The following is a 230686-nucleotide window of genomic DNA, read 5'->3' as shown; positions in this document are numbered from 1 at the left end:
GTTGGACGGCTGCGCGGTGGCGCGCTTGCCAAAGCTGGAGCCGCGATGGTTGGCGTGGCCTTCCAGGTCCAATGCGTTGCGCAATTGGCCGAGCACTTCGGTCTTGCCGGTGCCGGTCATGCCGCCAAGCAGCACAAAATCACACTGCGCAGTCGCCTGCTCCAGCGTTTCCAGCAGGAAAGTACGCATGGCCTTGTAGCCACCGCCGACTCGCGGGTACTCGATACCGGCTTCGGTCTTCAACCATTGCTGCACGATCTGCGAACGCAGCCCACCGCGGAAGCAGTACAAGTAGCCCTCAGGGTGGGCCTCGGCAAACTGCGCCCACTGTTCAATACGCTCGGCCTTGATCGCGCCGGACACCAGTTCATGCCCCAGCACGATAGCGGCTTGCTGGCCTTGCTGTTTGTAACAGGTACCGACCCGCTGGCGCTCGTCGTCGGTCATCAGCGGCAGGTTGACCACACCGGGGAATGCGCCTTTGGTGAACTCGATCGGCGCGCGGGTATCCATCATCGGCCGGTCGTTGAGGAAGATGTCGCGGTAGTCGGTGATGTCAGTTGCCATCAAAACACCTCTACCGCGTGGGTCTGTCGCTCAACCAGTTCGCCGATGGGCTCAAGGCTCAGGTCCAGTTCGGCGGCCACGGTGTGGAATTCGGCGTCGCCTTCGGGGGTAACGGCGATCAGCAGGCCGCCGCTGGTTTGCGGGTCACAGAGCACGCGCTTGTGCAGTTCTTGCAGGCGCCCGAGCTTGCTCGAATAACTGTCGAAGTTACGCAAGGTGCCACCGGGCATACAGCCTTGATCGAGGTAGTCCTCGATCCCGGCCAGGCGTGGGACCTTTTGGTATTCGATGCGCGCCGTGAGACCACTGCCGTCAGCCATTTCCACTAGGTGCCCCAACAGACCGAAACCAGTGACATCGGTCATGGCGGTTACGCCGGCCAACTTGCCGAAACGACTACCAGGTTTGTTGAGCGTGCACATCCAGTCACGGGCCAGGCCGATATCCGCTTCGCGCAGTTTGCCCTTCTTCTCGGCAGTGGTGAGGATACCGATGCCCATAGGCTTGGTCAGGTACAGCTTGCAGCCGGCAGTAGCGGTGTCGTTACGCTTCATGTGGCGTTTTTGCACGATGCCGGTGACGGCCAGACCAAAGATCGGCTCTGGCGCATCAATGGAGTGCCCACCGGCCAACGGAATGCCGGCGGCGTCGCACACCGAACGGCCGCCACGGATGACTTCGCGGGCAACTTCCGGCGCCAGTACATTCACTGGCCAACCCAGAATGGCGATGGCCATCAACGGGTCGCCGCCCATGGCGTAGATGTCGCTGATTGCGTTGGTGGCGGCAATACGGCCGAAGTCGAAGGGATCATCGACAATCGGCATGAAAAAATCGGTGGTGGAGACCACGCCGCGCTCGTCATCGATGGCGTACACCGCCGCGTCGTCGCGTGAGGCGTTGCCGACCCACAGGTTGGGGTCGAGGTTCTGTGCGCCGCTGCCGGCAAGAATCACTTCCAGCACTTGCGGTGAAATCTTGCAGCCGCAACCCGCGCCGTGGCTGTACTGGGTGAGGCGAATCGGCTCGTTCATGGTGGACCTCAAGGTAACAAGTGCGCAGATTCTATCAGACAGCAAAAAGCCGGCTGGGCACTTGTGAGCTCAGCCGGCTTTTTGTGTTTCTGGCGTTACTGCCTCGCGGCGAGCAAACGCTGGTGGCGATTGCGTCGTGCGATGTTCAAGCACTCAATCGCTGCCGAGAACGCCATGGCCGCATACACGTAGCCTTTTGGCACATGGGCGCCGAAGCCTTCGGCGATCAGCGTCATGCCGATCATGATCAAAAAGCCCAGAGCCAGCATGACCACGGTCGGGTTGTCGTTGATGAACTTGGCCAACGGTTCAGCCGCCACCAGCATCACGATCACCGAAACCACCACAGCAATGATCATGATCGGCAAGTGCTCGGTCATGCCCACGGCGGTGATGATGCTGTCGATGGAGAACACCAGGTCGAGCAGCAGGATCTGGCCGATGGCCGCGGCGAAGCCAATGGTCACGGCATTGCTGACGGTTTCTTTCGCCTCTGGCTCGGGGTCCATGCTGTGATGGATTTCGGTGGTCGCCTTCCACACCAGGAACAGGCCACCGGCGATCAGGATCATGTCCTTCCACGAAAACGCCTGGCCGAAGATTTCGAACACCGGTGCCGTCAACTGCACGATAAACGCGATGGTACTCAACAGGCCCAGGCGCAATACCAACGCCATGCTGATACCAATGCGGCGTGCCTTGGCCCGATGCTTCTCGGGTAATTTGTTGGTGAGAATCGAGATAAAGATCAGGTTGTCGATGCCCAGCACGATTTCCATCACGATCAAGGTGGCCAGTGCGACCCAGGCGGTGGGGCTGGCGGCCAGTTGTAAAAGGTAATCCATAGGTCAGTCCTGACGTTGTGCTGGGAAGTTAGGCTTCTTTGCTGTTCGATTCGGGTTCTTTTTCTTCCTGATCATCCTTTTTTTGCGGGCTGATCAAGCCTTGTGTCGCTTCACTCAATGCCTGCTCGGCGGCCTTATGGGTGTCATCGATGGCTTGCTTGGCGGAATCAGTGGCCTTGCCGAGCACTTGCTGGGCGCTTTTTTCCACCTGATCACAGCCGCTGACCACTATCAATGAAAGCGCAAGCAATGACGCGGCGCCCAGGGAATTGAGTTTCATGATGTATTCCTCGTTAGAACCAGCGGGTCCAAATAGTGGCCCCTCGATAGCGAGGCATTCTATGCAGGCGAACAGTTCAGGAAAATTCGTATTTTTCTGACGTATACTTCGTTTTTTACGAAGTGTAGACCGTGATGCTCAATTACCGACAACTGCATTACTTCTGGGTAGTGGCCAAGACCGGCAGCATCGTGCGCGCCTGTGAGCAATTGAACCTCACGCCGCAGACCATCAGCGGTCAGATCAGTCTGCTTGAGCAAACCTTTGGTATCGGGCTGTTTCAACGCGTCGGGCGCCAGTTGGAACTGACTGAGGCCGGGCGCCGCGCCCTGCCCTACGCCGAGCAGATGTTCCAGACCGGTAATGAGCTGGAGGCGTTGCTGCGCGCAGAGCCAAACGAACAGCAGATCCTGTTCCGGGTCGGCGTCGCGGACGTGGTGCCTAAATCCATCGTGTACCGGCTGATCGCGCCGACCATGGAGCTGAGCGAACCGATCCGCATCACCTGCCGCGAAGATAAACTCGACCGCCTGCTGGCCGACCTGGCGATCCAGCGCCTGGACTTGGTGATTTCCGACAGCCCCATGCCCACACACCTGGACATCAAGGGCTACAGCCAGAAGCTGGGTGAATGCGGTATCAGTTTTTTCGCCACCCAGGCATTGGCTGACAGGTATGGCGGCGATTTCCCACAATGCTTGCAGGGCGCACCGCTGTTGATTCCGGGCGCCGAGACGGTGGTGCGCAGCCGCTTGCAGCGCTGGTTTGCCGAGCAGAAGATCCAACCGAAGATCATCGGCGAGTTCGACGACAGCGCCTTGATGCAGGCATTCGGGCAATCCGGCAGCGGCATTTTTATTGCCCCCAGCGTGATTGCCGATGAGGTGGTGCGCCAGTATGGCGTGGCACTGATGGGCCAGACCGATGCGGTCACCGAGTCGTTTTACGCGATCTCGGTGGAACGCAAAATCAAGCACCCCGGCATTGTGGCGATTACCGAAGGGGCAAGGCGCGAGCTGTTTACCGCCCTGCCCTGAGGGTTCAGGCGTGGGATGCGACCGGTTGCCTGGCGGTCATCAGCCACAGCGCCAGCAAGATCGACACCAGGATAAAACCGGACGCCGCAAAACCCAGGCTGCCAAGGCCGAGGGTGTCGATCACATGCCCGCCGACCATTGCGCCCAAGCCGATCCCAAGGTTGGCGCCAGCAATATTCAACGACGCGGCAAACGCCGGGGCATGGGGCGCGGCCTTCATCAACCGCACATGGCTGACCAGGAACATCGCCGCCTGGGTCACGCCCCACACGGCCATCGCCGCCGCCAGGCCAATCGTTGAGTGAATTGCCGGAACCAAGGCCACCATGCCTGCGATCATGAACCCGCAGAACACCATGGAGGCGATCAAGGGGTGGCGATCCACTGCGCGCCCGCCCAGGGAGTTGCCGAGCAGGCCGACCGCGCCAAAGCCCATCAGGCACCAGCCCACCAGGGTGCCGTCGAACCCGGCCAGGCGCTCGAGGATGTCGGCCAGGTAGGTGTAAGCGGTGAACATGCCGCTGAACACCAGGATCGACAGCAGAATATGGCCTTGCATCACCGGGTTGCGCAGGATCTTGAACTGCGAGCGCAGGGTGACTTGATCGTTCTTCGGCTTAGTCACCGGCAGGTAGATAAACAGCAGCAACGCCTTGGCCAACGCCACCACGGCGAGGATCGCGAACGCAGTGCGCCAGCCGAACATGTCCGAAATCAATGTGCCCACTGGAATGCCGAACACGGTGGCGCAGACGATGCCAAAGCCAATCTTTTCGATGGCGCGCCCGGCGTATTCAGGGCCAACGATATCCACTGCGGTTTCACTGGCCAAGGCCCAGAACACCGGCAGCCCCAACGCGGGGATCAACCGTGCCACTGCCATCACCCAAATATTCGGCGCCAGCGCGGCCACCGTATTGGCCACGCCAAACATGATCAGAATGCTGATGAACAAACGCTTGCGCCCGAAGCGCGCGAAGTACGCCGTGAGAAACGGGCCAAACGCCGCCACGGTAAAGGCAAACAAGGTCACCAGCAGCCCGGCCTGGGACACGGTGACATCCAAGTCCCGGGCAATGGACGGCAACAGGCCGACGATAATGAATTCTGTGGTCAGCACGGTGAAGCCGGCGGCCGACAGCAGCAGGATGGGAAACAGCATGAAAACTCCAGAAACGACGACATCAACGACAGCCCGAGGGGCTCGCTGACGGATAGGAAAGGTGAGAGGCGAGAATGTTAACAGAGTATGTCGGGATTTGGCCAAGGCCCGCAGGCGCGGGTGACCGAATGCCGCATCGCACGGAACACTTTGTACAGCGTGCTAGACTCCGCGCCCCGCGCCCCGCGTCCTACAGCCCGTTATGCGTGCGCCGCTGTGCCTTCAAAAAAATAGAGACATGTGTTTATGACTGCTGCCCCTTCCCTCCTGCAACGACTGGCTCGCGTCAGCCTGGTCACGCAAATCATCCTCGGCCTGGTCGCCGGCATCCTTCTCGCGTTGTTCGCGCCAGAGGCGGCCAAGGCCACCGGTTTTATCGGCAAGGTGTTTGTCGCCGCGCTCAAGGCCGTGGCGCCGATTCTGGTCTTCGTGTTGGTGATGGCATCGATTGCCAGTCATAAACACGGCCAGGAAACCCATATCAAGCCGATCCTGTTTCTGTACCTGCTAGGCACATTCGCTGCCGCCGTGGTCGCAGTGATTGCCAGCACGTTGTTCCCCTCGATGCTGGTGCTCGCCACCCACGATGCCAGCGTCAGTGCGCCCGGCGGCATCGGCGAGGTGCTGCAAAGCCTGTTGCTCAGTGTGGTGGATAACCCGGTCAGCGCACTGATGAACGCCAACTTCATCGGCATTTTGGCCTGGGCCATCGGCATGGGCATCGCGATTCGTCACGCGGGTGAAACCACCCGCACCGTGCTGGAGGATTTGTCCAACGGCGTGACACTGATCGTGCGCATGGTGATTCGCTTCGCACCGCTTGGCATCTTCGGCCTCGTGGCCTCAACCTTGGCCACTTCGGGCTTCGGCGCCCTGCTCGGCTACGTTCACCTGCTGATGGTGCTGATCGGCTGCATGCTGTTCGTGGCGCTGGTAGTGAACCCGGCCATCGTGTTCTGGAAACTGCGCCGCAACCCGTACCCGCTGGTGCTGATGTGCCTGCGTGAGAGCGGCATTACTGCTTTCTTCACCCGCAGTTCGGCGGCAAATATTCCGGTGAACCTGGCGCTGAGTAAACGCCTGGGCCTGCATGAAGACACCTACTCGGTGTCGATTCCGCTGGGCGCCACCATCAATATGGCCGGTGCGGCAATTACCATCACCGTGCTGACACTCGCAGCGGTTCACACCCTCGGCATTGCCGTCGACCTGCCGACCGCCGTGCTGCTCAGCGTAGTCGCGGCGATCTGTGCGTGTGGGGCGTCGGGTGTGGCCGGTGGCTCGCTGCTGTTGATTCCACTGGCGTGCAGCCTGTTTGGTATTCCCAGCGAAGTCGCCATGCAGGTGGTGGCCGTCGGTTTCATCATCGGCGTGCTGCAGGATTCGGCGGAAACCGCGCTCAACTCGTCCACCGATGTGCTGTTTACCGCTGCGGCGTGCCTGGGCAAGGATGAGCAATTGGCTTAACCGTCAGGCATGAAAAAGCCCGGGGCGTTCGATCAAGAACAACCCCGGGCTTTTTTATGGGCTTAGAAAGCGCCCATGTAATCACGCTTGCCCACTTCCACACCGTTGTGACGCAGCAAAGCGTAAGCGGTAGTGACGTGGAAGAAGAACTGCGGCAGGCCGTAGGTCAGCAGGTAGGACTGGCCGCTGAAGCGCTTTTCTTTCGGCGTGCCTGGGCGGGTGATGATCTCGATGCCTTCCTTGCCGTCGATTTGCTCAGGCTTGATGGTGTCGACAAATGCCAGCACCTTGGCGATCAGTGCTTGCAGGTCGGCGAAGGTCACTTCGCTGTCTTCGTATTTCGGCACTTCGATCTCGGCCAGACGCGCGGAAACGCCTTTGGCGAAGTCGACAGCGATCTGGACCTGGCGCACCAGCTGGAACATGTCCGGAAACAAACGCGCCTGCAGCAAGGCGTTTGGCTCGATGTTCTTGGCGGTGGCGTGGGCTTCGGCTTTGTTCAGCACATCGCTCAGGGCGTTGAGCATTTGCTTGAAGACCGGGATGGAGGCGGCGTACAGGGAAATAGTCATGAGAGTCTCACGGTAATGGCAGGGTTTGGAACCAGCGGCGATTATAGACATGCCAGCCGCGCGTGCCGCTTGTCTTTTATTTTTTCAGGATTAGGCTAGTGGGTTCACTGCATAGGGAAAGCGCGATGACCGCCGAGCACGACACCGAGACCCCTGAGCCGCGCCTGACCAGCACGGAAATCCGCATCCTGGGCTGCCTGATCGAGAAACAGGCGACCAACCCGGAAACCTACCCGCTGACCCTTAACGCCCTGGTGCTGGCGTGCAACCAGAAGACCAGCCGCGAACCGGTGACGAACCTCAGCCAGGGCCAGGTCGGCCAAAGCCTGCGCGCGCTGGAAGGCCAGGGTTTTACCCGCCTGGTGATGGGGAGCCGCGCCGACCGCTGGGAACATCGCGTGGACAAGGCGCTGGAGCTGGTGCCGGCCCAGGTGATCCTGATCGGGCTGCTGTTTCTGCGCGGGCCACAGACGGTCAATGAATTGCTGACTCGCAGCGGACGCATGCATGATTTTGAAGACGCCGAGCAAGTCGTACACCAGCTGGAGCGTTTGATCGCGCGCGGGCTGGCGGTGCTGGTGCCGCGTCAGGCCGGGCAGCGCGAAGACCGTTATACCCATGCGCTGGGGGACCCGGCGGATATCGAGGTGATTCTGGCGGCACGGGGGAATCCGGTGGAGCGGTCAACGGGGGCGGTTTCTCTGGATCGTATCGAAGAGCTTGAATCCCGAATCGCAGCGCTTGAAGAACGCCTGGCACACCTGGAACAGGCATAACTCGATCAACAATGTGGGAGCGGGCTTGCTCGCGAATACGGTGTGTCAGTCGACGAATGTGCCCACTGAACCACCGCCTTCGCGAGCAAGCCCGCTCCCACATTTGGATCTGCGCAGGCGTTAATTTCGGGCGAAGGCCACTGCGGCCTGAAACTGTTCATCCGTTGGCCGCACGCCGGTGTACAGCACAAATTGCTCCAACGCCTGGATCGCGATCACTTCAAGCCCGGTAATTACTCGCTTGCCTTTGGCCCGCCCGCGCACGATCAGCGGCGTTTCGGCGGGAATCGCCACGACATCGAAGACGGTATCGGCGGCATCCACAGCTTCTGCTTCAAACGCCAGTTGATCCGCCTCTGCCCCACCGGTCATGCCGATCGGTGTCACGTTGACCAACATCTGCGGGCGCAAGTCCCCCAGCTCTGCCTGCCATTCGTAGCCCAGGCTGTGCGCCAAGGCCCGACCGGCCACTTCGTTACGCGCCACAATCACGCCATGGGCGTAACCACCGTCGCGCAAGGCACTGGCCACGGCCTTGGCCATTCCGCCGCTGCCGCGCAGGGCAAAGGTGGATTGCTTCGGTACCGCGTGCTTTTTCAGCAGTTGCTCGACGGCGATGTAGTCGGTGTTGTAGGCCTTGAGATGGCCGTTGGTGTTGACGATGGTGTTGAGGGAGGCAATGGCCTTGACCGAGTCGTCCAGCTCATCGACCAACGCAATGCTGGCTTCCTTGAATGGCATGGAAACGCCGCAACCGCGAACGCCCAGTGCGCGTATACCGCCGATCGCGCCGGGTAAATCCTGGCTGCTGAAGGCTTTATAGTAGAAGTTCAGACCCAACTGTTCATACAGATGGTTATGGAAACGCAAGCCAAAATTCCCGGGGCGCGCCGACAATGACATACACAGCTGGGTGTCCTTGTTGGGGTGCATCTGCATGGAAAACTCCTTTGAGTAAGCAATTGGGTACAGACCTTACACAACCTTTACCTATCGGCTGTGCTGTTTTTCAGAAATACGTTGTCTTAAAAGTATCCCCGCGACAATCCTTGAGTCTATTGATTGCAGACCACAAGCGCAGGGGCTAACCGAGGAATGACCATGATTCGTAAAATCCCCAAAATCGCCTTGCTTATCGGCGCACTCGCTATGGCAGGCCAAGCCTCCGCCCACGGTGGTGGTTGGGGTGGCCCGGCCGTGTTGGGTGCTTTAGTCGGCGCAGCCGTTGTCGGCTCGGTGGTTGCCAGCCAATCCCAGCCGGTCTACGTGCAGCAACCGGTCTACGTTCAGCCGCAACCGGTATATGCCGCGCCTCCTCCGGTCTACTACGCGCCGCCACCACCGGTGTATGTGCAACAGCAGGTTTATTATCGCCCGGCGCCGGTTTATTACGGCCCACCACGTGGTTACTACGGCCCTCCCCATGGCTATTACGGCCGCGGCTGGTAACACGCAATTGACATCACAGGATCAGGCCCCGCTTACCCGCGGGGCCTTTTTTTTGCCTCAAAGGTCCGGATTTACCCTGCAAAGGTCGCTGTGAGGACAATGCTCGAGGCGTAATCGCACATGATTATGGCTAATGTCTACTTGCTCGAACGAGGCTTGCGCTGTCATGTTTGTGTCACGAAACCCTCTCACTATTGATTCTGTCCAGCCAATAACAATTAAGGACGACTGACCATGCCCACGCAAAACCCGCACCGCACCGCCGGCCTGTGCACGTCCAGTAAGGTCTACAGTGCACTCACAGAGCTCAAGCACCTTGAAGGCCATCGCAGCGCGAAGTTCCTGGCGTTATTGGCGCAAAACCTGGTGCACAAGGGGCTGCTCAGTGAGCAGGAAGTGGTGATCATGCTTGATCAAGTGGTGGATTGACGTCTTGTGTTGATGACGACTATCGAGCCGGTTGATTTTTCCTTCGGCACGTAGCGCCGTAAGGTGGCCTCCATAGCAATTGGAGGCCTCTATGCCCACTGTTCAGATCATGTCCGTTATCGGCAGCGCCGTTCCCGCCCCTCTTCGCAAGCTGGGGCTGCTGGCTTGCTGGTACCTGGTGCGCGATGGCGAGCCCATCAGCGGCCCACTCACCTCGTTATCAGCGGCCGAAAAGCAGCTTCAACAAGCGTCGAGCTTCAGACTGCACGCCTGAAGCTCGCCTTCTGTAACCGCTAAGGCAGCGGCAGCTTGACCCGCGGTTTGCTTTCGACAAACAGCGCCCAGCTCGACATAAACAACGCCGCCACCAGCGGCCCGATCACAAACCCGTTCAGGCCAAACACCGACAGCCCGCCCAGGGTCGAGATCAGGATCAGGTAATCCGGCATCTTGGTGTCCTTGCCCACCAGGATCGGGCGCAGTACGTTGTCCACCAAGCCGATCACGAATACGCCGAACACCGCCAGCACCACGCCCTGCCAGATCGAACCGCTCAACAGGAAGTAGATGGCCACCGGGCCCCACACAATCCCTGCGCCCACGGCAGGCAGCAGCGACAGAAACGCCATCAACACCGCCCAGAGCAACGCGCTGGGGATATCCAGAAACCAGAAAATCAAACCGCCCAGCGCGCCTTGAGTGACGGCCACCAGCACGTTGCCTTTGACCGTGGCCCGCACCACGCGATTGAACTTGAGCTGCAAACGGCGCTTTTGCGGCTCGGCCAGCGGCACCGCCGTGCGCACTTTGCGCACCAGCTCCGGACCGTCGCGCAGCAGAAAAAACAGCAGGTACAGCATGATGAAAAAGCTCACCAGGAAATCAAACGTGCCCTGGCCAAAGCTGAACGCCTGAGTCGCAAAGAACTGGCTGCCCTGCATTGCACTCTTGACGATCTTTTCCCGCAGGCCTTCCAGGTTGCCCATGCCAAAGCGATCCAGCAGGTGCTGGAAGTATGGCGGCAGGACATTCTTGAATTGCTCGATATACCCCGCCACGTCCAACTTGCCGCTCTCAATATTTTTGTACAGGGTCGCGCCCTCTTGCACCAGCAGCACACTGGTAATGATCACCGGCAAAATCGCAATGATCAGGCACACCGTCAGCGTCGCCAGGGACGTAAGGTTGCGGTTCCAGCCGAACCGCTGTTGCAGGCGCCGCTGCATCGGGGCAAAGATAATGCCGAGAATCACCGCCCAGAACACCGCGCCGTAAAACGGCAGCAATATCCAGATAAAGGCGATGGTCACCAGGGCCAGCAGCAACAACAGGGTTTTGAATTGCAGGTTGGTTTGATTCATGTCCGGTCCATGTCAGAAAAGCCAAGGCCCTGTGCAGGCCCTGTTGCTTAGTCCGCTGCGAATGCTGGGAGTGCCATCGTTTATCGCACAAGCATAGACCGCATCACTTATTGCCCGGAAGCCTGCGCCTTTGCCTCGCTCAACAGCGTCTGAATCATCTGCTCCTGAGCGTCATAGCGGCCTTCGCCGAAGTGGCTGTAACGCACCTGCCCCTTGGCGTCGATCAGGTAATGGGCGGGCCAGTACTGGTTATCGAAACTGCGCCAGATCGCGTAGTTGTTGTCGACGGCCACCGGGTAAGTGATACCGAGTTTGCGCACCTGGTCCCTGACATTGCCGGTGATGTGCTCGTAGGCGTATTCCGGGGTGTGCACGCCGATAACCACCAGCCCGTCTTGTTCGTACTGCCTGGCCCAGGCTTGCACATAGGGAAGTGCGCGGCGGCAATTGACGCAATCGTAGGTCCAGAAATCAACCAGCACCACTTTGCCTTTGAGCGCGTCGGTGCTCAGCGGTGGCGAGTTGAGCCACTCGACCGCGCCCGCCAGTGAGGGCATCGCACCCTGGGTGGTTTGGGTCTCTTGGCTGGCCACCTGGTTGGACACCAGGGCAAAGGCTAACAGCAGGCCGGCGAACAGCACCGAGATAAGTCGCATGGCAATTACCTTGTGGCGAGGGGGATGCCCCATTGGAAACCGCCGACGTATCGCGCCTATGTCGAAACCTGCCTGCCGATACACCACGATACAAAATCAACAAAGGGCGATCTGGATCAATAAATCCGAGATCAAGCTCCACTACCCTCGCGACCTTTTGCGACGCAAACCCATGCCATCTGTCATCGCCCCCGAACTGCTCGCCCCCGCTGGCACCCTGAAAAACATGCGCTACGCCTTCGCTTACGGCGCCGATGCGGTCTATGCCGGCCAGCCGCGTTACAGCCTGCGTGTACGCAACAATGAATTTGACCACGCCAACCTGGCGCTCGGTATCCAGGAAGCCCACGCGCAGGGCAAACGTTTCTACGTGGTGGTGAACATCGCGCCGCACAACGCCAAGCTGAAAACCTTCCTCAAGGACCTGGCGCCAGTGATCGACATGGGCCCGGATGCGCTGATCATGTCCGATCCGGGGCTGATCATGCTGGTGCGCCGCCATTTTCCGCAGATGCCCATCCATCTATCGGTGCAGGCCAACACGGTGAACTGGGCCAGCGTCGAGTTCTGGCAGCAACAAGGCATCGGCCGGGTGATTCTGTCGCGCGAGCTGTCACTGGAAGAGATCGAGGAAATCCGCCAACACGTGCCGACCATGGAACTGGAAGTGTTCGTGCACGGCGCCCTGTGCATGGCCTATTCCGGACGCTGCCTGCTGTCGGGCTACCTGAACAAGCGCGATGCCAACCAAGGCACCTGCACCAACGCGTGTCGCTGGAAGTATCAGGCCACGCCGGCGGTGGAAAACGCCGCCGGCGACATCGTCCAAACGTGTCAGCCAACCCTGGGCATCGGCGCGCCGACCGATCAAGTGTTCCTGCTGCAGGAAGCCAATCGCCCGGATGAGCCAATGCCCGCGTTCGAGGATGAACACGGCACGTACATCATGAACGCCAAGGACCTGCGCGCGGTGCAGCACGTGGAGCGCCTGACCCACATGGGCGTGCATTCGCTGAAGATTGAAGGTCGCACCAAATCGCACTTCTACTGCGCACGCACCACCCAGGTGTATCGCCAGGCCATCGACGATGCGGTGGCCGGGCGCGCTTTCGACCGCAGGCTGATGAGCGATTTGGAATCACTCGCCCAGCGCGGCTACACCGAAGGTTTCCTGCGCCGCCACGTGCATGACGAGTACCAGAATTACCAGCACGGCAGCTCGGTGTCGCAACGTCAGCAGTTTGTCGGGGAGTTGACCGGCGAGCGCCGTGGGGAGCTGGCCGAGGTCAAGGTGAAGAACCGCTTTGCCGTGGGCAATCATCTGGAATTGATGACGCCCGCCGGGAATTTTCACTTCGACCTGGCCGTGCTGCACAACGCCAAGGGTGAAGCCATTGAGGTCGCGCCGGGCGACGGGCACACCGTGTATGTGCCGCTCCCGGCCGCAATGGACCTGCGCTTTGGCCTGCTGATGCGCGACCTCTAACGCGTCGCCGCGCAGAACCGGCGGATGGCCTCGCACGCCTGCAGCAACGCGTCATCGTCCAGGGCGTAAGCGATGCGCAGGTACGGCGCCAGGCCGAATGCGCTGCCGTGCACGACGGCCACGTTGGCTTCATCGAGCAAGGCATGCGCCACGTCTTCGTCGGTTTGCAGCCGCTTGCCGGCAGGCGTGGTGCGCCCCAGCAAACCGGCGCAGGAGGCAAACGCGTAAAACGCGCCGCACGGGCGCGCGCATTCCAGGCCCGGCGTGTTGTTTAGAAAGGACACAACCAGGTCCCGCCGACGCTCAAACACGGCCCGCGATTGCTGGATAAACGCCTGCGGCCCGTTCAAGGCAGCAATCGCCGCGTGCTGTGAAATCGCGCTGGCGCCTGAGGTCTGTTGGCCCTGAAGCTTTTCCATCGCCGCCAACAACCAACGCGGTCCAGTGGCGAAACCAATGCGCCAACCGGTCATGGCGTAAGCCTTGGACACGCCGTTCATGGTCAAAACCCGCGGCGCCAACTCGGGTTCAACCTCAGCCAGGGTGTGGAAGGTTTGCCCGTCGAACAGCAAGTGTTCGTAGATATCGTCCGCCAGCACCAGCACATGCGGATGCGCCAAGAGCACGTCGGCCAGGGCACGCAGCTCCTGCTGGCTGTACACCGCGCCGGTGGGGTTGGAGGGCGAGTTGAGGATCAGCCAGCGCGTCGCGGGGTTGATCGCCGCGTCCAGCGCCGCTGGCGTCAACTTGAACCCGTCCTCGCCGCTGCAGGGCACAATCCTGGCAGTGCCGCCGCATAGCTCGACCATTTCCGGGTAGCTGACCCAGTAAGGCGCGGGCACGATCACTTCATCTCCGTCGTTCAACGTGGCGGCGAGTGCGTTGTAGATCACGTGCTTGCCGCCACTGCTGACGATCGTGTCCTGCCAGGTGACAGCCAGGCCATTTTCACGGCGGAATTTTTGCGCGACCGCTTCACGCAAGGCACGCACACCGGCCACTTGGGTGTAGCGCGTGTGGCCATTGCGGATCGCGTCGATACCGGCCTGGCGGATGTGTTCCGGGGTGTCGAAATCCGGCTCGCCGGCGCACAGCGAAATGATCTTCGCCCCTTCGGCGCGGCGGGCGGCGACGCGGTCGATGATGCGGTAGGTGGCAGACGGCTGGGCGTGAGCCAGGCGCGTGTTCAGACGTTCGAGGGTCACGAGTCTTTCCTCTGCAACTGGTGATAACCCAGGGCTTCGCGCGCTTGCTTGAGGGTCTTGCCGGCCTCGAGCTGCGCCCGAATCTGCGACTCCGCGTGTTCAATCTGCCGCGCGGTGCGCGCCACGGCTTCGGCACGGTCGCGGGGCACCACGAGCACGCCATTCGCATCGGCCACCACGATGTCCCGGGCACACACACGGGCACCGCCGATGGCCACCGGCTGGTTCACCGACGCCACTTGCACGCGGTCCTTAACGGTACGCATGTAGCGGCCTCTGGTGAACATCGGATAACCATCGCCCAACGCTTTGCTGACGTCCCGGCACACGCCATCGATCACCGTGGCGGCAACCCCACGACTGCCGGCGTATTGGGTCATGATGTCGCCCCACACGGTGCAGTCGGTGCGACCGGCGTTGGCCAGCACCACCACGTCTCCTGGCAGCACGTCTTCGATAAAGTCGCCCACCGAACCCGGCGGTGTGGCGGCTGGCACGTACTGCACGGTAAAGGCTGGGCCGACGACAGTGCCACGGTAGTTATCCAGCGGTGCGATGCCCAGGCATTGGCCGCAAATGCCGAGTTTATCCATGGCATCCGAGACGCCGGGCGTGTCGAGCCCTTCAAAAAGCGCGACCAGCTGTTGGTCATTCATTGGGCGGGCTCCACACGGATGGCGTCGAATTGGCTGTCGTGCATCACATCGGCCACCGAACGGCCGCTGCGTACTGCTTCGACCATGCCGGCTTCACGGGCGGCGATGCGCTCGCCCAAGTCCAGTACCTGTTCAATCACTGCGACGGGGATGAAAACGCTGCCGCAGCGGTCGGCGATGACGAAGTCGTTTTCCGACACATCCACGCCACCGACGCTGATCGTCACGCCAGCGCCCACCTGCACCACGCGGTGTCGCGCACTGACCATGGTCACGCCACGGCCGTACACCGGGAATCCAATGGACGCGCTGCCGTCGATATCCCGGCTGAACCCGTCGATCACCGCACCGCGAATACTCTTGGCCACGGCGGCATTGGCAATGATGTCGCCCCAGCACGAAACGCCGTCGATGCCTCCGGCGATGACCAGCACGCGGTCATCGCCGGTAATGGCGTCGATCACCGGGGAAATCAGGTGCACGCCGGGAGCGGCGTCGGTCTTGGGCGCCAGCTTGACCGTGCTGGCGCGGCCGACCACCGTGGGGCAGTCCCACAACGGCCGGATGCCCACCACGGCGCCGGGCAGTTGCAGGACATCCAGTGCGTTCGAAACCGTGTTGGTGTCGAGTTCAGCCAAGCGCTGAAGCGGGTCGGGATGCGGCATTGAGGTGAGCCCCTGTTGTGGTTGGGGCTCAAGTCTTACCGAGGGGCGGTGAGCGGTATATTCGTATGTACGTTAGTTGAACATAGGTTAAACCTATGAAAGATCAGATCCTGAACTGACCCACCAACTGCCCCAGGCGCTGGCCCAAATCCGCCAGGCTGCGAGAGGTCTGGGCGCCCAGCTGGGTTTCATCGGCCACACTGTCCACCGCCACGGCGATCTGATGCACGCTGCGGTTGATCTCTTCGGCCACGGCAGTTTGCTCTTCGGCGGCGCTGGCAATCTGCGCGTTCATCGAGTTGATGGTGCCGATCAGTTGCGCCATGGTGTCCAGTGAGGCGCCGGCCTGGTTGGCCTGGGCCGAGGTGCCGTCGCCGGCATCGCTGGAACGGCGCATCGCGTCCACGGCGGCTTCGGTGCCTTTTTGCAGGCGGTCGATCATGCCCTGGATTTCCTGGGTGCTGGTTTGAGTGCGGCTGGCCAACGCTCGCACTTCATCGGCCACCACCGCAAAACCACGGCCGGCCTCGCCTGCTCGCGCGGCTTCGATGGCGGCGTTGAGCGCCAGCAGGTTGGTCTGTTCGGCGATCGAACGGATCACCCCCAGCACGCTGACAATCGACGACACGTCCTGTTGCAGGCTGTCGAGGGACACGCCACTGCTGCGGATGTCATTCACCAGCGCATGAATCTGCGCGATGCTGCCGTCCACCACGCGCTTGGCGGCCTGGCCCTCGGCGTCGGTCTGTTGCGCGGCGACGGCGGCGCCCTGGGCGCTGCGCGCGACTTCATGGGCGGCGGAGGACATCTGATTAATGGCGGTGGCCACTTGGTCCGTTTCGTGACGTTGGCGCTCCATCGCGGTTTCCGAGCGCTGGGCTTGCTCGGACACCTGCCCGACCAACCCGGTGAGTTGCGAGGTCATCTCGGTGATCTGCCGCACCAGGCCGTGGATCTTGTCGACAAAGCGGTTGAACGCACCCGCCAGATCGCCGAGTTCATCCTGGCTAGTGATGGCCAGGCGGCGGGTCAAGTCGCCCTCGCCCGCCGCGATATCGTCGAGGTTGGCTTTCATCAAGTTCAACGGCCGCAGGATGGTATTGGCGGTCACCATGCCCACGGCGGCAATCACCAGCAACACCACCACGGCCACACCGAGGATGCTCAGCAGCACGCCTTCCATGCGTTTCTCGACCTTGGCCTCAACCACCGCCACCTGGGCTTCGATGCCGTCGAGGTTGACCGAGGTGCCAATCACCATGTCCCACTTGGGCAGGTATTCGGTGTAGCCAAGCTTGGGCACCAACTCGGTCTGCCCCGGTTGGGTCGAGCTGTATTGCAGGTAGTGGGTGCCGTCCTTGCCGACCTTGACCAGGTCGCGGTTGACGTAGACGCCGTTGGGGTCGCGGTTGTCCTTGAAGCTCTTGCCCACGCCGTCGGGGCTGTTGCCCTTGAACAGGCGGATGGTCTCGGAGTCGTAGCCGAAGAAGTAGCCGTCCTTGCCGTAGTGGGTGTAGGACAGCAACTTGACCACCTCGGCCCGCGCGGCGGTGTCCCCAGGGGCGGCGGCGTCGTAGAGCGGTTTGATGGTGGTCATGGCCACCTCGACGTAACTTTGCAGGGTGGCCTTGGCGTCGTTGAGCAGGCGCTGGCGGGTTTCATCCACCTCGTTGCGTGCCTGGCCCTGGAGGATCCACACGGTGGTCAGGCTGATGACCACGGCAAACAGCAATACCGGCACTACGGCGAGGGACAGGACTTTGGCCTTCAGACTCAGACGCATGGCTTTTCTCTCTTATTAGTGGCGACTTGGAGAGGCTATCGGCCAACTGCAACGGATCTGTAGGCCACTCGTTACCCGTGGCGCGGGAGGTGTTTCAAATCATTAAAGGGTCATCGCAGCGAGCCAGCCGAATGCCAGCAACGGGATGTTGTAGTGCAGGAACGTCGGCACCACGGTGTCCCAGATATGGTGGTGCTGGCCGTCGATGTTCAGGCCGGAGGTCGGGCCGAGGGTCGAGTCCGACGCCGGTGAGCCGGCGTCGCCCAGGGCGCCTGCGGTGCCGACGATGCACACAATCGCCAACGGGCTGAAACCCAGTTGCACACACAGCGGCACAAAAATCGCGGCGAGGATCGGCACCGTGGAAAACGACGAGCCAATGCCCATGGTCACCAGCAGCCCCACCAGCAACATCAGCAGCGCGCCCACGCCACGGCTATGGCCGATGAATGCCGCCGAGGTTTCTACCAACGAACGCACGTCACCCGTGGCCTTGAGCACTTCGGCAAACCCCGAGGAAGCGATCATGATGAAGCCGATCATCGCCATCATCTTCATGCCTTCGGTGAACAGGTCGTCGGTTTCGCGCCAGCGCACGATGCCCGACACCGAAAAGATCAGGAACCCGGCCAGGGCGCCAATAATCATCGAGTCCAGCCACAGTTGAATGATGAACGCCGAGGCAATCGCCAGCCCGGCCACCAGCAGGGTCAGCGGGTTGTACTGCACGGCCACTTGCTCGACGCGCTCGATTTTTTCCAGGTCGTACACGCGCTTTTTGCGATAACTGACAAACACTGCCACCAGCAGGCCAACCACCATGCCCAGCGCCGGCAAGCCCATGGCGTGGGTGACGTTGACCTGGCTGATGTCGACGCCGCTCTTGGCCACGTTGGCCAGCAGGATCTGGTTGAGGAAGATGTTGCCGAAGCCCACCGGCAGGAACATGTACGGCGTGATCAGGCCGAAGGTCATCACACAGGCGATCAGGCGACGGTCCAATTGCAGCTTGGTCAGCACATACAAAAGCGGCGGCACCAGCAGCGGAATAAACGCGATGTGGATCGGCAGGATGTTCTGCGAGGCAATTGCCACGACCCACAGCAGACCGATCAGCAACCATTTGACGTGGCTGCCGCCCGTGGCTTCCTGGCGATCGACCAGCATCAGCGCCTTGTCTGCCAGGGCATGGGCCAGACCGGACTTGGCAATCGCCACCGCGAAAGCGCCGAGCAAGGCGTAGGACAACGCCACGGTCGCCCCGCCGCCCAAGCCGCCGTTGAAGGCTTTGAGCGTGGCCTCGATGCCCAGGCCACCGGTCAAGCCACCCACCAGGGCGCCGACAATGATGGCGATGACCACATGCACGCGGGACAAGCTGAGCACCAGCATGGTGCCGACCGCGGCGATGACTGCGTTAATCATGGTTACCTCAAGACAGAAACATAAAAAACAGGCATGCCCGCGCCCGGGCGGCCATGGGGTTGGCTGCCGGCGTGCAGGCTTTAGGAGGTCTTATTAGAGGGCGCGCACTTTGCAGCAGGCGGGCGCGCATGTCAAAAAACGGCGTCGTTTTCAGCGTTCAATTGAACGTTTAAATAATAAAGAACGGCAAAACGCGGCCGATAGCCTGACTCTCTGTGTTTTCAGGTTAAGGATGCTCCTCGATGTTCCTCAGACAGCTCTCCATTCAATGGAAAATCACCCTGCTCGCCGGCCTGTGCCTGCTGGGGATCGTGACCCTGCTGGTGGGTCTGTCGCTGTATCGCATGGAGCACAGCTCGCAGCAGGTCAAAGCCTCGAGCATGCAGATGCTCGACGAGTCCGCCCAGGCACGCATCGAGGCCCAGGGTGAGGTGCAGGCGCTGGGCATTCGCCAGCAGTTCATGGACGCCTACCAGTACGGCCATGGTTTTGCCCGTCAGGTACTGTTTTTGCGCGAACAGGCGGAAAAACGCTTCCTCGACGCCTTCGACACCCGCGAAGACCTGACCCGCCAGGTCAAGGCCGCGCTCCAGGCCAACCCGGACCTGCTCGGGTTGTCGCTGGTGTTTGAAGCCAATGCGCTGGACGGCAAGGATGAGCTGTTCGCCAATCAGGCGGAACTGGGCAGTAACGACAAAGGCCGTTTTGCCCTGTACTGGTCGCAACCGACGCCCGGCAAATTGACCTCCATGTCACTGCCCGAAAGCGACATGTCCGATACCCGCATTGGGCCCAGCGGCGAGAAAGCCAACGCCTGGTTCACCTGCCCGCGCACAACCTTGAAACCCTGCGTGATCGAGCCGTACTTTTATGTGATCGACGGGCAAAACGTGCTGATGACCAGCATCGTGTTTCCGCTGATGGTCAACGGCAAAGTCATCGCCTCGCTGTCGGTGGACATCAACCTCAACAGCTTGCAGGCCGTGAGCCAACAGGCCAGCCAGAAGCTGTATGACGGCCAGACGCAAGTCAGCATCCTCAGCCCCACCGGTTTGCTCGCCGGCTACAGCCCGGATGCGAGCAAACTCAGCCAGCGCCTGGATAAAGTCGACACGGCCAGCGGCGCGCAATTGATCAACGCACTGGCGGCCAGCACGCAGATCCGCAGCGTGCGCACCGACCATCAACTCAAGGTACTGGCGCCGTTCGCACCGATTCCCGGCGGCAAGCCGTGGGGTGTGTTGCTGGATGTGCCGGAAAAAGTCCTGGTGGGCCCCGCCGAGGCACTCAAGGCGCAACTGGATGCCGATAACACGCGCGGCACCCTGCTGGAACTGAGCCTGGGCCTGCTCGCGGCCGTGGTCGGCCTGGTACTGGTGTGGCTGATGGCTCGCAGCGTGACCCGACCCATCCTTGGCGTGGCTCGCATGCTGGAAGACATCGCCAGCGGCGAAGGCGACCTGACCCGTCGCCTGGCCTACGACAAGCAGGACGAACTGGGCCAACTGGCCGGCTGGTTCAACCGCTTCCTCGACAAACTGCAACCGATCATTGCCCAGGTCAAACGCTCAGTGCAGGACGCCCGCGGCACGGCCGACCAATCCGCCGCAATTGCCACTGAGACCAGCGCCGGCATGGAGCAGCAGTATCGCCAGGTGGATCAGGTGGCCACCGCCTCCCACGAAATGAGCGCCACCGCCCAGGACGTGGCCCGCAGCGCCGCCCAAGCCGCACAAGCCGCGCGCGACGCCGACCAGGCCACCCGCGAGGGCTTGACCGTGATCGACCGCACCACCACCAACATCGGGCACTTGGCGGCGGACATGAGCACCGCCATGGCTCAGGTCGAAGGCCTGGCGGCCAATAGCGAGAAAATCGGTTCGGTGCTGGAAGTGATTCGAGGCATTGCCGAGCAAACCAACCTACTGGCACTCAACGCCGCCATCGAAGCCGCCCGCGCGGGTGAGGCCGGCCGTGGATTTGCCGTGGTCGCCGACGAAGTACGCAACCTGGCACGGCGCACCCAGGAATCGGTGGAAGAAACCCGCGTGGTGATCGAACTGCTGCAAAACGGCACCACCGATGTGGTCGGCTCCATGGGCAACAGCTATCGCCAGGCCCAGGGCAGCGTCGAGCAGGTCGGCCAGGCGGTCACCGCCCTGCGCCAGATTGGCGAGGCGGTCACGGTGATCAGCGACATGAACCTGCAAATCGCCAGCGCCGCCGAAGAGCAAAGCGCAGTGGCCGAAGAGATCAACAGCAACGTGGCGACGATCCGCGATGTGACCGAGTCGCTGTCGGAGCAGGCGAATGAATCGGCGCGGGTGAGCCAAGCGCTGAACAGCCTGGCGAATCAGCAGCAGGGGTTGATGGATCAGTTTCGCGTGTGAGTGAGTTGCACAGATTCTGACCCTTGAGCAGGTCCAATGTGGGAGCGGGCTTGCTCGCGAATGCAGTGTGTCAGTTGCCGAATTTGCTGGCTGACACTCCGTATTCGCGAGCAAGCCCGCTCCCACATTTTTATATTTTGTGGTGTATCAGGCCTGGCGCTTGGGCAATTCGATCAGCACCCTCAAGCCACCCAACTCACTCTCCTGCAACTGCAACACTCCGCCCCACACCTCGACGATATCGCGCACAATCCCCAGCCCCAGGCCATGGCCGTCGATCTGTTCATCCAGGCGCGTACCCCGGCTGAACACCTGGTCGCGCTGACTCTGCGGAATGCCCGGCCCGTCATCTTCAACGGCCAGCAAATAGCTGTGCGGCGTTTCGCTGATGCTCAAGCGTATTTCCGCATCCGCCCATTTGCAGGCGTTGTCCAGCAGGTTGCCCAACAGCTCCAGCAAGTCTTCACGGTCCCAGGGCAATTGCAGGCCGGGCGTGACGTGGTAACTCAAATCCAGGTGTTCACCGTGGATCATGTTCAGCGTGGCCAGCAGGCCGGGCAGCTCTTTTTCGCAATCAAACAAGGCACCTGGCAGGGTTTCGCCGGCAAGGCGCGCGCGGTTGAGTTCGCGATTCAGGCGTTGCTGCACTTGCTCCAGCTGGTCGCGCAAAAGCTTGCCCAGTTCGGGATGGGCCTTGAGCTGCTCACTGGAGGCCACGCTCAAGAGCACGGCCAACGGCGTTTTCAGCGCATGCCCCAAGTTGCCCAACGCGTTGCGCGAGCGCTTGAGGCTGTCTTCGGTGTGAGCCAGCAGGTGGTTGATCTGCGCCACCAGGGGTTCCAGTTCCAGCGGCACTTGAGTGTCGAGTTGTGAGCGCTGGCCTTGTTGCAGTTGAGCGATCTGTTCGCGGGCGGTTTCCAACGGGCGCAAGGCGCGGCGCACCGTGACCCGTTGCAGGATCAGCACCAGCAGCAATGCCGCAAGGCCCATCACCAGGCCGATCTGACGCATCAGACGGAAACTTTCCCGCACCGGCGTGTAGTCCTGGGCCACGCTGATGGAAATCGACTGGCCAAAACGCTTGTAGTCCGAGCGCAACACCAGCAGTTGCTGGCCTTCCGGGCCCAGTTGCAGGTTGCCCTTGAGACCGGCTTCCGGCAGCCGGGGCAATTCCTGGTCCCACAACGAACGGGAACGCCAATGGATGTCGGCAAAATCAATACGGAAATAATGCCCGGAAAACGGCCGCTGATAGGCCGGCGACAAACGTTGTTCATCCAGTTGCACCCCGTTCGGGCCGCGCACCAGCGCCACCAGCAGGTTTTCGCTGTCGTTGCGCAAGCCCGCTTCCAGGTAGCGCTGCAAACCGGCCTCGAACAACCACAGGCTGGTTTGCGCCAATACCACGCCGACGATCACCATCACGCTGATCAGCCCCAGGCTCAGGCGCCGCTGAATCGACCTCATGCAGGGCTGGCGCCAAAGCGGTAACCCTGGCCGCGCCGAGTCTCAATCACGCTGCGGCCCAGCTTGCGACGCAGGTGGTTGACGTGAACTTCCAGCACATTGGAGTCACGCTCGGTCTCGCCGTCATAAAGATGCTCGGCCAAATGGCTTTTCGACAGGATCTGTTCCGGGTGCAGCATGAAGTAGCGCAGCAGGCGGAATTCGGCGGCGGTCAGCTGGATCTCTTCGCCGTCGCGCAGTACACACTGGCGGCCTTCATCCAGGTGCAACCCGGCAGCTTGCAAGGTGGGCTGGTTGGCGTGGCCATGGGAGCGGCGCAACAACGCCTGGACACGCAAGTGCAGTTCTTCGGGGTGAAAGGGTTTGCTCAGGTAATCGTCGGCACCGGCCTTGAGCCCTTCGATGCGCTCGGCCCAGGAGTCGCGCGCGGTGAGAACCAGCACGGGCGTGGCCAGGGCGGCTGCGCGCCATTGAGCCAACACGTCCAACCCCGGCAGGCCGGGCAAGCCGAGGTCGAGAATGATCAGGTCATAGGGTTCGCTGCGGCCCTGATAGGCGGCATCGCGCCCATCGGCCAGCCAGTCGACGGCATAGCCCTGGCGCTGCAGGCCGGCCAGCAGTTCATCGGCCAAGGGAACGTTGTCTTCCACCAGAAGCAGGCGCATCAGTCGTCTTCCTTATCTTTGAGCAGCACGCCGGTGGTCGCATCCAGCTTGATCTCGCGCACCACGCCTTCGGTGGTCACCAGCTCCACCTCATAAGCATATTGGCCGTGTTTTTTTTCAAGCTCGGCTTCCAACAACCGAGAGCCGGGGTAGCGCGCCATGGCCTGTTGCAACAGTTGCTCGAGCGGCAGGATCACGCCCTGCTGGCGCAGTGCCAAAGCTTCATCCTGGTTGAGGTCGCGGGCCGCCAGGCTGGAACAAAAAGCCAGGAGCACCAGCACCATCAAACCACTGGCGCGTCGATATACCTTCATTACGTTTCCTGATGATTCTTGAGCACGTGCCCGCTGAGCGCGTCCAATTCGACTTCCCACTCGATGCCGTCGGCATCTTCCAGTTCGACTTGGTACAAGTACTTGCCGTAGGCCTCGTCGAGGTCGGTGTCCAGCAGGGTCGAACCTGGGTGAAGTGCCAGGGCCGTGGCTTCCAGCTGATCAAAGGCGACGATTGTAACAGTGCCAGGCAATGTCAGTGGTTTGTCAGGGTCCACTGCCCAGGCCTGTGCCGAGGTGCAGGCGATGATACCGGCGGCGACCAGCGCTGTGAGGCGCTTCATGGCAAATCTCCGTTTCAGGATGTTTTTCCTACGCAGGCCAACGTACCCGCTGCAACTTAACTGAAACTGAATTGCCACCATGGCATTTTTCAATCGCCCTCTTTTACCCATCACCCGCGAGTTTTCCTATACTGCCCCGCTCGCTTGAACAGAGACTGGTATGACAGCCATCCACATCAAATTTCCCGCGTTGACGCTCAAGGCCGGTAAACGCGCCTTTGCGCGCATTCGCGAACAGGGCCTCAAACCTGCGGATGTCGGCATCCTGCCCGGCGCGGCCGGCGGCCCCAAGGCATTGGGCATCCAGGGGCTGGACCTGGCCTTGTTCGGCGACTGGTTGCCGCGCGCGCCACGCGAGCGTGCGCTGATCGGCGCCTCCATCGGCTCCTGGCGGTTTGCCAGCGCCTGCCTGCCCGACCCGGTGCAAGGCCTGCTCGACCTCGGCCGCCTGTACAACGAACAACGCTTTGCCAAGGGCGTGACCATGGCCGAGGTCAGCCGCAGCTGCCAGCGCATGCTCGATGACTTGCTCGCAGGCCGTGATGCACGGGTGCTGGACAACCCCGACTATCGCCTGAACATCATGGTGGTCAAAAGCCACGGCCTGCTCGCCGATGACCATCGCGGTCGGCTCGGTCTGGGCCTGTCGTCCGTCATCGCCGACAACCTGCGCGGCCGTGCGCGGCTGGCGCGGCACTTCGAACGGCTGATCATCCACGACCCGCGCCAGGCGCCGCCGGTGCATCCGCTGAAGGACTTCCCTTCGCGCTTCCTCGACCTGGACCTGCGCAACTTGCGCCAGGCACTGCTGGCGTCCGGCTCGATCCCCATGGTGATGCAAGGCGTACGCGACCTGCCCGGCGCGGGCGCCGGCACTTACCGCGATGGCGGCCTGCTCGACTATCACCTCGACCTGCCCTACCACGGCGATGACATCGTGCTGTACCCGCACTTCACCGACCGGGTCATCCCCGGGTGGTTCGACAAGGGCCTGCCGTGGCGGCGCAGTAATCAACAGGGCTTGCAGGACGTATTGTTGCTGGCCCCATCCAAGGACTACTTGGCCCGCCTGCCCCACGGCAAGCTGCCGGACCGCAGCGACTTCAAGCGCTTCATGGGCGATGACCCGAGCCGCAACAAGTACTGGCAAACCGCGATGAGCGAGAGCCGACGGTTGGGCGATGAGTTCCTGGAACTGGCAGATAACGGCACATTGGGCGAGCACTTGCTGGCGCTATGACCAAGCGGTATGCGCGGCGAAGGATCAAGCTGTTAAACTCGCCGCCTGCCAGATACCTGACCGAGCTGAAAATACCGTGGAAATCTTTAAAGAATTTACCTTCGAGTCCGCCCATCGCCTGCCCCACGTGCCGGACGGCCATAAATGCGGACGCCTGCATGGGCATTCGTTCAAGGTGGCGATCCACCTGAGCGGCGACCTCGATCCGCATACCGGCTGGATTCGCGACTTCTCGGAGATCAAGGCGATTTTCAAGCCGCTCTACGAGCGCCTCGACCACAACTACCTCAATGACATCCCAGGCCTGGAAAACCCGACCAGCGAGGTGCTGGCCAAATGGATCTGGACTGAGCTCAAACCGCTGCTGCCGGAACTCAGTGCGATTCGCATCCACGAGACCTGCACCAGCGGCTGCATCTATCGCGGCGAGTAAGCGATGGCACGTTGAAGAACCACCTGCGGGTGGTTTTTTTATGCCTGGAAAACCTCAGTGTAAAGCAGCCTTGACATGGTAATTGATCATACCTAACGTAAAGCACACTTTACTTATGGAGAGAGTCATGTCGCCCAAACGCTTTCTGATGGAATTCGCAGTCGTCATGGTGGTGTACATTTTGTGCGTCGTGGTTTCCAGCTCGCTCGTTCGATCCATGCCTGACGGGGTCGCCAAAATCGCCCTGGCGTTGCTGCCGGTGATTCCCATGATCGCGATGGCGGTTTCGATCGTCCGCCGCGTGAACGCCATGGATGAAATGGGCCGCAAGATCCAACTGGATGCTCTCGCTGTGGCGTTTGTCTGCACCGCACTCACGACGTTCAGCTACGGCTTTCTGGAAACCGCCGGTTTTCCACGCCTGTCGGCCTTCATGGTGTGGCCGATCATGGGCGGCGTCTGGTGTGTGGCCACGATCGTCGGCACAAGGCGCTACCAGTGAATAATCAGCTGCGCCAGTTGCGCGCCGAACGGGGTTGGTCCCAGGCCGACCTTGCACAGCGCCTGGAGGTTTCGCGCCAGACCGTCAATGCCATCGAAACCGGCCGCTATGATCCGAGCTTGCCGTTGGCGTTCAAGATCGCCAAGGTGTTCGAGCGCAGTATCGAGGCGATCTTCGAAGCACCAGCAGACTGAGTCATTTGTTACAGGAGCACACTGCAATGATGCGCCCCGCCATCCCTGATGACGTTGCTGCCATTAAGGCCATTGTCGAAGCCGCCTACTCGCCCTACATCGAGCGGATCGGCCGCAAGCCCGGGCCGATGCTTGAGGACTATCAGCTGTTGGTCGAGGCTGGCGGCGTTTACGTGCTGGACAACGCCGGGAAGGTTCAAGGGTTCATTATCCTGCTCAAGGGCGAAGGCGCTTTGCTGCTGGACAACCTCGCTGTAGCACCTGACGCCCAGGGCTTGGGATTCGGACGACTGCTGATGGATTTTGCCGAACGACGCGCCATCGACGCCGGCTACGCAGCGATTTACCTGTACACCCATGAAACCATGACCGAGAACATCGCGTTGTACACACGCCGTGGCTACGTGCAAACCCATCGCGCCGTGGAACAGGGTCTGCGCCGCGTGTACATGACCAAGCGCCTTTAGCAGCAGCTGATCCAATTTGTATCACCGCTGCACCGCTTTCGTGCCCGACTGGGCACAAAGACCACTGTTCCCTGCGACTCTCCCCAATGTGGCTATAAATACTGTGCACGGTGCACAGCATCTTGCGTGCGCCTGTCACTTCTGCCGATTTGGCACGCGCGGTGCAACAGGCCTGCGTCACTCATTCAGGGAGCAGGGCCATGACTCAGCAAGAACCGGGCAACGATTACCCCCTCAGCGAAGTGCCGATGCATGCGCGCAAGGGCCTGGCATCCACCGCCATGGTGCTGCTGGGGTTCACGTTTTTCACCGCGACCATGTTTGCCGGCGGCAAGCTGGGCGTAGCGTTCAGTTTTACCGACATGCTCGGCGTTGTGGCCCTGGGTAACCTGTTGCTGGGCATTTACGCCGCGGGCCTGGGTTACATCGCGTTCAAGAGTGGCTTGAATTCAGTGTTGATGGGCCGCTTCTGCTTTGGCGAGGTCGGCAGCAAGCTCAGCGACTTGATCCTCGGCTTTACCCAGATCGGCTGGTACGCCTGGGGCACGGCCACCGCCGCCGTGGTGCTGGGCAAGTATTTCGAGCTTAGCCAGGGCAGCGTGTTGGGCCTGATGGTGCTGTTCGGCATGGTGTTCTGCGCCACGGCGTATGTGGGGTATCGCGGGCTGGAGGTGCTGTCCTACATCGCGGTGCCGGCCATGGGTATCTTGCTGTTTCTGTCGATGTGGGTCGCCACGGTAAAAGTCGGCGGGCTGGACGGCCTGCTGGCAGTCGTGCCGTCAGGCGAGCTGGATTTGTCCACCGCGATCACACTGGTGTTTGGCACTTTTGTCAGCGGTGCGACCCAGGCTACCAACTGGACGCGGTTTTCCCGTTCGGCCAAGGTCGCGGTGCTGGCCAGCCTGATCGGATTTTTTATCGGCAATGGTTTGATGGTACTGATCGGGGCCTATGGCGCCATCGTCTACCAGCAGCCAGACGTGGTGGAAGTGTTGTTGCTGCAAGGCTTCGCGATGGCGGCCATGGCCATGTTGTTGCTCAATATCTGGAGCACCCAGGACAACACCATTTATAACTTTGCCGTCGCCGGCTGCAACTTGCTGCGGACCCGTCGCCGCAAGACCGTGACCCTGGCCGGTGCGGTTATCGGCACCCTGCTGGCGCTGCTCGGCATGTACGACATGCTGGTGCCCTACCTGATTTTGCTGGGCACAGTGATCCCACCGATTGGCGGCGTGATAATGGCAGACTTCTTCTACCGCTATCGCGGCCAGTACCCGCGCCTGGCCGAGACGCGCCTGCCGGCATTCAATTGGCCTGGGCTGGTGGCGTACGCGGTGGGCACGGTGCTGGCGTTCCACTCGCCCTGGGTGGCGCCACTGGTGGGGATTGTTGCCGCGTCGCTGACCTACGTCGTGCTGACCGCCGTGCTGCGTGTGCGTGCGCCGCTGGCTGATGCCCCGGCATGAGCCTCACCGTCGCCGATGTACTGGCCCTGCCCGGCCTTGAATCGATGCGCCTGCGCGCAGGTGACAGCGGCCTGGATAACGCCGTGCGCTGGCCGTATGTCGCGGAAAACAGCGGGATTGCCGAGTGGGTACTGGGCGGCGAGTTGGTGTTCGTCACCGGCATCAATCACCCACGCGATGAACCCAACCTCCTGCGTTTGCTTGAAGAAGCGTGCCAGCGTCAGGTTGCCGGTCTGGTGATCCTCACCGGGCCGGCCTATATCCAGACAATCCCCCAGCGCCTGTTGAGCGCCGCCGAAGCGGCCGGCATGCCGCTGATCGAGCAGCCTTACTCGCTGAAAATGGTGCTGGTGACACAGGCGATTGGTTCGGCGCTGATCCAGTCCGAGCAACTGGGCCGTTCGCAACACGACGTGCTGGAACGCTTGCTCGCCGGTGATTATCAGTCCCTTGAGGTGTTACTGAATCGGGCAGCGCAGCTGGGCATGTCGCTGGCCGGGCATTGGCAGGTTGTCCAGTTGCAACTGGAGGGTGGCGAGGCATTATTTGCCCAGGGTGATACTGCGCAGACGGAGGCGCAATTGGCCCGGCAGCACGACAGTATCGCGCGTCGATTGCGCCAGTTCTCGGCGCAGCATCATGCAGCATTGCCGATTGTGGGCAGGGCTGGGCACTGGACATTGTTGCTGCCGGCCACCGATGCCGTGCAAGCGTTGGCCAATCGCCAACAATGGGTTGCCTGGCTTAACCCCTTGAACCTGCGGCTGGCCCCTTTGAAACTGTTTATCGGCCTGAGTGCCGCTGCCCACCCACCCGCGAGCCTGGCTCAGGCGCAGGATGAGGCACGCCAGGCCTTGGCGGCGGCGCGACGTTTCAGCGACCGCGCCGGGCTTTGTGTGTATGACGAACTCGGCGTATTGAAACTGCTCAGTGGCGTGCGTGATCGCGCCCTGCTCGACCAGTTTCTCAATGAGCGCCTGGGCCCGTTGTTGCGCCACGACCGCCACCATGGCCCTTGCCTGATGCCGACCCTGGAAGCCTGGTTTCACGAGAATGGTAACCTTGTGGCCGCCGCGCAGCGCCTGGCCCTGCACCGCAACACGGTGACGCACCGCGTCCAGCGTATCGAAGCCCTGAGCGGGCTGACGCTGGGCAACTCATACGACCGCCTGGACATCGGAATAGCCCTGATGATCTGGCGGCTGACTGCCTGATTGTCTTTAGCCAAGAGGAACTTGCCCATGCATATCATCAACGCCCGCCTGCGCAACCGTGAAGGCCTGCATGATCTGCACCTGGAACACGGCCGGATCGCCAGCATCACTTCGCAAACCGAGGTACCTGCTTTAAGGGCCGGTGATTTGGACGCCGCTGGCAACCTGGTCATACCGCCTTTTGTTGAACCCCACATTCACCTCGACGCCACCCTTACGGCTGGCGAACCGCGCTGGAACATGAGCGGCACGCTGTTCGAAGGCATCGAGTGCTGGGGCGAGCGTAAAGCCACGATCACCCAGGAAGACACCAAGACTCGCGCCAAAAAAACCATCCAGACCCTGGCAGCCCACGGCATTCAGCATGTCCGCACCCACGTCGACGTCACTGACCCCGAGCTCACGGCACTCAAAGCCATGCTTGAGGTACGCGAAGACAGCTCGCACCTGATCGACTTGCAAATCGTCGCCTTCCCCCAGGAAGGCATCGAGTCCTACCGCAATGGCCGCGAGTTGATGGCCGAGGCCATTCGCCTGGGCGCCGACGTCGTCGGCGGCATTCCGCACTTTGAGTACACCCGTGACCAAGGCGTCAGCTCGGTGAAGTTCCTCATGGACCTGGCCGAACGCACGGGTTGCCTGGTGGACGTGCACTGCGACGAAACCGATGACCCTCACTCGCGCTTTCTCGAAGTGCTGGCCGAAGAAGCCCGCAGCCGCGACATGGGCGCACGCGTCACCGCCAGCCACACCACGGCCATGGGCTCCTACGACAATGCGTATTGCGCCAAACTGTTTCGCCTGCTGGGGCACTCAGGAATCAGCTTCGTCTCCTGCCCCACCGAAAGCATTCACCTGCAAGGCCGCTTCGACAGCTTCCCGAAACGCCGCGGCGTGACCCGCGTCAACGAACTGCTCGACGCCGGCATGAACGTATGCTTTGGCCAGGATTCGATCGTCGACCCTTGGTACCCCTTGGGCAACGGCAACATCCTGCGGGTCCTGGAAGCCGGTTTGCACATTTGCCATATGCTCGGCTATCGCAATCTGCAAAGTGCTCTGGACCTGGTCACCGACAACAGCGCCAAGGCCATGGCCCTGGGCGAGCGTTATGGCCTGGAGCCGGGGCGCCCGGCCAACTTGCTGATCTTGTCGGCAAACAGCGACTACGAAGTTATTCGCAGCCAGGGCCTGCCGCTGTACTCAATCCGCAATGGCAAAGTGCTGATGAAACGGCAACCGGCGCAGGTGGAGTTTTTGTAACCGGCCTGTCTACACAATGGAGTCGAGGTCGAGCGGATGCACCTTGCCTGAACCGTCATGAATCGGCGCAGGAATACTGGCAACTTGCGCCAACTCACGGTTTTCACGGTGGCTGAACCAACGCTTCAGGCTGGGTTGCAGGTGCGCGCGATCGGCGTGACTGCCATACACGTCGCGGGCGTCCAGGCGCCGCCAGCGCAGGGACTCCAAGCGTTGGCGACTGGTGCGCAACCGGTCAATTTCTGCGTTCAACGCCTGGCTATGTTCGTGCCCATAGCCACGCTGGTTTGAGGGGCGGCGACGGTCCAGCTCGCGGTTCTTGTCGCGCAACTGCGCAGTCATGCTCTCAAGGGCACGGCCCAGCAGCTCAAATTCTCTCTGCGTGACCAGAGGCCCTTGGCTATCAACGGTTTGTTGCCAGCGACGCAACGTGGCCCAGGCCGCCGGAATGTAACTGGCCGTCATGAAGTGCTGGCTGGCCTGAAACAGTTGTTTCAGCACGTTGGCGCGGTTGGGCATGTCACCTTGAAGTTGCAAGGCACGGTTACAACCGGCCTGCAGAATAGACTCACAACCGGGCGTCCATAACACCGAGGAATGCGTGCCATCGGCCAGTTTGATCGGCATGAAGTGCTGCTGTTCGCCGTGATGCTGGTAGGGACTGCCACCCACACGCACCAGGCCGGCGGCAAACAGAAGCCCACCCGGACCGGGTGCGCTGAACAACGCCACTACACCCGGAACCCAGAGTTTTGCGGTGGTGTTCATCCACGTGGCCGGAACGCTGGGCACCGGGTCGTTGTGGTTGACGATGCGATGGTGGACCAGCGCTGAGGCGCCTTCGGTGAACTCGGCGTCGGCGGCGCGGGGTGCGCCGTAGGTGTAGAGGAGAATGTTGTACTGAGTGTCGGGGATTCGTCGCAATCCTTCTGCCAGGAGCAAGGCGATGGCGCCGCCGAGGCTGTGGCCGCAGATTACAATGCGCTGGCCGCTGTGAAACTGCTCGAGGTATCGCAGAATAAAATCGCGCATCGCTAGATACGCCTGATAGAAGCCCTTATGGGCTTTGCCCACGCCGTCAGAAAACGGCACTTGGTGGGCGTCGGCGTCTCGCAGTGCATCGGCGCCGCTGGCGGTGCCTCGAACAGCGATCAGGATGACTTCAGCGTGATGAGTGATGAACGCCTGAGTGTCCGTTCCGAACTGCTCATCGTTGAAAAAATGCACCAGAGCAGGATGCTCCTGTTTTGCGCCAAGCTCAGAGCGGTTCTGTGGGTACACGTCAGGGTCGAAGGGCACGATCTCAAAACGCTGGGAGTATGGGACTTCCTCATAGAGCGGGTAAAAGCGCTGCACCTGCTCGCGATCAACATTCCAGGCTTCTTGATAGGCCGAAAGCTTTTCGACGAACAGATTCCCTATGCCGGGATCCAGAGGAAAGCTGACTTTATCCACCGGATTCGTTGGAGGCTGCTGGCCAAAATCGCAGTAACTCAAGGTAGCCATCAGCGCCAATTGGTAGAGGTTCAAGGCGCAGAAACGATCCTCTGTGGATAGCATCGGGCGCAGGGCTCGTAAAGGTCGTACTTCCAGCACGGTATGCAGGTTGGGGAACAACACCACACCAGACAAAGTCGGCTGAGGCGGACCGAAGCCCAACTCAGCCATCATTTTTAACGCATGGCGTTGAGGTGGGTAAGTGCGGGGCGCCAACGGCGGTAAGTGAGCAACATGCCGGACCAGGTCGCGCACTTCTACCTGATAAAACCGGTCCGCTTTGCGCTGTGCAGGATTTCCCTCGATACGCTGGCCATCAGCAGTGCAAAAGCGGGTTTGTTCGGCCCGTGCCTGGAGTTCGGTGATGGGCAATTTGTAAGTCTTGCGCGTACTCAATTCAAAATACGGCTGCTCATTCCCAGCGTACAACCCCTCCAGAATAAGCACGACGGGACCGCAGTAAAACCCTTGTAGCTTGGCAAACCCCTCCCCAGTCAGCCTGCCATTGTACGAGTGGCCCGTACTGTCATAGACAGTGTAAGCAAGCCCGCCGTAGGCCTTCCCACTGCCCGTTTCATCAACCAGACAAAAGCTTGCCCAATGTCCTTTCAATGCACATGCAGGCATGTTGCTGCTGAAAAAAGCTTGCTTGCGCGCTTCTTGATTCATGACTCGACTCCTTGTCAATTACAGGTGGGATAGACATCACAAGTGCGTCCATCCGGCATCTTTATAGGTTTGAAGTCCTTGTTATCGGGCTCGCAAGCTCCCTGCTGATCCTCAAAGCTTTTACCCCTGCAGCGTTTCCACCCTCCCGGTACAGCTATCCACCGCCGGTCAAAAGCCGGTTCTTCCTGATCTGAAAGCGCCAGTTCCAGCCTGACTTTTTTTCCAGGTAACAGCTCTCGTTGCACGACACCGCCCGCTCGAACTTTCTGCCGCTGCCCTCCTGCGTCCAACGCTCTGCACTCCAGAATTTTTCTGATTGCATGCAAGGGCCCCACCGTGCGAAAAAACCACCTGCATTGACCGGCCAGCTCCTGCACACCTGAGCCGGGCATCCCTGCTACGCGCTCAGATTCGACAGGATCTGCGAAATAGATAGCGGCTGAATCTCCACCGACATCTGCGTCGCGCTCGCCCCATTTCGCATAAATGTCGAACTCCACGCTCTTCAACACCGATGGGCATCCCTCGATGGTTTCAGTCAGCGGCAGGTCATAGCTCACTCGTTCGGCCACCGGTTTGTAATCAGCAATAAAGATCTTCCGCTCTGGCCTCTTGCCTCGACGTCGCGGCAAGGTGCACAACTGGTCCCTTGCAGGACCGTAGTTAGCCGCCCCTGTAAACCGAAACTCCGCAGGCAAATCCACCTCCAACGTGAAGTGATTGACCGGCCCCACCGCACATCCCGAAAGCCATCCCGCACCCAGCGCGACCAATGCACCACGCAGCCGCTTATCCATGCATACCTCCCAGCCTGCGCCACTGCGCCGATACTCGTTCGAAGTGGTCCCCAGGCGTTTCTCCTTGCATTGGCTGCCACTGAATGACGCAGGTACGCGTTGCCTCTTCCAACCTGCGCATTACCAGGAACTCAAGCTGTTGCGGCGCACGCCATTGCCACGCACGAGCCTGTTCCAATACCTGAGATAACCAGATTCGAGGGTCCTGGAATTCAACCAGTGCGGCGAGGTCTTCGCTGTGCTCGGTCAGCAGGTAACGCAGGACATTGGCGTGCAGGATGGCCGCCGTATGGGGGTTGGGGGTGTTGAGCCAGGGTGCCGGAACTGGCACCGGATACTCACCGGGGGCCGGATTATCGCCGTGGTGCCAATGGCCCTCGTGCCAGTAGCACACGCTGATCAGCGGGCCGAGGAACACCGGCCAGTGCTCACTCGGCAGATGAGCCAACACGCGAGCCAGGGTTCGATTGTCATGAAAGCGATACAACGCCTGGCTGCCCTCGAGCCCTACCAGCATGCGCTCGCGCCAATGTCGGGCCGCACCGGCCAGGTCGTCGTCGGGCAGGCTTGCCAACCAACCCCAGTCAGACTGCGGGTGCTGCAGCAGGTCGAACAGCGCAGGCTCACTTGCCTGCTCCAATAGCAGGATCACCGGACCAACCGCTGCCAGTTCGGCCACAGCGCTCTCACCGTAGAGACTGCAATATTGCGACAGATTACGGGCTGCCAGCAGCGGCTGGCGTGCCTCATGGTTGCCGTCAAGGATCAGACACAGTCGGCGGCCCGCTTGTTGCTGTTGGGCCATCCAGCGGCCAGGCGTGCTCTGCATCAAGCAGCCCTCCGCTTGATAGCGCACTGGCCTTCGCGGCATTGCTCGCACACAGGACAAAAATCAGCCCCCAATTGCCGGGCCAACGCCATGACGAGGCCTTGCGCAACCGCCATTTTCGGGCCTGTTGTTGCTGAAAAGGGGCTCGTTGATGAATTCGGGGGTGGCAAGCCGCCGACGGTAATGGGTTTGCTGGTGAAAATACCGCCGGCCTGAACCAGCACATACTCACCCCCAGCCCTGAGGCTCAGTTGCGCGCCCGCATCGATGACCAGGCTGGCACCTGCCTTGAGATGGATTTGTTGCCCGGCTTCTATGACCAGCAAACGCCCTACCCGTGTCTGACTGTCGCCCTGCACGTCCAGGTGATCATGCGCTTTGAGCTCGACATTGCGATCACCCCCGATATGACGACGCTCGCCGCTTTGCAGGTGAGCCGTGCTCAGTCCACGGATGATTTCGTGGCGCTCTCCGACGACCTCCAAGCGACTGTCGTGCCCCACTTTCTGCTCCAGATCACGCTGAGCGCGCAAGTAGATGAGTTCCTCGCCACGGCGATCTTCAAGGTGCAGTTCGTTGGCTCCCCCGCCGCCCGGCGAACTGCGGCTGCGCAAGACACTGCGGGTACCGTGCTGCGGCAAAGGATAGGTCGGCATGTGCAACGCATTGGGCAGGCAGCCGTTGATCAATGGCCGGTCGGGATCGCCCTCCAGGAAGGTCACCAGCACCTCCATGCCCACGCGCGGAATCATCATTGCGCCAAAGCCATCCCCCGCCCAACCGGACGCTACCCGTACCCAGCAGCTGCTTTTGTCATCGGCGTTTTCCAGGCGATCCCAATGAAACCGTACTTTCACCCGGCCATAGGCATCGCAATACACCTCTTCGCCCGCAGGCCCTGTCACTGTGGCGGTTTGACTGCCATTGATGGTCGGCTTCGGGTGCTTCAGAAGAGGCCGATAAGGCGCGCGCCAGGGTGTGGCGATGAACCGGTTGCGGTAGCCCTGGAATGCGTCCGTCTCAACCACCGCTTCCTCAAGTACCTGCGGTTGATAACCCTCATGACGCACTGATGTGATCAACCAAAGGTCGTTGCAGGCCGGATCGGGGTGATCACGCAGTTCGAGGAAATGGCCGCAGCTCAACGCAGCTTGATCACTGCTGCCCAGCGCGTGATGACGGTCGCTCTGATGGCGCTCCAGGCTTCGGCGCGTCAATTGTTTGCCCCGTGCAGGGTCAAAGAAGCCACCAGGGTAGCGATAATCCTCCAAAGGTTGCGCCCAGGCAGTGCCTGCCGTGTCGTGCAAGCGCAACAACGGGTGCTCGAAATCATGATCGCGGCGAGCCGTATGCCGAGTGCGGGTTTCCAGGCGCACCTCGAAACCCTGGATCACCCCCGATTCGTCGACATAGTCATGCACCGGACAGTAGCGCTGCGCAGGCAAGCGCCGAAACACCGTCTGGTCGTCACCAAACACCAGCACGTGATTGTTCGTGCTGTGGCGGAAATGGTAGTGAATGCCCTCCTCTTCGCACAGGCGCTGGATGAAGTGCAGATCGGTTTCAGCGTACTGCACGCAGAACGTGCGTGGCGGATAGACCACCGGGCCGAGTTCGAAGCAATAGGCGTCGGCAAGGATACCGTGATGCTCAAGCACCGCAGCGATGATCTGCGGCACACTGCGCTGCTGGAAAATCCGCTGGTCACGCCGGTGGGCCAGGCACGCCAGCCGGGGGGCCAGGGTGAGGTGATAACGGGTCAGCCGCGCGCCCGGATCATCACGGCCGATGGCGTGGATTTGCCCATGCAGCCCTGCGTCCGCCGTGCCGAAGTCAAGATAGGCAGGCTGATGGAGCAGTGCCTCAAGGTCCAGCGAGGCGTTTTCACTGACTACCTGCAGTTGAATGAAATAAGGCTGATCAATGACTTCATTGCCTTCAAAAGCGAGCACTTGAAAGTCGCTGGCAACTTCTGGAAGTATCAATTTGAAACGTGTTGACATTAACGCACTCACCATCCGTAGTTACCCATCATCACATAGTTGACTGAAAGGCTTTCTCCCGTCGGATGTTGATCGAACAGCTGGGAAAAAGCGCCTTAACGCAGTGAAGCTTAGCGATTTCACGCGACATTCGGCTCTTCAAAAACAAAAAAGAAGTTTCGTACATTGGGGTCGGAAGTGTCTTTTACGAAACATTACAGCGCGTTAATAAAGCAACTACGAACAACAAGAAATTTCCTACGTTAACTTCACAAACCTAACTAACCAATAAAGAAACAGCTGACACTAACCCACGCCATCAGCTGCTCTGTCACGATCAGGCTTGAGCCCTGGCAGTCCCGAACAGGCTGACGTTCAGCAGTGTTTCACCCTGGCTTTGCAACCGTACGGGCGCCGTGCCACCTGGCATGACCACGGTTACCACGCCGTCCGTGACCCAACCTGCTCGCCATGCCGCGCACGCCACTGCACTGGCGCTGGTCCCCGAGGACGCGGTGGGACCCTCTCCCCGCTCAAACACCCGCGCGATCAGGTGATTGTCCGAAGATCGGGCAGCCCATTGCAGATTGATTCCGGCACTACAAGGTTGACCACGCCCGAGCGGCGGTGCGAAGGCAATCGCCTGCAACAACCCGAACAGTTCAGGCTGTTGCATCGACCGATTGTCGGGTAACGCGCTGGCGTGCTCGACGAGCGTCACGCAATGAGGGTTGCCCACGCGTACAAACTCACTGCAAGCCCAGTGCGGGTTGATTGCCGCCAACGCGGCCACGTGACTGAACTCACGCTCCCTGACCGCAACCGCATTGACACCCGCAGCGGCCACTGCGCCGGGGCCGAACATCGGTAGCCCCAATGCCAGCCAGAAACCTGCCACCTGTTCGTACAACGCCGGCTCCACGCGGGTGGCAACAGGCGACGCCGTGACCGGCTGGTCATGGTGCACGCGCAATTCACACGTCTGAACGATCAAGCCCTGATCGGTCAACGCCTGCGCAAAGATAGTCAGACCGTTGCCGCTGCGTTCGGCGAGAGAGCCATCCGTATTGACGATCAGCAGGTCGAACGGCGGCGCGGATTGAAATGGCCCGACCAGCAAACCATCGCAACGGTGCGCCTTCGCATTGGCGGGTCGAGGCAACGCGCCCCAGCCGCACTCGGAGGAGATTGCCGATGCTGCCCAGTCCTTGCGAGTGTGCGCCGCCAAGTCAGCGCGCTCGGGCACATCGACACCGCGGCTGCGCAGATAGGCCGGGCTGGCCACCGCGTAGATATTGCCCCGCGCGTCATAGAACTGGGTCATATTGCCACCCGCTTGAAAATCTTCATCGGCTTGTCCGTCCAATTGCCTGCACACGGGACGGCAGCGTATTACAGAACTGTCGATCGGGTCATCCGAAGGGAACCCGGCTCGCTCGAGAGCGCCTGATATGCAAGGATGTCGCGCCGGACATCGTTCGCTGAACGCAAAACCAAGGATTTTTCATGACTGCCATTCCCACTCCAGCGCCCGTGGTTCCCGGGCGACTGGAACAAATGTCGACCCGTATCGCTTTTTTCATCGCCGGCTTCGGCATCGCCGCCTGGGCGCCGCTGGTGCCGTATGCCAAGGCACGCGCGCAACTCAACGAGGGCACGCTGGGTCTGCTGCTGTTGTGCCTGGGAGTGGGTTCGATCATCGCCATGCCGGTGGCCGGTGCGCTGGCCTCACGTTTCGGCTGCCGACGCGTGCTGACGGGCGGCACGATCATGATCTGCCTGGCCCTGCCGATGCTCGCGACGGTCAGCTCGATCCCACTGCTGATGGCCGGGCTGTTTCTGTTCGGCGCAGGCCTGGGCACCGTGGATTCGACGGTCAACCTGCAAGCCGTCATCGTTGAGCGTGCCAGCGGTAAAACCATGATGTCGGGCTTTCACGGCTTGTTCAGCCTCGGCGGCATTGTCGGTGCGGCGGGAGTCTCCGGGTTGCTCGGCCTGGGCCTGTCGCCGTTGCAGGCGACCCTGGTGGTGATCGTGATCGTGGCGGTCGCGCTGCTCAAGGCCGGGCCACATCTGTTGCCCTACGGCAGTGAAAGCTCGGGCCCGGCGTTTGCAGTGCCTCACGGTGTGGTGCTGTTTATTGGCTGCCTGTGTTTCATCGTATTTTTGGCTGAGGGCGCGGTGCTGGATTGGAGTGCCGTATTCCTCAGCGCCGAGCGTGGCCTGGATGAGGCTTACGCCGGCCTCGGCTATGCGGCATTTGCCTTGACCATGACTGCGGGACGCCTGACCGGCGATGCCATTGTGCGACGGCTGGGCGCCACCCGTGTGATTGTTATCGGCGGCTCGCTGGCCACCGCCGGCATGCTGCTCGCCACGCTGTTCCCGGCCTGGGAAACCGCGCTGCTGGGGTATGCATTGGTGGGCGCTGGTTGCTCGAACATCGTGCCGGTGCTGTACACCGCCGTCGGCAAGCAAAAAGTCATGCCGGAGCACATTGCGGTACCGGCCATTACGACCCTGGGCTATGCCGGCATTCTTGCCGGCCCGGCCATGATCGGCTTTATCGCCCACGGCAGCAGCTTGAGCATCGCCTTCGTGCTGGTCGCGATGCTGCTGGCCGGGGTGGCCATCAGCGGCAAAATCCTCAAGGTGTAAATTGCCTGCCGCACACGGCCTGGACGCTACCGGGCCTTGTGCATCTGGTGCTGTTCCAGCCAGCGCTCCAGGCTTTTGTTGCACAGCCAGCCCTCGTGCCTGGAGCGCCCAAACAAGCGCTGGGTATTGGCGCGCGCCAGCGAGCGCAATAATCCTGGGCGCTCGATGATGTTTTTTGCCGTGTATACACAGTGCTCGCTGTATTTCTTCCTGGGCAATCCGGTGGTGGGTTCAAGAATCGGCCTGCCCAGTGAGTCGCTGTCATCGGGGTCATTCATCACCACTTTGAGCAGCGAAATATCCACGTACTCAAAGGTTTCAAAGAACACGGTGCGGTCCTTGAGCGTGTCCCTCAGCTGTTTGAAGTGACCTTGCAACGCCTGCACGACGCTGGCATTGCCCTGGCCATGGAAAGGGTCCTGGCTGAAGGCGTTGGGTGAACTGTTGCCGCGCAATGCGCAAGCGGCTTCCAGGCTGTCGCGGGTGATATAGCCGTCGCAATCGATGATTGCGTCGCTCAGCAGCGGGCGCTTGAGAATTTCCCTGACCACCAGGATCATGCGGTCGCGCACGTTATTCACCCTCACGCTTTTCGGCTGCAAATTGGCGCAGCGAGGACGGCGTCACACAGCCCCCCTCGCTGTAGTTTTCAAACACGTCAAAGTTCTTTCGCAACTCGAGCGCCAGTTGCCTATCGGTGAAGCTCGGGCCCGGAAGCGTGGTGTCTGCGCGAGCCGCTGGCGCGTTCTGCAGCGCCTGGTGCCGCAACGACGGTACGGTAGCGCGCAAGCCGTGCCGCCGCGGCGGCGGCAGGTCTTGCGCAACAGATTGATCCTCGCAAAATGGCTGTGCCACAGGCGGCGGCGAAGGCCAGCGAACCTGCGGGCCGCCCATGGCCGTTGGCAGCATGCGCGGTAATGCACCCTCAATTGTCATACGTCATCTCCCGACCTTTTGCTGATCTGTGCTTGCCTGAAATTCAACACCGAGGTGCTCCGGATCAGTGGGTTGATTGCGTAGGAGCAAGCAACCGATGTGTGGCGAGTTGGGCACGATAGTTCCGGGCAGCGGCTGAATACCAATAACAGCATGTAAAAACCATGAGGCCCTGGGTCAATCCGACTTCCCCCCACGCCAGACAGTTTTCAGGCCATGGATCAATACAGCCCAGGCGCCCGACCCTTTGCTTTCGTTGCGGCTCGCCTCCCCAGGCGCAAGCATGCCGCGGGCGAAATCATCGGCGACCGGTGCCCGGAACTTGCACTGCCCCGCGAGCGCTTTCATGCGCTGCACTTCTGCCGCGTACCCATTCGGCGGGGCCGCAGGCAGAAGGTCATTCGGCAGCTCTTGCCCTGTCACCGCTGTTGAGCGCTCAACGTCGACGCCATGGGCGAAGGTGTCGAGGCCTCCCCTTGGGCAGGGTTGAAACGAAGTTGACGTCATATCCAGGCCCTGATTCACGTTCTGAAAAGACTACCGAGTGCGCTAAGCCGTTGGGCCCATCCAGCGCAGCAAGCGCCACGATGCGTTTGCCGCGCCGATTGCATCGCGCGTACTCAATCAGCGGGACAATGCGACCAGGATTTCAAACACGTTGATCCGGCCATCCGCGTCTGCGTCCATTTTCTTCAGCGAATCGCCGCGGCCCGTAAACGCTTTACTCAGCTGAATTAAATGGTCGATCGACGGAATGCCCGTCATGGGTGTTTTGCCCAGCGTCTGAAGGTCTCTGACGTTGATTTCGTGCCCAACGTAATCTTTCAATTGATTGAAATGGTTAAGCATTTCCTGGGCTATTTGTTTGTCATCCTTGTATTTGAAGGGGTTGTCGTCACGAATGAGTTTAGCCAGGGCGTGCAGGTCGGTTCGACTGCCCAGGGCGTCCATCATGCCGGTACGCCGCAATACCTCTCGGGCGGTGCGAATGTTTTCATTCACGTTGGGATCACTGCCCAGCTGTTTTGCCGCCATGTCTCTGAGGGTGCGAGCACTCAGGGTCTTGGAGTGACTTGATCCGGTGAACGCAGCGAAGTTGTTTAACAGCAACTGCGCCAGTTGGTCATTACTTTTGTGGGAGTAGACGAGGTCTGGTTTACCCGACCCAACCGGCACCGGCGTTGGCGGTACGCCGTTGTGATGAGCATGCGCGTGGGGTCGCTGACTACCAAACCAATGGCCCATTGCGTGTTGAAACTGCTGCATGAAACCCTGTTGCGAGGCCGAGTGATTCATCGCCGGCGCCCAATGATGATGATCACTGTGACCCTGGGCTGTTTGCTGATGAGCGCCAAACACCGGCCCGGAGACGTTGACCGACAGGTTATAACTCACGTTCCCGGCGCTGTGGCTGTCGTAGGACGGCGCAACAGAAAACGCACGGCTGGCCTTGGCCTCGGGCTTTGAATCAGCCAGCGCCGTGTCAGCGGTTGATGAAACAGAAACAGACGTATCGAGAGCCGATACCGACATAAGTGCCTCCAGTGCAAAGGGATCGATTACCAACCTGCCACGCCAGCGTGACGTCGAAGTCGTTCAGGTTTCCCCTGTGTGGCGCATCTGTCGGAATAGGTTCCTGACCCGGCAGCAGGTCGCTTAAAAACCTGTAGGAAAGGCGCAAAAAAAATCGCAGCCCCAGGGCTGCGATTTTTCGTGTCAACGGCAGGTCAGAACCCGACGCTTGCCTGTACGAAGAAGGTACGTGGCTCGCCAAGGTACAAACCCGCGTTGTTGTCGCTCGAGCGCGTGTAATGTTGTTGGTCGAAGACGTTTTTCACGCCCACGCCCAGTTTCAGGTTCGACAGTTGCGCACCAAAGTCATAGCCGCTGCGCACGTTGACCGAGACATAACCAGGAATATCGCCGTACTGGCCATCGGCAGTGCCCTGGGTGATGTAAGTGGTGCCAGTGCCCGGCGCGCGTTGCCCGGACTGGGCATAGACGTCCAGGTTATGGGTCCAGTGATTGATGTCGTAACGCAGGCCCGCCGTTGCCACTTCACGCGAATACAGCGGCAAGTCGCGGCCCTTGAACGGTACATCGCCTTCTGAAGTGGCCTTGGTGTACGTGAAACCGGCGCTGGCGGTCAGGCCGTCCAGGCGCGGGTCGAGGTTCGACAGGTCGTAGTGGGCCGAGGCTTCGACGCCCTGGTGCTTGGTGGCGCCCAGGTTGGTCCAGCCCACGTCGTTGCTGACGTATTGCAACTCGTCCGAAAAGTCGATGTAGAACAATGTCACTTCGCCGCCCCATACGCTGTCGTTGTAGCGCGTGCCGACCTCGTAGGTCTTGGCTTTTTCCGGGTTCAGGCCATCGGCCGTCTGGTTGACCCGGCCACCCTGCCCGATCTGCGCATACTGCAGGCTGCCGAACGAAGTTTCGTAGTTGGCGAACAGCTTCCAGGCATCAGAGATGTGGTACATCACGCTCAACGCCGGCAAGGGCTCGTTGCTCTCGATCTTGCGATTTTTCTCCACGGTGCGCACGCCGTTCAGGGCGACCACCGGGCGATCATGCCAGCGGGTTTCGATGTTTTCGAAGCGGATACCCGGGGTGACGGTCCATTTGCCGATATCGATTTTGTTATCAAGATAGAACGCATTGGCGACGGTGCCGCCGGTGCGGTCCTGGTAAACATGTCCATCGTTTTGGCCACCCGGCGTCGGTACATTGTCGACCAGGTTCAGGCTGCTGGCTTGCTCATGCATGCCTTCTTTCAGGTAGCGGTAACCGAGACTGACTTCCTGAGTGCTGGGGCCCACGTCGAACACATGCGACACACGTGGCTCGATGCCAAAGGTGTAGTAGGTGCGCGGGTAGGAACCGATGGTCTTCAGGTCACGGTTGGCGATGTTGCTGCCCCGGAAACTGTCGGTGTAGTAGGTCAGCACTTCGGCCTGGGTACGGTCATCGATCTGCCGGATGTACTTGAACGATACGTCCTTGCGGCGACCGCTGAAGTTGTCGTAGTCGCGCACCGACTGGTACGGATTGGCGTCAAACTGCTTCTGGGTCAAGCCACCGGGCATGTCGGCGCTGGCGTCGTAGTAGTGGAAATTAAGCGAGAAATCGTCTTGATCGGTCGGCGCCCAGTGAGTCTTGAGGATCACGTCGTCGATGTCATTGGAGTTGTTGCTGTCGCGGTAACCATTGCCGTTGACGCCAGTATAGAGCAACGCAACGCCAATACCGTTGTCGGCGGTGCCACCCACAAAGGCGTTGTCGACGTGTTTCCAGCCACCGTGTTCAGCCGTCTGCAAGGTGGTGCCGACTTCACCGGAGAATGTCTCGGGAATAGCGCGGGTCACGAAGTTGATCACACCGCCGACGTTCTGTGGCCCATACCGCACGGAACCGGCGCCGCGCACCACGTCGATGCTGTCCAGGTTGCCGGCGGAAATCGGCGCCATCGACAGTTGAGGCTGGCCATACGGGGCGAACGCTGCCGGCACGCCGTCGATCAGCACGGTGGAGCGTGGCGACAGGCGCGATGTGAGGCCACGAACGCCGACATTCAGGGAAATATCACTGCCTCCGGTGCCGTTGGATTCCTGCACCTGCACGCCAGGGATACGGCGCAGCACGTCACCGACGTTCATTGCGCCCTGCTCCACCATGGCTTCACGGCGCACCACCGTGCGTGCGCCAGGGTGGTTCTGCACGACGGCAGCGTTCGCATCACCCAACCAGTCGCCGACCACCTTGATGTCGGTGACGCCCAGCTCCAGCGGCGAGCCGGCTTCACCGGTGCCGGTGCCGGTGCTTTGCGGGCGCAGGGTCACAGAACCGGCGTCGATCTGGTAATCCAGGCCGCTGCCTTGCAGCAGCTGGCGCAGGGCTTGTTCGGGCGAGAGGTTACCGTCCACCGCAGGCGCTTGCTTGCCGGCGACCATGTCCGGGTTGAAAAACACTTGCAGGGAAGTCTGCTGGCCCAACTGGCTCAACGCTGCGCCCAAAGGCTGAGCGCGGATGTGGATGCCGTCGCCAGCATAGGCCGCAGGCAGCGCGGCACTGACGGCGAGCGCCAGCGCAAGAGGCGCCCAGCGGGAAATTTTATTGTTGTAGACGGTAAGTTTTTTCACGTCGAACCTAGTCCTGTGATCGCAAGAGTGTGCGGCTGTTAATGCAAACCAGTTGCAGTTGCAGGAGAAGACGAAGAACTCGGAAAAAACCTGAATTTCAGCGAGAAATAATTTCCTGGCTGCCATCAGGCAAGCTGCGCAGGGCGACCGGCAGTATGTGCGGCAAGGCTTTGAGCAAGGCGTCGGTGTCGCGGGCGTTGAACACACTGGTCAAGCGCAGGTTGCTCACCGCCGCCGTGCTGACCCGCAAGGGCTGCTCACGATAGCGCGATACTTCACGGGCCACTTCGCCGAGGGTGGCGTTGTTGAACACCAGTTTCCCGCTGCGCCAGGCGGTCAGTTCATCGGCATTCACCGCATAAGCCGCTGCGACCTGTCCCTGGGAATCGACATGCGTGCCGCGGCCTGCCGTGAGCGTGACCCTCTGATCCGTCGAGCGCCCCTGTACCTTGACGGTGCCGGCCTCGACCACCACGCGGGTCTGGTCGTCGTCACGGCGCACATCGAACCGTGTGCCGGTGACCGTCACCTGCCCTGCCCCAGCGACCACGATGAACGGGCGACTGGTGTCATGCTCGACGCTGAACATCGCTTCGCCTTGCTTGATCTCGACTCCGCGCCGGCCCTTTTCGTAGTGCACCGCGACCACGCTGCGGCTGTTCAGGTCCATGACCGAGCCGTCCGGCAAGGCCACTTGGCGATGCTCACCCACGCGCGTACTGAATTGCGCACTGTAAGGCTTGGGCTGATCCAGCCCGCTGAACAGCCCAAGGCCCAGGGCAATCGCCACCACACTGGCGGCGACGGCGTAACGCACAACGGCACGGCGTCGAGGGCGCTCGACCGGCGCCTCACACAACGCCTGCAAACGCGCCTTGGGCAGCAGGTCTGCGGCGCTCCACATTCCTTGCAGCACATCGAATTCGTATTGGTGCTCGGGACGCTCATTGCGCCAGGCGTCGAAGCGCTGGCGTTCTGCGCTGCTCAAGTCGGCCTCTTGCAGGCGTACAAACCATTGCGCGGCTTCGTCGCGAGCGCGGCTATCCATCATGGAAGGTCCTGTTTCAAAGCGGGTCATGGGGCCATCGCATCCAGGCGGTCACGCAGATGCCGCAAGGTGCGGATCATATACTTTTCCACCATGTTTTTAGACAGGCCCAGGCGCACGGCGATTTCCTGCTGGGTCAGGCCCTCGATTTTCTGCCAGATAAATACCTTGCGGCAGTTGAGCGGCAACTCGGCCAGGGCCCGCTCGATGGAGTCCGCCAACTGGATGGCGTGCATGAAATGCTCCGGGTCGCCGCCGTGGGGCGAGCGCTGGTCAAATGCTTCCAGCGCCAGCGCCTCACGCCGGTCTTCGCGGCGATAGGCGTCAACGGCGATGTTGCGCGCGGTTTGATGCAAATAGGCGCGCGGTTGCTCAACCTCACTGGCACGCGACTCAAGCACCCGCACGAAGGTGTCGTGGGCCAGGTCCTCGGCCTGTTGACGGTTTCTCAGGCGGCGTGTCCAGGTTCCGATCAACTCTTCGTAGTGCTCGAAAAAGCCTGTTCTGCGGGGCGGCTGAGGAGTCATCGAGTGAGCACTGGGGAGGCGGGGCGTGAATAGTAATGCTTCCTATTAAGTGGAGCAATTGCTTCCCGTCGTCCCGCGCCGTTCTCGGCACGTCACCCGCGCCGCAGCATCAGCGCCGCAAGCGCACACAACGCCAATGCCACACAGGCCAGATAAAACGCATCGCTGTAGGCCATCAGAAACGCCTGGTGATGGATGCTCTGGTCGAGCAGTTGCAACGTCGCTTGATGGTCCGGCAACTGCGCCTGCAACACCCCCGCGTCCGGCAGGCGTTGTTGCAGGGCCGAGTCGAACAGCGTCACCGACTCATTGATCCGCGCTGAATGCACACGCTCGCGCACCACCACCAGTTGCGCCAACAACGCCGTGCCGACGGCGCCGCCCAGGTTGCGCAGCATCGAAAACACCGCCGAGGCCGACCCCGCCTCGGCCTTCGCCAGCCCCTGCACGGCCAGCACCGACAAAGCCACCATGATCAGCGGCTGACCGACCCCGCGCACCACAATCGACGGCACGATCACATTGCTCGCGCTGTCGGCGGACAAGTGCGCGCCCATCCAGCACCCCAGCGCCATGATCGCGAAGCCCGACGCTACCAGCAGCTTGGCGCTCAACCCCCTCATCAATCGCGGCAAAAACGGCGCCATCACCAGTTGCACCAGCCCGTAGAGGATCAGGCTCAGCCCAATCTCCCGTGCGTTGTAGCCCTGCAATTGCGACAGGTAATTGGGCACCAGAAACACCAGGCCGAATGTGCTCGCGCCGAACACACACATCGCCACACTGGCCACGCCAAAGTTGTAATGCCCCAACAGGCGCAGGTTGATAAAGGCATGCGCGCCCCACAGTTGGCGCGCGATAAACCCGAGCAGCCCGACCACGGCCAATACACTCATCCACACAATAAACGGCGAACCGAACCAGTCCTTGCGCCCGCCCTCCTCCAGCACGATTTGCAGCGCACCCAGGCCCATCACCATGCACGCGATGCCCCACCAGTCGCCCTGGCGCAACAGCTTGAGGTGCATGGGCTGGCGATCAATCGACCAGGCCACCGCCGCGAGCAACGCAATGCCAGGGAACAATTGCAGGTAGAAGATCCAGCGCCACGAGTACACGTCCGTCAGCCAGCCGCCCATCGACGGGCCCGCAGCCTGGGCCACGCTATTGGCCAGGCTGAACAGGGCCATGCCCAGTGGCACTTTGCTGGGCGGCAGCTCGGTAATGATCAGTTGGAAAGACAATGGGATCAGCACCGCGCCGGCCGCGCCCTGTATCACCCGAATGATGATCATGGCTTGCAGGTTCGGCGCCAGCGAGCACGCCACCGAGGCCAGCAAAAACACACCCGAGCCTAAAAGCATCACGCGGCGCAATGAAAACACCTGCACCAGCCACGCGGTGAGCGGGATCATGATGATTTCCGCCACCAGGTACGCGGTGGAGATCCAGGCCCCCTCCTCGAACGTGGCGCCCAAAGCGCCTTCGATTTCCGGCAGCGCGGCGCTGGTGACGTGCACGTTCATCCCGGCCATGAAGCAGCCGAAGAGCCCGCCGATCACCGCCACCCACGCGCGCAACGACACCTGGGGTGAGCGCGCATCAACCGCCATGAGCAGGCGCCCCACGCGTGTCGACCGTGGCAATCACCGACATGCCCGGCAGGATGCGTGGGCCGTCACCTTCCTGCGCCAGCAGGCGGATCCGTACGGGAAAACGCTGGACGATCTTGGTGAAGTTGCCCGTGGCATTGTCGGGCGGCAATAACGCAAACACTGCGCCGGAGCCTGGGGCGATGCTTTCCACCTCGCCCCGCCAGTGCCGGCCGGCGAAGCTGTCCACCGCAATGTCCACCGACTGCCCAGGCGCCATGCGCTGCAACTGGGTTTCCTTGAAGTTGGCGCTCACATACGCCTGCGCGACCGGCACCACGGCCAGCAGCGGCAGACCAGGCAGTGCGTATTGCTGGCGGCGCGCTTTGCGCTGGCCCACCACGCCGTCAAACGGCGCACGAATCGCGGTGTCCTCCAGCGCGTTACGCGCCAAGCCCACGGCGGCCCGAACTTCGCCGACATGGGCCTGACGTTCTTGCAGTTGGGCCTGGGCCTGTTGGCGGCGCGCCTTCAGCACCTGCAACTGCGCCTGCTGACGCAGCACCTGCGCACGTGCCTGGGCCAGCGCCGCCTGCGCCTGGGCCTGGCTGGCACTCACCGTTTCCAGGTGTTGGGCACTGGCGACCTGCTGCGCCACCAGGTCGCGATAGCGCTGGTAATCAAGGCGCGCGCGTTGTGCTTCAGCCTCACCGCTGGCCAGCGCGGCCTGGGCCTGAACAATACGTTGTTGTTGCTCGCCGGATTGCGCGTCGAGGGTCTGCAGGTTGGCCTGTTGCGCGGTGACCGCCGCTTCAGCTTGCTGCAGCTGCGCCTGGGCACTGTTGAGACGCTCAATAAAATCGCGCTCATCGATACGCACCAACACGTCTCCGGCCTTGACCCACTGGTTGTCGTCCACCAGCACCTGGCTTATATAGCCTGCAACCCGGGGACTGACGGCGACCCAATCGGCGCGCACATAGGCATCGTCGGTCTCTTCCAGGAACTGCCCCGTTTTCCACCAATAGCTGCCAAACAGGGCGATGCCCAGTAACGCAGCCACCGACGCCGTCACCACCAACGTGCGGCGGTGACGTTGCATCAACGTGGGTGCAATGACTTCAACGGCCTGATTCATCGGCGGGCTCCAAGGGTGGCTACGGGTAAGGAAGGTGATGGATCAGGGCGCTGCCAACCGCCGCCCAGCGCCTGGAACAGGTCGATCTGGCGGTTGATCAGGTGCAGGTCGGCCTGAGCCAGGCGTGTTTCGAGGCTGACGCGGTTGCGCTCGCTGTCGAGCAGCGCCAGCGTATCCAGGCCACCGGCCAGGAAGCTGCGGTTGGCCAGGTCGAACGCTCGGCGGCTATGCGCCAGGGCGGCGACCAGGGCTTGGCGGCGCTGCTGTTCGCCTTGGTAAAGCACCAACGCTTGCTCCACCTGCTTGAGCGCGTCGAGCACGGTGGCGTCGAATTGCGCCAGCGCCTGATGCGCTTCGGCCCGCCGCTGGGTGACCTGCGCAAGGGCGATCTGCCGGTTGGGAAACTGCCAGGACAGCAAGGGGCCGATGCCATACACCACGGCGTTGGCGTCCCCCAGTTTGCCCAGGCTGGCGGCCGACGAGCCGAGCATCGCGCCGAAGGTAATCTGTGGATACACCTGCGCGCGGGCCAAGCCGATGGCCGCGGTGGCCGCACGCACCTGTGCCTGGGCGCGGCGGATATCGGGACGGCGTTGCACCAGCGCCCAGCCTTCGCCGACCGGCAACGGCGCCTGCAATCGCGGGCCTTGCTGACAGCTGTGAGCGCTGACTTGTTCCGGCGGCTGACCACTGAGCACCGCCAGTTCATACAGCGCGCTCTGGCGCCGCGCAGCGAACAGCGCCAACGGCGCGCGGGTTTCCTCCAGCAGGCCTTGCAGGCGTGCCACCTCCAGTTCATTGGCGGCGCCGGCCTTTTGCAAACGCTGAGTGACGTCGAGGCTGCGCGCCAACAGGCGCACCGAATCACGCTGCACCTGGGCCTGATGCGCGTAGACGCAGGCCTGCGCATAGGCCCGTGCGGTCTGCGCCGCCACGGTCACCCGCAATTCATCCTCCACGGCGCGTGCGGCTTGCGCATCGGCATGGGCCGCAGCAATGCGGTAGCGCACGGCGCCCCACAGGTCCAGCGTATAGCTCAAGGCAAACTCAGGGGTGTGGCTCCACTGCCCGCCCGCCGACTGGCCCGTCGCCTGGGCCAAGGTCTGGTCATCGCGGCTGCGGCCATACGCCAGGCCATAAGACAACTCAGTGGACGGGCGGCGCTGACCTTCGACCTGCTGCAACAGCGCCAGCATCGCATCGACATGCGCGCCAGCAGCCTCAAGGTGTTTGTTCTCGCGCAGTGCCCGTTCCACCAAGGCATCCAGTTGCGGGTCACGGTACAACTGCCACCAACGCGCCGGCAGCGGTTCGGCGGTTTCCAGGGATAAGATTGCTGCAGGCTGCGCCGTAACCCGCGTCGTAGGCGCGTTGCTGCACCCGGCCAGCGCGCTGATCACACCCACAATGGCCAAGCGGTGGAAGCGGTCAAAAACAGAGCTGGGCATCACAAGGCTCGTTCAGGAAAGGGCCTTGCAGCGTAAAGGTCTCACCTTGGGGATTCGCGCGCGCCCAGGCCATCTATCGTCGCTGAACGGACAACTGCGCAGCGTGGCTCAAGGCCCTGGCCGAAAATGGCTCGGCGGGTAACCCATGGCACGGCGAAACATCGCGCTGAACGCGCTCGGGCTCTGGTAACCGTGCTCCAGCGCCACCTCCAGAATGGGCACGCCCTGGGCCAACAGTTTGAGGCTCAGGGCGAGCCGCGCACGCTGGCGCCACTCGCCAAAGCTCATGCCCAGTTCACGCTGGAAAATCCGACTCAGGGTACGCGCGCTCATGTTCAGCAGGTCGGCCCACGACTCCAGGCTGCTGTCATCGGCTGGGTGGCGGATAAAATGCGTGCACAGCTTGGCCAGGCGCGCCTCCGCCGGCACCGGCACATGCATGGCCACCACGGGCGCGCTGAGCAACTCCATGCGAATCAGCTCGATCAACGCGAGCATGCGCGGGGTGTTCTGCCCTGCAATCAAGGCCGCCGCGACGATCAACTCGCGCAGCAGCGCAGACACTTCAATCACCTGGCACACCCGACCCAATCCGGGCTCCGCATCCGGCGCCAGGAACAGCGTGCGCATGTGCACGTCACCGGCCATGCGGATTTCATGCGACGTACCGGCCGGCACCCACAGCGCATGCCCGGACGGCACCAGCCAACTGCCCTGCGCAGTACTGACCACCATCACCCCCGCCACGCCATGAATCAGTTGCGCCTGGGCATGGCAATGCGGGAGCACCACCTCATCATTACGGTAATTGTCGGCATAGGCTTCAAGCCACGGCCTGGGCGGCGATTGGGCAGTCATAGGCGGGGCTCGCATCAACGGGCCTTGAGTCTAGCGAAAAGCGCACTGGCAAAAACGAGCGAAACAGACAGCCATCGTCGCATTTGAGACAACCGGTGAACTTCCGCCCCGCGCCGCCAGTCAGCTGCAAAGACTCTCTTAAAACGGTGGGTGGGCTATGCAGATCTCGTTGCAGCAACAAGTGGCCCTGGTCACCGGCGCCAGTTCCGGCATTGGTGCAGGCGCCGCCAAGGCATTGGCCGAGGCCGGTGCGGCCGTGGTGCTCAATTACAACTCGCAGGCGGCGCCGGCCGAAGCCCTTGCCGCGCAGATCAACGCCAACGGCGGCCAGGCGATTGCCATCGGTGGCGATGTGTCCAAAGAAGCCGACGTAGAACGATTATTCGCCCAGACCCTCGATGCCTTCGGCCACCTGGACATTCTGGTGGCCAATTCCGGCCTGCAAAAAGACGCCAACCTGGTCGACATGACCCTCGAGGACTGGAACACCGTGATCGGCGTCAACCTTACCGGCCAGTTCCTGTGTGCCCGCGCCGCCGTGCGGATTTTCAATCGCCAGGGCGTGCGCGAGGGCGTGTCGCGTGCCGCCGGCAAAATCATCCACATGAGTTCGGTGCACCAGATCATTCCCTGGGCTGGGCATGTGAATTACGCCGCCTCCAAGGGCGGCGTGGAGATGCTGATGCGCACCCTCGCCCAGGAAGTCAGCGAACAACGCATCCGCATCAATGGCATTGCGCCGGGCGCCATTCGTACGGCGATCAACCGCGCCGCCACCGAAGGCGCGGCGGAAAAAGAGCTGTTGAAGTTGATTCCCTATGGCCGCGTCGGCGACGTCGAAGACGTGGCCAACGCGGTGGTGTGGCTGGCCAGCGACGCGTCCGACTACGTGGTCGGCAGCACCCTGTTCATTGACGGTGGCATGAGCCTTTATCCGGAGTTTCGTGGCAATGGTTGATTTCAAGAACGAACCCCAAAGCGCCATCGATGCCCACGGCATTATTGGCGATATGCGCAGCGCGGCCTTGGTAAATGACCGCGGCAGCATCGACTTTTTCTGCTGGCCGGAATTCGACAGCCCGTCGATCTTCTGTTCGCTGCTCGACACGCCTGAGGCGGGTGTTTTTCAACTCTCTCCCGAACTGACAAACGCACGGCGTGAGCAAATCTACCTGCCCGATACCAACGTGCTGCAAACCCGCTGGCTGAGCGATGAAGCCGTGGTGGAAATCACCGACCTGCTGGTCATCAGTGAAGAAATCGACGACCTGCCGCTGCTGATTCGCCGCGTGCGCGTGGTCAGCGGCAGCGCGAAAATCCAGCTGCGCTGCGCCGTGCGCCACGACTATGCGCGCACGCCGACCCACGCCAGCCTCGCCGACGGTATCGTGTCGTTCACCGCCGACGGCCTGCCTGGCCTGCGGCTGGCGGGCAGCCACGCGATGCAGATCGAAGACGATGCCGCCGTGGCCAGCTTCACCCTGGGCCAGGAAGAAGGCGCTGAGTTCGTGCTCGGCGGCCAGGACGACCCCCGCGTCAACAACGACTGCACCGACCTGGCGCTGGCGCACACCTTGAAATTCTGGCGCGGCTGGATCGCGCAGTCGAATTACCGCGGGCGCTGGCGCGAAATGGTCAACCGCTCGGCACTCGCCTTGAAGCTGCTGACCTCGCGCAAGCACGGCGCAATCATCGCCGCCGCGACATTTGGCCTGCCAGAAACCCCCGGCGGCGAACGCAACTGGGACTACCGCTACACGTGGATCCGCGACGCCTCGTTTACCGTCTACGCCTTCATGCGTCTGGGGTTCATCGAAGAGGCCAACGCTTACATGCGCTGGCTTAAAGGCCGCGTCAGCGACTGCTGCGGTCAGGCGACCAAAATCAATATTCTTTACGGTATCGATGGGCGCCAGGAACTGCCGGAAGCCACGCTTGATCACCTCAGCGGCCACGGCGGCGCCAAACCGGTGCGTATCGGCAATGAAGCGTTTGACCAGGTCCAGCTGGATATCTACGGCGAGCTGATGGACGCGGTGTACCTGGTCAACAAATACGGCGAAGCGATTTCCCATGAAGGCTGGAAACACACCGTGGAAGTGGCAGATCAGGTGTGCGAAATCTGGAACCAGCAAGACGTGGGCATCTGGGAAATGCGCGGTGAGGAGCATCACTTCCTGCATTCGCGCCTGATGTGCTGGGTGGCGCTGGACCGCGCAATCCGGTTGGCCTCCAAGCGCTCGCTGCCCGCGCCGTTTGCGCGCTGGGACCAGACACGCCAGGCGATCTACGCGGATATCTGGAGCAACTTCTGGAATGAAGAGCGCGGGCACTTCGTGCAGCACATCGGCAGTACTGCGCTGGATGGTTCGATGCTGCTGATGCCGCTGGTGCGCTTTGTCGCGGCGACCGACCCACGCTGGCTGTCGACGCTCGAAGCAATCCAGAAAAGCCTGGTGCGTGACGGCATGGTCTACCGCTACCGCAACGACGACAGCCAGATCGACGGGCTGCAAGGCACCGAAGGCGCATTCGCCGCGTGTTCGTTCTGGTACGTCGAATGCCTGGCGCGCGCCGGGCAAGTGGAGAAGGCCCACCTGGAATTCGAACAACTGCTGCGCTACGCCAACCCGTTGGGCTTGTACGCCGAAGAGTTCGACAGCCAGGCGCATCACTTGGGCAATACGCCGCAGGCGTTGAGCCATTTGGCGCTGATCAGCGCGGCGACCTTTCTGGACCGCAAGCTCAGCGGCGAAAAGACCACCTGGCAACCTTGAGCAGGCCCGACGCACAGCCGCGGCATTTCCACCTCAAATACTGAGGGCCGCCTGTGCGAGCAGGCGTGCTCGCGAAGCGGGAGTGTCAGTGACTGCCTGCAGAGGCTGACACATCGCATTCGCGAGCAAGCCCGCTCCCACAGGTGATCGGGTTCAGCTTCCTGCTGTTGATTTTGACCTGAGGCGCCCCGCTGAACCCCGCAGCGTGCACAATGGGCAGCCCCCGAGCTGCCATCAGGAACCTCATGCGCCAGGTATTGTTGATCATCGACGTGCAACCTTCTTTCAACCCACCTGCGTGGCTGGTCGATGGCATCAACGCCCTGCTCGGGCGCCTGCCATCGGTGGCCACCGTGGAGCGCCATGACGAAAGCATCACCCCCTTCACCCGCCAACTGGGCTGGCAACCCGCGCCGGATGACGACAGCCTGATCGCAGCCGAGCGCGTCTTCATCAAACACGGCTATGCGCCGACACCCGAAACCCTGGACTACCTGAAAAGCCTGGTGCCGGATCGGGTGCTGGTGTGTGGCATTCAAACCGATACGTGCGTGCTGGCGGCCGGGTTCGCGTTATTTGACGCCGGCTTGCAGCCGACGCTGATCAGCGATTTGACCGTGGGCTCGTCGCTGGACCGGTCGGGAACACTGGGCGTGGATTTGTGGCGGCACCATTTTGGATGCGTGATTGATCGGGCTCAGGTGATGGCGACGACCGGCTCATGAACCCATTCCCGACGCTTGCCACCCAGCGCCTGCGCCTGCGCGAATTGCGCGCGACGGACGCCCCCGCCCTGTTCGCCATCCACCGCGACGCTGCCAACATGCGCTGGTTTGGCGCCGACCCGATGACCGACCTCGTCCAGGCCCACGCGCTGATCGACACCTTCGCCCAATGGCGCACCCAGCCCAATCCCGGCACGCGCTGGGGGATTGAACGGGACGGCGAACTGATCGGCAGCTGCGGCCTGTTCAAATGGAATCGCGCCTGGCACAGCTGCGCCCTGTCCTGTGAACTGGCGCCCGCCGCCCGTGGCCAGGGCTTGATGAGCGAAGCGTTGCGGGCGATGCTCGATTGGGGCATCGCGCACATGCACTTGCATCGGGTTGAAGCCATGGTGCATCCGCAAAACACCGCGTCACTGGCATTGTTGGAACGCCTGGGCTTCATCGCCGAAGGAACGTTGCGAGAAGCCGGGTTCTGGAATGGCCAACGGCATGATCTGATGGTGTTGGGGTTATTGACGCAGGCTTGGCCCGAGCATTCACTGAAAAACCGCTGACTTGCTAAACAGCCCAAACCTCAAGGCAATCATCCGTGAAACCCTCGCGCAAAAGGCGTGGCTCATTTGAACCCCATCGTCTGCGCCTCATGCGCCTGCTGGAGGCATCGGGCGCAAGACTGTATCGCGGGCCTTTGGCGATTGAGGGCGGGCAGTGGATGGCTCAGGTGCGCGATCCGTGGGGCAATTGCATCGGGTTGCGTCAGGTCGGGCTAGACAAGTCAAACGACTGACTTGATTTACACTCCGTGCCGTCACGGGTTTGAGCTAGAGTTGCAGCTACTTTGGCCAGTCGATAAGCGCCCCTCATGACTACGCTCGCCCCGCTGCTATACGTCCGTACGCCGATGCTGGAAATCGCCTACGAAGCCCACGGCCCCGAAGACGGCGAACCGGTGATCCTGCTGCATGGTTTCCCCTACGACCCGCGTGGCTACGATGAGATCGCGCCGGCCCTGGCCGATCGCGGTTGCCGGGTGTTGGTGCCCTACCTGCGTGGCTATGGCCCAACACGGTTTATCAACGCGCAAGTGATGCGCTCCGGCCAACAGGCGGCGTTGGCCAAGGACCTGCTGGATTTCATGGATGCCCTTGGCATCGCGCAGGCCACGCTCGCCGGTTACGACTGGGGCGGACGCGCCGCGTGTATCGTCGCCGCTCTATGGCCGCAACGGGTACGCGGGTTGGTGACCGGGGATGGCTACAACATCCAGGACATTGCCAAGTCGCTTGAGCCACGCGCGCCGGAAAAGGAGCATCGGTTGTGGTATCAGTTTTACTTTCACACCCAGCGTGGCGTCGACGGTCTGAGCGCCAATCGCCGTGAGTTCTGCCAGTTGTTGTGGCGGCTATGGTCGCCGACCTGGGCTGAGGGACCGGGGCTGTATGGCCGCACGGCGCCGTCATTTGATAACCCGGACTTTGTCGACGTGGTGATTCACTCCTATCGCCACCGGTTCATGTACGCGCCGGGCGACCCGGCGCTGGAGGCGATCGAGCAGGCACTGGCCGCGCAGCCGCCGATTCCGGTGCCGACAATTTCGCTGTGCGGCGCTGATGACGGCGTAGGCCCGGCCCCGGCGGTGGATGACGACGAGGAACATTTCAGCGGTTTTTACCGACGCGAAGTCTTGCCCGGTGTGGGTCACAACATTCCTCAGGAAGCGCCACAGTCCACGCTCAGGGCGATCTGCGAATTGCTGGATCGGGCCTGAACGTTACCGGGCAGCTTTGATCCTGAAACTGAACACGCTGCCCTGCCCCTCCACGCTTTCTGCCCAGATCGTGCCGCCGTGGGCTTCGATGATGCCGTGGGAAATGTACAGGCCCAGTCCGCTGCCTGTGGGGTTACCCTCGCGCGACGTCCAGTAGCGCTCAAAGATGAAGGGCAATTGCGCCGCGCCGATCCCTGCGCCGTTGTCGCACACGCGAAACAGCACTTCATCGCCGGCCGCCTGGGCAATCACCTCGATCGTCCCGCCGACGTCGGTGAACTTCAAGGCATTGCCAAGCAGGTTGGAAAACACCTGGAACAGACGCTCCGAGTCGGCCTGGATCAACAACCCAGGCTGAGCATGCCACGTCAGGTTGACGCCTTTGGCCGCCGCCAGCGGATGCCACATCAACCCCAGCTGTTCCAGGCTCGCACTCACCTCCAGCGGTTGCAGGGTTACCCGGTAACGCCCGGCTTCTATGCGTGAAATGTCGATCAAGTCTTCCAGCAAGGTGTTCATGCGCGCCGTCGCGGTTTGCATGGTTTGAATGGCCGTGTTCAGCCGCAGGGTTGCGCGAGTATCGTCGACCGGCACCATTTTGCGCATCATGCCGCATTGCATCAGCAGGATGGTCAGCGGGCTGCGCAAGTCGTGGGAGACCACTGCGACCAGTTCGTCCCGCGCACGCACGGCGGCATGCTCGCGCTGCACCTGCCGGCCCAGGTCATGCTCAAGAGCGTGACGGCGCAAGGCCTCTACGGCTTGCAGCTCCGAGGCAGACCACTGCAGCGCCTTGCCGTCGACCTGCTGTTTCCAGCGCTCGAATGACAGCCTCGGGCTCAACCCGGCCGTTTGCGCGTCGCGGTGTTTGACCGGTTCGCCGCTCCAGTGCACCGACGTCTGGACCTCGGGACGAAACCATATCACCGCGTTGTCCACCGGCTTGGGCAGGCGAAAGGCCAACAGGCCGCTGGCATAGGTTTGATAGGCAGCCGCTGGCGCAAACTGCGCAGACACTTGGTGAGTGGCCACCACGCCTTTGCCCTGCTGCTCGATCCAGGGGTACAACGCGCGTATCTGGGTTTCATTGGGGCAAACGCCAAAGCGATGCAGGCGCTTCTCCACCAGAATCGCCAAGCCATCGGCGGCAGCCAGGTTCAACAGGGTTTGCGCATAGGGCAACAGGCTCTCCATGACGTCGCCCGTGTCCGCCGCCATGGCGGTGACCAGCGCGTCGATCATGCTGGCTTTTTCCTGTTGTTGGCGGCGCGCGTCCTGGTCTTGCAATGCGTTGATCTGCATCGACAATAACTGACCGATGCTGGTACACGCGGTGCGCAACTCATGGGGCACGCGCAGGGGTTCGCGATGGCCGCAGGTGATCAGCCCCCAGAGCTGATCATCCTTGAGCAAAGAGATGCTCATCGACGAGCGCACGCCCATGTTTTTCAGATAATGGCAGTGCACCGGCGAGACGCTGCGCAACACCGCAAAACTCAGGTCCAGCGCTTGACCCGTGTCGGGACGCAGGGCCGGCAGGATCGGCACCGGCGTGTACGTCGCGTCGGGGATCACCCGGATCCAGTTCAGGCGGTAGAGTTCGCGGGCTTGCGGCGGGATATCCGAAGCCGGAAAGCACAGCCCCAGATAAGGTTGCATGCCGTCGCTGAGGGATTCGCCGATGACTTTGCCGTGGCCTTCCTGCTCGAAGCGGTACAGGGTGACGCGGTCGTAGCCGGTCAAGGCACGAATCTCGGTGACGCAGGTTTGGTACAGCCCCTCGAGGGTCTTTGCCGACTGCAGGCGCCGCAGGGTGCGAGCCACGTGCAGCGCGGCGGAATGTCCGGGCATTACGGAGCGCTCCAGCTCCAGAAACAACAAGCCCTGGTGGCGGTGCAGCAACGCGTCAAACAGGCTGCCATTGAGCGTGACCTGATGCAGCTCGTCCTCATCGGCGTCCAGGTCGGCGAGCGCATGATGAACCCGGGCCAGCGCGTCATCGCCGATCAGGCTGCCCAAGGCCTGCCCGGACAACGGGCCCGGCCCCAGGCCCAGCTCGGCATTCAGGTTGGCGCTGGCTTGCAGCACCACCAGCGTCGGCTCGCTCAAGGTCAACAGCACGCCGTGGGGCTGGATTGTCCCGGGAATATGAATCGGCTCGCTCGCGCAATCATCCGGCGAGGGACTGGCGCTGATCGCAGACACTGGTTTCATGAGAGACGTCACGCCGGGGGGCGGAGGGAGTAACGGCGCAGAGGCAGGCGCCCACTGCGGAAGGTAATCGCGTCAACATAGCACCTTGATACAAATGTGTACGTTTTCGTTCAAGTCGGTGCGCAGAAGCGCTCGCGGTAAGCCTGGGGCGTGACCTCCAGCGCCCGCAGGAAACTGCGCCGCAGGGTTTCCTCGCAGCCAAAACCGCACTGCACGGCGATACGTTTGATCGACGCCGTGCTGTCGGCCAACTGCCGACGCGCGGTTTCAACGCGGATCAGCTCGACTGCGCGCGCCGGGGTCTGGCCGGTTTCGGCGCGGTAGTGCCGCACGAAGCTGCGTTCGCTCATGCCGGCCTGGGCGGCCAAGGTAGGAATATTCAGGTCGAGGGTGAGGTTTTCGGCCACCCAGGCATGCAAATCGGCAAAGCGCCCGTCGCCCTTTTGCAGGGACAACGCCACGCTGTATTGCGCTTGCCCACCGGGGCGCTTAAGAAACACTACCAAGTGCCGCGCCGCTTCCAGGGCCACGGCGCGGCCCAGGTCTTCTTCCACCAGCGCCAGGCACAGGTCGATGCCCGCCGTCACGCCAGCGGACGTCCATACCGAGCCTTGCTGGATGAAAATTGGATTGGCCTCAACCGTCAGCGACGGAAATTTGCGCGCCAGTTCCTCGCAGCGTGTCCAGTGGGTGGCCACGCGGCAACCATCGAGCAAACCGCTGGCGGCGAGCAGAAACGCGCCGGTGCACACCGAGGTCATGCGTCGAGTGTGCCGGGCTTTTTGCGTGACCCAATCGACCAGCGCGGCATCTTCGGCGGCGCCATACACGCCCCAGCCGCCAGCGATCACCAGCGTGTCGCACGGCGCATCGGCCGCAGGCAACGGCGCGGCCACCAAGGCCAGCCCCGCGGAGGTCATCACCGGGTCCGCCTGGGCGGCAATCACCGACACCGCGTAAGGCAACGGCTGGCCGCGCTGGCGCGCCAGGTCATTGGTGGTGGCGAACACCTGTAACGGCCCGGTCACGTCGAGCACTTGGGCGTTATTGAAGGCGAGTACGTGAATGGTCCGGGTCATGTTTGGCGTAATGTGTGGGCTCAATGGCGTATGCGCCAAAGCCTAGGCCTCTAGAGTAAGGCCGTCTACCCCTTTATCGGAGCTTCATCGATGACCTTGCAGATTGGCTTTGTGTTGTTCCCCGGTATCCAGCAATTGGACCTCACCGGCCCCTACGACGTGCTGGGTTCACTGCCGGATGTGCAACTGCATCTGGTGTGGAAAGACCTGGCACCGGTCACCTCCAGCACCGGCATGGTGTTTACGCCGACCATGACGTACGCCGACTGCCCGCGCCTGGACGTGATTTGCGTGCCCGGCGGTGCCGGCGTGGGTGCCTTGATGGAAGACCCGCACACCCTGGAGTTTCTCAAGGCCCAGGCACAGACCGCACGCTACGTGACCTCGGTGTGCACCGGTTCGTTGGTTCTCGGCGCGGCGGGTTTACTGCGCGGCCGCAGGGCCACCACGCACTGGGCCTATCACGACCTGCTCGCCCCACTCGGCGCCATTGCGGTGCAAGCGCGCGTGGTGCGTGATGGCAACCTGCTGACCGGCGGCGGAATTACGGCAGGAATCGACTTTGCCCTGACCCTGGCCGCCGAGCTCTACAGCGAGGCCGCGGCGCAACTGGTGCAGTTGCAGATCGAATACGCGCCCGCCCCGCCGTTCGATTCGGGCAGCCCGCAGACCGCGCCCGAGCACGTACTGGAAGAAGCCAGAAAGCGTACGGCCGAATCGCGGCGCGTGCGCGGCGAGATCGTGGCCCGGGCAGCAGCCCGGTTGGGTTGAGCTGCCCTGTCACGCTGGCCGAGACATCAGCGCCAGCCGCGCGGCCAGCAGCATGAGCACCGTCGCCAGGCCCCATTTCTGGAGCCTGGCGCTTTGTGCGCGGCCGGCAAAAAAACGGCTGAGCGCGCCGCCAAACATTCCCAGCAACGCGTGAAATACACCGGCAATCAGGGTCAGAACGCCGCCCAGCATCAGCAATTGCAGCGTGATGGAGCCGGCCTGCGGATTGACGAACTGAGGCAAAAACACCATGAAAAACAACAGTGCCTTAGGGTTGAGCAGGCTGTTGAGCATCGCCTGCGCAAACACACGGCCCAGGCGCACGCGCTTCACCTGGGCAGCCTCCAGGCGCGGGCTTTTCTGCAAGGTCTTGAACACCAGCCACAGCAGGTAAATGACGCCGGCATAACGAATCACATCAAACGACGGCGGCCAACTGGCGACCAGTGCCGTGACACCGGTGGCGGTCAACGCGGTCAGCAGCAGGTCCGCGACGCAGATCCCCAGGCTGGAGGCCACGCCACCGCGCCAGCCATAACTCACGCCATGGCTGATAACAAAGGCCATGTTCGGCCCTGGCGATAGCAGCAGCAACACCACCGCCCCTGAAAAAACCAACAAGGTTGAAAGATCGATCATGCTCAAGCCCTGCGCCGTAAAAGCCTGCAGGCTAATCGGCCGGCCGTGTGCGCACAAAGAATTGTGCTGGATACATTCTTTGCGCATGACGGCACCGGGCGATTGCTCGTGACCACAACCAGCGTCTAGAATGCGAAACATTATCAATTAAGACCGCTGCGCAGGATGCCCATGTCGAGCGACCCACCTCTGGACCCTGCCACCCTCGGCCAGCTCTACCAGGCTCATCACTCGTGGCTGCGCGGCTGGTTAAGCCGGCGCACCGGCTGCCGTGAACACGCTGCCGACCTGGCACAGGAAACTTTCATGCGCCTGCTCATCGCGCGCAAACAGCAAACCTTGCAGCAGCCGCGCGCGTACCTGAGCAGCATCGCGCGCAGTCTGATGATCGACCAGTATCGGCGCCGCGAACTGGAACGCGCCTACCTTGAAAGCCTCGCGCACTTCCCGCAACTGCAAGTGCCGTCGGAGGAGACCCGGCTGCTGATCCTCGACAGCCTGGAGCGCATTGATCGCTTGCTCGACCAGCTCAAACCACGCGTACGCGAAGCCTTTTTGCTCGCGCAACTGGATGGCCTGACGTGTGCGCAAATCGCCTTGCGCCTGGGCGTGTCCAAAGCCACCGTCGAGCGAGACCTGTCCAAAGCGCTGCACGCCTGCTACCGGTTGCGGTATGCCGAACGTTGACCCGCGCCTGCTCGACCAGGCTATCCAGTGGATGATAAAGCTGCGTTTCAACGTCGCCGATGACGCCAGCACCGCCGCGTTCGAGCAGTGGTTGCAGACCAGCGCCGAGCATCAGCGGGTGTGGCAACGCGTAGCGAGCATGCATGATGAGTTTGCCCAGGTTCCCGCTCGCATCGGCCACCATGCCCTGGATGGCGCGCGCCGGCGCATCAGCCGGCGTGAAGGTTTGAAGGTGTTGGGGCTGCTGGCCGGCGCCGCCGGGCTGACCTGGCTCGGTCGCGACTACACGCCGCTGCCCGCCTTGCTGGCCGACTACCGCACGGCCACTGGCGAACGGCGCTGGGTAACGTTGAGCGACGGCAGCCAAGTGCAGCTCAACAGCGCCAGCGCGATTGACACCGCCTTCACTACCGAGCGGCGCCAGGTGCAGCTGCTTCAGGGCGAGATCCGGGTCAATAGCAGTGCCGACAGCCGACCGTTGTGGGTGCAGACTCGCGATGGTTTTTTGCGCGCCCTCGACACGCGGTTTCTGCTGCGCGAAGCCTCTCAAGGCACTTTGCTCGATGTGCAGCAAGGCACCGTGGCGGTGTATGCCGACAAGCATTCATCCAACGCCCGACATATCGTCAAGGCAGGTGAACACATACTGTTCGACCGCCACGGCATTCGCCCATCGATTGCCAACGGCCTGGATCCCTGGGCCTGGAGCGAAGGTGTGATCAGCGCCCACAACATGCGCCTGGAAGACTTCCTCACCGAACTGAACCGCTACCGCAATGGGCTGGTGCGTTGCAGCGAAGCGGTGGCCAGCCTGCGCGTGTCGGGCACGTACCAACTGGACGACACCGATCAGGTGTTGAGCCTGGTGGCGCAATCATTGCCGGTGAGCATTCATTACCGCAGCCGCTACTGGGTCACCGTTACCCCTCGCGTGTAAGTGCTGGAAAATAAATGAGGTGAATGCTCATTGCCGCTCGACCTGTAAGGAAAGGCCGATCAACAGGCCGGTTCTGTCCACTTCCTTCAGGAGCATTCCGCGGTCATGCAAGCGTTTCCTTCCCAACGTTCTTCCCTCAAGCGCGCGGTGCAGGCCGCCGCGCTCGGCGCCTGCCTCAGCGGGGGCGGCCTGCCCTCGGCCGTGCTGGCCGACACAGCTGCCGTCGATAATCAGGTGCGCGATTGGCACATCGCTCCAGGCGCCCTGGCCAACGCGTTAGACCAGTTCGCCCGCCTGGCCGGCATCAGCCTGTCGTACGACGCCACCAGTGTCGCCGGCAAGTCCAGCCAGGGCCTGACCGGCAGCCTTGACCGCGAGCAAGCGTTGAACCAGCTGCTGCGCGGGCAACACCTGCAAGCCCAGCGTCAGGGTGCAAGCACCTGGCTGTTGCTGCCGCAAATGGCCGAATCCGGCGCGCTCAATTTGAGCGCCACCACCGTCACCGGCGCCCGTGCAGGGGCCACCACCGACGGCACCGGCGCCTACACCACCGGCGCGGTGACGATCGGCAAAGGTGAACACAGCCTGCGGGAAACCCCGCAATCGGTCAGCGTGATGACCCGACAATTGATGGACGATCAGAACGTCACCACCATCGATGACGTCATGGAGCGCACGCCGGGCATCACCACCTATGAGTCACCCATGGGCGGCAAGTATTTCTACTCCCGGGGTTTCAAGATGCTCGGCCAGTACCAGTACGACGGCGTGCCTCTGGACATGGGCAAGGACTACGTACAGGCCGACAGTTTTACCGCCAACATGGCGATTTACGATCGGGTGGAAGTGCTCAAGGGTGCAGCCGGCATGCTCAAGGGCGCCGGCACCGCCAGCGGCGCAGTGAATTTTGTACGCAAGCGGCCCCAAGCCAAACCCACCACCAGCCTGTCGCTGTCTGCCGGCACCTGGGACAACTACCGCGCCGACCTCGACACCGGCGGCGCGCTGAATGACAGCGGCACCGTGCGCGGCCGCGCGGCCGTCAGCCAGCAAACGCGCGGGTCGTATATGGATATCGCCAAGCGCGAGGACCAGGCGGCCTACGCGGCACTGGATTTCGACCTCGACGCCGACACCACCCTGGGCGTCGGCGCCAGCTATGAAGACGTTGATGCCTCGCCCTGCTGGGGCGGCTTGCCGCGCTACAGCGACGGCAAAAGCGCCAAGCTCAGCCGCTCCACCTGCCTGGGCCAATCCTGGAACGACTGGCAAAGCCAGCGCGCCACGTTCTTCGCCGACCTCACCCACCACTTCAGCGATGACTGGAAACTCAACGTGGCGGCGGTGCACAGCCGCAACCTGCAAGACATCAAATACGCCGCCAGCGAAGGCACCATCGCCTATGGCAACCCGGCACCGACGGCCAACTCCTACGCGGCCTTGATGGATTACGACCACCGGGACTTCGGCGTCGACGCCTACCTGGACGGCAAGTTCGAAGCCTTCGGCCTCGAACACGAACTGATCATCGGCGCCAACGGTAGCCGGGGCACCCAGGATGATGTGTATGCAATCCAGAACCTGCCGACGCGCGTGAACATCTACCAGCCTGATCACCACCTGCCGGAACCCGCCAACGATACCTTCTGGCCCAACATGTACCGCGGCGGCACGGTCAAGGAAACCGCCACCCAATACGGCACCTACGCCACGTTGCGCCTGCGCCTGGCCGAACCATTGCTGTTTATCGTCGGCAGCCGCGTGAGCTGGTATGAGAACCGCCGCCAGTCCAACAACCTGGCCTGGGGCGAATGGGCCGTGCAGGATGCGCGCACCCGGGAAACCGGCGAAGTCACACCGTTTGCCGCACTGATTTATGACCTCGACGAAAACCTCTCGGTGTACGCCAGCTACGCCGATATCTTCCAGCCACAAAGCTCCTACGCCACGGTCGACGGCGCCGCACTCAAGCCGCAGATCGGTGATAACTACGAGCTGGGGATCAAGGGCGAATGGTTCCAGGGGCGCCTCAACAGCTCCCTTGCGCTGTTTCGCGCGGTGCAGAAAAACACGGCTGAAACCGATTACCTCAGCGTCTGCCCGACGTCCTCCGACGGCTATTGCTATAGCGACACCGGCAAGACCCGCGCCCAGGGTGTAGAAGCCGAAGTCAGCGGCGAATTGCTCGAGCGCTTGCAGGTGTTTGGCGGCTACACCTATACCCAGACCAAAACCCTGAAGAATATCGACAGCGCCGTGGAAGGTGGCGTGTCCAACAGCTACGTGCCGCGGCATATGCTGCGCATGTGGGGTGACTACCAACTGGATGGCGCGCTGTCGAAATGGAGCGTGGGCACTGGCGTCAACGCCCAGAGCAGCAACTACCGCGTGCAGGGCATCAAGCTCGAACAGGCCGGTTACGCGGTGTGGAATGCGCGACTGGCGTATCGCTTGGACGACACCTGGACCGTGGCGCTCAACGGCAACAATGTTTTTGACAAACACTATTATCAAACCGTGGGCACCGCCGCCTGGGGCAACTTTTATGGCGAACCACGCAATTTTACCGTGAGTGTGAAAGGCAACTTCTAATCCCGCGATGTCCCCGGTGGCAGGGCATTTAGTGCGCCCTGCCACCGCCTCCTTGTCCCCTTTTCCTACCTCTATTCGAAAAAGGTTTGCCCATCTGGCAGGAAAATTCTCACATTTGTTCCTACACTCAAAATCACACCCCTTCACCGCGTGTTAGAACAAGGAAAGTCAATAAAATGCCACGAAAATTCCAGCTTAAAGCGTCTAGCACGCAACCTCCGCACCATAGTCAACAAATTGACTAAGCAACTGAAAAGGAACACTCCTTAAGCCACTACCCCGCAAGTTTCCTTCATTTGGATGGCTTCACTTGGATGAAGAAATAGTTGCGTTTTACCCAGAGTAGCCGTCGTTCGTCTTGCCTCCTTCGCGCAGCCTGCTGCGGACGGACCAACAGGCGAACAGTAAGTCTGGAGTGCAATGAGGGATGTTTTTATGCGAGAAAAGTCGTCAGTCGATAGCCTGTTTCTGACCCGCGCTGGTTTTGTTGAATTCTTTGTTGTTTTCGTCAAGTTGATCCATGGCCTGACTGCCATCTTGCCGCCATTGGTGTTGGTGTTGTTCCTCGACCCACTGGCTCCCGAGCTGCGTTCCCACTTCCTCGGTCTGCTGCTGTTTTTTGCGATCATGACCATCATTCTGTTCCAGGCTTTGGGTATCTATTCCGAAGAGCTGTTCAGCAATCGCCTGCGCCTGAGAGCCAAGATAGTCGCCTGGTCGGCGGCGTTCTGCATCTTGCTGTTCATGTACCAGATCCTGCAGTTCTTCCCGCAATTGACGCCACGCAACCTGGTGGCGTGGTACTTCGCCAGCCTGGGGCTGTTCTGCATTGAACGCCTGGTGATGCTGCGCCTTTACCGCAACCTGATGCGCAAGGGCAAATACCTGCAGCGCACAGTGATCCTGGGCTTCACCGACACCGCCGTGCACGTCGCCGATCACCTGCAACGCAATGGCGATATCCGTTCCGGCCTGATCGGTTTTATCGACGACCGCACCGAGCGCATCCCCAAGGAATTGAGCAGCCTGCCCTTGCTGGGCAACACCCGCGACCTGGAAAAACTGATCCGCGCCGAGCAGGTCAACCAAGTGATGATCTGCCTGCCCTGGGCTGCCGAGCAGCGTATCCACGGGCTGGTCAATCGCCTGCGCCAGATGTCGGTGAACGTCATGCTGGTGCCGGACATGGCCGCGCTGCGCTACGGCCACAGCCGCATCACGGACGTGGGCGGCATCCTGATGTTCAACACCTCGCAGTTGCCATTGCGCGGTTGGTCGCCGGTGATCAAGCGCTGTGAAGATTTGCTGCTGGCGAGCATGGCCCTGGTGGCGCTGTCACCGGTGATGCTGGCGACGGCGATTGCGATCAAGCTCGACTCCAAAGGGCCGGTGCTGTTTCGCCAGAACCGTTATGGCTACAACGACAACGAGATTCGCGTGTTCAAGTTCCGCTCGATGTTCACCGACCAGAGCGACTTCACCGCCGAACAACAGACCACCCGCAAGGACCCGCGCATCACGCGCGTGGGCCGCATCATTCGCAAGACCAGCATCGACGAACTGCCGCAGTTGTTCAACGTGCTGCTGGGCAACATGTCGATGGTGGGCCCGCGCCCACACGCCACCGCGACCAAGGCTGCCGGCATTCCGTTTGAGGTGGCGGTGAGCGAGTACAGTTCGCGGCATCGGGTCAAGCCGGGCATCACCGGGTGGGCGCAGATCAACGGCTACCGGGGTGAAACCGACACCCTGTACAAGATCCAGAAACGTGTCGAGTACGACCTGGAGTACATCTCCAAGTGGTCGGTGTGGTTTGACTTGTACATCGTCTTCATGACGGTCCCAGCCGTCCTCTCCACCAAGGAAGTCTATTGATGAATACCCTCAACGGATTAATCCCCTGCATTATTTCCGGTGGTTCGGGCACGCGGCTGTGGCCGGTGTCGCGCCAGAACATGCCCAAACCTTTCATGCGCATGCGTGACGGTCAGAGCCTGCTGCAAAAAACCTTTCAGCGCGCCGCCAAACTGCCCGGCGTGGAAAGCGTGCTGACGGTGACCAACCGCGACCTGCTGTTTCGCACCCTGGATGACTACCGCGTGGTCAACAAGGCCCATTTGCCTCTGGACCTTCTGCTGGAGCCGTTCGGGCGCAATACAGCGGCGGCCATTGCGGTGGCGGCGCTGCATGTGCAGGAACATTTCGGTGATGAGGCGCAACTGTTGGTGATGCCCGCCGACCATCTGATCCTCAATGAAGTCGCGTTTGCCGAGGCCGTCACCCAGGCCCGCGACCTGGCCGAAGCCGGTTATCTGGTGACGTTCGGCATCCAGCCCGATCATCCGGAAACCGGCTTTGGCTACATCGAAAAAGGCGACGCGCTGGGCACCGGCAACCGGGTCAAACGCTTTGTCGAAAAACCCGACCTGGCCACCGCCCAAGCCTACCTAGACGGCGGCAAACACCTGTGGAACGCCGGCATGTTCTGCTTCAAGGCCAGCACCCTGGTGGAGGAACTCGCCGCCCATGCCCCCGACGTGCTGACGGCGGCCAAAGCCGCACTGGAACACAGCCAGAGCCTGCAAAACAAAACCTCGCGCCAGCGCGAACTGGACTCGGACGCCTTCGGCAGCGCACCGGACATTTCCATCGACGTGGCCCTGATGGAAAAGTCCCAGAAGGTCGCCGTGGTGCCCTGCGACATCGGCTGGAGCGACATCGGTTCCTGGGAAGCGCTGCGCCAGCTCACGCCCAGCGACGCCCACGGCAACCAGGTCAATGGCGAAGCGATTTTGCATGACGTGCACAACTGCTACATCGACTCGCCCAAGCGCGTGCTCGGCGCCGTTGGCGTACACGACCTGATCATCGTCGACACCCCGGATGCGCTGCTGATCGCTGACGCCAACCGCAGCCAGGATGTGCGTTACATCGTCGCCGAACTCAAGCGCCAGAATCATCCGGCGTACAGCCTGCACCGCACCGTTACCCGGCCGTGGGGCACCTACACGGTGCTGGAGGAAAGCAGCCGCTTCAAGATCAAGCGCATCGTGGTCAAACCCCAGGCGTCACTGTCGTTGCAGATGCACCACCACCGCAGCGAACACTGGGTGGTGGTCAGCGGCGCGGCGCAGATCACCAATGGCGAGCGCGAATTCCTGATCAACGCCAACGAGTCCACATACATTCCGGCCGGGCACAAACACCGCCTGACCAACCCCGGCATCATCGACCTGGTGATGATCGAGGTGCAGAGCGGCGAGTACCTGGGCGAAGACGACATTGTGCGCTTTGACGACATCTACGGGCGTGCCCCGGCAGAAGTGAAAAAGTGACATGCGCACCTCGTTGATCATCCCGACCCGCAACGCGTCCAGTCACCTGGCGCGGCTGCTGCCTGCGCTGAAAATGCAGACGCTGCAACCGGACGAAATGCTGGTGGTCGACAGTGCCTCCAGCGATGACACCGTGGCGCGCTTTCGCGAGTTCGGGGCCCGGGTCGAGGTGATCGACGCCCGCGACTTCAACCACGGCGGCACACGGCGCTGGGCCAGTGAACAGGTGAGCGGCGAGGCGCTGATCGTGATGACCCAGGACGCGATTCCCGCAGCCCCGGAGACCTTCGCCAACTTGCTCGATGAGCTGCAGCAAGACCCGCTCAACGGCGTGGCCTACGGCCGCCAATTGCCGCACCCCGGCGCCGGCGTGCTGGGCGCGCAGTCGCGGCACTTCAACTACCCGCAACACAGCCGCAGCAAGCGCCTGGCCGATGCGCCGCAGTTGGGGATCAAGACCTGCTTCAGCTCCGACTCGTTTTGCGTGTACCGGCGCAGCGCCCTGCAGGCGGTCGGCGGTTTTCCCGCCGATGTGATCGGCAGCGAAGACGCCTACGTCGCTGCGCGCATGCTGCTTGAAGGCTACACAGTGCGCTACGCCGCCACGGCGCGGGTGTACCACTCCCACGATTACCGACTCATGGATGAGTTTCACCGCTACTTCGACATTGGCGTGTTCTACGGTCGCGAGCCATGGATTCGCCAGGCGTTTGGCGATGCCGGCGGTGAAGGTAAACGCTATGTACTGGCTGAGCTCGCGGCATTGCGCGCAGCCGGTGCATTGCACCGCGTACCCGAAGTACTGGTGCGCAGCGCGTTCAAGTTGCTCGGCTATCGGCTGGGCCAACAGGAACGCCGGCTCCCCCTCGCCCTCAAGCGGCGCATCAGCATGTTCCCCGGTTATTGGAGGTGAGCAGCATGACTAACAGGAAGTCCGCCCTTATGAAAAAAACCGTGCTCCTCCTGGCCATGATGGCCTTGGCCGCCTGCAATACGCCGGCACGCATTGTCCCGCCGGATGACAAGACCGTTGAGGACGGCAAGCGCGCCCTCGACCAGCTGGCGCAGTTGCCGCCGGCCGTGGAACGCATCCGCATCGGCGATCAGTTGCGGATCGTGCGCGATGCCGGCGAGATGCCGACGCTGTCGGCGTTCAACGTCAGCACCATCTATGAGCTGACGCTGTACACGGTGCAGACCGACGGCAAGATCAACTACCCGTTCCTGGGGCCGATTCAGGTCGCCGGGCGTCAGCCATCAGAACTGGCTGCGGAGCTGAGCAACAAGCTCGCACCGGTGTACCGCGAGCCGCGGGTGACAGTGAACATCAACCAGGCGCCGGGCAATTCGGTGATCGTCGGCGGCGCGGTGAATAACCCGACCGCGGTGCAACTCGGCACGGCCAACACCCTGGAGCAAGCGATTGTCGGCGCCGGCGGGGTGAACCCTTCGGGCAATGCCAGCATGGTCGCGCTGCTGCGCGAAGATGCCCAGGGCGCCTACCACGCCTACTTCCTGGACTTCAGCCAATACCTCAAGCCCGGCCCGAACGGGCGTAAACCGGTGCACCTGCAACGCGGGGATGTGGTGTTCGTGCCCAAATCCAACGTCGGCGAGCGCATCCAAGGGGTGGATACCTACTTGAACCAACTGATCCCGTTCACCAAGTCCATTGGGGTTGGCTACAACTACACCAAAACCAGCGGCGGCAATAACTGAAGGAGCGACATCCCATGATCGAGATCCGTTCTTTTCGTGATCTTCTGCGCCTGTTTTTCATCTTCCGGCATGAGTTCAAACTGGCAGCCATCGCGGCGCTGGTGATCATCTTGCTGGGGGCCTTTTTGCTGCCGGCCAAGTACGAATCCACCGCGCGCCTGTTGGTCAAGCCGGGGCGCGATTCGACCTTGCCCATCGAGATCAGCAACCGTCAGGCGCTGGTCATGCCCAGCACCCAGCGTGACCCGATTGTCGATGAAGAGCGCTTGCTGACCGGTCGCCCGATCGTGCGCACGGTGGCCGAGCACTACCTGGAAGTCATCGCCAACGCGCCGCCGCCGGAAGGCTTCTGGAAGCGCAGCAAGTATTACGTCAAGGAAGGCGTGGGCGCGGTGTTCGACGGTATTCGCGTGGTGCTGGAAACTGTCGGCATCCTCGAAAAAACCACGCCGGTGGAACGCCTGGCAGCGAGCCTGGAGAAAAATTTCGAAGTCAGCCACGCCGTGGGCTCCACGGTGATGGACATCAGCTTTACCTGGGGCGACCCGCAAATCGCCCAGCAAGTGGTCAAGGATTGGGTCGACACGTACATCACCGAACGTACCCAGGCCCTGGGGCGCAAGAGCCTCTACGCCTTCTATGAAGGTCAGGTGAACACCAGCGCCACCGAGATCAAGAGCTACAAGGAGCAAATCCTCAAGCACTTGAACGAAATCGGCGCGGCAAGCATCACCGATCGCCTGGAAGACTTGTCTGAGCGCATCAACGTGTTGCGCGGCGAGACCTTCAACACCACGCGCCTGATTGCGTCTTCCGACAGCGCCATCCAGAGCACCCGCGACCAGCTCAAGGGGCAGCCCAAGGAAGTCACCACGGTGCGCCAGATCGCACTGAACCCGCAGCAGCAGGATTTGCGTCGCCTGCTTAACCAGAAGCTGCTGGAAAAGGCCGACATGATGCGCACCTATACCGACAACGCGCCGCCCGTCAAAGCCCTGGACGCGTCGATTCGGGCGATGCAGGCCCAGGTTGCGAATGAAAGCAACACGGTGCAGGCCTCGGAAAACCGCGCACCGAACACCTTGGAAATTCACTTGCAGCGCGTGCTACTGGACGAGTCGAGCAACAACCTGGCCCTGCGCACTCAGCTTGTGCAACAGCAGAAACAACTGGTGAACCTCGAAGCCCAGCGCAAGCAGGCCCTGGAGATTGAACCGGAGCTGGCGCGTCTTTCGCGCGAGCTGAGCGCCACCGAGCGCAATTACGCGCTGTATGTGGACAACCTGGAAAAATCGCGCATCGACCGTGAGCTGGACAACAGCCAGATCAGCAACATCGCGGTGATCGAAGAAGCCACCCTCAACCCCGGCCGCATCTTCCCGAAAACCCTGCTGATGCTGCTGTTGGCGATCCCGTTTGCCATCGTCGTCGGTTTGCTGGTGATCTACCTGTGCTACCTGCTGGACCAGCGCATTCACGATGGCGGGCTGGTGGAACGCAAGTTCGGCCTGCCCCTGTGGACGACCTTGCCGGAACTGGACACCAGCACCGCGCAGAGCACCAACGCGTTCAATGCGAGCATTTACCGCCTGTACGGCTTGCTGCAATTGGACCGCGTGGCCGAGCAAGGCCTGACACTGGGATTGACCTCGGCGCGCCACGGCGAAGGGGTGACCTTTGTGGTGGAGCAACTGCGCCACTTGCTGCAGGAGAACGGCATTTCGGTGCGGGTGGGCGGCGTCGAACCGGCCGCTCCGGGCGAAGTGGTGCTGCTGGATGCGTCTGCGCTGCTGGACAACCGCGATGCCTTTATCAACCTGCGCCGCGCCGACCTGATTGCCCTGGTGGTGGAAGCGCAGAAAAGCACAGTGCCGGTGGTGGAGCACGCGCTGTCGATCCTCAACACCGCGTTTGGCAAGGTGGACGGCATCATCATCAACCGGCGCAAATTCGAAGTGCCGGCCAGGGTGCTTAAAACCATCGCCAAATACCGGGGGGCGTTCTGATGCACATCGCCCTGCTCGCCCCTTTGCCGCCGGAGAAAAACGGGATCGCCGACTACGCGAACCACTTCAAGACGGCCCTGGAGCAGCTGGGCGTGACGGTGGCGACACCGTTGAGCGGCGTGGAAGGCAACAGCGAAGCCATCCGGCAGGCCATCGCCGCCTTCGACTGGCGCAGTGTGGACCTGGTGCACGCCGAACTGGGCGGCGGCCGGCTGGGGGAGTTCCTGGCCCTGCGCGAGCTGCGCAAGGCTTACCCCGAATTGCCGCTGACGGCGACGGTGCATGACCCTGAACGTATCGTCTGGCGACGCGAGCAGTTGCCTTTTCCGCTGAACCTGCTGGAACGTTTGCCCAGCCCATTGCCGCAAGCGGCGGTGGTGCTGGCCGACCCGCTGACCTTGCGTGAAGAACGCCATGTGGCCCAAGGCCTGACGCGGCTGATTACCCTCACGCGCCTGGGCGCCGATTGCCTGAGCCAGCGCATGCAACTGCCGGCCGGCAAAGTGGCGGTGATCAACCACGCCAACCTGGCTATCGCTCCCGCGCCGTTACCGGCGCTGGACACCCTGCACCTGCTGTACTTCGGTTTTATCTACCGTGGCAAAGGCATTGAAGACCTGCTGCAAGCGCTGGCGGACGTCTTCAAGCAAGCCCCCGAATTGCGTGACCGTGTGCGCCTGACCCTGGCCGGTGGCACTGCCGCCGAAATGGCGTTTGGTGCGGGCGGCAACTACCTTGAGCAGCTCAACAGCCAGATCGCCGAACTCGGCCTGGCGGGCGCCATCGACTGGCGGCTGAACTTGCCGGCCAGCGAGATTGCACAGACGATCCAGGCGCACCACGTGATGGTGCTGCCGTATCGCGAATCAAAAAAACTCGGCTTGCTGGGGCGCCAGCGCGGCACCAGCGGCGCGCTGTCCTGGGCCGCTGCGTGTGGCCGCGGGGCGATCACCTCGGATGCGCGCGCGTTTGCCGAAGAAGTCGCCAGCGGCAACGGCGCGATCTATCCCCAGGGCGATGTGGCGGCGTTGAGCCAACAATTGCTGCGCCTGGCGCGCACGCCGTCGCTGGCCCGCGACTGGGCCGAACGTGCCGGTGAAATTGGCCGCGAACGCCTGTGGCCGTTGACCGCGCAGAAGTTCAAGCACCTCTTCGAGCAGGCGATTGCGGGAGCCCCTTATGCCGCGTAAACGGACCTACCTTGCGACCCTTGCGGTCATTGCCGCACTGGGTCTGACGGCCTTCCTGTGGGGCCGCCAGGCCGACGCCGAAAACCATGTGCTCAAGGGCAACAAGGTGGTGGTGTGGAAGGATTTTCTGGGCGTGAACGCGCAGTTCCTGTGGTTCAGCCCGACGCTGTATCAACAGCAGATCGACCGCCTCAAGGCACTCGGCCTGGAATGGGTACGCCTGGATTTGCACTGGGACCAGTTGGAGCCGGTCGAGGGCCAGTATCAGGTCGCAACCCTGGATCAACTGGTCGGCAACCTGCAGGCCAATCAGCTCAAGTCGGTGTTCTACCTCGTCGGTTCGGCGCCCTTCGCGACCACCGCGCCAGCCGGTGCGCCCTATCAGGACCAGTACCCGCCCAAAGATCCGAACGTGTTCGCCAACCGCATGGCGCTGTTGTCGCAACGCTACCCCAGTGTCAACGCGTGGCAGGTGTGGAACGAGCCTAATTTGCTCGGTTTCTGGCGCCCGGTGGCCGACCCCGCGGGCTACGCCGCCTTGCTGACAGCCACCGCATCCGCTTTGCGCGCGGTGGACGCGAACAAACCGGTGGTGGCTGCCGGCATGGCGTTTTTCAGCGAAATGCCCAACGGCCAGACCATGCTTGACGCCCTCGGCGCCCTGGGGGTGGCCAGCCTGAACACGGTGATTTCCTACCATCCCTATACGCAATTGCCCGAGGGCAACGATCCGTCCAACCTGGACTTCATCGCCAAAACCACCGCGCTCAACCAGGCGCTGCGCAATAGCGGCGTGCAAACGCTGTGGAGCACCGAGTGGGGCTGGTCAACCTACCCCGGGCCAAAAGACGCCCAGGACCTGATCACCTTGCAGGGCCAGGCTGATTATGTGGTACGCCGGGTAGCACTGATGAGCGCGATGGATTACGACCGGATCTTTCTGTTCACCTTGAGCGACCTCGACCAGCGTGCCAGTGTGCGTGACCAGTTCTACGGCCTGCTCGACATCGACGCCAACCCCAAGCCGGTCTATACCGCCTTGAAAAACTTCCTCGATGTGAGCGGGCCGCAGCTCACGCCCGGCGATCCGCCCGCCGCCGACCAATTGCCCGACGGCTTGTTCAGCATTGGCTGGACCCGCGCCGACGGCCACAAACTGTGGTTCTTCTGGTCGGCCGAAGGCGGCAACGCACACTTGCCTGGCCTCACCAGCGCCACCCTGTACGACCCGCTGCGCGGGACGCAAACCCCGGTGAGCGGCACCAATGGGCTGACCGTCCCGGTCAAGTCGAACCTGCAAATTCTGTTATGGGATTGAAGCCCGCCATGCGCATTTTATGGATCCTGCCCTACTCGCCCTGGCCCGCCACCAGCGGCGGCAAGACGCGCCAGTTCCATCTGCTGCGCAGCCTGGCCGCGCGTGGGCATCGAATCACCTTGCTGCTGCACGATAAAAACCCGGTGTCGCTGACCGATCGCCAAGTGCTGGAGGCCTTCCTCGAGCAGGTGATCGTGCTGCCGCGCCGCCCACTGCGCAGCGTGAAAACCCTGGTGGCCGGCCTGTTTGCACCGTACCCGCTGCTGGCCAGCGTCAACGGCCTGTCGGGCGCGCTGCAGGACACATTCAATCAGTTGCTCAAAGAGCATTGGGATGTGGTGCAGATCGAGCACACCTACACGTTCCAACCTTATGAAGATGCCCTGGCGCGCCAATCGCAGCCGTTCGTGCTGACCGAACATAACGTTGAATCGGCGCTGGGTGCGGCCACCTACGACCGCCTGCCGCGCTGGGCGCTGCCATTTATTCGCTACGACCAATGGCGCTACAGCCGGTGGGAACACCGCGTGATGCGCCAGGCCGCGCAGGTGGTGGCGGTGACCGACAGCGACGCGCAGGTGCTGGCCAGGATCGCCGGCAAACCGGTGCCGGTGGTGGTCAACGGTGTGGACTGCGATCACTTCGCCGCCGCCCGGCCCGACCCCTCCACGCGCCGCGTGCTGTTTCTGGGCAACTATGAATACGCGCCCAACGTGGACGCCATCGAGTGGGCCCTGGATGAAATCCTGCCCAAGGTCTGGGCGCGCTGCCCGGATGCGCGCATGAGCGTGTGCGGGTTTGGCATGCCCGGCAGTTGGCGTGAGCGTTGGAAGGACCCGCGTATCGAGTGGCAAGGGTTTGTACCGAACCTGTTGAACCTGCAATCAAGTTGTTCGGTGTTTCTGGCGCCGTTGCGCCACGGCGGCGGTTCCAAGCTCAAGGTGCTCGAAGCCCTGGCTGCCGGGTTGCCCTTGGCGAGTACCGAACAAGGCGTGTCGGGCCTTGACCTGATTGAAGGCCTGGATTACCTCGGTGGGCAAACCGCCGACAGCCTGGCGGACGCCGTGGTACGCCTGCTGCAGTTTCCCGACGCCGCCGCGCCCATGGGCGAAGCGGGCCGCGCCTATGTACGCCGCGCGCATGACTGGAGCGTGGCCGCCAGCCAGCTGGAACAGGTGTACGCGACCCTCGCGCCGCTCAATCAAAAGGAGCCCGCATGCGTATAGGCCTGGATTACCGCACCGTCGGCACCTCGCCGCAATCGGGGATCAGCCGCCAGGTGTACGCCCTGGAAAATGCCCTGCGCACGCTGCCGGGTGTGGAACTGGCGCGGTTTACCGTGGCACCGCTGGGCGATGAAACCCGCTTGCAGGCGCACTGCCCGGCCTGGGGCTGCGCGAAGACCGCGATGCACCAGCCACACAATCGTCTGCGCTTCGAGGCCGGTTTTTTGCCGGCAGCCTTGCGCGAGCAGCAGATCGACCTGTACATCAGCACGTTCAATATGGGCCTGCCGTTGCCGCCCAAGCCCAAAGGTTTGCGCACCGTCGTGCTGCTGCATGACCTGTTCCAGATCACGTTGAACAACTATCACGCCAACCGCCTCAAAGCGCTGATCTACAAGACCAGCGACCGGCTTTCGATTGCGTACGCGGTGCACAGCGCCGATCGCGTGTGGACGCCGTCACAGTACAGCGCCGATGAAACTGCGCGGCTGTTTCCCAAGGCGGCGGGCAAGATTCGGGTGCTGCCCAATCAAGTCGACAGTTTTGTCGAGCTGGCGGCAGACCTGACGGCGCGTAACCTGCCCGAGCATTACTGGCTGCTGGTGGGCACGCGTGAGTTGCGCAAGAACGTGCCGTTTCTGGTCGACGCCTGGCAGCAGGCCCGCAGCCTGTCACCCGCCGTACCGGCGTTGGTGCTGGTGGGCAGCCTTGAGCATTTGCCGGAAACCCAGCGCAACCTGCCGGGCATTCGCGCCTTGAGCGGCGTCTCGGATGCCGAGCTGCACGCGCTGTACCGCCAGGCCTCGCGCCTGTGGCAGCCGTCGTATGCGGAAGGTTTTGGTCTACCCGTCATCGAAGCCCTGAGCGTCGGCACCCCAGTGGCCGTGGCCAGCGGCACCTCGCTGGATGAAATCACCCCGCCGTCTGCACCTCGCTTCTCGCCCACCGACGGCCCGGCGCTGGTGCAATTGATGCTGGCGCTGGCGGACCGCCCGGCTGAAGAATCACCCGAACAACGCCGGCAATGGGCGCAACGCTTCAACCATCAGGCCTATCGCCGGCGCCTGGCTGAACTGATCGAGGAATTGAAATGAGACTCTCCCTGGCAAGCCTCGTCGCGATCCTGTTCGGCCTGTTGTTCGGCGCGCTGGCCCTGATGCTCTCACCGGCCAAGGCGTTTCTCGCCGTGATCGGCCTGGCCGCGGCGGTGACCATCCTGCGCTTCCCGTTCTGGGGTTTGCTGCTGTTCGCCGGCGTCGCGACCTTCATGCCGTACTCGACCGTCAACCTGGGCATTCGCAGTACGGTGAGCGAGGCGATCCTGGCGCTGACCTGGGGCGCGGTGCTGTGGCACAGCTTTCTGTCGCGCGTGCCCGACACGCCGAGCTTGTCACGTCGCCCCACCGACCAGATGCTGCTGTGGCTGATGCTGTTCAGTGTGTTCCCGTTTATCGTCGGCCAGGTCACGATCCACGCCGACACCAGCGGCGTGGCCAACTGGCTGCGCTGGTTGCTGAGCCTGTCGGCGGTGTACCTCTGCGCCAAGTTGCTGACCGACTACAAACACCGCGAATCACTGGTGATCGCCTTGCTGCTGGGCACGCTGGCGATGCTGGTGTTGTCGATTGCGGTGTTTGTGCGCACCCGTTCGGGGGCAGGAATTGCGCCGATCCTGGCGCTGTTCAACTACGGCAACTTCGACATGTTGAAATTCGGCCTGGAGGCGATGTCATCGCGCATGGGCTCGCCGTGGATGCACCCGAATGCCATCGGCGGGATCATGGCGTTGCTGCTGCCGTTGGCGTTCTGCTACGGCATGACCGAACAAGGCTGGAAGCGTGGACTGGGCCTGGGCGTGGCGTGCCTGGGCGCCGCCGCATTGCTGTTGGCCAGTAGCCGTGGCGCGATGGTCAGCCTGGCGCTGGTGCTGATCTGGATGGCGACACGGCGTGTGCCCTACACCGGCAGGCTATTGATGATCGGTGCGGCGCTGACGGTCGCGCTGGTGATGGCCTATCCGCCGTTGCAGGACCGCCTGGCGACGATTTTTTCGTCGGACAACGCCAGTACCGAAATACGTTTCGACGAATACCGCATGTTCCCGCAGGCGGTGGCTTCGTACCCGTTCGGCATCGGCTTCAAGGTCGACCCGCCAGTGCCAGGCACGCATTTGCTGGGCATCTCCAACCTGTGGCTGAACTTCATCTACAAGACCGGCATTGTCGGCATGCTGTTGTTTGTCGCCGTGACCGTGCGCTGGTGGCGTGAAGCACGCCCGCAGAAAGGCCCGATTCGTCTGACCAAAGACAACGCGCTCTGGCTGGGCAGCACTGCCGGGATTCTGTCGGCGCTGGTCAGCGGGTTGTTTGACCACTACTTCAGCTTTGCCGTGGTGATGGTGGCGCTGTTCTGGCTGATGGTTGGCCTCAATGTACTGGAGGCACGCCGGCTGTTCCCGGCGCGTCTGCCGCAGGTCAAGACAGTGGCTTACCGCAAGCCGGCCCTTGACGGCGCGCGGCTTTAATCATGCTCGGTTCCGCCGTCTGGCTGACGCTTGCGACCCTGCTGGGCCTGTGCCTGGGGTTCGCCCGCGAGTGGCTGCTGGTGGCCGCCTGGGGCGCGGGCGAGCGCAGTGATGCGTTCCTGATCGCGCTGTTTTTGCCGGAGGCGTTGCGCATGTCGCTGGCCGGTGGCGTATTGAGCGCCGCCGCGCTGCCGCTGTACCTGCAACGCAAGGACGACGAGCGCCTGGATTGGCTGGCGGTGCTGTTTCCGGCCCTGATGCTGATTGCGTTGGTCACCAGCCTGCTGCTGACGCTGCTGGCGCCGTGGCTGGTGCAGTTGCTCGGCCCGGGGCTGGCGGCCAGCGCCACGGCACTGGCGGCCAGCAACCTGCAGATCGTTGCCTGGTGCGTGCCGGGTTTGATGCTGCATGCGCTGTTCAGTATTCCGTTGCAGGCCAGCGAACGTTTTGTGCTGGCGGGGCTGGGTTCGCTGCTGTTCAACCTGCCGCCGGTGACCTACCTCGCCGTGGCGGGCACGGCCACCCAACCCCATTCTCTGGCGCTCGCCTGCCTGGCCGGCAGCCTGTTGATGCCGTTGGCGTTGCTGCCCTCGATCTGGCGCCAGGGCTGGCGGCCGTGGCGCTGGCAACTGAGCTTTACGCCGCTGCGCGAACTGGGCCAGCGCATCGGCCCACTGCTGTTGAGCAATGGCGCCAGCCAGGGCTTGGCGCTGATCGAGCGACTGGTGGCGTCGCTGCTCGGCGAAGGGGCGGTGACCTGGGTCAACCTCGCCCGCAAGCTGATGAACCTGCCGTTGATAGCGCTGATGAGCCTCAACCAGGTGCTACTGGGCATGATGAGCCGGCGCCAGGGCGATGAGCGCCTGGCGCTGCTCAAGCGCGGCCTGGAGACCGCCAGCGTGCTGACACTGCCGGCAGGCGTCGGCCTGGTGGCCGCGGCTCCCAGCCTGGTGGCGTTGCTGCTGCCCAAGCAATCGGCGGATTCGCCACTGCCGTTGCTGCTGGCGTGGTTTGCCGTGCCGCTGGTGTTCGGTGCCTGGAACGCCCTGCTCGCACGCTATGCCTACGCGGCCGGCGACACGCGCCAGCCATTGCGTTGTGAATTGCTCGGCAGCCTGGTCAATGTGATGCTGCTGGGCGCCCTGCCCTTTGTGTTCGGCCTGGCGGGTATACCGCTGGCCGCGCTGGCCGGGGTGATCTGCACGGCCTTGCTGCTGATGCAGCGCCAGGGTTTGCTCGACGCCCTGGCGTGGGCGCGGCATTGGCTGCTCAGTGCGGTGGTGATGGGCGTGGCGGCGTGGGTGTTGTTTCCAATTCAAGGCGTATGGCTGCAGTTGGGGCTCAGTACCCTGGCGGGCATGGTGATGTTGCTGGGCATGGGGCTGTGGCTGAAGCCGTGGCGCAAGGCGTGAATGACCGATCGGGAATAGTCAGATGAAGCATCGTTGGATTCAGATGGATATCGCCAAGGGCATCGGCATCCTGGTGATCGTGTTTGCCCACAGTTGGTTCGTCGCCACCTCGCCGGACCTGCTGTATCCGATCCTCGCTTCGTTCATCCTGCCGTTGTTCTTTTTCCTGTCCGGCGTGTTCTTCAAACCCGAGCAACCGTTCGTGGAGATGGCGGTGCGCAAGGCTGACGGGCTGCTCAAGCCGTTTTTCTTCACCATGCTGGTGTACGTCATCGTGCGCGCCCTGCTGCGCGGCCAGCCGCTGCTGCCGGATATTGGCGGCGTGCTGTATGCCTCGGTGGACACCATTCCGTGGCAGGCCATGTGGTTTCTGCCGCACTTCTGGGTGGCGATTCTGTTCAGTTGGGTGATGCTGCGGTTGATCCAGCGCCTGAAGCTGTCGTTGTGGGTGACCTGCGTGCTGATCACGGCGCAGCTGCTTCTCGGAATTTGGCTGCTGCCAGTGTTCTGGCAATTGCCGGTGACGCTCGGCGGTCACAACTGGGTGTTGCCGGGGCTGCCGTTCAGCCTGGATATCACCTTGATCAGCAGCACCTACTTCATCGCCGGCTACCTGGCACGCGATTGGTTGCGTACACATTCGGGATCGTGGCTGACATGCCTGGTCTCAATCCTGTTATTTGCCGCGGTGTTCATTGCTACCTGGGACACCATGGACCTGGCGCAACGTCGCTACGACAGCTGGCTGTGGACCAGCGTGCTGGCGGTGATCGGCGTGTACGCATGCTGGGCACTGGCGCGGGTAATGATGGTGTCGGCACCGCTGACCCGGGCGATGACCTATATCGGTCAGTCGACCCTGATCCTGTTGATCTTCCATGGCGAAATCCAGCACAAGACTGTCGACCTGCTCGAACGCCTGGGCCTGCATTCGTTTCTGGCGGCGTGTGTGGGCCTGGTGGTGGCGGTGGTGGTGCCGTTGATGATCGGGGAAGTGATCAAGCGGGTGGCGTTCCTGCGGTTTTTCTACTTTCCGTTTCCGGTGCGCAAAGCCGTCAAACCTTCAGAAAACCATTAAACCCCTGTGGGAGGGGGTTTGCTCGCGATAGCGGTGGGTCATTCAAAAGTGTTTTGACTGACATTCCGTCATCGCGGGCAAGCCCGCTCCCACAGGGGTTATGTAGGTTCAATCATCAAGCTGTGGCGCGGCGGCCTTGCTGCCGGCTTTTGCGGGCTTGGCCGCTTTTGCGCCTTTGGCGGGCGCGGCGTGTTCTGGCTCGGCAGGCGCGGCGAGTTCTTTTTCAGCCATGGGCATCTGGTCGATGGCGCTGAAGAATTCCTTCAGGTCGAGGGTATCCGGTGGCACGGTTTTTTCGAGTTTCTTCTCGCCGTCCTTGCCGAACAAAATCACTTTGGTGCCACTGCCGGCGCCTAGCTTGAGGGCACGGATCAGCGCGTTGGTTTCAGGCGGCGTGAGCTTTTTGTTGTCCTTGGCGTCCTTGGCAAATTTCTCGCCTTCGGCACCGATGCTGCCGAACTTCACGGTGTAGAACACCATGCTGCGCTCTTCAAAGGACTGCTTGTTGGCAGGCTCATCCAACTGTTTTTTCAGGTTCGCCAATGCTTCGTTACCGGAGTCAAGTTCCACCACCACCAGCGGACGCGACTTGCCCAAGTCCTGCTTGAGCGGGTTGATATCATCCGCGGCCAACAGCGGCCCCGTAAAAGCCATCAAGGTAGCCAGGGTCAGCGACCGGATGAGCATGCGCACCTCCTTTGAATTCCATGCAGGGTTCTTGAGTTTCATGTCTGCGACAGTCAATTTCAAGGATGATTCCTACACCTCGTTAAGAAGCGTAGGTCAGGAAGCCTGCTACGCAAGGGGTTGGGCGCGCGCTACGGTGATTGTTTCTTCTGATTGCGGAAACATCAAGAGACGCCCCATTCCGGCCAATGCCTCGCAAACACGGGCGCCACGACAGGGTCGGCATCCACCTGCGCCAACGCCTGCGCAAAGCTGGGCGCCAGGTTGCTCAACACCTCGCGCGCCGCGTCCCAACGCGACACGGCTGCGGCCATGATGCCCAGTGCATTCGGCACCTGATTGGGGGCGAACAGCTGGTCGGCGAACTGCTGGGCGAACACCACCCACGCATGGTGCAGATAGCGCCGCGTGCCGGTGGTCAATTGCGTCTGCGCCGCTTCATCCGCGTTGCCCAGCCAGCGTTGCGGGTAGTCAATGATGCCGATGGCCGAGTAGCAATTGGCAGCGATGTACACCAGGCCGCGCAGGATCTGTGCGCGGTTGCCGGCAAGCAGGTCCGAGGCGGGAAATTCCAGGCCCAGGTGGATCAGGATGGCGGCGCTTTCGGTCAGCACCTGGCCATCAGGCGTGACCAGCGTAGGGATTTGTTTGAGCGGGTTGATGCGCGCGAGGGCTTCACTGCCCTCGCCATCTGCCCAGGAACTGGCGTCGATGCGACGCCACGGCACCGCGCAACGTTGCAGGGCGATTTCGATCATGCAGGAGCCGGACTCATCAATGCCGTAAAGCGTGTACATGGGCGTTTCCTCCTTAGCGCAGCAATTTGGCCTGCAAGTTGGCCTTCACCTGCGGCCATTCCGAATCGATGATGCTGAAGCGTACCGAGTTGCGCTTGCGCCCGTCGGGCATGATGCGTTCGTGGCGCACGATGCCTTCTTGTACGGCACCGAGGCGCAGGATCGCGGCACGGGATTTTTCGTTGAGTTCGTCGGTGGTGAATTGCACACGCACGCAGTCGAGGACTTCGAAGGCGTAGGTCAGCAGCAACAGTTTGGCTTCGGTGTTGATCGCAGATTTTTGCGTCGATTGCGCCAACCAGGTGTGGCCGATTTCCAGTTTGCGATTGGCCCGGTCGACCTTCCAGAATCGTGTGCTGCCGACCACTTCACCCGTGCTTTTGCGCACGATGGTGAAAGGAATCACACTGCCCGCATCGCGCCCGGCCAAGGCGGTGTCGATGTACGTCTCGACGGTGTCCGGGCCGGGCACGTTAGTGACTTTCAGGTTCCACAGCTCGCCGTCGGCGGCGGCGTCGAGCAAGGCACTCGCGTGCTCTCGCTGCAAGGGTTGAAGTTCGACGTGAGTGCCGGTCAAGGTGATCTGGGTCATGAAAAGCTGCGCCGTCTGCGGGTGGTCGTCAGAGGCCAAGAGTGCAGGCTCTGATCCCATCCAGGCAAGCGTTTTAGAACAGGCCCATCTGCCCGCCGACCAGGGTGCCAAAATCATCGTTCACGAACGGCAGAATCGCGTCGGCCACCGGCTGCAATTGCCGCGTGACGTAGTGGTCGTAGTCGATTGGCGCCTGCCGCACTTCGAGCGGTTCCGGGCCGTTGACGCTGATCACGTAGCTGATCCAACCGCCGCGCTGGTACTGGCGCGGGCGTCCCAGGCGGTCGTTGTATTCATCTGCCAGGCGGGCGGCGCGCACATGCGGGGGGACGTTGCGCTCGTAGTCGTCCAACTGGCGGCGCAGCCGTTTGCGGTAGATCAGCAGGTCGTCGAGTTCGCCGCTCAGGGTACGGCGCACGTACTCACGCACGTAGTCCTGATGGGGCTGGCGGTGGAAGATGCGCTGGTAAAGCTCCTGCTGAAATTGCCGGGCCAGCGGTGACCAGTCGCTGCGCACGGTTTCGAGGCCTTTGTAGACCATGTCTTCGCGGCCATCGGCGTGCACGACCAGGCCGGCGTAACGCTTTTTGCTGCCCTCCTCCGCGCCGCGGATGGTCGGCATGAGGAAGCGGCTGAAGTGGGTTTCGTATTGCAGTTCCAAGACGCTTTGCAGGCCGTATTCGCTGTGCAAATGCGCACGCCACCAGTCGTTGACGTGCTGCACCAATTGCCGACCGATGCGGCTGGCGTCGTCCGCAGAATGCGCGCTGCCGAGCCAGACGAAGGTGGAGTCGGTGTCGCCGTAGATCACTTCATAGCCCTTGGCCTCAACCAGTTCGCGGGTCTGGCGCATGATCTGGTGCCCGCGCATCGTGATCGAGGACGCCAGGCGCGTGTCGAAGAAGCGGCACCCGCTGGAGCCGAGCACACCGTAGAAGGCGTTCATGATGATTTTCAGCGCCTGGGACAGCGGCGCGTTGTGCTCGCGTTTGGCCGCTTCACGGCCTTCGGAGACACGCGTGACGATGGCGGGCAGGCAGTGCCGGGTACGCGAGAACCGCGCGCCGCGAAAGCCTTCCACCGACTCGCTCGCTTCGGGGTGCTTGAGGCCTTCGATCAGGCCCACCGGGTCAATGAGAAAGCTGCGGATGATCGACGGGTAAAGGCTTTTGTAGTCGAGAACCAACACCGATTCATACAGGCCGGGACGCGAGTCCATGACAAAACCGCCGGGGCTGGCCTGTGGTGGCTTGTCGCCCAGGTTCGGCGCGACGAAGCCCTGGCGGTGCATCAGCGGCATGTACAGGTGGGTAAACGCGGCGACCGAACCGCCGTTGCGGTCGGCCGGCAGTCCGGTGACGCTGGCCCGCTCCAGCAGGAACTTGAGCAACTCGGTCTTCTCGAAAATGCGCGTGACCAGCTCGCAGTCCTTGAGGTTGTAGCGCGCAAGCGCAGGCTTGTCTTCGGCAAACATCCGGTTGATTTCGTCCATGCGCTGGTACGGCGTGGAGATGTCCTTGCCTTCGCCGAGCAGGGTTTGCGCGACGTTTTCCAGGCTGAAGGATTCAAAGCTCCAGGTGGCCGAACGCAGGGCTTCAATGCCGTCGATAATCAACCGCCCCGCTGCCGCCGCGAAGTAGTGATTGCGGCTGCCGTGTTCGCGCCAGGCCATGGCTTCGCCGCCACGGCCAAGCAGCAGCGGCACGTTGAGGCGCTGGGCATGTTCGTGGAGCACGCGCAGGTCGAACTGCACCACGTTCCAGCCGATGATCGCATCGGGATCGTGGGTGGCGAGCCATTGGTTGAGGCGCTCGAGCAGTTGCGCGCGGGTGTCGCAATAGTCGAGCTTGAAGTCCACCGCGTCGGTTTTATTCGGCGGGCCGAGCATGTACACCTGGCGCTCGCCGCAGCCTTCTAGGGCGATGGAATAAAGATCGCCCTGGGCAGTGGTCTCGATGTCCAGGGACACCAGTTTCAGCGGCGGGCGGTAGTCGGGGTCGGGTTTCATCTGCGCGTCGATCAGCACGTCGTTGGCGTCTGGTGTGCCGCCGAACCACACGGGAGCGGTGATGAAGCGCTCCATCATGTAGCGCTCGGGCGGGCGAACGTCGCCTTCGTAGACATCGACACCGGCGGCGCGCAGGCGTTTTTCCAGGTCCATCAGCTGGCGGTGTTGGCGCGTGTAGAGGCCCAACACCGGGCGGTGATGGAAATCACACAGCTGCAGCGGGCGCAGTTCGATATCGCGCTCGCCCTTGAGCAACCAATCGAGCTGTTTGCGATAGGCCTCGGGGATAAACATCACCGAGGTTTGCACGGGTAGGCGCACGCACCGAGGGCCTTGGTCGGTGGCCAGCCAGAAACTGACCTCCGTACCCGCCGCCGTGTCGCGCCAATGCCGGGTCAGGACAAAACCCTGCTGTAAATCCACCGTGCCGCACCTCAGGAATCGCTTTCAGGGCGTGATTCTACTCGGCATCCGCGTAAACGCGGCACGTTAACGCGCACGCAGACCGCAATCTCATAAATTTGTTGCAGAACATTAATAACAATCACTATCATTCGCACCGGAGTCGTATCCGCGCAGCGAGGACGCGCAACGTTGTTGCCCTTTTCCTCACATTGACGGTTCGCCGTCAGGATCGACCATGCCCTCCCGTACCCGACTTCGTGTGCCGTTTCGCCCTACCCTGCTCGCCCTTTGCTGCTCCGCGAGCCTTGCTGCTCATGCTGCAGCCCCAGTCACCCCGCAGGATGCGAATAACCATCAGGACGGCAACACACTGGAACTGGGTGCCACCAACATCAACGCCGACGCGCCCGCGCCAAACGCGTTACCGCCGGTTTACGCCGGTGGCCAGGTTGCACGCGGCGGGCAACTGGGTGTGCTGGGCAACCAGGACATCATGGACGTGCCATTCAGCATGTCCTCCTACACCGAGAAATTGATTCGCGACCAGCAGGCGCAAACCGTCGGCGATGTGCTGCTCAACGACTCGTCGGTGCGTCAGGCATCGGGCTATGCGAACCAGGCCCAGGCTTTTGTGATTCGCGGCCTGCCGCTCAATGGCGACGACATTTCCTTCAACGGTTTGTACGGCATCCTGCCGCGCCAGATCATGTCCACCGACGCCCTGGAACGGGTTGAAGTGTTCAAGGGGCCCAACGCGTTCATCAACGGTGTAACGCCCGGCGGCTCCGGCATTGGCGGTGGCGTGAACCTGCAGCCCAAGCGCGCCGAAGATGTACCGTTGCGCCGTTTCAGCACCGACATCAGCAGTGATGGCCGAGTGGGTGAACACCTCGACATCGGCCAGCGCTTTGGCGAGGACAACCGCTTTGGTGCGCGGGTAAACCTGTCCCAGCGTGAAGGCGATACGGCCGTTGACGACGAGAACCAGCGCTCGAAACTGTTCTCGGTCGGCCTGGATTACCGCGGTGATGCGTTGCGCCTGTCGGGTGACTTTGTTTATCAGAAGCAGCAAGTGAACGGCGGGCGCAATACGGTGTTGCTCGGCAGTGGCCTGACCCACATCCCCAACGCCCCGTCTGCCGACACCAACTACGCGCCGAACTGGGGCACCACCAGCCTCGAAGACACGTTCGGCATGTTGCGGGGCGAGTACGACCTCAACGACAACTGGACCGCCTACATTGCCGGCGGTGCCAAGCACACCAACGAACTGGGGCGCTACTCGTCGGTCACCCTGAACGACGCGTTGGGGAATGCCACGGTCAGCGGCTCGAACATCGCGCACCAAGAAGACAACACCAGCCTGATGGCCGGCCTGAACGGCAAGTTCCAGACCGGCGCTGTCAGCCACAAGTTGAACCTGGGCCTGACCGGCATCTGGACCCAGACCCGCAACGCCTTCGACTTTGCCGCCGGCAGCCAGCCAACCAATATCTACAATCCGGCCGACGTGTCTGCACCGGCCAAAGGCGGTTTCACTTCCGGCAGCGACCTGAACGCCCCAGGCATCACCGCCAAGACCTTCGCCCGCAGCGCAGCGGTGTCGGACACCTTCGGCTTTATGGATGACCGCCTGCTGTTCACGGCAGGTCTGCGCCGCCAGGAACTGGTGGTTCAAGGCTATGCGTACGGCACCGGCACGCGCACTGCCAATTACGCCAAGGGCATCACCACACCGGTGTATGGCTTGGTGTTCAAGCCTTGGGACCATGTGTCGCTGTATGCCAACCACATTGAAGGCCTGGCGTCGGGGCCGACCGCTCCGAGCACGTTTGGCAGCGCCACCAGCGTGACCAACGCCAACCAGACCTTCGCACCGGCCCGCTCGAAACAGACCGAAGCGGGCGTCAAGGTTGATATGGGCACCTACGGAGCGACACTGGGCGTGTACCGCATTGAACAGCCGACTCAAGGTTACTCCCAGCTGAATGCGGACGGCACCGCCACCTATGTCTTCCAGGGCGAGCAAGTCAACAAGGGCGTTGAGCTGAACGTCTTCGGTGAACCGGTCAGCGGCCTGCGCCTGCTGGGCGGCGCGACGATTATTCACACCGAGGTCAACGGCACGGCAAACGGCGCCAACGACGGCAACCGCGCCATTGGTGTGCCGTCGTTCCAGCTCAACGCCGGGGTGGAGTGGGATGTGCCGGGCCTGCAAGGCGTAAGCGTCAACGGCCGGATGCTGCGCACCGGCGGCCAGTACGCCGATGCAGCGAACAACCTGAGCCTGCCGGCCTGGAATCGCTTCGATGTGGGTGCGCGCTACAACTTCAAAGTGGCTCAGCGCGATGTGACGTTGGGCGCGACCGTGGAGAACGTGGCCAATACCAAGTATTGGGAATCTGCGCTGGGTGGCTATTTGACCCAGGGCGATCCGCGGGTGGCGAAGCTGTCGGCGACGGTGGATTTCTAATTTCATAACCCTACCGCCTGATTGCCAGCGCATTTGATGATTAAAATGTGCTGGCAATATCAAATGGCTATATAAGAAAATAGCGCGATTCAAGAAAAGGAATTCGCGCATGTCGTTCGTACCCCGCCGTCTCGCCCTGCATATTTCGCTGATTGTTTCCGGTGCGTGGCTCTCCGACACCAGCCACGCACAAGTCCTGATTGATAAGCCAACCACAGCAGCCCAAACCATCGGCAGTGGCTACTTTTTTGATACCAGCCTGGCAGTGACCAAAACGGGCACTATCAACAGTGCCGCAACCGCCGTCCACATACGGCAAAACCTTCCTGTCGGGCAGCGAAACGTATTCATCAGTAATGATGGCGCGATCACTGGCGGTGATAAATTCGATGCGATCAACCTTGGCTCCGGGAACACTGTACACATCGAAAATAGAGGCGTGATCTCGGGAGGTCGCCATGGTATTTCGGGCGATCAGTTCTATGCGCTGAATAACTCGGGCACCCTCATCGGACGTAACGGCGCGGGCGTCTCCATTGCCGGCGATGGCAACGTTTACAATTACGGCACAATCACCGGTGGCCAAGATGGCCAGCAGAAGAACGTCGACGGTGATGGCGTGCGGATTGGTGGCATCGCCAGCATCTACAACCCCGGTGATATTCGAGCCAACGGTGCCAGCGGCGTAGACAACAACGGTCGGGCCAATACCAGCGACGGCGTGTCGATTGGCGGTGGGTATATGTTCAACGGGGGGACCTACGACTTCGTTACCCCGCGCACCGGTTCGATAACCGGCGCCGACAACGGCCTGCTGGTCAGCGACGGTCATGACGGGCCGGCATCGGGCCCAACGGAACTGAGAAACTTCGTCGACCTGCGCGGGTTGAACGGATATGGCGCGCGATTCATCGGTGACTTCGACGATCACGTGTACAACGGCGCCCTGATCAGTGGCGGCAATGGTGTGGCCCTTGACCTGGGCGGTGGTAACGATACCTTGACGGTTCTCCGTGACGCCCGCTTTGAGGGTTTGGTTGACGGCGGGGCAGGCCATAACACAATGATTCTGGAAGGCTATAGATACTGGGGCTCGGAGCAAGAGCCCGACGGTACGATTGATGGGACGCGCAATTTCGATTCGCTGCAAGTCAATAGCGGCTACTGGGTGATCAAGGGCAACGGCGACTTCAAAGTAGGCGCGCTTGTAGCTTCTGGCGCACTTCTGAACAACCAGGGAAGTATTGCCGGCGATGTCATCGTCGATTTCGGCGCGAAATACCAAGGCCGAGGTTCGTTGAACAACCTTACCGTCAGTGGCGGGTTAATAACTGACACCGTCGTGGGTGCCCCACAGGTGAACGGCAACCTGGTCATGAACCCAGGTTCTACATTCGAGTTTGCTACCAACTCCGACGGCAGCGCTGCAACGACCCATGTCACCGGTAATGCGCGTCTCAATGGTGCCAGTTTGTGGCTTCGACCTGGCTCCTCGGGGATGAATTATCCATGGCGCAGCACTTACACGATCATTCAAGCGGGCAGTATTACGGGCACCTTCGATGAGTCCTACATGATGGGGTACGCTTTCCTGACGCCTATAATCAGCTACGATAGCAATAAGGTGAACCTTAGCTATACCCGCAACGACATTGAGTTCATCGATTATGCCCGTACCGCCAACGGTGCCCGTGCGGCGTACACCATCGAGGGAATCACCTGGAGCCACTGGAACAATTGGGACGGCTCATTTCCCTTACCCTCTTGGGAACCGAACCCGAACCCGCTGTACGACGCATTGCTGGGCACCTCCGAGGCCACCGCCAGCGCCGCCATCGAAGCGTTGGCCGGCAGCAGCAATGCCAACCTGGCCAGTGCCACACTGGCGGCCAGCGCCCAGGTCGGTACATCGATGCTGTCGGCCATGCGCCAGATGAGCAGCAGCTCAAGTTTGCTGGTCGGCCTTGATCCGTCACAAACCCCGGGGTTTGCAGCCACTGGCGTGCCCAACAACGCGCGCAACCTGAATGACCCGAACGCGCGCGGCCGCGTCTGGCTGCAAGGTATCGGCAGCTACGGCAAGCTTGACGGTCAGCACGGCACCGAGTCCTCACAGCAGCGTACGCAAGGCAGCCTGCTGGGCGTGGATTGGTCGTTGTCGCAGCTCTGGCGCCTGGGCGTATTGGGCGGTTACTCCAAGACCGACGTGGACAGCCACAACGTCGATAACGCCTTGCGCAGTTGGCACGTCGGTGCGTATGCCGTACGCCAGGATGGCCCACTCGCCCTGCGATTGGGCGCCGCGTATAGCCATCACTCAGGCAATAACAAGCGCACAATTGAGTTCGAAGGTTTCAGCGATCGCCCAAAGGGTGACTACGATGCCGACAGCCAACAAGCGTTTGCCGAAATAGGCTATGCCTTGGGCAGCGGCCGTTTCAGTGTCGAGCCATTCGTCAACCTGGGTTATCAACGCTATCACCGCGACAGTTTTGCCGAAAAAGGCGGAATAGCGTCGCTCCAAGTCGACGCACAAACGCTGGATAACTTCAGCAGCACAACGGGTATGCGCCTGGCTTATCTCAACCAGTTGGAGAATGGCGTCAGCCTGACTCCGCGAGCCAGCCTCGGCTGGCGTCACCTGTACGGCAATGTTGACAGCGAAGTGCGCCAAGCCTTTCAGGTCGGAGGCGACGCGTTCAATGTTGAAGGCAGCGCGCTGGATCGCAATAGCTTGATGGTTGAAGTGGGGCTGGATGTGGGCGTGTCTGCACGGCAGAGCTTGAGCCTCGGCTACAACGGCGAACTGGGCAGCAGCAGCCGCAACCATGCACTGGTCGGGCAATGGCAGATGAGTTTCTAAAAGCCGTAAACACCCACGTGGCCTTCAGTGAATTTGCGCATCGCTGACTCGCAACCAGACTGATGGCTTCAATGACATGGAAGTCCTATTAATGGATGTATCCTGCTCGCTGCGCCAAGAAGTGACCTTTACCGATACGCGGGCAATCACCACAACTCACGAAGGCTGACAGCGATGAACACGGGCATCATCAAGATGCCCGGTTGAGTCAGGCGCGACGCGCCTGGGCCAGATAGGTTTCGATGTTGTTCATTTGCTCATCCCAGCCACGGGAATTCATCTTGAAGGCCTTCTGGCGTCGGGCCTCGGGCACCGCGTCAAACCCGGATTCAACCACCCGCAGTAAAATGCCTGGCGCACGGTCTTCGATGGTGAACTCCACCAGAGTAGGCGTTTCACTGTCGTAGTCGACACCCTCCTCGACCGCATAGGGATGCCACCAGAAGGAAAACAGGGTTTGTGGCAAGACCCGTTCGATTTTGGCCTTCCACACCACATGCTCATAGCCTGGGTAGGTAATGGGGGCTTCGAGGGTTTCCCCGGCAGCAAAGGTTTTGCCCTTCAGGGCAATACCGAACCAGTTGCCGAATTGCTCGGCATCTGTGAGGGCTTCCCACACCTGTTTACGTGGAGCGTTGAGCAGGACTTTTCGTTCGATGCGATCTAATACGTGCATAAGTCACCTCCTCCATTGACAGTAGGCGACATCGACCAATGCGCAACCTTGGCGTGTGCGCGCGATGACGATGACCCATCCTTGATCAGGTAATACGTTATGACTGACCCGTTGAATGGAAGTTGCTTCTGCAAAGCCGTGTGCTACCAAGTGGACAGCCTGGACATGCCCATCAGCCACTGCCACTGCGACAGCTGCCGCAAAGTGCATGCAGCAGCGTTCGTGGCCACGGCCGGGGTGATGCGCGAACATTTCCGTTGGACGCAGGGCGAAGCGCTGCTGTCATCGCTTGAATCGTCGCCGGGCAAATTCAGGCATTTCTGCTCGCGATGTGGCTCACATCTGATGGCGGAGCGTAAGCATCAGCCCCACGTGATTGTGCGAGTGGCGACGCTGGATGATGATCCGGGCGTGCGGCCCACCTCGCACATCTGGACGGCCCATGACGTGCCCTGGCTCGCCTATCAAGGTGTAGAGCACCGGGACGAGTGGAAGGTCTGAGTCAGACGTGCGGGTCACCCGGGGCTTTGGCCGGCGTCGCGTATTGCGGCTTGAGGTGGCCTTCCTGGTCGAGCAGCCAGGCATCCATGATTTGACGCACCACAGGGCCCGCCACACGGCCGCCGGCTTCACCGTTTTCGATCATTACCGAGATCACGATTTTCGGGTGTTCGGCCGGCGCGAAGCCGACAAACAAAGCGTTATCGCGATGGCGTTCCAGGGTCTTGTTGCGGTTGTAACGCTCGCCCTGTTTAATCGCGACCACTTGCGCGGTACCACTCTTGCCGGCAATGCGATACTGGGCGCCGACTGCCGCAGCCCGGGCGATACCGCGCGGGTCGTGCATCACCAGTTGCATGCCATGGTTGACCTGTTCCCAATCACGCGGGTCCTTGAGGACCACGTTGGGCATCGGGTTCTCATCCACCGGCGGCACGCCATTGATGGTCTTGGCCAGATGCGGCCGGTTCCATACGCCTTTGTTGGCAATCAAGGCAGTGGCCTGGGCCAGCTGCAATGGCGTGACTTGCATGTAGCCCTGGCCGATGCCGAGAATCACCGTTTCACCCGGGAACCACGGCTGGCGTCGTGTCGCACGTTTCCAGGCCTGGGAAGGCATCAGGCCGGCTGACTCTTCGAACATGTCGAGAGAGACTTTCTGTCCCAGCCCGAATTCGGCCAAATAATCGTGCAGACGGTCGATGCCCAGCTTGTGGGCAAGGTCGTAAAAGTAGGTGTCGTTAGAGCGCATGATCGCCGCGTCCATGTCCACCCAGCCGTCGCCGCTGTGGTTCCAGTTGCGGTATTTGTGGTCAAAGTCGGGCAACTGGTAGTAACCAGGGTCGAACACGCGGGTTTGTGCGGTAACCACGCCACTGTCGAGACCGGCGATGGCCACTTCCGGTTTGATGGTCGAACCGGGCGCATAAAGCCCGCGCAGCACACGGTTGAACAGCGGCCGATCAATGGAGTCGTGCAGCGCCGCATACTCCTTGAAGCTGATGCCGGTCACGAACAGATTAGGGTCAAAGCTCGGCTTACTGACCATCGCCAGTACTTCGCCCGTTTGCGGATCGAGGGCGACAACCGAACCACGGCGATCGCCCAAGGCTTCTTCCGCCGCTTCCTGAAGTTTGACGTCGAGGCTCAGAACGATGTTTTTGCCGGGGATCGGGTCGGTGTGCTTGAGCACGCGCAGTACGCGGCCCTGCGCATTGGTCTCGACCTCTTCATAGCCGACATGGCCGTGCAATTCGGACTCGTAGAACCGCTCGATACCGGTCTTGCCGATGGACTGCGTACCTCGGTACTCCACCGAATCAAGGGCCTTGGATTCTTTTTCATTGATTCGGCCCACGTAACCAATCGAGTGAGCAAAATGCGCGCCCAGCGGGTAATGACGGACAAATTGCGGCTCGACATCCACGCCAGGCAAACGGAATTCGTTAACGGCCAGTACGGCGATCTGTTCTTCAGTCAATTCGTAAAACAGCGTCACGGGCACAAAAGGATGACGAGCCTGCTTCAGCGCCTTGTCGAACACCGCACGGTCTTCGGCGGGCAGGTGCAGCAGGTTGACGATGGCATCCAGCTCACCCTTGAGGTCGGTTGTGCGTTCACGGGTAATCGTCAGGTTGTAGCTGGGACGGTTGTCGGCCAAAACCACGCCGTTGCGGTCATAGATCAACCCGCGCGTGGGCGTAATCGGCAGCACATGGACCCGGTTGTTTTCGGAAATAGTGGAGTGGTAGTCGTACTGCACCACTTGCAGGAAATACATGCGGCCCACCAGGGCGCAGGTGATGCCGATGACCAATAACGCACAGGCAAGCAGGCGCTTGTTGACCAGACGGTTTTCTTTTTCGTGATCCTTGATCGGTATCGGTTCAGGCATTTCTACAGCATCTCGTTGAAGAAGGTCGACGCCGCGTCCTGCGGATGAAAAATCAATCCTTGTGAAAATGTGCTGCACCATACCAAAAATGCAGAAACACTTTGCATCGATTTCCCCAACGGCATGCTGTTTTGTCAGGAGAGCACGGATTTAGGCTCCAGAAAGGCCTCCAATCCGAAGGTGCCGTACTCGCGACCTATGCCTGATTGTTTGAAGCCGCCAAAGGGTGCACGCGGCTCGTGGGCCAGGGTATTGATCAACACGCGACCGGCGTCGATACGGGAGGCCAGTGCGTGCGCCCTTTGCAGGTCTGAGGACAGAATGTAAGCCTGGAGGCCGTAGGGCGTATCGTTGGCGATTGTCAGCGCTTGCTCCTCGTCATCGTAGGGGATGATCGACAGAACAGGCCCGAAGATCTCCTCACGAGCGATGGTCATCTGGTTGGTAACGCGACTGAAGACGGTGGGCCTGATGAACCAGCCGGCGTCGATGCCATCAGGCAAGCCGGGGCCACCCGCCAATAAGTAAGCGCCCTCCTCAATGCCGATCTGAATGTATCGCTGCACCCGCTGCCACTGCTTGACGCTGACCATAGGACCGATGCGGGTGGCAGGATCATTAGGGTCGCCGGCCCGGATACCGGCGACCTGCTCGGTTACCAGCGCTTCTACTTCAGCCAAGCGTTGGGCGGGCACAAGCATGCGGGTGCCGGCAATGCACGCCTGGCCGCTGTTCATGAACCCGGCGTGAAGCGCCATCGGTATAGCCGTTTTCAGGTCCGCATCTTCGAGGATCAATACCGGCGACTTCCCGCCTAATTCCAGCGTGATGCGCTTCAGCGTTTCAGCGCCTGCGCGCAGGATCTGTTTGCCTACAGCGGTAGAGCCGGTGAATGAGACTTTGGCTATATCCGGATGTGTACTCAATACAGCACCGACGGTTTCACCACGGCCGGTAACAATGTTGAACACTCCAGGCGGCAGGCCCACCTCATGAAGGGCGCGTGTAACGATTGAGGTCTGGGTGGCGCTCATTTCACTCGGTTTGATCACGGCAGTGCAGCCAGCGGCCAATGCAGCAGCGAGTTTGCCGCAGATGAAGCCGGCGTTGCTGTTCCAGGGCGTTATCAGTGCGGCCACACCGATGGGCTGCATCGTCACCTCTGCGATACCCAGGTGCTGAGTGAAATCGTAGTCCTCCAGCACGGTCGCGGCGTCAAGCAAGACGCTGGCGGCATGCTTGGCCATCCAAGATGCACGGGATACCGGGGCGCCATATTCCTCGATGATTGCCTCGGTCAGCTCTGCTTCTACGCAAACAATGGCGGCGTGCATACGCTTGAGATAGTCGACACGCACGGCTTTTGTGGTGCGCGAAAACTCGGTGAACGCCTGCTTTGCCGCGCTGACGGCATTCATAGCGTCGCGTTCGTCTGCCAGGCGAACCTGACCAATGCGTTGGGCATTGGCGGGGTTGAACAGGTCAAAAAGCTCCTCACCGTGAGGCGTTACAAATTGGCCATTGATATAGATCTGGTGGATCTGATGCATGGGAATCTCCGAAGTCACCGAATTGGTATGCCTCACGGTAAGCCACTATCATTGACCTGATAATCCGTATAAATCGGGATGATTTGATGAGTAACTCAGGACAATGAACACCTCAGGATTGAACGAATTGGAGGCGGTGCTGGCAGTCGCCCGACATCGCAGCTTTCGCGCAGCGGCGACGGAACTGAATGTCTCGACATCAGCGCTGAGCCATTCAATCGCTGCACTTGAGGCACGGATGGGCGTTCGCTTGTTCAACCGTACGACACGCAGCGTGTCACTGTCGGAAATCGGTGCGGAGTTTGTCAGCACCATTACGCCAGCCCTTTCGACTATTCGCGTGGCGCTTGAACAAGCGGGAAATAGCCAGTCGGCACCGAGTGGCACCTTGCGGCTTAATACCTCAGCAGGCGCCGCCAAGCAGGTGATGCCGTTATTGCTGGAGTACATGCGGCGCTATCCGCAGATGAAGCTGGATATCGTCACTGAAGGTCGACTGGTCGACATTGTGGCTCAAGGGTTCGATGCAGGTATCCGTCTTGGCGACAGCGTCCCACAAGACATGATCGCCGTCGATATCAGCCCACCTCAGCGATTTGCCGTACTGGGCAGCCCAGCCTATTTTGCCAGCCACCCTACCCCTTTAAGCCCGCTGGACCTGAGCGCCCATGAATGCATTCGCAGCCGCATGCCGAGCGGCTCGATCTATCGCTGGGAGTTTGAGCGTCACGGCGAGTCCATTGCCGTAGATGTAAACGGTGCGTTGACGCTGGACAATCCGACATTAATGCTTCAAGCAGCCAGAGCGGGGATGGGATTGACCTATTTGACAGAGTGGAATGCTGCTGCAGACCTGGCTACGGGGGCGCTGATACGCGTGCTTGAAGAGTGGACACCAACGTTCGACTCGTTGCGTCTCTACTACCCTGGAAGGCGGCATGTACCGGCCGGCTTGAGGGCGCTGATTGAGCTGATCAAGGAGCAAGGGTTCTGATACACAAGTTCTGTATCAGCTAGCACGCGTTATGGTCGACGCCCATTGGCAGCACGCTTGTACTTGCACTTTTCGACCGCCCAAAACAAAGCCCCTGTTTGCGTTAGCAAACAGGGGCTTTGGAATTTAATCTTGACGATGACCTACTCTCACATGGGGAAACCCCACACTACCATCGGCGATGCATCGTTTCACTGCTGAGTTCGGGATGGGATCAGGTGGTTCCAATGCTCTATGGTCGTCAAGAAATTCGGGTACTGAGTCGTGACCTGATGGCCTCGCTTCAGCAAATTGGGTATGTGACAGCTTTCGGTGTTTTGTGAGATTCGAACTTTCGGTTCATTTCGTCTTCACACACCGCAATCTGGTCTCTTTGCTTTTCAGCGCAGAGCATGCAAATTGCTTGGGTGTTATATGGTCAAGCCTCACGGGCAATTAGTATTGGTTAGCTCAACGCCTCACAGCGCTTACACACCCAACCTATCAACGTCGTAGTCTTCGACGGCCCTTCAGGGAACTCAAGGTTCCAGTGAGATCTCATCTTGAGGCTAGTTTCCCGCTTAGATGCTTTCAGCGGTTATCTATTCCGAACATAGCTACCCGGCAATGCCACTGGCGTGACAACCGGAACACCAGAGGTTCGTCCACTCCGGTCCTCTCGTACTAGGAGCAGCCCCTCTCAAATCTCAAACGTCCACGGCAGATAGGGACCGAACTGTCTCACGACGTTCTAAACCCAGCTCGCGTACCACTTTAAATGGCGAACAGCCATACCCTTGGGACCGGCTTCAGCCCCAGGATGTGATGAGCCGACATCGAGGTGCCAAACACCGCCGTCGATATGAACTCTTGGGCGGTATCAGCCTGTTATCCCCGGAGTACCTTTTATCCGTTGAGCGATGGCCCTTCCATACAGAACCACCGGATCACTAAGACCTACTTTCGTACCTGCTCGACGTGTCTGTCTCGCAGTCAAGCGCGCTTTTGCCTTTATACTCTACGACCGATTTCCGACCGGTCTGAGCGCACCTTCGTACTCCTCCGTTACTCTTTAGGAGGAGACCGCCCCAGTCAAACTACCCACCATACACTGTCCTCGATCCGGATAACGGACCTGAGTTAGAACCTCAAAGTTGCCAGGGTGGTATTTCAAGGTTGGCTCCACGCAGACTGGCGTCCACGCTTCAAAGCCTCCCACCTATCCTACACAAGCAAATTCAAAGTCCAGTGCAAAGCTATAGTAAAGGTTCACGGGGTCTTTCCGTCTAGCCGCGGATACACTGCATCTTCACAGCGATTTCAATTTCACTGAGTCTCGGGTGGAGACAGCGCCGCCATCGTTACGCCATTCGTGCAGGTCGGAACTTACCCGACAAGGAATTTCGCTACCTTAGGACCGTTATAGTTACGGCCGCCGTTTACCGGGGCTTCGATCAAGAGCTTCGCGTTAGCTAACCCCATCAATTAACCTTCCGGCACCGGGCAGGCGTCACACCCTATACGTCCACTTTCGTGTTTGCAGAGTGCTGTGTTTTTAATAAACAGTCGCAGCGGCCTGGTATCTTCGACCGGCATGAGCTTACGGAGCAAGTCCTTCACCCTCACCGGCGCACCTTCTCCCGAAGTTACGGTGCCATTTTGCCTAGTTCCTTCACCCGAGTTCTCTCAAGCGCCTTGGTATTCTCTACCCAACCACCTGTGTCGGTTTGGGGTACGGTTCCTGGTTACCTGAAGCTTAGAAGCTTTTCTTGGAAGCATGGCATCAACCACTTCGTTAACTAAAAGTTAACTCGTCATCAGCTCTCGGCCTTAGAATCCCGGATTTACCTAAGATTCCAGCCTACCACCTTAAACTTGGACAACCAACGCCAAGCTGGCCTAGCCTTCTCCGTCCCTCCATCGCAATAACCAGAAGTACAGGAATATTAACCTGTTTTCCATCGACTACGCTTTTCAGCCTCGCCTTAGGGACCGACTAACCCTGCGTCGATTAACGTTGCGCAGGAAACCTTGGTCTTTCGGCGTGGGTGTTTTTCACACCCATTGTCGTTACTCATGTCAGCATTCGCACTTCTGATACCTCCAGCAAGCTTCTCAACTCACCTTCACAGGCTTACAGAACGCTCCTCTACCGCATCACTTACGTGATACCCGTAGCTTCGGTGTATGGTTTGAGCCCCGTTACATCTTCCGCGCAGGCCGACTCGACTAGTGAGCTATTACGCTTTCTTTAAAGGGTGGCTGCTTCTAAGCCAACCTCCTAGCTGTCTAAGCCTTCCCACATCGTTTCCCACTTAACCATAACTTTGGGACCTTAGCTGACGGTCTGGGTTGTTTCCCTTTTCACGACGGACGTTAGCACCCGCCGTGTGTCTCCCATGCTCGGCACTTGTAGGTATTCGGAGTTTGCATCGGTTTGGTAAGTCGGGATGACCCCCTAGCCGAAACAGTGCTCTACCCCCTACAGTGATACATGAGGCGCTACCTAAATAGCTTTCGAGGAGAACCAGCTATCTCCGAGCTTGATTAGCCTTTCACTCCGATCCACAGGTCATCCGCTAACTTTTCAACGGTAGTCGGTTCGGTCCTCCAGTTAGTGTTACCCAACCTTCAACCTGCCCATGGATAGATCGCCCGGTTTCGGGTCTATTCCCAGCGACTAGACGCCCTATTAAGACTCGCTTTCGCTACGCCTCCCCTATTCGGTTAAGCTCGCCACTGAAAATAAGTCGCTGACCCATTATACAAAAGGTACGCAGTCACAGAACAAAGTCTGCTCCCACTGCTTGTACGCATACGGTTTCAGGATCTATTTCACTCCCCTCTCCGGGGTTCTTTTCGCCTTTCCCTCACGGTACTAGTTCACTATCGGTCAGTCAGTAGTATTTAGCCTTGGAGGATGGTCCCCCCATATTCAGACAAAGTTTCTCGTGCTCCGTCCTACTCGATTTCATGACTAAGAGATTTTCGCGTACAGGGCTATCACCCACTATGGCCGCACTTTCCAGAGCGTTCCGCTAATCTCAAAGCCACTTAAGGGCTAGTCCCCGTTCGCTCGCCACTACTAAGGGAATCTCGGTTGATTTCTTTTCCTCAGGGTACTTAGATGTTTCAGTTCCCCTGGTTCGCCCCTTACACCTATGTATTCAGTGTAAGGTAACCATCTTATGATGGCTGGGTTCCCCCATTCAGACATCTCCGGATCAAAGTCTGTTTGCCGACTCCCCGAAGCTTTTCGCAGGCTACCACGTCTTTCATCGCCTCTGACTGCCAAGGCATCCACCGTATGCGCTTCTTCACTTGACCATATAACCCCAAGCAATCTGGTTATACTGTGAAGACAACATTCGCCGAAAATTCGATAATACTCAATTACGAGTAACTCACAAATTTTACCTTAGCCTGATCCGTTACCAGTGAAAGTAACGTTCAGTCTATCTTTCTATCACATACCCAAATTTTTAAAGAACGATCTAATCAAAGACTAGAAATCAACATTCACCATCACCTTGATGGAATGCTCATTTCTAAGCTTTCATAACTTTCAGAAGCAGTAGTGGTGGAGCCAAACGGGATCGAACCGTTGACCTCCTGCGTGCAAGGCAGGCGCTCTCCCAGCTGAGCTATGGCCCCGTATTTCTACAGGCGTTTCCCACACAAAATTGGTGGGTCTGGGCAGATTCGAACTGCCGACCTCACCCTTATCAGGGGTGCGCTTTAACCAACTGAGCTACAGACCCAATTTCGGGCTGCTTCTTATCGTCTTCTTCAATGAATCAAGCAATTCGTGTGGGAACTTATGGAGCAGCTGATGTCGTCGATTAAGGAGGTGATCCAGCCGCAGGTTCCCCTACGGCTACCTTGTTACGACTTCACCCCAGTCATGAATCACACCGTGGTAACCGTCCTCCCGAAGGTTAGACTAGCTACTTCTGGTGCAACCCACTCCCATGGTGTGACGGGCGGTGTGTACAAGGCCCGGGAACGTATTCACCGCGACATTCTGATTCGCGATTACTAGCGATTCCGACTTCACGCAGTCGAGTTGCAGACTGCGATCCGGACTACGATCGGTTTTGTGGGATTAGCTCCACCTCGCGGCTTGGCAACCCTCTGTACCGACCATTGTAGCACGTGTGTAGCCCAGGCCGTAAGGGCCATGATGACTTGACGTCATCCCCACCTTCCTCCGGTTTGTCACCGGCAGTCTCCTTAGAGTGCCCACCATTACGTGCTGGTAACTAAGGACAAGGGTTGCGCTCGTTACGGGACTTAACCCAACATCTCACGACACGAGCTGACGACAGCCATGCAGCACCTGTCTCAATGTTCCCGAAGGCACCAATCTATCTCTAGAAAGTTCATTGGATGTCAAGGCCTGGTAAGGTTCTTCGCGTTGCTTCGAATTAAACCACATGCTCCACCGCTTGTGCGGGCCCCCGTCAATTCATTTGAGTTTTAACCTTGCGGCCGTACTCCCCAGGCGGTCAACTTAATGCGTTAGCTGCGCCACTAAAAGCTCAAGGCTTCCAACGGCTAGTTGACATCGTTTACGGCGTGGACTACCAGGGTATCTAATCCTGTTTGCTCCCCACGCTTTCGCACCTCAGTGTCAGTATTAGTCCAGGTGGTCGCCTTCGCCACTGGTGTTCCTTCCTATATCTACGCATTTCACCGCTACACAGGAAATTCCACCACCCTCTACCATACTCTAGTCAGTCAGTTTTGAATGCAGTTCCCAGGTTGAGCCCGGGGATTTCACATCCAACTTAACAAACCACCTACGCGCGCTTTACGCCCAGTAATTCCGATTAACGCTTGCACCCTCTGTATTACCGCGGCTGCTGGCACAGAGTTAGCCGGTGCTTATTCTGTCGGTAACGTCAAAACACTAACGTATTAGGTTAATGCCCTTCCTCCCAACTTAAAGTGCTTTACAATCCGAAGACCTTCTTCACACACGCGGCATGGCTGGATCAGGCTTTCGCCCATTGTCCAATATTCCCCACTGCTGCCTCCCGTAGGAGTCTGGACCGTGTCTCAGTTCCAGTGTGACTGATCATCCTCTCAGACCAGTTACGGATCGTCGCCTTGGTGAGCCATTACCTCACCAACTAGCTAATCCGACCTAGGCTCATCTGATAGCGCAAGGCCCGAAGGTCCCCTGCTTTCTCCCGTAGGACGTATGCGGTATTAGCGTCCGTTTCCGAACGTTATCCCCCACTACCAGGCAGATTCCTAGGCATTACTCACCCGTCCGCCGCTCTCAAGAGAAGCAAGCTTCTCTCTACCGCTCGACTTGCATGTGTTAGGCCTGCCGCCAGCGTTCAATCTGAGCCATGATCAAACTCTTCAGTTCAAACATCTTTGGGTTTTTAAGAAACCCTAAACTTGGCTCAGCAATCGTTGGTTACATCTTTGATTTCTCGCGGAGTAACTTGTGATGCTGATAATCTTGTTGACTATCAGTCTGACTCCACAAGCACCCACACGAATTGCTTGATTCAGTTGTTAAAGAGCGGTTGGTTAAGATCTTTCGTCTCAACCGAGGCGCGCATTCTACAGCAGCCTCACTTGCTGTCAAGTGATTATTTTCAGAAGTTTTCGAAGATTTCTTCAACAACTTCAACCACTTGCGCTTCCGATCTCTCGTTAGCGGGAGGCGAATTCTACAGCGTTACACGCTGCTGTCAACACCTCTTTTTCTCCGCTTTCGACCGAGAAGATCGAAACGTTAATAGAGCCAAACAACACTGCCCTACCAACTCCCTCTGGGCTTCGATGAACTGAAACAACTCGCTGTCGAATTCTGCGTAACTCTTTGTTTACCAAGGAGTTTTCCGTTTCGACTGCGCCGGAAGTGGGGCGAATTATAGACTTCCAGAATCTGCCGTCAACCCTTAATTTTGCTTTTCTATCAAGCACCCCGAAAACTTAATCACACCTTCTATATAAACGCCCAAAAACCAGCAACTGAGCAATATATTGCTCAAAGCTCACCGGTTGAGCATCATATGCCCCTGCCTCTCCACCACGACTTTGGACAAACACCCCAATGACCACTCCACCCCGCAGCCTGGCATCGGCGTTGTTCCCGGTCGGCCTGCTATTAATAGCCATGGCGTCCATCCAGTCCGGCGCCTCGCTGGCCAAAAGCATGTTTCCCATTGTCGGCGCCCAGGGCACCACGACCCTGCGCCTGATATTTGCCAGTGTGATCATGCTGCTTCTGCTACGCCCATGGCGCGCCAAGCTCACAGCCAAGTCCCTGCGTACCGTTGTCATTTATGGCATGGCACTGGGTGGCATGAATTTCCTCTTCTATATGTCCTTGCGCACAGTGCCTCTGGGGATCGCAGTAGCGCTGGAATTCACAGGCCCGCTCGCCGTTGCGATCTACGCTTCGCGCCGGGCGGTGGACTTTCTATGGATAGGCCTCGCGATCGCCGGGCTTCTACTGCTCATACCCATAGGCGAAGCCAGCAGCGGTATCGATCTGACGGGGGCAGCCTATGCCCTTGGCGCAGGTATCTGCTGGGCGCTCTATATTCTATTTGGCCAAAAGGCCGGCAACGACAATGGTGTCCAGACCGCAGCACTCGGCGTAATGATTGCTGCGTTGTTCGTCGCGCCCATTGGCATTGTCCACGCAGGCGCCGCGCTGCTGACGCCTGCACTGATCCCCGTCGCCCTGGCTGTCGCCATCTTGTCCACGGCGCTGCCCTATACCTTGGAAATGGTCGCACTCACTCGCCTTCCTGCCCGCACCTTTGGCACCCTGATGAGCATCGAGCCAGCATTCGGCGCGCTTTCCGGGCTGTTCTTCCTGCAAGAGCACTTATCGCTGGCACAGTGGCTGGCCATCACCTGCATTATCCTGGCCTCCGTAGGCGCTACGCTGACGATGCGCAATGAATCCAAACCGCTGGTGCCGGCCGATTGATCGCTATCAAAGGTAGCTCTGGTATTTGCCGCTTATTTAGGCCATGTTTAGGCCGTAAATGAATGTCTTTCATGGAGAATTTCGACAAGGACAGCTGAACGCTACAATCGCGAGCGAGTAAAGCCTGCATCGAGCCTTTTTGCGAAGCGGCTATTAAGGATAGTGATGAAAAGAATATTGATACTGTTCATGGTCGTGGGCATTGCGGGCTGTGCTGCGACCACCAAGACAGAAGTGAAACGGGGCAAAAAAGGGCTGCATATCAACTGTTCAGGGCTGTCCTCCTCCTGGGACGAGTGCTACACAAGCGCAGCCAATTCATGCGGTGCCAAGGGCTACCGGGTTATCGCCAAGTCCGGTGACAACTCCGAGGAGCCTGGGGACTACCCCTTCGGCCTCAACCCTGCCGGCTACACCAGTCGCAGCATGATCGTCATCTGTAAGTGAACGCCCGAGCAGTCCATCCGACTGCTCCCCTTTGTGAATATCTGATCTCGACCCGGCCCTTTGCGACGTTGCGGCTACACTCCTGCTCGACTATCGAGCAACGGAGTTCCCATGACAGAAAACAACAAAATCGTATTGGTAGTGGGTGCCGGTGACGCCACCGGCGGCGCCATTGCCAAGCGCTTCGCGCGCGAAGGCTACGTGGCCTGCGTCACCCGCCGCAGCGCGGACAAGCTGCAGCCCTTGGTCGACAGCATCCAGGCGGCCGGTGGCCAAGCCCACGGCTTTGCCTGTGATGCACGCAAGGAAGACGAGGTCATCGCGCTGATCGAACAGATCGAAAGCGAGTTAGGCCCGATCGAAGCGTTCGTCTTCAATATCGGCGCCAACGTGCCTTGCAGCATCCTCGAAGAAACCGCGCGCAAGTACTTCAAGATCTGGGAGATGGCCTGCTTCTCCGGCTTCCTGAATGCGCGCGAAGTGGCCAAGCGCATGGTCACCCGCAACCGCGGCACCATCCTGTTTACCGGCGCGACCGCGGGCTTGCGCGGCGCTGCGGGTTTCGCTGCATTTGCCGGCGCCAAGCACGGCATTCGCGCACTCGCACAGAGCATGTCGCGAGAGCTGGGCCCCAGGAATATCCATGTCGCCCACGTAGTGGTCGACGGCGCCATCGACACCGACTTCATTCGCGACAACTTCCCGCAAAAATACGCCCTGAAGGATCAGGACGGCATCCTCAACCCCGAACACATCGCCGACAACTATTGGTACCTGCACAGCCAGCCGCGCGACGCCTGGACGTTCGAACTGGACCTGCGCCCCTGGAATGAACCCTGGTAAGCACGCCTTCACAACAATAAGCAGCGAGCATCGACCATGAGTAAAACCCTGGAATTCTTCTTTGACCTCGGCAGTCCCGCCACTTACCTGGCCTACACCCAACTGCCTGCCCTGTGCGCTGCAACCGGCGCGACCCTGGTGTACCAGCCGATGCTGCTCGGAGGCGTGTTCAAAGCCACGGGCAATGCATCCCCCATCACCGTGCCGGCCAAGGGCCGGTACCTGTTTAACGATCTGGCGCGGTATGCCCAGCGCTACAACGTGACGCTCAAGTTCAACCCGCACTTCCCCATCAATACCCTGATGCTGATGCGCGCAGTGACCGGCATGCAGCTTCACCAGCCCGAGCGCTTCCAGGGCTTCATCGACTGCCTGTTCCGCGCCCTCTGGGTCGAAGGTCGGAATATGGGCGACCCCGCTGTGGTGGCCGCGGTGTTGACCGAAGCCGGTTTCAACCCGGAAGAAGTGCTGGCCCTGGCCAATGACGAAAGTGTGAAAGCCGCCCTCAAGGACAACACGGAACAGGCCGTTCAGCGCGGCGTGTTCGGTGCGCCCAGTATGTTTGTAGGCAACCAGCTGTTCTTCGGTCAGGACCGTCTGGATTTTGTGCGCGAAGCCCTCAGCTAATCGCTATCGCCAATCGCCCCTGAGCGCCGCTTGCGAGCAAATCGTAGGCGGCGTTTGCCGTCTGCAGGTCGAATTGATGCGGGTCCATGATCGGCCTGAGCTTGCCCGCATCGATCAACCTGGCCGCGTCAGCCAGTATCTGTCCGTGGTGCTCACGCCCTTTGCCCGTCAACAACGGCAATAAAGTAAAGACACCGGAATACGTCGCCCCGCGAAACGATAGCGGCGCCAGGCTATGCTGCCCCCAGCCCAGGCAACTGACCACGTGGCCGTGATACGCCTTGGCGGCTAGAAAGGAGGCATCCAGCGTCTCGCCACCGACGGTGTCATACACAATGTCAAACCCTTCACCCGCCGTATGCTGCGTTACGTAGTCTTCGACCCTGTGGTGCTGATAGTCGATAAAGGTGGCGCCCAAGCCCTCTATCGTCGCCCGGTGCCTGGCGGACCCGGTCGCATACACATCGGCGCCGCAGGCAACCGCCAACTGCACCGCGACATGCCCTACACCCCCGGCGCCCCCCTGGATCAACACCTTGTGGCCCAAGCCTACGTGCGCACGGTCCACCAACCCTTCCCATGCAGTGATCAGCACCAGCGGCAATACCGCCGCTTCACGCATGCTCAGGGCCTGAGGTTTTTTTGCCAGCAGGCGTGCATCGACCACCGCGTATTCCGCCAAAGAACCCTGCACGCCACCGATACCCGTCGCAAGCGCATACACCTCATCGCCCACGCGCCAATCCCGCACCGCGGGGCCAACCGCCTCGACAATTCCGGCAAGGTCCATGCCGATGACGGCCGGCAAGGGCTGACGGGCATGCGCGGCCTGGCCTGCGCGAATTTTCGCGTCCAGCGGGTTAAGGCCACTGGCCTTGATCCTGACCAGCACCTGCCCGGCACCCGCCACGGGTCTGGGCATCCTGGTCAAACGCAGCGGCGCGTCTACAGCGTCCACAATCAAAGCGTGCATATCAGTCATGTCGGCGATCTCGATTCGTTGAGGAGTGAGGCCAATGATCGACCCACCGACTCATGCCGATAAGACGCTGAAAAGCTATAGTGCCTATGCGCATATGGCATGAATCGGACAGCCCATGGACAAACTCAATGCAATGGCAATATTCGTTCGCGTGATCGAACGCGGCAGCTTTTCCGCCGTCGCCCGGGAAATGCAGACCACTCAGCCGACCATCAGCAAAGTACTGCGCGCCCTGGAACGCGAACTGGGCGGCAAGCTGATTGCCCGCAGCACTCGCCACTTGTCTCTGACTGACGAAGGTCAACGCTACTACCACCACTGCCGTGAAATTCTCACAGCCGTCGATGCGGCGGAACACAGCTTCCAGACCGGCAGAGAAACCATCGCCGGCCCGTTGCGCGTCGGCTCTTCGGTGAGCTTTGGCCGCCTGCATATCGCCTCGCGGCTGAGCGGTTTCCTGCAGCACTACCCTGACGTGCAAGTCGACCTGCAACTCAGCGATCAACTTCAGGACCTGGTCAGCGAAGGTCTGGACGTAACCCTGCGCATCGGCGAGCTGCGCGACAGCGGCTTGATTGCGCGGCAGATCGGCATCACCCACCGTGTCACCGTAGCCAGCCCGGCGTACCTGGCGCGGCACCCCGCCCCGCTCACCCCGCAAGCGCTCACGCAGCACAACTGCCTGCTGTTCAACCTGCTGAGCAGCCAGAATCAATGGATCTATGAGAAGGACGGCGCGCGACATACGGTGCGCATCACCGGCAACGCCCAGAGTAATAATTCCGAGGCGGTGCGCGAGATGGTGCTAACGGGGCTCGGCATTGCGCTGTCGCCCCTGTGGCTGTTCGCTGACGACTTGATAGCCGGCCGCGTGGTTGCGGTGTTGCAGGACTACACCCCGCTGTCACTGCCCATTTACGCGGTCTCGGCGCCCAATCGCCGCCAGTCGGCCCGGGTCAAGGCGTTCGTCGACTATATGGCCGACGCCCTGGCCCAGGCGCCCGAACTGCAACCGATCAAATAGCCGCTGTACGCACCTGCAACCATTCCAGCGCAGCGCCGCCGAGCAGCGGGCTGAGCCGCTCGCGCACCTGGGCGTGGTAAGCGTTGAACCACTCGCGCTCGTCCGCCGTCAGCAGCGACGGCGCCAGGCAACGGGTGTCGATCGGGCACAGGGTCAGGGTTTCGAACTTGAGAAACTCACCGAACTCGGTCTTGCCCGCTTCACGGTTCAACACCAGGTTCTCGATGCGCACGCCCCAACGGCCCGGGCGATAAGTGCCCGGCTCAATCGAGGTGATCATCCCCGGCTGCATCGCCGTTTGCGGCGCAGTGGCGGCCTGGTAGGCAATCACTTGCGGGCCCTCATGCACATTCAGGAAATAGCCTACACCGTGACCCGTGCCATGGCCGTAGTCCACGCCTTCGGCCCAGATCGGCGCACGCGCAATGGCGTCCAGCAGCGGCGACAGAATGCCCTTGGGAAACTGCGCACGCGACAAGGCAATCACGCCCTTGAGCACCCGTGTGCAGTCACGCTTCTGCTCTTCGCTCGGCGTGCCGATCGGCACCATCCGCGTGATGTCCGTGGTGCCGCCCAGGTACTGGCCGCCCGAATCGATCAGCAGCAAGCCATCGCCTTCGATCAGCGCGTGTTCTTCTTCAGTGGCGTGGTAGTGCGGCATCGCGCCATTGGCGTTGAAGGCCGCGATGGTGTTGAAACTCAACGACACATAACCTGGACGACGGGTACGCGCCGCCGTCAGGTGTTCATCAATAGTCAATTCGGTAATGCGCTCACGGCCCAGCGCGCTGTCCAGCCAGGCGAAGAATTCGCACAACGCCGCGCCGTCCTGCTCCATGGCTTGGCGGATATGCTCGGCGTCCGCCAGGCTCTTGCGCGACTTGGCCAGCGTGGTCGGGTTCAGCCCTTCGACCAGCTTGACGCCGGCATCGAGGTTTTCCAGCAAACCGGCCGTGACCCGCGCCGGGTCAACGTGCAAGCTCGCGCCCGACGGCACAGCCCGCAGCGCATCCGCCACTTCGCTGTAGTCGCGCAGGGTCACACCCTCTTGCTCCAGCACCGCGCGTAACTCGGCATCGACCTTGCTCAGCGCCACAAACAAGATGGCCTGCTGCTGATTGATCAAGGCAAACGACACAAACACCGGGTTGAACGACACATCGCCGCCACGCAGGTTAAACAGCCAGGCGATGTCATCCAGGGTGGCGATAAAGTGCCAGTCGGCCCCCTTCTCTTTCAGGCTGGCTCGCAGCGCAGCGAGCTTCTCGCCACGGCTGACTGTCGCCTGCGGCGGCAGGTGTTGATAGATCGGCTGGTTCGGCAAGGCCGGGCGGTCTTGCCAGACTTCATTGAGCAAATCGATATCGGTACGCAGACGCGCGCCGCGCTCTGCCAGCTTGCCGCCCAGGGTACGCGCCGAGGCCACGGCCATGACCGCGCCATCCACCGCCACCACACCGCCTTCGGGGGTTTGCTCAGCCAGCCATTCCAGCGGGCCGGGTTGGCCGGGCTGCAACTTCACCAGCTCGATACCGCTGCCCTTGAGTTCCTTGGTCGCCTGTTCCCAGTAACGGCTATCGGCCCAGACACCGGCGAAATCTGCGGTGACAATCAGCGTGCCCACCGAACCATGAAACCCCGACAGCCATTGCCGCCCCTGCCAGTAACCCGGCAAGTACTCGGACAAGTGCGGGTCGGCCGACGGTACCAACAGGGCGTGGATGCCCTCGCGGCGCATCAGTTCACGGGTGTGCGCCAGGCGCTGGGGAACCGTTCCATGGGTCAAAGGCTGCGTACTCATTGTGTCTCCTGCTAACCACTAATAATTGTTATGTGTTGCGAATGAAAAATCAGACCGCCCAGAACGCCGGGGCACTGGCGAGTGCGGCTTTGATCAACTGCACGGCCTGATCGATGTCCTGTTCGGTGGTAAACCGGCCCAGGCTCAGGCGAATGGTACGGCCAGCGCTGCGCGCGTCATGGCCCAGGGCCAGAAGCACGTGGGACGGCGCGTTGCTCGCGGAATTACACGCCGAGGTCGCCGAGAACGCCATGCCGGCACTGAGTGCGGCGGAATTGAACTCACCTTCACTGAACGTCAGGCTGAGCGTATGAGGAATGCGCTGTGTGGCGCTGCCGTTGAGGCGCACGCCCGCCACTGCTTCCAACTGGTCGAGCAGGCGCTGGCGCAAGGCGACGATGGTGGCCTTTTCCTCGGTAAAGGACTGCGCCGCCAAGGCAAACGCGGTGCCCATGCCCGCAATCTGATGGGTCGCCAGGGTGCCGGAGCGCAGGCCGCCTTCGTGACCACCCCCGTGAATCTGCGCCAACACTTTTTGCTGCGCTCGCGGGCCGACATACAACGCGCCGATGCCCTTGGGGCCGTACAGTTTGTGCGCAGAAAACGACATCAAGTCCACCGGCCATTCAGCCAGGTCGATCGCGACTTTGCCGGCACCTTGCGCGGCATCCACATGCAGCAGCGCGCCGTGCTCACGCACCCGTGCGCCGATGGCAGGGATGTCGTTCAAGGTGCCCAATTCGTTATTGACCAGCATCAGGGACACCAGAAAGGTGTCGTCACGTAACGCTTCACTCACCGCGGTGGCGCTGATCAGCCCATCGGCGTCCGGCACCAGATAAGTGACGGCCACCCCGGCTTCCTGCAACTGACGCGCGGTGTCCAGTGTGGCCTTGTGTTCGATCTGGCTGGTGATGATGTGCCCGCCCGCCACCCCGCGCGCCTGGGCCACACCCTTGATCGCGAGGTTGTTGGATTCAGTCGCGCCGGAAGTCCAGACGATCTGCTCAGGGCTGGCACCGACCAGCTCGGCGACCTGGCGCCGCGCCTGTTCAACCGTTTGCCGGGCCGCCTGGCCGTACGCATGGGAACTGGACGCGGGGTTACCGAAATTGGCATTGAAGCCCAGGCACTCGACCATCACCTGGATGACCCGCTCATCCACCGGCGTGGTGGCGGCGTAGTCGAAATACAACGGACGTTTATTCATGACGTTTAAGACTCGCAGAGCGTGTTCCCGAGAGCAACGTCTCAGGGGCATCAACCGGAACAGAGGTCGTCAGGTTTAACCGATCGAATGCCATTAAAGAAGAACAACTTTATGCAAATGTGCGTAGGAACGCTCCTGAAATTCAGCTTAACAGGCTGAAGTAGCCCAATGGCAAACAAAAAGCCCGAGGTTCCTTAGGGGAATCCTCGGGCTTTTTGCTGCTGAGCGCCGGCTCAACTGGGACGACCATGCAGCACCACGCTGCGTTCGGCGTTCATTTCGCCTTGGTGATCAAAACCGAAAGGCTTCTGTGGCTGAGCGGTCAGTGCGGCGCGCTGCTGCTGGTATTCATCAAACGACAAGCCGCGACGGCTCAGCGCTTCCAGGGCCAATTGCTTGGTTTCTTCAGCCGTGTAAGGGCGGGATTCAGGTGATGGATGGGTCGCACAGCCGGCGAGGACGGCGCTGACAACCAGTACGGAAACAGCCAGAAAATGGTTCATGGTGGAGGCCCTGCGAAGGAGGTTTCGAGTCAATGAACACAGGCTACTCCCGCCTCTGCACGGTGAAAAATCACCCGCCGTGATAGTCGCTATCAACCGTTCAGAGACCTGCGATAGCCAGCAATGCATATTCATTTAAGATCTATAAATATGGAAATACGTTCATTTACGGAATAAACCTAACCCTCTATAAATAGCCCATCTCGAATCAACACTGTTCGCCACGCAACTGTTGCACCAGCAACAGTCATTCAACAAAACACCAGTCAGCCAACAGCTCCACTTTTCACCAGTGAGCCTGAAGCCCACGCCCATCAAGGCTTCCAGCCGTTGGTACAGCTCTTGCTCAACACGTTCCACTTCACCCGCTATGTACCCCTGTTGATAAAGGAACTGTTCATGACCCGTCCCCTGAATGTCGTTGCCCTCTCCGGCGGAACCTGGCGCCCCTCGCGCACCCTGGTGCTGACCCAGGCCGTGTTGGCCGAACTGGCGACGTTACTGCCGATCCAGACCACGCTGATCGAACTGGGCGACATCGCCCGGCCATTGGGCGGTGCCCTGTCGCGTGACGAACTGCCGGCCGAGGTTGAATCGCAACTGTTGGCCATCGAACAGGCCGACCTGCTGATCGTCGCCGCACCGGTGTACCGCGGCTCCTACCCCGGCCTGCTCAAGCACTTGTTCGATCTGGTCGGCCTCAACTCGCTGATCAACACGCCGGTATTGCTCGCCGCCACCGGCGGCAGCGAACGTCACGCGCTGGTGCTCGATCATCAGCTGCGCCCGCTGTTCAGCTTCTTCCAGGCACTGACCTTGCCGATCGGTGTGTACGCCACCGAAGCCGACTTCACCGACTACCAAATCACCAGCGAGCCCTTGAAGGGCCGCATACGCCTTGCCGCAGAACGCGCAGCACCTTTGTTTGCCGCGCACTCCCCCTCTCTGCTGAAAATCGCTTAAGGATTTGTCATGGATGTTTTCTGGTTTCTGCCGACGCACGGCGACGGTCACTACCTGGGCACCACCCAGGGTGCACGCCCGGTCACCCTCAATTATCTGAAACAAGTGGCGCAGGCGGCTGACAACCTGGGCTACTACGGCGTACTGATTCCTACCGGTCGTTCGTGCGAAGACTCCTGGGTCATCGCCTCGGCGCTGGTGCCGTTGACCGAACGCCTGCGTTATCTGGTGGCGATTCGTCCGGGCATCATCTCGCCCACCGTCTCGGCGCGCATGGCCGCCACACTGGATCGGCTGTCCAGCGGTCGCTTGCTGATCAATGTGGTGACTGGCGGCGACCCCGACGAAAACCGCGGTGACGGCAGTTTCCTAGACCACAGCGAACGCTACGAAGTCTCCGACGAATTCCTGCAGATCTGGCGCCGTGTGTTGCAGGGCGAATCGGTAGATTTTGAAGGCAAACACCTGCGTGTACAGAACGCCAAGGCCCTTTACCCACCGGTGCAGAAGCCATATCCGCCGCTGTACTTCGGCGGTTCTTCAGACGCCGCCCACGACTTGGCTGCCGAACAGGTGGACGTGTACCTGACCTGGGGCGAGCCGCCCGCCGCCGTCGCGGAAAAACTCGCGGATGTGCGTGAACGCGCCGCACGCCACGGCCGCACCGTCAAGTTCGGCATTCGCCTGCACGTGATCGTGCGCGAAACCGAAGAAGACGCCTGGAAAGCCGCCGACAAACTGATCGAGCACATCAGCGACGAAACCATCGCGGCCGCGCAAAAATCCTTCTCGCGCTTTGACTCCGAAGGGCAGCGCCGCATGGCCGCCTTGCACGATGGGCGCCGCGACAACCTGGAAATCGCCCCCAACCTGTGGGCTGGCGTCGGCCTGGTCCGAGGCGGTGCCGGTACAGCATTGGTCGGTAACCCGCAGCAAGTCGCCGAGCGCATCAAGGAATACGCCGACCTGGGTATCGAGAGCTTTATTTTCTCCGGCTACCCGCACCTGGAAGAGGCCTATCGCTTTGCTGAGCTTGTGTTCCCGCTGCTGCCGGAACCCTACGCCAGCCTGGCCGGGCGCGGCATCACTAACCTCACCGGCCCGTTTGGCGAAATGATTGCCAATGATGTGCTGCCCAAAACAAAGGCCTGAGCACGCTCAAATCGGCCTGATAGGGCAACTGCTTTTCTGTGGGAGCCGGGCTTGCCCGCGATACAGGCGACTCGGTGTTTCAGTGAACCCCGGTTGATGCCATCGCAGGCAAGCCAGCTCCCACACTTGAGCTGCATTGCCAGACCTACAGCGCACGGCTTCTGAGCCAATTGAGGAAACCCCGTGACAGCCAACCCCCACAGCGTCCTGCCATCGCCGCTGCAAACCGCCAAACTGCTGGCCGCCGAATTCGCCCTCACCGCTGTTGAGCGCGACGAGCGTGGCGGCACCCCGAAAGCCGAACGTGACGCCCTGCGCCACAGCGGCCTGCTGGCCCTGAGCATACCCACGCAGTACGGCGGCCTCGGCGCGCGTTGGAGCGAAACCCTGGGCATCGTGCGCGAATTCGCCAAGGTCGACAGCTCCATCGCCCATGTCTTTGGCTTCCACCACTTGATGCTCGCCACCGTGCGCCTGTTTGCACGCCCGGACCAATGGCAACCCTGGTTCGAACAGACCGCGCGCAAAAACTGGTTCTGGGGCAATGCCCTCAACCCGCTGGACACGCGCACGGTGGTCAAGGATTTCGGCGGCTGGCGCGAATTCTCGGGCAAAAAAAGTTTCTGTTCCGGCGCCACTGACTCGGAAATGCTCATCGCCTCGGCGGTGGATGAAAGTGCCGGCGGCAAACTGTTGATCGCGGCCATCCCCAGCGGGCGCAGCGGCATCACCTTGCACAATGACTGGAACAACATCGGCCAGCGCCAGACCGACAGCGGCAGCGCCAGCTTTGAACGGGTGCGTGTCGAAGAATCGGAACTGCTGCTCGATCCAGGCCCACTGAGCACGCCCTTCGCCTGCCTGCGCCCACTGATCGCGCAACTGACGTTCACGCACATGTTTCTCGGGATTGCCGAGGGCGCCTTTGAAGAAGCGCGCAACTACACCCTGACCGAAACCCGCTCATGGCACAAATCCACGGCCAACGATGTACGCCAGGACCCTTACGTGCTGCGCCACTACGGCGAATTCTGGGTGGCGCTGGAAGGCGTGCGCCTGCTGGTCGAGCGCGCCGCCGATCTGCTCGACCAGGCCTGGGCGAAAGGCGCCAAGCTCAGCGAGCACGAACGCGGCCAACTGGCCATCGCGATTGCCACCGCCAAGGTCGCCGCCACCCGCCAGGGCCTGGAGATATGCAGCCGGCTGTTTGAAGTCACCGGCGCGCGCTCCACCCACGCCTCACTGCGCCTGGACCGCCATTGGCGCAACCTGCGCACACAAACCTTGCACGACCCGGTGGACTACAAACTTCACGAACTGGGGGAGTGGGCGTTGAACCAGTCCCTGCCGATTCCCACGTTCTATTCCTAAAAGAGGTGCCCATGCAGCTTTTAACCTTACCGCCCTCGCCCGCCCTTGCGACCTCGATCCGCGCCACGGCCCAGGTCTTCGAAGACCCCAAATCCCAGGCCCTGCTCGACCACATCCAGCAAGTGGCGCCCAGCGAAGCGAGCGTGCTGATCATCGGCGAGACCGGCACCGGTAAAGAGCTGGTGGCACGCCACATCCATAACCTGAGCGCGCGCCGCAACCGGCCGTTCGTGGCGGTCAACTGTGGCGCATTCTCCGAGTCGCTGGTGGAAGCCGAACTGTTCGGCCATGAAAAAGGCGCGTTTACCGGTGCCCTCAGCGCCAAGGCCGGATGGTTCGAAGAGGCCGACGGCGGCACCTTGTTCCTCGATGAGATCGGCGACTTGCCGATGGCGATCCAGGTCAAGCTGCTGCGCGTGTTGCAGGAGCGTGAAGTGGTGCGCCTGGGCTCACGCAAGAGCATTCCTATTGATGTGCGGGTACTGGCGGCCACCAACGTGCAGTTGGAAAAGGCCATTAACGCCGGGCATTTTCGCGAAGACCTCTACTACCGCCTCGACGTGGTCAGCCTGGAACTCAGCCCGCTGCGCGAACGCCCCGGCGATATCCTGCCGCTGACCCGGCACTTCATCGAAGCCTACAGCCAGCGCCTGGGTTACGGCCCGATCACCATCAGCCGAGAGGCCGAGCACAAACTCAAAAGCTACAGCTGGCCGGGCAATATTCGCGAGCTGGAGAACGTGATTCACCACACCCTGCTGATCTGCCGGAATGGCGTGATCGAGCGCGATGATCTGCGCTTGTCGAACATGCGCATCGAGCGCCAGGACGACAGCCAGCACGGCACCGACAACAGCGCCGAAGCCCTGCTGGCGCGCGCGTTTCAAAAGCTCTTCGAGGAACAGGCCGGCGCCCTGCATGAGAAGGTCGAGGACGCGTTATTGCGCGCCGCCTACCGCTTCAGCCATTACAACCAGGTGCACACCGCCAACCTGCTGGGCCTGAGCCGCAACGTCACACGCACACGCCTGATCAAGATCGGTGAGCTGGCGGTAAACAAGCGCAGGCCCGGTGAAAACGTGCAAGGCGAGCGCATGTTGCACCTATCCATTTAGGCGACAGTGCAACGCGTTGTCATGGCTGCGCTCAAAGCTGCGCAGTACCTGGAACGAGTCAAAGGTCACCGCCGTGGCCTGGTGGGCGCGGATCAGCGTCCAGAAATCTTCCTCGCCATGCTCAAAGCATTTGAAGGCTGCCTCGCCCTCCTCGCGCGAGCGCCATTGCAGGTAGTTGAGCACCCGCCGGCCGTCGTCGCTGACCTGCACACTCGCATTGATAAAGCCGCCATGGCCCTGGGCCAGGCGCTCGCTTTGGGTGGACAAGGCCGCCACCAGCGCGAGTTGCTGCCGGGGCTCGATCTGAAATTCGATCAATTGAGTGAAGCTGCGATTCTTCTCTGATACCTGCATGAACACTCCCCTTTCTGTGTAGGCAAAATCTTGCGATTCGATGCCACGCAGGGTAAAACCTCTAGTTAAGTCAAGGTCAAGCATTGTTTCGGAGTTTTCATGCTCAACAAAGCACTCACCGTCGGCCAATTGGCCGCCCGCAGTGGCGTGGCGGTTACGGCCCTGCATTTTTATGAGTCCAAGGGACTGATCAAGAGCCAGCGCAATGCCGGCAACCAACGGCGCTACCCACGTGATGTGTTGCGCCGGGTGGTGGTAATCAAGATCGCCCAGCGTTTGGGCATTCCGCTGGCGACAATTGGCGAGGCGCTTAAAACCTTGCCGGACGAGCGCACGCCCACCACTGAAGACTGGGAACGCTTGTCGGCGCTGTGGCGTGAGGACCTGGACGCTCGGATCAACAAATTATTGCTGCTGCGCGACAAGCTCAGCGGGTGTATCGGCTGTGGGTGTTTGTCGCTGGAGGCATGCCCGCTGCGCAATCAGGATGACCAGCTCGGCGAGCGCGGGCCGGGGGCGCAGTTGCTGGAACCGACGCCACCCTCCTGACCTGCAGACTTGATCAATGTGGGCGCTGGCTTGCCTGCGATGCAGGCACCTCGGTACCCCAGGCACGCCGTGGTGATGCTATCGCAGGCAAGCCTGCGCCCACATTTGATCTCAGTTGAGGCTCAGAAGCCGGGCGCGATCTGGCCTTTGTAGCGCGTCAAAATAAACTGGCGCACTTCGTCGGAGTTCAACGCCTTGGCCAGCTTCTGGATGCGCGGGTCGTTGATATTATCCGGCCGCGCCACCAGGTACTCGACGTACAGCGATTTGCCCTTCTCCACAATCAATGCACTGTTGGTATCGATCCCCGCCTCCAGCGCGTAATTGGCAAACACAAACGCCAGGTCCACCTGGCTCACCGAGCGGGCCAGCAAGGCGCCTTCCAGTTCGCGGATTTTCAGGTGCTTGGGATTTTGCGCAATATCACGCGGGGTACTGAGGGTGTTGCTCGGGTCCTTGAGTTTGATCAGCCCGGCTTCATCCAGCAGCACCAGCGCGCGGCCGGTATTCACCGGGTCGTTAGGGATCGACACGGTGGCGCCGTCCTGCAATTCAGCAATGTTCTTGATCCGCGTCGAATAAGCGCCAAACGGCTCGATGTGCACGCCCACTACCGGCACCAGGTCGGTGTGGCGAGTCTTGTTGTAATCATCCAGAAACGGCCGGTACTGGTAGTAGTTGGCGTCGATGTTCTTCAGCGCCAGCTGCTGGTTGGGCTGGATAAAGTCGGTGAAGACTTTGATCTGCAGGTCCACGCCTTCCTTGGCCAGTACCGGTTTGACGAACTCGAGGATTTCCGCATGGGGCACGGGGGTCGCGCCCACCACCAATGTCTCGTTGGCGAACGCATTGAACGACAGGACAGCGGCCAAGATGGCCAGGGACTTTTTCATGAATGCTCCACGATCAGCTTTATAAGAATTAACGGCGGCTGTAGCGCGCCACCAAACGGTCACCGGTCATCTGCAGGGCCTGCACCAGCACCAGCAAAAGCAGCACGGTGACCACCATTACGTCGGTCTGGAACCGCTGGTAGCCGTAGCGAATCGCCAGGTCGCCGAGGCCACCGCCACCGATCACGCCGGCCATGGCGGTGTAGTCCACCAGCACAATGGCGGTCACGGTCACCGCCGCCAGCAGCCCACCGCGGGCCTCCGGCAGCAGCGTGTGGCGGATCACCTGCCAGGTGCTGGCGCCCATGGACTGGGTGGCCTCGACCACGCCGCGGTCGACTTCGCGCAACGCGGTTTCCACCAGCCGTGCAAAAAACGGCGTGCAACCCACCACCAGCGGCGGGATGGTGCCCGGCACCCCAAGTGAGGTGCCGACCAGCAAGGTGGTCAGCGGGATGAGCACAATCAGCAGGATGATGAACGGCAGCGAACGCAGCACGTTGACCACCACCGACAACAGCCGATACACCACCCGCGCTTCGTGCAATTGATGCTTGCCGGTCAGAAACAGCAGCACGCCCAGCGGCAACCCCAGCAACACGGTAAAACCCAGGGCGGCGCCGAGCATGCTCAGGGTTTCCAGGCAGGCTTGGCCGATGTCGGCCCAATAAATGTGCTTGAACAATTCGGCCATGGCTTACGACCAGTCGTGACGTGGCGGCTTGGTGCCATTGAGCAACCAGTTGCCCACCACGTGGTATTTCCAGCGCACCGGGTCGTGCAACGTGTGTACCCGCGCATTGCGCCAGTGGCGGTCGAAGTTGTGTTTTTTCAGCGTCGAACGCGTACCGCCCAGTTCGAACAATTTGTTGCTGGCTTCGATGGCAATCTCGGTGGTCAGCACCTTGGCCCGCGCTACGGCCAGGGAGGCGTGGGCGACGTTGTCTTCATTCGGCGCCGGACGTGCCGCGTCCAGGGCCAGACCGGCGCGTTCCAACAAGACTTCGGCAGCTTCCAGGCGAATATCCAGGGCACCGACCTGAATGATGGTCAGCGGGTCTTCACTGGCTTTTTCCACCCCGGCGTCGATCCACGGCCGGGCAAATTGCTGCACGAACTGCACGGTGTCGCGCAAGGCGGCGCGGGCGATCCCGGCATCGATGGCGGCGGTGGTCAGCTGTGCGAAAGGGCCGGCCAGGGTCGGGGAATCGTAGGATTTGTGCGTAGGAAACAGATTGAAGGCCGGCACCCGCAGGTCCTGTGCAAGCACAGTGCCGCTGGAGGTGGTGCGCTGGCCCATGCTGTCCCAGTCATCGACGACCACCAGCCCTTCGGTGCCGCGTTTTACGAAAGCCAGCTGTGCATGTTGCTGCTCATCCAGCGCCAGCACCGCCAGCCAGTGGGCGTACAGCGAACCGGTGCAATAACCTTTGCGGCCGTTGATCACATAGCCGTCGCCCGCGCGCCGAACAGTGGCCTGGATATCCTGCACGTTCTTGCCGCCGGTTTCCGACAGCGCATTGGCAAAACGATGGCCCTGCAGCGCCAGGCCAAAAAAATGCGCCTGCTGCTCGGCAGTGCCTTGCAGGCGGATATCTTCCAGCAGGCAGTAATGGTTCTGCGGGATTTGCCCCAGCGACGGGTCGGCCGCCGAGATAATCGCAATCACCTGGGCCAGCACCGCGTAGGACACCTGGGCGCCACCAAACTCGCGCGGCACGCTGATGCCCCACAGGCCGCTGTTGGAATACAGGTCCACCACCTCGGCGGGCACCTGACGGGTGCGGTCACGTTCGGCGTCGTGCTCCAGCAGTACGGCGGCGACTTGGTGGGCGACGGCAATCGCCTGGGCTTCATCGCGGATCAGCTCGGCGTGGGGCGTGTGAATGGGGTAATCGGCAGCTACAGGCAGTACAGGCATACAACGCTCTCGGGCGAATGGTTTGCCTGGTCTATTGCAGCTTCTGTGCCGCGCCCTGAAACCGGGGGTTTGCCCACGGCAGCGAGGCCCGGAGCCGCTTGCAGCGCAGCAATCTGCCTGTTCACTGTTGCTTGGCCAACACTCGTCGGCTAGCTGCAGGCCGCGCGATACGTGGCCTATAGTGAAAAAGCCTGCCTCCACAACCACCACCAAGGAGAACGATATGAGCGTTAAACCTATCCCAGAGGGTTATCACAGCGTCACGCCCTACATGGGCATCGACAACGCGAGCGAGGCCATCGAGTTTTATAAGAAAGCCTTCGGCGCCACCCAGGTCATGCGCCTGGACATGCCCGACGGCAAGGTCGGCCACGCCGAGCTGCGCATTGGCGATTCGGCGCTCATGCTCGGCTCGCCCTGCGCAGACATGGCCCTGCGTAACCCGGCTGAGCACACCAGTGTCGGTCTGCACCTGTACGTGAACGACGTGGATGCGCAATTCGAACAAGCCGTTGCGGCCGGTGCCAGCGTGGTGTCCGAGCCCAAGGACCAGTTCTATGGCGACCGCTCGGCGAGCGTGAAAGACCCGTTCGGGCACTTGTGGTTTTTGGCTACGCGCAAGGAAAACCTGACCGAAACGCAGATCCGGGAGCGGGCGATGGCGATGTTCAAGCAAGGTTGAAATCTCAACATCAATACATATCCCATGTGGGCGCTGGCTTGCCTGCGATGCAGGCACCTCGGTACGTCAGCAAGACCGCGGCGATGCCATCGCGCAAGCCAGCACCCACAGCAGTGCTCAGTGTTGGAAGGTTGAGGCTCCTACACACTTCATGAACACCCCCTCCACGCTTTCCCCCTTGCCCCGCACGCCGCGTGATTCCAGGATGCAGGCAATCATCACAAGGAGTCATTCCATGTTCGCCGGATTCCAAAAAGACCAGTGCCACGTCAATGGCGTGGACATCAGCTACCGCAAAGGCGGTACAGGTCCCGGTCTGCTCCTGCTGCACGGGCACCCGCAAACCCACGTCATCTGGCACAAAGTCGCCGAACAGCTGGCCGAGCATTTCACCGTGGTGGCGGCCGACCTGCGCGGTTATGGCGACAGCAGCAAGCCGCTGGCTGATGACCTGCACGCCAACTATTCGAAACGCGAAATGGCCCGCGACGGCGTCGAACTGATGCAGGCTCTGGGCTTCGAGCAGTTCTCGGTACTCGCCCACGACCGAGGCGCCCGCGTCGCGCATCGCCTGGCACTGGACCATCCCGACGCCGTGCAACGCATGGTGCTGCTGGACATCGCACCCACCCTGTCGATGTACGCCCAGACCGACGAAGCCTTCGCCCGCGCCTACTGGCACTGGTTCTTCCTGATACGCCCGGCGCCGTTGCCGGAAGCGCTGATCGAGAGCAACCCCGAGCTGTACCTGCGCAGCGTGATGGGCAGCCGCAGTGCCGGGCTCAAGCCGTTTACCGATGAGGCCTTCGCCGAATACCTGCGCTGCCTGCAGCTGCCGGGCACCGCTCGCGGCATCTGCGAAGACTACCGTGCCGCCGCCGGCATCGACCTTGAACACGACCAGGCGGATATCGACGCTGGCCATTACCTGAACCTGCCGTTGCTGGTGATGTGGGGCGCCGAAGGCACCGTCGGCCGCTGTTTCGAGCCGCTCAAGGAATGGCAGAAAGTCGCCACCGACGTGCGTGGCAAGGCTTTGCCGGCCGGCCATTACATTGCCGAAGAAGTGCCTGAATTATTGCTCGGCGAAGTCCTGACCTTCCTGCGCTGAATGCTGTAACCCCGTGACCTGAAAGACCCGCCTCGCAGGCTGCTGATGGCCTGCGACGGGTTCTGCTTGCCCAAAAAACGATTGAGATAATAACAATGAAACTCAAAAAACTGCTGGGAACCCTGTATGTGCAGGTGCTCATCGCTATCGCGCTGGGTGTGTTGATCGGCCATCAATGGCCGCAAGTCGGCATCGACCTCAAGCCCCTGGGCGACGGGTTTATCAAGCTGATCAAGATGATCATCGGCCCGATCATCTTCTGCACGGTGGTCTCCGGCATCACCAGCATGCACGATGTGAAGCAGGTCGGTCGGGTCGGCGGCAAGGCGCTGTTGTACTTCGAAATCGTCTCCAGCATTGCCTTGCTGATCGGCATTCTCTCTGCACACCTGCTGCACCCCGGCGTGGGCTTCAACATCGATGTGAAGACCCTGGACAGTTCGGCCATCGCCGGTTTCGTCGGCCAGGCGCAGCACAGTGAAGGCGTCACCGGCTTTCTGCTGAATGTTATCCCGGGCACGTTTTTCGACGCTTTTGCCAAGGGCGAGATCCTGCCGGTACTGTTTATTTCCGTATTGTTCGGCCTGGGCCTGGTGATGGTCGGCGAAAAGGCACGGCCGCTGGTGAGCATGATCAACCAGGCCAGCGAGGTGTTTTTCCGCATCGTCGGCATGATCAGCCGCGTCGCCCCGATCGGCGCCTTCGGCGCCATTGCCTTCACCATCGGCAAGTACGGCGTGGGCTCGCTGCTGCCGCTGCTGAAGCTGGTCGGCACCTTCTACCTCACCGCGTTCTTCTTTGTCGCAGTGGTGCTGGGCAGCATCGCGCGTTACGCCGGTTTCAGCATTTTCAAACTGATGGGCTATATCAAGTCAGAGCTGTTGATCGTACTCGGCACCAGCTCCTCGGAATCGGCGCTGCCGCAACTGATCCAGAAACTTGAAAGCCTGGGTGCCTCCAAAGGTGTGGTGGGCATCGTGGTGCCTACCGGCTACACCTTCAACCTCGACGGCACCAACATCTATATGACCCTGGCCGTGCTGTTCCTGGCCCAGGCGACCAATACACACCTGCCGCTGGAACAACAACTGACCTTGCTGGCAGTGGCCATGCTCACCTCCAAGGGCGCCGGTGCAGTGGTCGGCGCCGGCTTCGTGGCATTGGCCGCCAGCCTGGCAGTGGTGCCGACGGTGCCGGTGGCGGCGATGGTGTTGATCCTGGGCGTTGACCGCTTCATGGCTGAATGCCGCTCGCTGACCAATATCATCGGCAACGCCGTCGCAGCCCTCGTGGTGGCGGCGTGGGAAGGTGAGCTGGATCGCGAGAAAATGGCGCCCATCGCCCTCAAGCGCGGCCGCCATGCGCGGGCGGCCCAGGCGGCACAGGCGAAGATCGCTGCCGAATAAGCAATAACGCCCGGGCGTGCCGGAAGGCGCGCCGATCCGGTGCTATTCTGGCGGCTCATGCCGCCACGTCTGTTTCTGATGACCCATAAGAAAGATACCGTGCCCCTACCCGAAGACCTGCGGGTGTTCCTGACCGTGATCCGCAAGGCTGGCTTCGCCGCCGCCGCCGATGAACTGGGGCTGTCGCCTGCGTATGTCAGCAAGCGCATCCAGATCCTCGAAACCACCTTGGCCACGCGCCTGCTGCACCGTACCAGCCGCCGCATCGCCTTGACCGAAGACGGTGAGCGAGTGCAGCGCTGGGCCGTGCGCATCCTCGAAGATTTCCAGCAACTGGCCGATGAGCTGTCTGACGCCCACGACAGCCCACGTGGCCACCTGCACCTGTGCAGCAGCTTCGGTTTTGGTCGTAACCATGTGGCGCCGGCCCTGTCCTTGCTGGCCGAGCAATACCCGGACCTGGAAATTCGCCTGGACCTGTTCGACCGCGTGGTGGATATCGTCAGCGAGGGCTTTGACCTGGAAATTCGCGTAGGCGATGACATCCCCGGCCAGCATATCGGCCGACGCCTGGTGAGCAATCGCCGGGTGCTGTGCGCCGCGCCGTCCTACCTCAAGCGACGCGGCACACCGCAGCAATTGAGTGACCTGGAGCAGCACGACTGCCTGGTGCTCAAGGAGCGCGACAATGCCTTCGGCATCTGGAACCTGGAGCGCGATGGCGCCCCTGAAAGCGTGCGCGTGCGCGGGCCGCTGTCCTCCAACAACGGCGAGATCGTGTTGCAATGGGCGCTGGATGGGCGCGGCGTATTGCTGCGCTCGATGTGGGATGTGAAGCCACTGCTGGAACAAGGCAAACTGGTGCAGGTGCTGCATGACTGCACCCAGAGTGCCAACGTGTGGGCGGTATACCCGACACGGTTGGCCTACTCCGGGAAATTAAGAGCCTGCGTGGAGTTTTTGCAGGAGCACTTCAAGGGCTTGTCGATCTGACGCTCCGGTGGGCGCTGTAACCCAGCCACACCGTCATGACCAGCAACGCGGTCAGCGGCAGACCATGGAACAACACAATCACCTGGGCCGGCGTCCACGTCAGGTAGAACGGCCCTACTACCAGCATGCCCACACCGAAGCCGGCCATCTGGATCAGGGTCAACAGGCTGAACAGCGGCAAGCGCAGGCTATCGGGCTCGCTTTGCGCGCGCGAGACCAACGCCACCTCGGACACACCATCGCCCAGCCCGGCCCACACCACCAGCAGCAGCGCCAGCCACAGCTCGGTTTGCTGGAAGGTCAGGATAAAGCCACTGGACATCAGCGCCACGCCCAGCATGAACAGGCGCTCCATGGCCTGAGTGCCGCGGCCCTTCAACAGCGCACTGGCAATGCGCGCCCCGACAAACTTGCCGCACGCCCACACCGCCAGCAGATAGCCCATGACGGTTTTGGCCGTGTCCGGCGAAATGTACTGCGACAACACCGGCCAGCCGACGTTATGCGCGGCGCTGCCGAGGGTGTCGAGCATGCTGATCAACAACATCGCCGCCAGCACGGGCGCGCCGCGCAGGCCTTGGGTCAGCTCGCGCCATTCAGCCGCGAGCCCGCGGTGCGCGGCAACGGCGATCGAGAACAACGCGCGCAACGGCAGGATCAGGCAGGCCGCCAAAACGTAGGTGCCAATGTTGACGGCAAACACCGCCTCGAATCCGCCCGTGGCAATCAACAAACCGGAGAGCAGGCTGCCGAACACCGCACCGGTCGCCGCCGCCGACGTGATCCACGCATTGGTGCTCACCCGCTGCTCAAGCGCGACCCAGGTGGGCAGCTGGCTGTTCAGGCCAATGGCAAACAGCGAGTTGCACAAGCCAATGCCGAACGCGATAAAGGGCAGCACGTTGAGCTGATGCGCCGGTATCAGCACCAACAGCGGCAACAGCAGCAATGCCCTGGCCAGGTCCAGCCCGGCCAGTGTGCTGCGTCCGGGAAAACGCCGAAAAAACGGAATGCCGAACAGGCTGGCGACAATCCCGCCGGTGACGCGGCACGCCAGAAACACACTGACAAACACCACGCTCTGGCTGAGCCAGTAAACGTAGGTGGACAGCGCCACCAGGTTGAGGAACGCGCCAAAATCCGACACGCCGCGGGCAAAGATGATCAAGCGGGCATTGCGCGTCGACAGGGTCAGCTGTGGATCATGGCTCATGCAGGTTGCGCCTCTTCGTCAGTCGGCACGCCGCGCAGGCTCACCAGCAGCACGTCGCGCCAGGCCGGCGCCGCATCGGCATGGGGCCGCACATCGCTGGCGCGATGGTAGAGCCCACGGTCGTTGATCACGATGGTTTCCAGAAACGCCTCCATCGCCAGGTTGAACACCCGGCTTTGCTCGGCCGTCGAGGTAAATACTTCCGAAACCACCGGCACCGTGTTGCTCTGGCCAATGAAGTGCATGAACACCCAGTCCAGGCCATCCTGGTGAATTCCCGAGGTGGTCGGACTGCTCGATTGCCCATCCGCGCGGACGCGGAACTGGTGGATATCGATCGTATAAGCCTGCTCGCCCAGGTGCGGGGCAATCACCGCGAGGTCGGTGGCCAACAGCTTCTGCATCAGCGGGTGCTCGATAAAGCCGTCCTCGCAATAGCTCAAATGGTTCACGCCCTGCCGATAATTGACGGCGTAGGTGACCGGCGACGTGAACGCGGTGTTGCGGTCAAGCTGCAACTGCCGCGAAGGCAATAGACGATAGCGCAGGATGCGGCGCTCGCGGTGGGTGTATGCCTTGAATGCCTCGTCCCGCACCAGATTGGCCCAGTAGGCTCGAAAGCTCTGCTCTTGCCCGGGCTCAACGCCGATCAACGCGCCGTAGTCCCGACGGTGGCAGTAGTGATGGTCGCGCAAATGCGCAGAGATCTGTGGGATGTCCATAGCGCTAAACCTTATTCTCGATGATCACGTGCAGGTTGTGCCTGATCGCGTCATGCAAGGCGTAAGCGTCGGCGGCATCGTCGACCCTGGCCCAGCACTTGAGTAAATAGTGCTCCTCGATATCGGCGTCGAGGCAGTGGCCGGCGTCCAGTTGCGCGTACTCCAGCACGGCGGCGTGGTGATCGAGAAACTGCACGCCCTCGATCCCCTTGAAGCGGCCACTGTGCTCCGGGTAAATCGCCAGCATCGCGTAGTGCTGGCGGCCATTGGCGACCTTGTGCGCGCCGGCCTCCAGTTGCGCGTTAACCCCCGGCTCGCCCAGCAGCAGCGACATATACAGCTGGTAGGGATTGATCGCGGCCAGGTCTCGGAACGCCGCGTTGACATACAGCCCGCCCACGCGCGGGTTGATCTCAATGACTACGGGGCCTTGATCGGTCATGCGAAATTCGAAATGCACCACCGCGTTGGTCAGCCCGACCGCGCGCAGGCATGCCGTGGCGTACGTGCGGATCTGCTCGCACTGCTCGGCCGTGAAAGAGGTCGGCGGAGAAATCAGCAGGTTCTCCAGCACGGTGCCGCTGCGCTCGGTCAGCATGAGTTTCTCGTTGATCAGCAGCGCGTGGATGCGCTCGCCGACAACCACGCATTCCACGCTGCCTTCAATGCCCGGGATATAGCCTTCCAGCAGGATGCTACGCCCCGGAAGGTACTCGCGCGCCTGACCGTCGACTGCCGGCAAACGGTGCGCGCAACCGTAGAAATCCGCGTAAGCCGCCGCGCCGTGACCGCTCACGAACTGCGCGTAATGGCTGCGCAACTGCGCCCAGTTGGAGCACTTCTTGATAAAGGCCGACGCACCGCCAAAAGGCGGTTTGGCAATGAGCGGATAGCCCACCCGCTCGGCGCCTGCCTGAAGCTCCTGCTCGTTATTGCACAGTGCGAACGGCACCGAGCGCAGCCCGTGCTTTTGCAGCACGCTGCGCATCAGGTACTTGTTATTGCACGCGGCAATCGCCTGCGCACAGCTGTACACCAGCCCCAGGCGCTTGCAGGTGTTTGCAACGATGCAACCCACTTCGCCCAATGCAGACGGGTGCCCGGCCTGGCAGAAAATCGCGCGAATCTGGTAACGCCCGTCCAGCCGCCCCACCAGGTCCAGAATCGATTGTTCGCTTAATGCCTCGAGCAGAAACACTTCATCACTGTCGTCGCGCAGTCGCTGCAGGTGATGACGCCCCGCGACCCCGGCGGTTAGACAGGCCAGGCCTTGTGCGCGGGCGACCGCAAAGTGCGGCTCGCGGTAGTTGTAACGCACCGAGGCACTGTCATCGACATCAATAAAAAGAACCGCCTCTTGCTTCATGACCATCATTGCCTCTTCCGTGAGTTAATTCAGGCATCCTGCCAACTGCACCAGTGCCCTTCCCAATTACGAAAACGATAATGGCGCTGCCCCTCGTGCACTTCAAAATGTGGCAAGTCTTCAGGCTTTTCAAAGTCCAGCAACGGCACCGTAAACTTGCCTTGTGCGTGCGGCAATACATATTCGGGCAGGGCAATGTTCGACACGCGCCGCTTGAGCCGATCCATAATGGCGATCGCCTGGCTGATCGAGGCTTTATATTCGGACGCCCCCGGCGAAAACGGCATGAAGTGATACAAGTAATACGGTTTTACGCCGAGACGATAAAGATCAATAAAGAGTGTATGCAAGGTGGCTTCATCATCATTCACGCCGCGCAACAATGGCATGTTGGAGAACACTATCGGCACGGCACTCTGAATACGTTTAACCGCCGCCGCAAAATCAGCCGTCAGCTCAAGTGGGTGGCAAACATGCACCCCAAATGCGTTGACGTTGTACTTCTCGAGCATGGCCACCAATTCATCGGTTACCCGGAACGGGTTGAAACTCAACGCCCGTGAATGGATTCGAATCAGCAGGTCGTCGCGGATCGAACGCAACGCCGCGAGGTTTTCTTCGAGCTTGCGGTCAGCCAGCATCAACGGGTCACCGCCGCTGAGGATCACTTCTTCAATGGCCGGGTTGCTGCGGATGTACGCCACCGAATCCTTGAACGAGTCGGTGCTGGCGTTGGCCTTCTCCGTGCCGACCTGCAAGGTGCGCAGTGCCTCAAAGCAAAATTGGCAATAGGCATTGCAGGTGTTGGTCATGCGCAGGATCACGCGGTTGTCGTACTTGTGCTGGCAAATGGGCGTTTTCATCTCATGCCCGAGTTCCCAGTTCTCCGACGTTCCGTCGTAATCGCCCGCCACCTGCTCGCTCCAGTACGGCACCACCTGGCGCCACAGCGGATGGTCGGTTATCGGACCGCCGGTGAGTGAGCGCTTGATCAGATCAATGTAATAAGGCGTGATCTGCATCTTGCGGTCTTGCAAGTTGTGCTCGATATGCGCCGTTATTTCCTCACTCCATCCCCCGCAGGCAATGCGCAAGGCCGGCTCATCGCGCAGGGCGTGCTTTTGCTGCCAGCGCCAATCTTGCCATTGCACCGAGCGATGGGTGGCTTGATCAAAAATCGACATGAGTAGGTACTCTCTGTGTTTTAACTTATGTTATGGGCAGATAAGTACCTGCCGTCCCGGACCGGAACAACATTACTATCGGCAACAAAGACAACTGTTTACAGGCGAGCGCGCGCAATCAGGTTATTAACGTGATCACCGACACCCAGGAGACATAACCACTCACTCAACGGCCATAGTATTAACTTCCCTTTCTTATAATGTGCTGACTTCCAAGCCAGCCCCCACTTAAGCCGATGGTCTGCGGGGTGTCAACCCAATACCCTTGTGGTTTTTCCGGGATTACTCTTTCAACTGGCCACACCGCCTGTAATGGCGGGCGAAGCCGGCATTTAATGGCTGTTATTTGAAAAGTAAATAGCACACAAAAACGCCCTCTTTATTAAAAGAGGGCGCTGTGTTGGCTACTTATATAACTACGTGTTTATCAACTGAGCCAAGGGTTGGCAGCCAAATGTTCGCGTTCAAATGCTTTGATTTGCTCACTGCGCTGCAACGTGCTGCCAATGGCATCCAGGCCCAGCAGCAACGCGGTCTTGCGCAAGGTGTCGATCTGGAACGCAATGACCCGGCCATCCGCGAGACGAATTTGCTGAGCCTCCAGGTCGACACTGATCTGCGCCTGGTCCGCCTGGCTGACAGCCTGTCCGAGTGTGTGCACCAGCGCGTCGTCCAGGGTGATGAGCAACACCCCGTTGCGCTGGCAGTTGTCATAAAAGATCCCGGCAAAACTGCTGCCGATCAGCGCGCGAATGCCCATTTGTTTCAAGCCCCACACCGCGTGCTCGCGGCTGGAACCGCAGCCAAAGTTGGGCCCGACGACCATGAAGCGTGCGCCCTGCCAGCCCGGCTGGTTCAACACGAACGCGGGGTTGGGCTCGCCGGACGCCAGAAAGCGCAGATCGAAGAACAGCCCCCGGTCCAGGCCGCTGCGGTCGATGCCTTTAAGAAACTGCTTGGGCATGATCACGTCGGTGTCGATATTGGCGGCCAGCATCGGCGCGGCCTTGCCGGTGACCACAGTAAAAGGTTGCAGGCTCATGCACGGTCTCCAAAGTGGCGAATATCAGTGAGGCGGCCGGTGATCGCGGCAGCAGCGACCATTGCCGGGCTCATCAGGTGCGTGCGTGCGCCGGCGCCCTGGCGGCCTTCAAAGTTGCGGTTGGTGCTGGACGCACAGCGGTCGCCGGGGGCCAGCACATCGTCGTTCATCGCCAGGCACATCGAGCAGCCGGACTGGCGCCACTCGAACCCGGCGTCGATAAAGATCGCCGCCAACCCTTCGGCCTCGGCCTGGTCGCGCACTTCGGTGGAGCCGGGCACGATCATCGCCCGTACGTGCTCGGCCACGTGCTTGCCGCGCACCACGCTGGCGGCGTCGCGCAGGTCTTCGATGCGGGCATTGGTGCAGGAGCCGATAAACGCATGGCTGATGACGATGTCGCTCAGCGGCATGCCGGCTTCCAGGCCCATGTAGTTGAGGGCACGGCGCATGTCCTGGCGCAGGATCAGGTCGCTGATGTCCTGCGGGTCGGGCACGCGGGCGCCAATGGGGGCAGCCTGGTCGGGGCTGGTGCCCCAGGTGACCATGGGTTCCAGGGTGGTGGCATCCAGGAGCACCTCCTGGTCGAACACGGCGTCGGCGTCCGAATGCAATTGGCGCCAGCCCACCAGTGCCTGTTCCCATAACTCGCCCTTCGGCGCGCGGGGCTTGCCCTTGAGGTAGCTGAAGACTTTTTCGTCCGGCGCCATGAAGGCGCCGCGCGCACCGGCTTCGACCGCCATGTTGCAGATGGTCATGCGTGCCTCGACGCTCAACGCGTCGATGGTGGAGCCGCGAAATTCGATGGCGTAGCCGGTGGCTCCGGAGGCACCGATCTTGCCGATCAAGGCCATGATGACGTCCTTGGACGTGAGGCCTCGCGCCAGGTCGCCTTCAACCGTCACGCGCATGCTTTTCAGGCGTTTGTAGACCAGCGTCTGCGAGGCCAGCAGGTGCTCGATTTCCGAAGTGCCGATGCCAAATCCAAATGCGCCGAGGGCGCCGTAGGTGGTGGTGTGGCTGTCGCCGGCGGCGATCACCATGCCCGGCAGGATAAAGCCTTGCTCCGGGGCGATCACATGCTCGATGCCTTGGCGTTTGTCGAGGATATCCAGCAGCTCGATGCCGAAATCGCGGCAGTTTTCTGCCAGGTACGAGACTTGCCGCGCCCCGCCTGCGTCGGGCATCGCCGCGATGCGCTTGGGCGTGGTGGGGTTTACATGGTCGACCACCGCCAGCGCCGTGCCGGGGCGCCACACCCCGCGGCCGGCGTCGCGCAGGCCGCTGAAGGCCTGGGGGCTGGTGTATTCGTTGATCACCTGGCGGTCTATATAAAGCAGGACATGGCCCTGGTCATCCAGGGGGCACACCGTGTGGGAATCGATGTGTTTGTCGTAGAGGGTTCTGGCGGTCATTTTTCTTAGGGCTCACGTTTCTTGAGGCGGGCTCAACGGTATAAATCCATCCTACGCAGCCCTTGGGCCCTATCAATGGCGACCGGGTGATGGCTTGGAACATGTTTCGTGTTCGATGAAGGCCTGCCAGCGCCTTGAATGGGAACCTGAAACATTTTCTTTCATATCCGGGTTAGGGATTTCCAAACCTCATCCGTCTTAACTTAGATACAGCCCGTCGCGTCAGCAAAAGCTACGACCGGCCTTTTCCGGGCCTCCTCCGCCCTCCTCCGATCAAGACCCGCATTCACATGTCGAAGAAGTCACGCTCAAAACTCTGGTTTCTCGTACACAGCTGGCTGGCATTGCCCATCTGGTTTTTTGTACTGATCGTCTGCGTCACCGGCACCCTGGCGGTGGTCAGCCAGGAAATCGTCTGGCTGGCCAACCCGGATATCCGCGCGAGCAAGCCGTCGGATGATGCCCACATGCTGAGCTTTGACCAGGTGATTGCTGCCATCAAGCGCGAAGAACCCCAGGTGATCGTGCAATCGATCATCCGCCCGGACGAAACGCACTTTGCGCTGAGTGTCGACCTCAGCTACCCGGACGGGCGTTCCGTGGAGGTCTACGTCAACCCGTACACCGGGGCGATCCAGGGCATCAGCCCGTCGTTCGATTTCAAGCAATTTACCCGCGCGCTGCATGGCTGGTGGCTGGTGCCGTTCACCAACGGCTTCAGTTGGGGCTGGTACCTGGTTTCGGCGCTCGGCCTGCCATTGCTGGCGTCGCTGGTCACCGGGCTGGTCGTCTATAAACGCTTCTGGAAAGGGTTTCTGCGCCCCACCCTGCGCATCCGCCACGGCGCGCGAATTTTCTGGGGCGACTTCCACCGCCTGAGTGGTATCTGGTCGATCTGGTTTATCGCGGTGATTTCCATCACCGGTACCTGGTTCTTGATCCAGGCGATTTTGGGGGACAACCAGATTTCCATCTCCAGCGAACCGATCGTCCCAGTGATTGCTCGCGAGAAAGTGCCGATGTCTGCGCCCGGCGTGCCGGCACCGATGATCGCGCTGGACGAAGCCATCGAAATCGCCACCCAACGCATTCCAGGGCTGGACGCCACATTCGTGTTCCTGCCGCTCAACGCCTACAGCCACCTGCAAATCGGCGGGCGCGGCTGGTACCCGTTGATGTTCCAGACCGCTCAACTCAACCCCTACAGCGGTGAAATCGCGGTGTCGCACCTGCTCTCCGATCGCTCGACGCTGGAGTTCGTCACCGAATCCATGCGCCCGCTGCACACCGGCGACTTTGGCGGGCTGTGGATCAAGCTGATCTGGGCGTTCTTCGGCCTGGTGCTGAGCATGATGGTGTTGAGCGGCCTGCTGATCTGGACCAAGCGCACCGCGCTGGCCACCCTCAATGCCCTCAAGCGCGAAGCCAAGAACCAACGTGCGCCTACTGCCGCTCCCGCCCTGCAGGCTGAAACCTCGGAGGCCAAATAATGAGCAAGGTCAGTGCAACACCGCCTTCGCCGCTGCGCGCCTTTTGGCTGAAATGGCGGTTCCATATCAACATCCTGCTGTTGCTGGTGCCGCTGGGGTTCATGCCCAAGTACTTTGCCGATGCCGCGTTGTTTCGCGGCGATACCGGCATTGGTGAGCGAGTGGTCGGTGACGTACAGGTCGGGCCCTGGAGCCTGAAACTCGCCGAATTCCGCAATGAAGGCCCGCGCCCAGACCCGGCCGGCCCGATGAAATTCTTCAACGCTGCCCTGTGCGACACCTGCGCCGAGCAGGTCAAGGCCACCTACTTGCGTATCGGCAAGCCCCGCAGCCTGCGCGCCGCCGGAGTGATCTTCTTCGGCACGCCGTACCGCATGGGCGCCGCCCTGCCGGTGCCGGAACGCACGCCGGCCGACGCCGAACTGTGGATCACCATGGAAGGCTGGGACGGCACGATGCACCAGGGTTCCATCCCGCTGAGCCAGGCCTCGCCTGCCACCATTGCCTGGCTGAACAAGCAAGGAGTTAAACCATGACGTTGACGCGCCTGACCCGCGCCGGTGCAGCACTGTTGCTCTGCGCCGGTTTCAGTACCACCGCCCTCGCCCACAACCCGATGTGCGAATGCAAGGAAATCCCCGGCGAGCAGATCCAGTGCACCGGCGGTTTTTCCGACGGCAGCGGCGCCCCGGGCGTGACCCTGGACGTAATCGGCTACGACGAAACCATCCTGCTGCCCGGCAAGCTTGGCCAGGACTCGACCCTGACCTTCAAGAAGCCCGCCGCCGAGTTTTATGTGCTGTTTGATGCAGGCCCCGGTCACGTGGTGGAAATCGACCAAGCGGATATCCAGCCTCAATGAGCACCACACAGGTTGTACGCCCCGCCGGTGCCGGCCACGAAACCCTCTACGTGCTGTTGCTGTGCCTGATCATCCTGGCGGTGGCCGGCTCGGTGATCGCCCTGCACGGTGAAACCCAGGAAGTTGCAGCGCTGCCCAGCCACCAGCTGGATGCACGCCGCGACCTCAGCGCCTCCGAGCAAGGCATCTACGCCGACCTGCGGGTGACTCTGGATGAGATCCAGCTGCTGCAACAAGAGCAAAGCGCCCTGCCAACGCCTGAACAATTGGCCGAAGAAGGGTTTGCGCCGTTTGCCCAGGACGCCAGTTCGGTCAGCCGTGGCGACCATCGATGGCAAATGCTGGAGCCTTCGGCCTACTTGGGCGTGAGCCAGACGCCAAGCACCAGCGGCTCGCTGCTGATGCGCGTGCACGGCGCCGAGCCGGATATCTGGCTCAACCGCCAGGCCAATCTCGCCACCCCTTCCGACCTCACTGACCAGGCGCTGATCGCGGCCGGCTGGCAACAGGTGGTCGCGCAATTCGATGCCGGCGTCACGCGCCAGCACCGTCACTGACCCGAGAAGACCGAGTGCCCATGTCCATTTCATCTCCCCTGCTGCGCCTGTTGCTGATCAGTCTGTTCAGTGTGTTGCTGGCGCCTTTGGCCAACGCCGAGGCAGCCAAACGCCTGCGCATCGGCATTACGCTGCACCCTTATTACAGCTACGTCACCAACATCGTCGGCGACAAGGCCGAGGTGGTGCCGTTGATCCCGGCCGGTTTCAACCCACACGCCTACGAGCCGCGCGCCGAAGACATCAAGCGCATCGGCACCCTCGACGTGATCGTGCTCAACGGCGTCGGCCATGACGATTTCGCCGACCGCATGATCGCCACCAGCGAGCGCCCGGACATCCCGGTGATCGAGGCCAACGCCAACGTGCCGCTGCTGGCCGCCACCGGCAATGCCGCGCGCGGTGCAGGCAAGGTGGTCAACCCGCACACCTTCCTGTCGATCAGCGCCTCGATTGCCCAGGTCAACAACATCGCCCGCGAGCTGGGCAAACTCGACCCGGACAACGCCAAGACCTACACCCAGAACGCCCGTGCGTACGGCAAGCGCCTGCGCCAGATGCGCGCCGACGCGCTGGCCAAGCTGACCAGCGCGCCCAACCCCGACCTGCGCGTGGCCACCGTGCATGCGGCCTACGACTACCTGCTGCGTGAGTTCGGCCTGGAAGTCACGGCGGTGGTCGAGCCTGCCCACGGCATCGAGCCCAGCCCGAGCCAGTTGAAGAAGACCATCGACGAACTGCGTGCCCTGGACGTGAAGGTGATCTTTTCGGAGATGGATTTCCCGTCCACCTACGTCGAGACCATCCAGCGTGAATCCGGCGTGAAGCTGTACCCGCTGTCGCATATCTCCTACGGCGAATACACCCCTGAGAAGTACGAAGTGGAAATGACCGGCAACCTCAACACCGTGGTGCGGGCGATTCAGGAGTCCGGGGCATGACGGCGGCGGAACAGCTGAAGGTGGCCAGCATTGGTCCGACAATCGAGTTCGACACGGTGTCGCTGACCCTGGGCCGCACCACCATTCTTGACGGTGTGAGCTTCCAGGTAGAGCCAGGCAGCATCCATGCATTGGTGGGCCCCAACGGCGGCGGTAAAAGCTCGCTGATCAAGACCCTGTTGGGGCAAATGCCGCACCAGGGCCACTTGCGCCTGCACTGGCAGGCCACGCCCGGCACCATCGGCTATGTACCGCAAGCGCTGGAGTTCGACCGTGGCTTGCCGATGACCGTCGACGACTTCATGGCCGCCATGTGTCAACGGCGCCCGGCGTTTCTCGGCCTGTCCAGGCACTACGCCGGGGCAATCGGCGAGGCGCTCGAACGGGTGGGCATGCAGGACAAACGCAAACGCCGCATGGGCGCGCTGTCGGGCGGTGAGCGTCAGCGCGTATTGCTGGCCCAGGGCCTGATTCCGGCTCCGCACCTGCTGGTGCTGGATGAACCGATGTCGGCGCTCGATGAAGCCGGCATCCAGGTCTTTGAACGCCTGCTGAATGACTGGCGCCTGGCCGGGATCACCGTGCTGTGGATCGAGCACGACCTTGAAGCTGTGGGCCGCCTGGCCGACCGCGTCACCGGCCTGAACCGTCGTGTGCTGTTCGACGCCACGCCAAAAGAAGCGCTGACCCCGGACCGCCTGCTGACCCTGTTCTCCACTCACCCCCGGAGCCCGGCACCATGAGTTATGAAGCGTTTCGTCTGATGGTCCAGGGCTGGGCCTCTTCCGGCTATCTGCCGGAAGCGCTGGCCTATGGATTTGTGGTCAATGCCTTGCTCGCCGGTTTACTGATCGGCCCGGTACTGGGCGGCCTGGGCACACTGGTGGTGGTCAAGCGCTTCGCGTTTTTCTCCGAAGCGGTCGGGCATGCCGCGCTGACCGGCGTGGCCGTGGGCATTCTGTTAGGTGAGCCCTATACCGGGCCATATGGTGCGCTGTTCGGCTACTGCCTGCTGTTCGGCATCCTGCTCAATTACCTGCGCAACCGCACCGGCCTGGCGCCGGACACCTTGATCGGCGTGTTCCTCTCCGTGTCGCTGGCGTTGGGCGCGAGCCTGTTGCTGATTCTGGCGGGCAAGATCAACGTGCACATTCTGGAAAACGTGCTGTTTGGTTCGGTGCTGACGGTCAACGGCAATGATTTGCTGGTGCTGGCCGTGGTTGGCTCGCTGGTGATGGCGCTGGCGTTGCCGCTGTACAACCGCATCATGCTCGCCAGTTTCAACCCGCAACTGGCCGCCGTGCGCGGTGTGGCGGTAAAAACCCTGGACTACCTGTTCGTGATTCTGGTGACGTTGATCACCGTGGCGGCGGTCAAGGTCATCGGCGCGATCCTGGTGGGCGCCCTGCTGGTGATTCCAGCCGCGGCGGCGCGCCTGCTGAGCCAGTCGCTCAAAGGTTTTTTCTGGGTGTCGGTAGTGATCGCCACCGTCAGCACGCTGTGCGGCATTCTGCTGCCGATCATCTTCGACCTGCCTATTCCGTCCGGCGCCGCGATCATTCTGGTTGCCGGTATCGCTTTCGCCTTCGCCGCCATCGCGCGCGGCACCGTGCCCAGCCTCAAAGGGAATCTTGGATAATGCGCCCTTTTTTTCGCCCACTGGCCTTGGCCATCGCTTGTTTGGTCAGCACTTCGGCGCTGGCCGCCGTCGATGGTTTTAATCCCAACGACTTCAAAGTCAACCAGGGTCTCGGCCATGCCGCGCTGACCAAAGCAAAGAAGTCGGTCAAAGTCGTGGCCTCGTTGCCCATCACTTACGGCTTGGCCGAGGTACTGCTAAAAGGCACCGACGTGAAGCTTGAACGCGCCGCCCCTGCCAACCTGCCAGGTTCTCGGCAGGTGTCCTACTTCACCGGCCGTGGCGCGCAGACACTGAATACCCTCGCGTCGGACGCCGACGCCGCCATCGGCCTGCGCTCGTTGTGGCCGGATGACCCGCTGTATCCGGTGGCGCGGCGCAGCAATATCCGCATCGTCGAAATCGACGCTGCGCGCCCGGTGGACGGCGGCCTGCCGGGCATTGCCGTGCAACCAGGCAGCACCGACGGGCTGAACAGCCAGCCCTGGCAGTCAAGCAACAATATGGGGCGCATGGCCGATGTGATGGCCGCCGACCTGAGCCGGCTGGCGCCGAATGCCAAACCGACGATTGATGCCAACCTCGCCGCCCTCAAGCAGCGCCTGCTCAAACTCAACGCCGACAGCGAAGCGCGCCTGGCGCAGGCCGATAACCTGAGCGTGGTCAGCCTGAGCGATCACTTTGCGTACCTGGTCAGCAGTCTGAACCTGGAAGTGGTCAGCACCGATGCACGGCCGGACGCCGACTGGACGCCCGAAGCGCTGCAGGGGTTAACCGCCCGCTTGAAGGACAGCGACGTGGCCGTGGTGCTGCACCATCGTCAACCGAGCGAAGCGGTGAAAGCAGCAGTGACGGCATCCGGTGCGCAGCTATTGGTGTTGAACGTCGACGGTGCGGACCCGGTGGCGGAGTTGGAAGGTAACGTGGATCAGGTGATCAAGACACTGATGCCATAGGCGAGCGATTCTTCAAGTCGATCTCGGTTCAAGTGTGGGAGCTGGCTTGCCTGCGATAGCATCAATGTTATTTGCCTGATGTACCGAGGCGCCCGCATCGCAGGCAACCCAGCTCCCCCATTAAGCTCGCGGTGCACCTGCTGACTGTCGGCCAGCCCAGCACCCGAAGGTCACACCACATCCACGCCGACGTGAATCGCATCATGGCGCCAGAACTCCAGGTCGCAGTCGATCAACCGCTGGTGCTGGTCATAGTTGACCCGGGCAATGCGCAACCCCGGGCTGCCCACCGACACGCGCAACGCGGCGGCGGCCTCCACCGGCAGTGACGTCGGCACGATTTCAAAGCGCACACGGCCATAGTGCAGGTCGTACTTGCGCGCATACAGTTCGGTCATCGACTGATTCAGATCACACCCCAGAATCCCCGGAAAGTACTGCGGGTTCAGGTAGTGCTCCACATACAACACCAGGCGCCCATCAATCCGCCGGCCTCGGCAGATCTGGATCACACTCGACAGCGCCGGCAACTGCAACCACGCGCACACTGCTGCCGACGCCGGTTGCAGCCGCGCAGAAATCACTTCGGTGGACGCCACCCGGCCCTGATCCCCAACCATCGCGTGAAAGTGGCTGCGTTGCATCAGGTTGTAGGCCAGCCGCGGCGGCGAAACGAACCAGCCACGGCGCTCCTCACGGTAAATCTGGCCTTGGGCTTCCAGCTGTAACAAGGCTTCCCGCACGGTAATGCGAGTGGTACCGAACAACTCGCTGAGCTTGCGCTCGGCGGGCAATTTACTCGCGGGCGGCAACAGGCCGTGGTCGATCTGCTCTTGCAGCGCCAGGCCGATGGATGTCACCGCCTTGATTGCCTCATCACGCATCAACGTTACCTATCTGGACTAGACCAGCACCGTTCAGGTGCACAAACCGCTCCGTAAATGGGCTTTTGCTACTGCGTGCCAGCCTAGGCATTACAGATGACCGACAGATGACAGTCCCTGTCCACGCCCTGCACCACACCCTGCAATACATCGGCCAAGTCCAGGGCCTGCGGGCACTTGGGCATGGTCTACGCTGAGTCTGGAATGAGCGACAAAAGCGATTAAAAAACGACATCGACATGAAACTGTCATGCACCGAGCCTAGATTGGCTCAGGTATTGCTCTGACCTAGACCAACACCACCGCAAACGTTCATAAAAACGCCGCGTTGAAAACGCCCAAAGGAGCTTCGGATGAAAAAGCTTTTCCTGGCATCACTGTTAGGCTCGACCATTGCCATGTGCACCGCCGCCATGGCTGCTGATACCGATCTAAAGACTCTGGAAGCCGCCGCGAAAGCCGAAGGCGCCGTCAACAGCGTCGGCATGCCCGATGACTGGGCCAACTGGAAAGGCACCTGGGAAGACCTGGCCAAAACCTACGGCCTCAAGCACATCGACACCGACATGAGCTCGGCCCAGGAAATCGCCAAGTTCGCCGCCGAGAAAGACAACGCCAGCGCCGATATCGGTGACGTCGGTGCCGCCTTCGGCCCGATCGCGGTGAAACAGGGCGTGGCCCAACCGTACAAGCCGAGCACCTGGGCGCAAGTGCCGGACTGGGCAAAAGATAAAGATGGCAACTGGGCCCTGGCCTACACCGGCACCATCGCCTTTATCGTCAATAAAAAGCTGCTGCACGGCTCCGAAGCCCCAACAAGCTGGGCTGACTTGAAAACCGGCAAATACAAAGTTTCCATCGGTGACGTGAGCACCGCCGCCCAGGCCGCCAACGGCGTGCTCGCGGCAGCCCTGGCCAACGGTGGCGACGAGAAGAACATCCAGCCTGCGCTGCTGATGTTCGCCGACATCGCCAAGCAAGGCCGCCTGTCGCTGGCCAACCCGACCATCGCCACCATGGAAAAAGGCGAAGTCGAAGTGGGCGTGGTCTGGGACTTCAACGGCCTGAGCTACAAAGCCAAGATGGCCAACCCGGATGACTACGTGGTGCTGATCCCATCGGACGGCTCGGTGATTTCCGGCTACACCACCATCATCAACAAATACGCCAAGCACCCGAACGCCGCCAAGCTGACCCGTGAGTACATCTTCAGCGACGCCGGCCAGACCAACCTGGCGCGCGGCAACGCCCGTCCGATCCGTGCCGAGCACTTGACCTTGCCGGCTGACGTGCAGGCCAAGCTGCTGCCGAACGAGCAATACAAGAAAGTCACGCCGATCAAGGATGCCGACGCTTGGGAGAAGACCTCCAAGGCACTGCCGCAAAAATGGCAGGAAGAAGTCATCATCAATATGCAGTAAGGCTTCAACCCACATTGGCTCTCCACTGGAGATCCAATGTGGAAGCGGGCTTGTGTGGGAGCGGGCTTGCTCGCGAAAGCGATGGTTCAGAGAAAGAAGTGTTGCCTGTCACACCGCTTTCGCGAGCAAGCCCGCTCCCACATGTTTGATCCCGTTCAGCCAGGGAAATTGAGTCGAACCTACCGTCGCGGAGCCCCAGCCCCTATGAAGCACAACGTCATCCTTGTGGTGCTCGACGGCCTGAACTACGAGGTTGCCCGACATGCCATGGGGCATCTCCAGGCCTATATCGGCGCAGGACGCGCAGCGCTTTACAAACTGGACTGTGAACTGCCGGCCCTGTCCCGGCCGTTGTATGAATGCATCCTCACCGGCGTGCCACCGATCGACAGCGGCATCGTCCACAACAATGTCTCGCGCCTGTCCAACCAGCGCAGCATTTTCCATTACGCCACCGACGCCGGCCTCACCACAGCGGCGGCGGCTTACCACTGGGTCAGCGAGTTGTATAACCGCACGCCCTTTATTGCCGCGCGTGATCGCCATACCGACGACAAGGCGCTGGCGATCCAGCACGGGCATTTTTACTGGAATGACCACTACCCGGATTCGCACCTGTTCGCCGACGCCGAAAGCCTGCGCCGCAAACACGCGCCGAATTTCCTCGTGGTGCACCCGATGAACATCGATGACGCCGGCCACAAGCACGGCCTCGATACCTCGCAATACCGCAACAGCGCACGCTCGGCCGACATCATCCTCGCCGATTACCTGCAAGGCTGGCTCGACGCCGGCTACCAGGTGCTGGTGACCGCCGACCACGGCATGAACAACGATCGCTCGCACAACGGCCTGCTGCCCGAGGAGCGTGAAGTGCCCCTGTTCGTGCTGGGCTCGGCCTTCAACTTCGACCCTTCTGCCCGACCCAAGCAAACCGAACTGTGCGGCACTGTCTGCGAACTGCTCGGGGTGCCCCACGACAAACCTGTATGCCGGGAGCTGTTGAAGTGAATTCCCTAACCCGTGGCAAATGGCTGGCGATCCTCTGCCTGGTGCCCTTTGCGCTGTTCTTTATCGTGTTTGAAATCGCCCCGCTGGTGTGGGTGTTGGTCAACAGCCTGCAATCGGAGGAGTTCGGCTGGGGCGTGGCCAACTTCATCAAGATCTTCAGTTCGAAGTTCTACCTGCAAGCCATCCAGTACAGCCTGGAGATCAGCTTCTACTCCAGCGTGTTCGGCATCATCATCTCGGTGCTCGGCAGCTATTCGTTGCGCCGCGTCGATGGGCCGTTGCGCAATTTCGTCACCGCTTTCGCCAACATGACCAGCAACTTTGCCGGCGTGCCGCTGGCCTTCGCCTTCATCATCCTGCTGGGCTTCAACGGCAGCATCACGATCATGCTCAAGCAGGCCGGGATCATTCAGGACTTCAACCTGTATTCCAAAACCGGCCTGATCATTCTGTACACCTACTTCCAGATTCCATTGGGCGTGCTGCTGCTCTACCCGGCCTTCGATGCGTTGCGTGAAGACTGGCGTGAATCGGCCTCGCTGCTGGGCGCCAGCGGCTGGCAGTTCTGGCGGCACATCGGCTTGCCGGTGCTCACCCCGGCGCTGCTCGGCACTTTCGTGATCCTGCTGGCCAATGCTCTGGGCGCCTATGCCACGGTGTACGCGCTGACCACCGGCAACTTCAACGTGCTGCCGATCCGCATCGCGGCGATGGTCTCCGGTGATATTTCCCTGGACCCGAACATGGCCAGTGCCCTGGCCGTGGTGCTGGTGGCGCTGATGACCGTGGTCACCGTGGTTCATCAATTGCTGCTCAAGAGGAGCTACCATGTCTCGCGCTGAAGCCGGCTCGGCCTCCCTCTACCATCGCGTAGTGGTGTACCTGTTGTTTGCGATTTTGGTGTTGCCGCTGGTGGGCACCTTTGTCTACTCCATTGCCAGCAGCTGGTCAGCGACGATCCTGCCGGCCGGCTTCACGGTGAAATGGTATGTGCAGCTGTGGAGCGACCCACGCTTTCTGGCCGCCTTTGGCCAGTCGCTGCTGGTGTGCGTGGGTGCGCTGATCCTGTCAGTGGTGCTGATTCTGCCGCTGCTGTTCGTGGTGCATTACCACTTCCCCCGGCTCGACGCGCTGATGAACATCCTCATCCTGCTGCCCTTCGCGGTGCCGCCGGTGGTGTCGTCGGTGGGCCTGCTGCAACTCTACGGTTCCGGGCCGCTGGCGATGGTGGGCACGCCGTGGATTCTGATCGGCTGCTACTTCACCGTGGCCCTGCCGTTCATGTACCGCGCGATCACCAACAACCTGCAAGCGATCAACCTGCGCGACTTGATGGACGCCTCGCAATTGCTCGGCGCGAGCACCTGGCAGGCGGCAATCCTGGTGGTGCTGCCGAACCTGCGCAAGGGCCTGATGGTAGCGCTGCTGCTGTCGTTTTCGTTCCTGTTCGGTGAGTTCGTGTTCGCCAACATCCTGGTGGGCACCCGCTACGAAACCCTGCAGGTGTACCTCAACAACATGCGCAACAGCAGCGGCCACTTCACCAGTGCCGTCGTCATTTCCTATTTCTTCTTTGTGCTGGTGCTGACCTGGGCCGCCAATATCTTGAACAAGGACAAAAGCCAATGAGCTTCGTCAGCGTCCAACACCTGCAAAAAGGCTACGCCGGCACCCCGGTGTTCAGTGACATCAATTGCGAGATCGCCAAGGGCGAATTCGTCACCCTGCTCGGCCCGTCCGGTTGCGGCAAGTCGACCTTGCTGCGTTGCATCGCCGGCCTCACGTCGGTGGACAGTGGCAAAATTCTGCTGGATGGCCAGGACATCGTTCCCCTCAGCCCGCAGAAACGCCACATCGGCATGGTGTTCCAGAGCTACGCGCTGTTCCCCAACATGACCGTGGAGCAGAACGTTGCCTTCGGCCTGCGCATGCAAAAGGTCAACGCCGACGACAGCCATAAGCGCGTGCAGGAAGTGCTGCAACTGGTTGAGCTCAAAGAACTCGCCGGCCGCTACCCGCATCAGATGTCCGGTGGCCAGTGCCAGCGCGTGGCCCTCGCCCGCTCGCTGGTGACCCGCCCACGCCTGTTGCTGCTCGATGAGCCGCTGTCGGCGCTGGACGCGCGGATCCGCAAGCACCTGCGCGAACAGATCCGCCAGATTCAGCGCGAATTGGGGCTGACCACGATTTTCGTCACCCATGACCAGGAAGAAGCCCTGACCATGTCCGACCGCATCTTCCTGATGAACCAGGGCAAGATCGTGCAGAGCGGTGATGCCGAGACGCTCTACACCGCGCCGGTGGATGTGTTCGCCGCCGGTTTCATCGGCAACTACAACCTGCTCGACGCCGACAAGGCCAGCCAATTGCTGCAACGCCCGATCAGTGGGCGCATTGCGATTCGCCCGGAGGCCATCGAACTGAGCCGCAGCGGCGAACTCGACGCACTGGTGCGCAGCCACAGCCTGCTGGGCAACGTGATTCGCTACCGCATCGAGGCACGCGGCGTGGAATTGGTGGTGGATGTGCTCAACCGTTCCGCCGACGACCTGCACCCGGATGGCCAGCGCCTGGCACTTTCCATCGACCCCAGTGCGTTGTGTGAAGTAGCCTGACGCCACGATTTATTTCAGAGAGCATGACGGATGGCATTGGTAATTTTTGATTTGGACGACACCTTGATCCACGGCGACTGCGCCACCCTGTGGAGCGAGCAGATGGGCCGCCTGGGCTGGGTCGACCCTGAGTCATTCATGCGCAAGAACAACGAATTGATGGACGCCTACGGCCAGGGCAAGCTGCGCATGGAAGCCTTCATGGACTTCAGCCTGGAACCCATGATCGGCCGCACGCCGGAAGAGATCGAGCACCTGGTAGAGCCGTGGGTCGAGGACGTCATCGAGCCGCTGATCTACAGTGACGCCACCAAGACCATCGCTCGCCACCGCGCGAACGGCGACCGGATTCTGGTGATTTCCGCGTCGGGCACCCACCTGGTCAAACCGATTGCGGCACGTATTGGTATTGATGAAGTGCTGGGCATCGACCTGGATGTCAGCCATGGCGTGTACAGCGGCCATACCGTGGGTGTACTGACGTACCGTGAAGGCAAGATCACGCGGTTGCTGGAATGGCTGGAGCAGGAAAGCGAGACGCTCGACGGCGCGTATTTCTACTCGGATTCACGCAATGATTTGCCACTGCTGCTGAAAGTGGATCACCCGCAGGTGGTGAATCCGGATCCGGTGTTGCGTGAACATGCAGAAAAGGCCGGCTGGCCGATTCATCACTGGGTATGACACTGCGCTCCTTGAATTGAAATCCAATCCACTGTGGGAGCGGGCTTGCTCGCGAAAGCGGTTTGTCAGTGAAGAATGTTTCATCTGACACTCCGCCTTCGCGAGCAAGCCCGCTCCCACACTTTGATCTCATTTCAGCCGGAGACGGGTGTCAGACCAAACTCTCGTCAATCACCAACACCAATTTCCCGGAAATCTGGTTGCTCGCCAACTCGGCAAACGCCGCCTCGGCATCCTTGATCGGGAAGGTCTTGGCCAGTTGCGGGCTCAAGCGTCCCTCGGCAAACAGCGGCCATACCTGCTGGCTCAAGTCACTGAACAGGTCTGCCTTGAACTGATCGCTGCGGCTGCGCAGGGTCGAGCCGAGCAGCTGAATGCGCTTGCCCAGCACCTGCGCCAGGTCGAGCTGCGCGTCGCGCCCGCCCATCAAGCCGATCAATACCCAGCGGCCGTCCAGGGCCAGCAGCTTGAGGTCCAGCGCGGCGTAGTTGCCACCCACCGGGTCGAGGATCACATCGAACGGCCCGAAATCGCTTAGCCCTTCAATGCCGTCATTACGTACCACGCCGCCCTGGGCACCGAGTGCCTCGCAGTACGCCAGGCGCTGCGCCGAGCCGACGCTGACCCAGCACGGGCTGCCAAACGCCTTGCACAGCTGGATCGCCGCCGAGCCCACACCACTGGCGCCGGCATGCAGCAAGACTTTTTCACCGGGCTTGAGGCCCGCCAGCTGGAACAGATTCAGCCACGCCGTGCTGTACACCTCGGGCAGAGCCGCTGCTTCGGTCAGCGACAAACCTTCCGGTACCGGCAGTACATGGCGCGCATCCACCACCACTTCTTCGGCCATGCCGCCACCGGCGAGCAATGCGCAAACGCGGTCACCGACCTGCCAGGACGACCCCGGCCCGACCTCACTGATAACCCCGGCGCACTCAAGACCCAGCACGTGGCTGGCGCCAGGCGGGGGTGGATAGAGCCCGGCGCGCTGTAATAAATCGGCGCGATTAAGGCCCGCAGTCGCCACACAAATGCGAACTTGGCCTACATCGCAAGTAGGGCTGGGTTCTGTCAGCCACTCCACATGACCTTCAACGCCTTGCAATGCTTTCACAGTGCCTCCATAGTGAGTCTGGACTGAGCCCGTAGCTGTAGCGCCGGGCTTTTTGCATTATGCGACCGGATCATATGGAACCGGCTCCCTCAAAGACGGCCTAATATGCGTTATCAATTGCCCCCGCGTCGAATCAGCATGAAGCATCTGTTCCCCAGCACCGCCCTCGCTTTTTTCATTGGTCTCGGCTTCGCGTCGATGTCGACCAATACGTTCGCAGCCAACAGCTGGGACAACCTTCAGCCTGATCGCGATGAGGTGATTGCAAGCCTTAACGTCGTCGAGTTGCTCAAGCGCCATCACTACAGCAAGCCGCCGCTGGACGACGCGCGCTCGGTGATCATCTACGACAGCTACCTCAAGCTGCTGGATCCGTCGCGCAGCTACTTCCTGGCCAGCGATATCGCTGAGTTCGATAAGTGGAAGACCCAGTTCGACGACTTCCTCAAAAGCGGCGACCTGCAGCCCGGCTTCACCATTTACAAGCGTTACCTGGACCGCGTCAAAGCGCGTCTGGACTTCGCCCTGGGTGAGCTGGACAAAGGCGTCGACAAGCTCGACTTCACCCAGAAAGAAACCCTTCTGGTGGATCGCAAGGACGCGCCTTGGCTGACCAGCAGCGCCGCCCTTGACGACCTGTGGCGCAAACGCGTCAAGGACGAAGTGCTGCGCTTGAAGATCGCCGGCAAAGAGCCCAAGGCCATTCAAGAGCTGTTGACCAAGCGCTACAAGAATCAGCTGGCACGTCTGGACCAGACCCGTGCCGAAGATATCTTCCAGGCCTACATCAACACCTTCGCGATGTCCTACGACCCGCACACCAATTATCTGTCGCCAGATAACGCGGAAAACTTTGATATCAACATGAGTCTGTCGCTGGAGGGCATCGGTGCCGTCCTGCAAAGCGACAATGACCAGGTCAAGATCGTGCGTCTGGTGCCGGCAGGTCCGGCAGACAAAACCAAGCAGGTCGCTCCGGCCGACAAGATCATCGGCGTGGCCCAGGCCGACAAAGAGATGGTCGACGTGGTCGGCTGGCGTCTGGACGAAGTGGTCAAGCTGATCCGCGGGCCAAAAGGCAGCGTGGTGCGTCTGGAAGTGATTCCGCACACCAATGCACCGAACGACCAGACCAGCAAGATCGTGTCCATCACCCGTGAAGCGGTGAAGCTTGAAGACCAGGCCGTGCAGAAGCAGATCCTGAACCTCAAGCAGGATGGCAAGGATTACAAGCTGGGCGTGATTGTGATCCCGGCCTTCTACCTGGATTTCAAAGCGTTCCGTGCCGGTGATCCGGACTACAAGTCCACCACCCGCGACGTGAAGAAAATCCTGACCGAACTGCAGAAGGACAAAGTCGACGGCGTAGTGATCGATCTGCGCAACAACGGCGGCGGTTCCCTGCAGGAAGCCACCGAGCTGACCAGCCTGTTTATCGACAAAGGCCCGACCGTGTTGGTACGCAACGCTGACGGCCGTGTCGATGTGCTTGAGGACGAGAACCCGGGTGCCTTCTACAAAGGGCCGATGGCGTTGCTGGTCAACCGCCTCTCGGCTTCGGCCTCGGAAATTTTCGCCGGCGCGATGCAGGACTACCACCGTGCGCTGATCGTCGGCGGCCAGACCTTCGGTAAAGGCACCGTGCAGACCATTCAGCCGCTTAACCATGGCGAGCTGAAACTGACCCTGGCCAAGTTCTACCGGGTTTCCGGGCAGAGCACCCAGCATCAGGGCGTGCTGCCGGATGTCGACTTCCCGTCGATCATCGACACCAAGGAAATCGGCGAGAGCGCCCTGCCTGAAGCCATGCCGTGGGACACCATCCGCCCTGCGATCAAGCCGGCGTCGGACCCGTTCAAACCGTTCCTGACGCAGTTGAAGGCTGACCATGACGCGCGCTCCGCCAAGGATGCCGAGTTTGTGTTCATCCGCGACAAACTGGCCCTGGCCAAGAAGCTGATGGAAGAGAAAACCGTCAGCCTCAACGAAGCCGATCGCCGTGCGCAGCACACCAGCATCGAAAATCAGCAACTGGTACTGGAAAACGCCCGCCGCAAGGCCAAAGGCGAAGACCCGCTCAAGGAACTGAAGAAAGAAGATGAAGATGCGCTGCCGACCGAGCCGGAAAAAACCAAGCCGGAAGACGACGCCTACCTGTCTGAAACAGGCCGGATCCTGCTCGACTACCTGAAAATCAGCAAACAGGTGGCCAAGCAGTAAATGATGGCAATTTAATGTGATCGCTCCTCGGAGTGTCATCATATAGACATCATTCTGTCGTGAAATGAAGGACCGCAGGCGCCAAGCCTGCGGTCCTTTTTTTTCGATCGAGATCGCCATGACCATGACCGAACAGCTGAATGCATTGGGCTCTATCCTGGCTCAAGGCAGTTTGCACAGCCTGTTCCAACCGATCATTTGCCTGTCCGAACGGCGCATCCTCGGCTACGAAGCCCTCAGCCGTGGCCCTTCCAATAGTCCATTGCACTCCCCGGTCGCGCTGTTCTCAGTGGCCGGGCATGCCGGGCGCCTCAGTGAGCTGGAGATGGCCTGCCGCGAAAGCGCGTGTCGACGGTTCAGCGAACAGAAACTGCCAGGCAAGCTGTTCCTGAATATCTCGCCGGAATCCTTGATGGAGACCGCGCATCAACCGGGGCGCACCTTGCAATTGCTGCGCGACTTCGGCATTCCCCCCAGCCAAGTGGTGATCGAACTCACCGAGCAGACCCCCACCGACGACTTCGATCTGCTGCAAACCGCACTGCACCATTACCGCGACATGGGCTTCGCCATCGCCCTGGATGACCTGGGCGCCGGCTATTCCAGCCTGCGGTTGTGGTCGGAGCTGCGCCCAGACTACGTGAAGATTGATCGGCATTTTATCGACGGCATCCATCAGGACGCGCTCAAGCGTGAGTTCGTCGGCTCCATCCTGCAAATCGCCAGGGCGTCGCGGGCACAGGTCATTGCCGAAGGTATTGAGCTACCCGAAGAATTGGCGGTGTTGACCGAGATGGGCGTGGACCTGGTCCAGGGCTACCTGCTTTGCCGCCCGCAGGAGCAGCCGCCCCAGGAAGCACGCCTGATGCTGCCCAAGCAGGATAATGCCAACCTCGCCCTCAGCGAAGAAGGCAGCGACCTCAGTGCCCTGCTTAACGAGCAGCCGGCGGTGGATCAGGACACTGCCACCGCCCAGGTGCTGGAGTCGTTCCGCCGCCAGGCCAATCTCAATTCGCTGGCGGTGCTGGACGGGCGTGGCCACCCGGTAGGCATCGTGCACCGGCATTCGTTATCCGACGCGCTGCTCAAGCCCTTCGCCACCGACCTGTTCGCGCGCAAGCCCATCAGCCGTTTGATGAGCGATGACTTTTTGGCAGTTGAATTGAGCCAATCGCTGCAGCAAGTCAGCCGCCTGCTGACCAGCCGCGCGCGGCAACGGATTGAAGAGGATTTCATCATCACGCTCAATGGCGATTACCTGGGCCTGGGGCGGGTGATCGATGTGCTCAAGCTGATCACCGAACTGAAGATCCAGCAGGCGCGTTACGCCAACCCGCTAACGCTGCTGCCGGGCAACGTGCCGATCCAGCAATGCCTGACGCGGCTGTTGCAGCAACAACGAGAGTCAGTGATCTGCTACGTGGATATCGACAGCTTCAAACCGTTCAACGATATCTACGGTTACGGGCGCGGGGATGAGGTCTTGCTGTGCCTGGCGCAGTGCCTCAACGACCGGGTTGACCCCAGCCGCGACTTTGTCGGGCATATAGGCGGCGATGATTTTTTGCTGGTGCTCGGCCCACAGGATTGGCGCAAGCGGCTTAACCAGTTGCTGGATGATTTTCACACCCAGTGCCGACGCTTCTACCGCGCCGAACACCTCGACGCCGGCTGCTTTGTGGCGTTGAACCGCCAGGGCGCGCGTCAGGAATTCGCCTTGTTGTCGCTGTCGATCGGCGTGGTGCATTTATATCCACAGGCCTGTGGGCAACTCGACGCCAGCCAGTTGGCGGAGCTGGCCTCGCAGGCCAAGCACCACGCCAAGGATGTGGCGGGCTACAGCATTCATGTGATCGACAGCATGGACATGCTGGCCCAGACGCTTTAAGCCTCGGCAGATTCCGGATAATCGTATTCGAACACGCGCACCACTTCCGAGGCGTGCCAGGATGCGGCGGCCACGCCATCGGACGGCCCGCTGAAACGCCCCAGGCGCTCCACACATTCGAAGAAACCGGTACGCGGCAGGCGACTGGCACCCTGGCTGATCACCAGTGAGCTGCGCAACGGCTGCTCGGCCTTGGCGTCCAGCGCGGCCAGGTGCTCGAGGGCGGCGGCCAGGGTCTGCATCGCCGGCGTGGGAAATTGCAGGCGCTCCAGCAGCGCGCGGTAGGTCAGCAGGTGACGCTGGCGGCGCGCTTGATCCAGTTCGTTGAGTAATCCATCCCAGTGTTGACGGCTGATACGTAGGCTCAAGATTCATCCCTCCAACCTGCAACGCCCAATTCCCAGGCCAGGCTGCGGCGAATGGCGGCATCCGGCTGGCGTTCACCACTTTCAATCAATCCGAGATACGAGGGGCTGATGCCCACGGTGCGGGCCAGGGTTTCGATGGCCAGTCCCCGGGTTTCACGCAGGCCGCGCAGGTCCGCGAGCGGGCGCAAAGCCTGATCGGGAGCGACCTGAGCGTCAGAAGAAGGAGGGAGTGCTGGTTGTTGCTGACCGGCGGCTTTTAGTAGCGCCTGGTACTGGTCCCATGGCAACACCGCGTACTCGGGTTCGCCATTGCGTGAAATTATCTGAATATCCATGACTGCCCCGTAGGATAACAACACTCACTAAGTAAGCTCTTTCCTTAGGAGTGTAATCCTAACAGCCACAAAGGTCGCAGGGGGATATCCGTGTGATCAGTTTTTTTGCGGGTTTTCCTCAGCCAGCAGCGCAGGCGTCGCAGGCAGGCGCTCAACCACCGCGAGCTTTTCCGGGCGCTGGGCGTCGCGCCAGGCGCGAAAGGCGCTCAGTTCGCCGTCCAGGGTCTTCATGACCCATGCCAGCACGGCGATGTCATCGAGCATGCCAAATACCGGAATAAAGTCCGGGATCGCGTCAATCGGGCTGAGGAAGTACATCAAGCCCGCCACTACCGAAATCAGCGCCTTGGGGCTGATCGCCCGGTATTCGCCGCGCCAGTAGGCCAGGCACAGGGCCTGAAGCAATTTGAGATCATCCTTGAGCTTACCCAGGCGGTTGCCCTGGCTGGAGCCTTTTGCGGCGACGGCAAACAGCAGGGTTGGCAAACGCCCACGGCCAAGCAGACGCGCGGCCATGGGCAGGAAACGGGTGAAATTGAACGGTGGTTTCATCTGTCACTCCAGTTCCAGGCGACATAAAAGGTTATCCACACAAATTGTGGATAACCTTGTGAACAGAGCCTGTTTTATCGGCTGAAAGCCACGGACTACAAGGCTTTCAGTCAGATCGGGCGTTTTTTGCGCACATAAAAAAAACCCAAGATTTCATTGACTTGGCGTTGATGTGCGGCTACCCGTGCTCGAGTCTTATATCAGACTGTTTCAGCTTGCAGGGGTTCGTTTGAATTTACGTCGGGTGTGAATCAGGCGGATTTACCGGGCCGCAGATACGACAACGCCCCGTCGAAACGGGGCGTTGTCTGTTCAGGCGCCGATTACTTCTTGGCGGCTGGAGCAGCAGGTGCGTCAGGGGCTTCAGCCTTGGCTGGGTCCTTGATGGCCAGCAGTTCCAGGTCGAATACCAGCACGGAGTTGGCTGGAATCGCCGGGCTCGGGCTCTGAGCGCCGTAGGCCAGGTCAGACGGGATGTACAACTCGACCTTCTCGCCAACGTGCATCAGTTGCAGGCCTTCGACCCAACCCGGGATCACGCCGCTGACCGGCAGGTCAATCGGGCTACCGCGATCAACGGAGCTGTCAAAGGTCGTGCCGTTGGTGAGCTTGCCGGTGTAGTGCACAGTTACCACGTCGGTTGGCTTAGGCTGAGCGCCATCAGCCTTCTTCACGATCTTGTACTGCAGACCGGAAGCAGTGGTCACTACGCCGTCTTTCTTGGCGTTTTCTTCGAGGAATTTCTTGCCGGCGGCTGCCGACTCTTCGCTCATTTTAGTCATACGTTCTTCTGCACGCTTCTGCAGTGCGGCAAACGCTTCAACCAGTTCGTCGTCTTTCAGCTTCTGTTCTTTCTTGCCGACGGCATCTTCGATGCCTTGGGCTACCGCTTTGGAGTCCAGGTCATCCATGCCTTCCTGGGCAAGACTTTTGCCCATGTTCAGGCCGATACCGTAGGAAGCTTTCTGCGCCGGGGTTTTCAGCTCTACGCTGGTCTGCGAATCACAACCCGCAAGTACCAGGCTAACCAGGGCCACCGCCGCCGCCAACCGATGCTGTTTCATGCTATTTCCTTGTTCGTGCGCCAAAAGGGCATTCGAGTAAAGTCGCGAGCTTATCAGGCGGCCACGACCAATGGCTACCGGCATGTGAGCAGGAAACTTCCGATAAGTTCACGTGTTTAAAAGCATTTTCATTCATGATGGAGGCCCGCGACGGATCGCGGGACTGCCTGCAACCAGGCTCATGGCCACTTGCCGCACCTATGGCGTAGTGGCATAACAACGCGACAACTCGACAAGGATAGTTATCTTGCGCATTTTTTCCCGTGTTTTGCTTCTGATATTGCTCGCACTCGGCCTGCTGCTGGCCGTCGTGCTCTATTACACCATCAACCCCAAGCTGCCCGACTACGTGCCTGTGCAGCAGGTGCGCTACCAGGATCAATGGAGTGCCGCCGATCGCCAGACCTACTATTTCACGCCTCAGGGCACTCAAGTTAAAGGCCTGCACTACGACTGGTTCACCGCCCTGGAGCTGCCGTTCTCCGAACAGCGTTTTGCCACGCCCGAGTACCTGGCGCGCTTTGGGTTTCTGGTAGACCCCAAGCAGGTCCCTACCGCGCAGAACCCCGGCAATCTGCCAGTCGGTTTTGCCCGCCACCAGAATGCCGGCAGCGCGGTTGAATACCTGGATATCACCTGCGCCGCCTGCCACACCGGCGAGCTGCACTTCAAAGGCCAGGCCCTGCGCATTGACGGCGGCTCGGCCCAGCACGTGCTGCCCTCCAGCGTGCCCACCTTGCGCGGCGGCAGCTTCGGCCAGGCACTGGTGGCCAGCCTGGCCGCCACTTATTACAACCCATGGAAATTCGAGCGCTTTGCCCGCCAGGTGCTGGGGGATCGATACGACGCTGAACATGGCCAACTGCGTCAAGACTTCAAACGGTCGCTCAACCAGTTCCTAAAAGTCGCCTGGAATGACACCCACCGCGGCCTCTACCCCACCGAAGAAGGCCCGGGCCGTACCGACGCGTTTGGCCGCATCGCCAATGCCAGCTTTGGCGACGCTGTCTCGCCGGACAATTACCGCGTTGCCAATGCCCCGGTGGACTACCCGCACCTGTGGGATATCTGGACCTTCGACTGGGTGCAATGGAACGGTTCGGCCCAGCAACCCATGGCGCGCAACATCGGTGAAGCCCTCGGCGTCGGTGCGACCCTGGACTTCTTCGACAGCGCCGGCCAGCCCCTTCAAGGCCAAGCGCGCTACCCTTCCAGCGTGCGCGTGCGTGACCTCAACCTGATCGAAGAAACCCTGCAACGCCTCAAGCCGCCCACTTGGCCGGAAGATCTGTTCGGCGCCATCGACAAACCCCTCGCCGCTCAGGGCCGCGCGTTGTTCGCCGAGAACTGCGCCGGTTGCCATGTGCCCGCTGTCAGCCAAGTCAATGGCCGCCCGGTGCAGCAGTTGAAAATGCTCCCCGTTGAATACATCGGCACCGACCCCGGCACCGCCAGCAACATCGCCGACCAGCGCTACGACCTCAGCGCGCTGCAATGGGACCCGGCGGAACTGGCCACGCTCAACGTCGAACTGCACCCAACGCCGACTGCGCCGCTGGACCTGCACAACCTGTCGGTGGCGCAAGGCCTGGCCTACGTCACCGCCTTTGTCGAAGACCACGCCTACCGCGCCGCCGGCGTGACCCCGGCCGAGCGGCCAAGCCTGGACGGTTTCGGCCTGCCTATCGGTGTGCGCGAGGTACGCGCCTACAAAGCGCGGCCACTGGCCGGCGTGTGGGCCACGCCGCCATTCCTGCATAACGGCTCGGTGCCGACGATCTACCAATTGCTCTCGCCTCAGGACGAGCGCAGCACCACCTTCTATAAAGGCACGTTTGCCTACGACCCGCGCCACCTGGGCTTTGAAACACAGGCGTTCAAGAATGGCTTCCGGTTCGATACCAACGTCACCGGCAACCACAACAGCGGCCACGAATTTCGCGCCGGCCAACGTGGCAATGGCGTGATCGGCCGCGGCCTGCAGCCGCAGGAACGCTGGGCGCTGCTGGAATACCTCAAAGTACTGGGCGGCCCGCTGGAGCAACAGTTGCCATGACTATTGGATCTGACTACAAGGAATCTTCGATGCTCGCGCGTCTGTGGCTGCGCCTCGGCGCGTTTTTGGGTAAAACCCTGTTATGGCTGGTGGGCCTGGGGCTGCTGGGCTGGCTGATCGCTGCCGCCTGGTTTGCCTGGCAGCACAGCGGCCCGGTGTCGCCGGACGAGCAGATCCCGCCCGGTGAAGCGGCCATGACCCAGGGCATCATTCAGACAGCCGTGCGCATTGTCGATCAGCACCGCGAAGGCACGCGTTACCTGCGCGACGCGCATGCCAAGGCTCACGGCTGCGTGAAGGCGCACGTCAGCGTAGTGGCGGATCTTGACCCGGCGTTGCGCCAAGGCGTGTTCGCCGAGCCGGGCAAAACCTGGCAGGCGTTGATGCGTCTGTCCAATGGCAATGCCTACCCGCAATTCGACAGCATCCGCGATGCGCGGGGCATGGCGCTCAAGCTGCTGGATGTTCCGGGCAAACAGTTGATGGCGGATCAGCAGGCGCGCACTGAACAGGATTTCGTGATGTTCAGTCATCCGAATTTCTTCGTCAGCGATGTGGCGGAGTATGCGCAAAACATCGGCGCCCAGGCCGACGGCAAGAAGGTCCTGGCGTTCTTTCCCAAGGCAGACCCGCGTAGTTGGCAGGTGCGCCATTTGTTTATCGCGCTGGCCACACTGTCGCCTGCGCCGGCCAGCCCGACGCAGACGACTTACTTTTCGGTGTCGCCCTACAAGTTCGGCGCAGCCAATGCCAAGTTTCGCGTAGCGCCTGACCCGCTCAGTTGCCCTGAGTATGTGTTGCCCAAGCAGAACCAGGACCTGCCGAACTTTCTGCGCAGTGCCTTGAGCCAGCAGCTGTCGACCGACCGTGTGCCGGCGTGTTTTGTGTTGCAGGTTCAGCGGCAGAATCCGCAGAAATTCATGCCGATCGAAGACACCAGCATTGAATGGAAGGAGAGCGATGCGCCGTATGAGACCGTGGCAACCGTACGGGTTGAGGCGCAGGATTTTGATACGCCGGCGTTGAATCTCGCTTGTGATAACCAGTCGTTTAATCCGTGGTTTGGGCTTGAGGCGCATCGACCGATTGGGGGGATTAATCGGTTGCGCAAGGCGGTGTATGAGGCTGTGAGCGACTATCGGCATAGTCGTAATTTGTGAGGTGTCGGGGGTGGGTACATATCCGGTTTTTGGGTGATGGCGGGTATGGGTTCCGCCCTTACGGCGGGTCACTTTGGAAAAGCCCCAAAGTAACCAAAGGGCTCTTGCCCCACCACTCGGCACCTCGCTTAGGCTCGGTGTGCCCTCACTCCGGTACTACGGAGCGGGCCGCCGCGACGGGGCGTCCCTGCCCCGTCGCGGCTAAACCGGCGTCCTGCCGGTTTACCCGCTCCGTACTACCTGCGTTCGGCCAGCGTGGTTTAACGGGGCGCCTAAGGTCAAAGTCAAAAGCAGATCAAGATCAAAAACAGAGCACGGCGGCCTAGTAGCCGACCTGAGTGGTTAGATCAAAAGCGAAGGCGAGGCGGCCTGACAGCCGGCCTGATCTTGAAGGCTGAACTCAATCAAAGGTGGGAGCTGGCTTGCCTGCGATGGCATCAACTGGTTGTGCCTGATAGACCGAGTTGTTTGCATCGCAGGCAAGCCAGCTCCCACAGAAAAGCCAAGCAGTGCGGTGGTGGAGGCTGAACTCGGTCAACTTGTGGGAGCGGGCTTGCTCGCGAAGGCGGTGGGTCAGCCAGCTCATGTGTAGCTGACACGCCGCCTTCGCGAGCAAGCCCGCTCCCACATTTGGATCTCTGTGCATCAGATAGAAGTGTGTTGCTGTGCTCTTGATCCGCTTTTGCTTCAACCACTCAGGTCGGCTTTCAGGCCGCCGTGCTCTGCTTTTGATCTTGATCTGACAGGCCCCGTCAACCACGCTGGCCGAACGCAGGCTTGAATCCGTGGGTAACCCGGCAGGACGCCGGGTTAGCCGTGTTGGGCCATGGATGGCCCGTCGCGGCGGCCCACGGATTCAAGCCGGAGTGAGGGCATGCCGAGCCTAGGCGAGGCACCGAGTGGTGGGGCAAAGACCTTTTGGTTACTTTTGGGGCGTTTGCCAAAAGTGACCCGCTGTAAGAGCGGAACCCTAAGCCGCCGTTACCGCAGCAACGGATATGTACTCCCCCCCCCACCAGCCCGTAAAGAACCCGTATAAATTCCAACTTCCCCATAACGATTACGTCGTCCCTATTGAGCAACTAACCCCCCACGCTCTACCGTCACGTCCTACCCCCAAAACCCGTAGGAAGTCATCGTGGAAAGTTCAACTTTAGGCATGGTCGTCCTGTCAATGATTGCGCTCTTCGGCACCGCCGCGTTTTGCTTCGAGCATCTCGCCACCCGCGGCGAAAAGAAAAAGAAAGCCAAATAAGCTGATCACTGAAATCAGCAGAACCCCAGTTTTTCAAGGGATACCCCGGCACCGGGCTATCCCTTGTTTTCGTTCGTCCAGCCAAAACCCATCTATATACCGTCTTAATACCGCCCCCTGTAATCAGTGCCCGGGCTTGATACCCAAGCGCATAACCTCCCCCGCTTCTTCAACAAGGGGAGTTACACCGTGCTCACACTGACCTTCATTTATGTCGCCAGCGGCTTATGTGCCGTGGGCCTGTTCGCTTACCTGGGCTACGCCCTCATCCGCGCTGAAAAGTTCTAGGGAGTCCGCCATGTACGACGTGATGTTTATCGGCCTCTCCCTGATGTTTTTTGTTGCGACTGCCATGGCCATTGTCGCCATGGGCAAGCTTTGAACGGAGCCACGACATGCTAAGCACTCTGCTGGAATTTGCGCTGGTCCTGGGGTTGATGACCGGGCTCGCCGTGCTGATGGGCAAGTGGCTGACCCGGGTGTTTACCGGGACCGGCCACGCCCTGCCGGAACGTTTTACCTATCGCCTGCTGGGCATCAACCCGCTGGAGACCATGGGCTGGGCCCGCTATGGCTCAGCGCTGCTGCTGTCGAACGCGGCGATGATGCTGCTCGGCTATATCGTCCTGCGCTTGCAGGCGCTAATGCCGATCAACCCGCTGGGCCTGGCCGCGCAAACCCCGGACCTGGCGTTCAACACCGCCGCGTCCTTTATTACCAACACCAACTGGCAGGCGTACTCGGGTGAAACAAGCCTGTCGAACTTCAGCCAGATGGCCGTCATCACCTTTCTGATGTTTGTCGGCGCCACGTCCGGCGTGGTCGCGGCCGCAGGGTTTATTCGCGGATTGAGCCGCTCAAGCTCGGCCGACATCGGCAACTTCTGGGTCGACTTCACTCGCACCCTGTACCGGGTGATGCTGCCGCTGTGCGTGGCCATGGCGCTGGTGTATGTGTGGCAGGGCATGCCACAAACCTTCGCCTCACAAGCCTTGGCGACAACCTTGGAAGGCGCGCAGCAACAGCTGATCGTCGGCGCGGTCGCCAGCTTTGAATCGATCAAGCACATCGGCACCAACGGCGGCGGCTTCTTCAGCATGAATGCCGCGCACCCGTTCGAGAACCCGACGCCGCTGACCAACATCCTGCACATCCTCAGCATGCTGCTGATCCCGTCGGCACTGACCTACACCTTTGGCAGCATGCTGCTGCAACGCCGTCAGGGCTGGGTGTTTTTCGGCACCTTCCTGGTGATGTTCATCGGCTTCCTCGCGCTGGTGTACGGCGCCGAGCAAACCGGCAACCCGTTGCTGACCCAGGCCGGCGCCAACCAGACGCTGTCGATTGAGCAAAGCGGCGGCAACATGGAAGGCAAGGAGCTGCGTTTCGGCATCGCCGACAGCAGCCTGTTTATTGCCACCACCACCGCAGCCACCACGGGTTCGGTCAATGCCATGCACGACTCGCTGACGCCCATGGGCGGCTTCGTGCCGTTGGCGCAGATGATGCTCAACTGTGTGTTCGGCGGCGACGGCGTGGGCTTTATCAACCTGATCCAGTACGCGCTGCTGACGGTGTTTCTGGTGGGCATGATGATTGGGCGCAGCCCGGAATTCCTCGGCAAGAAAATCGAGGCCCGCGAGATGAAACTGGTGATGCTCTCGGTGCTCGCGCACCCCATCAGCATTCTTGGTTTCACCGCCCTCGCCGCCCTGTGGCCGGACACCATGGCCAGCCTCAACAACCTCGGCCCGCACGGGTTCAGCGAGGTGCTCTACGCCTACACCTCGGGCACCGCCAACAACGGTTCGGCGTTTGCCGGGCTGAACGCCAACACACCCTTTTTCAATACCACCATTGGGCTTGCGATGTTGATCGGGCGCTTCTTCACCATGCTGCCGATGCTCGCCGTGGCCGGTTCGCTGGCGATGAAAAAGACCGTGCCGGCCGGTGCCGGGACCATCCCCACCGCGACCCCGCTGTTCATGCTGCTGGTGGTGTTCGTGGTGCTGGTGGTCGGTGGCCTGACCTTCTTGCCGGCGCTCGCGCTCGGCCCGCTGGTGGAGCAACTGCAGTTGCTGTCCGGCCAGACGTACAACTAAGGACATGTTGATGACGACTCAATCGATATTCAAAGGGCTGCTGCGTCCGGTGCTGGTGTCGGCAGTGTTTTTCATGCTGCTGACCGGCCTGGCGTACCCCGCTTTCACCACCGTGGCCGCGCAACTGTTGTTCCCGTATCAGGCCAGTGGCTCGCTGATTGAACGCGACGGCCTGGTGATCGGCTCAGCGTTGATCGGCCAAAACTTCACCAAGCCTGAGTACTTCCAGGGCCGCCCGAGCATGACCCTCGGCGCCGACCCGCAAGACCCGAGTAAAAGCGTGTCGCAGCCCTACAACGCCGGTTCCAGTGGCGCGAGCAACCTGGGCCCGACCAGCCAGAAACTGCTGGATCAGGTCGCCGCACGCGCCAAGGCCTATCGCCAGGACAACGGCCTGCCGGCCGACGCCCCGGTGCCGGTGGACGCGGTCACGGCTTCCGCCTCGGGCCTCGACCCGCATATCTCGGTGGCCAACGCCCGGCTGCAACTGGCACGGGTAGCGCGGTTGCGCCATATCCCCGAGGCCGACCTGCTGCAACTGCTCAACGACCACACCGCCGCACGCACCCTCGGCCTGCTCGGCGAGCCACGGGTGAATGTGCTGCAACTCAACTTGGCGCTGGATGCACATCAGCCCTCTATTGCGGTCAGTGAGTAAGAGATTGCCCTCATGAAAAATGCTCGTTTACCTCTGTTTGATCGACGCATCGTGCTCACTGCCGGCGTCGACGCGTTGAAGAAATTGCTGCCTCAGGCGCAATGGAAAAACCCGGTGATGTTTGTGGTGTACCTGGGCAGCATTCTCACCACCCTGCTGTGGTTCCAGTCCCTGGGCGGCAAGGGTGAAGCGCCCAGCGGTTTCATCCTCAGCATCACCTTGTGGCTGTGGTTCACCGTGCTGTTCGCCAACTTCGCCGAAGCCTTGGCCGAAGGCCGCAGCCGCGCCCAGGCCGCCAGCCTGCGCGGCATGAAACGCCAGACCCTGGCCAAGTTGTTGCAGCAACCGCGCCACGGCGCCGCCTGGCTACCGCTGGAAGCCGGCCTGCTGCGCAAAGACAACGTGGTGCTGATCGAAGCCGGCGACCTGGTGCCGCTGGACGGCGTGGTGATCGAAGGCGTGGCCTCGGTGGATGAAAGCGCGATCACCGGCGAATCGGCACCGGTGATTCGCGAGGCCGGTGGCGACTTTTCCTCGGTCACCGGCGGCACGCGGGTGCTGTCGGATTGGCTGGTGGTGCGCATCAGCGTCAACCCCGGCGAATCGTTCCTGGACCGCATGATCTCGATGGTTGAATCGGCCAAGCGCCAGAAGACGCCCAACGAAGTTGCGCTGACGATTTTGCTGGTCGGCCTGACCCTGTTGTTCCTGCTGGTGATCGCCACGCTGAGCCCTTACTCGATCTTCGCCGTGGCCATGAGCGGCAGCGGCAGTGTGATCAGCGCCACGGTGCTGGTGGCCTTGCTGGTGTGCCTGATCCCCACCACCATCGGCGGCCTGCTTTCGGCCATCGGCGTGGCGGGCATGAGCCGGATGATGTCGGCGAACGTCATCGCCACCTCGGGCCGGGCGGTCGAAGCCGCGGGCGATGTCGACGTGTTGCTGCTGGACAAGACCGGCACCATCACCCTGGGCAACCGCCAGGCCAGCAGCTTCTTGCCGGCGCCGGGTGTGAAGGAAGCCGAGCTGGCGGACGCTGCGCAACTGGCGTCCCTGGCCGACGAAACCCCGGAAGGCCGCAGCATCGTGGTGCTGGCCAAGCAGAAATTCGACATCCGCGCGCGCGACATCAACGCCCTGGGCGCAAGCTTTGTGCACTTCACGGCGCAAACGCGCATGAGCGGCGTGGACTTGCCCGAAGGCCGTGCGATTCGCAAGGGCGCGGCGGATGCGATTCGCAGCCATATCGAAGCGCTGGGCGGGAGTTTCCCGGCAGCATTGCAGACCAAGGTCGATGAAGTGTCGCGACGCGGCAGCACGCCGTTGGTGGTGTGCGACGGCGCCAAGGCGCTGGGCGTGGTGGAGCTTAAAGACGTGGTCAAAGGCGGCATCAAGGAGCGCTTCGCCGAGCTGCGGCGCATGGGCATCAAGACCGTGATGATCACCGGCGACAACCGCCTGACCGCCGCCGCGATTGCGGTGGAAGCCGGCGTGGATGACTTCCTCGCCGAGGCGCGCCCGGAAGACAAGCTGCAATTGATCCGCGACTACCAGGCCCAGGGCAAGCTCGTGGCCATGACCGGCGACGGCACCAACGACGCGCCGGCACTGGCCCAGGCCGACGTGGCGGTGGCGATGAACAGCGGCACCCAGGCCGCCAAAGAGGCCGGCAACATGGTCGACCTCGACAGCAACCCGACCAAGCTGATCGAAGTGGTCGAGGTGGGCAAACAGATGCTGATGACCCGCGGCGCCCTCACCACCTTCAGCGTGGCGAATGACGTGGCGAAGTACTTCGCAATCATCCCGGCGGCGTTTGTCGCCACCTACCCACAGCTCGGCGCATTGAACGTGATGCACCTGAGCAGCCCCAACTCGGCGATTCTCAGCGCGGTGATTTTTAACGCGTTGATCATTGTCGCGCTGATTCCCTTGGCCTTGCGCGGGGTGACTTACCGGGCGATTGGTGCGGCGGCGCTGCTTAACCGCAACTTGCTGATCTACGGGCTGGGCGGTGTGCTGGTGCCGTTTGCCGGGATCAAGTTGATCGACATGCTGCTTAGCGGGTTGGGTCTCGTGTAGCACCGCCAAACCAATGTGGGAGCGGGCTTGCTCGCGAAAGCGGAGGGTCAGTCAGTGCATGTGTGACTGACCCACCGCATTCGCGAGCAAGCCCGCTCCCACAGGTAACAGCACTGTATTCACCAGGAAGAATATGCCCGCATTAAACGACGACCGCCCCGACCCCGACGCCTTATTGGCCCGGGTACAGCTGGAAGAACAGGCCGCCTTGCGCGGCAAATTGCGTATCTACTTTGGCTCCAATGCCGGCGTGGGCAAAACCTGCGCGATGCTCGCGGCGGCGCAACGCGAAGTTGCGCTGGGCCGCGACCTGCTCGCTGGCGTGATAGAAACCCACGGTCGCGCGGAGACCGCCCAGTGGCTCCAAGGCTTGGAACAACTGCCCCGCGCCGCCTTGTTGCACCGCGAGTTCGCGCTCAGCGAATTCGACCTCGACGCCGCCCTGCGCCGGCACCCCGCCGTGGTACTGGTGGACGAATTGGCCCACAGCAACGTACCCGGTTCGCGCCACCCCAAACGCTGGCAAGACATTGAAGAGTTGCTCAGCGCCGGTATCGACGTGTGGACCACGCTGAACGTCCAGCACCTGGAAAGCCTGAATGATTTGGTCAGCGGCATCATCGGCATTCGCGTGCGCGAAACCGTGCCGGATCACGTGTTCGATAACGCCCACGAAGTGGTGGTGATCGACCTGCCGCCCGACGATCTGCTGCAACGCCTCAAGGACGGCAAGGTGTACCTGGGTCCGCAGGCCGAGCGCGCGTCGCGGCATTTTTTCCGCAAGGGCAACCTGCTGGCGTTGCGCGAACTGGCGCTGCGGCGCACGGCGGATCGGGTCGACACACAAATGCGCGTGTACCGCCGCGAGCGTTCGATCAGTACCGTGTGGCCCGCCCGCGAGCGCCTGCTGGTCGGCGTGGCGGGCGATGCTGGCGACGAGCGCCTGGTGCGCGAAGCTGCGCGGCTGGCGCAAAAACTCGAAGCCGACTGGATCGTGGTGCACGTGGCCGCGCATCAAGGGCGTGGCGCCAGGCGCTACCTGACGGCGATGAAAACCCTGGCGCTGGCGGCCGAATTCGGTGCCGACACCGCCACACTGCCGGGCATGGACGTGGCCGAGGCGCTGGCCGCCTGCGCCCGCGAGCACAACGCGAATCGCCTGGTGCTGGGCCATCATCCGCGCCGGGCCTGGCGGTTCTGGCATCAATCGGTCAGCGACCGGATCAGCCGGCACCACCCGCAAATCGATCAGATCGTGATTGCCCACGGGCTGCTGCCGGGCAAGCCGCCGGTCGTCGAAAAAACCGTGCCGGCGGCGGGCACCCGGCTGGCGTATCTGTGGGCAAGCCTGGCGTGTTTCGCCGCCACTGCGGTCGCCGCCCTGCTGCTGCAGGTGTTTGACCTGGCCAACGTGGTCATGCTGTTTTTGCTGACGGTGGTGCTGGTGGCTCTGCGGTTTGGGCGCGGCCCCGGTGTGTGGGCGGCGATGCTCGCGGTGCTGTGCTTTGACTTCTTTTTTGTGCAGCCGCGTTACTCGTTCACCGTCAATGACACCCAGTATTTCTTCACCTTTGCGCTGATGCTCGGCATCGCCCTGATCACCGGGCAACTCACCGCGCGCTTGCGCCACGAAGCCCGCACCGCCGCCGCCCGCGAGCGACGCGCCACCTCCCTGGCGCGGCTGGCCCGCGACCTGTCGGCCGCGTTGACGGTGGAGCAAATCAGCGAAGTGGCCCTGCGCACGTTCAGTGGCGTGTTTGAAGCGCGGGTCGGCCTGGCGCTGCCGGACGCCGCCGATGGCGTGCACAGCGTCAGCGCGAGCGGGCTGCCGATTGACGACAGCATCGCCCAATGGACTTATGACCACGGCCAGGCGGCCGGCCATGGCACCGACACGTTGTCGGCGGCCAACGGCTGCTATTTGCCGCTCAAGGCCCCGATGCGCGTGCGCGGTGTGCTGGTGCTGGAACTGGCCCAGAGCGAACGCCTGAGCGATCCGCAGGAACGCCGCCTGCTGGAAGCCTGCATGAGCCAACTGGCAATTGCACTGGAACGCGTGCACTTCGTCGAAGTGGCGCAAAGCACGCTGGTGCAGATGGAAGGCGAGAAAATGCGCAACACCTTGCTCGCGGCCATTTCCCACGACCTGCGCACGCCCCTGACCACACTGATCGGCGCCGCCGACACCGCCCTGCCCCACGCCCCACCGGGGCCGCTGACCGAGTTGCTCAATGGCATTCATGAACAGGCCACCTCGATGCAGCGCCTGATCGAAAACCTGCTGGACATGGCCCGCATGCAGGAACGCGGCGTGCGCCTGAACCGGCAATGGCATTCGCTGGAAGAAGTCGTCGGCAGCGCGTTGCGCCAGCTGCGTGAGCCGCTCGCGCACCACCGCGTGCTCACCGCGCTGGACCCGCACTTGCCACTGGTGGAAATCGACGCACTGTTGATCGAGCGGGTGCTGGTCAACCTGCTCGACAACGCTGCCAAGTACACGCCGCCGGGCACGGTCATCACCGTTGCAGCCTGCTCGACCGCGGGCAGCATCGTGCTGCACGTCAGCGACAACGGCCCAGGCAAAGCACCAGCCAATCTGTTCGAACCCTTCGCGCGCGGCCAGCAGGAGTCGTCCGTCGCCGGCATCGGCCTGGGCCTGGCGCTGGCCAAACGCATCGTCGAGGCCCATGGCGGGCGCATCGAAGCCAACCCCGGTCAGGTGGGCGGCATGCACTTCACTATCACGTTACCGGCGGGTACCCCGCCGCTTATGGAAACCCTATGAGCACTGCACGCATTTTGATTGTGGAAGACGAGGCCAACATCCGCCGCTTCGTCGGGATCGCCCTGCAAGACGAAGGGTTTCAGGTGTTCGAGGCCGACAGCGTCAAACGCGCGCTGATCCATGCCGCCAGCCGACAGCCGGACCTGGTGATCGTCGACCTCGGCCTGCCGGATGGAGACGGCAAACAGCTGATCAGCGAATTGCGCGGCTGGCTGGCGGTGCCGATTCTGGTGCTGTCGGCACGTGATCGCGAGGAAGAAAAAGTCGCCGCCCTGGACGCCGGTGCCGATGACTACCTGACCAAGCCCTTTGGCGTGCCCGAGCTGCTCGCACGCATCCGCGCACAGCTGCGCCGGCACGGGCAAACGGGTACCGCGGCGGCCACCAGCAAAGTGGCGTTTGGCGACATTGCCGTGGACCTGTCGACGCATGAAGTGTGGCGCCAGGGGCAACCGGTGCACCTCACGCCCATCGAATACCGCCTGCTCTGTGCAATGCTTCGTGGCCAAAGCCGGGTGTTGACGCATCGGCAATTATTGCTGGAAGTGTGGGGCCTGGATTACATCGACCGTCCCCATTATTTGCGCGTGCACATGGCGCATTTGCGGCAAAAACTGGAGGCGGACCCGGCGCAGCCGCAGCACTTTATTACCGAGTTGCAAGTGGGGTACCGGTTGATGGGTTTGTAAACAGACGCTCAGCGGCAAAGTCCACGAACACGCGGATCTTGGGCGAGAGGTGCCGGCTGGAAGGCCACAGCGCCCAGAATTGGCCCTGGTCATCGGAGTGCCCGTCCAACACGGTGTCCAGCTGTGCCTGGGCCAGCGCCTCACGGGCCAGGAAGTCCGGCACATAGGCAATGCCATGGCCATCGACGGCGGCCCTGAGCATGGCTTCCATGTTGTTCAAGGTCAGCGCCGTGGGCAGGCGCAACTGGGTCATCGCGGGGTTGGCGGACAAGGTCCAATCCATGATTTTGCCGGTGGTCGCAAACCGATAACGCAGGCACTGGTGGTGTTCAAGATCACTGAGGGTTTGGGGTCGGCCATTGGCCTGCAGGTACTTGGGCGACGCACACAGCACAAAGCGAAAAGGCCCAAGCTTGCGCGCCATCAGTGTCGAATCGGCCAACCCACCGCTGCGGATCACGACGTCGAACCCCTCCTCGATCACATCCACCAGGTGGTCGTTGAAGTCCAGTTCCAGCTCGATCTCCGGGTAGGCTTTTCTGAAGGCGAGCATGTGCGGAAACAGAAAGCGATAGCCGATGGTGGGCAGGCTCACGCGCAGCTTGCCGCGCGGTGCCTGCATGGCATGCGAAAGCATCGCGCGGGCGTCGTGCAGGTCATCGAGGATCTTGCGGCTGCGCTCGTAGAACATCTGCCCTTCAGCCGTGAGACTGACCTTGCGGGTACTGCGGTGCAGCAGCCGCACATTAAGCTCGGCCTCAAGCCTGGCAACATTTTTGCCCACCGCCGAAGCGGAAATCCCCAGCGTACGCGCCGCGGCTACAAAGCTCAGGGCTTCTGCGGTTTTCACGAAGGCGATCACACCGCTGAGATTGTCCGTCACGTCATTGCATCCTTTTAGTCCGCTTTGAGCGGAATGTAGACCTGTTTATCCACGATTACATCCTGATTAGAGTCTTTATCTTTATAGACCGACGGGAACGCCCATGAACGCAACCACTGAATCCGCGCCTGGCAGCTATGTCATTCTGGCGGCGATTTGCCTCGCGGCGCTGGTATTACCCATGAGTTTCACCGGCGGCGCCGTGGCCACGCCGTTTATCGGTGAGGCATTTGCGGCCCATCCTGCGCAATTGGCCTGGATTACCAACGCGTTCATGCTCAGTTTCGGCAGCCTGTTGATGGCCGCTGGCACCCTGGCCGACCGCTATGGGCGCAAGCGGTTGTTTTTGTCGGGCATGCTGCTGTTTACCCTGGTGTCACTGCTGCTGGCCGTGGCCCCGGGCATTGTGTGGCTGGATATATTGCGCGGCGTGCAAGGGGTTGCGGCAGCCACTGCGCTGGCCAGCGGCTGCGCGGCACTGGCGCAGGAGTTTGACGGGCATGCGCGCACCCGAGCCTTCAGCCTGCTGGGCAGCACGTTTGGCGCGGGGTTGGCATTCGGCCCCCTGGTGTCGGGGCTGTTGATTGAACAGTGGGGTTGGCGCGCGGTATTCCTCACCACGGCGTTGCTGGCGGGCCTGTCGCTGTTGTTCGCCGCCCCCAAAATGCGCGAGAGCCGCGACCCGCAGGCGCTGCGCCTGGACCTGGCCGGCGTACTGACGTTTTCGGCCATGCTGGTGACCTTGACGACGGCGGTCATCCTGGCCCCCGAACACGGTTGGGCCTCATCGACGATCCATGCCCTGCTCGCGTCAGCAGCCGTGTTTTTGCTGGTGTTTATCCTCGTGGAACATCGCGCCAGCCAACCGATGCTGGCGCTGGAGTTGTTTCGTTTTCCCCGCTTTATCGGCGTGCAGTTGCTGCCGATCGGCACCTGTTACTGCTACATCGTGTTGATCGTGCTACTGCCGCTGCGGTTTATCGGTGTGGAGGGTGCCAGCGCATTTGACGCGGGGTTGATGATGCTGGCGTTGTCGGCGCCGATGCTGGTGGTGCCGATTATCGCGGCAAGCCTCACGCGCTGGCTGTCGGCGGGACTGCTGTGCGCTATCGGCCTGCTGATTGCGGCGGCAGGCCTGTACGGGTTGAGCCTGGTCAACGTCGGCCACCCCGTGCAGACCGTCGCCGCGATGCTGGTTATCGGCATCGGCACCGGATTGCCCTGGGGGTTGATGGACGGCCTGGCGATCAGCGTGGTGCCCAAAGAACGCGCGGGGATGGCGGCAGGGATTTTCAATACCACCCGCGTCGCCAGTGAAGGTGTGGCTCTGGCAATCACCCTGGCGGTATTGAGTGCGTTGGTCGCGCGTCATCTGCAAGCCGGCACGGCGCAGGACGTGTCGGTGATTGCCCAGCAGTTGGTCATGGGCGATGCCCGACACGCCAGTGCGACCCTGCCACTGGCGGGGCTGCGCACGGCCTACCTCGCAGGCTTCAACACCTTGCTGCAAGGGTTGGCGGGGCTCACCCTGCTCACGGCGGCGGTGGTGTTCGCGTTTCTGAGCCGACGCGAAGTCGCGCCGATCCCCACGGCGCCCGCCGTTGAATCACCGAGCTGAATCGCAGGCAAAAAAAAGCCCGCTCAATGAGCGGGCTTCCTGTGGTGACCTGGCGTTCAGCGTTCCAGGTGACCGAATATGGCGCAGCGGACGGGACTCGAACCCGCGACCCCCGGCGTGACAGGCCGGTATTCTAACCGACTGAACTACCGCTGCGCGTAACACGTTGAAGCGAATGGTGGGTGATGACGGGATCGAACCGCCGACCCTCTGCTTGTAAGGCAGATGCTCTCCCAGCTGAGCTAATCACCCTTCACTTTCGGTGTGGGCGGCATCATACACCAAAAATCTGCAATGTCTTGATTTAAATGCACTTTATTTGAAATATTTTCATAAGCGCAGCGCACGCCCCCGGAAAACCGGGCCTCTGGCCCGCAAACGCGAGTCTATTGCGGTTACCGGGCGCTTCGTACCGTACATTGGCGCGATCCACGACCGCAACGAAACCTACTCGGTGTACGCCAGCTACACCGACCTCTTCAGGCCCCAGAGAAGCTACAACCACGACCGCGAAACAAATTGCGCCAGAACTACGAGCTGGGCCTCAAGGCAGATTCTTCGACGGACGCCTGAACGCCAGCGCGGCCTATTTTGAAATCCACGAAAACAATCGCTCGGTGTCCGACGACGATTACAACAACCAGACGCCGACCCCAACCCGCTATGCCTGCAAAGGCACCAAGGCGGTGAGCAAGGGTTATGAACTGCAAATGACCGGCAAACTGGCGCCGGGCTGGCAGGACATCCACAACAGCCCCCACGGCAACTATGAAGCGTTTTCCCAGGACGCTTACTGGCCGGTGAACCTGATGACGCGCTACCAGATCACCGAAGACATTTCGGCGACGCTGAACGTCAACCACAGCTTCGACAAGTCCTACTGCACCAACATCGGTTTCTATAACTGCGCCGGGTATGGCGAACCACGCAATGTCATGGTTACCACGCGCTGAGATTGCTAACCGGCCAATAAAAAACGCCGCCGATCATCGGAAATGATCGGCGGCGTTTTTTGAGGTTTCGCACACCCCAGACAGCAAAAAGCCCGCTCGATGAGCGGGCTTCCTGTGGTGACCTGGCGTTCAGCGTTCCAGGTGACCGAATATGGCGCAGCGGACGGGACTCGAACCCGCGACCCCCGGCGTGACAGGCCGGTATTCTAACCGACTGAACTACCGCTGCGCGTAACACATGAAGCGAATGGTGGGTGATGACGGGATCGAACCGCCGACCCTCTGCTTGTAAGGCAGATGCTCTCCCAGCTGAGCTAATCACCCTTCGTTTCGGTGTGGCGCGCATTCTACGGAGCGACCCTAGGTCTGGCAAGCACTTTCTTAAATCTTTTTTTTCAGCCCTTCCAATGGCTTAGGCAGGGTTGGCCTCGAGCGCTATCAAGAGAATAATGCCCCCCTTTGTATAAAGGAGAGACTCACCCCATGTGGTTCAAGAACCTGCTTATCTATCGCCTGACCCAAGATCTGCCCGTTGATGCCGAGGCGTTGGAAGCGGCCATGGCCACCAAACTGGCGCGCCCTTGTGCAAGCCAGGAGTTGACCACTTACGGTTTCGTCGCCCCTTTTGGTAAGGGTGAAGACGCTCCCCTGGTTCACGTCAGCGGTGACTTCCTGCTGATCGCCGCGCGCAAGGAAGAACGTATCCTGCCGGGTAGCGTGGTGCGCGACGCAGTCAAAGAGAAAGTCGAAGAGATCGAAGCCGAGCAAATGCGCAAGGTCTATAAAAAGGAACGCGACCAGATCAAGGATGAAATCATCCAGGCCTTCCTGCCGCGCGCCTTTATCCGTCGCTCGTCGACCTTCGCCGCCATTGCGCCGAAACAGGGCCTGATCCTGGTCAACTCGGCAAGCCCCAAGCGCGCCGAAGACCTGCTGTCGACCCTGCGTGAAGTGATCGGCACCCTGCCGGTTCGCCCACTCACGGTAAAAACCGCGCCAACCGCGATCATGACCGATTGGGTCACCACGCAGAAACCGGCCGATGACTTCTCCGTCCTCGACGAATGCGAACTGCGCGACACCCATGAAGACGGCGGCATTGTGCGCTGCAAGCGCCAGGACCTGACCGGTGAAGAAATCCAGCTGCACTTGACCACGGGCAAAGTCGTGACCCAACTGTCACTGGCCTGGCAGGACAAGTTGTCCTTCATGCTCGACGACAAAATGACCGTCAAGCGCCTGAAGTTCGAAGACCTGCTGCAAGACCAGGCCGAACAGGACGGCGGCGACGAAGCCCTGGGCCAACTGGACGCCAGCTTTACCCTGATGATGCTGACGTTCGGCGAATTTCTGCCGGCGCTGGTTGAGGCACTGGGCGGCGAAGAAACCCCACAGGGCATCTAAGTCGACTCAAGGTCAAAAAATGTGGGAGCGGGCTTGCTCGCGAATGCGGTGGGTCAGTCACTGGATAGGTTGACTGATCCACAACATTCGCGAGCAAGCCCGCTCCCACATTTGATTGGGTTTCCAAGCAGACATCCGCGTTACCGAACTTAACTAATAACAAGGACATCCCCATGCGCGCACTCGCCGCCTTGAGCCGTTTCGTCGGCAATACCTTCGCCTACTGGGTGTTGATTTTCGCGGTGCTCGCCTTCCTTGAGCCCGGCTGGTTCATTGGCCTGAAAGGCGCCATTGTGCCGCTGCTGGGCCTGGTGATGTTCGGCATGGGGCTGACCTTGAAACTTGAAGACTTCGCCGAGGTTGCCCGCCATCCGTGGCGCGTGGCCCTGGGCGTGGTCGCGCACTTTGTGATCATGCCGGGCATGGCGTGGTTGCTGTGCCAGGCCTTCCACCTGCCGCCGGAAATTGCCGTCGGCGTGATCCTTGTCGGGTGCTGCCCAAGCGGCACCTCGTCCAACGTGATGACCTGGCTTGCCCGTGGTGACCTGGCGTTGTCGGTGGCGATTGCCGCCGTTACCACCCTCCTCGCCCCGCTGCTCACGCCGGCGCTGATCTGGCTGCTGGCGTCGGCCTGGCTGCCGGTGTCGTTCATGGAGTTGTTCTGGTCGATCCTGCAAGTGGTGCTGCTACCAATTGTGCTCGGCGTGATCGCGCAACGTGTGCTCGGCGAGCGCGTGCGCCATGCGGTGCAAGTACTGCCGCTGGTATCGGTGGTGAGCATCGTGATCATCGTTGCGGCCGTGGTGGCGGCGAGTCAGGCCAAGATCGCCGAATCGGGCCTGTTGATCATGGCCGTGGTGATGCTGCACAACAGCTTCGGCTACTTACTGGGTTACTTCACCGGCCGGTTGTTCAAACTGCCACTGGCCCAGCGCAAGTCGCTGGCGCTGGAAGTCGGCATGCAGAACTCCGGGCTGGGCGCCGCGTTGGCCAGTGCGCATTTTTCGCCATTGGCGGCGGTACCCAGTGCGCTGTTCAGCGTCTGGCACAATATTTCCGGGGCGTTGCTGTCGACCTACTTCCGCCGCATGAGCGAAAAGGAAGACCGCCGGGTATTGGAAAACACGCCGAAAACTTGATCGTCTGATCGATATTCGGCACTCTACCGAGCTTCGCGGGGACGACCCCGCGACGCTGTCGAGCGCTATTCCAGGGGACGACCCCACTTTTAGAAGAGAGGTCATCATGTCCTGGATCATCCTGTTTTTTGCCGGGCTGTTTGAAGTGGGCTGGGCGGTCGGTTTGAAGTACACCGATGGTTTCAGCAAGCCATTGCCCACCGCCCTGACGATTGCCGCCATGGCCATCAGCCTCGGCCTGCTGGGCCTTGCCATGAAAGAACTGCCGCTGGGCACCGCCTATGCCATCTGGACCGGTGTCGGCGCGGTGGGCACGGTGATCGCCGGGATCATTCTGTTTGGCGAGTCCATGGCGTTGTTCCGGTTGGCCAGTGTGGCGTTGATTATCTGCGGGCTGATTGGCCTTAAGATCAGCGCCTAATTCACTATCGCTATCGCAGGCAAGCCAGCTCCCACAGTAAACCGCGTTCGCTTGAACAACTCGGTCAACGGTGGGAGCGAGCTTGCTCGCGAAGAGGCCCGAACAGTCAGTAAAAAACTACCTGACACTCCCCCGCAATGCCCCCACCCGTTCCTGCAACTGCGCAGGCGTCGCCGCCTCGACCGTCACCGGCTCACCCGCCACCAGCACCACCCGCGACCAGATCCGGTGAAAGAACCCCTTGTTCGGATCGCGACTGAAAAAACTCCCCCACAAGCCCTGCAACGCCATTGGAATCACCGGCACCGGCGTTTCTTCCAGAATGCGCGTCACGCCCCCGCGGAACTCATTCATCTCACCGTCCCCGGTGAGCTTGCCTTCCGGAAAAATGCACACCAACTCGCCTTCCTTCAAGTACTGGGCAATTCGCGCGAAGGCCTTTTCGTAGATCTGGATATCCTCGTGACGCCCGGCAATCGGAATCGCCCCCGCAGTGCGGAAGATAAAATTGAGCACCGGCAAACGGTAGATTTTGTAGTACATGACAAAGCGAATCGGCCGACGCACTGCTCCGCCGATCAACAGCGCATCGACAAACGACACGTGGTTGCACACCAGCAACGCCGCGCCCTCGTCCGGAATCAGCTCAAGGTTGCGGTGCTCCACGCGGTACATGGAATGGCTGAGCAGCCAGATCATGAAACGCATGGTGAACTCGGGGACGATCCTGAAGATGTAGGTGTTGACCGCGATATTGAGCAGCGACACCACCAGGAACAGTTCAGGAATCGACAGCTTGGCCACGCTCAGCAGCAGGATCGACACGATGGCCGACACCACCATGAACAGCGCATTGAGAATGTTGTTGGCCGCGATCACCCGCGCACGCTCGTTTTCAGCGGTGCGCGACTGGATCAGCGCATACAGCGGCACGATATAGAAACCGCCGAACACGCCCAGCCCGAGGATATCGAACAACACCCACCAGGCCTGGCCGTAGCCGAGTACGCCGAGCCAGTCATGTTCCTGAGCACTTTGCGGGAAGCCGCCGGAGTGCCACCACAGCAGCAGCCCGAACACTGTCAGGCCAAATGAGCCAAAGGGCACCAGGCCGATTTCCACCTTACGCCCGGAGAGCTTTTCACAGAGCATCGAGCCCAGGGCGATACCGACCGAGAACACCGTGAGGATCAAGGTCACTACAGTTTCATCGCCGTACAACCACTCCTTGGCGTAGGCCGGGATTTGCGTCAGGTAAATCGCGCCGACAAACCAGAACCACGAGTTGCCGACAATCGAACGCGACACCGCCGGGGTCTGCCCCAGGCCCAGGCGCAAGGTGGCCCACGATTCGCTGAATATGTTCCAGTTCAGGCGCAGCCCTGGAGTAGACGCCGCCGCGCGCGGAATGCTGCGGCTGGCCAAATAACCCAGCACTGCCACACCGACAATTGCCACGGCCACGATCGGTGCGTAATGGGTCGAAGACATCATGATCCCGGCGCCAATGGTGCCGGCCAGGATCGCCAGAAACGTGCCCATTTCCACCAGGCCGTTACCGCCCACCAATTCATCGTCGTGCAGGGCCTGGGGCATGATCGAATACTTCACCGGCCCGAACAGCGCTGAATGCGTGCCCATGGCAAACAGCGCCAGCAGCATCAGCTCCAGGTGGTTGAACAGGAACCCGGTGGCGCCGACGCTCATGATCACGATCTCACCGATCTTGATCGCGCGGATCAGTGCGTCCTTGTTGAATTTCTCGCCGAATTGCCCCGCCAGCGCCGAGAACAGGAAGAACGGCAGGATAAACAACAATGCGCACAGGTTGACCCAGATCGAGCGGTCACCGTCGATGGTGAGCTTGTAGAGAATGGCCAGGATCAGCGATTGCTTGAAGATGTTGTCGTTGAAGGCGCCCAGCAACTGGGTGATGAAAAACGGCAGGAAACGCCGTGTGCGCAGCAAGGTAAATTGTGAGGGGTGGCTCATCGTCCGTGTTCCTGCGTGGCCTGGTAGGCTTGATTGCCGGTTTTTATAAAAAGACAGGCCACGACTTTACCTAATCCCGCTTACTTATTCCCTAGTCCTGCAATGCAGGGCGATACAAAAAGCTCACCTTTGTAGGCGCCCTGCACAGTGCGCGTGGCAACGATCAGCCACATCAGCGCCAACGCCACCACCAGCACGCACCCGAACACACTGAAGAACCCCAGGTGCAGCAGGCTCGCAAGCTTCAGTGTGGCCAATGCATAAACCCCCAGCGGGAACGTAAAACCCCACCAGCCCAGGTTGAACGGAATGCCGGCGCGCAGGTAACGCAGGGTGATCAACACCGCGATCAGCATCCACCACAGGCCAAAGCCCCACAGGGTAATGCCGGCCACCAGGCCGAGGCCGTTGGCCATCTCCCCTACGCCTGGCAAACCGTTGGCCGCGAAGATCGCCGGTGCGTCGCCGCCCAGCAACAACATACCCAATGCACCGGTGCCGATAGGGCCGAGGGCCAGCCAGCTGGACGCGGCCATGTTGGCGTGAGGCAGCTTGTGCAAGGCCATGCGCAGCATCAGGATGGTCAGGATGCTGAAGGCTACCGGCAGGGAAAACGCCCACAGCACATAGCTGGTCACCAGCATCACCAGTTGCGAGTGAGCGTCGGCCAGGTGCGGCGCCAGCAGGCCACCGCTGGCGGCAGCGACCTCAGCGGCGACCACCGGCAACAGCCACACGGCGGTCATCTGATCGATGCTGTGCTGCTGACGCGTGAACATCATGAATGGGATCAGCACGCCGCAGGCCAGGGCCATCGCCACGTCCAGCCACCATAAGGCTTCGGCCAACGGCACCACATCGGCGCCCCAGCGCGGCAGCCCAAACAACAGCAAACCATTGATAATCGTCGCCAGGCCCATGGGGATGGTGCCAAAGAACATCGAGACGGTGGAGTGCCCGAAAATCCGCCGCGCCTCGTGGAAAAACATCAGCCAACGGGCCGCGTACAATACGCTGAACAGCACGAACAGGCCGACGGTGAACATCCACAGCCCTTCGGCAATGGTGTGCAGGCCGGGCAAGTGGGCCGGCACTTGGGCCAGCGCAAGGGCCAGCACGCCGGTGCCCATGGTGGCGGCAAACCAGTTGGGCGTGAACTGGCGAATCACTTCCCGTGGACGGGCCAGGTGACTGAAAGGTTTGTAAGTAATGGCAGTTGAGCAGGTCATGATGGTAATCCTCTTCCTCGCATGAGGTTGGGACCATCATAGAACCGGATTGAATATCTATATAACGGGTAATATCTCTATCTGTTATCTACTTTGCCAATATAGGCATGTCGCCTAAACCGTAGCCTTGGCCCGCGCCGCCCCTTGCATCATCAAGCCTGCCAGCGCGCCGAGCGCCAACACGATGAGCACTGCGCCATAACCATCGGTGGTGGCGATCAGGCCAAACACGCGGCTCAGGTTGCCCGCCAGCAGTGACGGCACGCAGAACGCCAGGTAGCTCAGCACATAAAAAGCCGACATCAACCCGGCCCGCTCATGGGGCAACGCCAAGCTGACGATGCTGCGCACACTGCCCATGAACCCACCGCCGAAGCCAAAGCCTGCTATCACACTGGCAACAAAGAACAGCCACAGGCTGGCGCTCTGCACCGCGACCAGTAACAACGCCACGCCCACCGCCAGCAGGACCGCCGACAGACGCATGACCTTGTGTGCCGGGTGATCGCGCAGGCTGTAAATCATCACCGCACCACTCAAGGTCACGACTGCAACCAGGCCGCCGCCGATCAAATGCGAGGTCGAGCCCGTCGCCGCCCGCACCAGCGAAGGCGCCAGCGATGAAAAGAACCCGCCCAGCGCCCACACCGCCACATTCAGCGGCATCGCCAGCCACAGGGCCCGGCGCGCCTGCGCAGGCACATGCAGGGTGGGCGCCAACGACCTCAAGGCACCCGGAATGCGGCTGACGGTTTCAGGCATGCGCCACACGTAAAGCGCCTGCAGCACCATCAGGCCCAGCAGCGTGAAGTAGATCAATTGGGTCGGGCGTGGCGCGTATTCCACCAGCAAGCCACTGCCCAAGGCGCCGCTGGCCATGCCCAACAGCGGCGCGAGGCTATTGAGCATCGGCCCGCGCAGGCGGTCGGTGTCCAGCAGCGTTGCCGCCAACACTGCAGTTGCCGTGCCGGTGGCGAAACCTTGCAGCGCCCGAGCGGCAATCAGGCAGGCGGTGCTGTCAGCATTGATAAACAGCAGCATCGCCACAATATTCAGCAGCAATGCGGCGAAAATCACCGGCTTGCGCCCCACGTGGTCCGACAGCGAACCGACGGTCAACAGCGCCGCCAGCAAGCTCACGGCGTACACGCCGAAGATCACCGTGAGCATTGCTGCGGAGAAATGCAGGTTGTCCTGATACACCTGATACAACGGCGTCGGCGCGCTGGACGCAGCCAGAAAGGTCAACATCGTGATGACCAGGAACGCCAGGCTGGAACGTTGAGAAATGACGCTAGACATGTGCACACTCCGCTAAAGCTAATATTTTGCTTTTGCAGAGTGTGCTACCCGCAAGCGCTTAAAGCAAATTCTTTGTGTTAAGGTTTTACGCATGGCGATTAAAGAAGGCCTTCGCCCGGGGGGCCGCAGTGCCCGGGTTCAAGAATCAGTGCATAACGCCGCGCGCGAACTGCTGGAAGCCCATGAGCGTTCCAGCGTCACCGTGCCGATGATCGCTGCGCGCGCGGGCGTCACGCCGTCGACCATCTACCGCCGCTGGGGCGACTTGTCTGCGCTGCTCGCCGACGTGGCGCTGGAACGCCTGCGCCCAGACAGTGAACCCGCCAACACCGGCAGCCTGCGCGGCGATTTGCGTGCGTGGGGCGAGCAATACCTGGACGAAATGAGTTCCGAGCTTGGGCGCAACATGATGCGCGACGTGCAGTGCAGCCATCCCCGGGACTACTGCAGCAACATCCTGATGGGCCAGATGCAGGTCATTCTCGACCGCTACCAGAGCACCCACGACGCACTGCCGAGCCTGGACCGGTTGCTCAACCTGATCGCCGCGCCCACGGTTTACCGCAGCCTGTTTGCCAGTGCACCGCTACCGGTTGAAGAACTGCATGAACTGATCGAGCTGGCACTGAAAGACTAAGGGCCCAGCGCCTACAGAAAAGCAGAGCTCGGCAGCCTGACAGCCCCCTGATCTTGAGCGCTGACTCGATTAAATTGTGGGAGCGGGCTTGCGCGCGAAGGCGGTGGGTCGGTCAGCTCATGTGTAGCTGACACAGCGTATTCGCGGGCAAGCCCGTTCCCACATTTGGATCTCTGTGTATCAGGTTGATGTGGTGTTGTGCTGCTTTCGCTTCTACCACTCAGGTCGGCTACCAGGCCGCCGTGCTCTGCTTTTGATCTTGCTTTTGATCTGATAGGCCCCGTCAACCCCAGTGGCCGAACGCAGGCAAGCCAGCGCCCACAGGGCTTTTCTGCACGCCATAAAAAAGGCCTCATAAAGAGGCCTTTTTTTATTGCAACTGACTGCTTACGTTCGCATCCCGCGCCCGCTCACCAGCAACCGCGCGCAGCCGACATACAGCACCACGGTGGCCACCAGCATGAAGGTGATCGCCACGCTGATCTTGATATCCGACACGCCCAGGATGCCGTAGCGGAAGGCATTGACCATGTGCAGCACCGGGTTGGCCAGCGACACGGTCTGCCAAAACGGCGGCAGCAAGGTGATGGAGTAGAACACCCCGCCCAAGTACGTCAGCGGCGTCAGCACGAAGGTCGGGATGATCGAAATATCATCGAAATTGCGTGCAAACACCGCGTTGATAAAGCCCAGCAGCGAAAAGATCGTCGCCGTCAGCACCACCACCAAAATGGTGACGCCCAGGTGATGCACTTGCAGATGAGTGAAGAACAGCGACAGCAAGGTCACAATCACCCCCACCATCAAGCCCCGCAGCACGCCGCCGAGGGTGTAGCCGATCAGGATGGTGTGCGGCGACACCGGCGACACCATCAACTCTTCGATGGAACGCTGGAACTTGCTGCCGAAAAAGCTGGAGACCACGTTGCCGTAGGAGTTGGTGATCACCGACATCATGATCAGGCCCGGCACGATGTACTCCATGTAGGTGAAGCCACCCATGTCGCCGATCTGGCGGCCGATCAGGTTACCGAAGATCACGAAGTACAGGACCATGGTGATCGCCGGCGGCAGCAGCGTCTGCGGCCAGATCCGGGTAAAGCGCTTCACTTCGCGGTAGACGATGGTCTGCAGCGCGACAATGTTGGGTTGCAGTTCGGAACTCATACCGCCACCTTAGCCAGATTTTTCTCCACCAGGGACACGAACAACTCCTCAAGGCGATTGGTTTTATTACGCAGGCTCAGCACTTCGATGTTCTGGGCGGCCAATTGGGTGAACAGCGCGGTGATGCCCATGGCCTTGTCCACCTGGACTTCCAGGGTATGACCATCGACCAGTCGGCTTGGGTAGCCAAGCAGCTGCGGCGCCACCGACAGGTTGTTTTTCAGGTCGAGCAGGAAGGTTTCCACATGCAGCTGGCCCAGCAGGTTACGCATGCTGGTGTTCTCGACGATGGTGCCGTGGTCGATGATGCCGATGTTGCGGCACAGCTGCTCAGCCTCTTCCAGGTAATGGGTGGTGAGGATGATGGTGATGCCCTTCTCGTTCAGCTCGGTGAGGAAGGTCCACATCGAGCGACGCAACTCAATGTCCACACCTGCGGTGGGTTCGTCGAGGATCAGCAGGCGCGGTTCGTGCACCAGCGCGCGGGCAATCATCAGGCGGCGCTTCATGCCGCCGGACAGCGAACGCGAAGGCACGTCGCGCTTGTCCCACAGGCCCAGCTGGGTCAGGTACTGCTCGGCGCGCTCCTTGGCGATTTTCGCCGGGATGCCGTAGTAGCCAGCCTGGGTCACGACGATGTCGAAGGTCTTTTCAAACTGGTTGAAGTTGAATTCCTGGGGCACCACGCCGATGGAACGCTTGAGCGCCGCCGGGGATTTGTCCAGGTCATGACCAAAGATATTCACCGTGCCGCTGGTCTTGTTGACCAATGTCGAGAGGATACCGATGGTGGTGGATTTGCCGGCGCCGTTAGGGCCGAGCAAGGCGAAGAAGTCACCTTCGGCAACATCCAGATCGATACCACTCAGGGCCTGGAAACCGTTGCCGTAGGTTTTGGTTAGCTGCCGGATGGACAGAGCGGAACTCATATCGGAATACGCACCAAAGAAGGGAATAGAAACAATAGATGAGGGCGCAGCCCAGGTAGTTCAACGGCGGCGCATGACAGGCATGGTGCTTGCCTGCGCCGCACAAGTACAGTCACCCGTATTAATAGTGGGTATTAAGTCAACGCGGTCATGACCGCTTTGCGGTATGCCGGCCGTTGCTGCAGACGGTGATACCAGGCCTCTAGATGGGGCATCGAAGGCCGTTCGATAGGCATTTCGAACCAGGCATAGATAAAGCTGCCGAGTGGGATATCACCCATGCCGATTTCGTTGCCCGACAGGTAAGGTTGCTCTGCCAGGGCTTTATCCACGGTGCCTAATGCGTCGATACAGGCCTGGCGCCCGGCATTGATGCTGTCCCAGTTCTGTTTTTCAGCCGGGGTGCGCAGGATGCCCCAGAACACCGCCTTGAACGGTTCGGCGAGGGTTGAGGTGGTCCAGTCCATCCACTTTTCGGCATTCGCCCGGGCTTGCAGGTCGCTTGGGTACCAGCTCGACGCCTGCTTGGCGCAGAGATAACGCACGATGGTGTTGGACTCCCACAGCACGAAGTCGCCATCTTCGATCATCGGCACCCGGCCATTGGGGTTCAGCGCGCGGTATTGCGGTGTATCGACCACACCAAATGCCCCGCCCGCATCAATTGCTTCATAGTCCAGGCCGAGTTCCTCGGCGCACCACAGTGCTTTCCTGACGTTTGATGAATTTTTACGACCCCAGATTTTCAGCATGACCGCGCCTTATCGTTGATGAACATGGCTTGATGAACGCAGCAGCATACGCCGGTTCAGGCGCGGCTTAAATCGCTCTGCATGTCCCCCAGCAGGGTCGGCATGTCCTCGGCAAACAGGTGCGGGTAACACTGCTGAATATGCGCGAAGAAAAAACCCTCCGGCACGTCGGAAAACTGCCCATGGTCCCGCACGTACTCCATCGAGCGCCGGCCCTGGCGGTTGAAGGCATGAAACACGCTGTCGTTGATCCCATCGAATTCCAGCGGCGGTACATCAAACACCTCGCACAGCTGCTGGTTGAACGCCGGCGTGGCCTTGACCCAACGGCCACGCAGGTACAACTCGGTGTAGCCGTGCATGGCGAACACATCGCTTTTGAGCAGGGCGATCAGGCGCGGTGTCGAGAGGTGATTGCGCACATCCGCCAGGCCGATGCGTGCCGGGATGCCGCAGTGGCGGGCACACGCGGCCAGCAGGGTGGCCTTGGGCACGCAGTAGCTCTCACCGGCGGCGAGGGCGAAGCTGGCGCTCAAAGTGCCTGGGTCGCGGCTGAAGGTGTAAGGGTTGTAGCGAATCGCCTCACGCACGGCGTAATAAAGACTGACTGCCTGGTCACGTAAATCCGCGCTCGGGCCGCGATGTTTTTCGGCGAACTCCACCACCGCAGGGTGGTCACTATCGATGAAGCGGCTGGGACTCAGGTACGTATCCATGCGCGTTATCTCCGAAGGAAGCCTTGAGTCTAACGACTGGTTTGGCGCAGAGATAACGACGATTCGGCCAAATGTCGGCGCCTGGTGGTCGGTGCTTCGCGTACAACTCGTTACACCCTGATCACCGCGCTTTTTCGGATGCCGACTAAGCTCCATGGTGGTTTCGCCCCTGGTTTCACGGAGGATTGAATATGCTGTTGTTGTGGATACTGGTTCTGGTGGTCGGCATTGCCTACCTGGCACACCGCCGCACTGCGCCCCTGCCCGCCCTGGGCGTGGTCGCCGTTTACCTGCTGGCGATGGGCGCCTGGAGCCACGCACCGGGTTGGCTGCTGCTGGTCTTCTGGGTGTTGATCGCGGCCGTGGCCCTGCCCTTGCTGCTGCCCGACCTGCGCCGCCAATATTTCACCAAGCCGCTGTTCAGCTGGTTCCAGAAAGTCCTGCCGCCGATGTCCCAGACCGAGCGCGACGCGATTGACGCCGGCACCGTGTGGTGGGATGGCGAACTGTTCAGCGGCCGCCCTGATTGGGACAAGTTGCTGGCCTACCCCAAGGCGCAACTGACCGAAGAAGAACAGGCCTTCATCGACGGCCCCACCGAAGAACTCTGCGCGATGGTCAGCGACTGGGAAATCGGCCAGGCCATGGACCTGCCGCCCGCCGCCTGGGAGCACATCAAGACCCACGGCTTCTTCGCCCTGATCATTCCCAAGGAATACGGCGGCAAGGGCTTCTCCGCCTATGCCCACTCCCAGGTCGCGATGAAACTCGCGACCCGCAGCGGCGACCTGGCGTCCACCGTGATGGTGCCCAACTCCCTCGGCCCGGCCGAGCTGCTGCTGCATTACGGCACCGACGAGCAACGCAACCACTACCTGCCGCGCCTGGCGCGTGGCGATGACATCCCATGCTTTGCGCTGACAGGCCCGCTGGCTGGCTCCGACGCCGGCGCCATGCCCGACACCGGCGTGATCTGCAAAGGTGAATGGGAAGGCAAGGAAACCCTTGGCCTGCGCCTGAACTGGGAGAAACGCTACATCACCCTCGGCCCGGTCGCGACCCTGCTGGGGCTGGCATTCAAGGCGCATGACCCGGACCACCTGCTGGGCGACAAGGAAGACTTGGGCATCAGCCTGGCGCTGATCCCGACCGATACCCCCGGCGTGGAAATCGGCCGTCGTCACTTGCCGCTGGGCGCTGCTTTCATGAACGGCCCCAACTCCGGCAAAGACGTGTTCATCCCCCTGGAGTTCCTCATCGGTGGCCAGGAAATGCTCGGCAAGGGCTGGATGATGCTGATGAACTGCCTGTCGGTGGGCCGCTCGATCTCCCTGCCTGCGGTCGGCACCGGCGCGGCCAAGTTCACCAGCCTGGTAACGGGCCAATACGCCCAGGTGCGTGAGCAGTTCAACGTGCCGCTGTCGGCGTTCGAAGGTATCCAGGAAGCCCTGGCGCGCATTGGCGGCAACGCCTGGCTGATGGACAGCGCACGCATTCTCACCGCCAATGCAGTCGACCTGGGGGAGAAACCCTCGGTGCTGTCGGCCATTCTCAAGTACCACCTCACCGAGCGCGGCCGCGAATGCATCAGCCACGCCATGGACGTGCACGGCGGCAAGGGCATCATCATGGGCCCCAACAACTACCTGGGCCGTAACTGGCAGGGCGCACCGATCTTCATCACCGTGGAAGGCGCGAATATTCTTTCGCGCAACCTGATGATCTTCGGCCAGGGCGCGATTCGCTGCCATCCGTTCGTTCTCAAGGAAATGGCCCTGGCCGGCCGCGAAGACCGCGATCAGGCATTAAAGGAATTCGACGGCCTGCTGATGCAACACATCGGCTTTGCCGTGAGCAACGCCGCCAGTACGCTGGTGCTGAACCTGGGCGTAGGTCACTTCGAAAAAGCGCCGGGCAACCGCCTGAGCCAGGGTTACTTCCGCGCACTGAACCGCCAGGCTGCCGCGTTCGCCCTGCTCGCTGACTTGAGCATGATGCTGCTGGGCGGCGAGTTGAAACGTCGCGAACGCCTGTCGGCACGCCTGGGCGATGTGTTGAGCCATATGTACCTGGCGTCGGCGGCGCTCAAGCGTTACCACGACCTGGATTCGCCGGACCATCTGGAACCGCTGTTCGCCTGGGCCATGGAGGAAAGCCTTGGCGAGTCGGAGCGTGCGCTGGATGAGCTGCTGAGCAACTTCCCGAACCGGCTGCTCGGTTGCCTGCTGCGGGTCATTGTGTTCCCGTTCGGGCGCCGCCACACCGGACCGTCCGATGCACTGGACGCCGAGGTGGCCGCGGTGATTGGGCGTGCCAAAGGCGACCCGACCCTCGAAGAGCTGCTGGCGGGCTGCTACCGCCCGCAATCGGCAGAAGACCCGGTCGGCGCCCTGCAACACGCTTACGACCTGCTCGGTGCCAGCCATCCGCTGCAGAAAAAACTCCACGCGGCGCTCAAAAGCGGTCAGGTCAAACCCACCGCTGGCGAACACGTCATCGACGCCGCCCTGCAGGCCGGCGTGCTGCAACCGGGCGAAGCGCAAACCCTGCGCGACGCCGAAGCTGCACGGCGCAAGGTGATCGACGTGGACGATTTCAGCAAGGAAGAGCTGACCCAGGCTGAGGGTAAAGTCCGCTGATACCAGCGGTCATATAAAAACGGGCGCTTGAGCTATATACTCTCGCGCCCGTTTTTGCTTTAGAGGACTTATCTCGTGTCCAACGTCGTTGCCGATCATCTCGTCTTGCTCGACCACTTGCGCAGCATCCTGGTTGCCGTCGGCGAAGCCGAACAGGTGCCCGAGGAAAGCCACACCCTGTTTCTGGAGCGCTTCGACGAATTGCGCGCCCTGCTGCCGATCGACCCGATCGAGAGCCAGTACCTGGGCCAGGACCTGATGAGCCAAGTCATCCTGCGCTACCCGCAGATCGCCCACCTGGTGCCGCGCGACCTGCTGTGGTTTTTTGGCGGTGATTGCCTGCATTTCATGCCGGATGAAGAACTGGACCTGTACCAGGCCCTGGAAGAGCGGCGCTTCGAGGCCGAACAGAACGACGAACCGTTCGACTGGAACCAGGAAAAGCAGCTGCTGGCCATGCCGCAAGACCAGAGCAAGCACTGATTTTTTTCAGACCGCTGCCCCTCTGAATGTGGGAGCGGGCTTGCTCGCGAAGGCTACGGATCAGTCGCTGAAAACGTTGACTGACACGCCGCCATCGCGGGCAAGCCCGCTCCCACCTTTCTAACGCGTTGCCTACCTTCGACGCAGTGTCGGTTCGCGTGCCATACACGCGACCAGATAATCAATAAACACCCGCAACTTCGGCGGCAGATACCGCGTCGGCGAATGCAGCAACCACGCCTCGCCATGATAAGAGGCAATAAAATCCCACGCCGGCAACACCTGCACCAAACGCCCCTCCTCCAACGCATGCCGCGCAGTGAAGTACGGCAAGCTGCCAATGCCCACATGCTGCAACACCGCATCCAGCCGGACCCCGGTGTGATTCGCCGCATACCGCCCGCGCACGCCGACCGTCACCGCCTTGGCGCCCTGGCGGAATTTCCAGCGCGAATCGCCTGGGGTTTCACCCAGGTAAATGCAGCTGTGCTCGAGTAAATCATGCGGATGGCCCGGTGTGCCGTGCTCGGCCAGGTACTGCGGCGTCGCGCACAGCAAATGCTCAATGGGCAACAATTGTCGGCCGACCAACCCAGGCGGTGGGCTGTCGGTGATGCGGATACTCAGGTCGACATTGTCATCGATCAAGTCCACGTGGCGGTCTTCAAGAATCAGCTGCACATCGACTTTGGGATAGCGGCGCAAGAACTCCGGCATGTGCGGATGCACCACGAATCGCCCGACCGCCTTGGGCACGCTGACCCGCACCAGCCCTTCGGCTTCATGGGTAAACTGGCCGCTGATTTCCATCACCGAACGCGCCGCGTTAACCATTTCCTGGCAACGCTTGAACACCTCTTCGCCCCCCTCGCTCAGGCGCAGTTTGCGCGTAGTGCGTTGCAGCAACCGCGTGGCCAGGGCCTGTTCGAGACGCGAAATACTGCGGCTCACCGCCGAGGGTGAAACGCTCAGTTGCCGCGCGGCTTCAGAGAAGCTGCCGGTTTCCACGACTTTGACGAAAATCGCCATTTCACCCAGTAGGGGCAAAGGAAGATTGATGCTCATGACGCACAGGTCCATTGATAATTGAACGGATTATCACCCATCTACGCACTATTTATACTGCCCGTAGAACCCTGATGCGGATGTAGATGATGACCGAGCGCCTGTTTTTTACCCATGACCACCTGACCGCCGAGCTTGAAGTGCTGACCTGTACGCCGCACGAGGACCAGTTTGCCGTCACGCTGCAGTCAACCCTCTTCCACCCGCAGGGCGGCGGGCAACCGTTCGACACCGGCTGGCTCGGCGACAGCCAGGTGGTGCGCGTCACCCAGGAGGCCGATCGCGTCGTGCACTATGTTGACCGCCCCGTGGCGCCCGGCCCGATCACCGCACGGGTCGATGAACAGCGCCGCGCCCTGTACACGCGCCTGCATTCGGCCGGGCATCTGATTGGCAATGCCGGGGAAAGCTTGGGCTGGATGCCGATCAAAGCCCATCACTGGCCGGGCGAATGCAAAATCACCTTTATCCGCGGGCAAGCGGCGCAAGCCGTGGACGCCGAGGCGTTTCAAACCCGAATCGACCAATGGATCGCCGCCGACTACCCGCGCCACATGAGACTGGAAGACGGCACCCGCGAAGTGGGTTTCGGCGCATTGCCGGCCTACGCCTGTGGCGGCACGCACGTGCAAGCGTTGAGCGAGCTGGGCCAGGTGACCATCCTGGCCTTGTCGGAGAAAAAGGGCGCGCTGTCGGTGCGTTACAGCCTCGACTAAAACCCCAGCGACAGGGCCTCCTGTGGCGAGCCCGCTCGCCATACCCCAACCTGCACACACCCCACTGTGCATCAAACCGCAATCGCCCCCGCCCTCCCCGGCTCCACCACAAACGACTTGAGCGTCGACACCGTCGCCGCCGGGTCACGTGGGTCAGTGATCACCCGGAAGTTCGTCAGCATCTTTGACGCCTCAAGCTTCACCGACACGTACCCACGCTGGCGACTGTCGAAGAACTTCACGTGCGGATTGAGCGGCAAGATCTGACTGAAGGCGTCAAAGGGCGGGCCGTCGGAGGTCACCGAGCTGCCGACAAATTCGGTTGCGACGATGGGAGAGTCCGGGTTGTTGCCATCGGCATGCAGGTCGGTGGTCCAGAACGAATGGATATCACCGCCCCAGAACACCGGGTTCTTGACCTGATTGTGCGTGATGGACGCCAGCATCCGAGTACGGTTGGCCATGTAGCCGTCCCAGCCATCCGTCCAATGCCCGACCTGATGGCTGGCCAGGTCACGCTGGATCAGCGGCGCCACCAGCAAGTCCTGGGCGATCACATTCCACTGCGCTTTCGACTGGGCAAAACCCTGGTCGAGCCAGGCTTCCTGTTGCCAGCCAAGCATCGTGCGGCCGGGGTCGCGCAGGTCCTTGCAGGTGTTGGCGGCGATATGCCCCTGGTGACTGCCGTTAGCCTGAATACACGGCTGCTCGGAGCGGTATTGGCGGCCATCAAGCACATGAAAACGCGCCAGCCGGCCATAATCGAGGCGCCGGTAAATACGCATATCCGGCCCTTTCGGCACACTGCTGACACGCAGTGGCATATGTTCGTAAAACGCCTGGTACGCCACTGCCCGTTGCCTTAAAAACTGCTCAACCGGAATCTTCGGGTCCTGGGACCAGCGGTTGGCGTAGTCATTCTGCACCTCATGGTCGTCCCACGTGGCCACGCTGGGTGCTGCCGCGTGCAAAGCCTGCAGGTCCGGGTCGGTTTTATACAGCGCGTAGCGGTTGCGGTAATCACTCAGGCTCACGGCATTGCCGCTGCCGTGCGGGCGGATGATCTTGCCTGAGTCCGCTGCGTACGAGCTGTCGTAGATGTAGTCGCCGAGGAAAAACACCAAGTCGGGTTGCTCCGCCGCCAGGTGGCGATAGGCACTGAAATAACCGCGCTCCCAGTGCGAGCAGGAGACAAACCCCACGGTGGCCGCCGCCATCGCGTGCAGCGGCGGCGCGGTACGTGCCTGGCCCACCGGGCTCTGTGCGCCGAGGCCGTCGAATTGGTACCAGTAAGGCCTGCCAGCCTCCAGCCCCGCCACCTCGACATGCACCGAGTGAGCAAAATGCTGCGTTGCCATCACCTCGCCTTGCTTGACGATACGCGTCATCGCCGCATCCTTGGCCACGCGCCAACGCACCGGCACGGCGCGGCTCAACCCGCCGCGCCCGTCCGCAGCATCGAACAGCGGCGCCAAGCGCGTCCAGATCACAAAGCCATCCGGCAACGGGTCGCCGGAGGCCACGCCGAGGGTGAACGGGTAATCCACACCGGCGCTGCGCGCAAACGGGCTGAGGATCGAAAACGCGGTGGCAACCGCCAGCCCGGCGAGCAGCCGGCGCCGATCATGATCCACTGCGCCACTCACAACGCTCGCTCCCAGTCGCTGCGCACGCTGGCGAATGTCAGCAAATCCTCGTACACACCGTTCTTGAAAAACGCTTCGCGCAGGCAGCCTTCATAGTGCAGGCCAATTTTCTGCATGACCCGCGCCGACTCCTTGTTGCGACCAAAACACTGGCTACCGACACGCTGCAGCCCCAGCGTGGCAAACCCGAAGTCCATCACCGCACTCGCCGCTTCCGCCGCATACCCCTGGTTGCGAGCGTGCGCCGCCACCCAGCCACCCAAATGCCCGGCGTGATGACGGGCATTCAGACGCAGGCTGACCATGCCGATCAGCTCGCCGGTTGCTCGCACATGCATCCCCAGGTTCAGCACCTCACCCGCACGGTATTTTTCGGCGATCCCGGCAATAAAGTCCTGGGCGGTCTGCAAGGTATAGGGCGACGGAATATTGGCCGTGTTGTCAGCAATTTTCGGCCCATTGGCGAGTCTGTAAAGCACCTCGGCCTGGTCCATTTGCAGCGCGCGCAATAGTAGTCGCGAGGTGGGTAAATGCGGCAATGCAGTGGGCATACGAGCAGGCTCTGGAGATAAATTCTTCAAGAATGTATGGCCTTCATGTCAATTGCATTACGTCATAAAACTGCAAGGCAAATCCCCTGCAAGACGCGTCCTAGAGCCTTCAAAACGTCAATTAAAGTTAACCATTCGGTCATTTTTGGTTGTTAGCGTGTCGCCCCTAATTCAATGACGGGGCAACAGAATGAGAACCTGGGATGAACCCAAGAAACGCAAGGCACACATCGAGCTGATCCCGATGATCGACGTGATGATGTTCCTCCTGGTGTTTTTCGTACTGGTGAGTTTGAACGTGATTCCGGCACTCGGCATGAAGACTCAACTGCCCAGCGCCAGCAGCGCGCAGCAACTCAAGCCGCAGAACAAATTCATCCTCACGCTGGGCCTGCAAGGCCAGCTGCAACTCGATGGCAAGGACCTCACGGTCGACGCCCTGGTCCCTGCGCTGAAGGCCGCTGAAAAGCCGGATACCAATTCGACCATCATCGTCAACAGCGACAAAGGCGTGGAAGTTGCGCGCCTGGTGGAAGTCATGGACACCCTGCGCCTGGGTGGCTTTACCTCCGTGTCCATCGCCACGCGTAAGTCCTGATCATGTATGCCCTGTTTCGTGCGCGTCGGCTGCTGGGCAGTGTCCCGGCCCTGATCGCCCTGGTGCTGATTGCACTGGGTATCCAGTCCCAACCCCTGAAAATCCAGCCGCAGTATGACGAGTCGGCGGTTGAACTTGCCCTGGTCGAGCCCGAGCCAGAAGTGGTGCCCGAGCCCGTGGTGGAGCAGGAGCCACCGCCGCCGGTGATCGAGGATGAAGAGGCCGAACCGGCCCCGCCGCCGCCACCGCCCAAACCATTGCCAAAACCTGAACCCAAACCCAAGCCGGTGCCCAAGCCCAAGCCGGTGGTCGCCGCCAAACCGACCCCAACGCCAGCGCCAGTGGCGCCGGTTGCCGCCAAGCCGGTACAGGCCGCCGTAGCGCCGACACCTGCGCCACCCGCCCCGCCGGCGCCGCCCAAAGTCGATGGCCAGGCACTGGAAGGCGGCTACCTCAAAGGCCTGCGCAACGAACTGGATACGTACAAGCAATACCCCACCGGCCGCCAGGCATCTCTCGAACGCCCCAGTGGCGAGGTGGTGGTCTGGTTGATGGTGGACCGACAAGGTCGCGTGCTCGATGCCGGGATCCAGACCCCTGCGCCGAGCATGCTGCTCAATCGGGCCGCCACCAATAGCCTGCGTCGCATCAAGCAGGTCAAGCCGTTCCCCGAACAAGCCTTCGGTGGACGTAACGAGCAACGCTTCACCGCCACCTTCAACTACAGCGTGCAATAAGCACCCGACACCAGGACGACAGTGATGAGGTTCACCCGTATTCATCTGGCACTCGTTGCCGCGACTAGCATGAGCCACGGAGTGGTCATGGCAGATACCAGTGACAGTGACGTCGGGACTATTGGGGTACAGGGGGGCAAGGCAACCGCGGGGGGCGGTTACATGGTCCAGGAAGAGAGCGCCAAGGGCCGCTCGACCGTCACCAAGGAAGCGTTGGACAAGCAAACCGCCACCGGCAACGCCATCGACAAGCTCAAGTACACGCCGGGCCTGAACATTTCCAGCGAGGACAATACCGGCCTGTCGGGCTTTCGCTTCACCATGCGCGGCATGAACTCCGACCAGGTCGGTATGTCGGTCGACGGCATGCCGATCAACGACTCCGGCAACTACGCGCTGTATTCCAACCTGTTGGGCGACCCGGAAAACATCGAGCAGATTTTTGTCACCCAGGGTTCGTCGGAAGCGGATGGCCCGCATATCGGTTCCAGCGGCGGCAACATCGGCATCGTGACCATTCGCCCGACCAAGGAAACCGGGGCCTTCGTTAAACAAGTGGTCGGCAGCAACGCCACGCGCAAGACCTTTGCGCGCCTCAACACCGGTGAGGTCAACGGCCTGAGCAACTGGTTGTCGGCGTCCCACACCGAAGGCCAGATGTGGCGTGGCTCGGGGGCCGTGCGGGCGGACAAGGTGGAGTGGAACAGCTTTTTCGACGCTGGCAACGGCAACACCGCCAACCTGATCCTCAAGTACCACGAGCAGGACAACAACAGTTACAGCCAGCTGACTAAGGCGCAGTTCCAGCAGTTCGGCCGCAAGTATGACCCCTACCCGGCCAAGCCGGCGCTGGGCGCCAATGGCAAGATCAGCAGCTACTACGACCTCGCGCAGAACCCGTTCCAGACCTTTACCGCCGTGCTCAACACCCAGTACAAGCTGAGCGACAACCTGGCGCTGTCGGTGATCCCGTATTACTACTACGGCAACGGCAGCGGCGTGGGCTCCTCTGCCTATGCGCTCAACAGCGGCTCGAACAAGGGCGGCGTTTTCGACCTCGGCAACCTGCCGACGGCGGCCCAGTACAACGCCGACGGTTCGTCCACCACGGGCGTTTACTACCGCCCTTCGCGCACACAGACCTGGCGCCCGGGCATCACCACCAAACTCAACTGGGACCTGAGCGACCACAGCCTGCAGTTCGGCTACTGGTACGAACGCGCGCGCCAAAGCCAGACCCAGCCGTTCATTGCCCTCAAAAACAGCGGCAAGCCCAGCGACACCTGGCCGGATGGCGACTCGGTGGTCGATGCCAACGGCAACACCGTACAAGGCCGCGACCGCTACACCGTGACGCCTGCGCAAAAAGTCTGGGCCCAGGACACCTGGTACATCAATTCGGACTGGACCCTGATCGCCGGCCTTGCCTACATGAATGTCGAGCGTGAAGGCACCAACCACGGCAGCCTCACCGAGCAACCAGGCAAAGCCGACCAGACCTACAACAAATTGCTGCCCAATGCCGGCCTGAAGTACCAGCTCGACGAGCGTGACCAACTGTTCTACAGCCTGTCGCGCAACATGCGAATTCCGCAGAACTACGTGCTGTACGACAAAGGCGTCGGCTCGCTGGACTCCAAACCGGAACTGAGCTGGAACCAGGAACTGGGCTGGCGCTACACCGGCGAAGACATGACCCTCGCCGCCACCTTGTTCTACATGCAGTTCAAGAACCGCCAGCTCACGTCCCTGGACAGCAACGGGGATTCGGCCGACATCAACGCCGGCACCGTGATCAACAAAGGCCTGGAACTGGAGTGGAGCGGCAAGCTGCCCCACAACTTCAATTACTACACCTCCTACACCTACACCAGCTCCAAGCAGCAGGACGACCTGACCGTCTTCAGCGCCGGCAAACCCATCGTGCTGCCCACCAGTGGCAAGCAGTTCGCCAACGTACCGACCAACATGCTGGCGGCCAACGTCGGCTACGACGACGGGCGTTTCTACGGCACCTTCGGCGGCAAGTTCACCAGCAAGCTTTATGGCGACCTGACCAACGACGAAGCCATCTCTGCGCGCACCATTTTCAACCTCGGCGCCGGTATTTACCTGCCCGTGGATAAAAAAGTCGTCAAGGACGCGACCCTGCGCCTGAACGTCGACAACCTGTTCGACAAGAAGTACCTGGACGGCGTGTACACCACCAAAACCAACGCGGCGAGCTACAGCGGTTTCCGCGATGGCGACCCGGCCTACATCGTTGGCCTGGACCGTACCGTCACTGTTTCTCTGGAAGCGAATTTCTAACTGCGAGGCTATAGATCATGGACATGAACCTGCTTCACGACATCACCTTTTATGTGATGTACGCCGCCATGGCGATTGCGATTTTCATCACCATCGAACGCGGCATTTACTTCGCCTACGTGCGTCGCCAGGCGCGGGCCTTGACCGAGGTGCTGGGCGCCAACGTGCACAGCGAGCGCGACTTGCCGCAAGGCCTGACCCGTCGCGACAGCCTGCCACTGAACATGGTGCTGCCGGTGCTGGCGCAAAAGGCTTCTCAGGGTTCGCGCAAGGACCTGGACGACGAAATCGAAACTCAGTACCTGAAGACCCGCGCACCGCTGTCGCGCAGCCTGTGGATCATCGAGACCATCACCACCGCCGCGCCGCTGCTCGGCCTGCTGGGCACCATCCTGGGCATCATCGACACCTTCAAGGCGCTGGCCAGTGCCGGCGTGTCCGACCCAGGCCAGATCTCCGGTGGCATCGGGACGGCGTTGTTCGCCACCGGGTTGGGCATCGCCATCGCGCTGTTCTGCGTGGTGTTCCACAACTTCTTCCAGGACAGCCTGGAGCGCATCAACGACCAGCTGAAAATCCTGCTGATTCGTGCTGCCACCGGTGCCCGCGTGCAGAGTGAAGTGCCGCACCTGGTGCCGACGCCGTTGCACAGCCGCACGGCGTGACCCTCCCACGGCGGGCGCAACCTGCGCCCGCCGTTTTTTTGCCCGATGAGACGCCTATGTCCCTTTCGATGAAGTTGCGTATTGCCGGCCTCACCGGCTTGCTCCTCAGTCCGCTGGCCCAGGCGGACTTTTCAATTCCAGGCTTTGAACTGGTGCACACCGTGCCAGTGGACGCCGCGCTGGGCACGGCCGATTTGCGCCAGCCGGGGCCGGTGTGGATCGCCTTGTTTGATGGCGCAAAAAACAGCATTGATATCGGCCAGTTCTACGCGGCCGACCATCCTGGCTCGGTGATGGACACGGTGATTGAGCATCTGGAAGCTGCCGGCAAACGTGGTGTGAAGATTCGCTTTTTGCTTGAGGAAAAAGGCATTCGGCTGTCGGAGGCTTCTACCCTGGAACGCCTGCGCGCGATTCCCAACCTGACCTTCCGTGTGCTGGCCTATGGGCAGTTGAGCGGCGGGATTATCCACGCCAAGTACATGGTGGTGGACGGCAAGCAGGCGTTTGTCGGCAGCCAGAACTTCGATTGGCGTTCGCTGGAACATATCCACGAGACCGGTTTGCGCATCAGCGATGCCACCGTGGTCAGCCAGGTGCAGGCGATCTTCAATCAGGACTGGCAGGCCCAGGCCGCGCTTGCAGATAAGCAACCCGTGCCGCTGCCGGCTGCGGGCCAGGAGCCGGCACGCACCGGCAACTATCTGGTGGCCAGCCCGCAACGCTACAACCCGCCCGGCGTAGGCGATTCACAGCTGGAACTGCCGCGCCTGTTGAGCGAGGCCAGAAAAGAAGTGCGCGTGCAACTGCTCGACTACGCGCCGCTGTCCTACGGGCCGGACCGAACCCGGCCGTACTACGCGGTGATCGACAACGCCGTGCGCGCCGCCGCCGCGCGTGGGGTGTCGATCAAGCTGATGGTGTCCAACTGGAACACCGACTCGCTGGAACTGCCCTACCTCAAAAGCCTCGCCGTGCTGCCGAACGTAGAGGTCAAAATCGTCACGCTGCCGCAGGCCAAGCAGGGGTTTATCCCTTACGCGCGGGTGATCCACAGCAAGACCATGGAAATTGACGGGCAAGTAGCATGGGTCGGCACCAGCAACTGGCTGGGCGGGTACCTGGATAACTCGCGCAACCTGGAAGTGGTGATGCATGACGCGGCGATGGCCAAGCGGGTGGGCGAGCTGCATGCGCAATTGTGGGATGGGCCATATGCCAAAGCGCTGGATGTAGCGGCGCAGTACCCCGACCCGCATCCTGGCAAGCCGTGAGCTGAACTCGGCTCTTCCTACGCAAAAAAACAATGTGGGAGCGGGCTTGCCCGCGATAGCGGAGTGTCAGCCAACCTAGGCGCTGACTGACACACCGCCTTCGCGGGCAAGCCCGCTCCCACCGTTGATGCCTGGTGGCTCATGTGGGATGGGCCGTATGCCAAAGCGCTGGATGTAGCGGCGCAGTACCCCGACCCGCATCCTGGCAAGCCGTGAGCTGAACTCGGCTCTTCCTACGCAAAAAAACAAAGTGGAAGCGGGCTTGCCCGCGATAGCGGAGTGTCAGTTAACGTAGGCGCTGACTGACACACCGCCTTCGCGGGCAAGCCCGCTCCCACCGTTGATGCTTGGTGGCTCAAATGGAAGTGGTGAGGCATGACGCGGCGATGGCCAAGCGGGTGGGCGAGCTGCATGCGCAATTGTGGGAGGGACCCTATGCCAAAGCGCTGGATGTAGCGGCGCAGTACCCGGACCCGCATCCTGGCAAGCCGTGAGCTGAACTCGGTTCTTCCTACGCAAAAAAAAAGTGGGAGCGGGCTTGCCCGCGATAGCGGAGTGTCAGCCAATGTAGGCGCTGACTGACACACCGCCTTCGCGGGCAAGCCCGCTCCCACAGTTGATGCTTGGTGGCTCACATTGGAAGTGGTGATGCATGACGCGGCGATGGCCAAGCGGGTGGGCGAGCTGCACGCGCAATTGTGGGATGGGCCGTATGCCAAAGCGCTGGATGTAGCGGCGCAGTACCCGAACCCGCACCCTGGCAAGCCGTGAGCTGAACTCGGTTCTTCCTACGCAAAAAAACAATGTGGGAGCGGGCTTGCCCGCGATAGCGGAGTGTCAGCCAACCTAGGCGCTGACTGACACACCGCCTTCGCGGGCAAGCCCGCTCCCACAGTTGATGCTTGGTGGCTCATGTGGAATGGGCCATATGCCAGAGCGCTGGATGTAGCGGCGCAGTCCCGGACCCGCATCCTGGCAAGCCGTGAGCTGAACTCGGTTCTTCCTACGCAAAAAAACAATGTGGGAGCGGGCTTGCCCGCGATAGCGGAGTGTCAGCCAACCTAGGCGCTGACTGACACACCGCCTTCGCGGGCAAGCCCGCTCCCACAGTTGATGCTTGGTGGCTCAAATACCGAGGTAGGACATTTCCCTCATCCGGGTCTCCCCTACCACTCCTTCGTGATGGTAGTGTGTGAAATTGTTTCTGACATTTCGATCAGAAATTTTCCCACTCCTCTTTTGCAAAGGAATGCCTCTAGTCATGCATTTTCCACTGAAAAAACTGGTGGCTGCCACCCTGTTCGCGGCCAGCTTTTCGGCCATTGCCACCCCCGCCTTCGCCAACATCAGCGCCGAACAAAGCGCGACCATTATCAAACATTTCAGCGAAACCCCAGCCAGCGATTTCCGTGGTTTCCTCGGCACTCTGGCCAAGAGCGACCTGGCGAAAACCGATGACGTCGGCCCGGCCATCGACGCCTTCCTGGACAACAAAACCCTGACCGCCGACCAGCAGAACGAAATCAACCGCCTGCTGGGTATTTACACCCGCGTTAAATACGGCAAAGCCGCGCTCGAAACCCTGCGCGAGCTGGTGGAAATTCCGACCTTCAACGTCGACGGCCTGCCGCAGTACAAGAACCCGGAATTCCTCAAGATCGCCGACAAGATCCAGAGCCTGGCCAAAGCCTTCAACCTGAACTTCCGCAACATCGACAACCGCGTTTACGAAATTTCGCTGGAAGGCAGCGGCGATGAAGTCGTCGGCATTCACGCGCACGCCGACGTGGTGCCGGTGACGCCGGAAAACTGGGTGCTCAAGGACGGCACCAAGCTCGACCCGTTCAAGGTCACGCTGATTGGCGATCGCATGTATGGCCGCGGCACCGAGGATGACAAAAACGGCATCGTGGTAGCCCTGTATGCCATGAAGGTGATCAAGGAAGAGAAGCTGCCGCTGGCGCGCAACTTCAAACTGTTGGTGGACACCACTGAAGAAACCATGGGCGACGCGATCCCCTATTACTTCGAACACAACCCGGTGCCGCAATACAACCTGGCGCTGGATGGCGGCTACCCGGTCGTGATTGCCGAGAAAGGCTACGGCACCGTCATGGCGAGCTTCCCGGTGCGCAAAGGCACTGGCAAAGGCGCGGAAATTATCTCGATGACCGGCGGCATGGCCACCAACCAGATTCCGTCGGTCTCGGTCGCCACCCTGCTCAGCGACAAGCCTGCTGAACTGGCCGCCAGCCTGCAGAAAGCCGGCGCTGACTACGTCAAGCAAAACGGTGGCAATTTCGACGTAACGGCCAAGGTGGTCGGCAAAGAGGTCAAGTTGACGCTCACCGGTGTGTCGGCTCACTCCTCCGAGCCGGAAGCGGGCGTCAACCCGGTCGCACGCATGCTGGAACTGATCCACAGCATTGACGGCAAAATCGCGCTGAAGCACAACCACATCACCGACGCTGCACACTATGCAGCTGACAACTGGGGCCTGGATTACCTGGGCGGCAAGTTGGGTGTGGGCTTCTCCGATGCGTTCATGGGACCACTGACCACCTCGCTGACGTTTGTCGGCCAGGATGACAAAGCCTTCAAGCTGGCGGTGAACCTGCGCATCCCCAAAGGCAAATCGCCGGAGGTGCTCAAAACTGAAATCGAAGAGAAAATCAGCGCCTGGGACACGCGCACCAAAGTGGCGATGAACGTCACCTACTCGGTGGCCGAGCCGATGTACCGCAACCCTGAAGGTGAGTGGGTCAAAGCCCTGCTGTCCGTGGCCAGCGAAAACCTCGGCATGGAGCACACGTTCGGCACCTCGGCCGGCGCGACCTCCGTGCATGATCTGCCCAATGGCGTGCAATTCGGCCTGGCGAAGCCGGACGTGAAGTACACCGGGCACACCGACGGTGAGTTCAAGACCGTCGAGCAGTTCTTGCTGGACCTGCAGATCGTCACGGAAATGATGGGCCGTGTGGGGCAACTGCCGAAGCTCTGATAAGCCAAGGTAAACACCACAACGCCGATCAAGATTGATCGGCGTTGTGGTTAAACAGGCCTGGCTTGCGGCCTAAAACATATCCATCGCATTGCACAGCTTGGCCTTCTCTACCGGCACGTTCTGCGGTTTCCCCGTCGGGTTCAGGCGCTGCAACGCAATCAGGCACTGGCCACCGTCCAGCAGGATCAGTTCGTAATCTTGCCCGGCCTTGGGGGTGAAGTGAAAGCTCTGCCTGCAGCTGTAGGCATTGCCGCCAGAAACATAGCCCTCACTCTGGAAGTTCATGGCAAAGGGCTTGTTCGCCGGCACCTTCAGTTCGCTACGCGCCGAGCCTTGCGCCTCCACCCGGCGGTTGCTCTCGGGCATGCCCAGGCTGCGGCCATTATTCCTACCCGCAAAGCCGGATTCGGACACGGCCATCACCCCGGCGCCAGGCACACGCCAGTCGATGCAGTCACGGCCCGGCACACCGCGCGCCATGCCATTGGTGATCACGCGCAAGCGTGCGGTATCCCCTGCTGTGGGTTCAACATAGGGCGTGTTGTAAGCACGGATATTGGAAATATTGCCGCAGCCACTCACGGCCACGGCCAGGCCTGCTATCAGAAACACTCTCATGGAAATCCTTTTTTTTGAGGCTTAACGGCAGTGATAAGGGCTTTCGCTGCGCAGTTCCTCGCCGGTCCGGGCATCGCGAATGATGACCGTCGCCCCCGGCGCATTGAGGCAGAACGCATTGCGTATGGGGTAAATGTTATGGCCCTCGGCGGTGAAGGTGCCGAGCCTGGTTATCTGGGCGCCGGAGGCGTCGTGAGCCGTGACAGTGTATTCACCCGACATGGTCAGGCAGCCGCTCAGCGACAGCAGCAAGGTGGCGCAGATGGCATATTTCACAGGTGATGTCCCTATCGCGTTGAATGCCGAGCCCTTAAAAACAGAGCGTTGTTTTTGTGGTTTCATTGCGCCGACTCACAGGCCCTCAACGGCGCCTTGGGGTGCAATGCACAGAGGTCGAAACCGTCACGCCGCGTGTAGCCAGCACGCTTCATACACACAAAGCGCTGCGCCCGCTCCTGGAAGCTCGCATTGGGATCGATGCCGGAACCATTCTTTTCACCACACGCCAACATGGACGCAACCACATCCTGGTGGCTGGCGCCGGGTTTCTCCCATAAGTCGGCATCGGCCGTGGGGGGCTGGAATGGCTGGCTAAAGCAAGCAGTGACAAAAGGTGCAATCAACACACCTAACGCCAGGTGTTTAAGCCACATGATCAATCTCCTTATTTACGCGCAATCACCGGCACCCGCACGGGTCGACCCTTGGGCCATTAAGGTGTGCAGGACTGCCGGCGATAGATGTAACAGCTGTGCGTCGTCGTTATGGACCTCATCCTCGAGGACCAGGTTCGCCCGTTCGACAGGGCTGGTGAAACATCCTACAAAATACTGATTACTTTACCGGCCATCCGCTGTTTTTTAGCAGCGCCCGCTCCAGCTCAGGCCGTTGCGGCCAGCACCGGCAGTTGCAACCCGCGCAGCGGCGGGCTGCGGTTAACCCTTCAAACCTCAAGCATCAGGATATCTTCAAAGAAACCGCCGACCGGCTCGGTGGGGTGGCAGAGCTGGATCTCCAGCACCCACACCATTTCACTCGGCGTGATCTCAAGCGCGGCCAATTCCTGATTGCCGAACAAGGCGTGGGGGAAATCCGCAATACGGTGGCCGGCCAGGTTGCGCGACAACCGCCAGCCCTTGGCAACGGCCCGTTCCTCGGCAAAGTCATAGAGCTCACAGCCGGTCAGGCCGCGCATCCAGGCCTCGCGGGTTTCATCGAACACTTCATGCAAGACCTTGAAGCAATCGCGGTACAGCGCTGACTCGCCGAAGACGAAGGTGTCGCCATAGTCGCCCTCGTAGCCGTCCCACACCGGGCCGAGGTCGACCACCACGATATCGGTGGCACGCAGCGTGCGCAGTGGGTCAATGCCTTCTCTGGGCGGGCGAACCGTGTCGTCGCCAAAACGAATGTAAGTCGGGTGCCAGGTGTGCGAGGCGCCCATGGCCTGCAATTGCGCGGCGGCCATGTCGAGGGCTTGCCCGGTGGTCATGCCGACTGTGAGCTGGCTGGCAATCGCCGCCAGGGCGCGGATGGTTTTTTCACGCGCGGCGAGCATACCGTCCAGCGAGTACCGCGGGCCGACTTTTTCCCAGGTTTGATCCAGTCCATTGAGCAGCGTGTCGGCGCTCGACCGGCCACTGGGTACAAACGCTTCGGCGACAAAACGATGGCTCGGCAAACCCGCTTCGAGGCAATCGGCACGCGCCTGGCTGATCATGCCGCCGTTACCGCAGGCATACACCTGAGTCGACGCCCAACGGTGCCCATGACTCAGCGCCACTTCCTGCACCCTACCCTGCGCTGCCAATACCGGGTGCCAGTGAAAACGCGGGTGGTCGATGACCGCCTGGTCCAGAAATACGCGGTCGTAAAAGTCTGCCGCCTGCGCGCCGCCCCAGTAAAACGTCACCTCCACATCCTGCTTCAACGCGCTCAGCAGGATCGGCTTGATACCCGCGTAGCCGGTGCCTGTGGCGAACAGCACCACAGGCGCATCGTCATCGTCCTGCCAGGTGCAGGCACCAAAAGGCCCCTCCAGCGTCAACAGATCGCCAGCCTCAAGGCTGTCCAGGAGGGTCTCGGAAAAAAGCCCGCCGCGCACCCGACGAATCTGAAACACCAGGCGCCCATCGCCGTCGGCCGGCAGGTTGGCGATCGAGAAACAGCGCGAGTCGCCATCGACCAGGCGGAACTTGAGGTACTGGCCCGGCCTTACGGCCAGCGGCGTGTCCGGCATCACCACCAACTCAATGATGTCGGGGCTGAGGTCACGCTTGCTCAGCACCGTCGCCTCGACCACCAGCGCGGGGGTGTCCAGCGACCACCCGGGAATCTCCAGGCGCATGTCGGCGCAGGCGTGGCTTTGACACAAGAGCATTTCATTCGCTGCCAGCGGGTAGCACGGCGCGGGCGCGCCGGGCGCCAGCTGCTTGGCGCGGTAGTGGCCTTGCTTGACCACCACCTTGCACGAACCACACGCCCCGCGCCGGCACGAGAACGGCACAGACAGGCCGCTGGCGAGCATCGCGTCGAGCAACAGCTCATCGCCGGCTTCAAAGGTTTTCCCCGAGGGGGCGAGTTCGATGACATGGCGTGTGTTCATAACAACCTCAGGGGTAAGTGAGGCTTGATTGTTGCGCTAGACTAGGCCCATTAAAACCTCCAGTTTTGGATACTTAAGATGGTCCAGATGCGTAAATGGCGCCCGCTCCTCAAGCTCGATGAGAGCACCACCCAGGCGTCCTATCGCAAGATTGCCGAAGGCCTGGTGCAGGCCATCCTCGAAGGAAGGCTGCCGCCCGGCACGCTGCTGCCGGGCACACGGGAAATGGCGCAGATGCTCGACGTCAACCGCAAGACGGTGATCCTGGCTTACGAGGAAGCGTCGACCAAAGGCTGGCTGATCAGCGAGCCGCGCCGGGGCACGTTCGTCAATGCGCAATTGGCGCCAACGCCCGCGTCCAACCGCGCGCAGCACTCTTTTGCCCCGCCACTGCTGGCGCAGCCAGTGGTGCCGTATTTCGAGCAGAATGCGCAAGTCATCGCCCTGCAGCATCGGCATGACGCGCTGTTTTTCGATAACGGTGCCTGCGACCACCGCTTGCTGCCCCAGGCCGTTTTACACCGCTATTACCGCAATGCCCTGCGCAGCAGTTTTGCGTCCAACTCGGTGCGCTACGGCAGCGAGGGCACCGGCTATGAATTGCGTTGCGCGCTGGCAGAGATGCTGCGCAACAATCGCGGGCTGGCAGTCAGCGCCGAGAATATCTGCCTCACGCCCGGCACTCAGGTGTCGCTGTACCTGACGGCCAGCCTGCTGATCAAACCCGGTGATGTGGTGTTGGTGGAGCGTCTGAGTTACCCGCCGGCGTGGGAAATTTTCCGCAAGCTCGGCGCACATTTGATCACCGTCGACATGGACGATGAAGGCTGTCGCACGGACCACATCGAGCAGTTATGCCACGCACATGATGTAAGGATGATTTACCTCACGCCGCACCACCAGTTTCCTACCACGGTGAGCCTGCATGCGGCCCGTCGGCAACACCTGCTGGCGTTGGCGGCGCAGCACAATTTCTGCGTGATCGAAGAAGACTACGACCACGAATATCACTTCAACGGACGCCCCTATCTGCCGCTGGCCAGTGATGGCGCGCAACGCCATGTGATCTACATCGGCTCGCTATCCAAGGCGTTGGGGTCGACGTTTCGTTGCAGTTATGTGGTGGCTCCGGCCAGCGTGATTGAGGTGCTGCAGAACAGCGCGGCACTGGTGGTAGGCGACACCGACGCGGTTGCACAAAAAATGCTCGCGGACCTGATCAATCAGGGGGAATTGAAGAAGCACCTGCGCCGTGTTTCGAAAGAATACGTAGCGCGTCGAGAGGTGCTGCAGAGCTGTTTGCACAGCGCATTTGGCGATCGAATCAAGGTGCGCGAGCCTGAAGGCGGCCTGGCCCTCTGGGTTCGCTTCCAGGATGAAACCGACGTCGATCAGTTGCTCGCCACAGCCCGGGGCCAGGGCGTGGTGGTGCGCAGTGCGCGTCAGTTTTCACCGCTGAATGTGCCGGAAAATGCCCTGCGCCTGGGGTTTGCCTCGCTTGATCGGGATGAGCTCCGGGAAGCCACGCTGCGGTTGGCGCGGGTGATGAGCAAGCGTTGATCACGCATGCATCGACACCCGTTAGAGCGCGCCTTGGCCGCTGTTTTGAAGCCGGGCAAGGTCGGGAAACTCGAGCAACAGCGCCCGATTGCCGCGACCGATATGCTCCATCACCGCCAGCGTGATGAACTCGCGCACCATCCCGCTCGAGACGTAATACATCGCCCAGGCTTGTTCGGGCGTGCAGTGGCCGATCTGTTCTTCGATGTCCTTGTAAGCCTGGTATTCGTCCGGCTTCAAAACGTATGGGTTAGCCGCTTGGCGCATGATTTTTCTCCTCCCTGAAAACGCTGCGACAGCCCCTTGGTCTGCCGACGGCTAACGCTGGGACGCTATGGCCCCGTTCATACGCCGGCGCTGATCGACTTTCGTCGAGCGACTCCCCCATCATGTTTATGGAGCAATGCCTTGATGCGGTTCAGCAGTTGTTTTTCATTACCCAGTGACGTGAGGCCGTGGGTGCTTTGCGCCTCATAGGCCTCAACCATCTTTATCAGCGTCACTAATTGATGAGTGTCGGCTTTGGTTTCTTTGCAAATAGCCATGTAAGCCCTCTGCCAATAAAGATGAATGCCACGCGGGGTTATGTACCGCTCTTGACCTTGGTCCACACGCGCGTGCGGATTCGCTCCAACTTCAACGGTAGTGGTTCAAGCGGAACAAGTGTGGCAACCGTATGCTTGTCAGGATAAATCCAAGGGTTGTCGCGCAGCTTCTGCTCGACGAACTCAGTGGCGTCCTTGTTAGCGTTCGGGTACAGCGTGTGGTTCGAGCTCTTGGCAATCACTTGCGGTTCAAGCATGTAATTGATGAACGCCAGACCTTCCTTGGCATGGGGCGCATCTTTGAGCAGCACAAAGTTTTCCGACCACACCAACCCGCCCTCACGAGGCAGGCTGTAGGCAATTTTGCGCCCGGTGTTGTTTTTCTCATTGATGGCCTGCGCCGTCAGCGCCCCGCTCGCCCAGCCCACGACCACACAAATATTGCCATCGGCAAAGTCGGCGTCGGTTCTGGAGGAGTCGAAGTAGAGAATATAGGGACGGATTTTCAACAGCAGCGCCTGAGCCTTCTGGTAATCCTCAGGGTTCTGGCTGTTGCTCGGCAGGCCGAGGTAATGCAACGCGATCGAAATGACCTCGCTGGGCGAGTCGAGCATCGCCACGCCGCAGGACTTGAGCTTGCTGATGTTTTCTTCTTTAAAGATCAGGTCCCAGCTGTCCACCGGGGCGTTGTCACCCAACGCGGCTTTGACTTTATCAACGTCATAGCCAATCCCGGTGGTGCCCCACAGGTAAGGCACGGCGTAGCGGTTGCCCGGATCATTCACCGAAAGCAGCGCCAACATCTCTGGGTCGATATGGGAAAAGTTGCTCAGTTGGTCGCGGTCCAGCGGTGCAAGCACGCCCGCCTTGATCAGGCTTGGCAGGACATTGGAGGTGGCGACAACCACGTCATAGCCCGTGCGCCCGGCCATGACCTTGCTCTGCATGATCTCGGCGCTGTCGAAGGCATCCACGTGCATGCGCGCGCCGGTTTTTTGCTCGAATTCCTTGGGCGTCTCTGGCGCGATCAACCCGAACCAGTTGTACAGATTCACCTGAGGTTGCGCCCCCGCAGCAGGCGCACTGATACCTACACAGACAAGCGAGGCCAAAAAAATGGCTCGCAAATGTGATTGACTCATATAACTATCCTTGTCAAAACGACAGGCCTTCATGGCCTGCATCCGCTGGGAGGTGAATATACCCGGCGTCGTCTAATAGTAAATACCTACAAGTACTTAGCTCGCGCCTATGAACGCCTAACCCTAAAGGGGTAGAACATGTCACTCGACCTTCATAACCTGGCCTGGCACCGATCGGCCGGCAAGCTGATTATGGAGCTCAATCGCCCGGCTTTCTGGAGCTCGCTGGTTCGCGTGTTGAATGAATATGTGCAGATCGACAACTGGGTTGTCCTGGTTTTCAGCGATCAACAGGTCAACGTCATCAGCTTTACTGAAGTGGCCGATGCCGAGGAGGTGGATGCCCTGACTCAGCGCTACCTCAAAGGGCTGTACCTGCTGGACCCGTTCTACATTGCCAACCGGGAAAACCCGCAGAGTGGCTTTTTTCACTTGTCAGACATAGCGCCCGAGCACTTTCTGACCACCGAGTATTACCGTCAGTATTTCGCCCAGTACGTCTCGGTGGATGAGGTGCAGTACAACGTTCAGCTCGATGAGGACAGGACGTTGTGTATTTCATTCGGCAGTAACGTGCGCTACAGCCCGGAACAGATCACCACACTGGATATCATCAAGCCTTGGGTTTTGGCATTGATGCACCAGCGTATGTGCTTTGAGATCGACGTTGAAAAAAACCTCAATGAGACACCGCCCTGGTCGCAGGCAATTGTTCAACTGGGCAGCCAGATCACAACGCGTGAAAAGGACGTGCTCAAGTTGCTGTTGAGCGGATTCTCCAACAAAGAAATCGCCGGCAAACTGTCCCTGTCGACAGAAACGGTGAAAGTGCACCGGCGCAATATTTACACCAAGCTGAACATCAAGTCCCAGTCCGAACTCTTTGCGCGTTTCTTCATGCCAAAACAGGACGTCTACGCGGTGAACTGAAGGCGCGGCGCTTAGCCCGCCGCGCCGAGAAACGGCAGCGCGAGGAACAGCTTGATCACCACCGCATTGGTGATGTCGATGAAAAACGCCCCCACCATCGGCACCACCAGAAAGGCAATCTGCGAGGGACCGAAGCGCTGTGTCACCGCCTGCATATTGGCAATGGCGGTGGGTGTCGCGCCCAATCCGAAACCGCAATGCCCGGCCGCCAGCACCGCCGCATCGTAGTTGCTGCCCATCACTCGAAACGTTACGAAAATCGCGAACAGGGCCATCAACAGCGCCTGTGCCGCCAGCAGGATGACGATCGGCAACGCCAGCGCCGCCAGGTCCCACAGCTTGAGCGACATCAAGGCAATCGCGAGGAACAACGACAGGCTGACATTACCCAGCAGCGACACTTCCCGCTCAAACACCTGATGCCAACCCAGCGCCGACAAGCCATTGCGCAGCACCACGCCGACAAACAGCACGCAGACAAAGGTGGGCAACTCGAAGGCGGTGCCTTGGATAACACCACTCAGGCACGTGCCAACCTGCAAGCTGATCGCCAACAGGGCCAGGGTTTCGATAAATGAAAACGAGGTGATCATGCGCTCCTGATCGGGGCGCTCAAAGCCTTTGGGCCGCCGCGGCTGCGAGTGTTCAACGCCAGGCACCTGGACACGCTTGATCAGCAGGCGCGCGACCGGGCCGCCAATCAAGCCCCCCAGCACCAAACCAAAGGTCGCCGAAGCAATTGCCAGTTCAGACGCGGAGGCCACGCCGTATTTCTCACTGAACACCGCGCCCCATGCGGCGCCCGTGCCGTGCCCACCCGACAGGGTGATGGAGCCCGCCAGCAAGCCCATCAATGGATCAAGCCCCAGCGCCTTGGCCAACGCGATCCCCATGGCGTTTTGCACCACCAACAGGGCCGTCACGACCAGCAGGAAAATACCCAGCACGCGCCCGCCTCGCTTCAGGCTGGCGAAATCTGCGTTCAGGCCAATCGTGGCGAAAAACGCCAGCATCAATGGGGTTTGTAAGGAGGTGTCGAAGCGAACCTCGACATCCGCCAGCGCACGCAACGCCAGCAGCAATGCGGCAACCAACAGGCCGCCGGCTACCGGCTCCGGAATGCTGTAGACACGTAGAAAGCCAATCCGGGCCACCAGCCAACGGCCCAATAAAAGCACCAGGGAGGCAGCGACCAGGGTTGAATAGAAATCGAGCTGAAGCATCTGGACAGTCCTTTGAAGTAAACAAGGAAAAGGGGCTGGCCAGAGTAGAGACAGCGGAACAGGTACACAGCTACCCGACATTGATTACAGACTATTCCTACGCACATCAGCACATGGCCTACATGCGTGGTGTGTTTTGCCGGCAAAAAAGCGACACGAACAAAAACGCCGATCATCACTGATCGGCGTTTTCGTTAAATATGGAGCGGGAAACGAGACTCGAACTCGCGACCCCGACCTTGGCAAGGTCGTGCTCTACCAACTGAGCTATTCCCGCAAATGGCGTCCCCTAGGGGACTCGAACCCCTGTTACCGCCGTGAAAGGGCGGTGTCCTAGGCCACTAGACGAAGGGGACACGCTACTGAAACACATGGTGTGTATTTCAGTGCCCAGAGGCCTCATCCGAAGACTTGGTCCTGGTTTCACTCAATGCCGCCCTAGGGCAACACTGCTTAAAAATTGGAGCGGGAAACGAGACTCGAACTCGCGACCCCGACCTTGGCAAGGTCGTGCTCTACCAACTGAGCTATTCCCGCATATGGCGTCCCCTAGGGGACTCGAACCCCTGTTACCGCCGTGAAAGGGCGGTGTCCTAGGCCACTAGACGAAGGGGACACACGTACAACATTCACTCCCTACCGCGTTTCGCTGTGTGCTTTACGCTGTAAGTGGCGCGCATTCTATGGATGGATTGAAAGGTCGTCAACCCCCAAGGATAAATTTATTTAAATCAATGACTTCGCCCTGCTTTCCAGGGCTTTGCGGGCATTGTGCCCGTGCGGGCTTTGACGCCTATATTCTGGCGCCCGACAAGGCGCTATAGTTCGCCCAGGCAAATGATGGCAATGTGCATCCACGCAGGGAACGCTTACCTATATAGCAGAAACTACCTGGGCAACTGGTCGAACAATCCTATCCGTCGGATAGACCAGTCACTACACTCCACAGCAAACCCTATAAAGAGGTCACACCGGTGACACCACTCATGATCACCCTGCTGGTAATAGCCGGGATCGTAATACTGATCGCCATTGGCTACATGAACCACGTGGTGGAAAACAACAAACTGGAAAAGCAGCGCACCGAAATCGAGCTTAACGATCGGCTGCGTCGATGCGGTGAGATCACCGAGACGTTCCCCGGCCAGTTGATGACCCCGAAACTCAAACTGTTGCTGACTCGCCTGGAACTCAACGTCACCCAGCGCCTGTTGCACCTCAAAAAATCCAGCGCACCGCTCAAGGCACGTATCGCTGAGCTGAACGCGCTGATCGGCCAGGGCGAATCGATCCCGGTGGCCAACCCACCCGCGCCGATCCAGACCGAAGCCAAGGCCAAGGACGTGCGTTTCCTGCTCGAGGCGCTGCACGGTCAAGTGACCCGCGCGGCCCAGGACGGTTTTCTGCCGACCAACGAAGCCAAGCACTGGATCAAGGAAATTCGCCATATCCTGGTGTTGCTGCACATTGAGTTCTTCAACAACCTGGGCCAGCACGCCCTGCAACAAGGCCAGCCTGGCCAGGCACGCCTGGCGTTCGAACGTGGCGTGCAGTACTTGCGCAAACAGCCGGAGCCGGTGCTCTACAGTGCACAACTGCAATTGCTGGAATCGCAACTGGCCCGCGCCAACTCCACGGTGCTGACCAACAGCAAGCCGGCCGAAGACGAAGTCAACGAACTGACCGAAGGCCTGAAAGTCGTCGACGCCGACGCCGAATGGAAGAAGAAAGTCATCTACGACTGATCGCCTGCCCCATGTGGCGACCCCGGGTCGCCACATGCCATCACTTTGCACCTATCCCCCCGCCCCCGACTAGCGTAAAAAAGTGCCCCTCACTCCGTGAAGTTAGAGGCCTGCTATGCCTGTTGCCGTGATTGATGGACAACCGCTGCACTATGTCGACCAGGGCACCGGCCCGGTCGTCCTGCTGGGTTCGAGTTACCTGTGGGACCGCGACATGTGGGCCCCGCAAATTGAAGCCCTGTCGCAACAGTACCGCGTGATCGTGCCGGAACTGTGGGGCCACGGTGAGTCCGGCCCGCTGCCGACGCAAACCCGCTCCCTCGACGACCTCGCGCGCCAGGCCCTGGCGCTGCTGGATCAGCTGGATATCGCGCAAATCAATCTGGTCGGCCTGTCGGTCGGCGGCATGTGGGGCGCGCGCCTGGCGTTGCTGGCACCGGCGCGCATCAACAGCGTGGTGCTGATGGACACCTACCTGGGCGCCGAGCCCGACGCCACGCGCCAGTATTACTTCTCGCTGTTCAAGATGATCGAGGACGCCGGCGCCATCCCCGAGCCGTTGCTGGATGTGGTTGCACCGATTTTCTTCCGCCCCGGCATCGACCGCGAGTCGGCCCTGTACCAGGATTTTCGCAAGGCGTTGCAGGCCTTACCCAAAGAGCGCCTGCTGAACAGCATCGTGCCACTGGGGCGCCTGATCTTCAGTCGCGAGAACATTCTGGACCAGTTGCCCCGCCTGGACTCGGACACCACGCTGGTGATGTGCGGCGAGCAGGACAAGCCGCGGCCGCCCGCAGAATCACAGGAAATGGCTGAACTGATTGGCTGCAGCCTCACGCTGATTCCCGACGCGGGGCATATCTCGGCCCGGGAAAACCCGGACTTCGTCAATGAAGCGCTGCTGACCTTCCTCGCCAACCACGCCTGATTGGCGCCCTGCCCTTTGTTCGCGGCTGACCCGCCGCGATCAAAGGCGGAAGTGCCCCACCATGCCCTTGAGCTCCGCGCCCAACTGCGCCAGCTGGATACTCGACGCGGCATTGCCCTGCATGCTCAACGCCGACTGATCGGCGCTCGCACGAATGCTGGTCACACTGCGATTGATCTCTTCGGCCACCGAGCTTTGCTCCTCGGCCGCCGCGGCAATCTGCTGATTCATTTGCTGGATCAATGACACCGCCGCGGCAATGCTGCCCAACGCGTTCTTCGTTTCCAGCGCATCGCTGACCGCCAACTTCACCAGCTCGCCGCTCTGCTGAATCTGCTGCACCGACGACTGCGCCGCGCTGCGCAACGTACTGACCAGACGCTCGATTTCCTCGGTCGATTGCTGCGTGCGCTTGGCCAACGCCCGCACTTCGTCGGCCACCACTGCAAACCCTCGGCCCTGCTCGCCGGCGCGGGCCGCTTCGATAGCGGCGTTAAGGGCCAGCAGATTGGTTTGCTCGGCCACGCTTTTGATCACGCCCAGTACCGTGCCGATATTCTGGATTTCCGCGCTCAGGCTTTCGATACTCGCGCTGGCACTGGTGCTGGAGGACGCGAGCAATTCAATCCGTTGCAGGCTCTGGCGCACCACTTGCTGACCGCTGTCGACCTTGTCGTCGGCGGTCTGCGCGGCTTGCGCGGCCTCTTCGGCGTTACGCGCCACGTCGTGCACCGTGGCGGTCATCTGGTTCATTGCCGTGGCAACCTGTTCGGTTTCTTCTTTTTGGCTGCTGACTTCAACATTGGTCTGCTCAGTGACGCTGGACAGTGAATGCGCCGAACTGGCCAATTGCTCGATGCCCGCTTGCAGCCCACTGACCATCTGGCTCAGGCCGCTGCCCATTTGCTGCATCGCCTGCATCAACTGGCCGATTTCATCGCGGCGGCTGACTTCCATCCGCCCGCTCAGGTCGCCGGACGCAATCTGCTGGGCCACGGCGATCACAGTGCGCAGCGGCGCCACGATCAACCGGGTGATCACCCACGCCGCGATCAAGCCCACCAGCAGCGCGAGGGCCGAGGAACCGATGATCAACACCGCGCTTTTCTTCAATTGCGCCTGCATGGACTGGTCTTCGGCGTCGTACGCCTGGTTGACCCGGCTGACCACTTGGTCGGCGCGGTCATGCAACTGCTTGTAGACGATTTTTTCCTGGGCCAGCAGCCCGGTGTACTCGCCGAGTTTTTCGCTGAATGCGGCGATATGCCCGGAGACTTCATTGAGCACGGTCTGGTAACCCGCATCCTTGACCGAGGTTTTCAGCTGTTCGACTTGCGCCAGGGCCTGATCGGCCTGTTCGATCTTGCCTTGCTCGGCGTTGTCGGCATCGGCGTTGTCGGCATCGGCCTTGCGGCTCTGATCCAGGCGCACGCGCGCTTCATTCATGGCTTGCAACATCAACCGCGAGACCTGGCTGACCTGCCCGGCCTGCTCGATAAACTCGGCGCCATCCTTACCCTGGCTTTCCTTCAGGCCATAGGCGCCGTCGTCGGCCAGGCCGGCCTGCAACACATCGAGGTTATTGGCCACACTGGACACCGACCAACTGGCCATTTCCAGCGCCAGGTCCTTGGTCTGGGTCAGTTCGACAAACTCGTCGAATGCCTTGCGATACGCCGCCAACGCCTGCTCGACATCGCCCATCACTGGCACATTCGTGGCTGACCGGGCCTTGAGGCTGGCGGCCATCGCCGCCAGTGCATCGACACTTTCATGCAGGGCATCGACAGACTTGGGGTCGGCGTGCAGCGCGTAGTCCTGCTCGATCAGACGCACCTTGAGCAAACCGCTGTTGAGCGATGACATGGCCTTGAGGCCTTCAAAACGCTGGCCAACGGTTTGCAGGGACCACACGCCAATGGCCGCCACCAGCGCCGTCAACAGCAGCACCAGGGCGAAACCCAAGCCCAGTTTCTTCGCCATACCGAGGTTGGCGAAACGTCGTTGCACGCCTGAAATCATTGCACTTGAATCCTCTTGCAACGGCAGATGCCATCGAGCCTGGTTTCCATGCAGCGAGATTCGCAACGACGAGCCAACGGCACAAGACGTTGGCGCCACAATAATGGCAAAAAGCTACATGCCCGTCGTTTTCAGAATGGTCGAGGTCGATCTGGCAGGCCCCATGGAACGGAACAACGCCAGCGCCCGCTGATCAGCAGCATAGGCCACGTTGATGCGCAGCCAGTCGCTGTGCTCACCCTTGGGATTGAACAGCGCCCCCGGCGACAACAACACACCGAGCCGTCGGGCACAGACCTGCAACCGTGAATGATCGTCCCTGCCGGGCCGGGCCCACACAAACATGCCCCCGGCGGGCACGGCGAACACCTCCCACTCCTCATCCTCCAGCACCTGCAGGGTTGCGGCCATTTGCGTGTTCAAGCGCTTGCGCAGGCGCTGCACCCACTTACGGTAGGTGCCATTGGCCAGCAGCGTGGCCAGCACCGCCTCGGCAAACCGCGAAGTGCCGATGCCTGTCAGCGTTTTGAGCGTCACCATGGGCGCAATAATCGCCGCGCTGGCGCTGAGGTACCCCACGCGCAAGGCACTGCTGAGGGTCTTGGAAAAACTCGAAATATAGATCACCCGACCGTCATGGGGCAGCGCGGACAGCCGTGTGCAACTGGCGTGCTGCAAGTCGCCGTAGACGTCCTCTTCGACAATCAGGAAGTTCTCGCTGCTCGCCAATTGCAGCAGGCGCTCGGCCACGGCACGGCAAAGGCTGGTGCCGGTGGGGTTGTGATACAGGCAGTTGATGAACAGGCATTTGGGCCGATGGCTTTTCAGCAGCGTCTCCAACACCGGGATATCCGGGCCACCCAGCGTGCGCGGGACGTGCAGCAGCTTGACGCCATGGCGCTCCAACTGACGGTAGAGGTTGGCATACCCGGGCGTCTCGACCACCACCGTATCGCCGGCCTTGAGCAACGTCCGTATGAGCAGGTCTTGTGCATGGCTGGCGCCATGGGTGGTGAGAATGCAGTCGAGACTGCTGGGCACTTTCATCTGCGTCAGGCGCTTGAGCAGTTGCTCACGCAGTACCGGCAACCCCAGCGGCGTGCTGTAGCTGAACAGCCCGGCGGTGTCGGTGCGGCTGACCTCGCGTATGGCGTAACAAATATCATCGCTTTCGCGCCAGGCGTCCGGCAGCCAGCCGCAGCCCAGTTTCAACTCGCCCAAAGGGCCATCGACGTAGGCGCCCCAGCCCAGCTCGGCGCCTTCATGCCAGTGGCTTTCAAGGGAAACCGGCGGTTGGGCCACTACAAACCCCGAGCCCTGTTTTGCCACCAACACCCCCTGCGCCACCATTCGCTCAAAGGCTTCGATGACGCTGGATTGACTGAGCAGGTTGTCGAGGGCCAATTGCCGGATGGACGGCAAGCGCGTGCCCGGGCTTGCCCCGCTTGTGCGAATCCATTGCGCCACCGCGCTGACGATTTGCTGCACCACCGGTACAAGGGCCTGTCGATCGATGCCTAAATCCATGAGCCCCTCACTTCAACTGTCTGTTATTCAACCCCAAACAGTTAAGCACAGAAGCCGGGTTCGACCTGCCGCCGAAATTTATTAAAGTATTGATTTTATTGGATTATTTACCTACTGATACACATTCTGACGAGGCCTTGTGCCAGCCCTGGAAACGCCCCACAGCGCCCCTCGCCTTTTCGAATATGCAGTGGCGCCGAGTCCTAGATCGCCGTCGCGCCACCGTCCACCGCCAACGCCTGGCCCGTGGTGAACGCGGCACCGTCGCTGCACAGGTACAACACCGCACTGGCGATTTCCTCGACTTTGCCGATGCGCCCGACCGGGTGCATGGCGGCGGCAAACTCTGCCTTGCGCGGGTCGGCTTCATAGGCACGCCGGAACATGTCGGTGTCGATCACCGCTGGGCACACCGCATTCACGCGGATTTTCTTTTTCGCGTACTCGATGGCCGCCGATTTGGTCAAGCCGATCACGGCATGTTTGGACGCGGCATAAATGCTCATCTTCGGCGCCGCCCCCAACCCCGCCACCGAGGCGGTGTTGACGATCGCCCCGCCGCCTTGGGCCAGCAGCAGCGGCAACTGGTGCTTCATGCACAGCCACACGCCCTTGACGTTAACGCCCATGATCGCGTCGAACTCATCCAGGCTGCCGTCGGCCAGCCTGCCCTTCTCGATCTCGATCCCGGCATTGTTGAAGGCGTAGTCCAGCCGACCATAGGCGGCGACGGTCTGCGCCATCAACTGCTGCACGTCCGCTTCCAGCGTGACGTTGCAGCGCACGAACAACGCCTCGCCGCCCGCCTGTTGAATCAGCGCGACGGTGCCCTCGCCGCCCGCCACGTCCAGGTCGGCAACCACCACTTTCAAGCCTTCGGCGGCAAATGCCAGCGCGGTGGCGCGGCCAATACCGGCGGCGGCGCCGGTGACCAGGGCGACCTGGCCGGAAAACGTCATGCTCATGGGAATGTCCTGTGGGGAAAATAGCCGTGGGCCGAGTCTAGCCAAGCGTAGGACGGGTGCGTCAGCACTATCAGAAGGCCAGTTGGCGGTGTATGAATCGCAGTGATAAGGCCTCCCGTCTCACTATCAGCCAGGCCTATCGGCGGGCATTCGCGCCTCTCGGACAACCTTGCTCTCAGGCCGTTAGGGGTCTATCACTTGGGGTTCACTTCTAAAGAGTCCTTTGCCATGACTGCCCAGACCAACCGCCAGTTCCTGCTCGCCAAACGCCCGGTCGGCGCGGCGACACGGGAGACCTTCACCTATCAGGAAGTGCCGGTGGGCACGCCAGGGGATGGGCAAGTGCTGGTGCACAACGAATACCTGTCCCTGGACCCGGCCATGCGTGGCTGGATGAACGAGGGCAAGTCTTACATTCCGCCCGTCGGCATTGGTGAAGTGATGCGCGCACTGGGTGTGGGCAAGGTGATTGCGTCGAACAACCCGAAATTTGCAGTGGGTGATTACGTCAATGGCGCGCTGGGCGTGCAGGATTACTTCCTCGGCGAACCGCGCGGCTTCTATAAGGTGGACCCCAAACTCGCGCCGCTGCCGCGCTACCTGTCGGCGCTCGGCATGACGGGCATGACCGCCTACTTCGCCCTGCTCGAAACGGGCGCGCCCAAGGCCGGCGAAACCGTGGTGATCTCCGGCGCCGCCGGTGCGGTGGGCAGCATTGCCGGGCAAATTGCCAAGATCAAAGGCTGCCGCGTGGTGGGCATCGCCGGCGGCGCCGACAAGTGCAAATTCCTCGTGGATGAATTGGGCTTCGACGCAGCCATCGACTACAAAAGCGAAGACGTGCCAGCCGCCCTCAAGCGCGAATGTCCTAAAGGCGTGGACGTGTATTTCGATAACGTCGGCGGCGACATCCTCGACGCGGTGCTCAGCCGCCTCGCATTAAAGGCGCGGGTGGTGATTTGTGGTGCCATCAGCCAGTACAACAATAAAGAAGCCGTGAAAGGCCCCGCCAACTACTTATCGTTGCTGGTCAATCGCGCGCGAATGGAAGGCTTTGTGGTGATGGACCATGCGGCGAACTTTGCCGCAGCCGGGCAGGAAATGGCCGGCTGGATGGCGCAGGGCAAGCTCAAGAGCAAGGAGGATATTGTCGAGGGGCTGGAGACGTTCCCGGAAACGCTGATGAAACTGTTTAACGGCGAAAACTTTGGGAAGTTGATTCTAAAAGTTAACTGACCACGGTGGATCGAAATGTGGGAGCGGGCTTGTTCGCGAATGCGGAGTGTCAGTCACCGGATGTGTGTCTGATACACCGCTTTCGCGAGCAAGCCCGCTCCCACATTTTAGCTCAGCGATATTCAGGCGATTTCGGCGACAACTGCGGCCAACGCCTTCGCCGGATCGGCCGCCTGGCTGATCGGGCGACCGATCACCAGGTAGTCCGAGCCCGCGTCCAGTGCCTGACGCGGCGTCAGAATACGGCGCTGGTCATCCTGGGCACTGCCCGCCGGGCGAATGCCCGGGGTGACCAGTTGCAGCGATGGGTGAGCGGTCTTCAAGGCCTGGGCCTCCAGCGCCGAGCACACCAGGCCATCAAGCCCTGCCTTCTGCGCCAGCGCCGCCAGGCGCAATACCTGCTCCTGAGGTTCGATATCCAGGCCGATGCCGGCCAGGTCCTCGCGCTCCATGCTGGTCAGCACGGTCACACCAATCAGCAGCGGTTTCGGGCCGCTGCGCTGTTCCAGCACTTCACGGCAGGCAGTCATCATGCGCAGGCCGCCGGAGCAGTGCACATTGACCATCCACACGCCCATCTCAGCCGCGGCCTTGACTGCCATGGCGGTGGTGTTAGGGATGTCATGGAATTTCAAATCGAGGAACACTTCGAAGCCTTTGTCACGCAGGGTGCCGACAATTTCGGCGGCGCAACTGGTGAACAGTTCCTTGCCGACCTTGACCCGGCAAAGCTTGGGGTCCAACTGGTCAGCCAGCTTCAGTGCGGCGTCACGAGTGGGGTAATCCAGGGCGACGATGATAGGAGTCTGGCAGACGGGCATTGGAATGGGCTCTCAGGCAAGTCGAAATCGGCGCGGATTGTAGCGCAAGCGGCGCCGTTGCGGGATCCGATGATCGGTAAAATACTGATCGAGCGCCCGTGACCCGGCATTTAGAGCAATTGTGTCAAGGCTGATACATTCACGACATGCCCTCAACACGCACCGCGTCTAGCCTCGCGCACATGACCGCCCGTCCAGCACTTCCAGCCATGGAGCTGGGCGCCTATGCTGACAGCAACAACCCAGGCAGATGATCGCACTATGCATACCCCTACCGTCTCTGTAAACGAAGAGCAAAAAGGCGCGGTGATCGCCGAAGACAAGCGCTGGAACACCCGTGCGCTGATCGTCGATGACGATCTACCGATTCGTGAACTGCTGATCGACTACCTGGCGCGCTTCAATATTCTCGCCGTCGGCGTCACCGACGGCACCGCCATGCGCACGGCCATGCAAGCCGAAACCTTTGATGTGGTGGTACTCGACCTGATGCTGCCGGGCGAAGACGGCCTGTCACTGTGCCGTTGGCTGCGCACCGAATCGGACATCCCGATCCTGATGCTCACCGCGCGCTGCGAACCCACCGACCGCATTATCGGCCTGGAACTGGGCGCCGATGACTACATGTCCAAACCCTTCGAACCGCGCGAGCTGGTGGCACGCATCCAGACCATCCTGCGCCGGGTACGCGATGACCGTACCGAGCAGCGCGCCAACATCCGTTTCGACAACTGGCGCCTCAACAGCGTACTGCGCCAGCTGGTGGCCGACGACGGCCTTGTAGTGCCGCTGTCCAACGCCGAGTTTCGTCTGCTGTGGGTGTTTATCGAACGCCCGCGTCGCGTGCTGAGCCGTGAACAATTGCTCGATGCTGCACGTGGCCGTTCCATCGAGGCGTTTGATCGCAGCATCGACTTGCTGGTCTCGCGCCTGCGCCAAAAACTGGGCGATGACCCCAAGGCACCGCAGTTGATCAAGACTGTCCGCGGCGAAGGCTACCTGTTTGACGCGCGGGATATCGGCTGATGCGCGCCACCTTCAATACGCTGTTCGGCAGGCTGTTCGGCGTATTGCTGGTGGCCATTGTGCTGGCCCACGTGCTGGCGTTCTTTTGGTTTCACCACTACGGCCCGCCACCGCCGCCGCCTCAGGAAACCTTTGTCGAGCAGCCGGATGGAACGATGAAGCCGCTGCCCAAGCACCATCGTTCCTGGTTCGGCGGCCCGGTGGTGCCACTGACGTTTCAATTTATCTCGCTGATCATTGCCGCCTGGTATGGCGCCAAACTGCTGAGCCGGCCGATCCAGCGCCTGAGCGCAGCCGCCGAACGCTTGAGCCTCGACCTTGACAGCCCGCCACTTAACGAGTCGGGGCCTCGCGAGGCGCGGCAGGCTGCATCGACCTTCAACCTGATGCAAAAACGCATCCGCGAGCAAGTCAGCCAGCGTGCACGCATGCTCGGCGCCGTTTCTCACGACCTGCGCACCCCACTGTCACGCCTTAAACTGCGCCTGGAGCAGATCGAAGACACCAAGTTGCAAGGTCAGATGCGCCAGGACCTGGACGACATGATCGGCATGCTCGACTCCACCCTGAGTTACTTGCACGAGCAGCGCACCAGCGAAACCCGGCACTGGCTCGACGTGCAGGCGCTGGTCGAATCCCTCAGCGAAAACGCCCAGGATCAAGGCTCCGATGTGCAGTTCGCGGGCAATTGCGCGCCCTTGCAGGTGCAGCCGATGGCACTGCGCTCGTGCCTCAACAACCTGATCGACAATGCCTTGCGTTATGCCGGTACGGCGCGGGTGGAGCTGAGCGACAGCCGCGAAGCCTTGGTCATCCGTGTGATCGACCACGGGCCGGGGATTGCCGCGGATAAACGCGAAGCCGTATTCGAACCGTTCTTTCGCCTGGAAGGCTCACGCAACCGCAACTCCGGCGGCGTCGGCCTGGGCATGACGATTTCCAAGGAAGCGGTGGAACGCCTCGGCGGCAGCCTGAGCCTGGAGGAAACCCCAGGCGGCGGCCTGACCGCCGTGATGTGGTTGCCGAGGGCTTAAAGGGGTTTGTCTTCGCGACGCACTTGCGCCTGGGTCGCGCTCCAATCCGTCAGCAGACTGTAGGCCACCGCAAGCAAGGTCGGGCCGATAAACAAACCGATAAAGCCAAAGGCGATCAACCCGCCAAACACGCCCAGCAGCACAATCACCAGCGGCAGGTTGCCGCCGCGGCTGATCAGGTACGGCTTGAGCACGTTGTCGACGCCACTGATGATGAACGTGCCCCACACACCGAGAAACACCGCATAGGTGTAATCGCCCTTCCAGGCCAGCCAGGCCGTGGCCGGGATCCATATCAGCGGCGGCCCCATGGGGATCAGGCTGAGCAGGAAGGTAACGATGCCCAGTACCAACGCGCCCGGCACACCGGCGATCAGGAAACCGATCAGCGCCAGCAGGGCCTGAGCGGCGGCGGTACCGATTACGCCGTTGACCACGCGTTGCACGGTGCCGGCCACCAACTCGATGTAGTAACCGGCACGGTCGCCAATCAAGCGTTCCAGCAGGCGATGCACGAACGTCGCCAGGCGCGGCCCGTCGCGGTAGAAGAAAAACACGAACACCAGGCTCAGGGTCAGTTCGAGAATACCGCCACCGATCTGCGCGCTGCGCGCCAGCAACCAGTTGCCGACCTGGCCCAGGTACGGCTTGATGCTGACCATCAACGCCGCGCCCTGCTGGTCGATGCTGTCCCAGGTCGCCACCAGGCGCTCGCCGACAAAGGGGATCGAGCCCAGCCAGGTCGGCGCGGCAGGCAGGCCGTCAACCTGGATATCCTTGATCAGGCTCACGGCGTCGCGCACATGGTCGGCCAGGTTGAACCCCAGCCACACCAGTGGCACCGCCACCAGCAACATCCAGCCCAGGGTCAGAATGCCCGCCGCCAGGGATTCCCGGCCGCCCAGCCAGCGGGTCAGCAAACGCATCAGCGGCCAGCTGGCAAACGCCAGCACCGCGCCCCAGAACAGCGCCGACCAGAACGGCGCCATCACCCAGAAGCTGGCACCAAACAACACCAGCAGCAGGATTTGCACCAGTAGGCGATCGTTATTGAGCATCGGGTATCTCGAGAATAAGGCTGTAGGAAGAGAGCTTAGGCGAACGGCGCGGGTCCGTTCGCCCTGTTGCGGGTCAGCGTATCAGATGCAGGTGCAAACCCTTAGCGTCACCGGTGCCGGTTTCCATGCGCGCGGCGCGTACGCCGCTGTCGATCAGGCCCTGGCGCCAGGCTTCGGCGGTCGGCCCGGTCAAGCTGACGCGCAAGGTGGCGTCGAGGTTCAAGCCACGCGAAATCAGGGTCAGCCAGGTGGCGTCGGGCTCGGCGCCCAACGCTGGGAAGTCCAGTTCGCCGGTGCTTTTCAACTCACGCAGCAAGGTGGCCGAGGTAGGCAGCAAGTCCCCCAGCGGCGCGCTGGCATCGAGCTGTTCAACATGCAGATAGGCGCGACGGTTGCCGCGCGTGATGCCGTACAGCGCTACCAGGGAATTGTCCTGCGGCGCCGCCAGACGCAGCAGCAGGTATTCCTGCTGCCCATCGGCGCCGACCAGTTTGGCGTTGCCGAACACTTCGTTGGCCCACAGGCTGCTTTCGCCGCAATCGCGAGCCTGGCACCAGAACAACAGCTGCGCGCCCTTGGCCTGCAACGCTTCGCGCGTCGCGGTAAATGCGGCACTTGAAGTGTGCTCGGCGGGCAGCTCATAGGTGATGGCGGTGGTCTGGCCACGCGCTGTGGCTTGGCCTTCGTAACGCAGTTGGCCGCTGATCTTGCGGATCGCGCCCATCGGGTAGATGCGTTCCTTTGCTTCAGCGGGGCGGTAATCGACGATTTGCGCATCGGCCTGACGGGCCACGGCCGGTAAATCCTGGCTTCCCGGCAGGTCCGCGGCGAACACCAAGGGGCTGAAACAGCACAGCCCGAGGGCACGGATACATCCTTTGCGCAGGCTCATCGGATCGGTAAGCCCTGGCCATTGGAGGTCGCAGCAGTGTTCATAGCGTTCATGGTTGACTCCCTTTCAATCCGCCCAGCCTCGGCAGTTGCCCGCGTCAAGTCAAGGCGCGTGGAAGAACCGATTGAAACAGTCTGCAACAAGGAGCGCGCCGGGCTCATCATTAAGGTGTAAATGATGGCCGCCGGGCAGCGTGTTCACCGTAAAAGGTAGCTGAGAAAGCAATTCTGGATGTTTCGCCAGCATGCCGTCAGCCGCGACCACCAACTGTGTAGGGCAACCCACGCGTCGCACGAAAGCCATCGCCTGCTCATCGGTCAGGCGCATCGGCGAGGCGAGCGTCAGGCGACTGTCCGTACGCCAGGTGTAACCTCCCGGCACCGGCATCAAACCGCGCTGGGCCAACAGCTCGGCGGCTTCGCGACTGACCGCCACCACGCCTTTCATGCGTGCTTCCACGGCGCGATCCAGCGAGGTGTAGACCGGTTTGCGCTTCTCTTGCAGGTTCAGTTGCGCCTGCAGCGCCATGCCCAGTCGCTCGGCGGCGCTCTCGCCCGCGGCGGTGGGCGGGACCACGCCGTCGATCAACCCCAGGTGCGTGACACGCTCCGGCAACGCGCCGGCCAACACCAGCGAGACGATGGCGCCGAGGGAGTGGCCAAGTAATGCAAAACGTTTCCAGCCCAGCTGTTCGGCGACTTGCAGTACATCAAAGACGTAATCCCACAGGGCATAACCGGCGCCGACAGGACGGTGCGCCGAATGCCCATGACCGGCCATGTCCAACGCGACGATACGCAAACCATGCAGCTTCGGCGCCAGCCGCGCAAAGCTGTTGGCGTTGTCCAGCCAGCCATGCAGGGCGATCACCGGCAAACCGTCTTCGGGACCAAACAGATGCGCCGCTAACTCGATATGCGGCAGGCTCAGGCGGACTTCTTCGACGGGCATGCTCATGCGCAACTGCGCTCGCGGGCTGCCCAGCGGGAAAACAGGTTCTTGATCAAGGTCGCGGTGTCCTGCGGGCGTTCGAGGGGAAACATATGGCCGCCGGGCATGGTGAGCATTTCGCCCATCGGCAGGCGGTCGACGCCGCTGGCATGGTGGCGCATCACCACGCGGCTTTGGCGGCCGCGCACCACCGCCAACGGCACCTTCAGCTGACGAACCTGGCCAGGGCTGGTGTGAGGCACGCCGCGGTAGATGCTGATTTCAGTGGCCGGATCAAAGCGCAGACGCAGGCGGTCGCCCACCTGTTGCAAGCCATGTTGCAAGTACGCGTCAAAGCATTCCGGGTCGAACCCGCGAAACAGCGTCTTGCCGGCAAAGTAGCTGCGCGCCGCCTCCAGGTCGGTAAATTCTTCACGGCGGCCCAGCGTACGCCCGGCCGGCGTCAGGCGGTCGATAAAGCCGAACCGCTTGGCGGCACGGATCACCCAGCGGTCAGCGCGGGTCAGCACCGGCGAATCGAGCATCACCACGCCGCGGTACAGCTGCGGACAGCGCATGGCCGCGTGCAAATGCAACACGCCGCCCAGGGAATGGCCCACACCCCACACCGGTTCCGGCTGCAACTGCAGATGGTGGATCAACTCGTCCACCAGGTTCTGCCAGTTGTCGTCCACCGGAAACCTGGGGTCGTGACCGTGTTGCGGCAGGTGAGCCACGGCATATTCCGGGGCCAGGGCGGCAAACAACTTGCCGTAAGTGGCCGAAGGGAAGCCATTGGCGTGGGCAAAAAACACGTGCTGCGACATACCGGATCCATCTGCAAAAACAGAAGTTGATTGTCACCATGCCCGGCCGTTACAGCAATGACTGTAACCGCCAGGAATGATGACACTCACGCCACGCCTATCGCGCCGGCGGGTTCTCGCCCAGCGGTACCACGGCCATGGTCAGGCGCGACACGCAGCTGGCTTTGCCCTCATCGCTGGTCAAGCGAATGTCCCACACTTGAGTGGTCCGGCCGATATGGATCGCCCGGGCCACCGCCGTGACGCGCCCGCTGCGCACGCCGCGCAGGTGGTTGGCATTGACCTCCAGGCCCACGCAATAAAACTTGCTGGCATCGATACACAGGTAAGCCGCCATGGACCCGACGCTTTCAGCCAGCACCACCGACGCACCGCCGTGCAGCAGGCCGTAGGGTTGGTGGGTGCGATGGTCGACCACCATGCTGGCGGTCAGGGACTCGTCGTCGAAGCTTTCGAAGCGGATGTCCAGCAGCTCACCAATGGTGTTTTTCTGGATCGCGTTGAGTTGCTCGATATTCGGTTGGGTGCGCCACAAGCTCATGAAGTTGTCCTTATTAGTTTTATTACGACCTTAATCCTGCCACACAATGGCTTCGTTGCGCGCGCTCCAAACCGCAAGCTCGGCACCGTAGGTCGACTCGATCACCGTGCGTTTGATCTTCAGGGTCGGCGTGAGAAAGCCGTTTTCCACCGCCCAACTGTCTTTTACCACCACCAGCTGGCACAAGCGTTCATGTTTATCCAGTACCTGGTTGACCTGTTCCAGCCAGCGTTCGAGGCTGCTGCCCAGGGCGTGTCGGTCTTGAGGTCCGGCGGACAACACGCACAGGCCGATCGGCGCAGTCAGGCCATCGCCCACCACGCACACTTGCTCAATGCGTGCATGTTCGGCCAGGCGGTTTTCAATCGGTGCCGGGGCCACGTATTTGCCCTTGCTGGTCTTGAAGATTTCCTTGAGCCGCCCGGTCAGGCGCAGGCAGCCGTCGGCATCCTGCTCGCCTTTGTCGCCGGTACGCAGGAAGCCATCATCGGTCAGGGTCTCGGCGGTTTTCTGCGGATCCTTGAAGTAGCCGAGCATGGTCGCGCCGCTGCGCACCTGCACCTCGCCCGACGTGTCGATGCGCACTTCAACGCCAGGGCATGGCAGGCCGATCCAGCCGAGCCTCTGCTGGCCGGGCCGACACACATGGGAATAGCCACAGCTTTCGGTCATGCCATACACCTCCAGCACATCCAGCCCCAGGCGCTGATACCAACGCAGCAATGCTTCGGGCACGGGCGCCGCCCCGGACAACGCAATGCGCAGGGCATCCAGGCCCAACCCTGCAAGAACCTTATGGCCGACGCGCTTGCCGATAAATGGCACGCGCAGCAGGCTGTCGAGGCGCTTTTGCGGGATCTTGCTGTAGACGCCCATCTGGAACTTGGTCCAGATCCTCGGCACCCCGAACAGCGCCGTTGGCCGTGCCCGACGCAGATCCGCCAGAAAGGTATCGAGGCTCTCGGCGAAATACACGGTTTGCCCGGTGTAGATCGAGGCCAGTTCCACGAACATGCGCTCGGCCACATGGCACAGCGGCAGGTAGGACAGCAATCGGTCGCCCTCCCCGAGGCCAAACAACTCGGTGCCACGGGTGGCGGCAAAACCCAGGGCGCCAAAGGTTTGCATCACGCCCTTGGGCAAGCCGGTGGTGCCGGAGGTGTAGACGATGGTAGCCAGGCTTGAGGCGCCAGGTTCGGGATTGTCCTGGATCGGCGAGCAGGCTTGCAGGTCGGCCCAGCGGTAATCGAAGTCGCCGACCGGGCACAGGGGCAGGCTGATGGTCGGCAGCCCGGCGGGGATACCCGGCGCCATCGCAGGCCAGTCGTCCAGCTTGCCGATCAATACCAGCGCCGCCTCGGAATGGGTCAGCACATGGGCAACGGAGTCGGCGGTGAGGTTGGGGTACAGCGGCACCGAGACATGCCCGGCCATCCAGATCGCGAGGTCGGCGATGATCCAGTGCGCGCAGTTTTTTGAGATCAGCGCGATGTGCGAGCCTTGCGGCAGCTCGCGGGCACGCAGCCAATGCGCGGCGCAACGGGCCTGGTGGGCGACCTCGCCCCAGGTGAGGGTCTGCACCTCGCCGGCGCCGGTGGGTTGCACCAGAAAGGGTTTGCGCGGGTGTCGCGCTTCACGTTCGAAGAAGACCTGCAACGGCAAACGAAAAGCGACGGGCATGGGACGCGCTCCTTTGTGATCCGACCATAGCCAACCAAGCACTTGCTTGGTTGACTGTATAGCACACACTTGGCGGTGATTAATTTTAGGGGGCTCGGGGTTTTTGCATGTTTTTTTTGGGGGGGGTTATGGGGGGGCTGGGGGTGCTGGGGGCATATCCGTTGGTTGGGTGATGGCCGCTTTGGGTTCCGCCCTTACGGCGGGTCACTTTGGAAAAGCCCCAAAGTAACCAAAGGGCTCTTGCCCCACCACTCGGCACCTCGCTCACGCTTCGGTGTGCCCGAACGAAGGCTTGAATCCGTGGGCCGCCGTGACGGGCCATCCATGGCCCAACACGGCTAACCCGGCGTCCTGCCGGATTACCCACGGATTCAAGCCTGCGTTCGGCCAGCGTGGTTTAACGGGGCGCCTAAGATCAAAATCAAAAGCAGATCAAGATCAAAAGCAGAGCACGGCGGCCTGGTAGCCGACCTGAGTGGTTAGATCAAAAGCGAAGGCGAGGCGGCCTGACAGCCGACCTGATCTTGGAAGCTGAACTCAATCAAAGGTGGGAGCTGGCTTGCCTGCGATGGCATCAACTGGGTGTGCCTGATGGACCGAGTTGTCTGCATCGCAGGCAAGCCAGCTCCCACAGAAAAGCAAAAGCAGTGCGGTGCTGGCGGTCTGTACTCGGTCAAACTGTGGGAGCGGGCTTGCTCGCGAAGGCGGTGTGTCAGCTACACATGAGCTAACTGACCCACCGCATTCGCGAGCAAGCCCGCTCACACATTTGGATCTCTGTGCATCAGATAGAAGTGTGTTGCTGTGCTCTTGATCCGCTTTTGCTTCAACCACTCAGGTCGGCTTTCAGGCCGCCGTGCTCTGCTTTTGATCTTGCTCTTGATCTGACAGGCCCCGTCAACCACGCTGGCCGAACGCAGGTTTGAATCCGTGGGTAACCCGGCAGGACGCCGGGTTAGCCGCGTTGGGCCATGGATGGCCCGTCGCGGCGGCCCACGGATTCAAGCCGGAGTGAGGGCATGCCGAGCCTAGGCGAGGCACCGAGTGGTGGGGCAAAGACCTTTTGGTTACTTTTGGGGCGTTTGCCAAAAGTGACCCGCTGTAAGAGCGGAACCCTAAGTGGCCGTGACCGCAGCAACGGATATGCCCCCGACCCTATGGACTCTCAACACCAACCAAACTCATCAACCCCGCCAACGGAAAATCCCCCTCAAGCTCCGCAAGGCTGGCAGTGTGCATCGGTTGCGGCTGACGCAAATGCCCATGCTGCAAAAAGCTGATCAAGCTCCCCACCAACGGCTGATGGCTGACCAGCAGCACATTGTCATCGGTGTCGAGCTTTTCCAATACCTGCAACGGACTGCTGTCAGGCGTCAACCACGCCACAGTACGAATCTGCGGCTCAAACCCCAACGCGTCACGTACCAAGTGTGCAGTTTGCTGCGCACGCACATACGGACTGGCGAGGATGGCGCTGATCGGCTGGCCGATCAGGTGCGCGACGCTGCGCAACACTTCACCGCGGCCATGCTCGGTGAGGTTGCGCTCGGCGTCGGTGCGCGCATGCCCTTCGGCTTCACCGTGACGCAAAATCCACAGCTTCACAGCTTTGGCTCTTCATCACGCACCGGGTGCGGCGCCGGCGGCACGCTGTGGGCGGCCTCGCCTTCAGGAGCACGCGGGGTCGGCCAATCGGCGAACGGCCAGGGCTTCTGCTCGGTGTGAAAGCTGCCGAAACGGCCGATCTGCGCAAGGAACTGGCTGAGGCTGTCGCCAAAGTTCATCAAGCCCAGGTTCGGCGCGCCGTAGACCAGGCGATACACCAACTGCACCACCACTAGCGCACCCAGCAGGAACTGCGCGACCTGCCACACCAGGGCAAACACCAGCATCCACAGGATACGCAAGAGAATGGACTCGTATTTCGGGGCCGCTTTGGGATCGTTCATGGCGCGTTCCTCAGTTAAAACCACTGGTGGAAATAAAGTCGACATCGGTCTTGGGCTCGGCGCGCATCAGCAACTCGATGACTTGGTTCAAGGTGCGCCCTTCAAACAGGATCGCGTGCAGCCCGGCGACCAGCGGCATATACACGCCGACCTCCTGAGCCTTGGCTTTCAACACTTTAAGCGTGTTGACGCCTTCGGCCACTTCGCCCAGGCGTGTGACCGCGTCTTCCAGGCTCAAGCCCTGGCCCAGCGCGAAACCGACCTGGTAGTTGCGGCTTTTCGGCGACGAGCAGGTCACGATCAAATCACCCACGCCCGCCAGGCCCAGGAAAGTCATCGGGTTGGCGCCCTGGTTCACCGCAAAGCGGGTCATCTCCGCCAGCGCGCGCGTAATCAACATGCTCTTGGTGTTCTCGCCCATGCCCAGGGCCACGGCCATGCCGGCGATGATTGCGTAGACGTTTTTCAGCGCCCCGCCCAGTTCGACACCAAAACGGTCGCCGCTGGCGTAGACGCGGAAGGTGCGGCCATGCAGCACCGCCTGGACGCGTTCACATAACGCTTCATCTTCACTGGCGACCACGGTGGCCGTCAGCGCGTGCTCGGCGACTTCCCGCGCCAGGTTCGGCCCGGACAGCACGCCAATGCGCGCCTGAGGGGCGATCTCTTCGAGGATTTCGCTCATCAGCTTGAAGGTGTGCGCCTCGATGCCCTTGGTCAGGCTCACCAGCAGCTTGCCCGCCAGGCGCTCGGCATGAGGCGCCAGCACTGAGCGCAAGGCGCTCGAAGGCAGTGCGACAAAGCACAGGTCACATTCAGTCAGCGTGGCCAGCAGATCGGTCACCGGTTCGACCGCCGCATGAATCTTGATGCCTTTAAGGTAACGGGGGTTTTCCCGATGCACGCGGATGGCCTCGGCCTGCTCGGGATCGCGCATCCATTGGCGCACCGCGTGGCCGTTCTCGGCCAGCAGGTTTGCCACGGCGGTACCAAAACTTCCGCCTCCCAGGACCGCAATAGGGCGCTGTTCAGTCATATGCAATCCGTTAATCCATACCAGTGGCGATGGCGGCATTATACGGGGCGACCCGCTTGCGGCCAGCCCCCGTATCAATTCCCGCGCTTGTCGGAAAATGCCACCGTTGTGTGAAGTAATTGCGCGGGCCACGACTGGCAAATGGCCCCACCTCAGTTAACATGGGCGGCTATCCGTAATTATCAAGGCCGTGCCGTGTATCTGGGCCCTCCTCCTCGCTCATCTCTATTGTTGATGCTGTTTTGCAGTGTGCCTGCCGTGGCTGATGACCTGTTTCTGGACAGTCAGCCGCTGCCACAGGTGCTGACCGCCACGCGCCTCAAGCAATCGGCCGCCGCCGTGCCCGGCAGCATGACCGTGATCGACAGCGAGCTGATCAAGGCCAGCGGCGCGCGGGACATCGCCGAGCTGCTGCGCCTGGTGCCGGGGATGATGGTCGGCTACACCACCGGCAACCAGGCGGCGGTGAACTACCACGGCACCAGCGCCAGCGATGCGCGGCGCATGCAGGTGTTGATCGATGGGCGTTCGGTGTACCGCGCGGGCCTGGCCACGGTGGACTGGAGCGATATTCCGGTGGCGATGGAAGACATCGAGCGTATCGAAGTGTTTCGCGGCCCCAACACAGTCAGCTATGGCGCCAATGCGCTGATGGCGGTGGTCAATATCCTTACGCGCTCGCCGTCCAACAGCCACGGTTCGCGGGTCAAAGTGATCCGTGGCGAACGTGGGATCAACGACTTCTATGCCAGCCAGGGCATGGGCTGGGAAACCGGTGACTTGCGCCTGTCGATGTCCGGGCAACAGGACGATGGTTTTGACAGCGACGCCGTCGGCGCCGACCGCCGTGACAGCCGCCGCCTCAGCCGTTTCAGCCTGGCGGTGAGCCAGACCCTGAACGCGCAGCAGAGCATCGATTTGCAACTCGACGCCAAGGAAGGCAGCAACCAGCGCCCTTACACCTACACCCCGGTATTCGCCGGAATTACCGAAGGTGGCACCAATTCCGACGTGACGGCCAAGGACTATGCCGGCTCCGTGCGCTGGAACGTCGAGTTCAACCCCGAACACAGCCTGTATATCCAGGGATCGGCCCAGCAATGGGACCGCCAGCAGGTCTGGAAAGCCTGTGACGCCAAGGTGTCGTTCAGCCCGGAACTGACCCAACTGTGGCAGCTCAACCCCAACTATGCCGAACAGTTGGCCCGCCACATGGACATCTACAGCAAGGGCACGGCCCCGTCCGGCACCGCCGCCGAGCAAGCACTCGGCAACCAGGTGCTGGACCAGTGGCGCCAGGGCGCCAGCCAGAGCGTGTGCGGCAATATCGACCAAAGCACCCGCGAAAGCCGCTATGACATTGAGCTTCAGGACACCCTGAGCCTGTCCGACAGCCTGCGCCTGGTCAGCGGCATGAATTACCGCTACGACCGCGCCGATTCCGACACTTACTTCAACGGCACCCTCGACGACACCACCTGGCGCCTGTTCGGCCACCTGGAATGGCGCGCCAGCGAACACTGGCTGCTGCAAGGCGGCGCGATGTACGAAGACACCCACTTGAGCGGCAACTCGCTGACGCCGCGGGTGGCGGTCAACTACCTGATCAACCCGCGCCACGGCCTGCGCGCGGTGTATTCCGAGGCGATTCGCTCGCCGGACATGTTCGAGAACAACGTCAACTGGAGCTATCGCGTCACCAACCTCAGTTCCCCGACCTATGGGCAAAACTCCGGGCAATATTTTGTGGTAACTCGTGGCCCCGGCAACCTCGATAAAGAGTTGATGCGCTCGCGCGAGCTGGGCTACAACGGCTTCTTTGCCGACCTTGGGCTGAATGTCGACGTGAAACTGTTCTACGACGAAATCACCGACATGATCAGCTCGCCACTGCGCAACAACCAATACATTGCCAGCAACGCCAACAGCGCACGGTTTACCGGCGCCGAGTCGCAGTTCGACTGGCGCATGAGCAACGCCGACCGCCTGCGGCTGACCTATGCTTACGTCGACGCCGCTTCCAGCAACCCGCTGGACAAGGCACAAACCGCGCGCAACAGCGGCTCGGCCGGCTGGCTGCGTGAATGGGGCCAGGGCTGGTCCAGTGCGTTGTTCTACTATGGCGACGACGCGCTCAACAGGTATCGCTTCGAACGGGTCGACCTGCGGGTGGCCAAGCGCATTGCCTTGGGCAACGCCAACGTGGAGCTGGCCGGCATGTTGCAACAACGCCTCGATAACCAGCCCACCACCTGGGCCGACAACAATTACGACAGTCGCCACGTGCTCTACTTCAGCGCGGAGTTAGAGTTCTGACATGGGCGATCAGTCACGGATGATCCTGCTGTTTTTCTCCCGGCTCTGGCGGCGAGGCGTGCTGTTGGCGTGCCTGTTGCTGACCGCGCCGGCGTGGAGCGCCGACATCCTGCTGACCGCCGCCGAAGACGGTGCCGGCGTCCAGGCCTTCGTCCAGGCCCTTGCCCAGCGCCGCCCCGACGACCATGTGACCTTCACCCCGCTCAAAGACTTGCCGGCGCCCAGCCAGTTGCCGGCCAGCACCCGCCTGATCCTGTTGGACCTGCCCGGTCTTGACTGGCGCCTGCAGGATGCCCAGGGCCCGCCGACCCTGGTGCTGCGCATCAGCCGCCTGCAAGCCCGCCAGCGGCTGGGCAATACACATCCGGCCAGAATCAGCCTGTTGTGGAGCGACCCGCCGCTGGAACGTCAGCTGAAGCTGATCGCCAGCATCCTGCCCCAAGACCGACGCATCGGCGTGCTTTACGGCATCGACAGTGAATTCATGCTGCAGGAGCTGCGTCAGTATGCGGCGCCCATGGGGCTGGAAATTGTGCCGCAGCGCTGGGACAACATTAATGACAGTCGCCCCTTGCTGAACCTGTTCAAGAACAGTGATGTGTTGCTCGGCCTTGACGACCCGCAGTTGTACAACCCCAAAACAGTGAAGAACCTGTTGCTCAGCAGCTATGCCCAGCAACTGCCGTTGGTAGGCCCCAACGCCGGGTTCGTCAAGGCCGGTAGCCTGGCCAGCACCTACAGCGACCAGGCTGACTGGCTCGACGTGCTCGACCGACTGCTGAACCATCCGCCGGCCAGTTGGCCACGCACCTTGTACCCGGAACACTTCAAAGTCGTGGGCAACCCGCAAGTCGCGCGCTCACTGGGCATCGAACAGGTTGACGAAGTCGCCGTCGCCGCCGGATTGGCCGAAGGAGAAAAACGCCCATGACCTTGCGTCGTCGTTGGGACATCAACACCCGCACCCAGCTCATCACATTGGGCCCGGCACTGTTGCTAACCCTGCTGCTGATCAGCTTCTTTACCTTCGTGCGTATTCAGGATCTGCGCCAGGAACTGGACCACACCGGCCAGCTGATCGCCAACCAACTGGCCCCCGCCACCGAATACGGCGTCATTTCCGGCAACATCGATGTGCTCGACAGCTTGCTGCGCGCGACACTGGCCACCCCGCACGTGCGCTTTCTGGAAATTCAGGACAGCACCGAGAAAATCCTGTTGTACGTCGAACAGCCGTCGGAGAAGCACGACCATTCGCTGTCGGTGAAAGTGTTCCAGGCACCGATCCGTCTGCAACATATCCAGCTGGGCAATGACTTTTTCCAGGACAACCTCAACGAACCCAAGGCGCCGCGGGCAGATTACCTGGGACGGGTAATTGTCGGCATGTCCAATGACGCATTCAGCCAGCGCCAACAGGAGATTCTGTTCAAGGCCGGGATTCTCGCCCTGTTCGCTCTGCTGTTTACCTTCCTGCTCGCACGGCGCCTGGCCGCCAGCCTGTCGCAGCCGATCAGCGCCATGGGCCACGCGGTCAAAGCGATCCAGCAAGGCGACTACAAGACGCCGCTGCCGATCGTCGACGACTCGGAGCTAGGAGACCTGTCGCGCCATATCAACAACCTCGCCGAGGGCCTCAACCAGGCCAGCCGCGAGCAACACCAGGCCATGGCCCAGTTGATCCAGACCCGCGAAGAAGCCGAGCGCGCGAACAATGCCAAATCGGACTTCCTGGCAATGATGAGCCACGAGTTGCGCACGCCCATGAACGGCGTGCTGGGCATGTTGCAACTGCTGGAAACCACCGAGATGACCGAGGAGCAGACCGAGTACGCGGCGCTGGCCTCCGAGTCCACCGAGCACTTGCTCAAGGTGATCAACGACATCCTCGACTTCTCGCGCATCGAGCGCGCCGCGTTGGAGCTGGAGCATATCCCGTTCAATCTGGCGGACCTGATCAGCAGCTGCGCCCAGGCCTTCCAGCACAGCGCCCAGCAGCGCGGCCTGGCGCTGGCGTTGCCGATTCCGGCGGGCATGGAGTCCTTGCGAGTGCAGGGCGATCCGACGCGTATCCGGCAGATCCTGGTGAACCTGATCGGCAACGCGCTGAAGTTCACCGAGCATGGCACCGTCACCGTCGAGCCTCACTGGCAAACCCTCGACCATGAATTGGTCTGGTTTACATGCACCGTGCGCGACAGCGGCATCGGCATTTCCGCCGAGCGTCTTGAACTGATGTTCGACGCGTTCCAGCAGGCGGACAGTTCCATTTCAAGACGTTACGGCGGTACCGGACTGGGCTTGCCGATCGCCCGCACCCTCGCCGAACGCATGGGCGGCACGCTGCGCGCCCAGAGCGAGGAAGGCCGAGGCTCGGTGTTTACCCTGGAAATCCCGCTGGCCATCGACCAGCAAAGCCTGCCGACCATCGACCTGCGCGCGGAAGGCAAAACCAGCGCCGGTGACGGCCGCCATGTGTTGCTGGTGGAAGACAACCCGGTCAACCGCACCGTGGTCGAAGCCATGTTGCGCAGCCTGGGTTTTGAAGTGAGCCTGGCCACCGACGGCGCCGAGGCGATCCGCAGTGCCGAGAGCCTGATATTCACTGCCATCCTGATGGATTGCCGCTTGCCGCTGATCGACGGCTATGAAGCCACCCGCCAGATTCGCCAACTGCCCGGCTGCGCCAATCTGCCGATTATCGCGCTCACCGCCAACGCGTTGCAGGGCGATCGCGAGGCCTGTTTGGCAGCCGGAATGAACGATTACCTGGCCAAGCCGTTCAAACGCACGGATTTGCAGCAAATACTGCAACGTTGGGTGCAATAGCGCTGCGCCATCAACCAACTGCGACTGGCGTGAAACACGAAAGTGCGGCAGTCTTAGGCACCCGAACGGGCCTATAAACAGGCTCGGTTTAAAATTTCAGTGAACAAGTGTACATTCAGTGCCTTGACGCTGTGACTTTCACTACAACGCAATAGTCTATGTGTAGGCTGCCGACATGAGGCATGAACGCTTCATTCGGTTCGGGAAGATTTGCCCTACCCTGCCGCATGGGATTATTGAGGAGCTCGCATGACCAAACAAAACGCCTTTACTCGGGAAGACCTGCTGCGCTGCAGTCGCGGCGAGCTGTTCGGCCCAGGTAACGCGCAACTGCCCGCCCCGAACATGCTGATGGTGGATCGCATCACCCATATCAGCGAAGAGGGTGGCAAGTACGGCAAAGGTGAATTGGTCGCCGAGCTGGATATCACCCCTGACCTGTGGTTCTTTGCCTGCCATTTCGAAGGCGACCCTGTCATGCCAGGTTGCCTGGGCCTCGACGCCATGTGGCAACTGGTCGGCTTCTACCTGGGCTGGCAAGGCCTGCCAGGCCGCGGCCGGGCACTGGGTTCGGGCGAAGTGAAGTTCTTCGGCCAGGTCCTGCCGACCGCCAAGAAAGTCACCTACAACATTCAAATCAAGCGCGTCCTCAAGGGCAAGCTGAACCTCGCAATCGCCGATGGTTCGGTCACTGTCGACGGTCGCGAGATCTATACTGCCGAAGGCCTTCGGGTCGGCGTATTCACTTCCACTGACAACTTTTAAGGGTTATCCGCATGCGCCGCGTCGTTATCACTGGTCTGGGCATTGTTTCTTGCCTGGGCAATGACAAAGAGACCGTCACCGCTAACCTGCGTGCAAGTCGCCCTGGCATCCGCTTCAACCCGGAATATGCCGAAATGGGTCTGCGTAGCCAGGTTTCCGGCTCCATCGACCTGCCCCTCGAAGAACTGATCGATCGCAAGATCTATCGCTTCGTCGGCCACGCTGCCGCCTACGCCTACCTGGCCATGAAAGACGCCATCGCCGATTCCGGCCTGAGCGAAGACCAGGTATCGAACGTACGCACTGGCCTGATCGCCGGCTCCGGCGGCGCATCGACCCTCAACCAGATGGAAGCGCTGGACATCCTGCGCGAAAAAGGCGTGAAGCGCGTTGGCCCGTACCGTGTAACGCGGACCATGGGCAGCACCGTTTCGGCCTGCCTGGCCACGCCATTCCAGATCAAGGGCGTGAACTACTCGATCTCCTCCGCGTGCGCCACCAGTGCTCACTGCATCGGCACTGCGGTCGAGCAGATCCAGCTGGGCAAGCAAGACATCGTCTTCGCCGGCGGCGGTGAAGAAGAGCATTGGAGCCAATCGTTCCTGTTCGACGCCATGGGCGCGCTGTCCACCCAGTACAACGAAACCCCGGAAAAGGCCTCCCGCGCCTACGACGCCAAGCGTGACGGTTTCGTCATCGCCGGCGGTGGCGGCATGGTCGTGGTCGAGGAGCTGGAACACGCTCTGGCCCGCGGTGCGAAGATCTACGCGGAAATCGTTGGCTACGGCGCCACGTCCGACGGCTACGACATGGTTGCGCCAAGCGGTGAAGGCGCTATCCGTTGCATGCAGATGGCCATGTCCACCGTGGATACCCCAATCGACTACCTGAACACCCACGGCACTTCGACCCCGGTCGGTGATGCCAAGGAAATGGAAGGCGTGCGTGCGGTATTCGGCGACAAGGCTCCGGCGATCAGCTCCACCAAGAGCCTGTCCGGTCACTCCCTGGGCGCCGCTGGCGTGCACGAAGCGATCTACTGCCTGCTGATGATGGAAGGCAACTTCATGGCCGGCTCGGCCAACATTGAAGAGATCGACCCGGTCGTTGCCGATATGCCGATTCTGACCAAGACCGTTGAAAACGCAAAAATCGATACCGTGATGAGCAACAGCTTTGGCTTTGGTGGCACCAACGCTACCCTGGTGCTGAAACGCTGGCAGGGTAAGTAAGACCTGTAAGCTGAGCGTGTGAAAAGCCCCGACTGGTTCGGGGCTTTTTTATGCGTGGCTGGATTTGAGGCCGAGTCGCCCTCATCGCAGGCAAGCCAGTCCCCACACTTTGATGTGTGAACACAGTCAAATGTGAGAGCTGGCTTGCCTGCGATGGCGTCAACTCGGTGTATGGCCCTATACCGAAAACCGCGCCACCATCGTGTTCAGGTCCACCGCCAACCGCGACAATTCCTGGCTCGCCGCACTGGTCTGGTTTGCCCCGGTTGACGTCTGATGCGCCAAATCGCGAATATTCATCAAGTTGCGATCCACCTCGCG

201 protein-coding genes, 10 tRNA genes, 3 rRNA genes and 7 pseudogenes (2 of these 221 running past the window's edge) are annotated in these 230686 nt (G+C 61.1%); 110 read left to right on the top strand and 111 right to left on the bottom strand.

All coding sequences use genetic code 11. From position 1 onward, the window contains the following. The 4 genes from mnmH to C4J83_RS10595 form a co-directional block, all read right to left on the bottom strand. On the bottom strand, positions 1-567 hold the 5' portion of the coding sequence (gene mnmH, locus C4J83_RS10610; protein WP_124416975.1) for a tRNA 2-selenouridine(34) synthase MnmH. The gene continues 537 nt to the left of window position 1, outside the view; 567 of the gene's 1104 nt are visible here — the first part of the coding sequence; the start codon lies at positions 565-567; its stop codon lies off the left edge, out of view. Beyond that, the gene (gene selD, locus C4J83_RS10605) at positions 567-1601 is read right to left on the bottom strand and encodes a selenide, water dikinase SelD (protein ID WP_124416974.1); all 1035 of its coding nucleotides are present in this window, start codon (positions 1599-1601) and stop codon (positions 567-569) included. Before selD ends, mnmH begins: the two co-directional genes overlap by 1 nt. 95 nt (positions 1602-1696) lie before the next feature. Beyond that, complete coding sequence (locus tag C4J83_RS10600) at positions 1697-2446, bottom strand: TerC family protein (RefSeq protein WP_124416973.1); 750 nt, start codon at positions 2444-2446, stop codon at positions 1697-1699. Positions 2447-2474: 28 nt separating this feature from the next. Further along, the gene (locus C4J83_RS10595; RefSeq protein ID WP_124416972.1) at positions 2475-2726 is read right to left on the bottom strand and encodes a hypothetical protein; all 252 of its coding nucleotides are present in this window, start codon (positions 2724-2726) and stop codon (positions 2475-2477) included. Between the two features lie 134 nt (positions 2727-2860). Between C4J83_RS10595 and nhaR the strand changes: the two genes are divergently transcribed. Then, a complete protein-coding gene (gene nhaR / locus C4J83_RS10590; protein ID WP_124416971.1) occupies positions 2861-3763 on the top strand; it encodes a transcriptional activator NhaR in 903 nt (300 codons plus the stop codon). Between the two features lie 4 nt (positions 3764-3767). Here the strand turns inward: nhaR and C4J83_RS10585 are convergent, their stop codons facing one another. After that, positions 3768-4925 carry an MFS transporter gene (locus tag C4J83_RS10585; RefSeq protein ID WP_124416970.1) on the bottom strand — a complete coding sequence of 386 codons (1158 nt, stop codon included), beginning with the start codon at positions 4923-4925 and terminating at the stop codon, positions 3768-3770. A gap of 246 nt (positions 4926-5171) precedes the next feature. On the opposite strand from C4J83_RS10585, the gene sstT reads away from it, so the two are divergent. After that, a complete protein-coding gene (gene sstT / locus C4J83_RS10580; RefSeq protein ID WP_106580097.1) occupies positions 5172-6392 on the top strand; it encodes a serine/threonine transporter SstT in 1221 nt (406 codons plus the stop codon). Positions 6393-6454: 62 nt separating this feature from the next. On the opposite strand, the gene C4J83_RS10575 is transcribed toward sstT, so the two are convergent. Next, a complete protein-coding gene (locus C4J83_RS10575) occupies positions 6455-6964 on the bottom strand; it encodes a DUF1993 domain-containing protein (protein WP_053255427.1) in 510 nt (169 codons plus the stop codon). A 125-nt stretch (positions 6965-7089) separates the two neighbouring features. On the opposite strand from C4J83_RS10575, the gene C4J83_RS10570 reads away from it, so the two are divergent. Then, positions 7090-7740 (top strand): YceH family protein, encoded by a 651-nt coding sequence (locus C4J83_RS10570; RefSeq protein WP_124416969.1) that lies wholly within the window; start codon positions 7090-7092, stop codon positions 7738-7740. A gap of 120 nt (positions 7741-7860) precedes the next feature. On the opposite strand, the gene C4J83_RS10565 is transcribed toward C4J83_RS10570, so the two are convergent. Beyond that, complete coding sequence (locus tag C4J83_RS10565; RefSeq protein ID WP_124416968.1) at positions 7861-8679, bottom strand: shikimate 5-dehydrogenase; 819 nt, start codon at positions 8677-8679, stop codon at positions 7861-7863. A gap of 156 nt (positions 8680-8835) precedes the next feature. Between C4J83_RS10565 and C4J83_RS10560 the strand changes: the two genes are divergently transcribed. From C4J83_RS10560 to C4J83_RS10550, 3 genes are all read left to right on the top strand, one after another. Continuing rightward, complete coding sequence (locus C4J83_RS10560; protein ID WP_053255424.1) at positions 8836-9189, top strand: hypothetical protein; 354 nt, start codon at positions 8836-8838, stop codon at positions 9187-9189. Between the two features lie 234 nt (positions 9190-9423). Continuing rightward, on the top strand, positions 9424-9618 hold the full coding sequence (locus tag C4J83_RS10555) for a hypothetical protein (protein WP_106580094.1): 195 nt from the start codon (positions 9424-9426) through the stop codon (positions 9616-9618). 91 nt (positions 9619-9709) lie between these two features. Next, positions 9710-9892 carry a hypothetical protein gene (locus C4J83_RS10550; RefSeq protein WP_106580093.1) on the top strand — a complete coding sequence of 61 codons (183 nt, stop codon included), beginning with the start codon at positions 9710-9712 and terminating at the stop codon, positions 9890-9892. Between the two features lie 19 nt (positions 9893-9911). On the opposite strand, the gene C4J83_RS10545 is transcribed toward C4J83_RS10550, so the two are convergent. Both C4J83_RS10545 and C4J83_RS10540 read right to left on the bottom strand, forming a co-directional pair. Continuing rightward, positions 9912-10979, bottom strand: a complete 1068-nt coding sequence (locus C4J83_RS10545) for an AI-2E family transporter (RefSeq protein WP_106580092.1) — start codon at positions 10977-10979, stop codon at positions 9912-9914. 107 nt (positions 10980-11086) lie between these two features. Beyond that, positions 11087-11545, bottom strand: a pseudogene (locus C4J83_RS10540) (thioredoxin family protein); the annotation flags it as partial. Positions 11546-11807: 262 nt separating this feature from the next. Here C4J83_RS10540 and trhP point away from each other — a divergent pair. After that, complete coding sequence (gene trhP, locus C4J83_RS10535) at positions 11808-13121, top strand: prephenate-dependent tRNA uridine(34) hydroxylase TrhP (protein ID WP_124416967.1); 1314 nt, start codon at positions 11808-11810, stop codon at positions 13119-13121. On the opposite strand, the gene C4J83_RS10530 is transcribed toward trhP, so the two are convergent. The 5 genes from C4J83_RS10530 to C4J83_RS10510 all read right to left on the bottom strand — a co-directional run bounded on the left by C4J83_RS10530 (position 13118) and on the right by C4J83_RS10510 (position 18852). Further along, entirely contained in the window at positions 13118-14326 is a 1209-nt protein-coding gene (locus tag C4J83_RS10530; RefSeq protein WP_124416966.1) for a pyridoxal phosphate-dependent aminotransferase, read from the bottom strand. The two genes, trhP and C4J83_RS10530, sit on opposite strands and share 4 nt — an antisense overlap. Next, the gene (locus C4J83_RS10525) at positions 14323-14982 is read right to left on the bottom strand and encodes an RraA family protein (RefSeq protein ID WP_124416965.1); all 660 of its coding nucleotides are present in this window, start codon (positions 14980-14982) and stop codon (positions 14323-14325) included. Before C4J83_RS10525 ends, C4J83_RS10530 begins: the two co-directional genes overlap by 4 nt. Next, positions 14979-15647, bottom strand: coding sequence for an RraA family protein (locus C4J83_RS10520; RefSeq protein WP_124416964.1), 669 nt, complete (start codon positions 15645-15647; stop codon positions 14979-14981). The genes C4J83_RS10525 and C4J83_RS10520 overlap by 4 nt, the downstream gene beginning before the upstream one ends. A gap of 103 nt (positions 15648-15750) precedes the next feature. Beyond that, a complete protein-coding gene (ctpM, locus tag C4J83_RS31255; protein ID WP_124416963.1) occupies positions 15751-17430 on the bottom strand; it encodes a methyl-accepting chemotaxis protein CtpM in 1680 nt (559 codons plus the stop codon). Between the two features lie 102 nt (positions 17431-17532). Beyond that, a complete protein-coding gene (locus tag C4J83_RS10510; protein ID WP_164487975.1) occupies positions 17533-18852 on the bottom strand; it encodes a Na+/H+ antiporter family protein in 1320 nt (439 codons plus the stop codon). Positions 18853-19097: 245 nt separating this feature from the next. Here C4J83_RS10510 and C4J83_RS31080 point away from each other — a divergent pair. Both C4J83_RS31080 and C4J83_RS31075 read left to right on the top strand, forming a co-directional pair. After that, positions 19098-20339, top strand: a pseudogene (locus C4J83_RS31080) (PDC sensor domain-containing protein); the annotation flags it as partial. Between the two features lie 150 nt (positions 20340-20489). Next, complete coding sequence (locus tag C4J83_RS31075; protein ID WP_370004744.1) at positions 20490-21245, top strand: methyl-accepting chemotaxis protein; 756 nt, start codon at positions 20490-20492, stop codon at positions 21243-21245. A gap of 147 nt (positions 21246-21392) precedes the next feature. Here the strand turns inward: C4J83_RS31075 and C4J83_RS10500 are convergent, their stop codons facing one another. The 4 genes from C4J83_RS10500 to C4J83_RS10485 are packed head-to-tail and all read right to left on the bottom strand — an operon-like array spanning position 21393 to position 23993. Then, positions 21393-22712 carry a sensor histidine kinase gene (locus tag C4J83_RS10500; RefSeq protein ID WP_124416962.1) on the bottom strand — a complete coding sequence of 440 codons (1320 nt, stop codon included), beginning with the start codon at positions 22710-22712 and terminating at the stop codon, positions 21393-21395. After that, positions 22709-23377 (bottom strand): response regulator transcription factor, encoded by a 669-nt coding sequence (locus C4J83_RS10495; RefSeq protein WP_106580083.1) that lies wholly within the window; start codon positions 23375-23377, stop codon positions 22709-22711. The genes C4J83_RS10500 and C4J83_RS10495 overlap by 4 nt, the downstream gene beginning before the upstream one ends. Next, the gene (locus C4J83_RS10490) at positions 23377-23691 is read right to left on the bottom strand and encodes a PepSY domain-containing protein (RefSeq protein ID WP_106580082.1); all 315 of its coding nucleotides are present in this window, start codon (positions 23689-23691) and stop codon (positions 23377-23379) included. Before C4J83_RS10490 ends, C4J83_RS10495 begins: the two co-directional genes overlap by 1 nt. Further along, complete coding sequence (locus C4J83_RS10485; protein WP_124416961.1) at positions 23691-23993, bottom strand: PepSY domain-containing protein; 303 nt, start codon at positions 23991-23993, stop codon at positions 23691-23693. The genes C4J83_RS10490 and C4J83_RS10485 overlap by 1 nt, the downstream gene beginning before the upstream one ends. Before the next feature lie 160 nt (positions 23994-24153). Between C4J83_RS10485 and C4J83_RS10480 the strand changes: the two genes are divergently transcribed. The 8 genes from C4J83_RS10480 to codA all read left to right on the top strand — a co-directional run bounded on the left by C4J83_RS10480 (position 24154) and on the right by codA (position 30775). Beyond that, the gene (locus C4J83_RS10480; protein ID WP_124416960.1) at positions 24154-25233 is read left to right on the top strand and encodes a patatin-like phospholipase domain-containing protein; all 1080 of its coding nucleotides are present in this window, start codon (positions 24154-24156) and stop codon (positions 25231-25233) included. A gap of 76 nt (positions 25234-25309) precedes the next feature. After that, entirely contained in the window at positions 25310-25666 is a 357-nt protein-coding gene (gene queD, locus C4J83_RS10475; protein WP_017736453.1) for a 6-carboxytetrahydropterin synthase QueD, read from the top strand. 127 nt (positions 25667-25793) lie between these two features. Further along, a complete protein-coding gene (locus tag C4J83_RS10470) occupies positions 25794-26168 on the top strand; it encodes a hypothetical protein (protein ID WP_106580079.1) in 375 nt (124 codons plus the stop codon). Next, complete coding sequence (locus C4J83_RS10465) at positions 26165-26362, top strand: helix-turn-helix transcriptional regulator (protein ID WP_106580078.1); 198 nt, start codon at positions 26165-26167, stop codon at positions 26360-26362. The genes C4J83_RS10470 and C4J83_RS10465 overlap by 4 nt, the downstream gene beginning before the upstream one ends. A 26-nt stretch (positions 26363-26388) precedes the next feature. Then, positions 26389-26829: a GNAT family N-acetyltransferase gene (locus C4J83_RS10460; RefSeq protein WP_124416959.1), complete on the top strand. Its 441-nt coding sequence runs from the start codon at positions 26389-26391 to the stop codon at positions 26827-26829. Positions 26830-27029: 200 nt separating this feature from the next. After that, complete coding sequence (gene codB, locus C4J83_RS10455; protein ID WP_124416958.1) at positions 27030-28298, top strand: cytosine permease; 1269 nt, start codon at positions 27030-27032, stop codon at positions 28296-28298. Continuing rightward, positions 28295-29512, top strand: coding sequence for a PucR family transcriptional regulator (locus C4J83_RS10450; RefSeq protein WP_124416957.1), 1218 nt, complete (start codon positions 28295-28297; stop codon positions 29510-29512). The genes codB and C4J83_RS10450 overlap by 4 nt, the downstream gene beginning before the upstream one ends. A 27-nt stretch (positions 29513-29539) precedes the next feature. Then, a complete protein-coding gene (gene codA, locus C4J83_RS10445; RefSeq protein WP_124416956.1) occupies positions 29540-30775 on the top strand; it encodes a cytosine deaminase in 1236 nt (411 codons plus the stop codon). Between the two features lie 9 nt (positions 30776-30784). Here codA and C4J83_RS10440 read toward each other — a convergent pair whose 3' ends face one another. The 5 genes from C4J83_RS10440 to C4J83_RS10420 form a co-directional block, all read right to left on the bottom strand. Beyond that, positions 30785-32941: a lipase family protein gene (locus tag C4J83_RS10440; RefSeq protein ID WP_124416955.1), complete on the bottom strand. Its 2157-nt coding sequence runs from the start codon at positions 32939-32941 to the stop codon at positions 30785-30787. Positions 32942-32955: 14 nt separating this feature from the next. Next, entirely contained in the window at positions 32956-33738 is a 783-nt protein-coding gene (locus tag C4J83_RS10435) for a hypothetical protein (protein WP_119739408.1), read from the bottom strand. Further along, on the bottom strand, positions 33731-34567 hold the full coding sequence (locus C4J83_RS10430; protein WP_124416954.1) for a DUF4123 domain-containing protein: 837 nt from the start codon (positions 34565-34567) through the stop codon (positions 33731-33733). Before C4J83_RS10430 ends, C4J83_RS10435 begins: the two co-directional genes overlap by 8 nt. Next, positions 34567-36585 (bottom strand): type VI secretion system Vgr family protein, encoded by a 2019-nt coding sequence (locus C4J83_RS10425; RefSeq protein ID WP_124416953.1) that lies wholly within the window; start codon positions 36583-36585, stop codon positions 34567-34569. The genes C4J83_RS10430 and C4J83_RS10425 overlap by 1 nt, the downstream gene beginning before the upstream one ends. Before the next feature lie 301 nt (positions 36586-36886). Continuing rightward, positions 36887-37873: a diaminopimelate epimerase gene (locus C4J83_RS10420; RefSeq protein WP_124416952.1), complete on the bottom strand. Its 987-nt coding sequence runs from the start codon at positions 37871-37873 to the stop codon at positions 36887-36889. A 182-nt stretch (positions 37874-38055) separates the two neighbouring features. Between C4J83_RS10420 and C4J83_RS10415 the strand changes: the two genes are divergently transcribed. Beyond that, a complete protein-coding gene (locus C4J83_RS10415) occupies positions 38056-39207 on the top strand; it encodes an MFS transporter (RefSeq protein ID WP_119739399.1) in 1152 nt (383 codons plus the stop codon). A 26-nt stretch (positions 39208-39233) separates the two neighbouring features. Here the strand turns inward: C4J83_RS10415 and C4J83_RS10410 are convergent, their stop codons facing one another. The 10 genes from C4J83_RS10410 to C4J83_RS10365 all read right to left on the bottom strand — a co-directional run bounded on the left by C4J83_RS10410 (position 39234) and on the right by C4J83_RS10365 (position 50893). Beyond that, positions 39234-39788 (bottom strand): type III secretion effector protein, encoded by a 555-nt coding sequence (locus C4J83_RS10410; RefSeq protein ID WP_237266704.1) that lies wholly within the window; start codon positions 39786-39788, stop codon positions 39234-39236. Continuing rightward, positions 39781-40143: a hypothetical protein gene (locus tag C4J83_RS10405; protein WP_124416951.1), complete on the bottom strand. Its 363-nt coding sequence runs from the start codon at positions 40141-40143 to the stop codon at positions 39781-39783. The genes C4J83_RS10410 and C4J83_RS10405 overlap by 8 nt, the downstream gene beginning before the upstream one ends. Positions 40144-40767: 624 nt before the next feature. Then, a complete protein-coding gene (locus tag C4J83_RS10400; RefSeq protein ID WP_124416950.1) occupies positions 40768-41676 on the bottom strand; it encodes a hypothetical protein in 909 nt (302 codons plus the stop codon). A gap of 194 nt (positions 41677-41870) precedes the next feature. Continuing rightward, on the bottom strand, positions 41871-44282 hold the full coding sequence (locus C4J83_RS10395) for a TonB-dependent siderophore receptor (RefSeq protein ID WP_124416949.1): 2412 nt from the start codon (positions 44280-44282) through the stop codon (positions 41871-41873). Positions 44283-44379: 97 nt separating this feature from the next. After that, positions 44380-45333 (bottom strand): FecR family protein, encoded by a 954-nt coding sequence (locus tag C4J83_RS10390; RefSeq protein WP_106580063.1) that lies wholly within the window; start codon positions 45331-45333, stop codon positions 44380-44382. 23 nt (positions 45334-45356) lie between these two features. Beyond that, positions 45357-45857, bottom strand: a complete 501-nt coding sequence (locus tag C4J83_RS10385; protein WP_119739385.1) for a sigma-70 family RNA polymerase sigma factor — start codon at positions 45855-45857, stop codon at positions 45357-45359. A 92-nt stretch (positions 45858-45949) separates the two neighbouring features. Then, positions 45950-47470: a DHA2 family efflux MFS transporter permease subunit gene (locus C4J83_RS10380; RefSeq protein ID WP_124416948.1), complete on the bottom strand. Its 1521-nt coding sequence runs from the start codon at positions 47468-47470 to the stop codon at positions 45950-45952. Continuing rightward, positions 47460-48587, bottom strand: coding sequence for an HlyD family secretion protein (locus C4J83_RS10375; protein WP_124416947.1), 1128 nt, complete (start codon positions 48585-48587; stop codon positions 47460-47462). The genes C4J83_RS10380 and C4J83_RS10375 overlap by 11 nt, the downstream gene beginning before the upstream one ends. Further along, on the bottom strand, positions 48584-50035 hold the full coding sequence (locus tag C4J83_RS10370) for an efflux transporter outer membrane subunit (protein ID WP_124416946.1): 1452 nt from the start codon (positions 50033-50035) through the stop codon (positions 48584-48586). Before C4J83_RS10370 ends, C4J83_RS10375 begins: the two co-directional genes overlap by 4 nt. Before the next feature lie 108 nt (positions 50036-50143). Continuing rightward, on the bottom strand, positions 50144-50893 hold the full coding sequence (locus tag C4J83_RS10365; RefSeq protein ID WP_124416945.1) for an AraC family transcriptional regulator: 750 nt from the start codon (positions 50891-50893) through the stop codon (positions 50144-50146). 157 nt (positions 50894-51050) lie between these two features. Here C4J83_RS10365 and C4J83_RS10360 point away from each other — a divergent pair, with 157 nt between their 5' ends. The 5 genes from C4J83_RS10360 (at position 51051) to C4J83_RS10335 (ending at position 56166) form a co-directional block, all read left to right on the top strand. Continuing rightward, positions 51051-51851 carry a glucose 1-dehydrogenase gene (locus C4J83_RS10360; RefSeq protein WP_106580057.1) on the top strand — a complete coding sequence of 267 codons (801 nt, stop codon included), beginning with the start codon at positions 51051-51053 and terminating at the stop codon, positions 51849-51851. Continuing rightward, the gene (locus C4J83_RS10355; RefSeq protein ID WP_124416944.1) at positions 51844-53670 is read left to right on the top strand and encodes a glycoside hydrolase family 15 protein; all 1827 of its coding nucleotides are present in this window, start codon (positions 51844-51846) and stop codon (positions 53668-53670) included. The genes C4J83_RS10360 and C4J83_RS10355 overlap by 8 nt, the downstream gene beginning before the upstream one ends. Before the next feature lie 245 nt (positions 53671-53915). Next, on the top strand, positions 53916-54395 hold the full coding sequence (locus C4J83_RS10350; protein ID WP_124416943.1) for a cysteine hydrolase family protein: 480 nt from the start codon (positions 53916-53918) through the stop codon (positions 54393-54395). Beyond that, positions 54392-54952: a GNAT family N-acetyltransferase gene (locus C4J83_RS10345; RefSeq protein WP_124416942.1), complete on the top strand. Its 561-nt coding sequence runs from the start codon at positions 54392-54394 to the stop codon at positions 54950-54952. The genes C4J83_RS10350 and C4J83_RS10345 overlap by 4 nt, the downstream gene beginning before the upstream one ends. A gap of 308 nt (positions 54953-55260) precedes the next feature. Next, positions 55261-56166, top strand: coding sequence for an alpha/beta fold hydrolase (locus C4J83_RS10335; protein WP_124416941.1), 906 nt, complete (start codon positions 55261-55263; stop codon positions 56164-56166). A 3-nt stretch (positions 56167-56169) separates the two neighbouring features. On the opposite strand, the gene C4J83_RS10330 is transcribed toward C4J83_RS10335, so the two are convergent. Together C4J83_RS10330 and C4J83_RS10325 are read right to left on the bottom strand one after the other, a co-directional pair. Further along, positions 56170-58380, bottom strand: coding sequence for an ATP-binding protein (locus C4J83_RS10330; protein WP_124416940.1), 2211 nt, complete (start codon positions 58378-58380; stop codon positions 56170-56172). A gap of 110 nt (positions 58381-58490) precedes the next feature. Then, a complete protein-coding gene (locus C4J83_RS10325; RefSeq protein WP_124416939.1) occupies positions 58491-59459 on the bottom strand; it encodes a GlxA family transcriptional regulator in 969 nt (322 codons plus the stop codon). Positions 59460-59549: 90 nt separating this feature from the next. Between C4J83_RS10325 and inhA the strand changes: the two genes are divergently transcribed. Beyond that, complete coding sequence (gene inhA, locus C4J83_RS10320) at positions 59550-60230, top strand: isonitrile hydratase (RefSeq protein ID WP_124416938.1); 681 nt, start codon at positions 59550-59552, stop codon at positions 60228-60230. A gap of 9 nt (positions 60231-60239) precedes the next feature. Here the strand turns inward: inhA and C4J83_RS10315 are convergent, their stop codons facing one another. After that, the gene (locus C4J83_RS10315) at positions 60240-60869 is read right to left on the bottom strand and encodes a LysE family translocator (protein ID WP_124416937.1); all 630 of its coding nucleotides are present in this window, start codon (positions 60867-60869) and stop codon (positions 60240-60242) included. Positions 60870-61040: 171 nt separating this feature from the next. On the opposite strand from C4J83_RS10315, the gene C4J83_RS10310 reads away from it, so the two are divergent. The 15 genes from C4J83_RS10310 (at position 61041) to C4J83_RS10240 (ending at position 80893) form a co-directional block, all read left to right on the top strand. Next, complete coding sequence (locus tag C4J83_RS10310) at positions 61041-61556, top strand: sigma-70 family RNA polymerase sigma factor (protein ID WP_124416936.1); 516 nt, start codon at positions 61041-61043, stop codon at positions 61554-61556. Continuing rightward, positions 61543-62493, top strand: a complete 951-nt coding sequence (locus tag C4J83_RS10305; RefSeq protein ID WP_124416935.1) for a FecR domain-containing protein — start codon at positions 61543-61545, stop codon at positions 62491-62493. The genes C4J83_RS10310 and C4J83_RS10305 overlap by 14 nt, the downstream gene beginning before the upstream one ends. Before the next feature lie 105 nt (positions 62494-62598). After that, positions 62599-65085 (top strand): TonB-dependent siderophore receptor, encoded by a 2487-nt coding sequence (locus tag C4J83_RS10300; protein WP_124416934.1) that lies wholly within the window; start codon positions 62599-62601, stop codon positions 65083-65085. A 435-nt stretch (positions 65086-65520) separates the two neighbouring features. Then, positions 65521-66960, top strand: coding sequence for an undecaprenyl-phosphate glucose phosphotransferase (locus tag C4J83_RS10295; RefSeq protein ID WP_106580043.1), 1440 nt, complete (start codon positions 65521-65523; stop codon positions 66958-66960). Next, a complete protein-coding gene (locus C4J83_RS10290; RefSeq protein WP_124416933.1) occupies positions 66960-68420 on the top strand; it encodes a mannose-1-phosphate guanylyltransferase/mannose-6-phosphate isomerase in 1461 nt (486 codons plus the stop codon). The genes C4J83_RS10295 and C4J83_RS10290 overlap by 1 nt, the downstream gene beginning before the upstream one ends. A gap of 1 nt (position 68421) precedes the next feature. Continuing rightward, on the top strand, positions 68422-69333 hold the full coding sequence (locus C4J83_RS10285) for a glycosyltransferase family 2 protein (protein WP_124416932.1): 912 nt from the start codon (positions 68422-68424) through the stop codon (positions 69331-69333). A gap of 29 nt (positions 69334-69362) precedes the next feature. Continuing rightward, a complete protein-coding gene (locus C4J83_RS10280; RefSeq protein ID WP_106580040.1) occupies positions 69363-70139 on the top strand; it encodes a polysaccharide biosynthesis/export family protein in 777 nt (258 codons plus the stop codon). A gap of 14 nt (positions 70140-70153) precedes the next feature. Beyond that, the gene (locus C4J83_RS10275; protein WP_106580039.1) at positions 70154-72145 is read left to right on the top strand and encodes a GumC family protein; all 1992 of its coding nucleotides are present in this window, start codon (positions 70154-70156) and stop codon (positions 72143-72145) included. Continuing rightward, entirely contained in the window at positions 72145-73335 is a 1191-nt protein-coding gene (locus C4J83_RS10270) for a glycosyltransferase (RefSeq protein WP_106580038.1), read from the top strand. Before C4J83_RS10275 ends, C4J83_RS10270 begins: the two co-directional genes overlap by 1 nt. Further along, on the top strand, positions 73325-74653 hold the full coding sequence (locus C4J83_RS10265) for a cellulase family glycosylhydrolase (RefSeq protein ID WP_106580037.1): 1329 nt from the start codon (positions 73325-73327) through the stop codon (positions 74651-74653). The genes C4J83_RS10270 and C4J83_RS10265 overlap by 11 nt, the downstream gene beginning before the upstream one ends. Before the next feature lie 8 nt (positions 74654-74661). Further along, on the top strand, positions 74662-75879 hold the full coding sequence (locus tag C4J83_RS10260) for a glycosyltransferase family 4 protein (protein WP_106580036.1): 1218 nt from the start codon (positions 74662-74664) through the stop codon (positions 75877-75879). Then, a complete protein-coding gene (locus C4J83_RS10255) occupies positions 75870-76973 on the top strand; it encodes a glycosyltransferase family 4 protein (RefSeq protein WP_124416931.1) in 1104 nt (367 codons plus the stop codon). The genes C4J83_RS10260 and C4J83_RS10255 overlap by 10 nt, the downstream gene beginning before the upstream one ends. Further along, entirely contained in the window at positions 76970-78403 is a 1434-nt protein-coding gene (locus C4J83_RS10250) for an O-antigen ligase family protein (protein ID WP_124416930.1), read from the top strand. The genes C4J83_RS10255 and C4J83_RS10250 overlap by 4 nt, the downstream gene beginning before the upstream one ends. Before the next feature lie 2 nt (positions 78404-78405). Further along, positions 78406-79815: a murein biosynthesis integral membrane protein MurJ gene (gene murJ, locus C4J83_RS10245; RefSeq protein WP_124416929.1), complete on the top strand. Its 1410-nt coding sequence runs from the start codon at positions 78406-78408 to the stop codon at positions 79813-79815. Between the two features lie 22 nt (positions 79816-79837). After that, the gene (locus C4J83_RS10240; protein ID WP_106580032.1) at positions 79838-80893 is read left to right on the top strand and encodes an acyltransferase family protein; all 1056 of its coding nucleotides are present in this window, start codon (positions 79838-79840) and stop codon (positions 80891-80893) included. 108 nt (positions 80894-81001) lie between these two features. On the opposite strand, the gene C4J83_RS10235 is transcribed toward C4J83_RS10240, so the two are convergent. From C4J83_RS10235 to C4J83_RS10220, 4 genes are all read right to left on the bottom strand, one after another. Beyond that, positions 81002-81580, bottom strand: coding sequence for a DUF4174 domain-containing protein (locus C4J83_RS10235; RefSeq protein ID WP_124416928.1), 579 nt, complete (start codon positions 81578-81580; stop codon positions 81002-81004). Positions 81581-81744: 164 nt separating this feature from the next. Then, entirely contained in the window at positions 81745-82377 is a 633-nt protein-coding gene (locus C4J83_RS10230) for a glutathione S-transferase N-terminal domain-containing protein (protein ID WP_106580030.1), read from the bottom strand. A gap of 13 nt (positions 82378-82390) precedes the next feature. Further along, entirely contained in the window at positions 82391-82969 is a 579-nt protein-coding gene (locus C4J83_RS10225; RefSeq protein ID WP_124416927.1) for a GNAT family N-acetyltransferase, read from the bottom strand. 73 nt (positions 82970-83042) lie between these two features. Beyond that, positions 83043-85400: a DNA polymerase II gene (locus C4J83_RS10220; RefSeq protein WP_124416926.1), complete on the bottom strand. Its 2358-nt coding sequence runs from the start codon at positions 85398-85400 to the stop codon at positions 83043-83045. 217 nt (positions 85401-85617) lie between these two features. Here C4J83_RS10220 and C4J83_RS10215 point away from each other — a divergent pair, with 217 nt between their 5' ends. Then, positions 85618-87855, top strand: a complete 2238-nt coding sequence (locus C4J83_RS10215) for a TonB-dependent receptor (protein ID WP_124416925.1) — start codon at positions 85618-85620, stop codon at positions 87853-87855. Positions 87856-87922: 67 nt separating this feature from the next. Here C4J83_RS10215 and C4J83_RS30675 read toward each other — a convergent pair whose 3' ends face one another. Further along, positions 87923-88315, bottom strand: coding sequence for a hypothetical protein (locus C4J83_RS30675; RefSeq protein WP_256660656.1), 393 nt, complete (start codon positions 88313-88315; stop codon positions 87923-87925). On the opposite strand from C4J83_RS30675, the gene C4J83_RS10210 reads away from it, so the two are divergent. Then, complete coding sequence (locus tag C4J83_RS10210) at positions 88295-90718, top strand: autotransporter family protein (protein ID WP_256660655.1); 2424 nt, start codon at positions 88295-88297, stop codon at positions 90716-90718. The two genes, C4J83_RS30675 and C4J83_RS10210, sit on opposite strands and share 21 nt — an antisense overlap. Before the next feature lie 208 nt (positions 90719-90926). Here C4J83_RS10210 and C4J83_RS10205 read toward each other — a convergent pair whose 3' ends face one another. Then, entirely contained in the window at positions 90927-91394 is a 468-nt protein-coding gene (locus tag C4J83_RS10205) for an SRPBCC family protein (protein WP_119739328.1), read from the bottom strand. Positions 91395-91493: 99 nt separating this feature from the next. On the opposite strand from C4J83_RS10205, the gene C4J83_RS10200 reads away from it, so the two are divergent. Next, the gene (locus tag C4J83_RS10200) at positions 91494-91895 is read left to right on the top strand and encodes a GFA family protein (RefSeq protein WP_124416923.1); all 402 of its coding nucleotides are present in this window, start codon (positions 91494-91496) and stop codon (positions 91893-91895) included. A 1-nt stretch (position 91896) separates the two neighbouring features. Here the strand turns inward: C4J83_RS10200 and mrdA are convergent, their stop codons facing one another. Next, positions 91897-93789, bottom strand: coding sequence for a penicillin-binding protein 2 (mrdA, locus tag C4J83_RS10195; RefSeq protein WP_106580023.1), 1893 nt, complete (start codon positions 93787-93789; stop codon positions 91897-91899). A gap of 134 nt (positions 93790-93923) precedes the next feature. Further along, complete coding sequence (locus C4J83_RS10190) at positions 93924-95339, bottom strand: aldehyde dehydrogenase family protein (protein WP_124416922.1); 1416 nt, start codon at positions 95337-95339, stop codon at positions 93924-93926. Between the two features lie 103 nt (positions 95340-95442). Between C4J83_RS10190 and C4J83_RS10185 the strand changes: the two genes are divergently transcribed. Next, positions 95443-96333, top strand: coding sequence for a LysR family transcriptional regulator (locus C4J83_RS10185; RefSeq protein WP_124416921.1), 891 nt, complete (start codon positions 95443-95445; stop codon positions 96331-96333). Between the two features lie 130 nt (positions 96334-96463). Here C4J83_RS10185 and rrf read toward each other — a convergent pair. The 5 genes from rrf to C4J83_RS10160 form a co-directional block, all read right to left on the bottom strand. Next, positions 96464-96579 (bottom strand): 5S ribosomal RNA (gene rrf, locus C4J83_RS10180). A gap of 168 nt (positions 96580-96747) precedes the next feature. Beyond that, a 23S ribosomal RNA gene (locus C4J83_RS10175) occupies positions 96748-99639 on the bottom strand. Between the two features lie 251 nt (positions 99640-99890). Then, a tRNA-Ala gene (locus C4J83_RS10170) sits at positions 99891-99966 on the bottom strand. A gap of 30 nt (positions 99967-99996) precedes the next feature. After that, a tRNA-Ile gene (locus C4J83_RS10165) sits at positions 99997-100073 on the bottom strand. Positions 100074-100155: 82 nt separating this feature from the next. Beyond that, positions 100156-101692, bottom strand: a 16S ribosomal RNA gene (locus tag C4J83_RS10160). The 16S, 23S and 5S rRNA genes sit together here with 2 tRNA genes alongside, the layout of an rRNA operon. Positions 101693-102388: 696 nt before the next feature. Between C4J83_RS10160 and rhtA the strand changes: the two genes are divergently transcribed. The 4 genes from rhtA to C4J83_RS10135 all read left to right on the top strand — a co-directional run bounded on the left by rhtA (position 102389) and on the right by C4J83_RS10135 (position 105193). Next, positions 102389-103276 carry a threonine/homoserine exporter RhtA gene (gene rhtA, locus C4J83_RS10150; RefSeq protein WP_106580606.1) on the top strand — a complete coding sequence of 296 codons (888 nt, stop codon included), beginning with the start codon at positions 102389-102391 and terminating at the stop codon, positions 103274-103276. A 165-nt stretch (positions 103277-103441) separates the two neighbouring features. After that, positions 103442-103723 (top strand): hypothetical protein, encoded by a 282-nt coding sequence (locus tag C4J83_RS10145; protein WP_106580605.1) that lies wholly within the window; start codon positions 103442-103444, stop codon positions 103721-103723. 111 nt (positions 103724-103834) lie between these two features. Next, positions 103835-104566, top strand: a complete 732-nt coding sequence (locus C4J83_RS10140; protein ID WP_124416920.1) for an SDR family oxidoreductase — start codon at positions 103835-103837, stop codon at positions 104564-104566. Positions 104567-104602: 36 nt separating this feature from the next. Beyond that, the gene (locus C4J83_RS10135; protein WP_124416919.1) at positions 104603-105193 is read left to right on the top strand and encodes a 2-hydroxychromene-2-carboxylate isomerase; all 591 of its coding nucleotides are present in this window, start codon (positions 104603-104605) and stop codon (positions 105191-105193) included. On the opposite strand, the gene C4J83_RS10130 is transcribed toward C4J83_RS10135, so the two are convergent. Then, positions 105186-106166 (bottom strand): zinc-dependent alcohol dehydrogenase family protein, encoded by a 981-nt coding sequence (locus C4J83_RS10130; RefSeq protein WP_124418849.1) that lies wholly within the window; start codon positions 106164-106166, stop codon positions 105186-105188. The two genes, C4J83_RS10135 and C4J83_RS10130, sit on opposite strands and share 8 nt — an antisense overlap. A gap of 124 nt (positions 106167-106290) precedes the next feature. Between C4J83_RS10130 and C4J83_RS10125 the strand changes: the two genes are divergently transcribed. Further along, a complete protein-coding gene (locus tag C4J83_RS10125; RefSeq protein ID WP_124416918.1) occupies positions 106291-107199 on the top strand; it encodes a LysR family transcriptional regulator in 909 nt (302 codons plus the stop codon). On the opposite strand, the gene C4J83_RS10120 is transcribed toward C4J83_RS10125, so the two are convergent. The 3 genes from C4J83_RS10120 to C4J83_RS10110 form a co-directional block, all read right to left on the bottom strand. Beyond that, positions 107192-109000 (bottom strand): aminopeptidase P family protein, encoded by a 1809-nt coding sequence (locus tag C4J83_RS10120; RefSeq protein WP_124416917.1) that lies wholly within the window; start codon positions 108998-109000, stop codon positions 107192-107194. The two genes, C4J83_RS10125 and C4J83_RS10120, sit on opposite strands and share 8 nt — an antisense overlap. A 49-nt stretch (positions 109001-109049) precedes the next feature. Further along, positions 109050-110210, bottom strand: a complete 1161-nt coding sequence (locus tag C4J83_RS10115) for a cysteine desulfurase family protein (RefSeq protein ID WP_124416916.1) — start codon at positions 110208-110210, stop codon at positions 109050-109052. A gap of 233 nt (positions 110211-110443) precedes the next feature. Next, positions 110444-110713 (bottom strand): hypothetical protein, encoded by a 270-nt coding sequence (locus tag C4J83_RS10110; protein ID WP_106580599.1) that lies wholly within the window; start codon positions 110711-110713, stop codon positions 110444-110446. Positions 110714-111112: 399 nt separating this feature from the next. Between C4J83_RS10110 and msuE the strand changes: the two genes are divergently transcribed. The 4 genes from msuE (at position 111113) to C4J83_RS10090 (ending at position 115314) form a co-directional block, all read left to right on the top strand. Next, a complete protein-coding gene (gene msuE, locus C4J83_RS10105) occupies positions 111113-111676 on the top strand; it encodes an FMN reductase (RefSeq protein ID WP_106580598.1) in 564 nt (187 codons plus the stop codon). Positions 111677-111685: 9 nt separating this feature from the next. Beyond that, positions 111686-112828: an FMNH2-dependent alkanesulfonate monooxygenase gene (gene ssuD / locus C4J83_RS10100; RefSeq protein WP_124416915.1), complete on the top strand. Its 1143-nt coding sequence runs from the start codon at positions 111686-111688 to the stop codon at positions 112826-112828. 183 nt (positions 112829-113011) lie between these two features. Beyond that, the gene (locus tag C4J83_RS10095) at positions 113012-114199 is read left to right on the top strand and encodes an acyl-CoA dehydrogenase family protein (protein WP_124416914.1); all 1188 of its coding nucleotides are present in this window, start codon (positions 113012-113014) and stop codon (positions 114197-114199) included. An 11-nt stretch (positions 114200-114210) separates the two neighbouring features. Next, entirely contained in the window at positions 114211-115314 is a 1104-nt protein-coding gene (locus C4J83_RS10090; protein ID WP_106580595.1) for a sigma-54 interaction domain-containing protein, read from the top strand. Here C4J83_RS10090 and C4J83_RS10085 read toward each other — a convergent pair. Next, positions 115303-115668, bottom strand: a complete 366-nt coding sequence (locus C4J83_RS10085; RefSeq protein WP_124416913.1) for an antibiotic biosynthesis monooxygenase — start codon at positions 115666-115668, stop codon at positions 115303-115305. The genes C4J83_RS10090 and C4J83_RS10085 overlap by 12 nt on opposite strands. 99 nt (positions 115669-115767) lie before the next feature. Between C4J83_RS10085 and soxR the strand changes: the two genes are divergently transcribed. Further along, on the top strand, positions 115768-116217 hold the full coding sequence (gene soxR, locus C4J83_RS10080; protein ID WP_106580593.1) for a redox-sensitive transcriptional activator SoxR: 450 nt from the start codon (positions 115768-115770) through the stop codon (positions 116215-116217). Between the two features lie 122 nt (positions 116218-116339). On the opposite strand, the gene C4J83_RS10075 is transcribed toward soxR, so the two are convergent. From C4J83_RS10075 to C4J83_RS10065, 3 genes are read right to left on the bottom strand one after another with little or no spacing between them, the layout of a single operon-like run. After that, positions 116340-117110: a MetQ/NlpA family ABC transporter substrate-binding protein gene (locus C4J83_RS10075; protein ID WP_106580592.1), complete on the bottom strand. Its 771-nt coding sequence runs from the start codon at positions 117108-117110 to the stop codon at positions 116340-116342. Between the two features lie 28 nt (positions 117111-117138). Further along, positions 117139-117804, bottom strand: a complete 666-nt coding sequence (locus tag C4J83_RS10070) for a methionine ABC transporter permease (protein WP_124416912.1) — start codon at positions 117802-117804, stop codon at positions 117139-117141. Positions 117805-117807: 3 nt separating this feature from the next. Next, positions 117808-119031 carry an SfnB family sulfur acquisition oxidoreductase gene (locus C4J83_RS10065; protein ID WP_124416911.1) on the bottom strand — a complete coding sequence of 408 codons (1224 nt, stop codon included), beginning with the start codon at positions 119029-119031 and terminating at the stop codon, positions 117808-117810. 223 nt (positions 119032-119254) lie between these two features. Here C4J83_RS10065 and C4J83_RS10060 point away from each other — a divergent pair, with 223 nt between their 5' ends. The 4 genes from C4J83_RS10060 to C4J83_RS10045 all read left to right on the top strand — a co-directional run bounded on the left by C4J83_RS10060 (position 119255) and on the right by C4J83_RS10045 (position 123223). Next, positions 119255-119713, top strand: a complete 459-nt coding sequence (locus C4J83_RS10060; RefSeq protein ID WP_106580589.1) for a VOC family protein — start codon at positions 119255-119257, stop codon at positions 119711-119713. Between the two features lie 235 nt (positions 119714-119948). Beyond that, positions 119949-120824, top strand: a complete 876-nt coding sequence (locus C4J83_RS10055; protein WP_124416910.1) for an alpha/beta fold hydrolase — start codon at positions 119949-119951, stop codon at positions 120822-120824. Positions 120825-120919: 95 nt separating this feature from the next. Next, a complete protein-coding gene (locus tag C4J83_RS10050; protein WP_124416909.1) occupies positions 120920-122230 on the top strand; it encodes a dicarboxylate/amino acid:cation symporter in 1311 nt (436 codons plus the stop codon). Between the two features lie 78 nt (positions 122231-122308). Continuing rightward, the gene (locus tag C4J83_RS10045; protein WP_200625112.1) at positions 122309-123223 is read left to right on the top strand and encodes a LysR substrate-binding domain-containing protein; all 915 of its coding nucleotides are present in this window, start codon (positions 122309-122311) and stop codon (positions 123221-123223) included. Here C4J83_RS10045 and C4J83_RS10040 read toward each other — a convergent pair. The 6 genes from C4J83_RS10040 to leuC form a co-directional block, all read right to left on the bottom strand. After that, positions 123204-124436: an MFS transporter gene (locus tag C4J83_RS10040; protein ID WP_124416908.1), complete on the bottom strand. Its 1233-nt coding sequence runs from the start codon at positions 124434-124436 to the stop codon at positions 123204-123206. The two genes, C4J83_RS10045 and C4J83_RS10040, sit on opposite strands and share 20 nt — an antisense overlap. Further along, a complete protein-coding gene (locus tag C4J83_RS10035; RefSeq protein WP_124416907.1) occupies positions 124433-125158 on the bottom strand; it encodes a 2OG-Fe dioxygenase family protein in 726 nt (241 codons plus the stop codon). The genes C4J83_RS10040 and C4J83_RS10035 overlap by 4 nt, the downstream gene beginning before the upstream one ends. Before the next feature lie 4 nt (positions 125159-125162). After that, a complete protein-coding gene (locus C4J83_RS10030; RefSeq protein ID WP_256660654.1) occupies positions 125163-126533 on the bottom strand; it encodes an ATP-grasp domain-containing protein in 1371 nt (456 codons plus the stop codon). Between the two features lie 20 nt (positions 126534-126553). Continuing rightward, positions 126554-127708 carry a KamA family radical SAM protein gene (locus C4J83_RS10025; RefSeq protein ID WP_119735585.1) on the bottom strand — a complete coding sequence of 385 codons (1155 nt, stop codon included), beginning with the start codon at positions 127706-127708 and terminating at the stop codon, positions 126554-126556. A 427-nt stretch (positions 127709-128135) separates the two neighbouring features. Beyond that, positions 128136-128750 carry a 3-isopropylmalate dehydratase small subunit gene (gene leuD / locus C4J83_RS10020; protein WP_124416906.1) on the bottom strand — a complete coding sequence of 205 codons (615 nt, stop codon included), beginning with the start codon at positions 128748-128750 and terminating at the stop codon, positions 128136-128138. After that, complete coding sequence (gene leuC, locus C4J83_RS10015; protein ID WP_124416905.1) at positions 128747-130165, bottom strand: 3-isopropylmalate dehydratase large subunit; 1419 nt, start codon at positions 130163-130165, stop codon at positions 128747-128749. Before leuC ends, leuD begins: the two co-directional genes overlap by 4 nt. A 290-nt stretch (positions 130166-130455) precedes the next feature. Here leuC and C4J83_RS10010 point away from each other — a divergent pair, with 290 nt between their 5' ends. From C4J83_RS10010 to C4J83_RS09975, 8 genes are read left to right on the top strand one after another with little or no spacing between them, the layout of a single operon-like run. Continuing rightward, entirely contained in the window at positions 130456-131655 is a 1200-nt protein-coding gene (locus C4J83_RS10010; RefSeq protein WP_124416904.1) for a PepSY-associated TM helix domain-containing protein, read from the top strand. After that, on the top strand, positions 131655-132191 hold the full coding sequence (locus C4J83_RS10005) for a PA2404 family protein (RefSeq protein WP_106580579.1): 537 nt from the start codon (positions 131655-131657) through the stop codon (positions 132189-132191). Before C4J83_RS10010 ends, C4J83_RS10005 begins: the two co-directional genes overlap by 1 nt. Beyond that, positions 132188-132517 (top strand): hypothetical protein, encoded by a 330-nt coding sequence (locus tag C4J83_RS10000; RefSeq protein ID WP_106580578.1) that lies wholly within the window; start codon positions 132188-132190, stop codon positions 132515-132517. Before C4J83_RS10005 ends, C4J83_RS10000 begins: the two co-directional genes overlap by 4 nt. Beyond that, entirely contained in the window at positions 132514-133074 is a 561-nt protein-coding gene (locus C4J83_RS09995; RefSeq protein WP_119735580.1) for a DUF6162 family protein, read from the top strand. Before C4J83_RS10000 ends, C4J83_RS09995 begins: the two co-directional genes overlap by 4 nt. 20 nt (positions 133075-133094) lie before the next feature. Continuing rightward, the gene (locus tag C4J83_RS09990) at positions 133095-134015 is read left to right on the top strand and encodes a metal ABC transporter substrate-binding protein (RefSeq protein WP_119735579.1); all 921 of its coding nucleotides are present in this window, start codon (positions 133095-133097) and stop codon (positions 134013-134015) included. Beyond that, the gene (locus C4J83_RS09985; protein WP_106580575.1) at positions 134012-134758 is read left to right on the top strand and encodes a metal ABC transporter ATP-binding protein; all 747 of its coding nucleotides are present in this window, start codon (positions 134012-134014) and stop codon (positions 134756-134758) included. Before C4J83_RS09990 ends, C4J83_RS09985 begins: the two co-directional genes overlap by 4 nt. Next, complete coding sequence (locus C4J83_RS09980) at positions 134755-135654, top strand: metal ABC transporter permease (protein ID WP_106580574.1); 900 nt, start codon at positions 134755-134757, stop codon at positions 135652-135654. The genes C4J83_RS09985 and C4J83_RS09980 overlap by 4 nt, the downstream gene beginning before the upstream one ends. Further along, on the top strand, positions 135654-136610 hold the full coding sequence (locus C4J83_RS09975) for a metal ABC transporter substrate-binding protein (RefSeq protein ID WP_124416903.1): 957 nt from the start codon (positions 135654-135656) through the stop codon (positions 136608-136610). Before C4J83_RS09980 ends, C4J83_RS09975 begins: the two co-directional genes overlap by 1 nt. Before the next feature lie 170 nt (positions 136611-136780). On the opposite strand, the gene C4J83_RS09970 is transcribed toward C4J83_RS09975, so the two are convergent. Then, positions 136781-137494 (bottom strand): UTRA domain-containing protein, encoded by a 714-nt coding sequence (locus C4J83_RS09970; protein ID WP_106580572.1) that lies wholly within the window; start codon positions 137492-137494, stop codon positions 136781-136783. A gap of 353 nt (positions 137495-137847) precedes the next feature. Between C4J83_RS09970 and C4J83_RS09965 the strand changes: the two genes are divergently transcribed. The 6 genes from C4J83_RS09965 to C4J83_RS09940 all read left to right on the top strand — a co-directional run bounded on the left by C4J83_RS09965 (position 137848) and on the right by C4J83_RS09940 (position 143225). After that, complete coding sequence (locus C4J83_RS09965) at positions 137848-138915, top strand: ABC transporter substrate-binding protein (RefSeq protein WP_106580571.1); 1068 nt, start codon at positions 137848-137850, stop codon at positions 138913-138915. 204 nt (positions 138916-139119) lie between these two features. Further along, the gene (locus tag C4J83_RS09960) at positions 139120-139926 is read left to right on the top strand and encodes an alkaline phosphatase family protein (protein WP_106580570.1); all 807 of its coding nucleotides are present in this window, start codon (positions 139120-139122) and stop codon (positions 139924-139926) included. Continuing rightward, on the top strand, positions 139905-140768 hold the full coding sequence (locus C4J83_RS09955; protein WP_371924211.1) for an ABC transporter permease: 864 nt from the start codon (positions 139905-139907) through the stop codon (positions 140766-140768). The genes C4J83_RS09960 and C4J83_RS09955 overlap by 22 nt, the downstream gene beginning before the upstream one ends. Beyond that, positions 140755-141555, top strand: a complete 801-nt coding sequence (locus C4J83_RS09950; protein WP_106580568.1) for an ABC transporter permease — start codon at positions 140755-140757, stop codon at positions 141553-141555. The genes C4J83_RS09955 and C4J83_RS09950 overlap by 14 nt, the downstream gene beginning before the upstream one ends. Then, positions 141552-142541 carry an ABC transporter ATP-binding protein gene (locus tag C4J83_RS09945; protein WP_010565203.1) on the top strand — a complete coding sequence of 330 codons (990 nt, stop codon included), beginning with the start codon at positions 141552-141554 and terminating at the stop codon, positions 142539-142541. The genes C4J83_RS09950 and C4J83_RS09945 overlap by 4 nt, the downstream gene beginning before the upstream one ends. 30 nt (positions 142542-142571) lie before the next feature. Beyond that, positions 142572-143225, top strand: a complete 654-nt coding sequence (locus C4J83_RS09940; protein WP_119735577.1) for an HAD family hydrolase — start codon at positions 142572-142574, stop codon at positions 143223-143225. Between the two features lie 151 nt (positions 143226-143376). Here the strand turns inward: C4J83_RS09940 and C4J83_RS09935 are convergent, their stop codons facing one another. Beyond that, complete coding sequence (locus C4J83_RS09935) at positions 143377-144339, bottom strand: zinc-binding dehydrogenase (protein ID WP_124416902.1); 963 nt, start codon at positions 144337-144339, stop codon at positions 143377-143379. Positions 144340-144477: 138 nt separating this feature from the next. Between C4J83_RS09935 and C4J83_RS09930 the strand changes: the two genes are divergently transcribed. Beyond that, positions 144478-146559: a carboxy terminal-processing peptidase gene (locus C4J83_RS09930; RefSeq protein WP_234452694.1), complete on the top strand. Its 2082-nt coding sequence runs from the start codon at positions 144478-144480 to the stop codon at positions 146557-146559. A 118-nt stretch (positions 146560-146677) separates the two neighbouring features. Next, positions 146678-148447, top strand: a complete 1770-nt coding sequence (locus C4J83_RS09925) for a bifunctional diguanylate cyclase/phosphodiesterase (protein ID WP_106580607.1) — start codon at positions 146678-146680, stop codon at positions 148445-148447. Here C4J83_RS09925 and C4J83_RS09920 read toward each other — a convergent pair. From C4J83_RS09920 to bamJ, 4 genes are all read right to left on the bottom strand, one after another. Beyond that, positions 148444-148815, bottom strand: a complete 372-nt coding sequence (locus tag C4J83_RS09920; protein WP_010565198.1) for a hypothetical protein — start codon at positions 148813-148815, stop codon at positions 148444-148446. The genes C4J83_RS09925 and C4J83_RS09920 overlap by 4 nt on opposite strands. Next, on the bottom strand, positions 148812-149150 hold the full coding sequence (locus C4J83_RS09915; protein WP_119735601.1) for a helix-turn-helix domain-containing protein: 339 nt from the start codon (positions 149148-149150) through the stop codon (positions 148812-148814). Before C4J83_RS09915 ends, C4J83_RS09920 begins: the two co-directional genes overlap by 4 nt. Positions 149151-149246: 96 nt before the next feature. Beyond that, positions 149247-149702, bottom strand: a complete 456-nt coding sequence (locus C4J83_RS09910) for a YkvA family protein (protein ID WP_058420139.1) — start codon at positions 149700-149702, stop codon at positions 149247-149249. A 323-nt stretch (positions 149703-150025) separates the two neighbouring features. Then, positions 150026-150766: a BamJ family beta-barrel-assembly machinery protein gene (gene bamJ, locus C4J83_RS09905; protein ID WP_106580563.1), complete on the bottom strand. Its 741-nt coding sequence runs from the start codon at positions 150764-150766 to the stop codon at positions 150026-150028. A gap of 247 nt (positions 150767-151013) precedes the next feature. On the opposite strand from bamJ, the gene C4J83_RS09900 reads away from it, so the two are divergent. The 8 genes from C4J83_RS09900 to C4J83_RS09850 all read left to right on the top strand — a co-directional run bounded on the left by C4J83_RS09900 (position 151014) and on the right by C4J83_RS09850 (position 163553). Beyond that, entirely contained in the window at positions 151014-152822 is a 1809-nt protein-coding gene (locus tag C4J83_RS09900) for a di-heme-cytochrome C peroxidase (protein WP_119735575.1), read from the top strand. A 29-nt stretch (positions 152823-152851) separates the two neighbouring features. Beyond that, complete coding sequence (locus C4J83_RS09895) at positions 152852-153982, top strand: catalase family protein (protein WP_124418847.1); 1131 nt, start codon at positions 152852-152854, stop codon at positions 153980-153982. Between the two features lie 1381 nt (positions 153983-155363). Beyond that, the gene (gene kdpF / locus C4J83_RS31070) at positions 155364-155525 is read left to right on the top strand and encodes a K(+)-transporting ATPase subunit F (RefSeq protein ID WP_349815687.1); all 162 of its coding nucleotides are present in this window, start codon (positions 155364-155366) and stop codon (positions 155523-155525) included. A 107-nt stretch (positions 155526-155632) separates the two neighbouring features. After that, complete coding sequence (kdpA, locus tag C4J83_RS09875) at positions 155633-157339, top strand: potassium-transporting ATPase subunit KdpA (protein WP_106580704.1); 1707 nt, start codon at positions 155633-155635, stop codon at positions 157337-157339. 10 nt (positions 157340-157349) lie between these two features. Further along, positions 157350-157997, top strand: a complete 648-nt coding sequence (gene kdpC, locus C4J83_RS09870) for a K(+)-transporting ATPase subunit C (RefSeq protein ID WP_106580703.1) — start codon at positions 157350-157352, stop codon at positions 157995-157997. 12 nt (positions 157998-158009) lie between these two features. Beyond that, the gene (gene kdpB, locus C4J83_RS09865; protein WP_124416900.1) at positions 158010-160079 is read left to right on the top strand and encodes a potassium-transporting ATPase subunit KdpB; all 2070 of its coding nucleotides are present in this window, start codon (positions 158010-158012) and stop codon (positions 160077-160079) included. A 133-nt stretch (positions 160080-160212) separates the two neighbouring features. Then, complete coding sequence (locus C4J83_RS09855; protein WP_124416899.1) at positions 160213-162864, top strand: DUF4118 domain-containing protein; 2652 nt, start codon at positions 160213-160215, stop codon at positions 162862-162864. Then, complete coding sequence (locus C4J83_RS09850; protein ID WP_106580700.1) at positions 162861-163553, top strand: response regulator; 693 nt, start codon at positions 162861-162863, stop codon at positions 163551-163553. Before C4J83_RS09855 ends, C4J83_RS09850 begins: the two co-directional genes overlap by 4 nt. On the opposite strand, the gene C4J83_RS09845 is transcribed toward C4J83_RS09850, so the two are convergent. Next, a complete protein-coding gene (locus C4J83_RS09845; protein ID WP_124416898.1) occupies positions 163513-164436 on the bottom strand; it encodes a LysR family transcriptional regulator in 924 nt (307 codons plus the stop codon). The genes C4J83_RS09850 and C4J83_RS09845 overlap by 41 nt on opposite strands. Positions 164437-164539: 103 nt before the next feature. On the opposite strand from C4J83_RS09845, the gene C4J83_RS09840 reads away from it, so the two are divergent. Continuing rightward, positions 164540-166054, top strand: coding sequence for an MFS transporter (locus tag C4J83_RS09840; protein WP_124416897.1), 1515 nt, complete (start codon positions 164540-164542; stop codon positions 166052-166054). Positions 166055-166133: 79 nt separating this feature from the next. On the opposite strand, the gene C4J83_RS09835 is transcribed toward C4J83_RS09840, so the two are convergent. After that, positions 166134-166210 (bottom strand) — tRNA-Asp (locus C4J83_RS09835). 20 nt (positions 166211-166230) lie between these two features. Beyond that, a tRNA-Val gene (locus C4J83_RS09830) sits at positions 166231-166306 on the bottom strand. Positions 166307-166451: 145 nt separating this feature from the next. Here C4J83_RS09830 and C4J83_RS09825 point away from each other — a divergent pair. Further along, positions 166452-167007: pseudogene (locus C4J83_RS09825) on the top strand (TonB-dependent receptor domain-containing protein); the annotation flags it as partial. 152 nt (positions 167008-167159) lie between these two features. On the opposite strand, the gene C4J83_RS09820 reads toward C4J83_RS09825, so the two are convergent. Next, positions 167160-167236, bottom strand: a tRNA-Asp gene (locus C4J83_RS09820). A gap of 19 nt (positions 167237-167255) precedes the next feature. Continuing rightward, positions 167256-167331 (bottom strand) — tRNA-Val (locus C4J83_RS09815). Positions 167332-167490: 159 nt separating this feature from the next. On the opposite strand from C4J83_RS09815, the gene rdgC reads away from it, so the two are divergent. From rdgC to sugE, 3 genes are all read left to right on the top strand, one after another. Continuing rightward, positions 167491-168411 (top strand): recombination-associated protein RdgC, encoded by a 921-nt coding sequence (gene rdgC, locus C4J83_RS09810; RefSeq protein WP_124416896.1) that lies wholly within the window; start codon positions 167491-167493, stop codon positions 168409-168411. 173 nt (positions 168412-168584) lie between these two features. Then, positions 168585-169550, top strand: a complete 966-nt coding sequence (locus C4J83_RS09800) for a bile acid:sodium symporter family protein (RefSeq protein WP_106580696.1) — start codon at positions 168585-168587, stop codon at positions 169548-169550. A 106-nt stretch (positions 169551-169656) separates the two neighbouring features. Then, positions 169657-169971, top strand: a complete 315-nt coding sequence (gene sugE, locus C4J83_RS09795) for a quaternary ammonium compound efflux SMR transporter SugE (protein ID WP_010166396.1) — start codon at positions 169657-169659, stop codon at positions 169969-169971. A 117-nt stretch (positions 169972-170088) separates the two neighbouring features. On the opposite strand, the gene C4J83_RS09790 is transcribed toward sugE, so the two are convergent. The 3 genes from C4J83_RS09790 to C4J83_RS09780 form a co-directional block, all read right to left on the bottom strand. After that, positions 170089-171963 (bottom strand): MFS transporter, encoded by a 1875-nt coding sequence (locus C4J83_RS09790; protein ID WP_124416894.1) that lies wholly within the window; start codon positions 171961-171963, stop codon positions 170089-170091. Between the two features lie 80 nt (positions 171964-172043). Next, complete coding sequence (locus tag C4J83_RS09785; protein ID WP_124416893.1) at positions 172044-173192, bottom strand: TDT family transporter; 1149 nt, start codon at positions 173190-173192, stop codon at positions 172044-172046. A 114-nt stretch (positions 173193-173306) separates the two neighbouring features. Next, positions 173307-174494: an MFS transporter gene (locus C4J83_RS09780; protein ID WP_124416892.1), complete on the bottom strand. Its 1188-nt coding sequence runs from the start codon at positions 174492-174494 to the stop codon at positions 173307-173309. Between the two features lie 91 nt (positions 174495-174585). On the opposite strand from C4J83_RS09780, the gene C4J83_RS09775 reads away from it, so the two are divergent. Further along, a complete protein-coding gene (locus C4J83_RS09775; protein ID WP_106580692.1) occupies positions 174586-175131 on the top strand; it encodes a TetR/AcrR family transcriptional regulator in 546 nt (181 codons plus the stop codon). Positions 175132-175518: 387 nt separating this feature from the next. Here the strand turns inward: C4J83_RS09775 and C4J83_RS09770 are convergent, their stop codons facing one another. From C4J83_RS09770 to C4J83_RS09755, 4 genes are all read right to left on the bottom strand, one after another. Further along, a complete protein-coding gene (locus tag C4J83_RS09770; RefSeq protein ID WP_106580691.1) occupies positions 175519-176298 on the bottom strand; it encodes an ABC transporter permease in 780 nt (259 codons plus the stop codon). Next, the gene (locus C4J83_RS09765) at positions 176295-177227 is read right to left on the bottom strand and encodes an ABC transporter ATP-binding protein (protein ID WP_106580690.1); all 933 of its coding nucleotides are present in this window, start codon (positions 177225-177227) and stop codon (positions 176295-176297) included. Before C4J83_RS09765 ends, C4J83_RS09770 begins: the two co-directional genes overlap by 4 nt. Before the next feature lie 134 nt (positions 177228-177361). Continuing rightward, positions 177362-177979, bottom strand: coding sequence for a glutathione S-transferase family protein (locus C4J83_RS09760; protein ID WP_106580689.1), 618 nt, complete (start codon positions 177977-177979; stop codon positions 177362-177364). Positions 177980-178035: 56 nt separating this feature from the next. Next, entirely contained in the window at positions 178036-178695 is a 660-nt protein-coding gene (locus C4J83_RS09755; protein WP_119735554.1) for a transglutaminase-like domain-containing protein, read from the bottom strand. Between the two features lie 191 nt (positions 178696-178886). Here C4J83_RS09755 and C4J83_RS09750 point away from each other — a divergent pair, with 191 nt between their 5' ends. After that, the gene (locus tag C4J83_RS09750) at positions 178887-181334 is read left to right on the top strand and encodes an acyl-CoA dehydrogenase (RefSeq protein ID WP_124416891.1); all 2448 of its coding nucleotides are present in this window, start codon (positions 178887-178889) and stop codon (positions 181332-181334) included. A 75-nt stretch (positions 181335-181409) separates the two neighbouring features. Beyond that, a complete protein-coding gene (locus C4J83_RS09745) occupies positions 181410-181817 on the top strand; it encodes a PA2817 family protein (RefSeq protein WP_010567536.1) in 408 nt (135 codons plus the stop codon). 132 nt (positions 181818-181949) lie between these two features. On the opposite strand, the gene C4J83_RS09740 is transcribed toward C4J83_RS09745, so the two are convergent. Next, complete coding sequence (locus tag C4J83_RS09740; RefSeq protein WP_106580686.1) at positions 181950-182882, bottom strand: LysR family transcriptional regulator; 933 nt, start codon at positions 182880-182882, stop codon at positions 181950-181952. A gap of 89 nt (positions 182883-182971) precedes the next feature. Here C4J83_RS09740 and C4J83_RS09735 point away from each other — a divergent pair, with 89 nt between their 5' ends. After that, positions 182972-183598 (top strand): alanyl-tRNA editing protein, encoded by a 627-nt coding sequence (locus tag C4J83_RS09735; protein WP_106580705.1) that lies wholly within the window; start codon positions 182972-182974, stop codon positions 183596-183598. A gap of 71 nt (positions 183599-183669) precedes the next feature. Here the strand turns inward: C4J83_RS09735 and C4J83_RS09730 are convergent, their stop codons facing one another. Beyond that, positions 183670-185244 (bottom strand): alkaline phosphatase D family protein, encoded by a 1575-nt coding sequence (locus tag C4J83_RS09730; protein WP_124416890.1) that lies wholly within the window; start codon positions 185242-185244, stop codon positions 183670-183672. Then, positions 185241-185795, bottom strand: coding sequence for a GNAT family N-acetyltransferase (locus C4J83_RS09725; RefSeq protein ID WP_124416889.1), 555 nt, complete (start codon positions 185793-185795; stop codon positions 185241-185243). The genes C4J83_RS09730 and C4J83_RS09725 overlap by 4 nt, the downstream gene beginning before the upstream one ends. 190 nt (positions 185796-185985) lie before the next feature. Here C4J83_RS09725 and C4J83_RS09720 point away from each other — a divergent pair, with 190 nt between their 5' ends. The 8 genes and pseudogenes from C4J83_RS09720 to C4J83_RS09685 all read left to right on the top strand — a co-directional run bounded on the left by C4J83_RS09720 (position 185986) and on the right by C4J83_RS09685 (position 194380). After that, entirely contained in the window at positions 185986-186393 is a 408-nt protein-coding gene (locus tag C4J83_RS09720) for an ExbD/TolR family protein (RefSeq protein ID WP_124416888.1), read from the top strand. Positions 186394-186395: 2 nt separating this feature from the next. Then, the gene (locus C4J83_RS09715; protein WP_119735549.1) at positions 186396-187130 is read left to right on the top strand and encodes an energy transducer TonB family protein; all 735 of its coding nucleotides are present in this window, start codon (positions 186396-186398) and stop codon (positions 187128-187130) included. A 24-nt stretch (positions 187131-187154) separates the two neighbouring features. Continuing rightward, complete coding sequence (locus C4J83_RS09710) at positions 187155-189440, top strand: TonB-dependent receptor (protein WP_124416887.1); 2286 nt, start codon at positions 187155-187157, stop codon at positions 189438-189440. A 17-nt stretch (positions 189441-189457) separates the two neighbouring features. Continuing rightward, positions 189458-190105 (top strand): MotA/TolQ/ExbB proton channel family protein, encoded by a 648-nt coding sequence (locus C4J83_RS09705; RefSeq protein WP_106580659.1) that lies wholly within the window; start codon positions 189458-189460, stop codon positions 190103-190105. A 56-nt stretch (positions 190106-190161) separates the two neighbouring features. Further along, positions 190162-191379 (top strand): phospholipase D-like domain-containing protein, encoded by a 1218-nt coding sequence (locus C4J83_RS09700; RefSeq protein WP_124416886.1) that lies wholly within the window; start codon positions 190162-190164, stop codon positions 191377-191379. A 359-nt stretch (positions 191380-191738) separates the two neighbouring features. Continuing rightward, positions 191739-191873: pseudogene (locus C4J83_RS09695) on the top strand (phospholipase D-like domain-containing protein); the annotation flags it as partial. Between the two features lie 142 nt (positions 191874-192015). After that, positions 192016-192150 (top strand): annotated as a pseudogene (locus tag C4J83_RS09690) (phospholipase D-like domain-containing protein); the annotation flags it as partial. A gap of 490 nt (positions 192151-192640) precedes the next feature. Beyond that, complete coding sequence (locus C4J83_RS09685; protein ID WP_124416885.1) at positions 192641-194380, top strand: dipeptidase; 1740 nt, start codon at positions 192641-192643, stop codon at positions 194378-194380. Between the two features lie 72 nt (positions 194381-194452). On the opposite strand, the gene C4J83_RS09680 is transcribed toward C4J83_RS09685, so the two are convergent. The 4 genes from C4J83_RS09680 to C4J83_RS09665 form a co-directional block, all read right to left on the bottom strand. Continuing rightward, entirely contained in the window at positions 194453-195001 is a 549-nt protein-coding gene (locus C4J83_RS09680; protein ID WP_124416884.1) for a hypothetical protein, read from the bottom strand. Between the two features lie 21 nt (positions 195002-195022). Further along, positions 195023-195343, bottom strand: coding sequence for a hypothetical protein (locus C4J83_RS30670; RefSeq protein WP_234452761.1), 321 nt, complete (start codon positions 195341-195343; stop codon positions 195023-195025). Next, a complete protein-coding gene (locus C4J83_RS09670) occupies positions 195340-195654 on the bottom strand; it encodes a hypothetical protein (protein WP_124416883.1) in 315 nt (104 codons plus the stop codon). Before C4J83_RS09670 ends, C4J83_RS30670 begins: the two co-directional genes overlap by 4 nt. Positions 195655-195944: 290 nt before the next feature. Then, entirely contained in the window at positions 195945-197606 is a 1662-nt protein-coding gene (locus C4J83_RS09665; RefSeq protein WP_124416882.1) for an NAD(P)H dependent flavin oxidoreductase family protein, read from the bottom strand. A 78-nt stretch (positions 197607-197684) separates the two neighbouring features. On the opposite strand from C4J83_RS09665, the gene pdxR reads away from it, so the two are divergent. Continuing rightward, positions 197685-199166, top strand: coding sequence for a MocR-like pyridoxine biosynthesis transcription factor PdxR (gene pdxR, locus C4J83_RS09660; protein ID WP_124416881.1), 1482 nt, complete (start codon positions 197685-197687; stop codon positions 199164-199166). A gap of 21 nt (positions 199167-199187) precedes the next feature. Here the strand turns inward: pdxR and C4J83_RS09655 are convergent, their stop codons facing one another. The 3 genes from C4J83_RS09655 to C4J83_RS09645 all read right to left on the bottom strand — a co-directional run bounded on the left by C4J83_RS09655 (position 199188) and on the right by C4J83_RS09645 (position 200853). After that, entirely contained in the window at positions 199188-199433 is a 246-nt protein-coding gene (locus C4J83_RS09655; RefSeq protein WP_106580667.1) for a hypothetical protein, read from the bottom strand. Positions 199434-199510: 77 nt separating this feature from the next. Next, positions 199511-199711, bottom strand: a complete 201-nt coding sequence (locus C4J83_RS09650; protein ID WP_124416880.1) for a hypothetical protein — start codon at positions 199709-199711, stop codon at positions 199511-199513. 38 nt (positions 199712-199749) lie between these two features. Beyond that, a complete protein-coding gene (locus C4J83_RS09645; RefSeq protein WP_124416879.1) occupies positions 199750-200853 on the bottom strand; it encodes a polyamine ABC transporter substrate-binding protein in 1104 nt (367 codons plus the stop codon). Between the two features lie 138 nt (positions 200854-200991). Between C4J83_RS09645 and C4J83_RS09640 the strand changes: the two genes are divergently transcribed. Continuing rightward, positions 200992-201783, top strand: coding sequence for a helix-turn-helix domain-containing protein (locus tag C4J83_RS09640; RefSeq protein WP_106580670.1), 792 nt, complete (start codon positions 200992-200994; stop codon positions 201781-201783). Between the two features lie 11 nt (positions 201784-201794). Here the strand turns inward: C4J83_RS09640 and gltS are convergent, their stop codons facing one another. From gltS to C4J83_RS09615, 5 genes are all read right to left on the bottom strand, one after another. After that, the gene (gene gltS / locus C4J83_RS09635) at positions 201795-203006 is read right to left on the bottom strand and encodes a sodium/glutamate symporter (RefSeq protein WP_119735539.1); all 1212 of its coding nucleotides are present in this window, start codon (positions 203004-203006) and stop codon (positions 201795-201797) included. Between the two features lie 201 nt (positions 203007-203207). Next, positions 203208-203283 (bottom strand) — tRNA-Gly (locus tag C4J83_RS09630). Positions 203284-203286: 3 nt separating this feature from the next. After that, positions 203287-203362, bottom strand: a tRNA-Glu gene (locus C4J83_RS09625). Between the two features lie 105 nt (positions 203363-203467). Next, a tRNA-Gly gene (locus tag C4J83_RS09620) sits at positions 203468-203543 on the bottom strand. Positions 203544-203546: 3 nt separating this feature from the next. Beyond that, a tRNA-Glu gene (locus C4J83_RS09615) sits at positions 203547-203622 on the bottom strand. Positions 203623-203992: 370 nt separating this feature from the next. Here C4J83_RS09615 and C4J83_RS09610 point away from each other — a divergent pair. Together C4J83_RS09610 and C4J83_RS09605 are read left to right on the top strand one after the other, a co-directional pair. Beyond that, positions 203993-204751, top strand: coding sequence for a hypothetical protein (locus C4J83_RS09610; RefSeq protein ID WP_119735538.1), 759 nt, complete (start codon positions 203993-203995; stop codon positions 204749-204751). A 115-nt stretch (positions 204752-204866) separates the two neighbouring features. Further along, positions 204867-205679, top strand: a complete 813-nt coding sequence (locus tag C4J83_RS09605; protein WP_106580673.1) for an alpha/beta fold hydrolase — start codon at positions 204867-204869, stop codon at positions 205677-205679. Positions 205680-205718: 39 nt separating this feature from the next. On the opposite strand, the gene C4J83_RS31065 is transcribed toward C4J83_RS09605, so the two are convergent. From C4J83_RS31065 to C4J83_RS09590, 4 genes and pseudogenes are all read right to left on the bottom strand, one after another. Next, positions 205719-206423 (bottom strand): methyl-accepting chemotaxis protein, encoded by a 705-nt coding sequence (locus C4J83_RS31065; RefSeq protein WP_372239324.1) that lies wholly within the window; start codon positions 206421-206423, stop codon positions 205719-205721. Between the two features lie 204 nt (positions 206424-206627). Continuing rightward, positions 206628-206804: pseudogene (locus C4J83_RS31060) on the bottom strand (HAMP domain-containing protein); the annotation flags it as partial. Between the two features lie 1011 nt (positions 206805-207815). After that, positions 207816-209228, bottom strand: a complete 1413-nt coding sequence (locus C4J83_RS09595) for an aminotransferase-like domain-containing protein (RefSeq protein ID WP_124416877.1) — start codon at positions 209226-209228, stop codon at positions 207816-207818. A gap of 203 nt (positions 209229-209431) precedes the next feature. After that, positions 209432-210193, bottom strand: coding sequence for an SDR family oxidoreductase (locus tag C4J83_RS09590; protein ID WP_124416876.1), 762 nt, complete (start codon positions 210191-210193; stop codon positions 209432-209434). 228 nt (positions 210194-210421) lie between these two features. Between C4J83_RS09590 and C4J83_RS09585 the strand changes: the two genes are divergently transcribed. Further along, complete coding sequence (locus C4J83_RS09585; RefSeq protein WP_124416875.1) at positions 210422-211429, top strand: NADP-dependent oxidoreductase; 1008 nt, start codon at positions 210422-210424, stop codon at positions 211427-211429. 122 nt (positions 211430-211551) lie between these two features. On the opposite strand, the gene pyrF is transcribed toward C4J83_RS09585, so the two are convergent. After that, complete coding sequence (gene pyrF, locus C4J83_RS09580; protein ID WP_124416874.1) at positions 211552-212250, bottom strand: orotidine-5'-phosphate decarboxylase; 699 nt, start codon at positions 212248-212250, stop codon at positions 211552-211554. 261 nt (positions 212251-212511) lie between these two features. Here pyrF and C4J83_RS09575 point away from each other — a divergent pair, with 261 nt between their 5' ends. Together C4J83_RS09575 and C4J83_RS09570 are read left to right on the top strand one after the other, a co-directional pair. Beyond that, positions 212512-213276 (top strand): response regulator, encoded by a 765-nt coding sequence (locus C4J83_RS09575; protein ID WP_106580678.1) that lies wholly within the window; start codon positions 212512-212514, stop codon positions 213274-213276. Next, positions 213276-214310, top strand: coding sequence for a sensor histidine kinase (locus tag C4J83_RS09570; protein WP_106580679.1), 1035 nt, complete (start codon positions 213276-213278; stop codon positions 214308-214310). Before C4J83_RS09575 ends, C4J83_RS09570 begins: the two co-directional genes overlap by 1 nt. On the opposite strand, the gene C4J83_RS09565 is transcribed toward C4J83_RS09570, so the two are convergent. The 9 genes from C4J83_RS09565 to C4J83_RS09515 all read right to left on the bottom strand — a co-directional run bounded on the left by C4J83_RS09565 (position 214307) and on the right by C4J83_RS09515 (position 223223). Next, positions 214307-215368: an AI-2E family transporter gene (locus C4J83_RS09565; RefSeq protein WP_119735530.1), complete on the bottom strand. Its 1062-nt coding sequence runs from the start codon at positions 215366-215368 to the stop codon at positions 214307-214309. The genes C4J83_RS09570 and C4J83_RS09565 overlap by 4 nt on opposite strands. 73 nt (positions 215369-215441) lie before the next feature. Continuing rightward, a complete protein-coding gene (locus C4J83_RS09560) occupies positions 215442-216260 on the bottom strand; it encodes a DUF4892 domain-containing protein (protein ID WP_124416873.1) in 819 nt (272 codons plus the stop codon). 102 nt (positions 216261-216362) lie between these two features. After that, a complete protein-coding gene (locus C4J83_RS09555; protein WP_106580682.1) occupies positions 216363-217217 on the bottom strand; it encodes an alpha/beta hydrolase in 855 nt (284 codons plus the stop codon). Then, positions 217214-218017: an alpha/beta fold hydrolase gene (locus C4J83_RS09550; RefSeq protein ID WP_124416872.1), complete on the bottom strand. Its 804-nt coding sequence runs from the start codon at positions 218015-218017 to the stop codon at positions 217214-217216. The genes C4J83_RS09555 and C4J83_RS09550 overlap by 4 nt, the downstream gene beginning before the upstream one ends. 97 nt (positions 218018-218114) lie before the next feature. After that, positions 218115-218558 carry a hotdog fold thioesterase gene (locus C4J83_RS09545; protein ID WP_106580684.1) on the bottom strand — a complete coding sequence of 148 codons (444 nt, stop codon included), beginning with the start codon at positions 218556-218558 and terminating at the stop codon, positions 218115-218117. Between the two features lie 30 nt (positions 218559-218588). After that, on the bottom strand, positions 218589-220238 hold the full coding sequence (locus C4J83_RS09540) for an AMP-binding protein (RefSeq protein WP_124416871.1): 1650 nt from the start codon (positions 220236-220238) through the stop codon (positions 218589-218591). Between the two features lie 1155 nt (positions 220239-221393). Continuing rightward, positions 221394-221843 carry a phosphohistidine phosphatase SixA gene (gene sixA, locus C4J83_RS09525; RefSeq protein WP_124416869.1) on the bottom strand — a complete coding sequence of 150 codons (450 nt, stop codon included), beginning with the start codon at positions 221841-221843 and terminating at the stop codon, positions 221394-221396. Beyond that, complete coding sequence (locus C4J83_RS09520) at positions 221840-222187, bottom strand: DUF4389 domain-containing protein (RefSeq protein ID WP_119739584.1); 348 nt, start codon at positions 222185-222187, stop codon at positions 221840-221842. Before C4J83_RS09520 ends, sixA begins: the two co-directional genes overlap by 4 nt. Before the next feature lie 10 nt (positions 222188-222197). Beyond that, positions 222198-223223: an NAD(P)H-dependent glycerol-3-phosphate dehydrogenase gene (locus tag C4J83_RS09515; protein ID WP_106576724.1), complete on the bottom strand. Its 1026-nt coding sequence runs from the start codon at positions 223221-223223 to the stop codon at positions 222198-222200. 195 nt (positions 223224-223418) lie between these two features. Between C4J83_RS09515 and C4J83_RS09510 the strand changes: the two genes are divergently transcribed. From C4J83_RS09510 to fabB, 5 genes are all read left to right on the top strand, one after another. After that, complete coding sequence (locus C4J83_RS09510; RefSeq protein ID WP_372239294.1) at positions 223419-225539, top strand: TonB-dependent receptor plug domain-containing protein; 2121 nt, start codon at positions 223419-223421, stop codon at positions 225537-225539. 1 nt (position 225540) lies between these two features. Continuing rightward, complete coding sequence (locus tag C4J83_RS09505) at positions 225541-226470, top strand: ABC transporter substrate-binding protein (RefSeq protein WP_106576726.1); 930 nt, start codon at positions 225541-225543, stop codon at positions 226468-226470. Beyond that, entirely contained in the window at positions 226467-228368 is a 1902-nt protein-coding gene (locus C4J83_RS09500) for an ATP-binding protein (RefSeq protein ID WP_119739576.1), read from the top strand. The genes C4J83_RS09505 and C4J83_RS09500 overlap by 4 nt, the downstream gene beginning before the upstream one ends. A 249-nt stretch (positions 228369-228617) precedes the next feature. Then, positions 228618-229133: a 3-hydroxyacyl-[acyl-carrier-protein] dehydratase FabA gene (gene fabA / locus C4J83_RS09495; RefSeq protein WP_003210552.1), complete on the top strand. Its 516-nt coding sequence runs from the start codon at positions 228618-228620 to the stop codon at positions 229131-229133. An 11-nt stretch (positions 229134-229144) separates the two neighbouring features. Then, complete coding sequence (fabB, locus tag C4J83_RS09490; protein WP_106576728.1) at positions 229145-230365, top strand: beta-ketoacyl-ACP synthase I; 1221 nt, start codon at positions 229145-229147, stop codon at positions 230363-230365. Between the two features lie 177 nt (positions 230366-230542). Here fabB and C4J83_RS31055 read toward each other — a convergent pair. After that, positions 230543-230686: pseudogene (locus C4J83_RS31055) on the bottom strand (methyl-accepting chemotaxis protein); its annotated part runs 453 nt beyond the window's last position; the annotation flags it as partial.

This window comes from Pseudomonas sp. LBUM920, assembly GCF_003852315.1.
In the GTDB taxonomy this organism is placed as follows: domain Bacteria; phylum Pseudomonadota; class Gammaproteobacteria; order Pseudomonadales; family Pseudomonadaceae; genus Aquipseudomonas.
This window is presented reverse-complemented; position numbering and strand designations above follow the sequence as displayed.

Coding starts and splice junctions, on each gene's coding strand:
- C4J83_RS10380 (WP_124416948.1), bottom strand. CDS start 47,470: ATGGCGGTTGATGCGCGCTCACCCCAGGTGTCGTTGCGCGCGTGGGTG.
- C4J83_RS10570 (WP_124416969.1), top strand. CDS start 7,090: ATGACCGCCGAGCACGACACCGAGACCCCTGAGCCGCGCCTGACCAGC.
- C4J83_RS09995 (WP_119735580.1), top strand. CDS start 132,514: ATGAGCACCACACAGGTTGTACGCCCCGCCGGTGCCGGCCACGAAACC.
- C4J83_RS09505 (WP_106576726.1), top strand. CDS start 225,541: ATGGGCGATCAGTCACGGATGATCCTGCTGTTTTTCTCCCGGCTCTGG.
- C4J83_RS09700 (WP_124416886.1), top strand. CDS start 190,162: ATGTCCCTTTCGATGAAGTTGCGTATTGCCGGCCTCACCGGCTTGCTC.
- C4J83_RS10460 (WP_124416959.1), top strand. CDS start 26,389: ATGATGCGCCCCGCCATCCCTGATGACGTTGCTGCCATTAAGGCCATT.
- C4J83_RS10110 (WP_106580599.1), bottom strand. CDS start 110,713: ATGAACCATTTTCTGGCTGTTTCCGTACTGGTTGTCAGCGCCGTCCTC.
- leuD (WP_124416906.1), bottom strand. CDS start 128,750: ATGAGCCTGCAACCTTTTACTGTGGTCACCGGCAAGGCCGCGCCGATG.
- C4J83_RS09710 (WP_124416887.1), top strand. CDS start 187,155: ATGAGGTTCACCCGTATTCATCTGGCACTCGTTGCCGCGACTAGCATG.
- C4J83_RS10235 (WP_124416928.1), bottom strand. CDS start 81,580: ATGCTCATCCGGTCGCTGACCCTGGCTACCTTGATGGCTTTTACGGGG.
- C4J83_RS09650 (WP_124416880.1), bottom strand. CDS start 199,711: ATGGCTATTTGCAAAGAAACCAAAGCCGACACTCATCAATTAGTGACG.
- soxR (WP_106580593.1), top strand. CDS start 115,768: ATGCTCAACAAAGCACTCACCGTCGGCCAATTGGCCGCCCGCAGTGGC.
- C4J83_RS09850 (WP_106580700.1), top strand. CDS start 162,861: ATGAGCACTGCACGCATTTTGATTGTGGAAGACGAGGCCAACATCCGC.
- pyrF (WP_124416874.1), bottom strand. CDS start 212,250: ATGCCCGTCTGCCAGACTCCTATCATCGTCGCCCTGGATTACCCCACT.
- C4J83_RS10330 (WP_124416940.1), bottom strand. CDS start 58,380: ATGAAACCAGTGTCTGCGATCAGCGCCAGTCCCTCGCCGGATGATTGC.
- ssuD (WP_124416915.1), top strand. CDS start 111,686: ATGGATGTTTTCTGGTTTCTGCCGACGCACGGCGACGGTCACTACCTG.
- C4J83_RS09910 (WP_058420139.1), bottom strand. CDS start 149,702: ATGAAACCACCGTTCAATTTCACCCGTTTCCTGCCCATGGCCGCGCGT.
- C4J83_RS10140 (WP_124416920.1), top strand. CDS start 103,835: ATGACAGAAAACAACAAAATCGTATTGGTAGTGGGTGCCGGTGACGCC.
- C4J83_RS10280 (WP_106580040.1), top strand. CDS start 69,363: ATGAAAAAAACCGTGCTCCTCCTGGCCATGATGGCCTTGGCCGCCTGC.
- trhP (WP_124416967.1), top strand. CDS start 11,808: ATGCCATCTGTCATCGCCCCCGAACTGCTCGCCCCCGCTGGCACCCTG.
- C4J83_RS10385 (WP_119739385.1), bottom strand. CDS start 45,857: ATGACTCCTCAGCCGCCCCGCAGAACAGGCTTTTTCGAGCACTACGAA.
- C4J83_RS10400 (WP_124416950.1), bottom strand. CDS start 41,676: ATGTCGGTATCGGCTCTCGATACGTCTGTTTCTGTTTCATCAACCGCT.
- C4J83_RS10405 (WP_124416951.1), bottom strand. CDS start 40,143: ATGACAATTGAGGGTGCATTACCGCGCATGCTGCCAACGGCCATGGGC.
- C4J83_RS10525 (WP_124416965.1), bottom strand. CDS start 14,982: ATGAATGACCAACAGCTGGTCGCGCTTTTTGAAGGGCTCGACACGCCC.
- C4J83_RS10440 (WP_124416955.1), bottom strand. CDS start 32,941: ATGAATCAAGAAGCGCGCAAGCAAGCTTTTTTCAGCAGCAACATGCCT.
- C4J83_RS10415 (WP_119739399.1), top strand. CDS start 38,056: ATGACTGCCATTCCCACTCCAGCGCCCGTGGTTCCCGGGCGACTGGAA.
- C4J83_RS30675 (WP_256660656.1), bottom strand. CDS start 88,315: ATGGCGACCTCCCGAGATCACGCCTCTATTTTCGATGTGTACAGTGTT.
- C4J83_RS09775 (WP_106580692.1), top strand. CDS start 174,586: ATGGCGATTAAAGAAGGCCTTCGCCCGGGGGGCCGCAGTGCCCGGGTT.
- kdpB (WP_124416900.1), top strand. CDS start 158,010: ATGAAAAATGCTCGTTTACCTCTGTTTGATCGACGCATCGTGCTCACT.
- C4J83_RS09725 (WP_124416889.1), bottom strand. CDS start 185,795: ATGCCCACTGCATTGCCGCATTTACCCACCTCGCGACTACTATTGCGC.
- C4J83_RS10260 (WP_106580036.1), top strand. CDS start 74,662: ATGCGCATTTTATGGATCCTGCCCTACTCGCCCTGGCCCGCCACCAGC.
- C4J83_RS10255 (WP_124416931.1), top strand. CDS start 75,870: ATGCGTATAGGCCTGGATTACCGCACCGTCGGCACCTCGCCGCAATCG.
- C4J83_RS10390 (WP_106580063.1), bottom strand. CDS start 45,333: ATGATGGATAGCCGCGCTCGCGACGAAGCCGCGCAATGGTTTGTACGC.
- C4J83_RS10490 (WP_106580082.1), bottom strand. CDS start 23,691: ATGAAGGTATATCGACGCGCCAGTGGTTTGATGGTGCTGGTGCTCCTG.
- C4J83_RS10355 (WP_124416944.1), top strand. CDS start 51,844: ATGGTTGATTTCAAGAACGAACCCCAAAGCGCCATCGATGCCCACGGC.
- C4J83_RS09590 (WP_124416876.1), bottom strand. CDS start 210,193: ATGAGCATGACGTTTTCCGGCCAGGTCGCCCTGGTCACCGGCGCCGCC.
- C4J83_RS10305 (WP_124416935.1), top strand. CDS start 61,543: ATGCCGAACGTTGACCCGCGCCTGCTCGACCAGGCTATCCAGTGGATG.
- C4J83_RS10120 (WP_124416917.1), bottom strand. CDS start 109,000: ATGAGTACGCAGCCTTTGACCCATGGAACGGTTCCCCAGCGCCTGGCG.
- C4J83_RS09520 (WP_119739584.1), bottom strand. CDS start 222,187: ATGAACGATCCCAAAGCGGCCCCGAAATACGAGTCCATTCTCTTGCGT.
- C4J83_RS10600 (WP_124416973.1), bottom strand. CDS start 2,446: ATGGATTACCTTTTACAACTGGCCGCCAGCCCCACCGCCTGGGTCGCA.
- C4J83_RS10065 (WP_124416911.1), bottom strand. CDS start 119,031: ATGCCTGTACTGCCTGTAGCTGCCGATTACCCCATTCACACGCCCCAC.
- C4J83_RS10115 (WP_124416916.1), bottom strand. CDS start 110,210: ATGAATAAACGTCCGTTGTATTTCGACTACGCCGCCACCACGCCGGTG.
- C4J83_RS09980 (WP_106580574.1), top strand. CDS start 134,755: ATGAGTTATGAAGCGTTTCGTCTGATGGTCCAGGGCTGGGCCTCTTCC.
- C4J83_RS09760 (WP_106580689.1), bottom strand. CDS start 177,979: ATGCTGAAAATCTGGGGTCGTAAAAATTCATCAAACGTCAGGAAAGCA.
- C4J83_RS10500 (WP_124416962.1), bottom strand. CDS start 22,712: ATGAGGTCGATTCAGCGGCGCCTGAGCCTGGGGCTGATCAGCGTGATG.
- C4J83_RS09855 (WP_124416899.1), top strand. CDS start 160,213: ATGCCCGCATTAAACGACGACCGCCCCGACCCCGACGCCTTATTGGCC.
- C4J83_RS09755 (WP_119735554.1), bottom strand. CDS start 178,695: ATGGATACGTACCTGAGTCCCAGCCGCTTCATCGATAGTGACCACCCT.
- C4J83_RS10585 (WP_124416970.1), bottom strand. CDS start 4,925: ATGCTGTTTCCCATCCTGCTGCTGTCGGCCGCCGGCTTCACCGTGCTG.
- C4J83_RS10090 (WP_106580595.1), top strand. CDS start 114,211: ATGCAGCTTTTAACCTTACCGCCCTCGCCCGCCCTTGCGACCTCGATC.
- C4J83_RS09680 (WP_124416884.1), bottom strand. CDS start 195,001: ATGAGAGTGTTTCTGATAGCAGGCCTGGCCGTGGCCGTGAGTGGCTGC.
- C4J83_RS09640 (WP_106580670.1), top strand. CDS start 200,992: ATGTCACTCGACCTTCATAACCTGGCCTGGCACCGATCGGCCGGCAAG.
- C4J83_RS09740 (WP_106580686.1), bottom strand. CDS start 182,882: ATGAGCATCAATCTTCCTTTGCCCCTACTGGGTGAAATGGCGATTTTC.
- C4J83_RS09555 (WP_106580682.1), bottom strand. CDS start 217,217: ATGAGCATGCCCGTCGAAGAAGTCCGCCTGAGCCTGCCGCATATCGAG.
- C4J83_RS09585 (WP_124416875.1), top strand. CDS start 210,422: ATGACTGCCCAGACCAACCGCCAGTTCCTGCTCGCCAAACGCCCGGTC.
- C4J83_RS10345 (WP_124416942.1), top strand. CDS start 54,392: ATGAACCCATTCCCGACGCTTGCCACCCAGCGCCTGCGCCTGCGCGAA.
- C4J83_RS10290 (WP_124416933.1), top strand. CDS start 66,960: ATGAATACCCTCAACGGATTAATCCCCTGCATTATTTCCGGTGGTTCG.
- selD (WP_124416974.1), bottom strand. CDS start 1,601: ATGAACGAGCCGATTCGCCTCACCCAGTACAGCCACGGCGCGGGTTGC.
- C4J83_RS10575 (WP_053255427.1), bottom strand. CDS start 6,964: ATGACTATTTCCCTGTACGCCGCCTCCATCCCGGTCTTCAAGCAAATG.
- C4J83_RS10060 (WP_106580589.1), top strand. CDS start 119,255: ATGAGCGTTAAACCTATCCCAGAGGGTTATCACAGCGTCACGCCCTAC.
- C4J83_RS10555 (WP_106580094.1), top strand. CDS start 9,424: ATGCCCACGCAAAACCCGCACCGCACCGCCGGCCTGTGCACGTCCAGT.
- C4J83_RS10545 (WP_106580092.1), bottom strand. CDS start 10,979: ATGAATCAAACCAACCTGCAATTCAAAACCCTGTTGTTGCTGCTGGCC.
- C4J83_RS09990 (WP_119735579.1), top strand. CDS start 133,095: ATGTCCATTTCATCTCCCCTGCTGCGCCTGTTGCTGATCAGTCTGTTC.
- C4J83_RS09930 (WP_234452694.1), top strand. CDS start 144,478: ATGAAGCATCTGTTCCCCAGCACCGCCCTCGCTTTTTTCATTGGTCTC.
- C4J83_RS10005 (WP_106580579.1), top strand. CDS start 131,655: ATGAGCAAGGTCAGTGCAACACCGCCTTCGCCGCTGCGCGCCTTTTGG.
- C4J83_RS10000 (WP_106580578.1), top strand. CDS start 132,188: ATGACGTTGACGCGCCTGACCCGCGCCGGTGCAGCACTGTTGCTCTGC.
- C4J83_RS09610 (WP_119735538.1), top strand. CDS start 203,993: ATGATCACCCTGCTGGTAATAGCCGGGATCGTAATACTGATCGCCATT.
- rhtA (WP_106580606.1), top strand. CDS start 102,389: ATGACCACTCCACCCCGCAGCCTGGCATCGGCGTTGTTCCCGGTCGGC.
- kdpC (WP_106580703.1), top strand. CDS start 157,350: ATGACGACTCAATCGATATTCAAAGGGCTGCTGCGTCCGGTGCTGGTG.
- C4J83_RS10430 (WP_124416954.1), bottom strand. CDS start 34,567: ATGCAGAGCACGCCTGGCCGCTGGATGGCCCAACAGCAACAAGCGGGC.
- C4J83_RS10135 (WP_124416919.1), top strand. CDS start 104,603: ATGAGTAAAACCCTGGAATTCTTCTTTGACCTCGGCAGTCCCGCCACT.
- C4J83_RS10230 (WP_106580030.1), bottom strand. CDS start 82,377: ATGTACACGCTTTACGGCATTGATGAGTCCGGCTCCTGCATGATCGAA.
- C4J83_RS10470 (WP_106580079.1), top strand. CDS start 25,794: ATGTCGCCCAAACGCTTTCTGATGGAATTCGCAGTCGTCATGGTGGTG.
- C4J83_RS09965 (WP_106580571.1), top strand. CDS start 137,848: ATGAAAAAGCTTTTCCTGGCATCACTGTTAGGCTCGACCATTGCCATG.
- codB (WP_124416958.1), top strand. CDS start 27,030: ATGACTCAGCAAGAACCGGGCAACGATTACCCCCTCAGCGAAGTGCCG.
- C4J83_RS09950 (WP_106580568.1), top strand. CDS start 140,755: ATGTCTCGCGCTGAAGCCGGCTCGGCCTCCCTCTACCATCGCGTAGTG.
- C4J83_RS09960 (WP_106580570.1), top strand. CDS start 139,120: ATGAAGCACAACGTCATCCTTGTGGTGCTCGACGGCCTGAACTACGAG.
- bamJ (WP_106580563.1), bottom strand. CDS start 150,766: ATGAAACAGCATCGGTTGGCGGCGGCGGTGGCCCTGGTTAGCCTGGTA.
- C4J83_RS10205 (WP_119739328.1), bottom strand. CDS start 91,394: ATGCACGTATTAGATCGCATCGAACGAAAAGTCCTGCTCAACGCTCCA.
- C4J83_RS10420 (WP_124416952.1), bottom strand. CDS start 37,873: ATGACCCAGTTCTATGACGCGCGGGGCAATATCTACGCGGTGGCCAGC.
- C4J83_RS10085 (WP_124416913.1), bottom strand. CDS start 115,668: ATGCAGGTATCAGAGAAGAATCGCAGCTTCACTCAATTGATCGAATTT.
- C4J83_RS09785 (WP_124416893.1), bottom strand. CDS start 173,192: ATGACCTGCTCAACTGCCATTACTTACAAACCTTTCAGTCACCTGGCC.
- C4J83_RS09925 (WP_106580607.1), top strand. CDS start 146,678: ATGACCATGACCGAACAGCTGAATGCATTGGGCTCTATCCTGGCTCAA.
- rdgC (WP_124416896.1), top strand. CDS start 167,491: ATGTGGTTCAAGAACCTGCTTATCTATCGCCTGACCCAAGATCTGCCC.
- C4J83_RS10370 (WP_124416946.1), bottom strand. CDS start 50,035: ATGCCCAGCTCTGTTTTTGACCGCTTCCACCGCTTGGCCATTGTGGGT.
- C4J83_RS10435 (WP_119739408.1), bottom strand. CDS start 33,738: ATGGATAAGCGGCTGCGTGGTGCATTGGTCGCGCTGGGTGCGGGATGG.
- C4J83_RS10145 (WP_106580605.1), top strand. CDS start 103,442: ATGAAAAGAATATTGATACTGTTCATGGTCGTGGGCATTGCGGGCTGT.
- C4J83_RS09540 (WP_124416871.1), bottom strand. CDS start 220,238: ATGCCCGTCGCTTTTCGTTTGCCGTTGCAGGTCTTCTTCGAACGTGAA.
- inhA (WP_124416938.1), top strand. CDS start 59,550: ATGACCTTGCAGATTGGCTTTGTGTTGTTCCCCGGTATCCAGCAATTG.
- C4J83_RS10520 (WP_124416964.1), bottom strand. CDS start 15,647: ATGCCGCATCCCGACCCGCTTCAGCGCTTGGCTGAACTCGACACCAAC.
- codA (WP_124416956.1), top strand. CDS start 29,540: ATGCATATCATCAACGCCCGCCTGCGCAACCGTGAAGGCCTGCATGAT.
- C4J83_RS10560 (WP_053255424.1), top strand. CDS start 8,836: ATGACCATGATTCGTAAAATCCCCAAAATCGCCTTGCTTATCGGCGCA.
- C4J83_RS10045 (WP_200625112.1), top strand. CDS start 122,309: ATGACCCATAAGAAAGATACCGTGCCCCTACCCGAAGACCTGCGGGTG.
- C4J83_RS30670 (WP_234452761.1), bottom strand. CDS start 195,343: ATGAAACCACAAAAACAACGCTCTGTTTTTAAGGGCTCGGCATTCAAC.
- C4J83_RS10055 (WP_124416910.1), top strand. CDS start 119,949: ATGTTCGCCGGATTCCAAAAAGACCAGTGCCACGTCAATGGCGTGGAC.
- C4J83_RS09790 (WP_124416894.1), bottom strand. CDS start 171,963: ATGAGCCACCCCTCACAATTTACCTTGCTGCGCACACGGCGTTTCCTG.
- C4J83_RS09670 (WP_124416883.1), bottom strand. CDS start 195,654: ATGTGGCTTAAACACCTGGCGTTAGGTGTGTTGATTGCACCTTTTGTC.
- C4J83_RS10200 (WP_124416923.1), top strand. CDS start 91,494: ATGACTGACCCGTTGAATGGAAGTTGCTTCTGCAAAGCCGTGTGCTAC.
- C4J83_RS09985 (WP_106580575.1), top strand. CDS start 134,012: ATGACGGCGGCGGAACAGCTGAAGGTGGCCAGCATTGGTCCGACAATC.
- C4J83_RS09500 (WP_119739576.1), top strand. CDS start 226,467: ATGACCTTGCGTCGTCGTTGGGACATCAACACCCGCACCCAGCTCATC.
- C4J83_RS09770 (WP_106580691.1), bottom strand. CDS start 176,298: ATGAGTTCCGAACTGCAACCCAACATTGTCGCGCTGCAGACCATCGTC.
- C4J83_RS31065 (WP_372239324.1), bottom strand. CDS start 206,423: ATGACCGCCACGGTGCACGACGTGGCGCGTAACGCCGAAGAGGCCGCG.
- murJ (WP_124416929.1), top strand. CDS start 78,406: ATGCTCGGTTCCGCCGTCTGGCTGACGCTTGCGACCCTGCTGGGCCTG.
- C4J83_RS10225 (WP_124416927.1), bottom strand. CDS start 82,969: ATGACCCAGATCACCTTGACCGGCACTCACGTCGAACTTCAACCCTTG.
- C4J83_RS09575 (WP_106580678.1), top strand. CDS start 212,512: ATGCATACCCCTACCGTCTCTGTAAACGAAGAGCAAAAAGGCGCGGTG.
- mrdA (WP_106580023.1), bottom strand. CDS start 93,789: ATGCCTGAACCGATACCGATCAAGGATCACGAAAAAGAAAACCGTCTG.
- C4J83_RS10050 (WP_124416909.1), top strand. CDS start 120,920: ATGAAACTCAAAAAACTGCTGGGAACCCTGTATGTGCAGGTGCTCATC.
- C4J83_RS10035 (WP_124416907.1), bottom strand. CDS start 125,158: ATGGACATCCCACAGATCTCTGCGCATTTGCGCGACCATCACTACTGC.
- C4J83_RS09645 (WP_124416879.1), bottom strand. CDS start 200,853: ATGAGTCAATCACATTTGCGAGCCATTTTTTTGGCCTCGCTTGTCTGT.
- nhaR (WP_124416971.1), top strand. CDS start 2,861: ATGCTCAATTACCGACAACTGCATTACTTCTGGGTAGTGGCCAAGACC.
- C4J83_RS09915 (WP_119735601.1), bottom strand. CDS start 149,150: ATGGATATTCAGATAATTTCACGCAATGGCGAACCCGAGTACGCGGTG.
- C4J83_RS10480 (WP_124416960.1), top strand. CDS start 24,154: ATGACAGCCATCCACATCAAATTTCCCGCGTTGACGCTCAAGGCCGGT.
- fabB (WP_106576728.1), top strand. CDS start 229,145: ATGCGCCGCGTCGTTATCACTGGTCTGGGCATTGTTTCTTGCCTGGGC.
- C4J83_RS09665 (WP_124416882.1), bottom strand. CDS start 197,606: ATGAACACACGCCATGTCATCGAACTCGCCCCCTCGGGGAAAACCTTT.
- C4J83_RS10425 (WP_124416953.1), bottom strand. CDS start 36,585: ATGGTGAGTGCGTTAATGTCAACACGTTTCAAATTGATACTTCCAGAA.
- C4J83_RS10350 (WP_124416943.1), top strand. CDS start 53,916: ATGCGCCAGGTATTGTTGATCATCGACGTGCAACCTTCTTTCAACCCA.
- fabA (WP_003210552.1), top strand. CDS start 228,618: ATGACCAAACAAAACGCCTTTACTCGGGAAGACCTGCTGCGCTGCAGT.
- C4J83_RS10550 (WP_106580093.1), top strand. CDS start 9,710: ATGCCCACTGTTCAGATCATGTCCGTTATCGGCAGCGCCGTTCCCGCC.
- C4J83_RS09550 (WP_124416872.1), bottom strand. CDS start 218,017: ATGTCGCAGCACGTGTTTTTTGCCCACGCCAATGGCTTCCCTTCGGCC.
- C4J83_RS09800 (WP_106580696.1), top strand. CDS start 168,585: ATGCGCGCACTCGCCGCCTTGAGCCGTTTCGTCGGCAATACCTTCGCC.
- C4J83_RS10365 (WP_124416945.1), bottom strand. CDS start 50,893: ATGACTGCCCAATCGCCGCCCAGGCCGTGGCTTGAAGCCTATGCCGAC.
- C4J83_RS09605 (WP_106580673.1), top strand. CDS start 204,867: ATGCCTGTTGCCGTGATTGATGGACAACCGCTGCACTATGTCGACCAG.
- C4J83_RS31075 (WP_370004744.1), top strand. CDS start 20,490: ATGGAGCAGCAGTATCGCCAGGTGGATCAGGTGGCCACCGCCTCCCAC.
- C4J83_RS09735 (WP_106580705.1), top strand. CDS start 182,972: ATGACCGAGCGCCTGTTTTTTACCCATGACCACCTGACCGCCGAGCTT.
- C4J83_RS10270 (WP_106580038.1), top strand. CDS start 72,145: ATGCACATCGCCCTGCTCGCCCCTTTGCCGCCGGAGAAAAACGGGATC.
- C4J83_RS09705 (WP_106580659.1), top strand. CDS start 189,458: ATGGACATGAACCTGCTTCACGACATCACCTTTTATGTGATGTACGCC.
- C4J83_RS10495 (WP_106580083.1), bottom strand. CDS start 23,377: ATGCGCCTGCTTCTGGTGGAAGACAACGTTCCCTTGGCCGATGAACTG.
- C4J83_RS10300 (WP_124416934.1), top strand. CDS start 62,599: ATGCAAGCGTTTCCTTCCCAACGTTCTTCCCTCAAGCGCGCGGTGCAG.
- C4J83_RS09945 (WP_010565203.1), top strand. CDS start 141,552: ATGAGCTTCGTCAGCGTCCAACACCTGCAAAAAGGCTACGCCGGCACC.
- C4J83_RS09970 (WP_106580572.1), bottom strand. CDS start 137,494: ATGCGTGATGAGGCAATCAAGGCGGTGACATCCATCGGCCTGGCGCTG.
- C4J83_RS10240 (WP_106580032.1), top strand. CDS start 79,838: ATGAAGCATCGTTGGATTCAGATGGATATCGCCAAGGGCATCGGCATC.
- C4J83_RS09955 (WP_371924211.1), top strand. CDS start 139,905: ATGCCGGGAGCTGTTGAAGTGAATTCCCTAACCCGTGGCAAATGGCTG.
- C4J83_RS09895 (WP_124418847.1), top strand. CDS start 152,852: ATGCTCGCGCGTCTGTGGCTGCGCCTCGGCGCGTTTTTGGGTAAAACC.
- C4J83_RS10315 (WP_124416937.1), bottom strand. CDS start 60,869: ATGATCGATCTTTCAACCTTGTTGGTTTTTTCAGGGGCGGTGGTGTTG.
- C4J83_RS10130 (WP_124418849.1), bottom strand. CDS start 106,166: ATGCACGCTTTGATTGTGGACGCTGTAGACGCGCCGCTGCGTTTGACC.
- C4J83_RS10190 (WP_124416922.1), bottom strand. CDS start 95,339: ATGCATCAGATCCACCAGATCTATATCAATGGCCAATTTGTAACGCCT.
- kdpA (WP_106580704.1), top strand. CDS start 155,633: ATGCTAAGCACTCTGCTGGAATTTGCGCTGGTCCTGGGGTTGATGACC.
- C4J83_RS09560 (WP_124416873.1), bottom strand. CDS start 216,260: ATGAGCCTGCGCAAAGGATGTATCCGTGCCCTCGGGCTGTGCTGTTTC.
- C4J83_RS10375 (WP_124416947.1), bottom strand. CDS start 48,587: ATGAATCAGGCCGTTGAAGTCATTGCACCCACGTTGATGCAACGTCAC.
- C4J83_RS10250 (WP_124416930.1), top strand. CDS start 76,970: ATGAGACTCTCCCTGGCAAGCCTCGTCGCGATCCTGTTCGGCCTGTTG.
- C4J83_RS09685 (WP_124416885.1), top strand. CDS start 192,641: ATGCATTTTCCACTGAAAAAACTGGTGGCTGCCACCCTGTTCGCGGCC.
- C4J83_RS09565 (WP_119735530.1), bottom strand. CDS start 215,368: ATGCTCAATAACGATCGCCTACTGGTGCAAATCCTGCTGCTGGTGTTG.
- C4J83_RS10325 (WP_124416939.1), bottom strand. CDS start 59,459: ATGACCCGGACCATTCACGTACTCGCCTTCAATAACGCCCAAGTGCTC.
- C4J83_RS10215 (WP_124416925.1), top strand. CDS start 85,618: ATGCCCTCCCGTACCCGACTTCGTGTGCCGTTTCGCCCTACCCTGCTC.
- pdxR (WP_124416881.1), top strand. CDS start 197,685: ATGGTCCAGATGCGTAAATGGCGCCCGCTCCTCAAGCTCGATGAGAGC.
- ctpM (WP_124416963.1), bottom strand. CDS start 17,430: ATGCGTCTGAGTCTGAAGGCCAAAGTCCTGTCCCTCGCCGTAGTGCCG.
- C4J83_RS10075 (WP_106580592.1), bottom strand. CDS start 117,110: ATGAAAAAGTCCCTGGCCATCTTGGCCGCTGTCCTGTCGTTCAATGCG.
- C4J83_RS10185 (WP_124416921.1), top strand. CDS start 95,443: ATGAACACCTCAGGATTGAACGAATTGGAGGCGGTGCTGGCAGTCGCC.
- C4J83_RS10010 (WP_124416904.1), top strand. CDS start 130,456: ATGTCGAAGAAGTCACGCTCAAAACTCTGGTTTCTCGTACACAGCTGG.
- C4J83_RS09780 (WP_124416892.1), bottom strand. CDS start 174,494: ATGTCTAGCGTCATTTCTCAACGTTCCAGCCTGGCGTTCCTGGTCATC.
- C4J83_RS09655 (WP_106580667.1), bottom strand. CDS start 199,433: ATGCGCCAAGCGGCTAACCCATACGTTTTGAAGCCGGACGAATACCAG.
- C4J83_RS09715 (WP_119735549.1), top strand. CDS start 186,396: ATGTATGCCCTGTTTCGTGCGCGTCGGCTGCTGGGCAGTGTCCCGGCC.
- C4J83_RS09515 (WP_106576724.1), bottom strand. CDS start 223,223: ATGACTGAACAGCGCCCTATTGCGGTCCTGGGAGGCGGAAGTTTTGGT.
- C4J83_RS10125 (WP_124416918.1), top strand. CDS start 106,291: ATGGACAAACTCAATGCAATGGCAATATTCGTTCGCGTGATCGAACGC.
- C4J83_RS10295 (WP_106580043.1), top strand. CDS start 65,521: ATGCGAGAAAAGTCGTCAGTCGATAGCCTGTTTCTGACCCGCGCTGGT.
- C4J83_RS09545 (WP_106580684.1), bottom strand. CDS start 218,558: ATGAGCTTGTGGCGCACCCAACCGAATATCGAGCAACTCAACGCGATC.
- C4J83_RS10275 (WP_106580039.1), top strand. CDS start 70,154: ATGATCGAGATCCGTTCTTTTCGTGATCTTCTGCGCCTGTTTTTCATC.
- C4J83_RS09750 (WP_124416891.1), top strand. CDS start 178,887: ATGCTGTTGTTGTGGATACTGGTTCTGGTGGTCGGCATTGCCTACCTG.
- sugE (WP_010166396.1), top strand. CDS start 169,657: ATGTCCTGGATCATCCTGTTTTTTGCCGGGCTGTTTGAAGTGGGCTGG.
- C4J83_RS10030 (WP_256660654.1), bottom strand. CDS start 126,533: ATGATGGTCATGAAGCAAGAGGCGGTTCTTTTTATTGATGTCGATGAC.
- C4J83_RS10040 (WP_124416908.1), bottom strand. CDS start 124,436: ATGAGCCATGATCCACAGCTGACCCTGTCGACGCGCAATGCCCGCTTG.
- C4J83_RS09720 (WP_124416888.1), top strand. CDS start 185,986: ATGAGAACCTGGGATGAACCCAAGAAACGCAAGGCACACATCGAGCTG.
- C4J83_RS10310 (WP_124416936.1), top strand. CDS start 61,041: ATGTCGAGCGACCCACCTCTGGACCCTGCCACCCTCGGCCAGCTCTAC.
- sstT (WP_106580097.1), top strand. CDS start 5,172: ATGACTGCTGCCCCTTCCCTCCTGCAACGACTGGCTCGCGTCAGCCTG.
- C4J83_RS10565 (WP_124416968.1), bottom strand. CDS start 8,679: ATGCAGATGCACCCCAACAAGGACACCCAGCTGTGTATGTCATTGTCG.
- C4J83_RS10265 (WP_106580037.1), top strand. CDS start 73,325: ATGCCGCGTAAACGGACCTACCTTGCGACCCTTGCGGTCATTGCCGCA.
- C4J83_RS10450 (WP_124416957.1), top strand. CDS start 28,295: ATGAGCCTCACCGTCGCCGATGTACTGGCCCTGCCCGGCCTTGAATCG.
- C4J83_RS10595 (WP_124416972.1), bottom strand. CDS start 2,726: ATGAAACTCAATTCCCTGGGCGCCGCGTCATTGCTTGCGCTTTCATTG.
- gltS (WP_119735539.1), bottom strand. CDS start 203,006: ATGCTTCAGCTCGATTTCTATTCAACCCTGGTCGCTGCCTCCCTGGTG.
- C4J83_RS10025 (WP_119735585.1), bottom strand. CDS start 127,708: ATGTCGATTTTTGATCAAGCCACCCATCGCTCGGTGCAATGGCAAGAT.
- C4J83_RS10070 (WP_124416912.1), bottom strand. CDS start 117,804: ATGGCCGAATTGTTCAAGCACATTTATTGGGCCGACATCGGCCAAGCC.
- C4J83_RS09840 (WP_124416897.1), top strand. CDS start 164,540: ATGAACGCAACCACTGAATCCGCGCCTGGCAGCTATGTCATTCTGGCG.
- leuC (WP_124416905.1), bottom strand. CDS start 130,165: ATGACCGCCAGAACCCTCTACGACAAACACATCGATTCCCACACGGTG.
- C4J83_RS09765 (WP_106580690.1), bottom strand. CDS start 177,227: ATGAGTTCCGCTCTGTCCATCCGGCAGCTAACCAAAACCTACGGCAAC.
- C4J83_RS09570 (WP_106580679.1), top strand. CDS start 213,276: ATGCGCGCCACCTTCAATACGCTGTTCGGCAGGCTGTTCGGCGTATTG.
- C4J83_RS09595 (WP_124416877.1), bottom strand. CDS start 209,228: ATGGATTTAGGCATCGATCGACAGGCCCTTGTACCGGTGGTGCAGCAA.
- msuE (WP_106580598.1), top strand. CDS start 111,113: ATGACCCGTCCCCTGAATGTCGTTGCCCTCTCCGGCGGAACCTGGCGC.
- C4J83_RS10335 (WP_124416941.1), top strand. CDS start 55,261: ATGACTACGCTCGCCCCGCTGCTATACGTCCGTACGCCGATGCTGGAA.
- C4J83_RS09975 (WP_124416903.1), top strand. CDS start 135,654: ATGCGCCCTTTTTTTCGCCCACTGGCCTTGGCCATCGCTTGTTTGGTC.
- C4J83_RS10285 (WP_124416932.1), top strand. CDS start 68,422: ATGCGCACCTCGTTGATCATCCCGACCCGCAACGCGTCCAGTCACCTG.
- C4J83_RS10360 (WP_106580057.1), top strand. CDS start 51,051: ATGCAGATCTCGTTGCAGCAACAAGTGGCCCTGGTCACCGGCGCCAGT.
- C4J83_RS10485 (WP_124416961.1), bottom strand. CDS start 23,993: ATGAAGCGCCTCACAGCGCTGGTCGCCGCCGGTATCATCGCCTGCACC.
- C4J83_RS09940 (WP_119735577.1), top strand. CDS start 142,572: ATGGCATTGGTAATTTTTGATTTGGACGACACCTTGATCCACGGCGAC.